This is a genomic window from Bradyrhizobium sp. USDA 4353 (assembly GCF_054063215.1).
The window spans coordinates 783,638-1,013,748 of sequence record NZ_JBSSGB010000001.1; the positions used below are offsets into that span (position 1 = coordinate 783,638).

The 230,111-nt window shown below is 65.7% G+C and carries 199 protein-coding genes, 1 tRNA gene and 2 pseudogenes (2 of these 202 running past the window's edge); 102 read left to right on the forward strand and 100 right to left on the reverse strand.

Annotated features, from left to right (window positions below):
• The 4 genes from ACVILH_RS03550 to ACVILH_RS03565 all read left to right on the forward strand — a co-directional run.
• On the forward strand, positions 1-100 hold the end of the coding sequence (locus ACVILH_RS03550) for a hypothetical protein (RefSeq protein ID WP_456711643.1). It extends 200 nt beyond the left edge of the window; the window shows 100 of its 300 coding nt (coding positions 201-300); its start codon lies off the left edge, out of view; the stop codon is at positions 98-100.
• A gap of 471 nt (positions 101-571) precedes the next feature.
• Entirely contained in the window at positions 572-1,711 is a 1,140-nt protein-coding gene (locus ACVILH_RS03555; protein WP_456711644.1) for an RNA ligase RtcB family protein, read from the forward strand.
• Positions 1,708-2,331, forward strand: coding sequence for a peptide chain release factor H (gene prfH, locus ACVILH_RS03560; protein WP_456711645.1), 624 nt, complete (start codon positions 1,708-1,710; stop codon positions 2,329-2,331). Before ACVILH_RS03555 ends, prfH begins: the two co-directional genes overlap by 4 nt.
• 125 nt (positions 2,332-2,456) lie before the next feature.
• Positions 2,457-3,716 (forward strand): Hsp70 family protein, encoded by a 1,260-nt coding sequence (locus ACVILH_RS03565; RefSeq protein WP_456711646.1) that lies wholly within the window; start codon positions 2,457-2,459, stop codon positions 3,714-3,716.
• Between the two features lie 9 nt (positions 3,717-3,725).
• On the opposite strand, the gene ACVILH_RS03570 is transcribed toward ACVILH_RS03565, so the two are convergent.
• A complete protein-coding gene (locus ACVILH_RS03570; RefSeq protein ID WP_456711647.1) occupies positions 3,726-4,991 on the reverse strand; it encodes a hypothetical protein in 1,266 nt (421 codons plus the stop codon).
• A 486-nt stretch (positions 4,992-5,477) separates the two neighbouring features.
• The gene (locus tag ACVILH_RS03575) at positions 5,478-6,908 is read right to left on the reverse strand and encodes a hypothetical protein (RefSeq protein WP_456711648.1); all 1,431 of its coding nucleotides are present in this window, start codon (positions 6,906-6,908) and stop codon (positions 5,478-5,480) included.
• A 331-nt stretch (positions 6,909-7,239) separates the two neighbouring features.
• On the opposite strand from ACVILH_RS03575, the pseudogene ACVILH_RS03580 reads away from it, so the two are divergent.
• Positions 7,240-7,812 (forward strand): annotated as a pseudogene (locus ACVILH_RS03580) (GNAT family N-acetyltransferase).
• A gap of 238 nt (positions 7,813-8,050) precedes the next feature.
• The gene (locus ACVILH_RS03585) at positions 8,051-8,221 is read left to right on the forward strand and encodes a Flp family type IVb pilin (protein WP_006611732.1); all 171 of its coding nucleotides are present in this window, start codon (positions 8,051-8,053) and stop codon (positions 8,219-8,221) included.
• 123 nt (positions 8,222-8,344) lie between these two features.
• Here ACVILH_RS03585 and ACVILH_RS03590 read toward each other — a convergent pair whose 3' ends face one another.
• Positions 8,345-8,650: a hypothetical protein gene (locus tag ACVILH_RS03590; protein ID WP_456711649.1), complete on the reverse strand. Its 306-nt coding sequence runs from the start codon at positions 8,648-8,650 to the stop codon at positions 8,345-8,347.
• A 56-nt stretch (positions 8,651-8,706) separates the two neighbouring features.
• Here ACVILH_RS03590 and ACVILH_RS03595 point away from each other — a divergent pair.
• From ACVILH_RS03595 to ACVILH_RS03625, 7 genes and pseudogenes are all read left to right on the forward strand, one after another.
• A pseudogene (locus ACVILH_RS03595) lies at positions 8,707-8,949 on the forward strand (helix-turn-helix domain-containing protein); the annotation flags it as partial.
• Positions 8,950-9,017: 68 nt separating this feature from the next.
• The gene (locus ACVILH_RS03600) at positions 9,018-10,535 is read left to right on the forward strand and encodes an AMP-binding protein (RefSeq protein WP_456711650.1); all 1,518 of its coding nucleotides are present in this window, start codon (positions 9,018-9,020) and stop codon (positions 10,533-10,535) included.
• Positions 10,536-10,604: 69 nt separating this feature from the next.
• Positions 10,605-12,050 (forward strand): FAD-binding oxidoreductase, encoded by a 1,446-nt coding sequence (locus ACVILH_RS03605; RefSeq protein WP_456711651.1) that lies wholly within the window; start codon positions 10,605-10,607, stop codon positions 12,048-12,050.
• Positions 12,047-12,487, forward strand: a complete 441-nt coding sequence (locus tag ACVILH_RS03610; protein WP_456711652.1) for a DUF4383 domain-containing protein — start codon at positions 12,047-12,049, stop codon at positions 12,485-12,487. Before ACVILH_RS03605 ends, ACVILH_RS03610 begins: the two co-directional genes overlap by 4 nt.
• A complete protein-coding gene (locus tag ACVILH_RS03615; protein ID WP_456711653.1) occupies positions 12,484-13,587 on the forward strand; it encodes a hypothetical protein in 1,104 nt (367 codons plus the stop codon). The genes ACVILH_RS03610 and ACVILH_RS03615 overlap by 4 nt, the downstream gene beginning before the upstream one ends.
• Complete coding sequence (locus ACVILH_RS03620) at positions 13,571-13,876, forward strand: hypothetical protein (RefSeq protein WP_456711654.1); 306 nt, start codon at positions 13,571-13,573, stop codon at positions 13,874-13,876. Before ACVILH_RS03615 ends, ACVILH_RS03620 begins: the two co-directional genes overlap by 17 nt.
• Before the next feature lie 173 nt (positions 13,877-14,049).
• Positions 14,050-15,021, forward strand: coding sequence for a S1C family serine protease (locus ACVILH_RS03625; protein ID WP_456711655.1), 972 nt, complete (start codon positions 14,050-14,052; stop codon positions 15,019-15,021).
• 12 nt (positions 15,022-15,033) lie between these two features.
• Here ACVILH_RS03625 and ACVILH_RS03630 read toward each other — a convergent pair whose 3' ends face one another.
• Positions 15,034-16,971 (reverse strand): calcium-binding protein, encoded by a 1,938-nt coding sequence (locus ACVILH_RS03630; protein WP_456711656.1) that lies wholly within the window; start codon positions 16,969-16,971, stop codon positions 15,034-15,036.
• A 322-nt stretch (positions 16,972-17,293) separates the two neighbouring features.
• On the opposite strand from ACVILH_RS03630, the gene ACVILH_RS03635 reads away from it, so the two are divergent.
• The 4 genes from ACVILH_RS03635 (at position 17,294) to ACVILH_RS03650 (ending at position 20,967) form a co-directional block, all read left to right on the forward strand.
• Positions 17,294-18,358 (forward strand): phospholipase, encoded by a 1,065-nt coding sequence (locus ACVILH_RS03635; RefSeq protein WP_456711657.1) that lies wholly within the window; start codon positions 17,294-17,296, stop codon positions 18,356-18,358.
• 142 nt (positions 18,359-18,500) lie between these two features.
• The gene (locus ACVILH_RS03640) at positions 18,501-19,850 is read left to right on the forward strand and encodes a hypothetical protein (protein WP_456711658.1); all 1,350 of its coding nucleotides are present in this window, start codon (positions 18,501-18,503) and stop codon (positions 19,848-19,850) included.
• Between the two features lie 4 nt (positions 19,851-19,854).
• Positions 19,855-20,670, forward strand: a complete 816-nt coding sequence (locus ACVILH_RS03645) for a hypothetical protein (protein WP_456711659.1) — start codon at positions 19,855-19,857, stop codon at positions 20,668-20,670.
• A gap of 90 nt (positions 20,671-20,760) precedes the next feature.
• Positions 20,761-20,967, forward strand: a complete 207-nt coding sequence (locus tag ACVILH_RS03650) for a hypothetical protein (RefSeq protein ID WP_456711660.1) — start codon at positions 20,761-20,763, stop codon at positions 20,965-20,967.
• Positions 20,968-21,028: 61 nt separating this feature from the next.
• On the opposite strand, the gene ACVILH_RS03655 is transcribed toward ACVILH_RS03650, so the two are convergent.
• The 3 genes from ACVILH_RS03655 to ACVILH_RS03665 all read right to left on the reverse strand — a co-directional run bounded on the left by ACVILH_RS03655 (position 21,029) and on the right by ACVILH_RS03665 (position 23,148).
• Positions 21,029-21,688 carry a DsbA family protein gene (locus ACVILH_RS03655; protein WP_456711661.1) on the reverse strand — a complete coding sequence of 220 codons (660 nt, stop codon included), beginning with the start codon at positions 21,686-21,688 and terminating at the stop codon, positions 21,029-21,031.
• 4 nt (positions 21,689-21,692) lie between these two features.
• Positions 21,693-22,478 carry a sulfite exporter TauE/SafE family protein gene (locus ACVILH_RS03660; RefSeq protein ID WP_456711662.1) on the reverse strand — a complete coding sequence of 262 codons (786 nt, stop codon included), beginning with the start codon at positions 22,476-22,478 and terminating at the stop codon, positions 21,693-21,695.
• Positions 22,479-22,644: 166 nt separating this feature from the next.
• Positions 22,645-23,148, reverse strand: coding sequence for a hypothetical protein (locus tag ACVILH_RS03665; protein ID WP_456711663.1), 504 nt, complete (start codon positions 23,146-23,148; stop codon positions 22,645-22,647).
• Between the two features lie 190 nt (positions 23,149-23,338).
• On the opposite strand from ACVILH_RS03665, the gene ACVILH_RS03670 reads away from it, so the two are divergent.
• Complete coding sequence (locus ACVILH_RS03670) at positions 23,339-23,632, forward strand: hypothetical protein (protein ID WP_456711664.1); 294 nt, start codon at positions 23,339-23,341, stop codon at positions 23,630-23,632.
• A gap of 124 nt (positions 23,633-23,756) precedes the next feature.
• Entirely contained in the window at positions 23,757-24,842 is a 1,086-nt protein-coding gene (locus ACVILH_RS03675) for an AbrB family transcriptional regulator (protein ID WP_456711665.1), read from the forward strand.
• Positions 24,843-25,283: 441 nt separating this feature from the next.
• Here the strand turns inward: ACVILH_RS03675 and ACVILH_RS03680 are convergent, their stop codons facing one another.
• Positions 25,284-25,832, reverse strand: a complete 549-nt coding sequence (locus ACVILH_RS03680; protein WP_456711666.1) for a disulfide bond formation protein B — start codon at positions 25,830-25,832, stop codon at positions 25,284-25,286.
• Positions 25,833-26,006: 174 nt separating this feature from the next.
• Between ACVILH_RS03680 and ACVILH_RS03685 the strand changes: the two genes are divergently transcribed.
• Both ACVILH_RS03685 and ACVILH_RS03690 read left to right on the forward strand, forming a co-directional pair.
• Positions 26,007-26,091, forward strand: a tRNA-Leu gene (locus ACVILH_RS03685).
• A gap of 177 nt (positions 26,092-26,268) precedes the next feature.
• Positions 26,269-27,486, forward strand: coding sequence for a tyrosine-type recombinase/integrase (locus ACVILH_RS03690; RefSeq protein WP_456711667.1), 1,218 nt, complete (start codon positions 26,269-26,271; stop codon positions 27,484-27,486).
• Positions 27,487-27,529: 43 nt separating this feature from the next.
• On the opposite strand, the gene ACVILH_RS03695 is transcribed toward ACVILH_RS03690, so the two are convergent.
• The 8 genes from ACVILH_RS03695 to ACVILH_RS03730 form a co-directional block, all read right to left on the reverse strand.
• Positions 27,530-27,796 carry an excisionase family DNA-binding protein gene (locus ACVILH_RS03695; RefSeq protein ID WP_456711668.1) on the reverse strand — a complete coding sequence of 89 codons (267 nt, stop codon included), beginning with the start codon at positions 27,794-27,796 and terminating at the stop codon, positions 27,530-27,532.
• A 1,334-nt stretch (positions 27,797-29,130) separates the two neighbouring features.
• The gene (locus ACVILH_RS03700) at positions 29,131-38,520 is read right to left on the reverse strand and encodes a calcium-binding protein (protein WP_456711669.1); all 9,390 of its coding nucleotides are present in this window, start codon (positions 38,518-38,520) and stop codon (positions 29,131-29,133) included.
• Between the two features lie 583 nt (positions 38,521-39,103).
• A complete protein-coding gene (locus tag ACVILH_RS03705; RefSeq protein WP_456711670.1) occupies positions 39,104-39,580 on the reverse strand; it encodes a hypothetical protein in 477 nt (158 codons plus the stop codon).
• 724 nt (positions 39,581-40,304) lie between these two features.
• Positions 40,305-40,826 carry a hypothetical protein gene (locus ACVILH_RS03710; protein WP_456711671.1) on the reverse strand — a complete coding sequence of 174 codons (522 nt, stop codon included), beginning with the start codon at positions 40,824-40,826 and terminating at the stop codon, positions 40,305-40,307.
• Positions 40,827-41,179: 353 nt separating this feature from the next.
• Positions 41,180-42,634, reverse strand: coding sequence for an HlyD family type I secretion periplasmic adaptor subunit (locus tag ACVILH_RS03715; protein WP_456711672.1), 1,455 nt, complete (start codon positions 42,632-42,634; stop codon positions 41,180-41,182).
• On the reverse strand, positions 42,621-44,747 hold the full coding sequence (locus tag ACVILH_RS03720) for a type I secretion system permease/ATPase (protein ID WP_456711673.1): 2,127 nt from the start codon (positions 44,745-44,747) through the stop codon (positions 42,621-42,623). The genes ACVILH_RS03715 and ACVILH_RS03720 overlap by 14 nt, the downstream gene beginning before the upstream one ends.
• 404 nt (positions 44,748-45,151) lie before the next feature.
• Positions 45,152-45,418, reverse strand: coding sequence for a conjugal transfer protein TraD (locus ACVILH_RS03725; RefSeq protein WP_456711674.1), 267 nt, complete (start codon positions 45,416-45,418; stop codon positions 45,152-45,154).
• A gap of 1 nt (position 45,419) precedes the next feature.
• Entirely contained in the window at positions 45,420-45,746 is a 327-nt protein-coding gene (locus tag ACVILH_RS03730; RefSeq protein WP_456711675.1) for a conjugal transfer protein TraD, read from the reverse strand.
• A 170-nt stretch (positions 45,747-45,916) separates the two neighbouring features.
• Between ACVILH_RS03730 and traA the strand changes: the two genes are divergently transcribed.
• Together traA and ACVILH_RS03740 are read left to right on the forward strand one after the other, a co-directional pair.
• Complete coding sequence (gene traA, locus ACVILH_RS03735; RefSeq protein WP_456711676.1) at positions 45,917-48,928, forward strand: Ti-type conjugative transfer relaxase TraA; 3,012 nt, start codon at positions 45,917-45,919, stop codon at positions 48,926-48,928.
• A 129-nt stretch (positions 48,929-49,057) separates the two neighbouring features.
• A complete protein-coding gene (locus ACVILH_RS03740; RefSeq protein WP_456711677.1) occupies positions 49,058-49,273 on the forward strand; it encodes a helix-turn-helix transcriptional regulator in 216 nt (71 codons plus the stop codon).
• 1,113 nt (positions 49,274-50,386) lie between these two features.
• Here the strand turns inward: ACVILH_RS03740 and ACVILH_RS03745 are convergent.
• The 6 genes from ACVILH_RS03745 to ACVILH_RS03770 form a co-directional block, all read right to left on the reverse strand.
• On the reverse strand, positions 50,387-51,211 hold the full coding sequence (locus tag ACVILH_RS03745) for a hypothetical protein (protein ID WP_456711678.1): 825 nt from the start codon (positions 51,209-51,211) through the stop codon (positions 50,387-50,389).
• A gap of 272 nt (positions 51,212-51,483) precedes the next feature.
• A complete protein-coding gene (locus tag ACVILH_RS03750; protein ID WP_456711679.1) occupies positions 51,484-51,723 on the reverse strand; it encodes a hypothetical protein in 240 nt (79 codons plus the stop codon).
• 162 nt (positions 51,724-51,885) lie between these two features.
• Positions 51,886-53,112: an MFS transporter gene (locus ACVILH_RS03755; protein ID WP_456711680.1), complete on the reverse strand. Its 1,227-nt coding sequence runs from the start codon at positions 53,110-53,112 to the stop codon at positions 51,886-51,888.
• 156 nt (positions 53,113-53,268) lie between these two features.
• On the reverse strand, positions 53,269-54,696 hold the full coding sequence (locus tag ACVILH_RS03760) for a DUF6880 family protein (protein ID WP_456711681.1): 1,428 nt from the start codon (positions 54,694-54,696) through the stop codon (positions 53,269-53,271).
• 16 nt (positions 54,697-54,712) lie between these two features.
• The gene (locus ACVILH_RS03765; RefSeq protein WP_456711682.1) at positions 54,713-55,402 is read right to left on the reverse strand and encodes a substrate-binding domain-containing protein; all 690 of its coding nucleotides are present in this window, start codon (positions 55,400-55,402) and stop codon (positions 54,713-54,715) included.
• 405 nt (positions 55,403-55,807) lie between these two features.
• Entirely contained in the window at positions 55,808-57,844 is a 2,037-nt protein-coding gene (locus ACVILH_RS03770; protein ID WP_456711683.1) for an NAD(+) synthase, read from the reverse strand.
• 179 nt (positions 57,845-58,023) lie between these two features.
• On the opposite strand from ACVILH_RS03770, the gene ACVILH_RS03775 reads away from it, so the two are divergent.
• Positions 58,024-58,875 carry an NAD-dependent epimerase/dehydratase family protein gene (locus ACVILH_RS03775; protein ID WP_456711684.1) on the forward strand — a complete coding sequence of 284 codons (852 nt, stop codon included), beginning with the start codon at positions 58,024-58,026 and terminating at the stop codon, positions 58,873-58,875.
• A gap of 10 nt (positions 58,876-58,885) precedes the next feature.
• On the opposite strand, the gene ACVILH_RS03780 is transcribed toward ACVILH_RS03775, so the two are convergent.
• Together ACVILH_RS03780 and ACVILH_RS03785 are read right to left on the reverse strand one after the other, a co-directional pair.
• On the reverse strand, positions 58,886-59,542 hold the full coding sequence (locus ACVILH_RS03780; protein ID WP_456711685.1) for a TetR/AcrR family transcriptional regulator: 657 nt from the start codon (positions 59,540-59,542) through the stop codon (positions 58,886-58,888).
• Entirely contained in the window at positions 59,539-59,742 is a 204-nt protein-coding gene (locus ACVILH_RS03785) for a hypothetical protein (protein ID WP_456711686.1), read from the reverse strand. Before ACVILH_RS03785 ends, ACVILH_RS03780 begins: the two co-directional genes overlap by 4 nt.
• Between ACVILH_RS03785 and ACVILH_RS03790 the strand changes: the two genes are divergently transcribed.
• Both ACVILH_RS03790 and ACVILH_RS03795 read left to right on the forward strand, forming a co-directional pair.
• A complete protein-coding gene (locus ACVILH_RS03790; RefSeq protein WP_456711687.1) occupies positions 59,741-60,562 on the forward strand; it encodes an SDR family NAD(P)-dependent oxidoreductase in 822 nt (273 codons plus the stop codon). The genes ACVILH_RS03785 and ACVILH_RS03790 overlap by 2 nt on opposite strands.
• A gap of 116 nt (positions 60,563-60,678) precedes the next feature.
• Complete coding sequence (locus ACVILH_RS03795; RefSeq protein WP_006613182.1) at positions 60,679-61,158, forward strand: hypothetical protein; 480 nt, start codon at positions 60,679-60,681, stop codon at positions 61,156-61,158.
• A 76-nt stretch (positions 61,159-61,234) separates the two neighbouring features.
• On the opposite strand, the gene ACVILH_RS03800 is transcribed toward ACVILH_RS03795, so the two are convergent.
• The 4 genes from ACVILH_RS03800 to ACVILH_RS03815 all read right to left on the reverse strand — a co-directional run bounded on the left by ACVILH_RS03800 (position 61,235) and on the right by ACVILH_RS03815 (position 64,100).
• Positions 61,235-61,867, reverse strand: a complete 633-nt coding sequence (locus ACVILH_RS03800) for a hypothetical protein (RefSeq protein ID WP_456716863.1) — start codon at positions 61,865-61,867, stop codon at positions 61,235-61,237.
• A 182-nt stretch (positions 61,868-62,049) separates the two neighbouring features.
• The gene (locus tag ACVILH_RS03805) at positions 62,050-62,316 is read right to left on the reverse strand and encodes a hypothetical protein (protein WP_456711688.1); all 267 of its coding nucleotides are present in this window, start codon (positions 62,314-62,316) and stop codon (positions 62,050-62,052) included.
• An 87-nt stretch (positions 62,317-62,403) separates the two neighbouring features.
• Positions 62,404-63,372, reverse strand: a complete 969-nt coding sequence (locus tag ACVILH_RS03810) for an NAD(P)H-dependent flavin oxidoreductase (protein WP_456711689.1) — start codon at positions 63,370-63,372, stop codon at positions 62,404-62,406.
• Between the two features lie 56 nt (positions 63,373-63,428).
• Positions 63,429-64,100 (reverse strand): hypothetical protein, encoded by a 672-nt coding sequence (locus ACVILH_RS03815; protein ID WP_456711690.1) that lies wholly within the window; start codon positions 64,098-64,100, stop codon positions 63,429-63,431.
• Between the two features lie 153 nt (positions 64,101-64,253).
• Here ACVILH_RS03815 and ACVILH_RS03820 point away from each other — a divergent pair, with 153 nt between their 5' ends.
• From ACVILH_RS03820 to ACVILH_RS03830, 3 genes are all read left to right on the forward strand, one after another.
• Positions 64,254-65,816, forward strand: a complete 1,563-nt coding sequence (locus ACVILH_RS03820) for an AMP-binding protein (RefSeq protein ID WP_456711691.1) — start codon at positions 64,254-64,256, stop codon at positions 65,814-65,816.
• Between the two features lie 181 nt (positions 65,817-65,997).
• A complete protein-coding gene (locus ACVILH_RS03825; protein ID WP_456711692.1) occupies positions 65,998-66,180 on the forward strand; it encodes a hypothetical protein in 183 nt (60 codons plus the stop codon).
• Between the two features lie 157 nt (positions 66,181-66,337).
• Entirely contained in the window at positions 66,338-68,029 is a 1,692-nt protein-coding gene (locus ACVILH_RS03830) for a methyl-accepting chemotaxis protein (RefSeq protein WP_456711693.1), read from the forward strand.
• A gap of 420 nt (positions 68,030-68,449) precedes the next feature.
• Here the strand turns inward: ACVILH_RS03830 and ACVILH_RS03835 are convergent, their stop codons facing one another.
• Genes ACVILH_RS03835 through minC form a run of 4 tightly spaced genes read right to left on the reverse strand, consistent with a single transcriptional unit; the run spans position 68,450 to position 71,048 of the window.
• Positions 68,450-69,223, reverse strand: a complete 774-nt coding sequence (locus ACVILH_RS03835) for a thioesterase family protein (RefSeq protein WP_456711694.1) — start codon at positions 69,221-69,223, stop codon at positions 68,450-68,452.
• A 21-nt stretch (positions 69,224-69,244) separates the two neighbouring features.
• Complete coding sequence (minE, locus tag ACVILH_RS03840; protein ID WP_456711695.1) at positions 69,245-69,520, reverse strand: cell division topological specificity factor MinE; 276 nt, start codon at positions 69,518-69,520, stop codon at positions 69,245-69,247.
• Positions 69,517-70,332, reverse strand: a complete 816-nt coding sequence (gene minD / locus ACVILH_RS03845; RefSeq protein ID WP_456711696.1) for a septum site-determining protein MinD — start codon at positions 70,330-70,332, stop codon at positions 69,517-69,519. Before minD ends, minE begins: the two co-directional genes overlap by 4 nt.
• A gap of 20 nt (positions 70,333-70,352) precedes the next feature.
• Positions 70,353-71,048, reverse strand: a complete 696-nt coding sequence (gene minC / locus ACVILH_RS03850; RefSeq protein ID WP_456711697.1) for a septum site-determining protein MinC — start codon at positions 71,046-71,048, stop codon at positions 70,353-70,355.
• 518 nt (positions 71,049-71,566) lie between these two features.
• On the opposite strand from minC, the gene ACVILH_RS03855 reads away from it, so the two are divergent.
• The 4 genes from ACVILH_RS03855 to ACVILH_RS03870 all read left to right on the forward strand — a co-directional run bounded on the left by ACVILH_RS03855 (position 71,567) and on the right by ACVILH_RS03870 (position 77,321).
• Complete coding sequence (locus ACVILH_RS03855; protein ID WP_456711698.1) at positions 71,567-72,202, forward strand: hypothetical protein; 636 nt, start codon at positions 71,567-71,569, stop codon at positions 72,200-72,202.
• A 45-nt stretch (positions 72,203-72,247) separates the two neighbouring features.
• Entirely contained in the window at positions 72,248-73,876 is a 1,629-nt protein-coding gene (locus ACVILH_RS03860) for an ABC transporter substrate-binding protein (protein WP_456711699.1), read from the forward strand.
• A 129-nt stretch (positions 73,877-74,005) separates the two neighbouring features.
• On the forward strand, positions 74,006-75,535 hold the full coding sequence (locus ACVILH_RS03865) for an ABC transporter substrate-binding protein (RefSeq protein ID WP_456711700.1): 1,530 nt from the start codon (positions 74,006-74,008) through the stop codon (positions 75,533-75,535).
• A gap of 214 nt (positions 75,536-75,749) precedes the next feature.
• Positions 75,750-77,321 carry an ABC transporter substrate-binding protein gene (locus ACVILH_RS03870; protein WP_456711701.1) on the forward strand — a complete coding sequence of 524 codons (1,572 nt, stop codon included), beginning with the start codon at positions 75,750-75,752 and terminating at the stop codon, positions 77,319-77,321.
• A gap of 283 nt (positions 77,322-77,604) precedes the next feature.
• Here ACVILH_RS03870 and ACVILH_RS03875 read toward each other — a convergent pair whose 3' ends face one another.
• From ACVILH_RS03875 to ACVILH_RS03895, 5 genes are all read right to left on the reverse strand, one after another.
• Positions 77,605-78,573, reverse strand: coding sequence for an NAD(P)H-dependent flavin oxidoreductase (locus ACVILH_RS03875; RefSeq protein ID WP_456711702.1), 969 nt, complete (start codon positions 78,571-78,573; stop codon positions 77,605-77,607).
• Positions 78,574-78,716: 143 nt separating this feature from the next.
• Positions 78,717-79,367 carry a hypothetical protein gene (locus ACVILH_RS03880; RefSeq protein ID WP_456711703.1) on the reverse strand — a complete coding sequence of 217 codons (651 nt, stop codon included), beginning with the start codon at positions 79,365-79,367 and terminating at the stop codon, positions 78,717-78,719.
• Complete coding sequence (locus ACVILH_RS03885) at positions 79,367-79,948, reverse strand: YqaA family protein (RefSeq protein WP_456711704.1); 582 nt, start codon at positions 79,946-79,948, stop codon at positions 79,367-79,369. Before ACVILH_RS03885 ends, ACVILH_RS03880 begins: the two co-directional genes overlap by 1 nt.
• Positions 79,949-80,021: 73 nt before the next feature.
• Complete coding sequence (gene hisE / locus ACVILH_RS03890; protein WP_456711705.1) at positions 80,022-80,423, reverse strand: phosphoribosyl-ATP diphosphatase; 402 nt, start codon at positions 80,421-80,423, stop codon at positions 80,022-80,024.
• Between the two features lie 105 nt (positions 80,424-80,528).
• Complete coding sequence (locus ACVILH_RS03895; RefSeq protein ID WP_456711706.1) at positions 80,529-80,924, reverse strand: hypothetical protein; 396 nt, start codon at positions 80,922-80,924, stop codon at positions 80,529-80,531.
• A 273-nt stretch (positions 80,925-81,197) separates the two neighbouring features.
• On the opposite strand from ACVILH_RS03895, the gene ACVILH_RS03900 reads away from it, so the two are divergent.
• From ACVILH_RS03900 to ACVILH_RS03920, 5 genes are all read left to right on the forward strand, one after another.
• Positions 81,198-82,253: an ABC transporter substrate-binding protein gene (locus ACVILH_RS03900; RefSeq protein ID WP_456711707.1), complete on the forward strand. Its 1,056-nt coding sequence runs from the start codon at positions 81,198-81,200 to the stop codon at positions 82,251-82,253.
• A 98-nt stretch (positions 82,254-82,351) separates the two neighbouring features.
• Positions 82,352-84,142 carry a glucan ABC transporter ATP-binding protein/ permease gene (locus tag ACVILH_RS03905; RefSeq protein ID WP_456711708.1) on the forward strand — a complete coding sequence of 597 codons (1,791 nt, stop codon included), beginning with the start codon at positions 82,352-82,354 and terminating at the stop codon, positions 84,140-84,142.
• A gap of 175 nt (positions 84,143-84,317) precedes the next feature.
• Positions 84,318-85,733, forward strand: coding sequence for a D-alanyl-D-alanine carboxypeptidase family protein (locus ACVILH_RS03910; RefSeq protein ID WP_456711709.1), 1,416 nt, complete (start codon positions 84,318-84,320; stop codon positions 85,731-85,733).
• Positions 85,734-85,911: 178 nt separating this feature from the next.
• Complete coding sequence (locus ACVILH_RS03915) at positions 85,912-87,603, forward strand: long-chain-fatty-acid--CoA ligase (protein WP_456711710.1); 1,692 nt, start codon at positions 85,912-85,914, stop codon at positions 87,601-87,603.
• 177 nt (positions 87,604-87,780) lie between these two features.
• A complete protein-coding gene (locus ACVILH_RS03920; RefSeq protein ID WP_456711711.1) occupies positions 87,781-88,266 on the forward strand; it encodes a redoxin family protein in 486 nt (161 codons plus the stop codon).
• A 176-nt stretch (positions 88,267-88,442) separates the two neighbouring features.
• Here the strand turns inward: ACVILH_RS03920 and ACVILH_RS03925 are convergent, their stop codons facing one another.
• The 9 genes from ACVILH_RS03925 to ACVILH_RS03965 all read right to left on the reverse strand — a co-directional run bounded on the left by ACVILH_RS03925 (position 88,443) and on the right by ACVILH_RS03965 (position 100,288).
• The gene (locus ACVILH_RS03925; RefSeq protein WP_456711712.1) at positions 88,443-89,075 is read right to left on the reverse strand and encodes a glutathione S-transferase family protein; all 633 of its coding nucleotides are present in this window, start codon (positions 89,073-89,075) and stop codon (positions 88,443-88,445) included.
• Between the two features lie 60 nt (positions 89,076-89,135).
• Positions 89,136-89,729, reverse strand: coding sequence for a GNAT family N-acetyltransferase (locus ACVILH_RS03930; RefSeq protein ID WP_456711713.1), 594 nt, complete (start codon positions 89,727-89,729; stop codon positions 89,136-89,138).
• 2 nt (positions 89,730-89,731) lie between these two features.
• Complete coding sequence (gene glpK, locus ACVILH_RS03935) at positions 89,732-91,234, reverse strand: glycerol kinase GlpK (protein ID WP_456711714.1); 1,503 nt, start codon at positions 91,232-91,234, stop codon at positions 89,732-89,734.
• Between the two features lie 286 nt (positions 91,235-91,520).
• Positions 91,521-92,294, reverse strand: coding sequence for an SDR family NAD(P)-dependent oxidoreductase (locus ACVILH_RS03940; protein ID WP_456711715.1), 774 nt, complete (start codon positions 92,292-92,294; stop codon positions 91,521-91,523).
• Positions 92,295-92,448: 154 nt separating this feature from the next.
• The gene (gene pimD, locus ACVILH_RS03945) at positions 92,449-93,591 is read right to left on the reverse strand and encodes a pimeloyl-CoA dehydrogenase small subunit (RefSeq protein ID WP_456711716.1); all 1,143 of its coding nucleotides are present in this window, start codon (positions 93,589-93,591) and stop codon (positions 92,449-92,451) included.
• A 145-nt stretch (positions 93,592-93,736) separates the two neighbouring features.
• Positions 93,737-94,927, reverse strand: a complete 1,191-nt coding sequence (gene pimC / locus ACVILH_RS03950) for a pimeloyl-CoA dehydrogenase large subunit (RefSeq protein WP_434921022.1) — start codon at positions 94,925-94,927, stop codon at positions 93,737-93,739.
• 211 nt (positions 94,928-95,138) lie between these two features.
• Positions 95,139-96,326 (reverse strand): acetyl-CoA C-acyltransferase, encoded by a 1,188-nt coding sequence (locus tag ACVILH_RS03955; RefSeq protein ID WP_456711717.1) that lies wholly within the window; start codon positions 96,324-96,326, stop codon positions 95,139-95,141.
• Positions 96,327-96,345: 19 nt separating this feature from the next.
• Positions 96,346-98,010, reverse strand: a complete 1,665-nt coding sequence (pimA, locus tag ACVILH_RS03960; RefSeq protein WP_456711718.1) for a dicarboxylate--CoA ligase PimA — start codon at positions 98,008-98,010, stop codon at positions 96,346-96,348.
• Between the two features lie 181 nt (positions 98,011-98,191).
• Positions 98,192-100,288, reverse strand: coding sequence for a 3-hydroxyacyl-CoA dehydrogenase NAD-binding domain-containing protein (locus ACVILH_RS03965; RefSeq protein ID WP_456711719.1), 2,097 nt, complete (start codon positions 100,286-100,288; stop codon positions 98,192-98,194).
• A gap of 213 nt (positions 100,289-100,501) precedes the next feature.
• On the opposite strand from ACVILH_RS03965, the gene ACVILH_RS03970 reads away from it, so the two are divergent.
• The 9 genes from ACVILH_RS03970 to ACVILH_RS04010 all read left to right on the forward strand — a co-directional run bounded on the left by ACVILH_RS03970 (position 100,502) and on the right by ACVILH_RS04010 (position 110,470).
• Positions 100,502-101,398, forward strand: coding sequence for an IclR family transcriptional regulator (locus tag ACVILH_RS03970; RefSeq protein WP_456711720.1), 897 nt, complete (start codon positions 100,502-100,504; stop codon positions 101,396-101,398).
• 66 nt (positions 101,399-101,464) lie between these two features.
• On the forward strand, positions 101,465-102,262 hold the full coding sequence (locus tag ACVILH_RS03975) for an ABC transporter ATP-binding protein (protein WP_456711721.1): 798 nt from the start codon (positions 101,465-101,467) through the stop codon (positions 102,260-102,262).
• Positions 102,259-102,972, forward strand: coding sequence for an ABC transporter ATP-binding protein (locus tag ACVILH_RS03980; RefSeq protein WP_456711722.1), 714 nt, complete (start codon positions 102,259-102,261; stop codon positions 102,970-102,972). Before ACVILH_RS03975 ends, ACVILH_RS03980 begins: the two co-directional genes overlap by 4 nt.
• Before the next feature lie 13 nt (positions 102,973-102,985).
• The gene (locus ACVILH_RS03985; protein ID WP_456711723.1) at positions 102,986-103,864 is read left to right on the forward strand and encodes a branched-chain amino acid ABC transporter permease; all 879 of its coding nucleotides are present in this window, start codon (positions 102,986-102,988) and stop codon (positions 103,862-103,864) included.
• Positions 103,865-103,866: 2 nt separating this feature from the next.
• Positions 103,867-104,883: a branched-chain amino acid ABC transporter permease gene (locus ACVILH_RS03990; RefSeq protein WP_456711724.1), complete on the forward strand. Its 1,017-nt coding sequence runs from the start codon at positions 103,867-103,869 to the stop codon at positions 104,881-104,883.
• 10 nt (positions 104,884-104,893) lie between these two features.
• Positions 104,894-106,117 carry an ABC transporter substrate-binding protein gene (locus tag ACVILH_RS03995; protein WP_456711725.1) on the forward strand — a complete coding sequence of 408 codons (1,224 nt, stop codon included), beginning with the start codon at positions 104,894-104,896 and terminating at the stop codon, positions 106,115-106,117.
• 346 nt (positions 106,118-106,463) lie between these two features.
• Complete coding sequence (locus ACVILH_RS04000; RefSeq protein ID WP_456711726.1) at positions 106,464-107,687, forward strand: ABC transporter substrate-binding protein; 1,224 nt, start codon at positions 106,464-106,466, stop codon at positions 107,685-107,687.
• 247 nt (positions 107,688-107,934) lie between these two features.
• Entirely contained in the window at positions 107,935-109,161 is a 1,227-nt protein-coding gene (locus ACVILH_RS04005) for an ABC transporter substrate-binding protein (protein WP_456711727.1), read from the forward strand.
• 28 nt (positions 109,162-109,189) lie between these two features.
• Positions 109,190-110,470 carry a glycerate kinase type-2 family protein gene (locus ACVILH_RS04010; protein WP_456711728.1) on the forward strand — a complete coding sequence of 427 codons (1,281 nt, stop codon included), beginning with the start codon at positions 109,190-109,192 and terminating at the stop codon, positions 110,468-110,470.
• Positions 110,471-110,483: 13 nt separating this feature from the next.
• Here ACVILH_RS04010 and ACVILH_RS04015 read toward each other — a convergent pair whose 3' ends face one another.
• Positions 110,484-110,990: a MarR family winged helix-turn-helix transcriptional regulator gene (locus ACVILH_RS04015; RefSeq protein WP_456711729.1), complete on the reverse strand. Its 507-nt coding sequence runs from the start codon at positions 110,988-110,990 to the stop codon at positions 110,484-110,486.
• Between the two features lie 192 nt (positions 110,991-111,182).
• Here ACVILH_RS04015 and ACVILH_RS04020 point away from each other — a divergent pair, with 192 nt between their 5' ends.
• Genes ACVILH_RS04020 through ACVILH_RS04030 form a run of 3 tightly spaced genes read left to right on the forward strand, consistent with a single transcriptional unit; the run spans position 111,183 to position 114,718 of the window.
• Entirely contained in the window at positions 111,183-112,223 is a 1,041-nt protein-coding gene (locus ACVILH_RS04020; RefSeq protein ID WP_456711730.1) for a branched-chain amino acid ABC transporter permease, read from the forward strand.
• Between the two features lie 3 nt (positions 112,224-112,226).
• The gene (locus ACVILH_RS04025) at positions 112,227-113,996 is read left to right on the forward strand and encodes a branched-chain amino acid ABC transporter ATP-binding protein/permease (protein ID WP_456711731.1); all 1,770 of its coding nucleotides are present in this window, start codon (positions 112,227-112,229) and stop codon (positions 113,994-113,996) included.
• Entirely contained in the window at positions 113,993-114,718 is a 726-nt protein-coding gene (locus tag ACVILH_RS04030) for an ABC transporter ATP-binding protein (RefSeq protein WP_456711732.1), read from the forward strand. The genes ACVILH_RS04025 and ACVILH_RS04030 overlap by 4 nt, the downstream gene beginning before the upstream one ends.
• 29 nt (positions 114,719-114,747) lie before the next feature.
• Here ACVILH_RS04030 and ACVILH_RS04035 read toward each other — a convergent pair whose 3' ends face one another.
• The 7 genes from ACVILH_RS04035 to ACVILH_RS04065 form a co-directional block, all read right to left on the reverse strand.
• Complete coding sequence (locus ACVILH_RS04035; protein ID WP_456711733.1) at positions 114,748-115,554, reverse strand: shikimate dehydrogenase family protein; 807 nt, start codon at positions 115,552-115,554, stop codon at positions 114,748-114,750.
• A gap of 96 nt (positions 115,555-115,650) precedes the next feature.
• A complete protein-coding gene (locus ACVILH_RS04040) occupies positions 115,651-116,796 on the reverse strand; it encodes an ABC transporter substrate-binding protein (RefSeq protein WP_456711734.1) in 1,146 nt (381 codons plus the stop codon).
• A 212-nt stretch (positions 116,797-117,008) separates the two neighbouring features.
• A complete protein-coding gene (locus ACVILH_RS04045) occupies positions 117,009-117,428 on the reverse strand; it encodes an acyl-CoA thioesterase (protein WP_006609537.1) in 420 nt (139 codons plus the stop codon).
• Between the two features lie 348 nt (positions 117,429-117,776).
• Positions 117,777-118,541 (reverse strand): SDR family NAD(P)-dependent oxidoreductase, encoded by a 765-nt coding sequence (locus ACVILH_RS04050; RefSeq protein WP_456711735.1) that lies wholly within the window; start codon positions 118,539-118,541, stop codon positions 117,777-117,779.
• Between the two features lie 24 nt (positions 118,542-118,565).
• Complete coding sequence (locus tag ACVILH_RS04055) at positions 118,566-120,467, reverse strand: feruloyl-CoA synthase (RefSeq protein WP_456711736.1); 1,902 nt, start codon at positions 120,465-120,467, stop codon at positions 118,566-118,568.
• Between the two features lies 1 nt (position 120,468).
• Positions 120,469-121,269, reverse strand: coding sequence for a crotonase/enoyl-CoA hydratase family protein (locus tag ACVILH_RS04060; RefSeq protein WP_456711737.1), 801 nt, complete (start codon positions 121,267-121,269; stop codon positions 120,469-120,471).
• A 785-nt stretch (positions 121,270-122,054) separates the two neighbouring features.
• Positions 122,055-122,429, reverse strand: coding sequence for a hypothetical protein (locus ACVILH_RS04065; RefSeq protein WP_456711738.1), 375 nt, complete (start codon positions 122,427-122,429; stop codon positions 122,055-122,057).
• 363 nt (positions 122,430-122,792) lie between these two features.
• Here ACVILH_RS04065 and ACVILH_RS04070 point away from each other — a divergent pair, with 363 nt between their 5' ends.
• On the forward strand, positions 122,793-123,155 hold the full coding sequence (locus tag ACVILH_RS04070; protein ID WP_456711739.1) for a hypothetical protein: 363 nt from the start codon (positions 122,793-122,795) through the stop codon (positions 123,153-123,155).
• Between the two features lie 211 nt (positions 123,156-123,366).
• Here the strand turns inward: ACVILH_RS04070 and ACVILH_RS04075 are convergent, their stop codons facing one another.
• The 4 genes from ACVILH_RS04075 to ACVILH_RS04090 form a co-directional block, all read right to left on the reverse strand.
• Positions 123,367-123,846, reverse strand: a complete 480-nt coding sequence (locus tag ACVILH_RS04075) for a DUF3237 domain-containing protein (protein WP_456711740.1) — start codon at positions 123,844-123,846, stop codon at positions 123,367-123,369.
• Entirely contained in the window at positions 123,843-125,162 is a 1,320-nt protein-coding gene (locus ACVILH_RS04080; RefSeq protein ID WP_006611345.1) for a TRAP transporter large permease, read from the reverse strand. The genes ACVILH_RS04075 and ACVILH_RS04080 overlap by 4 nt, the downstream gene beginning before the upstream one ends.
• Positions 125,163-125,168: 6 nt before the next feature.
• Positions 125,169-125,678, reverse strand: a complete 510-nt coding sequence (locus tag ACVILH_RS04085; RefSeq protein WP_257166279.1) for a TRAP transporter small permease — start codon at positions 125,676-125,678, stop codon at positions 125,169-125,171.
• Between the two features lie 279 nt (positions 125,679-125,957).
• The gene (locus tag ACVILH_RS04090) at positions 125,958-126,977 is read right to left on the reverse strand and encodes a TRAP transporter substrate-binding protein (RefSeq protein ID WP_456711741.1); all 1,020 of its coding nucleotides are present in this window, start codon (positions 126,975-126,977) and stop codon (positions 125,958-125,960) included.
• A 406-nt stretch (positions 126,978-127,383) separates the two neighbouring features.
• Between ACVILH_RS04090 and ACVILH_RS04095 the strand changes: the two genes are divergently transcribed.
• Positions 127,384-127,797 (forward strand): PaaI family thioesterase, encoded by a 414-nt coding sequence (locus ACVILH_RS04095; RefSeq protein ID WP_456711742.1) that lies wholly within the window; start codon positions 127,384-127,386, stop codon positions 127,795-127,797.
• Between the two features lie 4 nt (positions 127,798-127,801).
• Here ACVILH_RS04095 and ACVILH_RS04100 read toward each other — a convergent pair whose 3' ends face one another.
• Entirely contained in the window at positions 127,802-128,686 is an 885-nt protein-coding gene (locus tag ACVILH_RS04100) for a LysR family transcriptional regulator (RefSeq protein ID WP_456711743.1), read from the reverse strand.
• A 120-nt stretch (positions 128,687-128,806) separates the two neighbouring features.
• Here ACVILH_RS04100 and ACVILH_RS04105 point away from each other — a divergent pair, with 120 nt between their 5' ends.
• On the forward strand, positions 128,807-129,442 hold the full coding sequence (locus ACVILH_RS04105) for a pyridoxamine 5'-phosphate oxidase family protein (protein WP_456711744.1): 636 nt from the start codon (positions 128,807-128,809) through the stop codon (positions 129,440-129,442).
• A 1-nt stretch (position 129,443) separates the two neighbouring features.
• Here ACVILH_RS04105 and ACVILH_RS04110 read toward each other — a convergent pair whose 3' ends face one another.
• Positions 129,444-130,172, reverse strand: a complete 729-nt coding sequence (locus ACVILH_RS04110) for a glutathione S-transferase family protein (RefSeq protein ID WP_456711745.1) — start codon at positions 130,170-130,172, stop codon at positions 129,444-129,446.
• 218 nt (positions 130,173-130,390) lie between these two features.
• Here ACVILH_RS04110 and ACVILH_RS04115 point away from each other — a divergent pair, with 218 nt between their 5' ends.
• Positions 130,391-131,089: a helix-turn-helix transcriptional regulator gene (locus ACVILH_RS04115; RefSeq protein WP_456711746.1), complete on the forward strand. Its 699-nt coding sequence runs from the start codon at positions 130,391-130,393 to the stop codon at positions 131,087-131,089.
• Positions 131,082-131,402, forward strand: coding sequence for a YkgJ family cysteine cluster protein (locus ACVILH_RS04120; RefSeq protein ID WP_456711747.1), 321 nt, complete (start codon positions 131,082-131,084; stop codon positions 131,400-131,402). The genes ACVILH_RS04115 and ACVILH_RS04120 overlap by 8 nt, the downstream gene beginning before the upstream one ends.
• A gap of 6 nt (positions 131,403-131,408) precedes the next feature.
• Here ACVILH_RS04120 and ACVILH_RS04125 read toward each other — a convergent pair whose 3' ends face one another.
• The 4 genes from ACVILH_RS04125 to ACVILH_RS04140 form a co-directional block, all read right to left on the reverse strand.
• Positions 131,409-131,801, reverse strand: coding sequence for a hypothetical protein (locus tag ACVILH_RS04125; RefSeq protein ID WP_456711748.1), 393 nt, complete (start codon positions 131,799-131,801; stop codon positions 131,409-131,411).
• Positions 131,802-131,915: 114 nt separating this feature from the next.
• Positions 131,916-132,266: a DUF3307 domain-containing protein gene (locus ACVILH_RS04130; RefSeq protein ID WP_456716864.1), complete on the reverse strand. Its 351-nt coding sequence runs from the start codon at positions 132,264-132,266 to the stop codon at positions 131,916-131,918.
• 286 nt (positions 132,267-132,552) lie between these two features.
• The gene (locus tag ACVILH_RS04135) at positions 132,553-133,434 is read right to left on the reverse strand and encodes a DUF6537 domain-containing protein (protein ID WP_456711749.1); all 882 of its coding nucleotides are present in this window, start codon (positions 133,432-133,434) and stop codon (positions 132,553-132,555) included.
• Between the two features lie 20 nt (positions 133,435-133,454).
• Positions 133,455-134,120, reverse strand: a complete 666-nt coding sequence (locus tag ACVILH_RS04140) for a Crp/Fnr family transcriptional regulator (RefSeq protein WP_456711750.1) — start codon at positions 134,118-134,120, stop codon at positions 133,455-133,457.
• 313 nt (positions 134,121-134,433) lie between these two features.
• On the opposite strand from ACVILH_RS04140, the gene ACVILH_RS04145 reads away from it, so the two are divergent.
• From ACVILH_RS04145 to ACVILH_RS04160, 4 genes are all read left to right on the forward strand, one after another.
• Complete coding sequence (locus ACVILH_RS04145) at positions 134,434-135,555, forward strand: cyclic nucleotide-gated ion channel (protein ID WP_456716865.1); 1,122 nt, start codon at positions 134,434-134,436, stop codon at positions 135,553-135,555.
• Positions 135,552-136,343, forward strand: a complete 792-nt coding sequence (locus tag ACVILH_RS04150; protein WP_456711751.1) for an enoyl-CoA hydratase/isomerase family protein — start codon at positions 135,552-135,554, stop codon at positions 136,341-136,343. Before ACVILH_RS04145 ends, ACVILH_RS04150 begins: the two co-directional genes overlap by 4 nt.
• A gap of 157 nt (positions 136,344-136,500) precedes the next feature.
• A complete protein-coding gene (locus tag ACVILH_RS04155; protein WP_456716866.1) occupies positions 136,501-137,235 on the forward strand; it encodes a LuxR family transcriptional regulator in 735 nt (244 codons plus the stop codon).
• 82 nt (positions 137,236-137,317) lie between these two features.
• The gene (locus ACVILH_RS04160) at positions 137,318-138,001 is read left to right on the forward strand and encodes an acyl-homoserine-lactone synthase (RefSeq protein WP_006611329.1); all 684 of its coding nucleotides are present in this window, start codon (positions 137,318-137,320) and stop codon (positions 137,999-138,001) included.
• 561 nt (positions 138,002-138,562) lie between these two features.
• Here the strand turns inward: ACVILH_RS04160 and ACVILH_RS04165 are convergent.
• From ACVILH_RS04165 to ACVILH_RS04200, 8 genes are all read right to left on the reverse strand, one after another.
• Positions 138,563-139,210, reverse strand: coding sequence for a nitroreductase (locus tag ACVILH_RS04165; protein WP_456716867.1), 648 nt, complete (start codon positions 139,208-139,210; stop codon positions 138,563-138,565).
• 191 nt (positions 139,211-139,401) lie between these two features.
• Complete coding sequence (locus ACVILH_RS04170) at positions 139,402-140,649, reverse strand: acyl-CoA dehydrogenase (protein WP_456711752.1); 1,248 nt, start codon at positions 140,647-140,649, stop codon at positions 139,402-139,404.
• Positions 140,650-140,950: 301 nt separating this feature from the next.
• On the reverse strand, positions 140,951-142,195 hold the full coding sequence (locus tag ACVILH_RS04175; RefSeq protein ID WP_456711753.1) for an acyl-CoA dehydrogenase: 1,245 nt from the start codon (positions 142,193-142,195) through the stop codon (positions 140,951-140,953).
• Between the two features lie 154 nt (positions 142,196-142,349).
• Positions 142,350-143,477 (reverse strand): acyl-CoA dehydrogenase family protein, encoded by a 1,128-nt coding sequence (locus ACVILH_RS04180; protein WP_456711754.1) that lies wholly within the window; start codon positions 143,475-143,477, stop codon positions 142,350-142,352.
• 157 nt (positions 143,478-143,634) lie between these two features.
• Complete coding sequence (locus ACVILH_RS04185; protein ID WP_456711755.1) at positions 143,635-145,503, reverse strand: AMP-binding protein; 1,869 nt, start codon at positions 145,501-145,503, stop codon at positions 143,635-143,637.
• Positions 145,504-145,544: 41 nt separating this feature from the next.
• Complete coding sequence (locus tag ACVILH_RS04190; protein ID WP_456711756.1) at positions 145,545-146,351, reverse strand: enoyl-CoA hydratase/isomerase family protein; 807 nt, start codon at positions 146,349-146,351, stop codon at positions 145,545-145,547.
• A 155-nt stretch (positions 146,352-146,506) separates the two neighbouring features.
• The gene (locus ACVILH_RS04195; protein WP_456711757.1) at positions 146,507-147,265 is read right to left on the reverse strand and encodes an SDR family NAD(P)-dependent oxidoreductase; all 759 of its coding nucleotides are present in this window, start codon (positions 147,263-147,265) and stop codon (positions 146,507-146,509) included.
• A gap of 80 nt (positions 147,266-147,345) precedes the next feature.
• On the reverse strand, positions 147,346-148,005 hold the full coding sequence (locus ACVILH_RS04200) for a TetR family transcriptional regulator (protein WP_456716868.1): 660 nt from the start codon (positions 148,003-148,005) through the stop codon (positions 147,346-147,348).
• Positions 148,006-148,159: 154 nt separating this feature from the next.
• On the opposite strand from ACVILH_RS04200, the gene ACVILH_RS04205 reads away from it, so the two are divergent.
• The 4 genes from ACVILH_RS04205 (at position 148,160) to ACVILH_RS04220 (ending at position 152,835) form a co-directional block, all read left to right on the forward strand.
• The gene (locus tag ACVILH_RS04205; RefSeq protein WP_456711758.1) at positions 148,160-149,332 is read left to right on the forward strand and encodes an acetyl-CoA C-acetyltransferase; all 1,173 of its coding nucleotides are present in this window, start codon (positions 148,160-148,162) and stop codon (positions 149,330-149,332) included.
• 173 nt (positions 149,333-149,505) lie between these two features.
• Positions 149,506-151,041 carry an acyl-CoA synthetase gene (locus ACVILH_RS04210; protein ID WP_456711759.1) on the forward strand — a complete coding sequence of 512 codons (1,536 nt, stop codon included), beginning with the start codon at positions 149,506-149,508 and terminating at the stop codon, positions 151,039-151,041.
• Positions 151,042-151,285: 244 nt separating this feature from the next.
• The gene (locus ACVILH_RS04215; protein ID WP_456716869.1) at positions 151,286-152,356 is read left to right on the forward strand and encodes an alpha/beta fold hydrolase; all 1,071 of its coding nucleotides are present in this window, start codon (positions 151,286-151,288) and stop codon (positions 152,354-152,356) included.
• Between the two features lie 98 nt (positions 152,357-152,454).
• Positions 152,455-152,835, forward strand: a complete 381-nt coding sequence (locus tag ACVILH_RS04220) for a hypothetical protein (protein ID WP_456711760.1) — start codon at positions 152,455-152,457, stop codon at positions 152,833-152,835.
• A 306-nt stretch (positions 152,836-153,141) separates the two neighbouring features.
• Here the strand turns inward: ACVILH_RS04220 and ACVILH_RS04225 are convergent, their stop codons facing one another.
• Positions 153,142-153,864 carry a hypothetical protein gene (locus ACVILH_RS04225; protein WP_456711761.1) on the reverse strand — a complete coding sequence of 241 codons (723 nt, stop codon included), beginning with the start codon at positions 153,862-153,864 and terminating at the stop codon, positions 153,142-153,144.
• Between the two features lie 202 nt (positions 153,865-154,066).
• Here ACVILH_RS04225 and mbfA point away from each other — a divergent pair, with 202 nt between their 5' ends.
• The 3 genes from mbfA (at position 154,067) to ACVILH_RS04240 (ending at position 157,186) form a co-directional block, all read left to right on the forward strand.
• On the forward strand, positions 154,067-155,038 hold the full coding sequence (gene mbfA / locus ACVILH_RS04230; RefSeq protein WP_456711762.1) for an iron exporter MbfA: 972 nt from the start codon (positions 154,067-154,069) through the stop codon (positions 155,036-155,038).
• A gap of 73 nt (positions 155,039-155,111) precedes the next feature.
• Positions 155,112-155,642 (forward strand): cytochrome b, encoded by a 531-nt coding sequence (locus ACVILH_RS04235; protein ID WP_456711763.1) that lies wholly within the window; start codon positions 155,112-155,114, stop codon positions 155,640-155,642.
• A 74-nt stretch (positions 155,643-155,716) separates the two neighbouring features.
• A complete protein-coding gene (locus ACVILH_RS04240; protein ID WP_456711764.1) occupies positions 155,717-157,186 on the forward strand; it encodes an amidase in 1,470 nt (489 codons plus the stop codon).
• A 30-nt stretch (positions 157,187-157,216) separates the two neighbouring features.
• Here ACVILH_RS04240 and ACVILH_RS04245 read toward each other — a convergent pair whose 3' ends face one another.
• Positions 157,217-157,498 carry a hypothetical protein gene (locus ACVILH_RS04245; RefSeq protein WP_456711765.1) on the reverse strand — a complete coding sequence of 94 codons (282 nt, stop codon included), beginning with the start codon at positions 157,496-157,498 and terminating at the stop codon, positions 157,217-157,219.
• Positions 157,499-157,737: 239 nt separating this feature from the next.
• The gene (locus ACVILH_RS04250) at positions 157,738-159,522 is read right to left on the reverse strand and encodes an acyl-CoA dehydrogenase family protein (RefSeq protein ID WP_456711766.1); all 1,785 of its coding nucleotides are present in this window, start codon (positions 159,520-159,522) and stop codon (positions 157,738-157,740) included.
• Between the two features lie 105 nt (positions 159,523-159,627).
• Here ACVILH_RS04250 and ACVILH_RS04255 point away from each other — a divergent pair, with 105 nt between their 5' ends.
• A complete protein-coding gene (locus ACVILH_RS04255) occupies positions 159,628-160,647 on the forward strand; it encodes a glutathione S-transferase family protein (protein WP_456711767.1) in 1,020 nt (339 codons plus the stop codon).
• Between the two features lie 101 nt (positions 160,648-160,748).
• Positions 160,749-161,450 carry an SDR family NAD(P)-dependent oxidoreductase gene (locus ACVILH_RS04260; protein WP_456711768.1) on the forward strand — a complete coding sequence of 234 codons (702 nt, stop codon included), beginning with the start codon at positions 160,749-160,751 and terminating at the stop codon, positions 161,448-161,450.
• Positions 161,451-161,661: 211 nt separating this feature from the next.
• Here ACVILH_RS04260 and ACVILH_RS04265 read toward each other — a convergent pair whose 3' ends face one another.
• The gene (locus tag ACVILH_RS04265; RefSeq protein ID WP_456711769.1) at positions 161,662-162,243 is read right to left on the reverse strand and encodes an N-acetyltransferase family protein; all 582 of its coding nucleotides are present in this window, start codon (positions 162,241-162,243) and stop codon (positions 161,662-161,664) included.
• A 78-nt stretch (positions 162,244-162,321) separates the two neighbouring features.
• Positions 162,322-162,525, reverse strand: a complete 204-nt coding sequence (locus ACVILH_RS04270) for a DUF1127 domain-containing protein (protein ID WP_456711770.1) — start codon at positions 162,523-162,525, stop codon at positions 162,322-162,324.
• Positions 162,526-162,640: 115 nt separating this feature from the next.
• Between ACVILH_RS04270 and ACVILH_RS04275 the strand changes: the two genes are divergently transcribed.
• The 3 genes from ACVILH_RS04275 to ACVILH_RS04285 all read left to right on the forward strand — a co-directional run bounded on the left by ACVILH_RS04275 (position 162,641) and on the right by ACVILH_RS04285 (position 165,562).
• Positions 162,641-163,561 (forward strand): transcriptional regulator GcvA, encoded by a 921-nt coding sequence (locus ACVILH_RS04275; protein ID WP_456711771.1) that lies wholly within the window; start codon positions 162,641-162,643, stop codon positions 163,559-163,561.
• 119 nt (positions 163,562-163,680) lie between these two features.
• Positions 163,681-164,997 carry a tricarballylate/proton symporter TcuC gene (gene tcuC / locus ACVILH_RS04280; protein ID WP_456711772.1) on the forward strand — a complete coding sequence of 439 codons (1,317 nt, stop codon included), beginning with the start codon at positions 163,681-163,683 and terminating at the stop codon, positions 164,995-164,997.
• Positions 164,998-165,079: 82 nt separating this feature from the next.
• Complete coding sequence (locus ACVILH_RS04285; protein WP_456711773.1) at positions 165,080-165,562, forward strand: CinA family protein; 483 nt, start codon at positions 165,080-165,082, stop codon at positions 165,560-165,562.
• A 217-nt stretch (positions 165,563-165,779) separates the two neighbouring features.
• On the opposite strand, the gene ACVILH_RS04290 is transcribed toward ACVILH_RS04285, so the two are convergent.
• The 10 genes from ACVILH_RS04290 to ACVILH_RS04335 form a co-directional block, all read right to left on the reverse strand.
• Positions 165,780-167,120: an HlyD family type I secretion periplasmic adaptor subunit gene (locus ACVILH_RS04290; RefSeq protein WP_456711774.1), complete on the reverse strand. Its 1,341-nt coding sequence runs from the start codon at positions 167,118-167,120 to the stop codon at positions 165,780-165,782.
• Positions 167,117-168,859 carry a type I secretion system permease/ATPase gene (locus ACVILH_RS04295; protein ID WP_456711775.1) on the reverse strand — a complete coding sequence of 581 codons (1,743 nt, stop codon included), beginning with the start codon at positions 168,857-168,859 and terminating at the stop codon, positions 167,117-167,119. Before ACVILH_RS04295 ends, ACVILH_RS04290 begins: the two co-directional genes overlap by 4 nt.
• Before the next feature lie 191 nt (positions 168,860-169,050).
• On the reverse strand, positions 169,051-169,320 hold the full coding sequence (locus ACVILH_RS04300) for a GlsB/YeaQ/YmgE family stress response membrane protein (RefSeq protein ID WP_456711776.1): 270 nt from the start codon (positions 169,318-169,320) through the stop codon (positions 169,051-169,053).
• Between the two features lie 124 nt (positions 169,321-169,444).
• On the reverse strand, positions 169,445-170,428 hold the full coding sequence (locus ACVILH_RS04305) for an ABC transporter ATP-binding protein (RefSeq protein ID WP_456711777.1): 984 nt from the start codon (positions 170,426-170,428) through the stop codon (positions 169,445-169,447).
• A gap of 274 nt (positions 170,429-170,702) precedes the next feature.
• The gene (locus tag ACVILH_RS04310; protein WP_456711778.1) at positions 170,703-172,115 is read right to left on the reverse strand and encodes an amidase; all 1,413 of its coding nucleotides are present in this window, start codon (positions 172,113-172,115) and stop codon (positions 170,703-170,705) included.
• A complete protein-coding gene (locus tag ACVILH_RS04315; protein ID WP_008960053.1) occupies positions 172,112-172,309 on the reverse strand; it encodes a hypothetical protein in 198 nt (65 codons plus the stop codon). Before ACVILH_RS04315 ends, ACVILH_RS04310 begins: the two co-directional genes overlap by 4 nt.
• Positions 172,310-172,334: 25 nt before the next feature.
• Positions 172,335-173,384, reverse strand: coding sequence for an ABC transporter ATP-binding protein (locus ACVILH_RS04320; protein ID WP_456711779.1), 1,050 nt, complete (start codon positions 173,382-173,384; stop codon positions 172,335-172,337).
• Between the two features lie 208 nt (positions 173,385-173,592).
• Positions 173,593-174,492 (reverse strand): ABC transporter permease, encoded by a 900-nt coding sequence (locus ACVILH_RS04325; protein WP_456711780.1) that lies wholly within the window; start codon positions 174,490-174,492, stop codon positions 173,593-173,595.
• A 2-nt stretch (positions 174,493-174,494) separates the two neighbouring features.
• Complete coding sequence (locus ACVILH_RS04330; protein WP_456711781.1) at positions 174,495-175,448, reverse strand: ABC transporter permease; 954 nt, start codon at positions 175,446-175,448, stop codon at positions 174,495-174,497.
• Between the two features lie 209 nt (positions 175,449-175,657).
• Entirely contained in the window at positions 175,658-177,304 is a 1,647-nt protein-coding gene (locus tag ACVILH_RS04335; RefSeq protein ID WP_456711782.1) for an ABC transporter substrate-binding protein, read from the reverse strand.
• A 217-nt stretch (positions 177,305-177,521) separates the two neighbouring features.
• Between ACVILH_RS04335 and ACVILH_RS04340 the strand changes: the two genes are divergently transcribed.
• Complete coding sequence (locus ACVILH_RS04340; protein WP_456711783.1) at positions 177,522-179,117, forward strand: ABC transporter substrate-binding protein; 1,596 nt, start codon at positions 177,522-177,524, stop codon at positions 179,115-179,117.
• A gap of 261 nt (positions 179,118-179,378) precedes the next feature.
• Here the strand turns inward: ACVILH_RS04340 and ACVILH_RS04345 are convergent, their stop codons facing one another.
• Positions 179,379-181,613, reverse strand: a complete 2,235-nt coding sequence (locus ACVILH_RS04345; protein WP_456711784.1) for a CHASE2 domain-containing protein — start codon at positions 181,611-181,613, stop codon at positions 179,379-179,381.
• 107 nt (positions 181,614-181,720) lie between these two features.
• Positions 181,721-188,008, reverse strand: a complete 6,288-nt coding sequence (locus ACVILH_RS04350) for an Npun_F0296 family exosortase-dependent surface protein (protein ID WP_456711785.1) — start codon at positions 188,006-188,008, stop codon at positions 181,721-181,723.
• A 604-nt stretch (positions 188,009-188,612) separates the two neighbouring features.
• On the opposite strand from ACVILH_RS04350, the gene ACVILH_RS04355 reads away from it, so the two are divergent.
• Positions 188,613-189,377: a transglutaminase-like cysteine peptidase gene (locus tag ACVILH_RS04355; RefSeq protein ID WP_456711786.1), complete on the forward strand. Its 765-nt coding sequence runs from the start codon at positions 188,613-188,615 to the stop codon at positions 189,375-189,377.
• Positions 189,378-189,398: 21 nt separating this feature from the next.
• Here the strand turns inward: ACVILH_RS04355 and ACVILH_RS04360 are convergent, their stop codons facing one another.
• Positions 189,399-190,874 (reverse strand): amidase, encoded by a 1,476-nt coding sequence (locus ACVILH_RS04360; protein WP_456711787.1) that lies wholly within the window; start codon positions 190,872-190,874, stop codon positions 189,399-189,401.
• Between the two features lie 260 nt (positions 190,875-191,134).
• Here ACVILH_RS04360 and ACVILH_RS04365 point away from each other — a divergent pair, with 260 nt between their 5' ends.
• From ACVILH_RS04365 to ACVILH_RS04385, 5 genes are all read left to right on the forward strand, one after another.
• Positions 191,135-191,740, forward strand: coding sequence for a LysE family translocator (locus tag ACVILH_RS04365; RefSeq protein WP_456711788.1), 606 nt, complete (start codon positions 191,135-191,137; stop codon positions 191,738-191,740).
• Between the two features lie 79 nt (positions 191,741-191,819).
• Positions 191,820-192,182 (forward strand): hypothetical protein, encoded by a 363-nt coding sequence (locus ACVILH_RS04370; protein WP_456711789.1) that lies wholly within the window; start codon positions 191,820-191,822, stop codon positions 192,180-192,182.
• Positions 192,183-192,240: 58 nt separating this feature from the next.
• Positions 192,241-193,509, forward strand: a complete 1,269-nt coding sequence (ihpA, locus tag ACVILH_RS04375; RefSeq protein ID WP_456711790.1) for a divalent metal ion exporter subunit IhpA — start codon at positions 192,241-192,243, stop codon at positions 193,507-193,509.
• A complete protein-coding gene (gene ihpB, locus ACVILH_RS04380) occupies positions 193,506-194,489 on the forward strand; it encodes a divalent metal ion exporter adaptor subunit IhpB (RefSeq protein WP_456711791.1) in 984 nt (327 codons plus the stop codon). Before ihpA ends, ihpB begins: the two co-directional genes overlap by 4 nt.
• A complete protein-coding gene (locus ACVILH_RS04385; RefSeq protein ID WP_456711792.1) occupies positions 194,482-197,649 on the forward strand; it encodes an efflux RND transporter permease subunit in 3,168 nt (1,055 codons plus the stop codon). The genes ihpB and ACVILH_RS04385 overlap by 8 nt, the downstream gene beginning before the upstream one ends.
• Before the next feature lie 5 nt (positions 197,650-197,654).
• On the opposite strand, the gene ACVILH_RS04390 is transcribed toward ACVILH_RS04385, so the two are convergent.
• Positions 197,655-198,287, reverse strand: a complete 633-nt coding sequence (locus ACVILH_RS04390) for a helix-turn-helix domain-containing protein (RefSeq protein WP_456711793.1) — start codon at positions 198,285-198,287, stop codon at positions 197,655-197,657.
• 155 nt (positions 198,288-198,442) lie between these two features.
• Between ACVILH_RS04390 and ACVILH_RS04395 the strand changes: the two genes are divergently transcribed.
• From ACVILH_RS04395 to ACVILH_RS04430, 8 genes are all read left to right on the forward strand, one after another.
• Positions 198,443-199,687 carry a dienelactone hydrolase family protein gene (locus tag ACVILH_RS04395; protein ID WP_456711794.1) on the forward strand — a complete coding sequence of 415 codons (1,245 nt, stop codon included), beginning with the start codon at positions 198,443-198,445 and terminating at the stop codon, positions 199,685-199,687.
• Between the two features lie 77 nt (positions 199,688-199,764).
• Positions 199,765-201,306: an ABC transporter substrate-binding protein gene (locus tag ACVILH_RS04400; RefSeq protein ID WP_456711795.1), complete on the forward strand. Its 1,542-nt coding sequence runs from the start codon at positions 199,765-199,767 to the stop codon at positions 201,304-201,306.
• 26 nt (positions 201,307-201,332) lie between these two features.
• Entirely contained in the window at positions 201,333-202,340 is a 1,008-nt protein-coding gene (locus tag ACVILH_RS04405; protein WP_456711796.1) for an ABC transporter permease, read from the forward strand.
• Positions 202,333-203,223, forward strand: coding sequence for an ABC transporter permease (locus tag ACVILH_RS04410; protein WP_456711797.1), 891 nt, complete (start codon positions 202,333-202,335; stop codon positions 203,221-203,223). Before ACVILH_RS04405 ends, ACVILH_RS04410 begins: the two co-directional genes overlap by 8 nt.
• Entirely contained in the window at positions 203,220-204,095 is an 876-nt protein-coding gene (locus ACVILH_RS04415; protein WP_456711798.1) for an ABC transporter ATP-binding protein, read from the forward strand. Before ACVILH_RS04410 ends, ACVILH_RS04415 begins: the two co-directional genes overlap by 4 nt.
• Positions 204,092-204,952 carry an ATP-binding cassette domain-containing protein gene (locus ACVILH_RS04420; protein WP_456711799.1) on the forward strand — a complete coding sequence of 287 codons (861 nt, stop codon included), beginning with the start codon at positions 204,092-204,094 and terminating at the stop codon, positions 204,950-204,952. The genes ACVILH_RS04415 and ACVILH_RS04420 overlap by 4 nt, the downstream gene beginning before the upstream one ends.
• Positions 204,949-205,665 carry an SDR family oxidoreductase gene (locus tag ACVILH_RS04425; RefSeq protein ID WP_456711800.1) on the forward strand — a complete coding sequence of 239 codons (717 nt, stop codon included), beginning with the start codon at positions 204,949-204,951 and terminating at the stop codon, positions 205,663-205,665. Before ACVILH_RS04420 ends, ACVILH_RS04425 begins: the two co-directional genes overlap by 4 nt.
• Before the next feature lie 282 nt (positions 205,666-205,947).
• A complete protein-coding gene (locus ACVILH_RS04430) occupies positions 205,948-206,547 on the forward strand; it encodes a VOC family protein (protein WP_456711801.1) in 600 nt (199 codons plus the stop codon).
• A 340-nt stretch (positions 206,548-206,887) separates the two neighbouring features.
• On the opposite strand, the gene ACVILH_RS04435 is transcribed toward ACVILH_RS04430, so the two are convergent.
• Complete coding sequence (locus ACVILH_RS04435; RefSeq protein WP_456711802.1) at positions 206,888-207,499, reverse strand: hypothetical protein; 612 nt, start codon at positions 207,497-207,499, stop codon at positions 206,888-206,890.
• 209 nt (positions 207,500-207,708) lie between these two features.
• Here ACVILH_RS04435 and ACVILH_RS04440 point away from each other — a divergent pair, with 209 nt between their 5' ends.
• Both ACVILH_RS04440 and ACVILH_RS04445 read left to right on the forward strand, forming a co-directional pair.
• On the forward strand, positions 207,709-208,104 hold the full coding sequence (locus ACVILH_RS04440; protein ID WP_456711803.1) for a GFA family protein: 396 nt from the start codon (positions 207,709-207,711) through the stop codon (positions 208,102-208,104).
• Between the two features lie 903 nt (positions 208,105-209,007).
• Positions 209,008-210,264, forward strand: a complete 1,257-nt coding sequence (locus ACVILH_RS04445; RefSeq protein ID WP_456711804.1) for an aminopeptidase — start codon at positions 209,008-209,010, stop codon at positions 210,262-210,264.
• A 113-nt stretch (positions 210,265-210,377) separates the two neighbouring features.
• Here ACVILH_RS04445 and ACVILH_RS04450 read toward each other — a convergent pair whose 3' ends face one another.
• On the reverse strand, positions 210,378-210,842 hold the full coding sequence (locus tag ACVILH_RS04450) for a DUF4399 domain-containing protein (protein WP_456711805.1): 465 nt from the start codon (positions 210,840-210,842) through the stop codon (positions 210,378-210,380).
• Positions 210,843-211,171: 329 nt separating this feature from the next.
• Here ACVILH_RS04450 and ACVILH_RS04455 point away from each other — a divergent pair, with 329 nt between their 5' ends.
• A complete protein-coding gene (locus ACVILH_RS04455) occupies positions 211,172-211,624 on the forward strand; it encodes a cupin domain-containing protein (RefSeq protein ID WP_456711806.1) in 453 nt (150 codons plus the stop codon).
• A gap of 2 nt (positions 211,625-211,626) precedes the next feature.
• On the opposite strand, the gene ACVILH_RS04460 is transcribed toward ACVILH_RS04455, so the two are convergent.
• Complete coding sequence (locus ACVILH_RS04460; protein WP_456711807.1) at positions 211,627-212,445, reverse strand: MBL fold metallo-hydrolase; 819 nt, start codon at positions 212,443-212,445, stop codon at positions 211,627-211,629.
• A gap of 104 nt (positions 212,446-212,549) precedes the next feature.
• On the opposite strand from ACVILH_RS04460, the gene ACVILH_RS04465 reads away from it, so the two are divergent.
• Positions 212,550-213,476 carry an alpha/beta fold hydrolase gene (locus tag ACVILH_RS04465; RefSeq protein WP_456711808.1) on the forward strand — a complete coding sequence of 309 codons (927 nt, stop codon included), beginning with the start codon at positions 212,550-212,552 and terminating at the stop codon, positions 213,474-213,476.
• A 5-nt stretch (positions 213,477-213,481) separates the two neighbouring features.
• Here the strand turns inward: ACVILH_RS04465 and ACVILH_RS04470 are convergent, their stop codons facing one another.
• Together ACVILH_RS04470 and ACVILH_RS04475 are read right to left on the reverse strand one after the other, a co-directional pair.
• A complete protein-coding gene (locus ACVILH_RS04470; RefSeq protein ID WP_456711809.1) occupies positions 213,482-215,008 on the reverse strand; it encodes a permease in 1,527 nt (508 codons plus the stop codon).
• Complete coding sequence (locus ACVILH_RS04475; protein ID WP_456711810.1) at positions 215,005-215,754, reverse strand: ABC transporter ATP-binding protein; 750 nt, start codon at positions 215,752-215,754, stop codon at positions 215,005-215,007. The genes ACVILH_RS04470 and ACVILH_RS04475 overlap by 4 nt, the downstream gene beginning before the upstream one ends.
• 223 nt (positions 215,755-215,977) lie before the next feature.
• Between ACVILH_RS04475 and ACVILH_RS04480 the strand changes: the two genes are divergently transcribed.
• The 8 genes from ACVILH_RS04480 to ACVILH_RS04515 all read left to right on the forward strand — a co-directional run bounded on the left by ACVILH_RS04480 (position 215,978) and on the right by ACVILH_RS04515 (position 222,396).
• Positions 215,978-216,754 carry an SDR family NAD(P)-dependent oxidoreductase gene (locus tag ACVILH_RS04480; protein ID WP_456711811.1) on the forward strand — a complete coding sequence of 259 codons (777 nt, stop codon included), beginning with the start codon at positions 215,978-215,980 and terminating at the stop codon, positions 216,752-216,754.
• A 7-nt stretch (positions 216,755-216,761) separates the two neighbouring features.
• Positions 216,762-216,941, forward strand: a complete 180-nt coding sequence (locus tag ACVILH_RS04485; RefSeq protein ID WP_456711812.1) for a DUF2256 domain-containing protein — start codon at positions 216,762-216,764, stop codon at positions 216,939-216,941.
• A gap of 12 nt (positions 216,942-216,953) precedes the next feature.
• A complete protein-coding gene (locus ACVILH_RS04490; RefSeq protein WP_456711813.1) occupies positions 216,954-217,412 on the forward strand; it encodes a DUF3429 domain-containing protein in 459 nt (152 codons plus the stop codon).
• Between the two features lie 67 nt (positions 217,413-217,479).
• Positions 217,480-218,229 carry an aspartate/glutamate racemase family protein gene (locus ACVILH_RS04495; protein WP_456711814.1) on the forward strand — a complete coding sequence of 250 codons (750 nt, stop codon included), beginning with the start codon at positions 217,480-217,482 and terminating at the stop codon, positions 218,227-218,229.
• A gap of 323 nt (positions 218,230-218,552) precedes the next feature.
• Positions 218,553-219,638 carry an ABC transporter ATP-binding protein gene (locus tag ACVILH_RS04500; protein WP_456711815.1) on the forward strand — a complete coding sequence of 362 codons (1,086 nt, stop codon included), beginning with the start codon at positions 218,553-218,555 and terminating at the stop codon, positions 219,636-219,638.
• Between the two features lie 25 nt (positions 219,639-219,663).
• Positions 219,664-220,710: a polyamine ABC transporter substrate-binding protein gene (locus tag ACVILH_RS04505; RefSeq protein ID WP_456711816.1), complete on the forward strand. Its 1,047-nt coding sequence runs from the start codon at positions 219,664-219,666 to the stop codon at positions 220,708-220,710.
• Positions 220,711-220,714: 4 nt separating this feature from the next.
• On the forward strand, positions 220,715-221,584 hold the full coding sequence (locus tag ACVILH_RS04510; protein ID WP_456711817.1) for an ABC transporter permease: 870 nt from the start codon (positions 220,715-220,717) through the stop codon (positions 221,582-221,584).
• Positions 221,581-222,396, forward strand: a complete 816-nt coding sequence (locus ACVILH_RS04515) for an ABC transporter permease (RefSeq protein WP_456711818.1) — start codon at positions 221,581-221,583, stop codon at positions 222,394-222,396. The genes ACVILH_RS04510 and ACVILH_RS04515 overlap by 4 nt, the downstream gene beginning before the upstream one ends.
• A gap of 229 nt (positions 222,397-222,625) precedes the next feature.
• On the opposite strand, the gene ACVILH_RS04520 is transcribed toward ACVILH_RS04515, so the two are convergent.
• Positions 222,626-222,967 carry a hydroxyisourate hydrolase gene (locus ACVILH_RS04520; RefSeq protein ID WP_456711819.1) on the reverse strand — a complete coding sequence of 114 codons (342 nt, stop codon included), beginning with the start codon at positions 222,965-222,967 and terminating at the stop codon, positions 222,626-222,628.
• Between the two features lie 92 nt (positions 222,968-223,059).
• On the opposite strand from ACVILH_RS04520, the gene ACVILH_RS04525 reads away from it, so the two are divergent.
• Positions 223,060-224,415, forward strand: a complete 1,356-nt coding sequence (locus ACVILH_RS04525) for an amidase (protein ID WP_456716870.1) — start codon at positions 223,060-223,062, stop codon at positions 224,413-224,415.
• Positions 224,416-224,637: 222 nt separating this feature from the next.
• Here ACVILH_RS04525 and puuE read toward each other — a convergent pair whose 3' ends face one another.
• The 3 genes from puuE to ACVILH_RS04540 form a co-directional block, all read right to left on the reverse strand.
• Positions 224,638-226,062, reverse strand: coding sequence for an allantoinase PuuE (gene puuE / locus ACVILH_RS04530; RefSeq protein ID WP_456711820.1), 1,425 nt, complete (start codon positions 226,060-226,062; stop codon positions 224,638-224,640).
• Between the two features lie 5 nt (positions 226,063-226,067).
• Entirely contained in the window at positions 226,068-226,421 is a 354-nt protein-coding gene (gene uraH, locus ACVILH_RS04535; protein WP_456711821.1) for a hydroxyisourate hydrolase, read from the reverse strand.
• Between the two features lie 91 nt (positions 226,422-226,512).
• Positions 226,513-227,406, reverse strand: coding sequence for a LysR family transcriptional regulator (locus tag ACVILH_RS04540; RefSeq protein WP_456711822.1), 894 nt, complete (start codon positions 227,404-227,406; stop codon positions 226,513-226,515).
• Positions 227,407-227,544: 138 nt separating this feature from the next.
• Between ACVILH_RS04540 and ACVILH_RS04545 the strand changes: the two genes are divergently transcribed.
• The 3 genes from ACVILH_RS04545 to ACVILH_RS04555 form a co-directional block, all read left to right on the forward strand.
• Positions 227,545-228,483, forward strand: coding sequence for a ring-cleaving dioxygenase (locus ACVILH_RS04545; protein WP_456711823.1), 939 nt, complete (start codon positions 227,545-227,547; stop codon positions 228,481-228,483).
• Positions 228,480-229,112, forward strand: coding sequence for an alpha/beta hydrolase (locus ACVILH_RS04550; RefSeq protein WP_456711824.1), 633 nt, complete (start codon positions 228,480-228,482; stop codon positions 229,110-229,112). The genes ACVILH_RS04545 and ACVILH_RS04550 overlap by 4 nt, the downstream gene beginning before the upstream one ends.
• Positions 229,113-229,220: 108 nt before the next feature.
• Positions 229,221-230,111: the 5' portion of an amidohydrolase family protein gene (locus ACVILH_RS04555; RefSeq protein WP_456711825.1), read on the forward strand. Its footprint extends 315 nt past the window's final position; the window shows 891 of its 1,206 coding nt (coding positions 1-891); its start codon is at positions 229,221-229,223; the stop codon falls past the right edge of the window.

The window sequence follows — 230,111 nt, forward strand, 5'->3', positions numbered from 1 at the left end:
CCTCAAGCAACCTAAGGGTTCGATGAACACGCGGGCCTCGGAACTGATCAGCGCCGGTATCGCGGAGGCCGCGAGCAGGACGGCGAACGACAATCACTGAAGCACAGGCTCCATCCCGCTGCCTTGCATGGCTATCGCATATGACGATCGCAGTTTGTGTTTGTCTCTTTCCACACCGTCATGGCCGGGCTTGTCCCGGCCATCCACGTCGTCCAGCATCCTGAGAACGACGTGGATGCCCGGGACAAGCCCGGGCATGAGGGAGTAACTCATCAGCAGGATTGTTCGCTAGGATAGCTTCGCTGGCCGGCCGTGTCGCGGCGGCCACAGCCGGCAACTCAGCCGATCACGGGCCATTGTCAATCCATCATCGATGTGATTAGTACGCCGCCGGTGTCGAGCATTCCGCTCCGCTGCATGAGGAGAAAGACGATGACTGCGATCATCCGTTGCTCCGCCAGGAGCCGCCGGGCCTGATCCTCGCGTGAGGCGGGGTGCAGGTCGGCCTGCGTGCGTTCGCGCGCGCTGTTAGTCCCAGACCACATCTCCTGTCTTTCTCCAAGGTACTCACATGGGCAATTCCCATCGCGTGGACGGCCGTGCGCCGGTCCACGGCTTCTACTCGTCCAGCTCCTGGATCGAGGGCGCCGCCGTGCGCCAGCTCGAAACGGTGGCTGATCTCGACGGCGTGCGCGCGGTCGCCGGCCTGCCGGATCTGCATCCCGGCAAGTTCGGTCCCGTCGGCTGCGCCATCCTCGCCGACCACATTCACCCCGCCTTCGTCGGCTCCGACGCCGGCTGCGGCATGGCGCTGTATCAGCTCGATCTCGCTTCGCGCCGCATTCGCGTCGACAAGGCGGCCGACCGGCTGCGCGATGTCGCCAAGCCGTATGACGGCGACATCGCTGGCGAGCTTGCAGCGCGTGACCTCGCGCCGTCCGACCTCGACGCGTCGCTCGGCACGATCGGCGGCGGCAATCACTTCTGTGAATTGCAGGCGGTCGAGCAAGTGTTCGATGAAACGGCCGGCATCGATCGCGATCGCGCTTTCCTGCTGGTGCATTCGGGCTCGCGCGGCCTCGGCCATGCGCTGCTCGAACGGCATGTCGCTGATGGCCTGAAGCCGCTCGCGCCTGACAGCGCGGAAGGCCAGTCCTATCTCGCGGCGCACGACCATGCGCTGCGTTGGGCACGGCTCAACCGCGACGTCATCGCACGGCGTGCGGCATCGGCGTTGCGTTGCGAGGCCAACCCTGTCTGCGAGTGCTCGCATAATTGCGTGGTTCATCGCAGCGAGGGCGTGCTGCACCGGAAGGGCGCGGCTCCCTCCGACCAGGGGCTCGTCGTCGTGCCGGGCTCGCGCGGCGCGCTGTCCTATCTGGTCGCACCGCTGGCGACGGCGCCGAAGGAGGCGCTGTGGTCGATCGCGCATGGCGCGGGGCGCAAGTTCGACCGGTCGTCGATGATCGGCCGGGTCGGAGCCACCAAATCAGATCGCGAGCGGCTGGCGCGCAATCCGTTCGGCGGCCGCGTGATCTGCGAGGACCGCGCACTGCTCGCCGAGGAGGCGCCGGAAGCCTACAAGCCGATCGCAGGCGTGATCGCCGATCTCGAAGCGTTCGGGCTGGCGCGCGTCGTGGCCAGCTTCCGGCCGCTGGTGACGGTGAAGAAGATCGCCACCGAGCGGCGACACAAGGAGGACCGCCGATGAGACGGCTTCTCCTCACCTCGGGACGTGGTCCGGCGGAATGCCGGATCGCGGTCGCGCATGCGCTCACCCGGCTCGCAGCCGAAGCGGAGGCTGCGGATTGCGATTGCGCGATTGCGCCAGGAGAGGCGGATCGTCACGGACCGGCCAGCGCCGTTGTCGTGCTGGACGGGCCTGGCGCCGACGCGCTCGCGCAGCGCTGGACCCGGGGCTCGCTGCTCTGGGTCTGCCGCAGTCCGCTGCGGCCGCATCACGGCCGCAAGAACTGGTTCGTCGGCGTGGTCGATCTGCCGCTGCCGCAAATGGTGCCGGCGTTGGCGGCGGCCGACGTCCGCTTCGAGAGCTTCCGCGCCGGCGGCCCGGGCGGCCAGCACCAGAACAAGACCGAGAGCGCGGTGCCCGCCGTGCATCTGCCGAGCGGCCTCACCGCGATCGCCCGCGACGGCCGCTCCCAGCATCGCAACAAGGCTGTCGCGCTCGCCCGTCTCGCTGCCTTGCTCGATGGCCACGCACGCGTGGCCGAGGCTGGCGAGGCGCGATTGATCCACGCTGCGCATGATCGCATCGCGCGCGGCGCAGCCGGCTTGCGCTTCGAGGGGCCAGCGTTCAGGCCGGCGGGGTAAACGAGAAGCGGCCAGGAGTGAACCTCCTGGCCGCTTCACGCCGCCCCTCATGCCTCACATTCGCACATGACATTGCGCTGCGAAACGGCTAAGCGGACCGCCCCCAAGACATCAACGAGACGAGCATGGCGGCAGCGGCCCATTGCGGCATCGACTTCGGCACTTCGAATACGACGGTCGGCCTCAGCGATCACGCCTCCGCGCAGCTCATCCCCCTGGAGGGCGAGCAGCGCACCCTGCCGAGCGCGATGTTCTTCGATTTCGAGGATCACGGCGTGCAGTTCGGGCGCGCCGCGATCGAGCGCTATCTGACCGGGCATGACGGGCGCTTCATGCGCGCGCTGAAGAGCATTCTCGGCACCGCGCTGATCCATGAGAAGACCTATATCCGGCAGAAGCCGGTGCCGTTCTCCGGCATTCTCGGCTTCTTCTTCGCGCATCTGAAGATGCAGATCGAGACGCGGCTCGGCCATGAGGTCAGCCAGGTCGTGCTCGGCCGCCCCGTGCGCTTCGTCGACAAGGACGATGCGGCCGATGCCGAGGCGCAGAGCGCGCTGGAGGGGATCGCGCGCGAGCAGGGTTTCAAGCACATCGCTTTCCAGTACGAGCCGATCGCCGCCGCGCTCGACTATGAGCAGCAGGTGAACCGCGAGGAGCTGGTGCTGATCGTCGACATCGGCGGCGGCACCTCGGACTTCTCGATCGTGCGCGTCTCGCCGGAGCGGCGCGGCAAGGCGGACCGCGAGGACGACATCCTCGCCAATGGCGGCATCCATATCGGCGGCACCGATTTCGACCGGCTGCTGAGCCTCAAAAGCGTCATGCCGCATCTCGGCTATGGCAGCCTCACCGCCGACGGCAAGCGCGAGCTGCCGACCGCGTACTACCACGAGCTCGCGACCTGGCACCGCATCAACCAGCTCTACAAGAAGGGCGTGATCCACGAGCTGCGCCAGATCCGCTACGAGGCCGAGCGGCGCGACCTCGTCGACCGCTTCATCAAGGTGGTGGAGGAGCATCGCGGCCATACGCTCGCGATCGGCGTCGAGCAGGTCAAGATCGCGCTGACATCGGCGAAGTCGCTAACCTCGGTGCTGTCGGAGAAGGACGATTGGGCGCGCATCAAGTTCACGCGCAAGGATTTCGACCGCGCCATCGCCGATTCCGTCGAGCGCGTTGTCCGCACCGTCACCACGCTGCTGGATGACGCCGCAGTCGAGGCCGCCGCCATCAACACGATCTTTCTCACCGGCGGCTCGAGCATGGTGCCGGCGCTGCGCGAGGGGATCCTGACGCTGTTTCCGGCGGCGCGCGTGGCCGAGACCGACCTGCTCGGCAGCGTCGGCATCGGGCTGTCGCTCGATGCGCGGCGCAAGTTCAGCTGAAGGCTCCGCTCATTCAGGGGCGGCTGTCGCAACCGCCCGCGCCGTCCGCTTCGGCGCGCTCTGAGGCTGAGCGCGCGCCGCGGGCTGCGGCGCGGCGGACGCCGCGTCAACGCTGCGGACGGGGGCGGGCTTTGCGCGCGGCCGGGCACCAACCGCGCCGGTCCGCCCCAGCTCTCCCGCCCGGATGATGCCCCACGGCCCCGCATTGGCCGGAGATGACGGAGATCCCGCGCCGGCTCGCTTCGCGCGCTGGATGCGCAGCGGCTCGGCACGCGGCGCCGGCGCGGGCGTGACCTCCGCAGGCGTCTCCACGCGCGGAGCGATCTCCGGCACGACGGGCTCGGCCTGCGCCCCGACAAGGAGCACCGGCCCGGGTTCGGCGGCGGGAGCGACCGCTGGCGATGCCGCTTCCGGCGCGGCTGCGTTCACGATCGGCTCGTCAGGCAAGGTCACGAGGGCCGGGGCAAGGACCGCAGCCGCTTCGCGCGATGCGTCGGTGGCATCGTCGGCCAGCCCGAAGAACAGATGGCTCGGCAGCAGACACCCCGCCACCGCCAAGGCGACGGCCAGGCTCGGACCGAGCCCGACCTTCATGGACAGGGCCGGGGCCGGCAGCGCGTTGCCGGCGCGCCTAGCCAGGTCGACAGCGGCGACCGCGATGAAGGCCGCAAGGCCGAGGCTGCCGCCGACCATCGGCAGAACCGTCGACGCCTGCACCAGAACAACTGCGAGGGTCAGCGCGGCCACGATCGGCTGCAGCGCTCCGGACAGCCGCTGCGGCGAGGACATGCCGAGGAAGCACCCTGCGTAATAGGCGTCGACCAGACAGCGCTGGTCGGGCCAAAGCGCCTGGATGATCGCCATTCCGGCAAACGCCAGCGTGGCCGAGACGAAGGTGCGTGCTGCCCGCCCCGCGTCGGCGACATGGGGAAGCCGCTGGATGAAAAGGGTCAGGAACGTGCCGGCGAGACACGCCGCCAGGATCGCGAGCGAGCCGTCAAGCTCCTGGTCGAATTGAGTGAGGTGTCCGAGATGCAGCGTGTCGCCTTGCCCGGCGAGCGACGGCCCGAGCGTGACGAATAGCAGCGATCCGAACGCCGCCAGCACGCCCAATCGTCCGCCGTAGCCTTCCAGCAGCACGATGCGCCGCCGGATTTCGATCGAGGTGAAGAGACCGAACAGCAGGCCACAGAAGATCGACAGCAGATAAAGCGACGCCTCCTGCGGCAGTCCGGTGCGAGCGACGCTTTCGCTGAGCTGTGCGATCGGCGTCATGCCGCTGAAGCTGCCGCCATAGACTGAAGACGAGAATGTGATCGCGGCGAGATTGCCGGGAGACGCAATGACCAGGCCGGCGCACAGCACGACCGTCACCGCCGCCGAGGCGAGCGCGGGCGGCAAGCCCAACGCGCTTAGATGCAGCGTCGCGAAACAGCCGAGACAGGCGCCCAGGAAGGACACCAGGATGGCGACTGAAAGATCGAAGCGCCGCGCTTGCGGACGCGGCTCGAACAGGACCGGCAGGCCTGTTCGCCATGGCGTGGAATCACATGGCTCGGAATAACATGGCGCGGACTCGGAAGCCTGCTGCATCAACGAACCACCCCCCGTGTGGATCGACCGGGGCCCCCGATCTCGCCGTCACCGCCGGACGAGACCCCTCAGCACCGCTTTGTGCACGATGACGTGAAAACATGGCGAAACACGAGCAGCCGTGTGGCCGCGGCGCGTTATCGCCGCAAAAAGGCTTGCGGGCTGCCGTCACGGCCCCGCGAATGTGGACGGATCGGGCGTCCACTCGGGCGGAGGCTGCACATCCTGGCGCGCCATGATGCGCGGCCGCGGGGCCACGCGCGGGACCACGCGCGCCTGGCTGCGCTTGGGCAGCATCGCCGGCACCGCACCCGCCTGGCCATAGCGGACGACCCGCCGCTGCGGCTCCGAGGACATTGGCAGAGGCGCGGCGGCGTTGGGCTCGCCGGACCGGCGCGGGAGCGGCTCTCCGCCATCCGGCCGCAGGATCTGCATCGGAAGCTCCGGCACGCCGGCGTCGGCCCGCGGCGACTCGGGCTGACCGCCCTCTCCTCTCGCGTCGTCGACCGGTGGCGACTGCCGCGCGGACGGCGCCACCGACAGCGGTGAAGCGGCCGGCGTCACGCGCGGCTGCTCGAACAGCAGCTCGCTCGATAGCAGCACCGCGGCGATGGCCAGCGCGGCGAGAAGACCTCGCGTCCACGCGATCATGGTCTGGCGCGGCGATTCTCCGGCTTCGATGAACAGCCGCGCGCCGGCGTCGACGAACAACACCGAGACGAAGGCGACATAGCCGAGGCTGCCGCCGACCGCAGGCAGGATCGGCGCGGTGAGCATCAGCAGCGCCGCGAGCAGGACGGCCGCCGCCATCGCCTGCAGCAGGCTGCGCAGCCGGCGCGACGACGACATGCCGAGGAAGCAGCCGGCATAATAAGCGTCGAGCTCGGGGGCGTTGCCGGGGACGACTTGCAGCAGCAGGACCAGGCCGGCGAACGCCACCGTTGCAGCGACGAAGATGCGCACCGCGCGCCGCGATCCCGCGATCGGCGCCCAGCGCAGCGCCGCCAGCGTCGCCAGCATGCCCACCGTGCACAGCAGGAAGGTGATCGCGGCGGCGACGAAGCCGAGCTCCGGCATCGGCCGGCGTGCGATCGGAAACAGCTCGCCATCGGGTCCGAGCATCGGCGCCAGGCCGACGAACAGGAAGGAGGCGACGGCCGCGAGCGCGCCGAGCCGTCCGCCATAGCCGCGCGCCAGCCCGCCGCGCAGCCAGAGGTCGAGCGCACAGGCGAGACAGAACATCAGGCCACAGAACAGCGCGAGCAGAACGAAGGCCGCATCGAGCGGCAGGCCGGCGCGGATTACGCTCGCATTCAACAGCGCCACCGGGGTCATGCCGACGAAGCTGCCGCCATAGGCCGACGAGAAGAACGTGCCGGGCACCAGGTCCGCCGTCCGCGTCAGGATCAGCGAGGCGCACAACAGCAGTGCGGCGGCCGCCGAGGCGACCGACGGCGAGAGGCCGGAGGCGCTGAGATGCAGGGTCATCAGGCAGCCGAGAAAGGCGGCGATGAAGGAGGCCAGCGGCGGACAGCCGAGCTGAAACAGCTCCGAGCCGTAAAACGGGATTGGCCGGCTCAATTGCCGTGTGCGCCACATGTGTGGATCGAACGCACGCTGCGCCTGCGACCCACGCGACCGATGTCCCGCCGTCCCGCGATTCATTCCAACACCTCATCGGGCGCAACCCTGGGCCCGTCCCGCCTATGATACCGCTGGCGGTTGTACACACGCTGCATCCCTGCAATTGCGTGTGTTCGATTAATGCACTGCAATGCAGCGTTGTGAAGCCATTTGGTTCCATTGCCGGAACGAAACAAATCCGTAACCTTAACGGCGACCGGATGGCCGTAATATCAATGACATGGACATGACTTGGCCGGACGCATATGCCGCTTGCCCGCAGCCGTGGTTAACGGCACCATCCGGCATGCTCACGCCCACGTTGCATACAGCCCGCCTGATCCTGCGTCCGCTGGCGCTCCGGGACGCTCCCGCGATCCAGCGCCATTTCGACAATTGGAACATCGTTCGCAATCTCGCGGCCACCGTGCCGTGGCCCTATCCGCCCGACGGCGCGGAGACCTTCGTCAAGTTGCAGCTCGACAGGATCGCGGCCGGCGAGGAGATCTATCAATGGGTGCTGGTGCTGCGCGACGGTGACGGCGAGGCTATCGGCAACATCCACTTCCGGCCGCGGATGGAGTCCGTCAAAGGCCACCGCGGCTTCTAGCTTGCCGAGCCCTATTGGAATCGCGAGCTGATGAGCGAGGCGATCGCAGCCGTGAACGACTTCGCCTTCGGCCCCCTCGGCCTCGATCAGTTCACGGTCTGCAACGTCGCGAGCAACGTCGCCTCGCGCCGGGTCAAGCAGAAGACCGGCGCGGAGTTCACTGGCTTCATCACGCTGGCGCACCACAATGGCGAGACGCGATCCGAGCAATGGGTGGTGCGGCGAGAGACGTGGCTGCAAGGCCGGCCCGATCGCGCCGCTCCCGCCTGAACCACAGCGCTACGCCTCCGCAATGACATCTACAACCTACGCGCAAGCACTACGCGTTGGAGGCGTGCCCGACTGAGTTCCTTTGCGTGCAGAGGAACTCGTCACAACTGTGAATTCTGCCAGTTTCTGCGAAGTCGAGACACTTGGAGGAGCATCGTTCACACTACCTTAGGTTCCACTCCGTAGTTTCGCGGGCATCACCCGGTAGCCGAGAAACGGCGCATTGCGGAGGGGATGAATGAAGGCATTGCTTCTCAAATTTTACGAAGACGAATCCGGCGCAACCGCCATCGAATACGGGCTGATCGCCGCGGGCATCGCGCTCGCGATCATCACCATTCTCAACAAGCTCGGACTGACCCTCGAGGGCATCTTCACGACGCTGACGACAAAGCTGAATGGTGGCTGATCCATCGAATTGTCTGGAAATGGCGTTCTCAGGGCTGGAGCAATCCGGTCGCCATGGTCGGACGGGCCGGGCTCTCAAGCCCGGCCTTTTGCTTTTGCGCGCGTCGACAAGAGGGCTCGCGGCTCAATGCGCCATGCTGCGCCCGGCCTCCTCACAGGCGCTCATGCAGCGCCGGCAGGATTCGGCACAGATCCGGCAATGCGCGTGCATGCCGGCGTGTGTCTCGCACTGCTCCGCGCAGAGACGGCAGATGGCGGCGCAGGACGTGCAGGTCTGGGCGCAGGAGTAGCGCTCCTCGATACAGCGCACGGGCGCATCATTGACTCGGCCGAACGTCCCCTCCGCGCTCAACACGCTGCTCGCATTCCGCTCCGCCGGAATGTCGAAGCCGGCATTGGCGGCGAAGAAGCCGGCATGCTCCACTGGCATGATCGGGAAATCCTCGGGCTTGCACGCATGATTGTGCCTGAACGAATGCGGGTCAGCTCGGTACCAGTCCTCTCGCTTATTGGCGCGCGGTGCGCCTCAATCGCGTGCGGCGAGACCTCAAGGCGTCGCGCGATCCGCGCGACGGAATTTACGACGTTGCCGTGCGCCACGGCTTCTGGCACTTCAGTCAGCTCTCGCTCGACTACAAGCGCCATTTCGCAGAACTGCCATCCGAAACCCTGCGGCGTGCGCGTATGGACGCCCCTGCGCAGTTGAGGCAAAACTCCTCGCATCACTGACATCAGCGGCGCTGAGCTGCTGAGCCAAGAATGGCGCCAACGAAGCGCCTGACGATGCGGAGGACCTGATGCTGATCCCGATGGCGGACGTGCCGCGCTGGTACGCCGAGCGCAAACCCAAAGACAGCATCGCGATCCAGCATGGAACGGACGCGCTGACCTGGGAGCAGCTCGAGCGCCGCGCCAATGCGCGCGCCCGCGCCTTCGCCGCCAAGGGCGTCAAGCCCGGCGACTTCGTCGCCATCGGCCTGCCTAACGGCAATGCGCTGTTCGAGACCAGCTTTGCCGTGTGGAAATGCGGCGCGACGCCGACGTCATTGTCATGGCGCTTGCCGCGTGGCGAAGCCGCCGCGGTGCTGGAGATCCTAAAGCCGTCACTGGTGGTCGGCGGCGAGGCCGATTGGAATGCGCCGAATGCGCTGCCGGCTGATTTCTCGCCGGAAGGATTTTCCGACGAGCCGCTCACAGCCCCGGTGTCGCGCTATTGGAAGGCGATGACCTCGGGAGGCTCGACCGGGCGGCCCAAGGTGATCCTCGATCATCAGCCGGCCGTCACCGACACCGCGGCGGAGCCACCGCTCGGAATCCCGAAGGGCGCATCGCTGCTCAATCCCGGCCCGCTCTATCACAACGCCCCCTTCATCGTCTCGCACTACGCGCTGTTCGCCGGCGGCAGCTTGACGGGCATGGTGAAGTTCGACGCCGAGGAGACGCTGCGGCTGATCCAGGCGCAGCGCATCCAATGGGTCAATTTCGTGCCGACGATGATGCATCGGATCTGGGCGCTGCCGGACGCCGTGCGCAACAGCTACGATGTGTCGAGCCTCAGAATCGTGTTCCACATGGCCGCGCCGATGCCGGCATGGCTGAAGGAGAAATGGATCGAGTGGCTCGGGCCTGAGCGCGTCTATGAGCTCTATGGCGGCACCGAGCGGCAGGGCCGCACCATCATCTCCGGCACCGAATGGCTGCAGCACAAGGGCTCGGTCGGCAAGATCGACGAGACCTGCGGCTTGCGCATTCTGGGCCCCGACGGCAACGACGTCGCGCCGGGCGAAAGCGGCGAGATCTACTTCCTGCCCGCGGACGGCGTCGGCAGCACCTATCACTATCTCGGCGCCGAGCCGAAGCGGCGCGCCGACGGCTGGGAATCGCTCGGCGACATCGGGCGGCTCGATGCCGACGGCTATCTCTATCTCGGCGACCGCCTGGCCGACATGGTCTTGCGCGGCGGCGCCAACATCTATCCGGCCGAGGTCGAGGCGGCGCTGATGGCGCATCCCGACATCCGCTCCTGCGTCGTGGTCGGCCTGCCCGATCCCGAGCTCGGCCAGCGCGTGCATGCGATCGTCGAGATCGACCGCGCGAAGGACGCCCAGGCCATCGTCGACGGCATGGGGACGTTCCTGGCCGATCGGCTGAGCCGCTACAAGCATCCGGAAAGCTATGAGCTGGTCGACACCATGCTGCGCGACGATTCCGGCAAGGTGCGCCGGACCCTGCTGCGCGACGAGCGCGCCGCCTGGCTCAAGGAGGGCCGCGACTTCCGTCTGATGCCGATCCGCGCGCGCCCCGCGGCCGACTGAGGGGACGACAATTTTTCGAACGTTTACGGCGCTGGCGTAGACTCCGAAGATGGTAGGAGTGATCGCGCCATGATTTCACGACGACGGTTTCTCGGCACCGCAGCCACGGTGGCGGCGCTGCCCTTGGCGCGGATTCCACGGGCGCGGGCCGAGCTGCGCACCATCCTCAACGATGCCAGCCGGCTGAACCCGACGCCGGTCGCCAAGCATGTCGTGATCTCCAAGCCCGCGACCGACGATTTGATCGCGCGGCTGCGCGCCGAGCTGAAGGAAGCAGCCGCTGCGAAACGCCCTGTCGCGGCCGCCGTCGCCCGGCATTCGATGGGCGGCCAGAGCCTGCCGCGCGACGGCACCGCCATCACGCTCGACGGCGGCGCGATCGAGCTCGACACGGCGGCACGGACCTACCGCACCGCCGCCGGCAATCGCTGGTCGGACGTCATCGCCACGCTCGACACCAAGGGCTTCTCGCCGGCAGTGATGCAGTCCAACAGCGATTTCGGCGTCGGCAGCACGTTCAGCGTCAACGCGCATGGTTGGCCGGTGCCCTACGGCCCGTTCGGCTCGACGGTGAAATCCATCCGCATGCTACTCGCCGACGGCACCCTGGTGCAGTGCTCACGCACCGAGAATGCCGAGCTGTTCGGGCTCGCCATGGGCGGCTATGGGCTGTTCGGGATCATCGTCGATCTCGAGGTCGAGATGGTGCCGAACCTCCTGCTCGAGCCGCGCTTCGAGCGGATGGCGCCGGAGACCTTCGCGGAGAAGTTCACGCAGAGCATCGATGGCGATCCCAACGTGAAGATGGCCTATGGCCGCATGTCGGTGTCGCGCAAGGCGTTCTTCGACGATGCGCTGCTCGTCACCTTCCGCCCCGCAGCCGATGCGCCCGCGACCCTGCCGGCTGTGGCGAGCTCGGGCAAGCTGACCGGCGTCGCCAACACGATCTACCGCGCCCAGACCGGCTGGGAGGTCGCCAAGGGCCTGCGCTGGTTCATGGAGACGCGGCTCGGCCCCGCCATCTCCGATAGCCGCTACACGCGCAACTCGCTGATGGCGGAGCCGGTCGCGAATCTCGCGCAGAAGGACATGCACCGCACGGATATCCTGCACGAATATTTCGTGGCGCCGGAGCGGTTCGGCGAGTTCCTCACCGCCTGCCGCGAGATCATTCCGAAGGCGCGCGCCGAATTCCTCAATGTCACGCTGCGCTACGTCGCCGAGGACAAGACGCCCGCGCTGACCATCGCGCCGGTGCGCCGGATCGCAGCCGTGATGTCGTTCTCGCAGGTCACCTCGCCCGAAGGCGAGATCGACATGCTGCGCACGACCGAGGCGCTGATCGACCTGGTCACCGCGATTGGCGGCGCGTTCTATCTGCCCTATCGTCTGCACGCGCGCCGCGACCAGGTCGAAAAGGCCTATCCGGCAGTGGCGCGCTTCGTCGCCGCCAAGCGGCACTATGATCCGAACCTTCTGTTCCGCAACGCGATGTGGGACGCCTATTTCGCATGACGACATCAGCCGACGGCTTCGCATTCGACCGCTATCGCATCGCCGCCCTCGCGCTCGCCGTAGCGCTGCTGTTCGCGGCCGCGACCGACTACATCCCCGCCTTCATCGATGCTGAAGGCCGTGTGTTCGGCCTGTTCCAGCTCGACATCTACAAGGACGCGCTGCACGTCGCCTCCGGCCTGTGGGCCTTGGCCGCGATGCTGTCGCGCCGCAGCGCCGTCTTCTTCCTGCGCGTGTTCGGCACGCTGTATTTCCTTGACGGCGTGATGGGCGTGCTCACCGGCTCCGGCTATCTCGATCTCTCCATCATCATCGACGGCATCCGCAACAATTCTTGGCTGGTGAAAGTGCTCTCCAGCCTGCCGCATCTCGCGCTCGGCGCTATCGGCATCGCCGTCGGCTGGTCACCCCGGGGCGCGAGGCCCGCGCTTGCATGAGCCTGCGTCGCAAGATCCTCTCTCTCGCCGGCGCGATCGTCGCCGCCGCGGCGATCGGCATCACGACGACGGTGATCACCGTCGAGACGGTCTGCACCGCCGACGTGCCCACGCCCGTGGTGACCTCGCAGTTCGGCATCACCGATCCCGGCTATGCGAGATCCCAGGGCGACAGCTTCCTGACCTTCCCCGAATGGTACATCGTCCACGCCTATAGCGATCTCGCCGGCGTCACCGGGCAGAAATCGGAATCCGACTTTCACTATCTTTCGAGCATCGCCGGCTTCTGGCGCAGCCTGTGCCGCGCGACGCGGCAGGCCGATGGATCCGGGCCCGCGACATCCGATCAGAAGCTGACGAACTACATCATCGGCTTCAGCTTCACCGCCGAGATGGCGCTGCAAGGCGCCTATGAACGGAGCTTGGGTGCGCTCACGGAGGAAACGACCGACGGCGTCAAGACCGCCGAGGACGCCTTCAACCTGGCGCTGCTGAAGGACTACGCCGCGTTCCTCTATCAGACGCGCTGGTATCGCTATCCGTTCTGGGCGAAGCTCGAGCAGCTCTGGCGCGACACGCCGTTCGTGCCCTCGCTGCGCTCGGTGGAGCGACGGTTCTCGCTCAGCCTGCAATATGCCGGGCGCGCGGCCTATGCGGCGGTCATCGGCTATGCCGCCGGCTACGATCCCGCAATCCTGTCGATCCAGAGCGTCGTGACCGGCCTGCCCGCCGCCGAGCTGGCAGCCATCCCCGGCGTGAAGGTGATCCGCGAGGTGACCGACGCCAAGGGCACGAGGGGCGTGCTGGTGCAGACCGAGCGCTACGCCAGGTTCGACGCCTTCGTGAAGGAGCTCCGGCGCCATCCCGGTACGGCCCTGGCCGAGGTCGCCGGCAACCACCGTATCCTGGTGACCATCGTCGTGCCTCCCGGCGATGGGCGGCTGGCAGCCTTCGAGGGACTGCCTATATTCAGTGTCCCGATCCAGTCCCGCCCCGGCGCGCGCCGCATCGGCGTCGACGTCCCGATCCGCTCGCTGGTTCAGGACGTCACCCGCTTCGAAGCCGCCGGCTATGATTTCGAGCATGCGTACGACTATTGACAGGCTGTCTCCAGCGCGCACCCTTCACGTGCAAGGGGTGCTGGTCGTTGCCCTCGCGTGGTTCGCGGGCATGGCGGCGCTGGCGCTGGTGGTCAAGCCCGAGGCCGTCGTCGTCTTCGGACCGGCCGACCGGATGATTCCGGCGGTCGTCGCCCGCGATGGAGCCTTGCTCGATGCCGGGCGTTTCCATGTCTCGGCGCGCACCGGTACGACGACGGTGGGCGAGCTCTATGCGGCCGGGGCATGGTTCGTCTGGCCCATGATGTCCAAGGGTTGCGGTCGCGGATGATCGGCGCGAGAGCGTCGTTTCTCCCGGCACGGCAGCGGAGCGGCGGAACTGGCGCCCGCGGCCAAAGATGTTAAGCTCGCGTTGACGCTGCGGCCAAGACGCGACAATCACGCGATACGAAGCAAGCTTGGTCGAAGTCCCCCCGGGGGGCATCGGCAGAGCAGGAGAAAGAAATGCCTTCTTTGACCGAATGGAAAGTGCCGTTCGCCTTCCAGCCTCGCGCCGAAGACTATCAATATGATCTCGACCACGCGCTGTCGTCGATCGTGGGTCTGCATTCGATCATCCCGCCGGATGCCTTCAGCGCGGAGACGCTCGGCACCGAGCGCGCCGGCAATGCGGTTGTGATCGATGACGGGCTGGTGCTCACCATCGGCTACCTCATCACCGAGGCTGAATCGGTCTGGCTGCACCTCAATGATGGGCGCGTGGTCGAAGGCCATGTGCTCGGGTTCGATTTCGCGACCGGCTTCGGCCTGGTGCAGGCGCTCGGGCATCTCGATCTGCCGGCGCTTCCGCTCGGCTCCTCGGCGGCGACCAAGATCGGCGACCAGGTCGTGCTCGGCGGCGCTGGCGGCCGGACGCGCTCGGTCGCCAGCCAGATCATCGCCAAGCAGGAATTCGCCGGCTATTGGGAGTATCTGCTCGACGAGGCGATCTTCACCCATCCGGCGCATCCCAATTGGGGCGGCACCGGCCTGCTCTCGCCCAAGGGCGAGCTGATCGGCATCGGCTCGCTGCAGCTCGAGCGTGAGCGCGACAGCAAGGCCGAGCACGTCAACATGATCGTGCCGATCGATCTGTTGAGGCCGATCATCGACGATCTCCGCCGCTTCGGCCGCGTCAACAAGCCGGCCCGGCCCTGGCTCGGCATGTACGCGACCGAGGTCGACGACCGCGTCGTGGTGATCGGCGTCTCCAACAACGGCCCGGCCGCGCGCGCCGAGCTGAAGGCCGGCGACATCATCCTCGGCATCAATGGCGACAAGGTCACGACCCAGAGCGAGTTCTACCGCAAGCTCTGGTCGCTCGGCGATGCCGGCGTCGACGTGCCGCTGACCGTGCACCATGAGGGCGTCACCTTCGACGTCACGGTGGCGTCGACCGATCGCGCCAAGCTGTTGAAGGCGCCCCGGCTGCACTGAGGCGGCGCGGCCTCACGCCATGACGTGCCAGGCCGCAGCGACCTGATCGTGCAGATGCGCATCATCAGGCAGCTGTGAGGTGGCCGTCGGATCGAAGCCCGGATGGGTCTGCGCGTAGGTCGCCATCGCCTGCACCAGTTGCGTGACCTGCGTATCGAGCTCCAGGCCGCCCGCCTTGATCTCCTGGAGTTGATAGGAGCCGCCGAGGAACCAGTCGGCGATCGTCACCTGCTGGTGGGTGCCGAGAATGTCGATCTCGAGATCGTTGCCGGATTTGACGAACCAGAAATTGTCGGCCGTGTAGGCGCTGCCCAAATCCAGCGTGCCGGTCGGCTTCGACAGCGACGCGACACCGTTGATGATGACGTCGTTGCCGTCGCCCGGCGCATAGACGTAGGTCGCGCCGATGCCGCCGACCAGGATGTTGTCGCCGGCGCCGCCGTTCAGCACATCGCTGCCCAGGCCGCCGATCAAGAGATCGTCATTGGCGGTGCCGTACAGCATGTCGTTGCCGCCGCCCGCGATCAGCAGCGCGCCGTCGGTGACGGCGATCGTCGCGCCCGACACCGGATCAACCATCACCGTCGTCGCGGCATCGCTCAGCGCCGCGCTGAGCCAGTCGAGATTATCCGTCTTGCCGCCCCACAGCGTGCTGATCGCCGTGTCGATCAGCTTGACATCCTCGCCGTCGGCGCTGGCCACCGCGTCGATCAGCGCGATCTTGCCGAGGATGTCGACCGCAGAGCCCGTAGCAGTCGAGGACCACAGGTCGGACGAGAGATCCGCGACGAGCAGGTTCTTGGCCGTGTCCTGGTAGAGAATGCCGTGCTCGTGCCCGATCACGCCCGGCGTCGTCGCCAGCACCTCGTCATGGTTCTGCGCCAGCAGCGCCGAATACTCCACGACGATGTCGGCGAGCGCCTTCTCGACACCGCCGTTCTTCAGATAGTTCGCCGCCGTCGACGCGCTGACGCTGTCGGCGAGCACGCCGCCGCCATTGAACAGCGCCTGCACGGCACTATTGCCGTAGCCGCTGGCGTCAGTCACCGTCGAATAGGCGATCATGTCCTTCATCTTGTCGGCCGGCGCGCCTTCGCCACCCACGCCAGCCGCGGGAATGCCGACCGCCTTGGCGATCGCGTCATCCTCGAGCGGCGCCATCAGCACCGCCGCCGCCTTCTTCCAGTCCTGCGCATTGTTGTCGCTCGCCCACTGCATCATGGTCAGCAGCGCGATCGAATGCAGCTTGACCGGGTCAAGCCCGAGGTCGGTGCCAGCGCCGAGCACGGTCTTCTGCTCGGACGAGATGCCGATCGCCGCGTCGGCGATCGCCAGCGCGCCGGCGACCGGTCCGAGCTGCAGCAGCGCCAGCGGCGCTTCCAACACCGGCGCCGCGGCCCGCACATATTGCAGGACCTCGCCGGAGAGCGAGACCATGTGAATGTCCGAATAGCGGTCGACCGGGTGCGAGCCGAGCGCGCCCCAGAAGCCGTGCAACTGATCGTAGCGGACCTCGGCGGCGAACTCGAACGGCATCGCGTCATACGCGTAGGCCACCTTGTCGTTCAGCGCCGCGATGTAGCCCGCCAAGCCGCCGCCGAGCGAGTGGCCGGTCAGCGAGACATGGGACGTCGTGGCCCATGTCTTGTAGTAGGCCTCCGCATCCGGAAACTGCGTCGGCCAGCCGGTGAGTCCGGCGCCGCCGAGCCAGGCCGGCACGTCGGCGATGCTGTCAGTGCCGCGATACGAGATGATCCGCGTCGATGGATCACCGGCGAGCTGATAGGTCGCCGCCTCGAAATTATCAGCCGCCGCGACGACAGAGCCCGCGACCAGCTCGTAGTTGCCGATGCGATTGAAATTGACAGAGAGCGTCGGACTGACGCCTCTGTTGTAGACGTCCATGGCGAGCACCGCGTTGATCAACGCGGCCGACGGCGAGCTGGTCATGATGCGCATCCTCCGTGGTAGCCGGTCGGCCATTTTGACCGCGGCCATGCGCTCCCTTGGGGAACTTCATTGCTGCGCCGTCGGCGTCCATGAAGTGCGACATCACGTCCGATGTTTGTCAATCGTGATTCGTCCACACGTGTATTAGCTGATCATGCTCCTGTCGCGCGATCTGCACATCCTCGGCTGCCTCACGCCACGAGGCGCACAACGAACGCCTGTTCGGAAAATGATCATTGCCCACGCCGCCGATTTTGCGTTGCATGACGGCGCTCGCCGGCCAGCGGGTGACAAGCGAAACCCGCTCGACCAGGAGATCTGCATGACCGACGCCGTGGTGGACGACATTCTCATCATGTTGCCGCCGCTGCTGCAGACGCTCGAAGCCCTGTCCTTCGTCGCGCGCTATCTGAACCCGCCGGATTTCGATCGCGTGATGGCCGAGATCGGCGATCCCGAGCAGACGCTGCAGACCGCGCGCGCTCATCTGACATCGTGGCCGGCGGATTTTGCCCATATCCGGCTGGCGTTCGATACCGCCTCCGATGCCGCGCTGATGTCCTTTGCCGGCCTGCGCGCGGTCCAGCGCGGTGAAGGCGATCTGGTCGACGTGTTCCGCGCCTTGCGACAGCTGCCGCGCGCGCTTGAGGCGCTGTTTCCGCTGGCGCCGACGCTGCCGCCGCTGAGTGAGTTCTTCCTGGATCCGGCGGTTGCCGACGACCAGACCGTGCGGCAGCTGCTCGCTGCGTCGGCCGGCAAGGATGCGGTGTTCCACGACCACAACGAGATCGGCAATCGCGGCGGCTTCTCGCTCTACGTGCCCGAATACTACACCGCCGACCGGGCCTGGCCTGTCGTGATGGCGCTGCATGGCGGCAGCGGCAATGGCCGCGACTTCCTGTGGAGCTGGCTGCGCGCGGCCCGTAGCCTCGGCGCCATCCTCGTGGCGCCGACCGCCACGGGGCCGACCTGGGCGCTGATGGGCGAGGACGCCGACACGCCGAACCTCGTGCGCATCCTCGATCTCGTGCGCAGCCGCGTCTCGATCGATCCGGCGCGGATGCTGCTCACGGGCATGAGCGATGGCGGCACCTTCTGCTATGTCAGCGGCCTGGAGCGAAGCTCGCCTTTCACGCATCTCGCCCCGGTCGCCGCGACCTTCCACCCGCTGATGGCTGAGATCGCCGACCGCGATCGCCTGCGCGGACTGCCGATCCAGATCGTGCACGGCCAGCTCGACTGGATGTTCCCGGTCGAGATCGCGCGACACACCGGGGATGCGCTGGCCAAGTCGGGCGCGCATGTCGTCTATCGCGAGATCGACGATCTCAGCCATTGCTATCCGCGTGAGGTGAATGTCGAGCTGCTGCGCTGGCTGATGAGCTGACACGGTCAGCTCCGCTCGTCCGACATGACCGATCGGTAAGATCGGCGACATAATCTCGACGGATTTTCTCCGCATTGATTATCGCTTGGCTCACAGCGGGGGCGCTGCACAGGGCGGATATGATGCCGCCGAAGGATCGCCCATGCCCTCGCCCGCCGCGCTGCCCTCCTCGGCCCGCCCCACCTCCGTCGTGCTCGCGGACGGCGTGAGCCGCCTGGAGGTCACGCTCAAGCTCACCACGGCGATCCTGGCGCTGGCTGCCGGCGTCTACACTTATCTTGGCGTGCGCGAGCTGCTCAACGGCAGCCCGACCACCGTGTTCTTCGCCGCCGTCATCTATTCCGTCGCGGTCTCCGTCGGCATCTACGCCTTCTGGGTGTTCATGATGCAGTTCATGCCGCACGTCACCAGCATGATGGGACGGCTGCTGATGGCCGGCTGCATGGTGCTGGGCTCGCTGATGATCGTCGCGATGTCGTCCTGGCTCAACGCCTCGGCGCTGGCCGGCGCCGCTGCCATTCAGCAGCACCTCGCGATCACCGTGCAGAACTACACACGTGATCTCGACCGCGCCAATAGCCAGGCGATTGCCGCACAAAGCCTGCTGCCCGACATCCAGCTCGCCTCTTCGCGCTTCGCCAAGCTGGCCGAGGCCGAGCGCACCGGCTCGCTCACCGGCACCTCCGGCTCCGGCACGGTGGTTCAGCTTCTCACGCAGATGTCGACGCAGCTCGATGGACTCGGACAGCAGGTGCAGGAGTCCGGCAAGCGCGTCTCCGCGCTCTACGAGCAGGGCGGCAAGAGCCTCGCCAAGATGCGCGAGCTGATCTCCGACCGCGGCCCGATCGCCAGCCGCAGCGATGCCTTTGCCACGGAGTCGCTGACGCTGATGGGCGTGATCGCCAATCTGCAGCAGACCTCGGTGGCGCCTGCCGTCAAGCGCGCGGCCACCTCGCTCTCCGCCGGCTTCATCGCACCCGCCGCGGGCGGACGCAGTGGCGACCTCGCCGAGCGACAGACCGCCGTGGTCGGCAAGGTCGAAGGGGCGATCGCCACGCAGGCCGCGTCGCTGGCGGACGCCGCCGACAAGATCCTGGCGCTGCCGCGCATCGAGCCGACGCGGTTTCAGACCTTGTCTCCGGCGGAGGCCGTGCTGCGCTATGCCGGCGACTTCATTCCGAGCTGGGCCGGCGCCATCTCGATCGACCTGATGCCTGCGGTGCTCGTCCTGATTCTCTGCGTCGTGCACGCCGCGATCCGCCGCGAAGGCCTGCCCGCCGCCAGCGCCTCGAGCCTCACGGCGAGCGACCTCGTGACGGCGCTGCAGATCGCCCGCGAGGTCGAGGAGGCAAGACGCGCCGCCGAGGCGCGGCCTGCCGTTGCGCCGGCCGACACGCCAATGGCGCCGGCTGACGAGCCGCAGCCGGCGGCGGCCGTGGCCAGCGCGGACGAGAACGTCACCTCGCTGTCCTCCGCACGGATCGGGAAGTAGTCCGGTGGCCTCGGCCCTGAACCGTCGCGTCCACGCCTGGCTCACCGACAATCCGGACGAGAGCATTTTGCGCTGGGTGTTTCGCGCCATCCTCGTGGTCACGATCGTGGTTCTCGCAGCCGACCTGATCGAGCTGAATGATCCGCATGCGTCCGATGCGGCCTCGCCTCAGCTCGACATTCGGACGGAGCCGACGGACGCCCCCGCCGAGACACCCTCGGTGCTCACGCCCTTGTTGAAGCGGCTGATGCCGCTGCCGAAGGGCGATCCCGCGCTGGAGCAGCCGATCAGCCTTGAGCTGCGCGGCGGCGGCCGGCTCTATGCGACCGGCACGATCACGCCGGGCAGCGCGCGCGCCTTCACCGACGAGGTCGAACGCCACGGCGAGTACATCAAGACCATCGTGCTGAACTCGCCCGGCGGCTCGGTGGCCGATGCGCTCGCGATGGGGCGGCTGATCCGCGCGCGCAAATTCGCCACCGAGGTCGAGGCCGGCAAGACCTGCGTGTCGTCGTGCCCGCTGGTGCTCGCAGGCGGCGTCGAGCGCCGCGTCGGCGAGCGCGCCACGATCGGCGTGCATCAGGTTGCCGCGGTGCGCGCCGCCAATGCTGCCCGCACCGACAACGACATGAGTCTGGCGCAAAACGTCTCGGCGCGCTGCCAGCGCTACCTCGCCGACATGGGGATCGACCTGAAGGTCTGGGTGCATGCGATGGAAACGCCGCATGACCAATTGTTCACCTTCAAGCCCGACGAGCTGAAAACGCTCAATCTCGTCACGTCAGGGCCGGAATCGCGTCCCGAAAAACCGCGCAGTTAGTTTGTTGGGTGACGCTTGAACCTTCCGCCGCACCGGCGGAACCAAGCTTCGACGGCGGCGTTGTCGGCCGTCACACTGGAGAACATGATCATGCGGACATTGGTGGGAATGATCCTGGGTGCGCTGCTTCTGGGGTTCGGCGTCTACATCCACGATTCGATGCAGACCTCGGAAGTCGCCAACGGATCGGGCGCGCAATCGCGCCGGACCATCGTGAACTGGGACGTCGCCGCGGACAGCTGGAATTCGCTGAAGACCCGCGCGCATGACGACTGGGTTCGCATCTCGTCCAAATAACCTAAAGCAACTCGTCTTCGGGGCGTCTCGACCGCGGGTCGGGGCGCCCTTTGCTTTTGTCCTAATTGGCAGCCTTGGCCTTGCGCGCATCGGCGATGACCTGCTCGAACTGCGCCATGGTCAGCACGCCCGGCACCCTGAACTTGCCGACGATGAAGGACGGCGTGCCGCGGAAGCGCAGGCCGCGCGCCTGCTTGTCGTTGCGCGCCAGCATCGCGTCGATCGCTTTTCCGTTGGTCGCGAGATCGCGCTTGGCGCGGTCGATGTCGATGCCGGCCTCGGATAGCAGCTCATCGATGCGCGGCTCGGTGAGCTTGGAGCTGACGCCGATCAGCGCCTCATGCGCCTTGGCATATTTGTCCTGAGACTTGGTCGCCAGCGCCATGCGCGCCGCGGTCACCGACACCGGCCCGAGGATCGGCCACTCCTTGAGAACCCAGCGAACCTTGCCGTCGTCATGCACGACCTGCTGCAGCTCGGGATCGAGCTTGCGGCAATACGGGCAATTGTAGTCGAACCATTCCACGATCGCGATGTCGCCCGCGGCATTGCCGAGCACCGGCGCGTCGGGATCGCGCAGCACCGAGGCCTCGTCGGGCTCGTCGGCGTCCTGGGCACGGCTTGATCGTGAAAAAACAGAAAGCGCGGCACCGGCGCCGAAAAGGGAGAGAAGCTCGCGCCGGCTGCTCGACAGGATCGCGTCCGATGTGCTGCGCTTCATCAAATCAGCTCCAGATATGCAGCAGGCTGCGTGTCAGCATGTAGAGCGCCACCGCCGCGATCACGACCGAGAATACCACGTTCAACGCGCCGCGCCGCTCCGAGAGATGGCGCGCCAGACGCGTGCCGGCAAGGCCACCGGCGATGCCGCCGGCAATGAACAGTCCGGCGAGGTCCCAGGCGACCAGCCCCGACCAGGCATAGCTCGCGGCCGTGGTGAGCCCGAAGGTCGTCACGGCGACCAGGGACGAGCTCACCGCGTTCATGATCGGCATGCCCGTCGCGGCCATCAGCGCCGGCACGATCAGGAAGCCGCCGCCGATGCCGAAGAAGCCGGACAGCGTGCCGGTGGCGAGGCCGAAGCCGACGATCGCCGGGACGTTCGCCATGCTCATCTTGACGTCGGGGATGCCGATGCGCGCGCGGGTCTTCAGCATCAGCAGCGCGATCACCATCATCACCAGCGCGAACAGCGCCAGCAGCTTCTGGCCGTCGACCATCTTGCCGAGCAGCGAGCCGGTGAAGGCGCCGACGATGCCGGCCGCGGCGAACAGCGCGGCGATCGGCCAGATCACGGTGCCGCCGCGCGCATGGTTGGCGAGATTGATCGCGGCATTGGTGGCGACCGCGATCGCGCTCGAGCCGATCGCGATATGCGGCTCCGGCACGCCGACGACATAGACCATCAAGGGCACCGCGAGCACCGAGCCGCCGCCGCCGACGAGGCCGAGCGAGAAGCCGACCATGCCGCCGCAAAGCACGCCGAGGATGCCTTGAGTCGCAGAAATCATGCCCGGAGCAGGTTCATTTCCCGGGCATCAAGGCAAGCCCCAAATTCACCGGAGCAGCAATGCCGCGCGGCCGCCGAACAATCTGCAGGCCGGCACGCCCCGCCAAGAGCAGCGGCCGGACGCGTCATGCATCCGGCCGCCGCAGTGCATCCCGTGCTGGCCTCGCTCAGGCCGCGCCCTTGAGCTTCTTCGTGCACTCGCTGTAATAGCCGCCGCCCTGCTGGATCCACTTCAGGCCGCCATTGGCGTTGGTTGCCTTGTTCGCGTTGTACTGATCGAGGCAGGTTTGCAGACGCGCCTTGCCCGGCTTCTCCTTGGCGTATTTGGCATCCACCGCGCTCGGATACACGGCCGGACCGCTCGGCGCGGCGGCCGGCGCCGCGTCCTTGGCAGCCGACTTGCTCTCCTTCGCGGGCTTCGCCTCGGCGGCGGGCGCTGCCGGAGCCGCGGGCGCGGCCGGCGCCGCGGCTGGAGCAGCCGCGGTGGCGTCGCTGCCGCACTGGGCCTTGCGGAAGTCGTTCCACTTCTGGCCGTTCAACGTGCCGGCCTCCTTCGCCTGCTTGTACTTGGCGCTGCACTCCTGCGAGGTCAGCGCCTGCGCCGGCGCGGCGGCGAATGCGGCCAGGCTGAGAGCGGCAATGGCAACCAATGACTTTGCGTGAAAACTCATTCTCGATCTCCCCGTGGAGCATGATGGAATGGGACCACAATCTTAGCTGGCGGCAGGTCTGCGACAAGGCGGGGAGGCTTGGCGTCGCGCGAAAATATAATTTGCCTCGCGTGCCGATCGGGCTCATTGCATTCACACCGGGTTCAGCATCAGCGGCCCTCCGCCGCGCGCTTCGTTCGAGGAATTCAGCATGACGTTCACTGCCCGCGCGGCGGCTGCAGCCACCGCAATCGCCACCCTGTTGGCCGCGGGTCCCGCCTTCTCCCAGCCCGGACTGGCGCTGCCGGCCAGGCCCGACGCTGCCACCGACACCTACGCGACACTGGACAAGTCGACCCGCCGGGCCATCTCGATGGCCTGCTCGAAGGAAGCCGATGAACAGGGCCTCTTCCGCGGCAAGGCGCGCGGCAAGTTCCGCTCCGCCTGCAAGCGCGACAAGGCGGCGGCCGCCAGCGCCCCGGCTGTGCCGGACAAACCCAAGTGATCCGGCAGGCCCGAGTGGTCCGCCGGGGGGCGGCGTAAAGCCTTTGTTGGCTTTCCTCCGCATGCATAGCCGCACCGCAGCGGCGGGGAATTGTTCCCCCGCTTCGGGTTTGGCATAAGGCGCCGTGCGCCAGATCATCTCCTCCCTCCCCTTCGAATGGCCGAGCCGCGCCAAGACCATGAGCGCGCTCGAGACGCTCGCGCTCGGCACCGCCGGCGGGCTCATCTTCCTGTTCGCCCATCTGCCGGGCGGGCTGATCTCCGGCGCGATGATGGCGACCGCGATCGCCGCCATTGCCGGGCGCCCCTTGGCGATGCCTCCGATCCTGACCCAGACCATCCTGCTGCTGCTCGGCATCTCCATCGGCGCGATCGTCTCGCGCGAGCTGATCACCCATGTCAGCGCCTATCCGGTCACGATCGGCCTGCTCGCGCTCGCGACGTTCTGCTCGACCTTCGGCTCCAGCCTCTATTTGCAGCGCGTCCATGGCTGGGACCGCACCTCGGCGCTGCTCGCCGGCAGCCCCGGCGCGCTGTCGCAGATCACGCTGCTCGCGGTCGAGCGCGGCGCCGACCTGCCGGCGATCGCTGTGGTACAGACCTTGCGCGTGATCATCCTGACCGCGGCGCTGCCGCTGGTGCTGGCGATCGCGGGCGTCGCGCCGGCGGCACCGATCTCGCTCGGCCAGAGCGTCGCCTCGCCGCTCGGCCTGCTCGCGCTGCTGGTGGCCTCGCTGGCCGCGGCCGTGCTGATGCAGCTGATCAAGTTTCCGGCGAGCTGGCTGTTCGGCGCGATGGTCGCGAGCGGCATCCTGCACGGCACGGACCTGGTCGAAGGCGGCCTGCCGGAATGGATGCGCGGCGTCGCGCTGGTCGGCATCGGCGCCCTGATCGGCAGCCGCTTCGCGCGGATGCGGATCAAGACGCTGGTCAGCCATGTCAGGGCGGCGCTCGGCTCGTTCGCGATCGCGGTCGCGATATCAGCGCTGTTCGTCACCGTGATCGTGCTGGTGACGCATGTGCGCTTCTCGGACACCATCGTCGCCTTCGCCCCCGGCGCGATGGACGCGATGATGGCGCTGGCGCTGACCCTGCACATCGACCCGATCTTCGTCGGCGCGCATCACCTCTCGCGCTTCGTCTTCGTCACCATCGCCACCCCCGGCATCGTCCATCTGTTCGGACGGCCGCAGGAGGATGTTGACGACTAGCTGCCGCTCGCCCGTGATCCTTGCGCCGCGCAGCGCTCAGCCGGCGCGGCATCCCTGGTCGCGACCTCTCCCGCAGGGAGAGGTCGGATTGCATCGCCAGATGCAATCCGGGTGAGGGGATCAGGTGAGAGCGATCGCGCGGATAGACCCCCTCACCCGGCGCTGCCCGCCGACCTCTCCCCGGCGGGGAGAGGTGAAGAGGCCCCGGCGATCGCCTTGCGATGATCAGGCCGCCGTCCTGCGCGTCATGCCCCAGCCGGCTCGGCATCCCTGGTCCCCACCTCTCCCGCAGGGAGAGGTCGGATTGCATCGCCAGATGCAATCCGGGTGAGGGGATCAGGTGAGAGAGATGGCGCGGATAGACCCCCTCGCCCGGCGCTGCGCGCCGACCTCTCGCGGGCGGGGAGAGGTGAAGAGGCCACGGCGATCGCCTTGCGATGATCAGGCGGCGGTCTTGCGCGTCATGCCCCAACCGGCGATCGCGGCGAGCAGCAGCGAGATCAGCACGCTGTAGCCGGCGAGCGACAGGCCGAGGAAGCGGAATTGCACCTCGTCGCAGCGCACGACATGGACGCTGTCGAGCCGCTCCAGCAGGCTGCCGGCGCTGCCGAGATTGCCGATCGGCCCAGTGCATTCGGTCGGTCCAGGCCAGAAGCCCCATTCGACGCCGGAATGATAGACGCCGAGCCCGGCATTGCCGAGCGCGGCCAGCGCGATCAGGCCGAGGCCCGCGAGCACGAGCGCGCGCGGCGCACCGCCCTTCGAACCACCCTTGGCGGCCAGCGCAATCACCAGCCCGAGCGGCACGATCGCGTAATAGGCCCAGCGCTGCTTCAGGCAGAGCTCGCAGGGCTGCAGACCCCAGACCAGTTGCATGTACCAGGCGCCGGCCAGCGCGGCCGCCGCGATGCCGGCCGCGAGCAGAGCCGCCGTCATCGCCGGGCTCATCGCCCCCGCCGCGGGGCGCGCCATCACAGAGGTATTGCTCATCGGTCCTCCCCGAACGGGCCTGCATCCGGCCCCAACCGGGCCGCTCCGGCTCCTACTCCCGGCCGCGAAACCTGTCGAGATGCGAGCCCATCACGTCCGTGCGGGTTGACCCTGCCCCGCCGCCCGCTATAGTCCGCCCCGCTTCGCTGGTTCCTGCCCAGGGCCAATGCGAATGCCCCTGTGGCGGAACTGGTAGACGCGCTCGACTCAAAATCGAGTTCCGCAAGGAGTGCTGGTTCGATTCCGGCCAGGGGCACCATTCGACCGTCCGCCCTTGTCCGCCGACGTCCGTTTCTCACTTAAAATCAAGGCAAAGCCGCCGATCGCCCGCCGCGGTCGTACGCCCCGGTTTGCTGGTATCCGCCCCGTCAGTTGGTATCCTCGCTGGTAGCTTGCTGGGGTGCTGGTATCGCGACTTTCGGGTGGAATCGAACCTATGCCGACCAAGACGGACACCTATTTCCGGCACCTGAAGCCGGCCGAAAAGGACTACAAGCGCTCCGATGACGGCGGGCTGTTCATGCTCGTCACCACCACCGGATCGAAGCTCTGGCGCTTCGCCTATCGCTACGACGGCAAGCAGAAGCTGCTCGCCATCGGCCCCTATCCGATCGTCTCGCTGGTCGACGCCCGCACCAAGCGGGACGATGCCAAGCGGCTGCTGGCGGAGGACATCGATCCCTCCGTCGAGCGCAAGGCCGAGCGCCGCCAAGCCAGGATTGCCCGGGCCAACACATTCGAGGCCGTCGCAAAGGAGCTGATGGAGAAATTCGAAGCCGAGGGCGATGCGCCGAGCACGCTGAAGAAGAAGCAGTGGCTGCTCGACTTCGCCAACCAGGAATTCGGCAAGCGCCCCATCGCCGATCTGAAGGCGCCCGAGATCCTCGACTCCTTACGGAAGATCGAAAGGCGTGGACGGCACGAGACCGCCACCAGGGCGCGCAGCACGATCGGCGCAGTTTTCCGCTATGCGATCGCTACCGGCCGCGCCGAACGCGACCCGACCGGTGACCTCCGCGGCGCTCTGATCACGCCAAAGGTGACCCACCGTGCCACGATCGTCGAGCCGCATGCCGTGGGCGCCCTCCTCCGTGCCATTGATGGCTTCGAGGGGCAGGCCGTCACGAGGTACGCGCTCAAGCTGGCACCTCTGATGTTCGTTCGGCCTGGAGAACTCCGAAAGGCCGAATGGACCGAGTTCAATATAGAGAGCGCCGAATGGCGCATTCCCGCTGCCAAAATGAAGATGCGACGCCCGCATCGGGTGCCACTCGCCCCGCAAACCCTCGCCATCCTGGAAGAGCTTCGCGAACTGACGGGAGGATCGAAGCTGCTCTTTCCGTCAGTGCGATCCTGGCACCGCCCCATCAGCGACAACACACTAAATGCCGCGCTCCGAAGGCTCGGTTACGACAAGACTGAAATCACGGTCCACGGGCTCCGGTCGACAGCCTCGGTTCTGCTGAACGAGAGCGGCAAATGGCACGCGGACGCGATCGAGCGCCAACTTGCCCATCAGGAGGCGAATGAAATCCGTGGCGCCTATACCCATGCCGCCGAGTTCTGGCAGGAGCGCGTGCGCATGATGCGGTGGTGGGCGGATGAGCTTGATCGCATGAGAGAGCTGGGCCGCGTCCTGAGAATGATCGCCTGAAGAAAAGGTAGAACGGAACTACTTGCGATTGAGCCGAACCCCATCACACCGAGGTGTCCGGCTCAAGAAGCGACAAAAGTGAACGGACCACCACCAATCTCCGGCGTCCGACGGTCGTCGTCGCAAGACGTCCTTCTCCTATCAGCTCATAGAGCTTCGTGCGCCCGAGGCCCGTCGCCTCACATGCTTCGTTAATCGTACAGGTGAGCTTCTGGGCGAATGGTATCGCCCGCAGCCGTGCAATGGTCGACGCAGATAAAGTAGCCTGATTCTCTTCTAATTCGCCGTTCTCTCGCCCGTTACGTTTCATGGACTCTCCTGCCAGCAACGACTCGACAAGACTAAGACCTGCGTGTGCGATGAGCATCGTCAAAGCGGACGTCGGAGAGCCATAGCGTACGACAGCGCACGTCGACGTTTATTCGACTAGTTGCGGACACCAGCGGCGGCAAGGGACTTTCGCGACCGCGAAAGCCGCCCTTGCTGGCGGGCTTCAGGCCAGTATTTTCTGACAGAACCAATCAGCAAAAACGCCAAGTAGAGCGCATGGACTGAGCATGACTCTCCAAATACAAAGGTCATATATTCGAATCGTTCCGGACGCGCCAGTGTTCGCCTTCGTCACCGACAAGCGACGCGAGAGGCCTCAAAGAACCGTCCTTCAGAACGTAACGCCAGACGCAAAGGCAAACTGGCATTGCCCTCAAGGGCCTCGCTAGCCCGGTCAACACCGTCGGCTGCGATCACCCCAAACTTCGTGATCAAATTGCCGATCAGTTTTGCATATGTATGAGCTTGGGAAACCTACCGGCATTTGGAGGTCGATCATGTCAAGGCGCGATCGACGAGCGAATTGATCGTGCTATGCTACTTCCGAGACCTTCAGCCACTGTGTCGAAGTGAGACTCTAAAAAGGGCGGGGCCTCGCACCTCACTCCAACGCAGGCATGCATCTGTCTCCCGCTGCTACCGGCTTTGATGCCAAGGGGCGCGCGGCCACCACAGCAATTGAGAGACGTCACCGCCTGCAAATCCCATTCGTAAAACGTTTCGCCGAGCGGGTCTAGCACGGCAGGGGCAAAAACAAAGAGGGATATCAATGATTTAGTGAACCTCAGCGGTTTTCGGGCACGTTGATCGCAAACAGGAGTTTCCTGCGACGCCCGCACCCGCCCCAGGAGCAGTCGACTACCGATGTCGGGGTTCAAGGCGCTGGTCCACGACATCGCGAAACCCGCTGTATGCAGGCGGCTTTTTTTCTTCCGTAGGGGTACCCCAACCCGCGACGTGATCTCCGGGCCCCCCGTTCAAGAGCCGTCTGGTACGCAACTCTTTGCCAAGGTTTGCAAAGGCGGATCCGAGTTCTCACCAACACCCGATATGGCGCCATGCCCACGTGAGCGGCAGCTCTCTGCTCGAGATCCGAGGCCTGCCGCAGAGCGTCAAGCGGCACGAGCGTGTTAAGACTCAGGAGCAACGGCGCGCTTCACGAGCGGCAGAAGCAACATTCGGTGTCTTAGGCGCGCTCTCGGAGGAACTCGATGTCCCGACCGCCTCCGCTTTTACTGGCGGAGGCGGCTGCTCATCCAGGCGGCCAAACGGACTGCGGACCACGCGCGTCGATCCACCGCAGACGCGCTACCGTCACGTATGCCAAGTGGCGCTGATGGCGCTTTGCAGGGCGGCGTCGGACGGCATCTGAGTCGCAGTGGTCGGATCGAAGCCGGGATGACCGGCGGCATAGGTCGCCATCGCCGAGACCAGCTGTGCCAGCTGGTTGTCGAGCGTCAGCCCGTCGGCAGTGCGGATCGCCGCGACCTGGGCGCTCGCGTCGGACGCGTACCAGCCGGCGATGGTCACGCGGTCGGAACTGCCAATCAGGTCGATGTCGAGGTCGTTGCCGTTCCGCACGAACCACAGCTGCTGATCGGTGGTCCCGGCTGCGAAATCGACCTTGCCCCGCGCGCCCGCAGGCCCGCTTGGCGCCGCGTTGTCAATGGTGATGTGGTCGAACGACGCGCCGATTAAGTACACGTCGCTGCCGCCACCGCCGCTCAGCGTTTCGTCGCCCGCGCCGGCGAACAGCGTGTCATTGCCGGCGCCGCCGGCCAGCCCATTGCCGGCCGCGGCCACCGTGAGGCCTACCTGCGCGGTCGACTGGCCGCCGAAGCCGTCGTCGACGGTGTAGGAGAACGCGGCCGCGCCCGCCGCGCCGGCGGTGAAGACCACCTGCCCTGCGGCATTGAGGCTGACGGTGCCGCCGGTGGCGTCCTGCACCGCGGTGATCGCGATAGGGTCGCCGCTGAGGTCGATGTCGTTCGCCAGCAGCTCGCCTGGAGACAGCACAATGCTCTGGCCGGCATGCAGGATGAAGCCAGCGTCGCGGACGGCCTGCGGCGGCGTCTCCGAAGGCGTCAGGTCGAGGCTGACATAGTTCTGGATGATCTGGCCATCGGCGCTCCGCACATTGTATTCGAACATCTGACCGCTGGAGACCGCCGGATCTGGCGTGAAGACGAGGTTGCCGCCGGAGAGCTCCGCCGTGCCGCCACTGGCCCAGTCGATCCCAGCGAAGGTGAACTGGCCGCCATACGGATCGTAGTTGTGGGCGACCAGCAGCGCCGTGGGAATCACCAGGGCATGGCCGTGATCGGCGACGCTGAGCGTGTAGTTCAGCGACGGCAGCGCCAGCCCCGCCGGTGGCTGCGCCAGCGCGATGATAGCGGCGCGGTCCCAGACGGTGCCGTCGTCGAATACGATCCGGCTGACGCCCTCACCCGTGTCCTGATAGGTTGGCTCGCGCCACCAAGCCACGATGCCGTTCTCCTGGATAGCGAACTGATTGCGCACCAGGATGGTCTGGCCGGTCGCATGGTCCGTGATCCGCAGGTCACTCGGATAGATCGAGGGCTGGACGGAGGAGGAGATGCGTTCGACCGAGATGTCGGCGGCGCTCATGCCCGACAGACGCAGCACCGAGGATGCGGCGCCGGTGTCCGAATGGAAATGTAGCACGTCATTGCCACTGCCGCGGACATAGACGAAGGTCTGCGCCTCGCCATTGCCTTCGAACAGCTCGTCGCCGGCCCCCGCGATCCACAGATCCTGGCCGTCGAGCGCGGTGACCTGCTGGCTGCCGTCGGCGATTCGGATCGCATCGCCCTCTGCCGTCTGCGGCACCACGGTCAGGCTGACATTCGCCGTCGCGGTGTTGCCCCAGCCGTCGCTGAACGTATAGGTGAAGGAGGCCTTTCCGGTGCCGGTCGCGTCGAACAGCACATTGCCGGCGGCATCCAGCGTCACCGTCGCGCCGCTCGCATCCTGGACCGAGGTGATGGTCAGCGGATCGCCGCTGAGATCGATGTCGTTGGCCAGCAGCTGCGCCGCATTGATCGTGAGCGGCCGTCCGGCCACGGCGACGTAGAACTGGTCGTCGACCGCCTGCGGCGGCGGCGCCGGAAAGTCGCCGCCGCCCTGCTGGATCCAGATCGAGCCGTAGCCGGTCTGGCCGCGGTCGTCGCGCACCATGAAGCTGATGGACTGGTTCCACGCGTTTGGCTGCGGCGTGTAGATGATGCGGCCGTTGCGATATTCGGCCGTGCCGCCATCGACCCAGTCCAGGCCGAGGATCGTCACCGGATGGTTCGTATCGTGGATGTAGGACCGCAGCACCGCGTCCGGAATCACATAGGCTTGACCGTGATTGGCGATCGTCAGCGAGAAGCCGTCCACCGTCAGCGGCGGATCCTGCGGCGGTCGCGGCGGCGCAGCCGCCTGGAGCGCGGCACGATCCCATGTCGTGCCGTCGTCGAAGACGATCCGGGTCGTGCCCGCGCCCGTGCTCTGCCCATTGCCATCCAGCGCGAACTGGTCGGCGACCCGGATGGTCAGGCCGGTCGCGTTGTCGGTGATGACGAGATCGCCGGCCTCGACCGCCCAGGGACTGCTGTAGTCGCGCGTCACCGTGAGATCGCCGGACGAGATGCCCACCAGCTTGAGGACCATCTCGCGATCGGCCGGGCCCGGCCAAGCGTAGATCGTCTCATTGCCGGCGCCGCGCTGATACACGAACGTGTGGCTGCGATCATCGTCGAAGAACATCTCGTCGCCATGTCCGGCGATGATGACAGGACCGACGGTGCTACCATAGACATACTGGTAGCCGTCGGGGATGTAGGTCGGCAGCTGGTCGAGAATCTCCGCCCGCGTCCACACCGTGCCGTCGTCGAACGCAATGCGCTCGATGCCCCGGCCCTGTGAATAGCCCGGCGAGGCCCCCACCACCTGGCCGTCGATCGTGATCACCTCCCCCGTCGATCCGACCGTGACCAGCAGGTTGCCGTTGACGTCGGCCAGCGTAACGTCGCCCGGCTGCACGCCGCGGAGCAGCAGCGTATCGACATGGGCGCCGGCATCCGCATCGTCATAGATCGTGTCGCTGCCGTCGCCGGGCTGCCAGACATAGGTGTCGCCGGCGGTAGCGAGGCCGTGCAGGCCGGTCACGCCCGGACTGGCCAGGATCGGCCGGCTGCCGTCGCCGAGGTTCAGGTTGCTGACATCGCTGCTTCCGGGCGCGGCGACATAGGCCGCATGATCGAGGATCTGCTGCGCGTCCCAGATGGTGCCGTCGGCGAAGACGACGGCCTCGATGCCGAGCCCGCCGCCGGGCGAGCCGTTGCTGCCATTCTTCGACGCGAGGTCGAACTGGCTCGTCACCGTCAGGGTCTCGCCGGTGGCGTTGTTGATGATGACGAGATCGCGCCGCTGGTTGTAGGACACTCCGACGGCGACGATGCCAAAGGTGACGTCGGCCGGATTGAGGCCGACAAGGCGCACGACGTCCGCCGCCTGCCGTCCCTGGATCATCGACTCGGCGATGGTGTCGTTGCCGTCGCCGGTACCCCAGAAATACGTCTCCGACTGTTCGGTGCCGGTCAGCGTCGTGTTTGCAGCCGCGCCCGCGAAGCTGCGCGCCGTTGTGCCGTTGGGCACGTCCGGAATGCCATCGGCGGCCAGCAGCAACCGTGCTGCATCCCACACCGTGCCGTCGTCGAAGATGACCTGCTCGATGCCGCTATGGCCGTAGGGCGTGGTCTGTCCGGTCAGAATGATCGGCTTCTGGCCGGCGACGCGCAGGATCAGATCGGTGCTGCCGGGCGTCGCATCACGCGCCACCGTCACATCGGTCGGAGCCACGCCCTTGAGCCGCAGCGTATTCGTCTCCCATGAGCCGAATGGACTGTAGCTGTGCGTGCCGCCCTGGTCGTCGATGCGCGTTACCCCGTCACCGATGCTCCACACATAGGTGTCGCTCCCGGCGCCGCCGACCAGCTCCTTGCTGCTTGCTCCCGCCGCCAGCACGTCGTCGCCATCGAAACCATAGACGATGCTGTTGCCGCTGCTTTGCTCACTGGCCAGCACAAGCGCCGCGATATCCGTCGCCGTCCAGACCACGCCGTCAGCGAACACGATCCGTCCGACGCCCCTGGTCAGGGCGAATTGCGAACGATCGAACTGGCCGGCCAAGGTCACCTGCCCCTGCGCGCCCCCGTCGACGCCATCGATGGTGATGACGAGATCGTTGAGGCGCTGCCCGGGCAGCCGGCTCAGCGTCACCTCGGTGGAGGCGATGTCGGAGAAGGTCAGCGTGCCGCCCCCCTGCGCCGACTCGATGCGGTCGAAGCCGCCGCCGCGGCTGTAGAGGAAGGTGTCATTGGCGCCGCCGTTGCCGACCAGCACGCGATCGGCCGTTCCCGCGTTCAGCGTGACGCCGTCGGAGAAGCCGTAGATCGTCTGATGGCCCGGCGCTGCGGCCGCCTGGTCCAGCAGCATCTGCTCCACCTGGGCGCGGCTCCACACCGTGCCGTCGGCGAAGGCGAGCTGGTCGAACGGCAGCATCGTGCCATAGCGCGGATCCAACAGCAGGCCGCCGGCGGTGGAGCCCCGCGCCGAGATCAGAATGCCAGCGCCGGTGCTGCCGAAGTCGACGCGCTGGATCTCTGCGTCGGCCGCCGCGAGGCCGGCGATCCGGACCGTCAGCGTGGTGCCGGGCAGGCCCAGCCCGCTGATGAACGGCAGCGAGGCGGCATAGCCCGCGGCGATGTCGTAGTCGATCTCATAGTCGCCGCCATCCGCCTGGATGAAGGTCGGCTGGCCGTTCTGGCTGATCGACAGCGTCGCCCCCGCCTGCGTATGTGCCTGCAGATCGGCCTGGCTCCAGACCGTCCCGTCCGCGAACATCACCTGCGAGATCGCGGTGTTGTCGCCATAGCGGCTGACAGTATCGGTGAAGGTGATGCGATCAGTCGAGCCGTCGAAGGTGAACACCAGCGTGCGGCCGAGCGCGGTGACATGCACCGAGGCCGGATCGATCGAAGGGCCGAATTGGATGGTGTTGGAGCCCTGGTCGAGGATGACGTCCTGGCCGTCGCCACGATTGAAGATGTAGGTGTCACCGCCATTGCCGAACGCCACATCGTCGCCGGCGCCGCCCTGGACCACCGATCCGCCGTCATAGTTCTCGATCCGGGCATCGATGGTGTCGCCTTCCACCGTTCCGACAAAGGCCTGCTGCGTCAGCGTGGCCGCATCGATCGTGGTGCCGTCGGCGAAGCTGAAGCGCTGCACCGGCGAGGACTGGTTGGCGACGCCGAACTGATTTAGAACGGTCAGCGAGTCGTTGCTTCCGGCGATCTTGATCACCAGGTCCTGGCCCACCTTCGACCAGGTCAGATCGGCCACCGTCACGTCGTCGCCGAACTGCAGCGTCGCATCGCTCGGGAACAGCAGTCCGCCCGAGGTGATGTCGATCGTCTGATGGCCGTAGCCGCGGCCGAAGACGTAGGTGTCGTTGCCGGCCAGCCCGTTGAGATAATGGCTGCCGCCGGCCGCGCCGGTGTCGATGATGTCGTCATTGTTGGAGCCGTAGACCCAGCCGCCCGGCAGCGCCACGGCGTCGTCGATCAACTGCTGCGCGACGCTGTCCCAGGCGGTCTGGCCGCCGGCGGCGAAGCCGAACTCCTCGATACGGTTGAAGCCGAAATTGCCGAGCACCGTGAAGGCGACGCCGAACTCGTCGGCGATGCGCATGGTCGCGCCATCGGCCAGCCCGAGATAGAGATCGGCCGAACTGCCAAAACGGAAGAACGTGACGTCGGAGCGGCTGACGCCGGCGCCGAAACGGACGTAGTCGGCAGCGTCATTGGTAAAATATTGCTGATTGTCGAGCAGCGTATCGTAGCCATAGCCGAGGCCGAACTTGTAGATGTCGCCGCTGTCGCCACCGCTGAGATAGTGCACGCCGCCAGTGCCGGAATCCAGCACGTCCATGTCGTCGGTGCCGGTGATGACCGGGCTCGCATCCGGATGCGAGGCAGCAAAGGCGATGTCCGGCTTGTCCCACACCACCCCGTCGGAGAACACGACCTGGGCGACGCCCCAGCTGTCATTGACGTTGCCGAACCCGAACAGGCCCGGCAGCACGCCGGTGAACTCGTTGGTGACGGTGACGCTCTCATCGGTACCGTTGACCTTGATGATGAGGTCCTTGCCGTTGCGATAGGCCGTCACATCCGTCGACTTCACGCTGGTGAATCGCAGCACGTCCTGGTCGCCGCCGCGCTGGTCGGTGGTGATCACGTCGTGGCCGAAATGGCCGCCCATCACGATATTGCCGGAGGCATGATTGTCGGTGACGGTCTGGTCGCCGCCGGCGAGATAGAAGATGCCGGCATTGCCGGTGCCGGTCAGCGTGCTGCCGCCGGTGACGATGGTGTCGCCGGGCACGCCCAGCGCATTGGCCGCCGCGCGGACATCGAGCGGCAGACCCACCGTCTCATAGGCATGCACCATGCTCGCGAACATGTAGGCGTAGGACACCTGTCGGCCCTCGCCGCGGTCGAGATCGCCGAGCACGATGTCGATCACCGGCTTCCAGCTCGCAAGCCAGGCCGCAGCGCCCGCGGCATCCTGCGGCGCGGCGCGGAAGATAGCCTCGTACATCGGCGCCAGCTGCTCGTCGGTGGTCGCAGTGAAATGATCGCTTGCGACGTCATAGGCGAGCCCGGGGAAGTATTGCGACAGCGGCCCCGCCTGCATCGCCAGCCGCACCGCCTCGGTGTTGAGCGCCTCGAAGGCGCCGCTGATGAACGCCGACATCGCCGGCAGCAGGCTCTTCGGATCGGAGGCGGTGTCGAACGGCAGCGGCTGGCCGAGATAGCGCTCCATGAAGGCGAGCTGCTCCGGCGTCAGCACGGTCCAGCTGTCGCCGTTCGAAAATGTCTGCGACAGGATCTGGTCCATCGAGGGCTGCGGATTGTCCGGGACGGTCTTGCCGCTGGCGAGCGCCCAATAGACCGCGCCGGTGGCCGGATCGGTGACCTCATAGGCGAAATCGCTGACGACCATGTCGCCGGCGCTGCCGGTGTGGACCAGGATCGGCACCGGCTTGTGCTGCGCGCTGCTATCGACCGTCCGCAGCACCCCATGTTCGTCCGGCAGCTTCACCGCCTGCGCCCAAGCAGTCAGGAGGGGCATCGCCGCATCGCGCAGCCCATCCACGCTGATCTGGTTGAGACGGCCGATATTGGCCTTGAAGGTATCGATCAGCGTCGGATCCAGCGTCATCGCGACCTGCAGATCGGTCAGCGTGCCGTAGCCCTTGAGGTTGGGCATCGCCGCCGCCTCGGCGCTGATGCTGGTGTCGCCGAGATAGGTCGAATGCAGCGGATCGACGGTGAACGATACGTCGTCGATCGCGCCGATCGTGCCATCGGCGCGGGTGAAGCTGCCGGTGGCGTTGACGATGTTGCCGGCTATGCTGACGCCGGTCTGCGTGGTCGCACCCACATTGATCGAGGCGATCCCGGCCTGCTCCAGCGTCAGCAATTCGCCGGCATCGACGCTGGCATTGCCGTTGGCGTCGTCCCAGACCTTGAGCTCCGCATAGGCGAGGTCCTTGGCATCGATGACGCCGTCGGCGTTCAGATCCATCGTCGCCAGCGCCGCAAAGCCGACCGGCGCCGGCGCGCCCAGCAGCTCGCTGCCATTGTCGATGCGGCCATTGTCGTTCTTGTCCAGCACCAGCAGGCCGGTTCCCGATTGCACCCAGCCGGTATGGATGGCGAAGCCGGTGTTGTTCATGTCGAACAGCGGACTGACGACGCTCTCGGCCGTCAGCCGGATGCCGTTCCCGGAGAGATCGAGCACCAGCGGGTCCGCAGAAGCATCGAACACCTTGTGCCCGGTCTGGGTGTAGCTGATCTCGTTGCCGAGCTTGAACATGTCGATCACGTTACCGACATTCGGCCGCGGATCGAGAAGCCGGTAAGCAGTGATGTTGTAGCGCCCAACCAAAATACCTGCGGTCTGATCCGCCACCGGGACACTCGGGCCACCCTGGTAGTTGGCGATGTAGGTCATCGCCCCGTCGGCCGCCTGGATCACAAGGTTGCCGAGATAATTGATCGCATAACGGACGCCAGTCATGACGTCGGTGACCCACGGACTCTCCGAATTCAGTGAGCCGAATGCGCCGTGCAGGACCTTCCCGCCGACCTCGAGAACCGTGTTCTTCGCATTTGCGCCATTGATTAGGATGTCGTCGGAGACGTCAATAGTGACTGTCCCGCCATTGTCATTGTTGACGACCGAGCCCTTGCCTAGGCTCTTGATGCGATAAGTCCCGCTGCCGACATTGACCTTGAGATTGATGACATCACTGTCGAGCGTGTCCTTGCCATCGCCGAAATCGACCTCCTTCCAGGATGCCGCCTCATCTCCGTGCAGGATGACCGTCACTTGCCCGGGATCGGCCTTGAGAACGTTGAAGTTCTTGAACTCGGTCTTGAAGCCTCTGATCTTGTTGTTATCGAACGTATAGGACTTCGGAATCTGACGAAGATCGAGGGTATTCTGCCCACCACCTCCATCGATCTCCTGGAGCTTGTTCAGCGCGTCGGCGAATGTCGGCCCGACGGTGACGCTGTCATCCTTATCGCCGAGCTTGATCTTCTCGATCGAGATCAGCCGATCCGTCCCACCAAAGCCGTTGTCGGTCACCATGATGGGAGCGACACCATCAACGGCGCCCGTCGCAGATCCGGGGTCGATCGTGACCTTTATGGCCCCACGCCCCGCGAGACCTAACGAGCCAGAGTAATCGGCTGTATCGACGCCATCTTTATCGATCTTCGTTCGACCAACATCCCCGCCATGCAACAAATTGTTGCCACTGCCACCTACCAACTTATCGTCGCCCGACCCGCCGTACAGAAAGTTGTTTCCAGGCCCTCCAAGAATCGTATCAACGCCAGCGAAACCGAATGCAACATAGGTTCCATGGCTTGACTGACGAGACATGTCGATGAGATCTTCGTCTCCATCGCGGAGCATGTCGCCAAATCTGGCGACGCTGACGGCTTGATCATCAGAATAGCTATAGTTGACTTTAAGCTGACTGAATCGCCCATCATCATCCATGATATCCGCAGGATACGACATCCGCAGGTCGAACCCCATTTGGGCCGCAACAACATTCGCATCCGTAACCGCAGAACCCGCATCGTCGAATTTTGGGTTGTTCAGATCTGCATCCGTTGTCCGCCCACCCTTCGCTGAACCATGTGGGTCACTATCCCTAGATATAGCATGAAACAGCTCATGAATAATCGTTATGGCCTCGTTCGATTGAACGAGTTTTCCAGCATTGTTGAAATAATACTCATGTGACATCCCCTCGAAATTTATACCAACAACTCCGTTGCCGAGCGGAAGCGGAGCAAAACCCGGCGAATTTAGACTACCGTCAAGCGATCTCAAATTCGTCTGGTAGAACTTAATTGTACGCCCTTGGCTCGTACCCGCCTCCAGCAAATCTCGCGCGTACGTGGAACCCACATATAATTGTTCCAATAACGCATAAATCCTGTCCCTTTCCGATCCACTAAAAGGAATTCCAGAGTTGGTTCCGCCAGTGCTCCAGCCGTCCCCATTTGGCCAAAAAGTTATCGCCGCCCTCACCGTCTGCCAACTCATCTCGCCCCCCCAACAGCTAGCGCGGCCTATTGAGGCAGCGCGTTTGCCCTTCGAACGTTTGCAGATATAGCCACTAGCTCCAATTCGCCCTTCACGTCGCGCCGAAACTCACCAGCAACAAACCCGTGAGACCCGACACCAAATCCTCCGCTACAATCTGTAAGAGCTGCGACTATTTTGAGAGCCCCGCCGTCTACTTGTCCTCTGATGACCCTGCTCACGCGCGCTTCCATTACCGCTTCCGAAGCCTCAGAGCTAGAAGTGTCACGGATCTCAGGATTCATTGTGACGATGGTCACTTCGATGATGACAGGAGCATCAACAGCTGTAGGAACATGACTAAAGATGATAGTCTGCTCAACGCTTGGATTTGAACAGGCAGACGCTCCAGAACCTGCGAGGAGGCACGCGGTAAATCCGACAAGAAGCGCCACAATTCTATTGATATTTGAATTCGACCATAGATTAGTTTCATTCACACACGGCCTCGACATCCCACCGCGACGAGCCGCGAAAAGCACTTTCACACGATCAACAACAGCTAGGCGTCTGGCGCTCGATGCTGCCTGGACAGTTTCCCAGCTCATTTTCCACCCCTCGTGATCGACAGGAATTTCGTTTGCTTGTGGGTAAATTCTTCAGACCAATCGCGCATATCGGCATTTTGTACAGCGACCAACTCAAGGCCACGCTGCTCATCATGACGAAGCGCTCCTAGTACAAGCCCCACTCCTGGGCCAACGCGGGTACAATCAGATATCCGGGTAACGATCGTTAAACTTCCAGTACCTATTGAGCCCTTAATCACCCGATCGACAATCGCACTCATCACCGCCAGGTGCGCTCCAGTTGAAGGATCACGCATTTCCGAGAGGTCATTGATCGTCACCTCGACGACGACGGGCGCATCTGTATCATCCGGAATAGATCCATATAGAATGTTTCTCTCCGAGCTTGGCATGCACGCCTCCGCTCGCATATCAGCGAGAAAGCTGAATGCAGGTAGCATTACAAAGACAACGATCAACTTGATACCGATGCTCTTCCATCTGATACTCATGGCACTGCCATTCTTTCGATTGGGCCACGCGTGACAGCAAAGTTCCAGCCCCGTTGCTTGTAACGACTCTAGGCTTGCTTTCTATTCGGCACACCGGTCCGGATGACTATCGTCACCAGCCCAGCTTTTCATAAGGGCGGGGCCGAAAGGCCTCGACTCCGTGCTCCCGGTCCTGGCGGCATCCCGGACGACCGATCGCTTGTGACCGTCGAACCTCCACCCCCGCCCCATATGCCCCGCCTTGCACCATCTCAGGTGGTGTCGTCCATGATGCACATTGGCCACGGCCTGACAACAAACGAATGAGTTCCATTTGATCGATGTATCGACTTTTGTCGCAACTACATCGATTTGATTCAATTCCTGCTTGTAGACGATTGGTTGTGGTACATGCCGCGCGAAGGCACACTCCTTTGACGTGCAATCGAGATCAACGCAGCCGCGCGCATGCCAATGGCCGACGCCCGCGCCTGCATGGCCCAATTCGATCCGCTCCTTCATCGCATCGAAGCACGTGGGCCGAATAGACTCCAGCGGACGCTTCGCAGGCGATCATCACCACGACGATGGACGGCGTGTCATCTCCATCGCGGATGGCATCGACGAGCGTAGCCCCGATGAACGGAAGAACTCACACCGATTGCCTTCACAAGAAGCCCTTAGATAACGCCGCCTGTCGGATTACGGGGCCTGCAAAGCACCCGCGGTGGAACCAACTTCCAACTCATTTGTCGGTTGCTCCAGAACCACGGCCATTGGGAGGTCGCGCATTCACTGTTCCCCAACGAGCATAGGCGGCCTCCCGGTCACTGAGCACCAGTTCAGGACTTCCTTTCGAATCGTGTCTCAGCTCCCCCACGACAACGCCGTGCGATCCGACGGGCAACCCGGCCATGTAACAACTGTAGAGGGGGGTCAGCAGTATCCTCAGCGGCCCTTCACCAATTTGCCCCTTGACGACTCGGTCGACCCGGCCGACGGCGATCTGATAGTAGTCCGAAGGACCCATGACATCGGCCTCTCTACCGATGATCGTCACCTCGACGATCACGGGTGCATCGAGGTTGGTCGGGACATCCTCGAACATGAATATGAAGTTACGCGGCGCGGGGCTTGGGACGGCACAGGCGAGTGCCTGGGCTCCTGCAAAACAGGCAACGGCAATCCCAAGGCACCATGCGCGCAACGTGCTCATCGCCAAGAGCAAAAATCGATGTATCCCGACGGCGCAGATATCGTTCCTCATGTTCCACCTCGTTCCAGATTTTCTAAAGCGGATACGATCAGGCGATGCGATGGAAGAGCGAGGCTCAAATGTTTCTCCGTGCGTAGCTTGTGGAGGTGGCAAGCGATATCTCCGTGATGCGGGCCCCGTCCAAAGTCTGAAGCCCGCCGGCATCGGTGACGCTGTTGCCGCTAAGGCCGCACTCAAGGATCAAGCCTATTCGCCACCAGGATGCCAACGCTACTTGTGGCTTTCTGAGGTTGGAAACGAGTTCTTTGCGACGGCGTTTGCATTTGATCAAATCGATTTACTCCTGCCTGAACTTCTTCTTCATCGATTCGATTTTGTCACTCACGCGCTACGAATGCTGCCGTTCACCGCTCCCGCAAACTCTCCTGCCGATATCGCAACAGCGGCGACATCACATATTCGATGATCCGTCTCGTCCCCGTCTTGATCTCCACCGTCACCGCCATGCCCGGCGCCAGCGCCACCATCTTCTCCTCGACCTGCATCTGCTTCTCGTCGAGAGACACACGCGCCGAATAGATGAACTCCTGCCCGGCGGGCTCGCTGGTCTCGGCCAGTGCGCCAGCGCTCTTGCCGCCGTTCTGCTCGTCCGCCGGCTTCTCCCGCACGATCGAGTCCTGCGACACGCTCAGCACCTTGCCGTGGACGAGGCCGTAGCGGGTGAAGTTGAAGGTGTCGATCTTGATCTCGGCGGCCTGTCCGACATTGACGAAGCCGATGTCGCGATTGGAGATCATGGCTTCGGCTTCGAGCTGACTGTCGGCAGGCACGATGAGCAACAGTTGTTGCGCCGGTGTGACGACGCCGCCGACGGTGTGCAGCGCGAGCTGCTGCACGGTGCCGTCGATCGGGGCGCGCAGCACCTGCTCGGCGATCTTGCGCTCGGCCTTGACGAGATCCTGGGTCAGCTCGTCGGCCTTCTTCTCGGCGTCGGTGAGATCCGACAGCACCTGGCGCTCGAAGCCGGAGCGGGTCTGCGCCAGCTGCTGCTCCAGCGCCAGCCGCGCGGCCTCGACCTCGACCAGGCGCCGCGTCTGCACGACGCGCTCGCTCTGCTGGTCGATCAGTCGCGACTGCGCATCGATGAAGGCGATCTGGTTGCCGTACTGGATCTCCTTGGCGTTGCGGCGGATGTCGGCGGTCTCCTGCAGGAACGGCAGGGTGGCGTCGATCTTGGCGATCGCGGCTTCGACCGACTGCGCCTCGGCGCGCTTCTGCGCGATCTGCTGCTGGTTCGAGGCGAGCTTCGACAGCTGCTCGGCGGCCTGGGCCTGCAGCGCGGCGCGGGTGCGCGCGACGTCGGTGGGTGCGGCGCCTTGAGGCAGGCTCAGCGGACGCAGCGAAGTGAGATCGGCAAAGCTGTCGCGCAGCACGCTCAGCCTGGCCACGTCGAGCCGCGCCTGCATCAGGCCCTGCGCGACGCGGCGGCGCTCGGCCTCAGTCACGGTGCGGTCGAGCTCGACCAGCACGTCGCCAGCGCGCACCTTGTCGCCATCCTGGACGTGGATCGCTGCGACCACGCCGGCCTCCAGCGGCTGGATCGTCTTGGTGCGGCCCGTCGGCACGATCTTGCCCTGCGCTGACGCAATGATGTCGACGCGGCCGATGATCGACCAGCCGACCGCAATCGCAAAGAACAGCATGATACTGCCGGCGACCGCGCGGCCCACGGGCGAGGCCGGCGTCTCGACGATCTCCAGCGCCGCCGGCAGGAACTCGCGCGCGTCGTTGCGGCGGCCCCGCCGCGCGTCCACCGAGATCGGCGCGTTGTCCTGCTTGTGCGTCTCAGCCGACGACATGGAGGCCCGCCTGGATCTGGTGCAAGGTCGCGTAGCGGCCGGCGCGCTTGATCAGCTCGTCATGGGTGCCGTCCTCGACCAGGCGGCCGCCCTCGATGGTGATGATGCGGTCGGCGTTGCGCACCGCCGACAGCCGATGGGCAATGATGAACACGGTACGCCCGGCGCAGATCTTGCGCATGTTGCGCTGGATGATGTTCTCGCTCTCATAGTCGAGCGCCGAGGTGGCCTCGTCGAAGATGAGGATGCGCGGATTGGCGACCAGCGCGCGGGCGATCGCGATGCGCTGGCGCTGGCCGCCGGACAGGCTGGCGCCGCGCTCGCCCACCACCGTGTCGTAGCCGTCGGGCAGGGCCAGAATGAACTCATGGGCGCCGGCGAGCTCGGCGGCCTGGATCACCCGCTCCATCGCCATGCCGGGATCGGCGAGCGCGATGTTGTCGCGGATCGAGCGGTTGAACAGCACGTTCTCCTGCAGCACCGCGCCGATCTGCCGTCGCAGCCAGGTGACGTCCGCGACCGTGAGGTCGACGCCGTCGATCAGGATGCGGCCGCCTTCGGGCACGTAGAGCCGCTGGATCAGCTTGGTCAGCGTCGACTTGCCCGAGCCGGAAGGGCCGACGATGCCGACCACCTGGCCGACCGGCACCTTCAGGCTGACGTCGTGCAGCGCCAAGGGACCATCGACGCGGTAACGGAAATGGACGTGATCGAACACCACCTCGCCACGAACCGGCGGCAGCGCCGCGCGGCCGGGATTAAAAGCCGGTTCAGGCGTGGTGTTGAGGATGTCCCCGAGCCGCGCCACCGACAGCCGCGCCTGGTGGAAATCCTGCCAGAGCTGCGCCAGCCGCAACACCGGCTGCGCCACGCGGCCAGCCAGCATGTTGAAGGCAATGAGCTCGCCGACGCTCAAGCTCCCCTCGATCACCAGATGGGCACCGAAATACAAGGTCAGCGCGGTGACGATCTTGCTGATGAACTGCACCGACTGGCTCGCCCAATTGCCGAGCGACAGCACGTCGAAGCTGGCACCGACGTAACCTGCGAGCTGCTCCTCCCAGCGCCGCTGCATCTGCGGCTCGATCGCCATCGCCTTCAAGGTCTGGATCGCGGTGACGGTCTCGACCAGGAACGCCTGGTTCTCGGCGCCGCGGTCGAACTTGACGTCGAGCCGCTTCTTGAAGATCGGCGTCACGCCCGCCGACAGCGCGATGTAGAACGGGAACGAGCCCACCACGATCCAGGAGAGGAACGGCGAGTAGTAGAACATCACGCCTAAGAAGACGAAGGTGAAGGCGAGATCGATGACGAGCGTCAGCGCCGAGCTGGTGATGAAGTTCCTGATGTTCTCGAGCTCGCGCACCCGCGCCACCGAATCGCCGGCGCGCCGCGCTTCGAAATAGGCGATCGGCAACGCCACCAGATGCCGGAACAGCCTCGCGCCGAGTTCGACGTCGATGCGGTTTGTCGTGTGGGAAAAGACGTAAGTTCGAAGCCCGCCGAGCACCGTCTCGAAGATGGTGACGGTGACGAGGCCGAACACCAGCACGTCGAGCGTGGTGTAGCCGCGATGCGTCAGCACCTTGTCGGTGACGACCTGGAAGAACAGCGGCGTGACGAGGCCAAACAGCTGCAGGAAGAACGAGGCCAGCAGCACCTCGCCGAGCAGCCGGCGATATTTGTGCATCGCCTCCAGGAACCAGGTGATGTCGAAGCGGCGCGCGAGATCCGTGAGCGAGGCGCGGCGCGCCATGAGCACGACCGTGCCGGTCCAGTTGGCCTCGAACTCGGCACGCTTGAGGCTCTGTGGCCGGTTGACCAGCGGATCCTGGATCAGCACCGCATCCACCGTGACCTGGCCCAGGATGACGAATGAACCATCCGCCCGAGCCGCGATCGCCGGCAATGGCAGCTTGGCAAGACCGTCCCAGCTCTGCCTGACCGCACGCGCCTTCAGCTTCAGCTGCTTGGCGCAGCGAAGCATTTCGGTGACCCCGACCGGCTCTCCCGCCAACTGATGTGCAATCTGCGCCGGATCAACCGCGACCTGATGGAAGCGCAGCAGCAATGTCAGGCAGTCAAGCCCCGTATCCCTCTGCCGCGTTTCCATTGCCCCAGCACTACTTGAAGTGGTGCAGATATGATGCATATGGGAAACGCTCTGACAAGAAACGAATGTGTTCTATTTTCGGAGATGTCCGACTGTCTCCGAACTGCAACGAATTAAACCACCGCCAATTGTGATTGCGCTTACTCCGCCAGGACTGCGAGCAGCGAGATCTCGGATACGAGAGATCATGACGCGCACGCAATCGCTGGTAAGCGCCGGCTCCTGCAATCGATTCGTTTCCGCACGAAGGCGCCGACATTGCTGCTGGCGATCGCGACGGTTGCGAGGCTGGTGGTCAGCGCGTCGCCATTGGAGATGACAGGAGGGATGCCAGCGCCGGATTGGCGTCGTCGTAGATGGGGGTCTGCGCGGCGTCCTCAGCCAGAGTCGTTGACGGTGCCCTTCTAGCGAAGTTGCGTTGGACCACTTTGAACGTTCGAGTCGTGAGTCACTGTCTCCGCCTGAAACGCTTGCTTCCCTTTCGCTGTCCATAGCGCTCTCGCGTGTTCGCCGCGATCTCCTTTGAGCTTGTCGGCGATCCAAAGCAGCGCGCCGAGAATGGTGGCACGATCACCGCCGACCAAGTCCACGAGACCGGCTTTGACCACAAGACCACCCAGTTCGATGAGATGCCGCGTGCGCTTGCGGCGTTCGACCTGCCAATTGCGCATGTCATGTCGTGCCCTTGCGGCTTGATACCGATTGTGGGCCGCCCGGCTGCGCAGGAGTGCTGTCAGCGTTGCGGTCAATTGCTGGCGCATTTCGCCGCGACCGGCCTTGAAAGAACGTGGCGCCCCGCTTGGCCCATGCCTCCCTCCTTCCGGCCTCTTTCGTCTCGGCCAGCACGATCAGCGCTCCCGCCAGTTCTTCCGCAGTGAGTGTGTCGGCCCCAGTCGCGACGACCAGTTCGCCGAGTTGGCGCACTTTGCGAGTTTTCAGGCCGCGCGCTTTGTCTTCGAGTGCCTTCAGGTCCGCATCAAAGTCTCGTGGTTTGCGCATCGTTGTCTCCATGAGTTCGATGGAGAAATGATACGCGAGCACACGGCAGAATGCTGTAAAGTCATCAGGACGGCCTGGGACGGTGCGGTCCCTCCCGAGATTTTTTCGAGGGAGGGCGCGCTTATACGTCGTTCCGACGTGCGCTTCGCTGTGCCAGTGATCGGCTCGCGATGGCGATCTATCATCTTCACGTCAAGATCATTGGCCGGAAGGCCGGGAGCAGTGCGGTGGCTGCGGCGGCCTACCGCTCCGGCTCGCGGCTGCGCGACGAGCGGCTTGGTCGTGAGCAAGATTTTTCCGGGAAGCGCGGCGTCGTTCATTCCGAGGTGATGCTGCCGGAGAACGCGCCGCAAGCCTGGAGCGACCGCGAGCGGCTCTGGAACGATGTAGAAGCGTTTGAAGTCCGCAAGGACGCCCAGCTTGCCCGGGAGATCGAGTTCGCCCTTCCGCGAGAACTGGCTGAGGCGCAGGGCATCAAGCTGGCTCGGGATTTCGTACGCGGCCAGTTCGCCGACGTGGGTATGGTTGCTGATCTCAATGTACATTGGGACAGGGGTGAGGACGGCATGCCCAAGCCCCATGCCCATGTCATGCTGACGATGCGCGCGGTCGACGAAAACGGCTTTGGCCGGAAGGTGCGAGAGTGGAACCGCACGGAGATGGTCGAGCGCTGGCGCGAACGCTGGGCGGAGCTTGCCAACGAGCGGCTGGCCGAGCTCGACATCGACGCCAGGATCGACCATCGCAGTCTGGAAGCCCAAGGCCTCGCGCTGGAACCGCAAAGCCAGATCGGCGCGCCCGCTAAACGCATTGAGGGTCGGGGCGTCGGAGGCGAGGGCGCTGAGGCTGACCGGGCCGAGATGCACCGCGAGATCGCGCACAACAATGGCGCGCGGATCGTCGCCCATCCCACCATTGGGCTGGACGCCATCACCCAGCAGCAATCGACATTCACGCGCCGCGATATAGCGAGGTTCGCGCACCGGCACAGTGACGGGCTCGACCAGTTCAGTGAGGTGATGGGCGCAATGCAGGGAGCGTCCGATCTGGTCGAGCTCGGCAGGGATGGGCGCGGCGAGGATCGGTTCACTACCCGCGGAATGATCCAGGCGGAACAGCGCCTGCACCGAGCCGCTGACTTGCTGGCGGACCGAGAGCGCCACGAGGTGCGTGATGCGGACCGCAGGACCGCTTTGTCACGCGCGGAAGCGCGCGGCCTGGTGCTGTCGTCCGAGCAAGCCAACGCTCTGGCGCACGTCTCGAATGGACGCGATCTCAGCGTCGTGGTCGGCCATGCCGGGACGGGAAAGAGCGCGATGCTGGGGGTGGCTCGGGAGGCCTGGGAAGCGGCAGGCTTCGAGGTCCGTGGAGCAGCACTATCCGGCATTGCAGCCGAAAACCTCGAGAGCGGATCGGGCATTGCGTCGCGCACGATCGCCAGCCTGGAGCAAGGCTGGGGACAGGGCCGTGATCTGCTCAAATCGAGCGATGTGCTTGTCATCGACGAGGCGGGGATGGTCGGTACGCGGCAGCTCGAGCGCGTGCTGTCACATGCTACTGAGGCTGGCGCCAAGGTGGTGCTGGTCGGTGATCCGCAACAGTTGCAGGCGATCGAAGCGGGCGCCGCGTTCCGGTCAATTCATGAGCGTCACGGCGGCGCTGAGATTGGCGAAGTGCGCCGTCAGCGCGAGGACTGGCAGCGCGACGCCACACGCGATCTGGCGACTGGCAAGGTGGGCCACGCGCTTGAGGCGTACCGGGCCCGCGGCAGGGTGCATGAGGCCGAGAGGCGCGACCAGGCGCGCGGCGATCTGATCGATCACTGGGATCGCGACCGGCAGTCATCACCGGATCGGAGCCGGATCATCCTGACCCACACGAACGAGGAGGTCCGCATCCTGAACGAGGCAGCGCGCGAGCGGATGCGGGCAGCGGGCGATCTCGGCGACGAGGTGGAGGTGACGGTCGAGCGCGGCGCGAGAAACTTTGCCAGCGGGGATCGGGTGATGTTCCTGCAGAACGAGCGCGGCCTTGGCGTCAAGAACGGCACGCTCGGGACCATCGAACAGGTCAGCGCCCAATCCATGTCCGTGCAGACCGACGATGGCCGATCCGTGCGCTTCGACCTCAAGGATTACAATCGGATCGACCATGGCTATGCGGCGACGATCCACAAGGCGCAAGGCATGACGGTCGACCGCGTCCATGTCCTGGCGACGCCCGGCATGGACGCCCACAGCAGCTATGTCGCCCTGTCGCGGCATCGCGATGAGGTGGACCTGCATTATGGGCGCGATGATTTTGCTAATGCAAACCGGCTCACCCGCGCCCTGTCGCGCGACCGCGCCAAGGATATGGCCTCGGATTATGAGCGCGCCGATCCGCTCCAGAGCTACGCCGAGCGGCGTGGGATCACCTTCCGCAAGCGCGTGGCCGAGATCGTGCGCAAGATCATGCCCGAGATGCTGCGCGACATTGTCGACGGCCTACGCACTCCGGCTGATTTGCCGGGACTCGAGGGCGGACAGAAGCCGGAACGGGCAACGCCGGAAAGGGAAAGCGGCGGTCCGGCAGCCGAGCGGCGCGGAGCCGAAGTCCCGGCAAGCAACGTGGCGCAAGATCCCGAAGCGGACACACGTCGCATCCGGACACGAGCGCTGGTGCGCCATGCCCGCGCAGTAGATGCGATCTTCGCGGCGCAGGAGACGAGCGGCACAGCGAGCCGCGAGCAGGTGAGAGAGCTGCAAGAAGCGCGTCGAGCCTTCGAGCAGGCGCGCCCCTTTGGCTCGCATGACGCCGAGGCCGCTTACAGGAAGAACCCGGAGCTCGCCCGCGAAGCGGCGGACGGGCGGGTCAATCGCGCCATCCGCGCACTCCAGCTCGAAACCGAACTCCGCAGCGATCCGGGCCGCCGCGCCGACCGCTTTGTTGAGCGATGGCGGGAACTCAACCAGACCAGCCAGCGCCTATATCAGGAGGGCGACCTGTCCGGCTACAAGGCCGCGCGCTCGACGATGGGCGACATGGCGAAAAGCCTCGAACGCGACCCGCAATTGGAATCCATCCTCGCCGGCCGCAAGAACGATCTCGGCATCGCATTCGAATCAGGCCGCCGGCTCGGCCAGGATCTGGCCTTCGCCCACGGCATCGATCTCGGCAGAGGCCGAAGCCTTGGAATTTGACCCATCCCGTTTGCCGCCGGCTCTACGCCACGCCTGGCGAACGCGCGAACTCCTATTGTCCGACTGGACCTGTTTGGCCTCTCTGGTCTCACAACACCTCAGAAGCGACCAGCGAAGGGCATCACGGCCATGCGCGAACCAGACCGTATCATCAGGTTGAAAACCGTCCTCGCCAGGACCGGGCTGTCCCGGTCCACCATCTACCGCAAGATCGCCGAGGGCACGTTCCCGGCCCAGCTCAAGATCAGCAGCAACGGTTCGGGCTGGCATGAATCCGAGGTCAGCCGCTGGATTGCGGATCCGGTCGGATGGCGAACCAAAAGTAAGTCGACTGTCGAGGGGTGATCTGTCGGACGTTGGAGGTCACAAAGGGTGGTGCCACCGCACGCGCGCCGCGGCTGTCGTACGGTCTAAGCAGCTTCATTCAAATCTGATCCCGTAGAGCTTGCCCCTCGTCCGACAAACGCATTTTCTAGGTAATCGAAAACGATCCGATAGCTCGACGAAGCACCTAGGTCAGGAGTTATCACCACAATTTGACTGAACAACCTCGACTCGACGCTCGAAGGCAGAGGCTCGGAGTCGAACCAAAACACACTGGATCTGTGTTGGCGCCGCTGCTGGTACCCTTCAAAGTCGTTCGCTGAACATCGTTGTTGAATCAATTGCATAGTTAGTCTTTTTGACGCCGGCCAGGGCACCACGCTTCGCCCTTCGGGCTGCGCGTGGCGCAGCCGAGCGGTGGCCCAAAGGGCGAGGCGTGTCTGCGAAGCGGCTTAGCGAAGCCGGGCATTTGAGCCCTCCAAGTCTCGCTTGAGCCGCGCTCTCTGATCTTGGATCAACTCTGTCAAACAGCCACGCCTCGTCAACCTCACGATCACCCCAGGCATGCGCGCGCCGTCTCGCGGCTGAAACAGCCCGAGGGTTGCATCCGTCGCGCGCCTCGACACATCAGAGGCGCAGGGAGAGCCGGACCTCGACTGAGGCCCGTGGCCCGCCTGCGGAAAAAATGCAGGCGGCAGGTACCACAGGTCCAGCCGGACAGACCCGGCCCTCCCTGCGCGCTGGTTTTAACGGTGTCCTTCGTGCTCTCCTTGGGACCGGGCTTTCTTGCCCCCATCACCCGCGCCAACACTGTCGCCTCGGCACGGGCTTGACCTCAGCATCGGGAGGCCGGGACCACACGACTTCGCCGTCCGCGACGCGAGCGCTCGTCCGGCGCCGCATCCACGTCCATCGCAGCCCACCTCCACGTATCGTGACGACGCGTACGCCCTCTGCATCGAGGCGGGATGGAGGGAATAGAGCATGATTATCGGAAAAAAGGAATAATAATTTTCCCGGTGCGATCGACCCGTCCCTAGGGCTGCAACGAATTCACTTGCAAGGCGTCACTCGTTAACCAAGCAAAGAAGCCTTCAGAGGCATTTGAAGAGCCTCATTCGCACCGAGCTAAGTCTAGGTAGTGGGTGGAACACCTTGCGCTTCGAAAGCGACCTCTAAGTTCAGATTGAGTCCCCTGACTCGGGGTTTAAATGCTGCCAGGAACTTCTCGTTCATGTCGACCAACCAATCAATGTGGCGCGGCCAGGAAGCGCGATCGTCGAGTTTGATGTCTCTATAAAGAGCGATAACCTTATCGCTTGCGTCTGGGTTCGGATTCCATAGCATCTGAGCGCCAGGGCGAGGTGTTTGAGGCGAGATAACCACCTTCCGCTCCAATAGCCTGTCGCGAAAGCTTGTCCAAAATTCGAGCTGTGTTCTCTGACCTTCTGACAAATTTCCCGTCGACTTAGCCACAGCCGCAGCCCTTACAATTTCATTCGGCTGACCAACTACAGTGAAACGAATGGCGGGCTTCGAGTTATCGATCTGCAGTACTTCAGGCTTCACAGCATAAACCGAGAGCTCCTCAGTGGTGCGGTCATTCAGCCATTGAATTGCCTTACGATGCTCTTCGGTAAACTCCTCTGCAATCCAAACCAGCACTGCGGCACCCAAAGTCGCACCGTAGGTCAGCAGCTTGCCGAGATGATCATGATTGGTTCGATTGAACTGGTTCTCAATAACGACGTAGTTGCCGGAAGCGTCTCGGGCCAGAACATCAGCGCTATAAGCACCGACAGGGACTTCCGTCCGTTCAAGCTGCAATTCTAACCCAATCACCTCTGAGAGCTTGGCGAGATTTTCTTCCTTCGCGAGCCAAGGCGTAAAGTCCAGCGCCTCGTGCGTCCAAATTTCTCTCAGGCTCACATTCTTCAAGACACCAAGCTTGTCGTCCACCTGAAATCTTCCCCTAGACGGCCGATCCAAATCATTAGTTCACAATCGCACAGATTTATACGCGCCTAGAAATAGAAGACACAATCAAAATTGCCACATCTCTGCGTAGCCAAAAAGTCCAATCCAAATTCAGGGACGGGCCGGGCTCGCCAAGCAGATTCTAATTAAATAGCGACGCGCCTTAGTGCGACGCACACTGTAACCGTCAGAATTGAGCCCGTCACGTCGGGAAGGCTGCTAAGCGTTCCCGACGCTGTGCCATCTGACAGAGGTTACTTCGACATGCTACCCGCCTGGTTCGTGCCAGGGCCGACATTGCCCTGGCTCGATGAGGTGGAGTCGCGGCCGGACTTCATGGTGCCGCTGCCGGGCTGCATGTTGGCGCCGGTGGTCTGCGACGAGGTGGCGGTCGAGGACTGGTGCTTCTTGTGGTGCTTGGCTTCGGCTGCGAACGGCGCGGCGGCGAAGCTGACGGCGACGAGCGTGGCGAGGGCGAGCTTGGTCTTCTTCATGGATCCGATCTCCATCGGGTTGAAACGACACGCTCGCCCAACCCGCTGCCGACGGCCGGGTTCCGGATTGCCGATCAAGCGTTGGTGTGCGCTCGGGCACGGTTGATCAGGAACAAATCCTGTTAGTTTGGACGCAGCAAGCTATGTTGCTTCGCAACAAGCTCACGCCGGTGCTTGTAACGGCGCCAATGCAGGCTGCGTTTTCGGGAAGGGCCTGAAGGTCATCATCATCAGGACGGCGCCGAGGCCCATCACCCAGGAGCCGACATAGAGCCACGTGTAGCTGGCAAAGCTGTCGTAGATCAGGCCGCCGGCGAGCGGGCCGGTCGCCATCCCCAGGCTACCGGCCATCGCGGTGCCGCCGATCACCGTGCCCATGATGCCCTGGGAGAAGTTGTCGCGCGCGATCGAGGCGTAGAGCGGCATGGTGCCGGCATAGAGGAAGCCGAACGTCGCGGCGACCGCGTAGAACGCGGCGAGGTCGCGCACGGCCACATAGGCCAGCGCGCCGAACGCCTGTGCCAGCAGGCCGAGGACGAGCACACGCTTGGCGCCGAAGCGGTCGCCGAGCAGGCCGAAGGCGATGCGGCCGCCGAGGCCGGCGAGACCCTCGATGCTGTAGATCGTCACCGCCGCCATCAGCGGGATGCCGCAGGTGACGGCATAGCTGACGGTGTGGATGATCGGACCCGAATGCGTGGCGCAGCAGAAGAAGTTGGTGACGAGCAGGATCAGGAACTGCGGCGAGCGCAGCGCCGCTGATCGCGTCATCTCCGGCGGTCCAGCGGCGGGACTTGATGCAACGGCGGCATCGGGTGCTGACAGTGGCGGGCGGCCCACCAGCAACGATGTCGGGATCATGATGGCGGCGACGACGGCGGCGATGCATTGCATCGCGGTGCGCCAGTCGTAGCTGGAGACGAGCCAGGCGGCGAGCGGCGACATCGTCATCGGCGCTATGCCCATGCCGGCCGACACAAGGGACACAGCGAGGCTGCGATGGGTGTCGAAGCAGCCGGTGACGGTCGCCATGACCGGCGGGAAGATCGCCGCCGTCGCGACGCCGGCGATCAGGCCGAACAGCAACTGGAACATGAGCAGCGACGATGTCAGGCTGGCCAGCAGAAGGCTCAACGCGAGCAGGGTCGAGCCGATCAGCAGCACCGGACGCGGGCCGATGCGGTCGGACAGCGTACCCCAGGCCATGCTGGTGCAGGCCATCGCCAAAAAGCCGATCGTCAGCGCGCTCGAAATGCCGGCGACGGACCAGCCGGTCGCGGCGGCCATCGGCTTGAGGAACACCGGCAGCGAGAACAGCCCGCCGACGGCGACGCAACCGAGCACGCCTCCCGCCGCCACGATCACCCAGCGATAATGCGATGTGCTCATCTTGCGTCTCCGTTCTTCCCTGCTCTTGCTCGAAGACGTGCGGATGACCGCCGGAACGACAGGAGACCTCAATTTTTTTCAGGGCAATGCGACGGCGGGAACCGGAGGACATCGCGACATCAATCGCTGCGACATCGCACGATAGATCGTTCGCGTTCAACTCATCAAGTCCCAGAAGCTCGCCTTGCGGCCATGCTCGAACTTCAGGCGCGCGAGATAGGTCGCATGCGGTTCGACGTCGCCGAAATCCGGGATGACGGCAGCGAAGCTGCCGCATTCGAGCAGATGCCGGGCGGCATGGCGATAGCGGCCGGTGCGGCTTCCCTGCAGCGTATCGTCGATCATCGCGCGCAGCAGCAGCGTGGCCGCGAGCGGATGCTTGCCGGCGAGCGCATCCGCAGCCGGCGCGAGCACGTGATAGGCCTCGCCGTTCAGCTCCCGGCTGCGTCCAAGCACGAGCTTCGCGGCACGATCCAGCGCCGGCCAGCGAATCAGGAAGTCGAGCGCCCATATCAATTGAGGATATTGTTCGGCATGATCGAGCGCGCGCCGCTCGGCCTCGACGTCGTCGAAATCCGGAAGCTGCTTGAGATGAGCGCGCAGGCGCCTTGCATCGAGGCTCCGCATGAAGCACGTCCAGCGTGCCGCCTGCGCCTCCTCGTTGCGCCCGAGGCCGTCGAGCACCTGGATGCGCGCATCCTCCCAATCCGGATCGGGACGGCTGGGATTACGAAGCTCGGCGGCGTCGAGGACCTGCAGCGCCTCCGCGCCTCGCCCGGCCGCCAACAGCCGCAGGGCAATCTCGGCGGAAATCTCGGAGCGGCGCGCCTCCGTGTCATCGAATTGCGCGATGTAGAGCTCGACGTCATGGGTCGCATCCGCGATGGCCAGCAGCGCCGAGCGGGCATTGCTGGTGCGGCGGCGCTGCTCCTCCTCCTGCTCATAGAGGCCGTCGCTGCTGCCCCAACCGGCGGCTCTGCGCTGGGTCTGCGCGGTGCGTTCGACCGGTGTCTTCGCAAACGCGATGAAGCGCTGCTTGAGATGATCAAGGCCGGGCCCGCCGAGCGCCGGCGCCACGGTCTCGATCAGCTCGCCATACTGGCCGTAGGCGTTACGGTCGAGTGCGACGAAGACGCGGTCTGCCAGGGCGATGGGATCGGCCTTGGCCAGTTGCGCGAGCGGGCCGAGATCAGAACACGCCGCGCAGAAGATGTCGTGAAGCACCCCGTCGCTGTCGTCACAGCGGCTGAGGACGCCGTTCGCCAGATCCATGAATTGCCACATCAGCTCCAAGGCTGCTGGAGAATCGTGTTCCGCCACCTGCTTGGTGATGCTGCCGCGCAGCGCTTCGAGGTCCCCGGCCAGCGGACGCAGCTTGTTGCGCTCGAGAAAGGTGGTGGCGCGGCCGATCTGCGCCAGCCGCTTGCGCAGCTCGGTTGCGAGCTTGGTGGGCGTCGCGATCTCGAGCCGCAGGCGCCGCTTGATCGCCGTGTCGAGCTCGGCGACCTCCAGCAACAGCTCGGCAAGGCGCTGCGCCCCGAGCTGCTCGAGCGCCTTGGCGGTCAGCGGCGTACTGGAGGCCATCGCAGCCCTCGTTGGCTTACAGGGGGGTCATGCCGTGCTGGCGCTTGGTCTCGGCGGTCTCCTCCGAGACGAGATATTCGATGAAGGCGCGGGCTGCCTCGGCGTGCGCGCTGGCCTTGCACAACGCGGCCGCGAACACCGTGCCCGGCTGCAGCGATTCCGGCAGCAGGCCGACGATGTCGATGCCGGGAGCACCGAGCATCTCGCTGAGCTGCTGGAAGCCGACATCGACCTCGCCGTCGGCGAGCAGCTTGGCAACGGGAATGCCGGGCTTGGCCTGCACCAGACGCGAGGCGCCCTCGCTCTCCAAGCCCCAGTCCCGGGCGAGCTTCTGCACATGGGTGCCGCTCGGACCGGTGGAGATGCCGATGGCCTTGGCGCTCTCCATCGCCTTGCGCACGGCGGCCTCGTCGAGCGGATCGGGCTTCGGCTGGCCTGCGCGCACCGCCATCGCCATCGGCGATTCCGCGATCTCGATGATGCTGCCGGGCACGAGATGGCCGTCGGCCTCGAGCTTCTGCAGGGCGTCGGATGCCAGCACCGCGAAATCGAACGCTTCGCCGGCGCGGATGCGCTTGGCGGCATCGACGCCGCCGACGGATTCGATCGTGATCACCTCCCCGGTCGCCTCCTCATAGGCGGCCGCGAGCTCGGCGAGGATCTGCCGGGTCGCCATCGAGGAAATGCCGGCGGCGGTGACGCTCATGGGGGGCTCCGTTGGACGAAAAGATTGCAGCGCTCCGAGACGACGCTGCGACGTCCTTTCGGATATGGCAAGCGGGGCCGCGGGGCAAGGCAGAGGGATGCGACGGTGTCGCGACGAGCCGCGCTGCGCCCCCTCTCCCCGTTCTTACGGGGAGAGGGTTGGGGTGAGGGGCAAGCGGCATCGGCGGTGTTCATGGGACACGGGGACTTAGAGCGGGATGCTGCGGAAGCTCGACTTCGTCGAGGATAAGCGCATGCTGAAGCGAAGCTCGGTCTTATAACTAAGACTGCCCGCGTGGTTGCCCCTCACCCCGACCCTCTCCCCGTGAAGAACGGGGAGAGGGAGCGGACTGCCCGTGTTGGGACGTCGCGCGCTTCGAGATGAGACGTAGTCCCCGCCAGCGCCCTACTTCGGCACGCTCTCCAGATCCTCCAGCCACGCCGCCGCATTGCCGTCCGACGGGGCGCGCCAGTCGCCGCGGGGGGACAGGGCGCCGCCGGCGACGACCTTGGGGCCGTTGGGCATCGCCGAGCGCTTGAACTGGCTGAAGGCGAAGAAGCGCTTGAGGAAGACCTCCAGCCACTTCCTGATGTCGCCGAGCGCATAGGCGTTGCGCTTGTCATCCGGGAAATGCGGCGGCCAGGCGCCCTCGCGCGAGTCCTTCCAGGCGTGATGCGCCATGAAGGCGATCTTCGATGGGCGCATGCCGTAGCGCAGCGTGTAGAACAAATTGAAGTCCTGCAGCTCATAGGGGCCGATCGCGGCCTGCGTGCTCTGCGGCGTCTCGCCGTCCTTCACCGGCACCAGCTCCGGCGAGATCTCCGCCGACAGCACCGCTTCCAAGGTGCGGTCGACATCGGCCGAGAATTGATGCGTGGCGATCACCCAGCGGATGAGATGCTGGATCAGCGTCTTCGGCACGCCGGCGTTGACGTTGTAGTGCGACATCTGATCGCCGACGCCATAGGTGCACCAGCCCAGCGCCAGCTCGGAGAGATCGCCGGTGCCGAGCACGAGGCCGCCGCGGTCATTGGCGAGGCGGAACAGATAGTCGGTGCGCAAGCCCGCCTGCACGTTCTCGAAGGTGACGTCGTAGACCTCCTCGCCGCGACCGAAGGGATGGCCGATGTCCTTCAGCATCTGCGTCGCCGCGGGACGGATGTCGAGCTCGGCGGCGCTGACTTCGAGCGAATTCATCAGTGCGTGCGCGTACGACTTGCTCTGTGCGCCCGTGGCAAATCCAGGCATCGTGTAGGCGAGGATGTTGGTCCTGGGCAGGCCGAGCAGGTCCATCGCCTTGGCGGCGACGATCAGCGCATGCGTCGAATCGAGGCCGCCGGAGACGCCGATCACGATGCGCTTGGTGCCGGTCGCGCGCAGCCGCTGCGTCAGGCCGGCGACCTGGATGTTGTAGGCCTCGTAGCAATCCTGATCGAGCCGGGCGGGATCGCTCGGCACGAAGGGGAAGCGCTCGATCGCGCGCCTGAAGCCGATGTCGCCCTCGGCCGGCTGTAGCTCGAAGCCGATGCGGCGCCAATGCTCGCCGCTGTCGCGTGCGCGCGCATTGTCGTCGAACGTGCCCATCAGCGCGCGCTCCTGGCGCAGCAGGTCGAGATCGACGTCGGCGAAGATGGTCTGGCCGGTCTGGCGGAAGCGCTCGCTTTCGGCGAGCAGCACGCCGTTCTCGAAGATCGAGGTCTGGCCGTCCCAGGCGAGATCGGTGGTGGATTCGCCGACGCCGGCGGCCGCATAGATGTAGGCGGCGAGGCAGCGCGCCGAGGTCGAGCGGCACAGCAGCGAGCGAGATTCGGCGCGGCCGACAGTGATCGGGCTGCCGGAGAGATTGGCGAGCACAGTGGCGCCGGCGAGCGCGAGCTCGGAGGCGGGCGTGATCGGGATCCACATGTCCTCGCAGATCTCGACCCCGATCACGAGGCCGGGGACATCGGCGGCCGCGAACAACAGGTCGGTGCCGAACGGCGCCATGGTCTCGGCGACCTCGATCATCTCGCCGCGGAGGCCGGCGCCTGAGGCGAAGTGGCGGCCTTCGTAGAACTCGCGATAGGTCGGCAGATAGCTCTTCGGAATGACCCCGAGCACCTCGCCGCGATGAATCACGACGGCGCAATTGTAGACGCGATGCGCAAAGCGCAGCGGCGCGCCGACGATCAGGACCGGCATGAGGTCGTGCGAGGCTTCCACCAGCGTCAGCAGCCCGCGCTGGACGGCATCGAGCAGCGGGTCCTGCTTGACGAGGTCCTCGATGGCGTAGCCGGACAGGCACAGCTCGGGGAAGACCGCGACCGCCGTGCCCTGGTCATGGCAGGCGCGCGCGGCCGCCAGGATCGCCGCCGCATTGGCGGTCGGGTTGGCGACGCTGGAGGCCGTGACGCAGGCGGCGACGCGGGCGAAGCCGTGGCGGTAGATCGAATGGAAATTCATCGGGCAGTCCATCTCCTGTCGCCTGATCATAAGACATGTTCCATGACGGGAGCCATGACAAGGGCGGCAGGTCAGCACCGCCACATCTGCAGGCTGCACGACTTGCAGACAGCGTTCATTTGATTTGCGCCGTCCGGCCGATGCCGGATAGATCGGGGCTCCGCCATTCGAGCACATGCATGAACCTGTTCGTCATCGGCTTCGGCTATTCCGCCCAGCGCTTCGTCGATCTCCACGGCAGCGGCTTTGTGCGCATCGCTGGCACGGTGCGCGGTGCCGAGAAGCGCGCGCAGCTCGCGCGCTATGAGCTGGATCTGTTCGACGGAACGGTGCCTGCCGCGACGACGCTGGCCAAGGCCGCCGAGGCGGATGTGGTGCTGATCTCGGCGCCGCCCGGCGCCGGCGACGATCCCGCGCTCACCCATTTCGTGGATGCGGTCACATCGGGCCGCGCGCGCGTCGTATATCTCTCGACGGTCGGCGTCTATGGCGACCATCAGGGCGCCTGGATCGACGAGGACACCCCGCTGGCGCCGGAGCATGGCCGGGTGCAGGCGCGCGTCCGCGTCGAGGAGGAGTGGAGACGCCGGATCGGCGAAAGGCTGGCGGTGCTCCGGCTCGGCGGCATCTACGGTCCCGGCCGCAACGCGCTGGTCGAGCTGCGCGCCGGCCGGGCGCGGCGCATCGTCAAGCCGGGCCAGGTGTTCAACCGCATCCATGTCGACGACATTGCCGGCGCCATCCTGGGCGCGATCCGGCGCGAGACCGGAGGCGCCTGGAACATCGTCGACGACGAGCCGGCGCCGCCGCAGGACGTCATCGCCTATGCCGCAAACCTGATGGGCATCGCGCCGCCGTCGGAGCTGCCGTTCGACAGCGCCGAGCTGTCGCCGATGGCAAGAAGCTTCTACGCCAGCAACCGCCGAATCAGGAACGCCCGGGCCAAGCAGGACCTCGGACTGGTGTTCGCCTATCCCACCTACCGGGCCGGGCTCGACGCGCTGTGGGCGGCGGGCGAAGGGCGGAACTGACAAACACGGCTCAGGGGACGGCTCCGCAGGCCGCGCGCAGCCCGCGTCCGAACAGCCGCAACGCCCCCTCTTCCGGCCCGGCATCGCCGACGCGGTCGCGCCCCGCGAGTGAGCCGTCGATCCTGAGCATGGCCAGCCCATGGGCGAGCCCCCAGGCCGCCACCGCGGCCTGTTCGAGCGTCACGGCCGGTGCAGTCGAACCAAGGAATTCCCCGAGAGCCTGGTGCAACGGCGCAAAGGTCGACCGCTTCGCCGCGGAGACGTCGGGATAAGCGTGCCAATCGTTCACCCCGACGCCGAACATCAGGCGGTAGAGCTGCGGCTGACTCACCGCGAAACGGATGTAGTCGAGTCCGAGGCCTGTGAGCCGATCCTCGCCGGCCGGCCAGCGCGCCGCCGCCTCGGTCTGCGCGGCGGCCAGCGCCACGAAGCCCGCCTCCGCGATGGTCGCAAGCAGATCCTCCTTGCCGGCGAAATGATTGTAGGGCGCGGATTGCGACACCCCGGCCGCGCGCGCGACCGCCCGGAACGACAGCGCCTCCGCCCCTTCCTGCTCGAGCAGGTCGGTCGCGGCCGCGATCAGCGCCCGTTTGAGGTCGCCGTGGTGATAGGGCCGACCCTCGGCGGCTGGTTTCGTAGGCTGGGTTTTGGCGGGCGGTCGGGTCATCGCAAATCAATGTTGACAGTGATCATATTCGGCCCGATGATGTTAACACTGCTCATATCCAGACCCAAACCAGACTGGAGCCGCATCATGACCGCAGCGACGACTTCTCCCCCGGCTTCTTCCACGACGTCACGGCGGCGTGCGCTCGCCGGCGCTGCTGGAGGCATCGCATTGGGTGCGATCGCCGGAGCTGCGGCCATGGCGCAGGCAAGCCAACGTCCTGCCCCCACCATTATCGCGGCGCCCAAGCGGTTCGCGGGCAAGACCGTGCTGATCACCGGCGCCACGTCGGGGATCGGCCGCGCCGCTGCAATCGCCTTCACGCGCCAGGGCGCAGCCGTCATGTTCTGCGGACGGCGTGAGGCGCTGGGCCGGGAGCTCGAGGCCGAAATCAAGACTCAAGGCGGCCGCGCGCGCTACATCCGTGCCGACGTGCGTGTCGAAGCCGAGATGCGCGAGCTCGTGGCGCAGACCATCGCGAGCTTCGGCAGCCTCGACATCGCGCTCAACAATGCCGGCATCACGATCGAAAAGCCGCTGCACGAATACGAGGCCGGCGACTGGAACGACATCGTCGACACCAATCTGCGCGGCGTGTTCTTCGCGATGAAATACGAGATCGCCGAGATGCGGGCGCGCGGCGGCGGCTCGATCCTCGTCACCTCGTCCTCGGTGGCGCATCGCACGGGGCCACGCCGCAGCGTCTATACGGCGACGAAGGCGGGATTGATCGGACTGATCCGGTCGGCGGCGCTCGACTATGCCGACGACAATATCCGTATCAACGCGATCCTGCCGGGGACCACCGACACTGCGCTGGTCCGCCGCGTCGCCGGCACCGAAGGCATGCCCGACGCGATGTGGCAGATCGCGGCGAAGCAATGGGCCAACGCCAAGATGCCTGGTCTCAAGCGCATGGCGTCGGCCGAGGAGATCGCCGAGTTCGCGGTCGCGATGGCCTCTCCCGAACTCACCTACATGACGGGCGCGGCGCTGAGCTCCGATGGTGGAAGCGGCTGAATTTTGGAAGGCCGCACGAAACCTTTCACGCCACCGGCGATTGCACCGAGCAGAGATTGTCATGCGGGACTGACGCGACTGCACGTCGTGCGGCCCTCACGCAAAGGATGCTCGACATGCAAGCCGACCACCCCATCACCTGGCTCACCTTCTTCACTTTGGCTGCCGGCATCGTGATTGCCGCCGGGGCGTTCCTGGCCTTCCTGCGCTCGCGGCACAACCGCGAGATCGCGGCGGTCGCGCTCGAAGGCGACGGCCGTGGCCGCGGCATCGCGCCCTCGGGCGCCCTGCCCGAGCTCGGCGGCATCTTCGTGCTGGCCCTCATCGTCGCCGGCCTGCTGGTGGCAGGCTACCAGAGTGGCGGCGCGACGCGTTTTGCCGGCGGTGACAAGCCGACCCCGGTGCCGACCGCGCCGACCAACACCGACCGCGGCACCACGGTGGGCGCCGGTGCGGCGATCACCCCGCCGCAGGCGCCGACCATGACCCAGCCGGCCCGACCCGACCCGGACCTGCGTACCGCCCCGGCATCCTCGCCGACCGGCGCCGGCCCGGAGAGCGGCGGGCATCCGGAGGCCAATCCGCCGGCCCGATAAGCATTCCCGTCCCAGAAAGCACGAAGGCCGCGCAAAGCGCGGCCTTTTGCCATTCAGGACACCCAGGGCGCCACGATCAGATCATGGCTGCGACCTTGTCGAGGCCGATGGTGCGGGCGAGCCGCCGTACTTCATCCTTCTGGTCGTCGCGGAGCTGCCAGAGCAGCGGCATGGCGGCCGACTTGAGCTGCTGCACCTCGTCGGAATCGGGATCGATCGCGACAGCACCCGGCTTGGCGGCGCCCTGGCGGGTCGCATGGATCTTGCGGGCGACGGCGCGGAGCGCGGTCTCCACCGCCGGCCAATAATATTCCTGGCTCGACGACAGCCGCAGCCGATCCTTGATGCTGGCGATCTGGGTGTCCGACAGCAGCGAATAGGCCTTCTGCACCTCCGGCTTCAGCGGAGCCGGCGCCGGCTCGCTCCGGGCGAGAATCTTCGACTTCGGCACCACCGGCTCGGTCGCCACCACCGCCGCGGCGGAGGCGGAGGCCTTGGCCAGCTCGGCCTCGGACGGCGCATAGGCATAGGCCTGGCGCAGCGTGGTCTTCGGCGCGGCGACCGGCTGCTGCGGCTCGGGAGCCGCAAGTGTAACCATGGCGAGACGGTCGCCCTTGGCGTCGCGGTTGGAGATCGGGCTCTTGGCGACGACCGCCGGCATCATCGCACCGGCGGAGGGCACGCTGTCCCGCATCAGGACGCTGGTCACGGCCGCGCCTGCGATCAGAACACCCAGCAAAGCGACAAAAGCGATCGACTTCGTCACGCACATCTCCGTATTCCGGCCGACAGGCCGCACTTCGCCGTAAAGTGGGAGTTAATTAAGGCTATACGATGCCACAGAAACACCGAGGCCACCATTCCGCCCTGTGAACAGGGCGGATATTTTTTTCACGCAGCAGAATAGAGCTCCGCCGGCAGCTGCAGATCATAGGCCGCCTGGATGTCGGCAACGATGTCGGAAGCCTCCCACAGCGCCGCCGGTTCCACCGAATGAAGGCTGATGGTCCAGTTCCCGCCGCGCGCGGTGCGCGGCACGCTCATGATGTCGAACTGCACGTTGCGGCACAGCGGGTGGCGCTGCAGGGCATGGCCGACGCGGATGCGGATCTCATCGAGCGTCACGCGCTCCTTGCCCAGCCCCAACTCGATTCCCATCGCGCAATTCCGCCAATCTCGAACTTGGCTGATTGTGGAATCGGATGGTTAATGCCCGCTTAAGGAGAACGGCCGTGTTTCTCCGCATCAGGACACCTCTCCGGCGCGGCGATACTCATCAGTCGTGCGCGCGACCAGCGTCGCCACGTCGACGATGTCGGTCACTCCCGAGGTCGCATGGCCCGCGCTCCAGACGTCGCGCCAGCGCTTGGGCCTGCTCTCGCGCGCGCCGACATCGATGTCCTTGCCGATCTCGATCGCGCCGCGCGCCGGCAAATTCTCCGGGTCGAGCCCGGCGGCGATGATCGAGGGGCGAAGCATGCTGGTCGGCAGGCCGGTGAAGGCCGAGGTCAGCAGCACGTCGTCGGCCGTGCTTTCCACCAGCATCGTCTTGTGGCGCGCGTCGGCCATACTCTCACGCGTGGCGATGAACTTGGTGCCCATGTAAGCGAGGTCGCAGCCGAGCACCTCGGCCGCGCGCAAGGCAACGCCGTCGCTGATGCCGCCGGCGAGCACGATCGGTCCGGCGAAGAAGCCGCGCACCGCGCGCACGAAGGCGAAGGGATTGAGCCAGCCCGTCTGCCCGCCGGCGCCGGCCGTCAGCAACACCAGGCCGTCAGCGCCCGCCTCGACCGCACGCTCGGCATGGCGGATCGAGGCGACGTCGGCGAACACCAGCGCGCCGGCCTCATGCAGTGGCGCGATCACCGGCGCGGGCGAGCCAACCGAGGTGATCACGATATCAGGCCGATGCCGCAGCAGCACGGAGAGATCATCCCGGAGGCGCGCGTTGGAGCGGTGCACGATCAGATTCGGGCAGACCGGCGCGGGCGCAAGGCCGCTGACGTCAGCCGCGCGTGCGAGTCGTTCGGCGATCTCGCGCAGCCACGCGTCGAGCTCGTCGGGCGTACGGCAGTTCACAGTCGGGAATGCGCCGATGACGCCGTTGAGACAGGCCGCGCTGACGAGCTCGATTCCCGACACCAGGAACATCGGCGCTGCGATCAGCGGCAGGCGTAGCCGCGCCCGCAGCGCGGCGAATGGACTCTCTGGCATGGCGCGCTCTCCCTCAAGCGTTTGGCCTAAGGGGATAGCGACGCCGATGCTTGCGTTCAATCGTCGCCAAACAAGCTGAAGCGCGGGCCCTGCATGTCGACCGGCTGTGCCGCATAAGTCCGCGGCACGGAATCGTCGCGCACGGCCTGCTCGACGGCGCGCAGATCCTGATCGCGGCGCTGCCGGCGGCGCTCGACATAATGCCGATGCCGCTCGGCGCGGCGCTGCTCGGCAACGCGCTTGCGCTCAGCGTCGCGCGCCTTCTGGTCGGAGTCCTGCGCCTTATCCGCGACCTTGTCTTGTCCCTTGTCCTGTCCCTTCTCCTGCCCAGCATCCTGCCCCTTGGCCTGGACGTCACCGGGTTGCGGCATCGAGGAGGTCGGAGACACCGCCGCGGTCGTCGTGTCCGCTGCCGGGGCTTGTGGCTGCGACGCGGCACTTGCCGAGGCAGGCGTGACCGCGGGCGAGCCTGCTGCCGCCGTGTTGGTCCCTGCGGCGGGCGCCACCTTGACCGGGACCGTCGCGGCGGCCTGGGTGGCCGCGAGATAGGAGCTGACCGTCGGGCTCGGCGAGGACGCGTCGGGAACGGTGCGCTCGAGCTTGGTCGACTCCAGCGCAGGCGACTTCGGATGCATGCCCTCGGCAATCATCAACCCGCCGCCGAGACCGGCGGCGACGGCGATGGCGACCGTTCCGGCGCCTGCAAAGAAAGCTGTCGAGGTGCGCATGGCCGTACTCCCTGATTGTTCGGCCGGGCAACGCGGCGCGCGCGGTGATGTTCCGAGCCGAGCGTGACGCGCTTGAGCGCGAGCCGCATTCTGCTAGCCTTCGCGACAAGCCCTGCGACGCAACAAAGATCGGGGCAAATCGGGAGGCGTTCCATGCACAATCAGCTCCATTCATTCCCCGTCGTCTGCGAGCAGACGCTGCTCACTCTCTCGCGCCATCCCTCGCGCACCGCCTTCAGCTGGCCCGGCGGATCGCTGACCTATCAGGGTGCGATCGATCTGATCGGACGCATGCAGAGGGTGTTCATGCGGCTCGGCCTCGCGGCGGGAACACGCGTTGCGTTCCTCACTGCGAACCGCGCCGACGCCTGGTGCGCCGGCATCGCGGCGCAGCTGTCGCGGCTCGCCATCACCTGGCTACATCCGCTGGGCTCGCTGGAGGATCAGTTGTTCCAGCTGTCGGATTCCGAATCGCAGGTGCTGGTCGTCGATCCCATGGCGTTCCGCGATCGCGGCGGCGAGCTCGCCGCGCGCGCCCAAGGCGTGCACCACGTGCTCACGCTCGGCACCGCCGACTACGGCGCCGACCTGCTCACCGCCATCGAACAGGCCGGTCACGCCACGGCGCGCAACTTCGCCACGCCGAACGATGTCGCGACCCTGAACTACACCGGCGGCACCACCGGCAAATCCAAGGGCGCGCTGCGCCATCACCGCGAATATGGCGGCTTCGCCACCGCGATCCTCGCCGATTTCGAGATCCCGGAGCGCGCGAGCTATCTGACGGTGGCGCCGATCAGCCATGTCGCCGGCACCAAGGTGCTGCCGACCCTGATGCGCGGCGGCACCGTGCACATGCTGAAGGCCTTCGATCCCGAAGCCGTGCTGAAAACCATCGAGCGCGAGCGCATCAACTTCACGCTGTTCGTGCCGACCATGATCTACGTGCTGCTCGACCATCCCGCGCTGGCCAGGACCGATCTCTCCTCGCTCGAGCTCGTGCTGTACGGCGCGTCCGCAATGTCGCCGACGCGGCTGGTGGAGGGCATCGAGCGCATCGGTCCGGTGTTCTCGCAGCTCTACGGCCAGACCGAATGCTATCCGGTCTCCGTGCTGCGCAAGGCCGATCATGATCCGAAGCAGCCGGAGCTGTTCCTGTCGTGCGGCTTCCCGATCGCAGCCTGCGAGGTCAAGATCCTCGACGATGACGATCAAGAGGTCGCGCAAGGCGAGGCCGGCGAGATCTGCGTGCGCGCGCCGCATGTCATGGCCGAATATTGGAAGCGGCCTGATGTCACCGCCGAGACCCTGAAGAACGGCTGGCTGCACACCGGCGACATCGCCCGCCGCGACGAGCGCGGCTACATGTACATTCTCGACCGCAAGAAGGACATGATCGTCTCCGGCGGCTTCAACATTTTCCCACGCGAGATCGAGGATGTGCTGACGCAGCATGCCGATGTCGCGATGTGCGCCGTCGTCGGCGTGCCCGACGATAAATGGGGCGAGGCGGTCACCGCGATCGTCGTGCCGCGGGCCGGCACGCAGCCGAACGCGACCGAGCTGATTGAGCTGGTGAAGGCGCGCAAAGGCTCGGCGCACGCGCCGAAGCGGATCGAGTTCGTGGCCGAGCTGCCGGTGACCGGTGTCGGCAAGATCGACAAGAAGGTGCTGCGCGCCAGGTATTGGGAGGGACGCGGGCGGATGGTGGGATAGCGGCACGTCCACGCGGCTCCTCTCCTTCGCCGTTGCGAGCGAAGCTGGAGCGACGCGCGTGCCTCATGCCATGGCCTGTGGTTATGGGTCCCGGCGTTCGCCGGGACGACAGCGGAATGTGTGGCGAGCGGCGAACGCCGCGCGTCGCTCGCCCCGAATCTGCGTCCTCCGCAGAGGAGACTTGATCGGTCAGATCCTGGATGAGTCAGCGTCGCGCCTGCGCGGCATGGCCGATGACGCCGCGCTTCATGACGGCTCCCAGATCCTGATGAAACTTGGGTTCAACTACACGCCAGGAAACATCCGCGCGCGAATGATCCCGCGCAAACGCGGCCGTACTTTTACGGCCCGTCAGTCTGCTTAATTTTAGAGCAAAATTTATGTGTCGGCCGCTTAATCGAAGCGCGCGCGAACAATAGCAGCTCAACGACGAGCGCTCCGCGCACAGATTTGCAGCAAGTTGCCTGATCGGCCGCCGCAAACGCCAATCTTCCTGGAAGTCCTGAAAGCTGGAGTCGCAGATGTCGTTCTTTTCCAACCTATCGATTCGCAACAAGGTCCTGTTGGCCTTCGGCATCGTGCTGATGACGGCGATGGGGCTCGGCGGCTTCTCGATCGATCGTCTCGGGACCGTCAACGGCTCGGCCGCGGAGGTTCGTGACAATTGGCTGCCGGCGACCGGATGGCTGGGGACGATCTCCAAAGCCATCGAACAGTACCGCGCCCGACAGGGCCAGTTCCTGCTTGCGGCGACGCCCCAGGAAAAGGATGATCAGGAGAAGCTGATCAAGGAGACGCTGCAGCAGTTCGAGAAGACGTGGCGGCTCTACGAGCCGACCGTCACGACCGCGGAAGAAAAGGCGCTGGTTGCCGCGTTCAAGGGACCGTGGGCAACATACCTGGAGGACAGCAAACAGCTTCTCGATCTGTCGCGGAAGAACCAGACGGAGGCAGCCACCGCGATGTATATGGGCAAGCTCCGCGAGGAATTCACCAAGGCGCGGCTGGCGCTGGAGAAGGATCTCGCCTGGAACGTCGAACAGGGCAAGGTTGAGGCGGACAAGGGCGCGGCCGTGTATGCGTCATCGCGCACCTGGATCCTGGCCGTCATCGCGCTGGCCGCGCTGCTCTGCATCGCGATGGGCTATCTCATCGTCGCCGGCGTCTCGCGCCCGATCACCGCGATGACCGAGGCGATGCGCCGGCTCGCCGGCGGCGACATGTCCGCGCAGATTCCCGGCGCGGAGCGCAAGGACGAGATCGGCAACATGGCCGGCGCCGTGCTGGTGTTCAAGAACAACGCGATCGAGACCGAGAAGCTGCGCGCCGAGCAGGCGGAGAGCGAGAAGCTCGCCGCCGAGCAGCGCAAGCGCGAGATGCACGAGCTTGCCAATCGTTTCGAGGGCGCGGTCGGTGAGATCATCAACACGGTCTCCTCGGCCTCGACCGAGCTCGAGGCCTCAGCCACGACGTTGACCTCGACCGCCGAGCGCACGCAGCAGCGCACCACCACGGTGGCCGCGGCCTCCGAGCAGGCGACCGCCAACGTGCAGTCGGTGGCCTCGGCGACCGAGGAGCTGAGCTCGTCGGTCACCGAGATCAGCCGGCAGGTGCAGGACTCCGCGCGGATCGCCAATGAGGCGGTCGACCAGGCGCGCAAGACCAATGATCGCGTCAGCGAGCTGTCGAAGGCGGCGGCGCGCATCGGAGATGTCGTCGAGCTGATCAACACCATCGCCGGCCAGACCAATTTGCTGGCGCTGAACGCCACCATCGAGGCGGCGCGCGCCGGCGATGCCGGCCGCGGCTTCGCGGTGGTCGCCACCGAGGTCAAGGCGCTGGCCGAGCAGACGGCCAAGGCCACCGGCGAGATCGGCCAGCAGATCTCCGGCATTCAGGCCGCGACCCAGGAGTCGGTCGGCGCCATCAAGGAGATCTCGGGCACCATCGAGAAGCTCGCGGAGATCTCGTCGACCATCGCCGCAGCGGTGGAGGAACAGGGCGCCGCCACGCAGGAGATCTCGCGCAACATCCAGCAGGCCGCCCAGGGCACGCACGAGGTGTCGTCCAACATCGCCGAGGTGCAGCACGGCGCCAGCGAGACCGGCTCGGCGTCCACGCAGGTGCTGTCGGCCGCACAATCGCTGTCGCAGGACAGCAACCGGCTGAAGCTCGAGGTGGGGAGGTTTCTGAACACGGTGCGTGCGGCGTAGCGTTGCACCTTGTAGGAAGAAGTCGCTTAGTCCTTATCTAGCCGAGCTATCACGACAAGGGCGGTCTCCTCCCTCTCCCCGTTCTTACGGGGAGATGGAGCGCACCAGCCGCGCTGCGACTACTCGTGCCTTTCGTTCGTTGTTAGAGTCGGGCTCTCGCCGCAACGCCGGTGAGCTCCCCTCCCCCTTGCGGGGAGGGGTTGGGGGTCTCCGGGCGATGACTGTCGACAGTGGCACGATGCCCCAAAGCCACCCACGACAATCAGACTCGCGTGGGCGCTTAGCACCGCGCTCCACAACGAACAGCGGGACTCGGGGACCCCCACCCCCGACCCCTCCCCGCAAGGGGGAGGGGAGCGCACCGTCTTCGGAGCAGCGGTGGAACGCTGCATCGAGGAGTCGCCAAAAGGCTCCTCTCCTTCACCGCTTCTCGATCACCAGGCTCTGCACAACCCTTCCGAAATAGCCCCTGACATCCCCCAGCCGCGCCATGGCGAGCCCCGCGCCGTCCGGGCCGATCCAGCTCTCGGCGTCGAGCAGGATCCACTCGCCAACCGGCTCGCGGGCCATGTTGACGGTGAGGTCGGCGTTCAGAAACGTGTAACTATGGAAGTCGAGCGCGGCCGAGGTGCCGTTGCAGAAGTCGCTGGCGACCACCGCGCGCATCGCTTGCGACACCGCGTGGCCCTCGACCAGCGGCCAGTCGACGCGGTACCAGATCGCACCAGGGCCGCGGACGCCGAAGCGGCCGCGGGCCGCGCGCAAGGTCATGCCGCGGACGAAGGGGCTGGTGGAGAAGTCCGCGGGTTCGGGTTGGGCCTCATCGGGACCGACGAGTTCGACCGGCCGCTCACCGATGTCGGCGGGCAGCGGCACGGCATCCTGGCGGATCTTCAGCGCCGTCGCCGTGACCACGACCGTGTCACGCGCGCGCAGGCGCACGCCGCAGAGCTGAATCTTGCGGCCCTCGCGCAGCATCTCGGTCTCGACCGTGAGCTCGGCCAGCGGCACCGGCCGCATCAGGTCGATGGTGACGCGGGCGATGCGCATCGGCGACTTGGTCGGGATGCGTTCCGCCGCCCACACGGCGAGCGCCGAGGGCGCCGAGCCATGCTGCATGGTCGGATCCCACGGACCCGCAGCATCGGGGCTGACGGTGACTTGATTGTCCGTGACGCGGAAGATCGGCCGCATCAGCGCACGCCTCGCCACGCGTCAGCCCGCGCTGGCAAATGCGCGATCGGCGCCGCTTGGTAGTTCGATGTCGACCTCGAGCGTCGAGACATGCTTCCCCCGGTCCATGCGGACGATGACCTTGTCCGGATCGAGTACCACATGGCGCGAAACCACGGCGAGGATTTCCTCGCGTAGCTGCATCAGCAGATCAGGCTGGCCGCGCAGGCTGCGCTCATGCGCGAGCAGGATCTGCAGCCGCTCCCGCGCGACCGGCGCAGACGCGGCACGTCCGGTAAAGAGCCGCAAGACGCTCATGCAGCCCTCCGTCCGAGCAGCAGGTTCATCAGGCCCTTGCGCTCGCTTGGGATCTGCATCTCGACGGCCTCGCCGAGCAGGCGGCGCATCGCGTCGTGATAGGCGCGCGCCGGCGCGCTGGCCGGGCTGTTGAGCGTGACGGGACAGCCGACATTGGAGGCGCGCAGCACGTCCTGGCTCTCCGGCACGATGCCGAGCAGCGGCGTCGCCAGGATCTCGAGCACGTCCTCGATCGACAGCATCTCGCCGCGCGCGGCGCGGCCGGCATCATAGCGGGTGATGAGGATGTGCTTCTCGACGCGCTCGCCGTTCTCGGCGCGCACGGTCTTGGAATCGAGCATGCCGATGATGCGGTCGGAATCGCGCACCGAGGACACTTCTGGGTTGGTGACGATGATCGCCTCGTCGGCATAGCGCATCGCGAGCATCGCGCCACGCTCGATGCCGGCGGGGCTGTCGCAGATCACCCAGTCGAAGCTCTTGCGCAGCTCGTGGATGACGCGGCCGACGCCGTCCTCGGTCAGCGCGTCCTTGTCCTTGGTCTGCGAGGCCGGCAGCAGCCAGAGATTCTCCAGGCGCTTGTCGCGGATCAAAGCCTGCGGCAGCTTGGCGACGCCGTGCACGACGTTGATGAGATCGAACACGACCCGGCGCTCGGCGCCGAGCACGAGATCGAGGTTGCGCAGGCCGACGTCGAAATCGACGACGACCACCTTCTCGCCGGCCTGCGCCAGCGCCGCGCCCATCGCCGCCGTGGTGGTGGTCTTTCCGACGCCACCCTTGCCCGACGTCACAACAAGAACCTTCGCCATCTCTCAAATCCTCCCGTTACTCAGTTCAAAGCTACGATCTTCATGGAATGACCTTCGAGCCGGGCCTGGGCGGCCCGGCCGCGCAATGCATCGTCGATCTGCTCTGCGGTCTGGTAGTAGCCGTCGATCGCGACCAGCTCGGCCTCGATCTTCTGGCAGTAGATGCGCGCGGCGGAATTGCCGTTGATGCCGGCCATCGCGCGGCCGCGCAGCGCGCCGTAGACATGGATGGAGCCGCCGGCGACGATCTCGGCGCCGGAGGACACCGCGCCGAGCACAGTGACGTCGCCGTCCGGAAACACGATCGACTGGCCGGAGCGCACGGGCTGGTCGAGCAGCAGCGAGGTCGGCTGCTGCAATTGCGGCTTCTCCGGCTCGATCTCCTGCACGGCGCAATGCCGGCCGCCGGACAACAGCGGCGGCATGCCCAGCGACAGCCGGCCCTGCTCGACGCCTTCGAGGCCGAGCACGCGGATGTTGCGCGATTCGATGCTCTTGATGAGATGGGTGATGGCAAGCGGGCTCAGATCGACCGCGGAGAGATCGAGCACCACCGGCTTGCCGACGAAGAAGCCGGGCGAATTCTTCAGCGTCGCGTCGAGCTCTGCGAGCCAGTCGGCGACCGGCACCACCGGCGAGAACACGAAGGCGACGTAGGAGCGCCCGCGCAGACGAATAACAGGACGCACCGTTTCAGCGCTGGCACTCATGACCATCCGACCCAACCCTCTTAGCGATTGGTTAACTGTCGGCGCCAGATGGTTAACGGATGGTTAAATCGACGCTAAGCCGCTCGAAAATCGACAGCGGCGCGCCCGACATGGTTCGATGATGATCGAATCAAGGCGCAATCTTGGCGGCAATGAGACGCAAATCATGAGCAGATGCGTCAAGACTAAACTCGCCTCAATTTAATCACATCATGATGATAACTTTAACGTACATATAATTTGGAACCGACGGCTTTAAGCGGTTCCGATCGATTGACACTCGTCAGGGGGCGGGGCATGGGATCGACAGAGGCGCCGAAGGCACGATCAACGTGTCATGGCGCCTTGCAGGAAAGGGCTCTTGGCGTGCGATCGCTGATCGGCGCGAACCGTCTGATTCTGCATGTGATTCCGGCTGAACTGAAGTGGCAGAACCGCTCCCGCTCTTCGTTTGAAAACTTGCTCTCATACGACCGTGCAGAAGCGTATCAGTTTACCGGAATCGAGCGTCAGAGGAGTAGCGTATGAGTTCGTTGAGTGAACAGAATCCGATGAACCCGCAGGACCCGCTGCATTATGCACCGCGGTGGCTGCGCGAACGTCCGGAAGCCGCGCGTCTATCTCTCGTCGGTGACACCACCAAGGCAGCGGAGGCGGCCGAGCGTCCCGCTTCGGGACAGCAAGGACCGCTCGATGCTCGCCTGGAGACAGCCGTGTTCGAGTCCCTTCGTCAGTCGTTGACCCCCCAAGTCATGCGCGAGCCGCCGGAGTTCGAGCGCGAGCGCGACCGCCGTTCGGTCGTGTTCAAGATCGCCGGCCGCTTTGCAGCCGCCACCGGCGTCGCCGCCGTGGTCGCGCTGTTCTTCGTCAACATCGTTCCGGTGTGGCGCCAGCCCGACGCGAGCTCCTCCTTCGTCGCTGCCGTGCAGTCGATGAAGACCTTGCCGCCGGTCGCGGCCGATGTGCAGGACGCCAAGGCCGACCAGACCAGCGCTCTGCCGGAGCGGGTCGAGCCGCAGGCCCCTGCCCTGTCGCAGTTCAAGTCGCTGCTCGCGGACGCGCCGGCGCCGGCCGCAGAGGCCGATACGCCCGAAAAGCCCATGCTGCAGCAGTTCATGCAGTGGAATCAGAAGACGGGTCAGATGGAGCGGGTTCGCTAATCCGCCACGCCTGAGCCGAACTCAAACACCTCGCACAAGGCGATCATGATCGACGTCCTACCGCAGAAAGCGGCAGCACGCGGTCCGTTAGCTCACGCCCGTATCGCAGCGGTGCTGCTCGGGACCATCGTGGCCAGCGGAGCCCTCGCCGTGTCCGGCAATGCCTATGCCGCGCCCGGCGAGACCGTGAGCGTGGCGCGCCAGCTCGGCAGCCGCGTCGGACCGATCATCGGCTCGGCGCTGGCCTGCCGCGACATCGCGCGGCCGCGCATCCAAGCGATCATCGAGAAGTTTCAGCTCGTCATCCGCGAGGCCGCGACCAGCGAGGCCGACCGTGACGAATTGACCCGCCTGCTCGACCGTTATGTGGCCGAAGGTCGCAGCCTGGTCACATCAGGGCGGATGGACTGCCGCGGCGCCGAGCGCCAGCTCGCCGATCTCGAACAGTCAATCGCGGCGCCCCCGGCACGCGCCAACCTGCCCGGCGTGACGATCGCGCCCGCGGCCGCGGTGGCCGCCACAGCGCCGGCGCAGATCCTGCCGCCCGTGGTCGAGACGCGCGGCGTGACGCAGAGCGAGATCAAGTTCGGCATGGTCGTCCCCCATAGCGGTCCCGTCCGGGAAAGCGGGCGGCAGCTCAAGATCGGGGTCGAGGCCGCCTTCAACCGCGTCAACGAGGCCGGCGGCGTCAACGGCCGCGTGCTCAAGCTCGTCACCGCCGATGACGGCTATGACCCGGCGCGCACGCTCGATGCGATGAAGCAGCTCTATGAGAAGGAGCAGGTGTTCGGCTTCGTCTGCAATTTCGGCTCGGCGACGGCAGCGGTCGCTATCCCCTACGCGCTCGAGCGCCGCGCGCTGTTCTTCGCCCCCTACACCGGCGCCAATGTCGTGCGCCACGATCCGCCGGATCGCTACGTCTTCAACTACCGGCCGAGCTATGCCGAGGAGACCGACGCGCTGGTGCGCTACCTCGTCAAGATCCGCAAGCTGCAGCCGCGCCAGATCGTCGTATTCGCCCAGAACGACGCGTTCGGCGATGCGGGCTTTGCCGGCGTCTCCAAGGCCTTCCGCACGCTCGGCGTCAACGAGAATACGATCGTGCGCGTCAACTATCCGCGCAACAGCATCGAGGTCGACGATGCGATCAGCCAGCTCCGGCTGCTGAAGACGCCGGTCCGCGCCGTGATCATGCTGGCCACCACCCGCGCCGCAGCGAAGTTCATCGAGAAGGCGCGCGACGTGTTTCCCGGCGCTGTCTTCGCCAACATCTCGGCGGTCGGCGGCTCGGCGCTCGCCAGCGAGCTGATGCTGCTCGGGCCGCGCTACACCGAGAATGTGATCGTGACCCAGACAGTGCCGGGCGTGTCCGGCTACTCCAGCCTGGTGCTCGACTACAAGAATGCGCTGGCCAAGTACTTCCCCGGCGAGGCGGCGGACTACATGTCGCTCGAAGGCTACATCTCGGCGAGCATCCTGATCGAAGGCCTGAAGCGCGCCGGCCAGAGCTTCGACACCGAGCAGCTCGTCGAGACGCTCGAGACCATGCGCAACGTCGATCTCGGACTGGGCGTCCAGCTCGGCTTCGGCCGCTCCGAGCACCAGGCGTCGCACAAGATCTGGGGCACCGCACTGGACGAAAGCGGCAACTATCAGCCGATCGAACTTGATTAGGATACCGCTGGAAAGGACGCCGGTCCCCGCTACCACAGACAAAAGCGCGACAGAGAAACCCGACATTAATTCGAAATGGCACGAATAGCAGAGCGATGAGGGTTAGCTAGAGAGCAAGTGGATAGTTCGATGACATTCCGTTGGTCCGCGTTGATCATCGGGAGCCTGTTTGGAGCTCCCTTCGGCACCGCCTTTGCGGCGGCCCCGGATATGGTCCGGGACCTCGCCGGCCGGGTCGGACCGATCGTGGGCCAGGCGTCGGCGTGCCCGGACATCGCGCAGGGACGTGTCCAGACCATCGTCGACAAATTCCGCGAGGCGATCCGGCAATCATCGAACAATGACAGCGAGCGCGATCTTCTGACCCGGACCTTCAACGGCTACATCGCCGAAGGCCGCAGCCGTACCGGAGCCGCGCAGGCGAACTGTCCAACAGCCGAGCGGCAGCTTACCGAGCTCGAGCGCTCGCTCAGCCAGCCGGCTGCGGCCGGGCCGGCCACCCAGGCCAGGGCCGACGCCACCACCGGTGCCGTCACCAGCGGTCCTGTGCGCGGCGTGACCGATCGCGAGATCCGCTTCGGCATGGTGCTGCCGTTCTCCGGCATCCGCAAGGAGACCGGGCGGCAGATGCGGCAGGGCATCGAGATCGCCTTCGCGCGCGCCAATGATGCCGGCGGCGTCAATGGGCGCACCTTGCGGCTCGTCGCAGCCGATGACGGCTACGATCCGAACCGTACGCTGGCGGCGATGACGCAGCTCTACGACAAGGAGCAGGTGTTCGGCTTCATCGGCAATATCGGCACGGCCAACTCGGAGGTCGCGATCCCCTACGCGCTGGAGCGGCGGGCGCTGTATTTCGCGCCGAACTCCGGCGCCGCGGTGGTCCGGCGCGATCCCCCGGACCGCTACGTCTTCAACTACCGGGCCAGCTACGCCGAGGAGACCGCCGCGCTGGTGCGCTATCTCGTCAAGATGAAGCGCATTCCGCCGAGGCAGATCGCCGTCCTGACCCAGCAGGATGCCTTCGGCGATGACGGCTTTGCGGGGGTCGCCAAGGCCTACCGGCAGTTGAACATCACCGATCCCGTCACGCGCTTCTCCTATCCGCGCGCCACCATGGATGTCGACGAGGCCATCAACCAGGTGAAGGCGCACAAGGGCGGGCTCAAGGCCATCATCATGGTGGCGACCGACCGTGCCGCCGCCAAGTTCATCGAGAAGACGCGCGATGCGGTGCCCGGCCTGATCTACGCCAACGTCTCCGCCGTCGGCTCGACCTCGCTGGCGACCGAGCTGAAGCTGCTCGGCCCGCGCTTCACCAACGGCGTCATCGTGACGCAGGGCGTCCCCGCCGTTTCCGGCTATTCGAGCCTCGTGCTCGACTACAAGAATTCACTGGCCAAATATGCTCCGGGCGAGGCGCCGGACTACACCTCGCTCGAAGGCTACATCGCGGCGACGATCCTGATCCAGGCGCTGAAGCAGACCAATCCGCTGGACACCGAACGGCTGGTCGACACGCTGGAGTCGATGCGCAGCCTCGATCTCGGTCTCGGCACTCCACTTGCATTTGGACGCGCGGAGCACCAGGCGTCGCACAAGATCTGGGGCACGGCGCTCGACGAAAACGGCACGTATCAGGCAATCGAACTGGAATAGACTGAGCTTGAGGGGAATGAACTGGTTGTATGCGACGCATTAGCAAGTCCTAAAGCATGATCGGAGAAAGGCGTGCCGGGTTACCGAAATGGTCATGCTCTTAGGAAAGGCTGGTCTGTGCATGGTGACGGTCTTATGTCTACTCCGTCGCGGACACAGAGCGTCAAATCACCAGGCGAAAGACCTGGATGGGGTCCATAGTGGGATAGTGGCAATGAGCTTTCGTTCTAGCGTGTTCTTGGTTGCGGCATTGCTCGCAACGCCCGCCAGCGCGGCGGGCACCAATGCGGATGTGGTGCGTAATCTTGCGAGTCGGGTCGGGCCGATCGTGGGAGCAGCATCCGCCTGTCAGGCGATCGACCAAGGCCGCGTCCAGGCCATTGTCGACAAATTTCGCGAGGTGATCCGGGAGGCCTCCACCGGCGGCTCGGATCGGGACGAGCTCACGCGCGTGTTCAACGGCTACGTTGCCGACGGACGCAACCGTGTGGGTGCAGCCCAGACCGACTGCAACACGGCGGGTCGCCAGCTCGCCGAGCTCGAGCGCTCGCTCGGGCAGACCGCGCCGAGCCAGACCGGAGCCAGCCTCGCCGGCGTGATCGCCCCGGCCGCGGCGGTTGCCGCGACGGCGCCGACCGTGACGCTGCCGCCGCCTACCGCCAGCAACGTCCAGGGTGTCACGGCGAACGAGATCCGCTTCGGCATCGCCGCGCCGTTCTCGGGCGCGTCGAAGGAGCTCGGCCGCCAGATGAAGATGGGCATCGAGGCCGCCTTCAACCGCGCCAACGATTCCGGCGGGGTTGCCGGCCGCTCGCTGCGGCTCTACTCCGCGGACGACGGCTACGAGCCGTCGCGCACCTTGGATGCGATGAAGCAGCTCTATGAGAAGGACAAGGTGTTCGGCTTCATCGGCAATGTCGGCACGCCGACCTCCGCTGTGGCCATGCCCTACGCCCTGCAGCGCCGCACGCTTTTCTACGGCGCGTTCACCGGCGCCAACATCCTGCGCAACGATCCGCCGGATCGCTACGTGTTCAACTATCGCGCGAGCTACGCCGAAGAGACCGACACCGTCGTGCGCTATCTCGTGAAACTGCGCCGCCTGCAGCCGCGCGACATCGCCGTGTTCGCCCAGCAGGACGCCTATGGTGATGCCGGCTTCTCGGGCGTGGCCAAGGCGTTCCGCTCGCTCGGCCTGGCCGACACCGCGATCACGCGCTTCAACTACAAGCGCAACACGGTCGATGTCGACGAGGCGGTCAACCAGCTCCGCGCGATGAAGAATCCGCCCAAGGCGATCGTCATGGTCGCGACCTACCGGGCGGCCGCGAAGTTCATCGAGAAGACGCGCGATCTGTACCCGAACATGATCTACACCAACGTGTCGTTCGTGGGGTCGACCGAGCTGTCCGACGAGCTGATGCTGCTCGGCCCGCGCTATGCCTCCGGCGTGATCGTCACCCAGGTGGTGCCGGCGGTCGGCGGCTATTCCAGCGCCGTGCTCGAGTACAAGGGCGCGCTGGAGAAGTACTTCCCGGGCGAGGCGCCATCCTACGTCTCGTTCGAGGGCTATGTCGCCGCCAACGTGCTGATCCAGGCGCTGCGCAAGGTCGGGCCGCAGCTCGACACCGAGGCCCTGATCGATACGCTGGAGAACATGCAGAACGTCGATCTCGGCCTCGGCGCCAAGCTCGGCTTCGGCCGCGCCGAGCACCAGGCCTCGCATAAGATCTGGGGCACGGCGCTCGACGAGCGCGGCAAGTTCCAGGCGATCGAACTCGAATAGCGAGCACGTCCCTCGCACCTCAACGATCCGAACGCGGCAGCCCACGGTTGCCGCGTTCTTTTTTGTGCAGGCGGAGGCAACGCCGTGCGCGGCGTGGAGGTGCATCCTGATGACGCGGTCGTAACGAGGTGGACGCGCCTGGGTGGCGAGTCAGGCTGCTTACAGCCCGTGCGATTGCAACGAAACGATGCCGACTCTCTCGGCCGTCATTCCGGGCTCGCCGCGCTGGCGCGCGCCGCCCCGGAATGACATCGCGTTTGAGGCGCAGCCGCAGGCCGTCACCTCACAGCGGCGGGTCGATCGCCTCGTCATATTCCTTCTTGAAGCGCGCGATCAGCTCGGCGGCGGGGAGCACCTCCTTGATGGCGCCGATGCCCTGGCCGGAGCCCCAGATCTCCTTCCACGCCTTCGGCTTGGCGCGCTCGCCCGAGGCGTCGGTGCCGAAGCTCATCTTCGAGGGATCGGAGGTCGGCAGATTATCGGGGTCGAGACCCGCGGCGACGATCGACGGCTTCAGATAGTTGCCGTGCACGCCGGTGAACAGGTTCGAGTAGACGATGTCGTCAGCGCCGGACTTGGTGATCATGTCCTTGTAGCCCTCGACCGCATTGGCCTCCTTGGTGGCGATGAAGGCGGAGCCGACATAGGCGAAGTCGGCGCCGAGCACGCGCGCGGCGCGGATGGCGCGGCCATTGGCGATCGCACCCGACAGCGCGATCGGGCCGTCGAACCAGCTCCGCGTCTCCGCCACGAAGGCGAATGGCGAGATCGTGCCGGCATGACCGCCGGCGCCGGCCGCGACGAGAATGAGCCCGTCAGCGCCCTTCTCGATCGCCTTGTGGGCGAAGAACTGATTGATGACGTCGTGGAAGACGATGCCGCCCCAGCGATGCGCCGCCTGGTTCAGCTCCTCGCGCGCGCCGAGCGAGGTGATCATCATCGGCACCTTGTACTTCTCGCACAGCGCCAGATCCTGCTCGAGCCGGTTGTTGGAGCGGTGCACGATCTGGTTGACCGCGAACGGCGCCGATGGGGCTTCCGGGTGCGCGCGATCATAGGCCGCGAGCTCCTCGGTGATGCGCGCCAGCCATTCGTCGAGCAGCGCGGCCGGCCGGGCGTTGAGCGCCGGAAACGAGCCCACGACACCGGCCTTGCACTGCGCGATCACCAGATCGGGCACGGAGATGATGAACAGCGGCGAGCCGATCACCGGGATCGACAGGCGCCCCTTGAACAAGGCGGGCATGGACATGGATGTGAATTCCTCGTTGTGAAATGCGGAGACGCTCGTGATCGCGAGCATGCCCGACATCATGCCGTGATGGCAATTCGCTCGCAGAGGGACCGGAAAAGCCCGTGGAGGGTCTTGCGTTCAGGCGCTGGCGCGCGCGAAGCCTACTGGCAGAGCGCCGAGGTCACGACCGTGTCGGTGCGGCAGTCGTCCGGCTTGCGCTGGCGGCCGGGGATCAGCACCTTCGGCGAGCAGGTCTCGGTGGAATCGGTATTGAGGCTCTTGCCTTCCTTGTAGCCCTTGCCCTGGCAGAGCTTGTCGGCGCCGAGCTTGCAATCCGGCGTGCCGTTGGCGGCGATCGGACAGACGATACGGCCGGACACCATCGTGGAGGGCCTGGTGAGGCGCAACAGCGCGTCCCCGGTCTCCTTGAGAACGCCGCCCTGGCTGTCACCACTCTTGGAATCAGTGTTGGGATTCGTCTTGGCATCAGCATTGGGCGCGGGCGGCTGGGCCGCCTGCCGCGGCGGCTGCGGCTGAGCGGCGGGAGCGGCAGGCGCGGCACTGTCCGTGGCTGGCGGCGCGACGGTGGGCTCCTGACGCTTCAACGGAATGATCGACATCTTGTCGAACAGCTTGCCGAGCTCGTCCATGAGGCTCGGATCCGAGGGCTGCGGGGTCGGCTCCGCGACCGGCTGCGCCGGCGTCTCGCGCATGCCGGCGATGGGCGCCGACTGCGCCAACGCCGCGGCCACAGGGAGCATCGCAGCCAGCACGGCCGAGCCCGCGATCAGCCCTGCGCGCCGCGACCGCATCAGATCAGCTTCAGCGCGACGACGAAGCCGGCCACCAGAACGGCCGCGCCGAGCGCCACCCAGAGACCGAGATGCTTCTCGATGTGCACCCGGATCCATTCGCCATATCGATTGAGCACGATCGCGGCGATGAAGAAGCGACCGCCGCGGGCCACGATCGAGCAGACGATGAAGAGGAAGAGATTGTAGCCAGCAAAGCCCGAGGTGATCGTGACAAGCTTGTAGGGGATCGGAGTCAGCCCCTTCAGCAGGATGATGATGGCGCCCCACTCCGCATAGGAGGCACGGAAGGCCTCGACTTTGTCGCCGAGCCCATAGAGATGGATCAGCCATTGACCGAGCGAGTCGTAGAGCAGCGCGCCGATCGCATAGCCGACCACGCCGCCGGCGACCGAGGCCACGGTGCAGACGCCGGCGAATAGCCAGGCGCGCTGCGGCTTGGCCAGCGACATCGGGATCAGCATCACATCCGGCGGCACCGGAAAGAACGAGCTTTCAGCGAAGGCGATCGCAGCCATGATCCAGAGGGCATGCGGCTTGTGGGCGGCGTCGATACACCAGTCATAGACACGTCTGAGCATGGCTCGCGATGAAGCAAACCGGGCCGCGTTTGTCCATGCGTTTGTCTTTGGGCGATGCGCCGCCGATAGCGGCCTAGTGCCGTTTGCGGATGACCCGGCTTTCAGCCGCGACGATCGGTCGCCCCGGAACACGCGCGGCCGCCACTTTTGCGACCTTCACCGGCGTTTTCGGCAGCTTCTCGGCGATCCCCAGCATCAGCTCGCGCCGTTCCATCTCGCGCCAGACGTCCTCGGGCCGGATTCCCAATTCGGCCCACAGCACCGTCATATTATAGATCATATCGGCGCTTTCGCGCACCACGGCCTGGGCATCGCCCCCGACCGCGTCGATCGCGACCTCGATGGCCTCCTCGGCGAGCTTCTTGGCCATCTTGCCGGTGCCCTGCTGCATCAGCTTGGCCGTGCGCGAGCGTGACGGATCCAGATCCCTGGCCGCCAGCACCGCGCGATAGAGCCGCTCGATCGAATCAGTCATCAGCGCACAATAGTTAAGATCAATGGCGGCGGCGTTAACGTCTGCGGCAGACATGAAAAAATCCGCCGGCGCGAAGGCCGGCGGATCGTTCGAGGTGACCCGTCGTCACCAGGGATTGTAGTAGCCGCCGCCGTAATACGGCTCGCCGCCGCCATAATAGTGATAGCCCGGGCCGCCGTAATAAGCGGGACGGCCATAGTAATAGTGGTCCTCGTAATAAGCGCGGCGGTTCTGCGCCGCCGCGATGGCGAGGCCGGTTCCGACAATGCCGGCGAAGGCCGCGGCGGCAGCCGCGCCGCCATTGCCGCGATAGTGACGGCGGCGGGCGCTGACGTCGGTCAGGCCGCTTTCATTTGCCGTCTTGGCCACGGCGCCCTTTTCCGCAGGGGCCGAGCCGGCGAATGCGAGCGTCGGCTGAACGGCCGTCAACGTCACCGCGGCCACCGCCGCCAGGACGGTGGCGCGACTGACGCGTGAGATATTTCCGCGCTGTGCGATCATGTGGATCCTCCGTACGATCAAATTTCGCGAGCCCAACTCCTCAACTGGGGTGACAGTTCCGCTATGGAAACCAGGAGTCGAAGCCGCAAATCGCCGCAGGCCTTGCTCATGGACCATTCATATTCGATCGGAAATAATCGAGCGCCGCGCGAACCTAGAAGCCGTCACGAAATTGACACATCGCGTGGGCGGGCCGAGCAAACGTGCCGCATGAACTGATTAGAATACCGGCGTGACAAGACCGGTGCGACCTGCGAAGACCGGCGTGACCTCATGCGTATGCAAAGACCAGTCACCCTGCTTGCCCTGGCGCTGATCGCGGCCTTCATCCTGCCTGCATGGCTGTCGGAGCAGGTTGCCGCAGCCGAGGAGCCCAAGCGTCCGGTCGCCGTCATGTTCGCGCTGGATCGTCCAATCGACGGCAGCATGGCACCGATGGTGCTGGCCGCGAGCCGTGGGCTGTTCGCTGCCCAGGGCGTGACCGTGACGATGACGACGGCCAAAGGCTCGCCGGATGCGATCGCGCGGGTGGCGTCGGGCGAGGCCGACATGGCGCTCGCCGACATCAACGAGCTGATCCGCTATCGCGACGCTCCGGGCAGTCAGCCCGTCAAGGCGGTGTTCGTGCTGTTCAACCGCGCGCCCTACGCCATCATCGCCCGCAAGAGCCGCGGCATCAACGCGCTCGCCGACATCGATGGCAAGACGCTGGGCGTCGCCGAGGGCGACCTGTCGATCCGGCTGTGGCCAGCGGTCGTGAAGCACAACCATCTCAAGCCCGAGACCATCAAGCTGTCGCGCGTTGGAGCTGCGGTGCGTGAGCCGATCCTGTCGGCGGGGCAGGTCGACGCCGTCAGCGGGTTCTCCTACCTCTCGGCGATCAATCTGCGCGACCGCGGCGTTCCCGCCGCCGATCTCGCGGTGCTGCGCTTCGCCGATTATGGCTGCGAGGCCTATGGGCATGCGGTGATCGTCAATCCCGGCTTCGCCGCCAAGCAGCTTGAAGCGGTGAGAGGCGTTCTACGAGCGCTGACATCCGGCCTCCATGTCGCGATCAAGGATCCGCAGGCGGCGATCACCGACGTGCTGAGCCGCATGGAGGACGGCTCGCGCGAGCTCGAGCTGGAGCGGCTGCAGACGGTGCTCGCCGACAACGTGCTGACATCGGACGTGCGCCGCGACGGCATCGGCGGCATCGATCCCGCCCGGTTCGAGCGCGCGCTCGACCAGATCGCCGAGGACCGCAAATTCGTCCATAAGCGCCCGCAGCCCGCCGACATCTTCGACGACGGCTTCCTGCCGCCCGCCGACAGCCGCCTCGTCAACTGACATCAGCGGATTGCGCTGTCACCCGGTGCCCATCCCTTGCTAAACATGCGTCGCGCCCTTCCGCGCGATTCCGCCGCCTGATCGAAAAGCGCCTCGCCATGTCCCTGCTCCGTGTCTACATCCGCGTGCTCCAACTGCTCGGCAAGGAGGCGCGGCTCGGCTGGATCGTGGCGATCGCCAACCTCGCGCTGGCGGTGGCGCAGTTCGCCGAGCCCGTGCTGTTCGGACGCATTGTCGATTCGCTGTCCGGCAATGCGTCGACCGCCACGGCCTGGCCGCTGCTCGCGGCCTGGGCCGCATTCGGCCTTTTCACGATCCTCGCCAGCGCCTGGGTCGCGCTGCAGGCCGACCGGCTCGCCCACCGCCAGCGCCACGCGGTGCTCACCAGCTATTTCGAGCACATCCTGCAGCTGCCGCTGACGTTCCATTCCGGCACGCATTCGGGACGGCTGATGAAGGTGATGATCAACGGCACCGATGCGCTGTGGCATCTGTGGCTGTCGTTCTTCCGCGAGCATTTTGCCGCGATCATGTCCGTCATCGTGCTGCTGCCGTTGTCGCTGTATCTGAACTGGCGGCTCGCGATCCTCTTGTTCGTGCTCTGCATCGTGTTCACGGTGCTGACCACCCTCGTGGTGCGCAAGACCTACGGCATGCAGAGCGAGGTCGAGGAGCATTACAGCAACCTCTCGGCACGCGCCTCCGACGCGCTCGGCAATGTCGCGCTGGTGCAGAGCTTCGTGCGCATCGATGCCGAGGTGCAGGGCCTGCGCCACGTCGCCGGCCAATTGCTGTCGGTGCAGATGCCCGTGCTCGGCTGGTGGGCGCTGGTCACCGTCATCACCCGCGCATCCACCACCATCACCGTGCTCGCGATCTTCACGCTCGGCATCGCCCTGCATCAGGCCGGCCTCACCTCGGTCGGCGAGATCGTGATGTTCGTGTCGTTCGCGACCATGCTGATCCAGAAGCTCGAGCAGGTCGTGTCGTTCATCAACAACGTGTTCATGGAGGCGCCGCGGCTCGCCGAGTTCTTCACGGTGCTCGATGCCGTGCCCGCGGTGCGCGACCGGCCCGATGCGATCGATGTCGGCCGGCTGTCGGGACTGGTCGAGTTCAACGACGTCTCGTTCTCCTATGACGGAAAGCGTCCGGCGATCGAGGACCTTACCTTCACCGCGCTGCCCGGCCAGACCATCGCGCTGGTCGGCCCGACCGGCGCCGGCAAGTCCACCGCCATCGCGCTGCTGCATCGCGCCTTCGATCCGCAATCCGGCTTCATCAAGATCGACGGCATGGATGTGCGCGGATTGAAGCTGGCCGCCCTGCGCCGAAACATCGGCGTCGTGTTCCAGGAGGCGCTGCTGTTCAACCGCTCGATCCGCGAAAACCTCCTGGTCGGCAAGCCCGATGCGACCGACGAGGAGCTGCGCACAGCGGCGGCCCGCGCCCAGGCGCTCGACTTCATCGATCGCGCCGAGCAGGGGTTCGATACCAATGCCGGCGAGCGCGGCCGCATGCTTTCGGGGGGCGAGCGTCAGCGGCTGTCGATCGCGCGTGCGCTGTTGAAGGATCCGCCGATCCTGATTCTCGACGAGGCCACCTCGGCGCTCGATGCCGTCACCGAGGCCAAGCTGAACGCTGCGCTCGATGAAGTGATGAAGGGCCGCACCACCTTCGTGATCGCGCACCGGCTCTCGACCATCCGCAACGCCACCCGAATCCTGGTGTTCGAGAACGGACGCGTGATCGAAAGCGGAACGTTCGATGAACTCGTCGCCAGAGGCGGCCATTTCGCGGAACTCGCCAAGGCGCAATTCATGGTTCAGGAAAGCGATCGTGCTTCGCTCTCTGCGCCGGCCAGCGCCGACGACACCGTCAAGGCCTGATGGCGGGACGCTTTCATCGTGGAATTGAATGGCTGGGCTCTGTTAACCAGCATCGAGCCGGTATAGGTTCGCGACCTGCCGCAACCCATGCGGCGCCGGACACGCTTGAAACCCGAAAGCCCGTTTGCCCACCTCGCGTCACCGAGGCGGGTTCTCAAAGGACCGGACCAGACCAGTGCAGACGCTTCGCCTGTTGTTCCGCTATTCCCCGCTGAAGATCATCGCTGTTGCTGCCGCGCTCATGCTCGCGCCTCGCCTCGCCCATGCCGAGGCGCTGCTGCTCGTCGAGGCCGACACCGGCAAGGTGCTCGAGGCGCAGAACGCGACCTATCCGTGGTACCCCGCCTCCGTCACCAAGCTGATGACGGCCTACGTCACCTTGAAGGCGGTGAAGGACGGCAAGATCTCGCTCGACACGCTGTTCACGGTGTCGCCGACCGCGGCGTCGCAGTCGCCGTCGAAGATGGGCTACCGGCCGGGCACGCAGCTCACCGTCGACAACGCGCTGAAGATGATGTTGGTGAAGTCCGCCAACGACATGGCGGTCGTGCTCGCCGAAGGCGTCGGCGGCTCGATCGACGGATTCTCGATCATGATGAACGAGACCGCGCAGCGGCTCGGCATGACCCAGACGAGCTACGTCAATCCCAACGGCCTGCCGGCCGACGGCCAGATCACCTCGGCGCGCGATCTCGCGATCCTGGCGCGCGCCATCATTCGCGACCTGCCGGAATACGAGTACTTCGTCCACATCCCCTCGATCCGCTACGGCCGCCGCGTGGTGCAGAATTTCAACCGGCTGATCGGGCGCTATCCCGGCGCCGACGGCTTCAAGACCGGCTTCATCTGCGCATCCGGCTACAATCTCGTGGCCTCGGCGACCCGCAACGGCAAGCGCCTGATCGCGGTGGTGCTCGGCGCCTCCTCGGGCCAGATGCGCGCGGTGCGCGCGATCCAGATGCTCGACCGCGGCTTCAACGGCAATCAGCTCAGTTGGCTGAAGGCGCCGCTCGGCAATGTCGAGCAGCTGGTGCCGGTCGATGCCACGCCGCCGAACCTGCGCGACGACATGTGCAGCGGCAAGCGACACCGTCCTGCGAGCGACGATGACGGCGAGGAGGCGAGCACCGAGGGCGAAACGACCACCGGCGGCACCCTGCTCGCCGGGCTGCAGGCCCCGGCCCTGAAGCCGTCGGAGATCCTCGCCGCGGCCCCCGCCCCGTCCGAGCCCGTGCCGGTCTATACCGGCCCGACCCGGACCGGCCCCGCCCTGATCGCCGCTGTCGCTGCGGACGCCGACGCGCAGACCCCGGCGAAGCACCGCGGCAAGAAGGCGCATGCCGCAGCCAAGAAGGACGCCAAGACCGCGACCCGGACGGCTGCCAAGACCGACGGCGAGGCCAAGACCGCCTTGAAGCCGGAGGCTAAGCCTGCTGAGGCCAAACCGGCGGCCGCACGCCACGTGGCAGCCAAGCACGATGCGGCAAAACCAGCGGAAAAGCCGGTGCCCGACGCTGCGGCCAAGGCGGCCAAGCCGAAGGCAGCCGCCAAGCCGAAGGCCGACGGCAAGCCAGCGCCGAAGGACGGCTGATCTCGCGCCGCACGCGGGCTCGTGGAGCCCCGCGCCCGCTGCGAGCCGTCCGAGCTTCCCTCTTTGGTCTACGCCCCGGCCGCTTGCCTTGCTCGGCCGGACATTCGATATTGGCCGCCGAATGCGGCCTGGGATGACCGGCGCCGACCATAAGAGACGATCAGGAGAGGAAGGGTTCATGGAGCGCATCTGGCTCAAGCATTACCCAGCCGGCGTTCCCGCCGATATCGACCCCAGCAAGTATCAGTCGCTGGTCGAGCTGCTGGAAGAAAGCTTCAAGAAGTTTGCCGACCGCCGCGCCTTCATCTGCATGGACAAAGCGATCAGCTATCGCGAGCTCGACGAGATGTCGGTCGCGATGGGCGCCTATCTGCAAGGCCTTGGGCTGGCGAGGGGCGCGCGCGTCGCGCTGATGATGCCGAACGTATTGCAATATCCGGTCGCGATCTCAGCCGTGCTGCGCGCCGGCTACGCGGTCGTCAACGTCAATCCGCTGTACACGCCGCGCGAGCTCGAGCACCAGCTCAAGGACTCCGGTGCGGAAGCGATCATCGTGCTGGAGAATTTCGCCCACACGGTGCAGCAGGTGGTCGGCCACACTCAGGTCAAGCACATCGTGGTCGCCAGCATGGGCGACCTGCTCGGCTTTAAGGGCGTGATCGTCAACCTCGTCGTCCGCCGGCTGAAGAAGATGGTGCCTGCGTTCTCGCTACCGGGCGCGGTGCTGTTCAATGACGCGCTCGCCGCCGGCCGCGGCAAGCGCTTCCAGAAGCCCGTGATCGGTCCCGACGACGTCGCCTTCCTGCAATATACCGGCGGCACCACCGGCGTCTCCAAGGGCGCCACCTTGCTCCACCGCAACGTCGTCGCCAACGTGCTGCAGAACGACGCCTGGCTGCAGCCGGTCATGGACCGGCCGCCGCATGTCGATCAGCTCCTCATCGTCTGCGCGCTGCCGCTCTACCACATCTTCGCGCTGACCTGCTGCTTCCTGCTCGCCGTGCGCGCCGGCGGCGCCAATCTGCTGATCCCCAATCCGCGCGACATCGCGGGCTTCATCAAGGAGCTGATGAAGTATCAGGTCAACACCTTCCCCGCCGTCAACACGCTCTACAACGGCCTGCTGCATCATCCGGATTTCCGGAAAATCGACTTCTCCAAGCTGAAGGTCTCCAATGGCGGCGGCATGGCGGTGCAGAAACCGGTGGCCGACCAGTGGAAGCAGGTGACGGGCTGCAGCATCGCCGAGGGCTATGGCCTCTCGGAGACCGCGCCGGTGCTCACCTGCAACGTGCCGACCTCGACCGAGTTCACCGGCACGATCGGCCTGCCGCTGCCCTCGACCTTCCTGTCGATCCGCGACGATGACGGCAATGAGGTGCCGCTCGGTCAGCCCGGCGAGATCTGCGCCAAGGGCCCGCAGGTGATGGCGGGTTATTGGAATCGTCCGGACGAGACCGCCAAGGTGATGACCGCGGACGGCTTCTTCCGCACCGGCGACGTCGGCGTGATGGCCGCGGACGGATCGGTCAAGATCGTGGACCGCAAGAAGGACATGATCCTGGTCTCCGGCTTCAACGTCTATCCGAACGAGGTCGAGGAGGTCATCGCCGCCCATCCGGGCGTGCTGGAGACCGCCGTGATCGGCCTCCCGGACGAGAAGACCGGCGAGGTCGTCAAGGCCTTCGTGGTCAGGAAGGACCCGAACCTGACGCCGGAGGACATCGTCAAGCACTGCCACGAGCAGCTGACCAACTACAAGGTGCCGAAGCAGATCGAGTTCAGGACCGAGCTGCCCAAGACCAATGTCGGCAAGATCCTGCGCCGCGAGTTGCGTGACGAGAAGAAGAATCCGGCGGCAGCCGCCTGATCCGTTGGCACTGCAGCCCCGTTGTGCGATGACGGAGTCGTGAACGCGGCGGGCCGTTGCCGTTTTCGGCCCGCCGAATAGTGTAGCGCGCACCGCGCAAGACACGTTTGAAGGCACGCTCGCAAGCACGTTCGCAAGACACGCGATCAGCACAGATCCAGGGGAAGGAGTTTCGATATGACGATCCAGGTTGGCGACAAGCTGCCGGAAGCCCAGTTCCGCGTGATGACGGAAGAAGGCCCGCAGGTCAAAACCACCGACGACATCTTCAAGGGCAAGAAGGTCGCGCTGTTCGCGGTGCCCGGCGCCTACACCGGCACCTGCCACAAGATGCATCTGCCCAGCATCTTCCTCAACGCCTACGCGATGAAGGACAAGGGCGTCGACACCATCGCGATCGTCTCGGTCAATGACGCCTTCGTCATGAACGCCTGGAAGCGCGACACCGACCAGCGCGACGAGGCCATCTTCCTGGCCGACGGCAGCGCCGAGTTCACCAAGGCGATCGGCATGGAGCTCGACGCCACCGCCCACGGCCTCGGCATCCGTTCCAAGCGCTATTCGATGCTGGTCGAGGACGGCAAAGTTACCAAGCTGAACCTCGAAGCCGCCCCGGGCAAGGTCGAGGTCTCCGGCGGCGACACGCTGCTCGGGCAGCTCTGAGACGACCAGCTCCGGGATCGAGGCGCGACGCCTCGCCACGAGCGAACAGGCTGGGCGGCCGCGCTGCGCGGCGGTCGCCCATGCCAGATGTTTTTATGGCCGATCTCAGGCTCACCCTCCATTGGAAGGTGGGCAGCGAACGAGCCGGCGCAGTCCAATGGCGGATATGGACCGTCTCACTCCCCGCTCGGCGGAGCCAGCGGCTGCACGATCTCCTGGAACGGCGTCAGGGCCTCGCATTGGGCGGCATGGGCCGCCAGCGCCGGATAGCGCTTGGCGTCGAACAGATGCGGATGGGCCTCTGATGTGAAACGCAGCACGCAGGTGACGGCGATGTCGGCGTGGCTGATGTCGGCGCCATACCAATATTCTGTCGTCACATCGGCGCGCTCGGCCTCCAGCATCGCCAGCACGCCGGCGATCTGCGTTTCACAACGCTCCACCCAAAGCGCGAGGCGATCCTTGCGCAGCACGCGCTCATAGATCAGGCTGACGGCCTTGTCGGCGAGCCCCGTGGCGAGCGCGATCGTGTGCAACTGCTGGCGGCGCAGCCCGCCGCTCGGCGCCAGCATGGCGCGCTCGGGGCCGATGGTCTCGTCGAGATGATCGAGGATCGCAGCGGACTCGATCAGCGCCTCGCCATTGTCGAGCACCAGCACCGGCACGCGCAGCAGCGGATTATAGGGCGCGATCTTGTCGGCATCGCCAAAGGTCGACCACGGCCGGTGCTCGAACGGAATGTCGTAGAGCCGCAGCGCGATCGCCGTGCGGCGAACGAAGGGCGAGTCGTACTGGCCGATCAGGAACATGGCGCATCCTCCTGTGTGCACCATTGAAGCGCCATTCGGCCGTGTTGTCAGCGAGCAAGTTCAGTCCAGCAGCGGCACATGCGCCGCGACATCGCGCGGCAGGGTGCCATCGAGCCGCGGGTCGGGCGCGATCTCGATCTGGCGACGATAGGGGCGAAAGCCGGAGCGCTGATAGAAGGCGAGCGCGCGCGGATGATCGAAGCTGCAGGTGTGGACCCACAGCCGCGTCAGCGGCTGCGCCCAGGCGCGGCGCAGCGCGTGGTTCATCAGCAGTCGGCCGGCACCGGTGCCGATCAGCTTGGACGTGACGCCGAACAGCACCAGCTCGCACTCGTTGTTCTTACGAAAGTCGAGCTCCAGCAGGGCTTCGTCGCCGCCATCGTGTTCGAGTGTATAGATCTCGACGCCGGAGACCCGAATGTTCGCAGCGAGCTCCGTGTCGCTCATGCGCGTGCGCTGCGACCACAGCCACTCCCAGCCGACGCGCGCGTAGAGGTCACGATACCAATCGAGACCGGGCTGCGCGACGCGGCGGAGAGCCCAATCACCGAGGGGGTCGGGCGGCAGCGGCGGCGGAGCCAGCATCTCGAGCGAGGTCACCACCGCGGCGATCTTGCCCGGCGGAATGTCGAAGACGCCGTCGGGAACGGACATCCCTACTCGCCCTCGTCGCTCGCCAGCACACCCTTCACCGCACGGGCCCAGCCCGCGAGCTTGCGCTGCCGCGTGGCCGCACTCATCGCCGGCCGGAAGCGATGTTCCAGCCGCCAATTGTCGGCGAATTTTTCCGGCTCCGGATAGACGCCAGCATTGAGGCCGGCGAGATAGGCCGCGCCCAGCGCGGTCGTCTCCTGGATCATCGGACGGTCGACCGGCGCGTCGAGCAGATCGGCGAGGCGTTGCATGGTCCAGTCCGACGCCGTCATGCCGCCGTCGACGCGCAGCACGATGGTGGCAGCCGACGCATCGGGCCAGTCGGCGCGCATCGCGGCCCATAGATCATAGGTCTGGTAGCAGACGCTCTCGAGCGTGGCATGCGCCAGCTCCGCCGGGCCGGTGTTGCGGGTGAGGCCGAACAACGCGCCGCGCACGCGCGGATTCCAATAGGGTGCGCCGAGACCGACGAAGGCCGGAACGAGATACACCGACTGCATCGAGTCCGACTTGTCGGCAAGAGGACCGGTCTCGGCCGCGTGCTTGATGATGCCGAGCCCATCGCGCAGCCACTGCACCGCGGAGCCCGCGATGAAGATCGAGCCTTCCAGCGCGTAGGTCCTGACGCCGTTGAGCTGATAGGCGATGGTGGTCAGCAGCTTGTTGTTGGACTTCACCGGCGTGGCGCCGGTGTTGAGCAGCGCAAAGCACCCGGTGCCGTAGGTCGACTTCATCATGCCCGGCGTGAAGCAAGCCTGGCCGATGGTCGCTGCCTGCTGGTCGCCGGCGATGCCGGCGACCTTGATCGGGCCGCCGAACAAATCCGGCGTGGTGGTGCCGAAATCGGCGGAGGAATCCTTCACCTCGGGCAGCATCGAGCGCGGCACGCGCAGCAGTTTCAGCAGAGTCTCGTCCCACTGCCCGGTGTGAATGTTGAACAGCAAGGTGCGCGAGGCGTTGGTGGCATCGGTCGCGTGCACCCGCCCGCCGGTCAGCCGCCACAACAGATAACAGTCGACGGTGCCGAACATCAGCTCGCCGCGCTCGGCACGCTCGCGCGCACCCGGTACATGGTCGAGGATCCAGGCGACCTTGGTGCCGGAGAAATAGGGATCGATGATCAGACCAGTCCTGGCGCTGACATCAGGTTCGTGCCCCTCTGCCTTCAGTCGCGCGCAGATGTCGGCCGTGCGACGATCCTGCCAGACGATGGCGCGGTGCACCGCCTGGCCGGTGGCGCGGTCCCAGACCACGGTGGTCTCGCGCTGGTTCGTGATGCCGATCGCCGCGATGTCCTTCGCCGCGAGACCCGCCTTCTCCAGCGCGTCGCGGCAGGTCATCACCGTCGAGGTCCAGATATCCTCCGGCTCGTGCTCGACCCAGCCCGATGCCGGGAAATGCTGCGGGAATTCCTGCTGCGCCACCGCGGCAATCGAGATGTCGGAGCGGAACACCATCGCGCGCGAGGACGTGGTGCCCTGATCGATGGCCAGCACGAAGGACATGGGGTTTCTTCCCGGAAGGTTGACGTTGGGGCGACAAGCAAGCGGATTGGCGGGGGAAGGTCAAGGTGGAGCAGACTCGGCCGTGCCACCCTCCCCTGGAGGGCGAGGGTCGGCTCGCATGAAGCGCAGCGGAATGCGAGGCGGGGTGGGGTGAAGCCGCGAAGGCGGTGTCTATGGAGAGATCACCCCACCCCGCCTCGCCTCTCGCTTTGCTCGCTGCGAGGCGACCCTCCCCCTCCAGAGGAGGGTGAAGACCGTCATCCGCAACGCCGCTCGGACACGAGGGCTACACTGCCGCGGTCGTCACGCCGCCGTCCACCACGATGGTCTGTCCCGTCATGAAGGTCGACGCATCCGACGCCAGATACGCCACCGCGCCGGCAATCTCGTGCGGCTCGCCGATGCGGCGGAGCGGGGTGGTCGCGCAGCGCTGCTTCAGGCGGGCTTCGTCCTCCCACAGCGCGCGGGCGAAGTCGGTCTTGACGAGGCCCGGCGCGACGCAATTGACGCGGACGCCCTGCGGACCCCATTCGCCGGCGAGGCTGCGGCACAGCGAGAAATCCGCGGCCTTGGAGATGCCGTAGGCGCCGATCACGGTGGAGCCGCGCAAGCCGCCGATCGAGGACACGATGATGACGGAGCCCTTGCCCCTGCTGGCCATCGGCGGGATGGCCTTGGCGCAGAGCCAGAGGTTGCTCTTGACGTTCGAGGCCATGATCTTGTCGAAGGCCTCGTCGGTGATGTCGAGCAGCGGGCCGTAGTAAGGATTCACGGCGGCGTTGCAGACGAGGATATCGACCTGGCCGTAGTGCTTCACCGCGCTGTCGATCAGCGCGTCGACCTCAGGCCTGCGCGAGATGTTGCAGGCAATGACATGCGCATCGCCGCCATTGGCGCGGATGCCGGCAGCGACCTCCTCGCAGGCGTCGGCCTTGCGGCTGGAGATGACGACCTTGGCGCCGAGCTGCGCGAGCAATTCCGCCGACGCACGCCCGATGCCGCGGCTGGAGCCGGTGATCACGGCGACCTGGCCGGCGAGGTTGAAGGGATTCGGGGTCATGATGATTGCTCCTGGCCGATCAGGTCGCCCGGATTGCGGGCTGCCGGGTCCTCCCGCCGTCATTGCGAGCGAAGCGAAGCAATCCAGGGCCGAGTGCGCGACTCTAGATTGCTTCGTCGCTTCGCTCCTCGCAATGACGGAGTGACTTGCAGAGCTAGATCAACCCACCCGCTTCGCTGACGCGACGCATGTGGTAGTCGGTGTCGCCGAAGGTCAGCTCGATCATCGACAGGCGCTTGAAGTAGTGGCCGATCCTGGCCTCCATCGTCATGCCGATGCCGCCGTGGAGCTGGATTGACTGCTGGCCGACGAACTTCGCCGATTTGCCGATCTGCACCTTGGCCGCGGCGATCGAGGTGGACCGCTCCTTGGCGTCGTCGAACTCGGCGGCCATGGTGGCGAACATCGACATCGAGCGGGCCTGCTCCAACGCCACGAACATGTCGGAGGCGCGGTGCTGCAGCGACTGGAACGAGCCGATCGCTACACCGAACTGCTTGCGGGTCTTGATGTACTCGACCGTGGTCTTGAGCGACTCGTCCATCAGGCCGACGGCCTCCGCGCACAGCGCAATGCGGGCCTCGTCGACGACACGCTCGATCAGCGGCAGGCCATTGGCGGGATCACCGATCACGGCATCAGCGCCGACCTCGACACCGGTGAAGGTGATGTCGGCGGCATGCAGGCCATCCTGCGTCGGATAGCCCTTGCGGGTAACGCCCTTGGCATCCGCTGGCACGATGAACACGCCGATCCCCAACTTGTCGCGCTGGCCGCCCGAGGTGCGCGCGGTCACGATCAAGGTGTCGGCATTCTCGCCGTTGAGCACGACGAACTTCTCGCCGTCGATGACATAGCCTTCACCCTTCTTCTTGGCCGACGTCGCGACGTCGAACAGGTCGTAGCGCGACTGCTTCTCGAGCTGGGCGAAGGCGAACGTCTTGCTGCCGTCGATGATCCCAGGCAGATGCTTAGCCTTCTGCGCCGCCGAGCCGCCATGGCGCAGGAAGCCACCCGACAGAACGACGGTCGCGAGATACGGCTCGAGCACCAGCGCGCGGCCCATCGCCTCCATCACGATCATGGTCTCGACGCCGCCGGCGCCGAAACCGCCGTCTTCCTCCGAGAACGGCAGGCCGAGCAGGCCCTGCTCGGCGAGCTTGGACCAGATCGCCTGGCTCCAGCCGCCCTTCTCCTTCATGTACAGCTTGCGCTTGTCGAAATCATAGGCATCCGCCAGCAGGCCGTCGATGCTGTCCTTGAGGAGGCGCTGCTCCTCGGTGAGATCAAAATCCATTGGTTTAGTCTCCAGTATCCCCATTCTCCGTCATGCCCGCGCGGGTCGCGGGCATCCACGTCGTGCCCGTGCGGGGCTGCGCATGGATGGCCGGGTCAAGCCCGGCCATGACGGCGTGCGTTGTCGAAGCGCTGCGGCTCACACGTCAGAGCCCCAGCACCGCCTTGGCGATGATGTTGCGCTGGATCTCGTTGGAGCCGCCGTAGATCGAGACCTTTCGGTTGTTGAAGTAGCTCGGCGCGATCTGGGCGGTCCAATCCATGGTCTCGTTGCTATCGTCGTCGCCATGGACGTCGTAGGGCGCGGCGAACGGGCCGATGACTTCCATGAGCAGCTCGGTGGTGGTCTGCTGGATCTCGGAGCCCTTGATCTTCAGCACCGAGGACGCCGGGTTGGGCTTGCCCTTGCCGTGCTTGCCCTCGTCGGCGACGACACGCAATTGCGTCAGCTCCAGCGCCTTCAGCTCGACCTCGCAAGCCGTGAGCTTCTCGCGGAACGACGGGTCCTCCAGCACCGGGCGGCCGCCGGCCTCGACCTTGGCGGCCAGCTCCTTGATGCGGCGGATGCGCTCCTTGGAGACGCCGACGCGGGCGATGCCGGTGCGCTCATTGCCGAGCAGGAATTTGGCGTAGTCCCAGCCCTTGTTCTCCTCGCCGATCAGGTTCTCGATGGGCACCTCGACGTCGTCGAAGAACACCTCGTTGACCTCGCGGCCGCCGTCGATGGTCTGGATCGGACGGACCGTGACCCCCTTCGACTTCATGCTGAAGACGATGAAGGAGATGCCCATCTGCTTCTTGGCCGAGGGATCGGTGCGGCACAGGCAGAAGATCATGTCGGCGTGCTGGGCGAGCGTGGTCCAGGTCTTCTGGCCGTTGATGATCCACTTGTCGCCGCGGCGCTCGGCCTTGGTCTTCAGCGACGCAAGGTCGGAGCCCGAGCCGGGCTCGGAGAAGCCCTGGCACCACCAATCATCGACATTGGCGATGCGCGGCAGGTACTTCTTCTTCTGCTCTTCGTTGCCGAAAGTGTAGATGACAGGGCCAACCATGCTGACGCCGAAGGCGAGCGGCTGCGGCGCAGGATAGGCCTGCAGCTCCTCGTTGAAGATGTAGTGCTGCACCGAGCTCCAGCCGGTGCCACCATATTCCGTCGGCCAATGCGAGACGCCCCAGCCCTTCTTGTTGAGGATGCGCCACCAGGTCACCATCTCGTCCTTCGACAGATGCCGGCCCTCGACCATCTTGCGGCGCGTCTCCGCGGGCACGTTGTCCCTGAAGAACTGCCGCACTTCCTCGCGGAACGCCTGCTCTTCCTTCGTGAATGCAAGATCCATTGGATCGCTCCCGTGTGTCGTGTGGTCCTGTTAGTTCGTCTCGCTCCGCCGTCGTCCCGGCGAAAGCCGGGACCCATAACCACCGGCGGACGTTTGGAGCACAGGCATCTGCCATCGTGCCCCAAGCGGTCATCACGCGGTATGGGTCCCGGATCTGCGCCCGCGAGCGCTGTCGCGCTCGCAGGCTTGTCCGGGACGACGGCTGTGGTTGTTACTGCAACACCTCGAACAGGCCGGCGGCGCCCATGCCGCCGCCGACGCACATGGTGACGACGGCGTATTTGGCCTTGCGGCGGCGGCCTTCAATCAGGGCGTGGCCGGTGAGGCGCGCGCCCGACATGCCGTAGGGATGGCCGACGGAGATCGCGCCGCCGTTGACGTTGATCTTGTCCGGGTCGATGCCGAGCTTGTCGCGGCAGTAGATCACCTGCACCGCGAACGCCTCGTTGAGCTCCCACAGGCCGATGTCATCGACCGTGAGGCCATGGCGCTTCAGCAGGCGCGGCACCGCGAAGACAGGGCCGATGCCCATCTCGTCAGGCTCGCAACCGTGCGCGACGAAGCCGCGGAAAATGCCGAGCGGCTGCAGACCGCGCTTGGCTGCTTCCTTGTCGCTCATGATCACCGACGCCGAAGCGCCGTCCGACAGCTGGCTGGCATTGCCGGCAGTGATGGTGAAGCCGTCGCCACGCACGGCCTTGAGGCCGGCGAGACCTTCGGCGGTCGTCTCCGGCCGCGGCCCCTCGTCCTGCGACAGCGTGATATCCTTGAACGACACATTGCCGGTGGCCTTGTCGGTCACCGCCATCTTGGTCGAGATCGGCGCAAGCTCCTCGTTGAACTTGCCGCCCTGCTGCGCGGCTGCCGTGCGGCGCTGGCTCTCCAGCGCGTACTCGTCCTGCTTCTCGCGCGAGATGCCGTAGCGCTTGGCGACCACCTCGGCGGTGTCGATCATCGGCATGTAGACGTCGCCCTTGATCTCCAGCAGCGCCGGGTCGGTGGCCTGGAACACGTTCATCTTGTCGTTCTGGACCAGCGAGATCGACTCGCCGCCGCCGCCGACCGCGATCTCGACGCCGTCGAAGATCACCGAGCGCGCCGCCAGCGCGATCGCCTGCAGGCCCGAGGCGCACTGGCGGTCGATGGTGGTGCCGCCGACCGACACCGGCAGGCCCGCGCGCAGCAGCGCCTTGCGCGCGATGTTGCCGCCGGTCGAGCCCTGCTGCAGGGCCGCGCCCATCACGACGTCCTCGACCTCGGCCGGATCGATCTTGGCGCGCTTGACGGCCTCGCCGATCGCGTGACCGAGCAGCGTCGCGCCGCCGGTGGCGTTGAGCGCGCCGCGATAGGCCTTGCCGATCGGCGTGCGGGCGGTGGAAACGATGACGGCATCGGTCATGGGCGACCTCCTGTTGTTGTTACGCTTGTTTGCTGTGAGATGTGGATGATTGCTGCTGGCGCAATTCGTGACGCGACAATTTGCCGACCGGCGTGCGCGGCAGCTCGTCGACGAACTCGACCGCCGCCGGCAATTCGTGCTTGCCGAGCTTGCCGGTGAGAAACTCACGCAGCTCCTCGACCGGGAACGGCGCAAAGCCGTCGCGCAGCTTGATGAAGGCCTTCGCCGCCTCGCCGCGATAGGCATCGGGAATGCCGATCACGATCACTTCCTGCACGGCAGGATGGGTGTAGATCGCCTGCTCGATCATCTGCGGATAGACGTTGAAGCCGCCGGAGATGATCATGTCCTTCTTGCGATCGACCAGGAAGTAGAAGCCGTCGGCATCGACATAGCCGATGTCGCCGGTGAGGAAGTGGTCGCCGACGAAGGACTGCGCCGACTCCTCGGGCCTGTTCCAATAGCCCTTGGTGACGTTCGGCCCCTTGACGCGGATCTCGCCGACCTCGTTGATGCCGAGCACCTTGGAGGGATCTTCCAGCGACACGACGTCCATCTCGATGCCGGGCAGCGCGATGCCGATCGAGCCTGGCTTGTCCGGTCCCTCCTTCGGATGGCTGGTGCCGGGCGAGCAGGTCTCGGTCATGCCCCAGCCGCTCTTCAGCTTCATGCCGACACGGCGCTCCAGGATGCGCGCGACCTCGACCGGAAGCGGCGCTCCGCCGGACCCGACGCTGGTCAGCGACGACAGATCGCGCTTGTCGAGATCCGGCAGGTTGGCGATTGCGATCCACATCGTCGGCACGCCCGGGAAGTAGGTCGCACGCTTGACCTCGATGTCGCGCATGACAGCCTCGACGTCGAAGCGCTGGTGCAGCGAGACCAGGCTGCCGATGCGGAGCGCAGTCAGCAGCACGACGGTGAGCGCATAGATGTGGAACAGCGGCAGCACGCAGATGACGCGGTCGCCGCCCTCATGCTGGGTCCGGGTGGCGCGCCCCCAGATCTCGATGATCGAGACCGCGGAGGTGAGGTTGCCATGCGTCAGCATCGCGCCCTTGGGCAGGCCGGTGGTGCCGCCCGTGTACTGCAGCAGCGCGATGTCGTCGGGCGAGATCGCGGGCCACGCCGACGGCGCCGTGGCGCCATCGGAAAAAGCGCGATGAGTGATCACGGCGGGATTGTCGGACAGTGCCGTCTGCGGCGTGCCGACCTTGCCCCAATGATCATCCTCGCAAACGATCAGCCGGTCGAGCAGGCCCTTCGCCAGGAACTTCAGCGCCGTCGGCAGCAGCGCCGACAGGTTCGACGTCACCAGGATGCGCGCGCCGGAATCGGAGAGCTTGTGCGACAGCGCGATCTCGCCGTCGAGCGGCGACAGATGCACGACGCGGGCGCCGGCCTTGAGCGCGCCGAAGAAATTGATCGGATGATCCGGCGTGTTGCCGAGGAACAGCGCGATCGAGGCGCCCTTGCCGTAGCCGGCGCGGAGGAAGGCGGCGGCGGCTTGGTCGACGAGCCCGGCAAGCTCATTGAAGCTGATCGGACGATCGCGGAATTCGAGCGCATGGCGATCGCCGAAATCGCTGACGGACTTCGCCAGCAGATCCGGCAACGTGCCACTTGCAAGCGGCGCGTCCCAGCGGACGCCTTCCGGATAGAACTGTTCGCCAGGATGGGTCATGCGGACTCTGTGTTTGTTGCCGTCAGGCGGCCCCGCTCTCTCCGTTCCCTCCCCCCTTGTGGGGGAGGGTCAGGGAGGGGGGTGGCCCCGGGCAAGACTGCCCGTGTGGACCCCCACCCCCGACCCCTCCCCGCAAGGGGGAGGGGAGCGCACCTGCGAACGACGCGACGAGCAGGCTGCATCAGGCAGCCTTGGATTCCTTGGCCAGCGAGGCGAAGGTCTTGCCTTCGTCGGCGAGCTGCTTCAGCAGCGGCGCGGGCTCCAGCGACGGATCATTGGTCTCCTTGGCGTAGAACGCCAGCCGCTCGGCGATGTGCTTCAGGCCGACGCTGTCGGCCCAGTACATCGGGCCGCCGCGATAGATCGGCCAGCCATAGCCGTACAGCCAGACCACATCGATGTCCGACGGACGAGCGGCGATGCCTTCGGCGAGGATCTTCGCGCCCTCGTTGATCATCGGATACATCATGCGCTCGAGGATCTCCTCGTCGCTCACGGCGCGGCGCTTGAGGCCAAGCTTGGCCAGCGTCTCGTCGATCAGCTTCTCGACATCCGGATCCGGCAGCGGCGCGCGCGAGCCAGCCTCATATTTGTAGTAGCCCTTGCCGGTCTTCTGGCCGAAGCGGCCGGCCTCGCACAGCGCATCCGCGATCTCGCTCTTGATGCCCCTGTCCTTTCGCGAGCGCCAGCCGATGTCGAGACCGGCGAGATCGCCCATCGCGAACGGGCCCATCGGCATGCCGAACTTGGTGACGACGGCGTCGACCTGCTGCGGCAGCGCGCCTTCGAACAGCAGCTTCTCGGCCTGCTTGCCGCGCTGCGCCAGCATGCGGTTGCCGACGAAGCCGTCGCAGACCCCGACCACCGCCGGCACCTTGGCGATCTTGCGCGCGATCGACACCGCCGTGACCAGCGCATCCGGCGCGGTTTTCTCGGCGCGCACGATCTCGCACAGCTTCATGACGTTGGCCGGCGAGAAGAAGTGCATGCCGAGCACGTCCTGCGGACGGCTCGTCTCCGCGGCGATGGCGTCGATGTTCAGATAGGACGTGTTGGAAGCGAGCACGGCGCCGGGCTTGGCGTATTGATCCAGCTTGCCGAACACTTCCTTCTTCACCGCCATGGTCTCGAACACGGCTTCGATGACGAGGTCCGCGTCCCTCACGTTCTCCAGGCCGACCTTGCCGTCGATCAGCGCCATGCGCTTGGCCGGGGCATCCGCCGGGATGCCGCCGCGCGCGGCGGTCGCTTCCCAGTTCTTCTGCATGATGCCCATGCCGCGCTTGAGCTGCTCCTCGGCGGTCTCGATCAAAGTGACAGGAATACCGGCATTTGCGAACGACATCGCGATGCCGCCGCCCATGGTGCCGGCGCCAATGATGGCGACGCGCTCGACCTTGCGGCCCTTGGTGCCCTCGGGCACGCCGGCGATCTTGGCCGCCTCGCGCTCGGCGAAGAACGCGTAGCGCTGCGCCTTCGACTGATCGCTGGCCACCAGCTTGAGGAAGCCCTCGCGCTCGCGCTTCAGGCCCTCGTCGAACGGCAGGTCGATCGCATAGCCGACGGCATCGGCCGCGGCGAACGGCGCCTCGAGGCCGCGCGACTTCTTGGTGATCGCGGCGACCGCATTGGTGAAGATCGAGCGATCGGCCTTGGCGGCGGCGATCTTGGAATCGTCATCGCGCAGCTTGCGCAGCGGACGGTTCTCCGCCACCACCTTGCGCGCGAACTCCACGCCGCCCGACGCCGGACCTTCGACGATCTCCTCGATCAAGCCACTCTTGTGCGCCTCGGCAGCGCTGATCGGATCGCCGCCGACGATCATCTTGACCGCGAGCTCGGGGCCGACCGCGCGCGGCAGGCGCTGCGTTCCGCCCGCGCCCGGCAGCAGGCCAAGCTTCACCTCGGGCAGGCCGAGCTTCGAGTCCTTGGTGGCAACGCGGTAATGACAGGCCAGCGCCACTTCCAGGCCACCGCCGAGCGCCGTGCCATGGATCGCGGCGATCACCGGCTTCGGGCTGTTCTCGATCGTGCTCAGCACGTCGTTGAGCGCCGGCGGCTTCGGCGGCTTGCCGAACTCGGTGATATCGGCGCCGGCGATGAAGGTGCGTCCGCCGCAAGTCAGAACGATCGCCTTGATCGCGGGATCGTCGATCGCCGCCTTGACGTTGTCGAGGATGCCGCCGCGAACTGCGGCACTCAGCGCATTGACCGGCGGGCTGTCGATGGTGACGATGCCGATGATGTCTTGTCGATCAAGCTTTGCCACTTCGCTCACGCGTAAGCTCCTTGGGATGTCGTTTCTTTGCGGCCGGTTAACCGACCTGCCAATTCTGGGACCTTCATTTGCGCAGAGTATCAGCCTTGCTTGCGTCTACCCGCTGCCGAACCTCAATTCCGCAGTGCGAAACGTAATTCCACATCTTGACAGCCAGGGTTATTTTGAAGCACGAGCGTTGTCAACGAGGCTCATCAATCGACAGCCGATGACATGAAACGCCCAGGGAAGAAAGCTGCGACCGATCGCAACTTCGTCGTTGCGCTGTCGCGCGGCCTGGAAGTGCTGCGTGCCTTCCGGCCGAACGACGGCCTGCTGGGCAACCAGGAGATCGCCGCGCGCACCAACCTGCCCAAGGCCACGGTGTCGCGCCTGACCTATACGCTCACCAAGCTCGGCTATCTCACCCCGGTTCCTCGTTTCGAAAAATATCAGCTGGCGCCCTCGGCACTGCTGCTCGGCTACGCCGCGCTCGCCAATCTCGGCGTGCGCCAGCTCTCCGAGCCGTTTCGCGAGCAGCTGATGCGCGAGACCGGCGGCGCGGTCGCGATCGGCGGCCGCGACCGGCTCAGCATGATCTATATCGGGCAGAGCCGGCACGGCGTCGTCAATGTCGAGCTGGACGTCGGCTCGCGCATTCCGATCGCCACGACCGCGATGGGCCGGGCCTATCTGTGGGCGCTGGCCGAGGAGGAACGCACCGCGCTCATGCGCGAGATGCGCGAGCATTACGGCAGCCGCTGGCCGAAAATCCGCGACGGCATCGAGCGCGCCGGCGAGACCGTCGCCAGGCACGGCTTCGCGATCTCGGCCGGCGAGTGGCAGGACGATGTCCACGCCGTCGCCGCGGCGCTGAGACTCAACGATGGAACGGGTCCCTACGCAATCAATTGCGGCGCGCCGGCATTCCGCTTCACGGAAGAGCGCCTGCTCTCCGACATTGGACCTCGCCTCGTCGCGATGGTAAGAAAAATCGAAGCGGCGCTTGGCGGACTCGCGCCGCAAACTAATCAGACAAATAATCAGACGAGCCAATCGTCTCACAAAGAACCCAATAAAAAGCCGAAGCCAGGAGGAAAAGTTGCCCGTGTTGCCGAGGGTATCAGATAGCCTGCATCATCGCGGTCGGCTGGCGCCGCGCTCCAACCTGACCGATTTCGGGAGGGGCGAGACGAGATGACGCAGGCACAACTCGCCCCCACCAACGATCCGCTGCTCGCGGTCCGCGACGTCAGCGTCGTGTTCGGCGGCATCGTCGCGCTGAACGGCGTGTCGTTCGACATGCACAAGGGCCAGATCCTCGGCCTCATCGGCCCGAACGGCGCCGGCAAGACGACGCTGTTCAACTGCCTCAGCCGCCTCTACCAGCCGAGCGCCGGCGACATCCTGATGGAAGGCCGCAGCATCCTGTCGCGGCCGCCGCATCGCATCGCCGAGATCGGCATCGGCCGCACGTTCCAGAACGTCGCGCTGTTCCCGAACCTCTCGGTGCTCGACAACGTCCGCGTCGGAACGCATGCGCGGACCTCGAGCGACATCATCTCGGACTCGCTGCGGCTCGCCTGGATCCGGCGCAGCGAGACTGCCGTCAACACCAAGGTTCACGAGATCCTGGCCTATCTCAATCTCGAGGAGGTCGCGCACAAGACCGTGTCCGGCCTGCCGTTCGGCACCCAGAAGCGCGTCGAACTGGCGCGCGCGCTGGCGGCCGATCCGAAGATCCTGCTGCTCGACGAGCCCGCCGGCGGGCTCAATCACGAGGAAGTCTATGTGCTCGGCGACCTGATCCGCCGAATCCGCGACGACCGTCATATCACCGTGCTGCTGGTCGAGCATCACATGGGGCTGGTGATGTCGATCGCCGATCACGTCGTGGCGCTGAACTTCGGCCGCAAGCTCGCCGAGGGCACACCGGCCCAGGTGCAGGCCGATCCCGACGTCATCAAGGCCTATCTCGGGAGCAAGGATCAATGACGGCGCTTCTCAACGTCAAGGATCTCCGCGCCTATTACGGCCAGGTCCAGGCCCTGCATGGCCTCTCCTTTTCGCTCAACGAGGGCTCGCTGACGACCCTGCTCGGCGCCAACGGCGCCGGCAAGACCACCACCTTGCGCGCAATCTGCAACATGGTGCGCTCGACCGGCGCGATCGAGTTCGAGGGCAAGCCGCTCAACAACAAGTCGACCGAGAGCATCGTCCGCTTCGGCATCGCGCATGTGCCGCAGGGCCGCGGCACCTTCACCAACATGACGGTCGAGGAGAACCTGCAGCTCGGCGCCATCACCCGCGGCGACAAGGCGGGCATCGTCGCCGACATCGAGCGGATGTACGCCTACTTCCCGAAGCTGAAGGAGCGCCACACGCAGCAGGCCGGCACGTTGTCCGGCGGCGAGCAGCAGATGCTGGCGGTGGCCCGCGCGCTGATGCTGCGTCCCCGGCTGATGCTGCTCGACGAGCCGTCGTTCGGCCTCGCGCCGCTGGTGGTGCGCGATCTCTTCGGCATTCTCGGCAAGATCAATCGCGACGAGAAGGTCTCGATCCTCGTCGTCGAGCAAAACGCGCAGCTCGCGCTGGAGCTCGCCGACCAGGCCTATGTGATCGAGACCGGCCGTATCGTGATGTCGGGTGTCGCGAAGGACATCGCGAACGACGAGAACGTCCGCAAATCCTATCTGGGCTACTGACGGAGTCGGGACGATGGAACTCTTCACCAACCAGGTCCTGGCCGGCATCGCGACGGGCGCGATCTACGCCTGCATGGCGCTCGCCGTCGTGATGATCTACCAGGCGATCGACCATCTCAACTTCGCGCAAGGCGAGATGGCGATGTTCTCGACCTTCATCTCCTGGCAGCTGATGCAATGGGGGCTGCCCTATTGGGGCGCCTTCATCGCCACGCTGATCTTCTCCTTCATCGGCGGCATCGCGATCGAGCGCGTGCTGTTCAAGCCGCTGACCAAGGCGCCGATCCTCACGCAAGTCGCCGGCTTCATCGCTCTGTTCTCGATCATCAACTCCTGCGCCGGACTGATCTGGGACTTCACGATCAAGCAGTATCCCACGCCGTTCGGCTCCTCGCCCTTCCTCGGCAGCCAGCTGATCTCGACCCATCAGGCCGGCATGATCGGCATCACCCTGCTGCTCCTCGTGGGGCTGTACTTCTTCTTCCAGTACACTCGCGTCGGTCTCGCCATGCGGGCGGCGGCGGCGCTGCCCGAATCGGCCCGGCTGGTCGGCATCAACACGTCCTGGATGATCGCGCTCGGCTGGGGCATGGCGGCGGCGATCGGCTCGATCGCCGGCATGCTGATCGCCCCGGTGGTGTTCCTCGAGCCCAACATGATGGGCGGCGTGCTGATCTACGGCTTTGCCGCAGCCGTGCTCGGCGGCCTCACCAGCCCATTCGGCGCGGTGCTCGGCGGCTTCCTGGTCGGCATCTTCGAGAACCTCGCCGGCACCTACATCCCGCATGTGGGCAATGAGATGAAGCTGCCGATCGCGCTGGCGCTGATCATCTCCGTCCTGGTCATCAAACCCGCCGGCCTGTTCGGCCGCAACATCGTGAAGCGAGTCTGATCATGAGCGCAGTCGAGGAAATCGCATCCCCAGCGCCCGCGGTCGAGGCCGTTCCGAAGCGGGCCATGACCCTGAGCTCCGGCACCACCTTCGTCGTCGTGCTGCTGCTTCTGGTTGTGCCGCTGTTCGTCAAGAACTTCATCATCTTCCAGATGACGATGCTTCTGATCTATGGTCTCGCCGTGCTGGCGCTGAACATCCTGACCGGCGGCTCCGGACAGTTCTCGCTCGGACAGAGCGCGTTCTATGCCGTCGGCGCCTATACGTCGGCGATCCTGATGGAGCAGTACAACGTCAACTACGCGCTGACCCTGCCGATCGCAGGCGTGATCTGCTTCGGCTTCGGCTTCCTGTTCGGCCAGCCGGCGCTGCGGCTGTCCGGCGTCTATCTGGCCCTGGCAACCTTCGCACTCGCCACCGCCATGCCGCAGATCCTCAAGCTCGGCTTCTTTGAGCATTGGACCGGCGGCGTGCAGGGTCTGGTCGTGACCAAGCCGGACGCGCCGTTCGGCCTGCCGATGTCGCAGGACATGTGGCTTTACTACTTCACGCTGGCGATCACGATTGCGATCTATGTGTTCTCGGTGAACCTGCTGCGCTCGCGCTCCGGCCGGGCGTTCATGGCGATCCGCGACAACGAGATCGCCGCCTCCGCCATGGGTATCGACGTCGCGACTTATAAGACGCTGGCGTTCGGTGTCAGCGCGGGGATCACGGGCGTCGCCGGCGGGCTCGGGGCGATCGCGGTGCAGTTCGTGGCGCCGGACAGCTACACGATCGTGCTCGCGATCTCGCTGTTCCTCGGCATGGTCGTCGGCGGCGTCGGCTGGCTGCCCGGCTCGTTCGTCGGCGCGGCCTTCATCATCTTTGTTCCCAACATTGCCGAAGGCATCTCCAAGGGCCTGTCCGGCGCGGTGTTCGGCGTGTTGCTGTTCCTCGTCATCTTCCTCGTCCCGCACGGTTCGCGGCAGGTGGCGATGGTGGCGCAGCAGCTCATCGGCAAACTCAGAAAGAACTAAGGAGGAACTCTTGCAGGTCGCTCACCATCTACGGATCGCCGCCCTTGCGACGGCGGTCGTCGCCCTCAGCTCGGGCGCAGCCTTCGCCCAGAAGAAATACGACACCGGCGCGTCCGACACCGAGATCAAGGTCGGCAACATCATGCCCTATAGCGGACCCGCGTCCGCTTACGGCGTGATCGGCAAGACCGAGGAAGCGTATTTCAAGAAGATTAATGCCGAGGGCGGCATCAACGGCCGCAAGATCAACTTCGTCACCTATGATGACGCCTACTCGCCGCCCAAGGCTGTCGAGCAGGTGCGCAAGCTGGTCGAGAGCGACGAGGTCTTGTTCGTTTTCAACCCGCTCGGCACGCCGTCGAACTCGGCGATCCAGAAATATCTCAACGGCAAGAAGATCCCGCAGCTGTTCGTCGCCACCGGCGCCACCAAGTGGAACGATCCGAAGAACTTCCCGTGGACCATGGGTTGGCAGCCGAGCTACCAGAGCGAGGGCCGCATCTACGCGAAGTACCTGCTGAAGGAGAAGCCGGGCGCCAAGATCGGCGTGCTGTTCCAGAACGACGATTTCGGCAAGGACTACCTGAAGGGCCTCAAGGACGGCCTCGGCGACAAGGCCGCGTCGATGATTGTGATGGAGGAGAGCTACGAGACCTCCGAGCCCTCGATCGACGGCCACATCGTCAAGCTGAAGGCCTCCGGCGCCGACACCTTCTTCAGCGTCACCACGCCGAAATTCGCGGCGCAGGCGATCAAGAAGCTCGCCGAGATCGACTGGCATCCGACCCATCTCGTCGTCAACGTCTCGGCCTCGGTCGGCAGCGTGATCAAGCCGGCCGGCTTCGAGAACTCGCAAGGGATCCTCTCGGCCGCCTACGCCAAGGACGCTGCGGACGCGCAGTGGGACAATGATCCCGGCATGAAGAAGTTCTTCGACTTCCTCGCGCAATACGCTCCCGACGCCAACAAGCTCGACAGCTCGACGGTCTACGGCTACGGCGCGGCGCAGACGCTGGTGAAGGTGCTGCAGATGTGCGGCGACGACCTCACCCGCGCCAACGTCATGAAGCAGGCCGCGAGCCTGAAGGACTTTGCGCCGGACACGCTGCTGCCGGGTGTCAAGATCAACACCTCGGCCACCGACTTCGCCCCGATCGAGCAGCTGCAGATGATGCGGTTCAAGGGCGAGAAGTGGGAGCTGTTCGGCGAGGCCATCAGCGGCGCCGTCGAGTAGCTCACGAGAGCCATCGCGCATCGCCATCAACGAGCGGTGTCGATCTCCACTGGCCCTCCGTGCCACCGGCGCGGAGGGCTTTTTCGTGGATGCTCGGCACAGCTAACAGCGGCCGTCTCACGCCGGCCATTGATCTCAGGCTGTTCTTGCAAAGCACGCACCCGTCGAGATTGCGCGCTCTCTCGCAGCTGCACACGGCTGATTGCCGCAGCAGACCGCGAAAACACGGACCGTGCCGCGATGTCGCAGCCGCGCCCCACCTGCTCTGCTATAGTTTCCCCGTCACAATGAGAGCCTCCAGCAAGGAGGCCATGACAAATCATCACCAACACGGGAGACACGCACAATGATGATCACGCGCAGGGCCGCCCTCGCCTCGGTCGCCGCCATCGCCTTCGCCTCGTCAGGCGCATTCGCCGCCGACAAGAAATACGACACCGGCGCTTCGGATACTGAGATCAAGATCGGCAACATCATGCCCTATAGCGGGCCGGCCTCGGCCTACGGCATCATCGGCAAGACGGAAGCGGCCTACTTCAAGAAGATCAATGCCGAGGGCGGCATCAACGGCCGCAAGATCAACTTCGTCTCCTACGACGACGCCTATTCGCCGCCGAAAGCCGTCGAGCAGGCGCGCAAGCTGGTCGAGAGCGATGAAGTCCTGATGATCTTCAACTCGCTCGGAACGCCGTCGAACACGGCGATCCAGAAATACATGAACTCCAAGAAGGTGCCGCAACTGTTCGTCGCGACCGGCGCCACCAAGTGGAACGACCCGTCGAACTTCCCGTGGACCATGGGCTGGCAGCCGAGCTACCAGGCGGAGTCGCGCATCTATGCGAAATACCTTCTGAAGGAGAAGCCCGGCGCCAAGATCGCCGTGCTGTATCAGAACGACGATTACGGCAAGGACTATCTGAAGGGCCTCAAGGACGGGCTCGGCGCCAAGGCGGCCAGCATGATCGTCATGGAGGAGAGCTACGAGACGACGGAGCCGACGATCGACAGCCACATTGTCAAGCTCAAGGCGACCGGCGCCGATGTCTTCATGAACATCACGACGCCGAAATTCGCGGCGCAGGCGATCAAGAAGGTCAAGGAAATCGACTGGAAGGCGCTGCACCTCCTCAACAACGTGTCAGCTTCGGTCGGAAGCGTGCTGCGGCCGGCCGGCTTCGAGAATTCGCAGGACATCATCTCGGCCGCCTACCTCAAGGATGTCTCCGACCCGCAATGGAAGGACGATGCCGGGATGAAGCAGTTCCTGGAGTTCATGGCCAAGGATTTTCCGGAAGGCGACAAGCTCGATGGCGGTGCCGTCGTCGGCTACGGCGTGGCGCAGACCCTGGTGCAGGTGCTGAAGCAGTGCGGCGACGATCTCACCCGTGAGAACGTCATGAAGCAGGCAGCGAGCTTGCGCAGCTTCCGCACGGAGATGCTGCTGCCCGGCATTTCCATCAACACGTCTGCGACCGACTTCGCGCCGGTCAGTCAATTGCAGCTGATGCGCTTCAAGGGCGACAGGTGGGAACTGTTCGGCGATGTGATCTCGGCCGACGTCGGAGGTTGATGTCGGCGAACTGATCATGCCTCCTGCGGCGTCACGCCGCAGGAGGCATGATCTGCGAACAAGTCCACTTTCTTTTCCCACCATTCTTTAAGCTAGGAGTTCACGGAACGGCGGTCATGCGCCGGCACCGGTTACGCTGCGCGCGCGGCTAGGCTATGGGGACACCTTCGGAGTGAAACGAGTCGCCCTGATCGCGGCGAGTCCAACAACAAGGCCAAGCTCCAAGGCCGCGAAGGAGTCTCCCCACGTGACCACTGCCCTCACCCGCCGCACGCTCTCCGGCCTGCTCGGCCTCGCTTTGGCCGGCGCCGCCGTTGGCAGCGCCTACGCGGACAAGAAATACGACAACGGCGCCAGCGACACCGAGATCAAGATCGGCAACATCGTGCCTTATAGCGGCCCGGCCTCGGCCTATGGCTCGGTCGGCAAGGCGATGTCGGCGGTGTTCAAGAAGGTCAATGACGAGGGCGGCATCAACGGCCGCAAGATCAACTTCATCTCCTATGACGACGCCTACTCTCCACCGAAGACGGTGGAGCAGGCGCGCAAGCTGGTCGAGAGCGACGAGGTGCTGTTCCTGTTCGGCGTCCTCGGCACGGCGCCGAACACGGCGATCCAGAAATACATGAACGCCAAAAAGGTGCCGCAGCTGTTCGTCGCGACCGGCGCGACCAAGTGGAACGAGCCCAAGACCAATCCGTGGACCATGGGCTGGCTGCCGAGCTATCAGTCGGAGGCGCGCATCTATGCGAAATATCTCACGGCGCAGCAGCCGACCGGCAAGATCGCGGTGCTCTATCAGAACGACGACATGGGCAAGGACTATCTGAAGGGCCTCAAGGACGGTCTCGGCAGCGAGGCCTCGCGCGTGGTGCTGGAGGAGAGCTACGAGATCGCCGAGCCGACGGTGGAGTCGCACATCGTCAAGATGAAGTCGGCCAATCCTGATGTCGTCATCCTGTTCACGACGCCGAAATCGGGCGCGCAGGCGATCAAGAAGCTCGGCGAGATGAACTGGAAGCCGCTCACCATCATCTCCAACGTCAGCGCCTCGACCGCGGCCGTGATGCGGCCGGCAGGCGTCGAGAACTCGCAGGGCGTGATCTCGGCCGCCTACGCCAAGGATGCCTCGGATCCACAGTGGGCCAATGACCCCGGCCTCGGCGCGTTCCGCGAGCTGCTCGCGAAATACCTGCCGGAGATCAATCCCGTGGATTCGTCGGCGCTGACCGGCTACAACATCGCCACCACGATGGTCGAGGTGCTCAAGCGATGCGGCGACGAACTGACTCGCGCGAATGTCATGAAGCAGGCGGCAAGCCTGAAGCAGTTTGCGCAAGGCGGGCTGCTGCCCGGCGTCACCTTGACCACGGGGCCCGACGATTTCCAGCCGATCGAGCAGCTGCAGCTGATGCAGTTCAAGGGCGAGCGCTGGCAGCTGTTCGGCGAGGTCATGAGCGGCGAGCTGAAGTAGACAATCGCGCAGCCGCGGGCGGCACCCCATGAGCAGCCGCCGTCCGCTGTTGCGTTCCATCTTCGACGCCGCGGTCGCCGCGGCGCATCCCGATGTCGTGCTGCCGGGATTCCTCCCGGCAGCGCCAAAGGGACGGATCATCTGCGTCGCCGCCGGCAAGGGCGCCGCGGCGATGGCGGTCGCCGCCGAGCGGCACTATCTCGACACGCTCGGGTTCGATCCGGCGAAGCTCGTCGGCATCGCAACGACCCGTCATGGCCACGGCGTGCCGACGCGGCGCGTGAGAGTGATCGAAGCCGGCCATCCGATGCCGGACGAAGCCGGGCTGAAGGCCGCGGACGACACCCTGCAGCTGGCCGCAACGGCCGAAGCCGACGACCTGATGCTGGTGCTGATCTCCGGCGGAGGCTCGGCCAACTGGGTCGCGCCGGCGAACGGCGTCAGCTTCGCGCAGAAGCAGCAGCTGACCCGGGCGCTGCTGCGCTCGGGCGCGCCGATCGGCGAGATGAACATCGTCCGCAAGCATCTGTCGCGCATCAAGGGCGGGCGCCTTGCGAGAGCAGGCCAGAAGGCCGAAATCGTGACGCTCGCGATCTCCGACGTCCCCCACGACGATCCCTCGGCCATCGCCTCGGGACCGACGGTGCCGGATCCGACCACGCTGGCCGATGCCCGTGCGATCGTCGCCAAATACAAGCTCGAGGTCGATCCGGCGATTGCACGGGCGCTCGAGGATGCCGCCAATGAGAGCTGCAAGCCCGGCGATCCCGCCTTCTCCCGCGCCTCGTTCGAGCTGATCGCGCGTCCCGCAAGCTCGCTCGAGGCTGCGGTCGCCACCGTGAAGGCCGCCGGCTATGACGTCGTCGACCTCGGCGCCGATCTCGAGGGCGAGGCCCGCGAGGTGGCCGCCGATCACGCCAAGCTGGCGCGCGAGGCCCGCGCGCTCGGCCGGCGGATGGCGATCATCTCGGGCGGCGAGCTCACGGTGACCGTGCGCGGCCAGGGCCGCGGCGGGCCGAACCAGGAATATGCGCTCGCGCTCGCCGACCTTCTCCAGGACATGGAGGGCGTATCGGCGCTCGCGGGCGACACCGACGGCGCCGACGGCGGCGGCGGCAGCGCCTCCGATCCGGCCGGCGCGCTGGTCGATGCCGAGGTCATTGCGGCAATGCGCGGCCAGAATCTCGATCCGCAGGCCTATCTCGCCAACAACGACGCCACGGCGTTCTTCGCCGCGACCGGCGGCCTGCTGCAGACCGGGCCGACGCTGACCAACGTCAACGACGTCAGGGTGATCCTGGTCGACTGAGCACACGGCGCCGTCAGAACTCCTCCGCGATCTTGGTGAGCATCGCCAGCAATGTCTCGCGGCCGTCGGGGCCGAGCAGCTCGTTCAGCCGCGCCTCGTGCTTGGAGACGACCAGCTTCTTGGCGCGGGCGAGCACGCTCTTGCCCTTCTCGGTCAGCAGCAGGATGTGCGAGCGTCGGTCATTGGCCGAGCGGACGCGGGTGCAGAGGTCGCGGCTTTCCAGGCTGTCCAAAAGCGACACGAAATTGGGCCGGAGAATGCCGAGCGTGTTGGCGATCTCGGTCTGGTTGCGGCCGGGATTGGCGTCGAGCAGCAGCAGCACCGAGAACTGCGCCGGCGTCAGCTGCAAGGGTGCAACGCAGCGAAGGAAGTCCTCGAACACCTTCAACTGCGCCCGTTTCAGCACATAGCCGAGCAGATCGGAGAGTTCGCCGAGCTGGACCGCTTGCGTCTCCTCGACGGCTACGGCAGCTTCCTTGCGGCTGTCCCGCTTGATCACAGGCTTGGCGCTATCGGACATGGCGATCCGCCAAATTCATCTTTGCTTCCATCCCTGGTCTCGAATGCCGTAGCCGGAACAGCGGCCTTGAGATTATAATCGATAATTGTTATCCACTATATCAAACACGGGCAGCCATTCAACTGCTCCGACCAGCCGCGGGCGCAAGGCACCCCACGGCGTGCGGTCACCACAGAGGGGGAGCGTCCTGTCTTGAACACAACGATCTTGCTGTTCCTGTTGCAGGACGGCATTACCAACGGCGCGATCTACGCCCTGCTCGGGCTGGCGCTGGTGCTGGTATTTGCCGTCACCCGCGTCATCCTGATTCCCCAGGGCGAATTCGTCACCTACGGCGCGCTGACTTACGCCTCGCTCGCGGCCGGCCGCATGCCGGGCACCGCCAAGCTCGCGGTCGTGATCGGCCTCGTCGCCTTCGCCTTTGACCTCTATGCGATGCGCAAGACGCTGCACGTGCCGAAGGTCGCACGCGCCTTCGCTCTTCACGTCGCCTTCCCGGTCGTCGTGCTGCTCGCCAGCATGTGGGCGGCCGACCAGCGCATGCCCGCAGGCGTCAGCCTCGTGCTGTCGCTGCTGATCGTCGCCAGCATCGGTCTGTCGCTGTACCGCATCGTGTTCCAACCGCTCGCCCACACCTCGGTGCTGGTGCTGCTGATCGCCTCGGTCGGCGTGCACCTCGCGCTGCAGGGCCTTGGCCTGTTGTTCTTCGGCGCCGAGGGCCAGCGCGGCCCGGCCCTGCTCACCACCAGTGCGACGCTCGGCTCGCTGCGCTTCACCGGCCAGGGCATGGCGGTCTACGGCATCACCATCGCCTTCATCGTCGGCCTCTGGCTGTTCTTCGGCCTGACGCTGTACGGCAAGGCGCTGCGCGCCACCGCGGTCAATCGTCTCGGCGCCCGCCTGGTCGGCATCCGCACCACGCTGTCCGGCCAGATCGCCTTCCTGCTGGCCTCCACCATCGGCGCGCTCTCCGGCATCCTGATCGTTCCGATCACCACGCTTTACTACGACACCGGCTTCCTGATCGGCCTGAAGGGCTTCATCGCCGCGATCATCGGCGGCCTGATCAGCTACCCACTGACGGCAGTCGCCGCGCTCGTCGTCGGCATCGTCGAGGCGTTCTCCTCGTTCTACGCCTCGAACTTCAAGGAAGTCATCGTCTTCACGCTGCTGATCCCGGTCCTGCTGCTGCGTTCGCTCGCCGCGCCCGCGGTCGAAGAAGAGAAGGATTGAGCCGTGCGCGAGCGTTGGCCTCTCATCGTCTTTGCCGTCCTCGTTGCGGCGATCCCTTTCATTCCCGGCATGCCACCGTTCTGGATCGTGCTGCTCGACAATATCGGCCTGTCCGCGCTGGTCGCGATGGGCCTGGTGCTGCTGACCGGCGTCGGCGGCCTCACCTCGTTCGGCCAGGCCGCCTTTGTCGGCTTCGGCGCCTACACCACGGCGGTGCTGTCGGCGAATTACGGCGTGTCGCCCTGGCTGACCCTGCCGCTGTCGCTCCTGGTGTCCGGCCTCGCCGCGGTCCTGCTCGGCCTCGTCACCGTCAGGCTGTCCGGGCACTATCTGCCGCTCGGCACGCTGGCCTGGGGCCTCGGCCTCTACTACCTCTTCAGCAAGCTCGCCTTCCTGGGCCGCAACGACGGCGTCTCCGGCATCCCGCCGCTGTCGATCGGCAGTTTCAAGATGCTCGATCCCGGCACGATCTACTACGCGATCTGGGCCGCCGTGCTGATTGCCGCGCTGCTGACGATGAACCTGCTGGACTCCCGCACCGGCCGGGCCATTCGCGCGCTGCGCCGCGGCCACATCGCGGCCGAAGCCTTCGGCGTGTATTCGCCGCGCGCCAAGCTGCTGGTGTTCATCTACGCCGCGGTGCTCGCCGGCCTCTCCGGCTGGCTCTACGCGCACTTCGCCCGGGCCGTGAACCCGACACCGTTCGGCGCGCAGGCCGGCATCGAATATCTGTTCGTCGCGGTGGTCGGCGGCGCCGGCTATGTCTGGGGCGGCGTGCTCGGTGCAGCGATCGTCGTGATCCTGAAGGAGGTGCTGCAAAGCTATCTCCCGCTGCTGCTGCATGGCGAGGGCCAGCTCGAGACCATCGTGTTCGGCATCCTGCTCGTCACCTTGCTCCAGCTCGCGCCGACCGGCCTGTGGCCGTGGCTGACGGCACGGCTGCCGTTCAAGCCGGTCGCCAAGAAGCCGGACACCTCGCTCGAGCTGCCGGCCCGGGTGCGATCCTCCTCGGCGCCGAACGTGCTGCTGCAGGTCGACAATGCGCGCAAACAGTTCGGCGGCGTGGTCGCGGTCAACAACGTCTCGTTCGACGTGCAGGCCCGCGAGATCGTTGCGCTGATCGGCCCCAATGGCGCCGGCAAGAGCACCACCTTCAACCTGATCACCGGCGTGCTGCCGCCGACCTCCGGCAACATCTCGGTGCTCGGCAAGGCCGTCGGCAACGCGCCGCCGCAGGACGTCGTCAAGCTCGGCATTTCCCGCACCTTCCAGCACGTCAAGCTGGTGCCCGACATGACGGTGCTCGAGAACGTCGCGATCGGCGCGCATCTGCGCGGCCATTCCGGCGCGCTGTCGAGCATGTTCCGGCTCGACCGCGCCGACGAGGCCAAGCTTCTCGCGGAGGCCGCGCGCCAGATCGAACGCGTCGGGCTTGGCGACCAGATGCACCAGCTCGCCGGCTCGCTCTCCCTGGGCCAGCAGCGCATCGTCGAGATCGCTCGCGCGCTGTGCGTCGATCCGATGCTGCTGCTGCTCGACGAGCCTGCAGCCGGCCTGCGCCACATGGAGAAGCAGCGCCTCGGCGCGCTGCTGCGCGAACTGCGCGCCGGCGGCATGTCGGTGCTGCTGGTCGAGCACGACATGGGCTTCGTCATGGATCTCGCCGACCGCATCGTGGTGCTCGACTTCGGCACCAAGATCGCCGAGGGCACACCAGCCGCGATCAAGACCAATCCCGAGGTCATCAAGGCGTATCTCGGAGCCGCCGCATGAGCACCCTGCTGGAAGTCACTGACGCCCACGTTTCCTACGGCAAGGTCGAGGCTGTCCGCTCGGTCTCGCTCACCGTCGCCGAGAACGAGATCGTCACCATCATCGGCGCCAACGGCGCCGGCAAGACCACGCTGCTCAGCGCCATCATGGGCGTGTTTCCGCTCAAGGGCCGCGTCGCCTTCCTGGGTGAGGATCTCGCCCGCTACGAGATCGAGGATCGCGTGGCCCGCGGGCTGTGCCTGGTGCCGGAGCATCGTGAGCTGTTCGCCACCATGAACGTCGAGGACAATCTGCAGCTCGGCGCTTTCAGAATGAGCAAGGCGCATGCCTCCAGAGGCTTCGAGCACGTCTACACGCTGTTCCCGAAGCTGAAGGAGCGGCGCAAGCAGCTCGCCGGCACGCTCTCCGGCGGCGAGCAGCAGATGCTGGCGATGGGCCGCGCGCTGATGGGCTCGCCGAAGATGCTGATGCTCGATGAGCCGAGCCTGGGTCTCGCGCCGATCATCGTCGCCGGCATCTTCGAGATCGTCGCCAAGCTGCGCGAGGAAGGCGTCTCGGTGCTGCTGGTCGAGCAGAACGCCAAGGCTGCACTGAAGGTCGCCGACCGCGCTTATGTCATGGAGCTCGGCGAGTTCGTGCTCAACGGCAAGGCCTCGGAGATCGCGACCGACCAGCGTGTCGCGGCGAGCTATCTCGGCTTCGCCGAGGCAGCCGCGCACTGAACCGACCCTGAAATTGGAAAGGCGCTGTCTCAGGATGGCGCCTCCTTCGACAGCAGGAAGTCGACCATCACGCGCTCCAGCGCGTGGTACATGTCGATCCCGGTCGCCGTCAGGCAGCCGCGCTCACGCGCGGCGGCGATGAAGGGCGACACCTCCGGCTTGGTGATGACACAGCCGCAATAGGCTGACGGGCTCACCGTCGCCATGTCGACCGGCAGCGGATCGCCGGGTTGCATGCCGGCCGGCGTCGCGTTGACGACCATGTCGAAGCCGCTGGCGTCGGTGCTGCCGATGGTCGCGCCGCCTTTGCCGCGCTCATTGAGACGCGCGATCAGCGCATCGCGTCGGCCGGCATCGCTGTCGTGAATGGCGAGCTCGCGGACACCGGCATCGATCAGGGCCAGCGCAATCGCCGAGCCAGCACCGCCCGCCCCGACCTGCAAGGCGCGAACGCCGGTGGGATCGAAGCCCACAGCTTTCGCCGCGCCGACGAAGCCCAGACCATCGACCATGTCGCCGTGCCAACGGCCGTTCGCATCGCGCCGCATCAGGTTCACGGCGCCGATGAAGTGCGCGCGCTCGGTCGCGGTCGTGCAGGCGCGATAGCAGGCGAACTTATGCGGGATGGTTGCGACGATGCCGTCGAGATTCTTCACCCGCGTCATCGTTGCCAGGAAGTCGGCGAGATCGGCCGGCGCAACCTGGACCGCGACCAGGATCGCATCGCTCTCGCGATCCGCGAAGGCTTCGCTGACACCGGCGGGCGCGCGCACCTGCGCAATGGGATCGCCGATGATGATGTGGAGCCTGGTGGCGCCGGTGGGGGCGAAGATCATCGCGGGCCTCTTGGGAAACGAAGAACTTCTGGTCCAGATAACCGAAAGGCCGGCTCACCGAGCCGGCCTTTCCTCATCTGCTATGGTTCGTCGAGCTCATTTCGCCGGAACGTATTTGCCGTCCTTCACGGTCAGGATGATGCGGGCGCGGTCGTCGAGGCCGGAGCGATCCTTTTCGGTGAAGTTGTAGACGCCCTGCGAGGCCGCGAGATCCTTCTCGCTCAGCAGCGCCTGGCGGATCGCCTCGCGGAACTCCGGCGTGCCGGGCTTGGCGGTCTTCAGCGCCACCGGAATGACGCGCTTGAGAATCTCGAACGCGTCGAACGAGTGGCCGGCGAACTGGCTGCGGCTGTTCGGGCCATACTTGGCCTCATAGGCCTTGTTCAGCTCGAGGCCGGGCTTCTTGGTCAGCGCACTGTCGTCCTGCGTTTCCGGCGACATCACCGGGCCCGAGGCCATGATCACGCCTTCCGCCGCCTTGCCGGCGATACGGATGAAGTCCATGCTCGCCGCGCCGTGGGTCTGATAGATCAGACCGGTGTAGCCGCGCTCGCGCAGCTCGGTCTGCGGCAGCGCCGCGGCGGTGCCGGAGGCGCCGACCAGAATGGCATCCGGGTTGGCGGCGACCAGCTTCAGCACCTGGCCGGTGACGGAGGTGTCGGGACGCGCGAAGCGCTCCTCGTCGACGATGGTGACACCCATCGGCACGCCCTGGTTCTTCAGATCATTGAACCAGAGGTCGCCGTAGCTGTCGGAGTAGCCGATATAGCCGACGGTCTTGATGTTGTGCGCCTTCATGTGCTCGTAGAGCACCTTGCCCATGATCGGCACCGGCTGCGGCATCACCACCGACCATTTGGTACGCTCCGGCGTGACCGGGAACGGCGCCAGGCCGAAATGCGGAATGCCGGCCTCGTTGGCGACGTTGGACACCGCGATGGTCGGCGGGGTCAGCGCCGAGCCCATGATGATGTCGGCCTTGGATTCGGTCACGAAGCGGCGGGCGTTGGTGGTCGCCGTCGTCGGATCGCCGCCGTCGTCGAGCACGATCACCTTCAGCGGCACGCCGCCGATCTCCTTCGGCACGAATTCCAGCGCGTTGCGCTCGGGAATGCCGAGCGCTGCGCCCGGACCCGTCGTGGTCGTGGTGATGCCGATGGTGATCTCGCTGGTCTGCGCCAGCGCCGGGGCCGATGCCAGCATCGCAATGACGCCAGCCGCCGCCAGATAGGCCTTCCTCATCAAATCCTCCCTCACTCTTTTCGGTTCAGCTCGTGATCCGCCGATCCTGTTTGCAGTCCCGCCCCTGTTTCGGAACGTCTTCCAGTCGACCGGCCGATAGGTGTCCAAACGTGATCATAGCATTGAACACGAGAAGATCACGCCTCACCATCCGACCAAAGCACGACAGCTGAACATCCTTAAGACGGCCGCATGTCGCACCCATTCCGGCCTCATCCTTCGAGAAACTTCGCCCTCATCTCCTCTGGGAAAGGTGCCGATTTGAGCTTGTCCGGATCGGCCGGATCGCGGCCGACCAGCACCCGCGTCTCGAAGCCTTCGATCGCCAGCGCCTCGCCCTTGAACACCTTGTGGGTGACGTCGAAGGATGAGCGCTTGATGCTCTCGACCCGGCTCTCGATCGTGATCCAGTCGCCATAGGTCGAGGGGATGTAGAATTTCGCGCGGGTGTCGACCATGGGGATGCCGACCAGGCCGTAGCGGCGGACGATGTCCTGCTTGGAAAACCCGGCCGCCTCGAACATCACCGAAGTGGCGTCGTCGAACATCGCGAAGTAGCGCGGATAGTAGACGATATTGGCGGGATCGCAGTCGCCCCACTGGATCTGCACGTCGCGGCGGTTGACGAACATCAGTTGTGTACCTCGCTATCAGCCGAGGGGACGGTGCGCCCCCTCTCCCCGTCCTTCACGGGGAGAGGGTTGGGGTGAGGGGCAGCCACGAGCACCAGACTCGCGGAGAGCCCCCCTCACCCGGATTGCATCTGGCGATGCAATCCGACCTCTCCCCGCGCGCGGGGAGAGGTTGGGAGCGTGCTCGTGGCGAACAGTGGTGTGCATCGATCCAACTACGCTTCACCGTTACTAAGTCCGTAGGGTGGGCAAAGGCGCGTAGCGCCGTGCCCACCATTTCCAGCGGCGGTGGGCACGCTGCTTTGCCCACCCTACTTCTTGTTCCTCATTGCGAAAGGCGACGAAATCTCACTTCGGCGCCATGCGGAGCGAGCCGTCGAGGCGGACGACTTCGCCGTTGAGGTAGGGGTTCTCGACCATGTGCAGCGCGAGCGCGGCGAATTCGTCGGCATGGCCGAGGCGGCGCGGGAAGGGAATCGCGGCGGCGAGCGAATCCTGGGCTTCCTGCGGCAGATTGGCGAGCAGCGGCGTGAGGAACAGGCCGGGGGCGATGGTCAGGACGCGGATGCCGAACTGCGCCAGCTCGCGCGCGATCGGCAGGGTCATGCCGACGATGCCGCCCTTCGACGCCGAATAGGCGGACTGTCCGATCTGGCCGTCATAGGCCGCGACGGAGGCCGTGTTGATGACGACGCCGCGCTCGCCGGTCGCCTGCGGCTCCAGCTTGGTCATGCCGACGGTCGCCAGGCGCAGCATGTTGAACGAGCCGATCAAATTGACCTTGATGACCTTCTCGAAATCCGACAGCGCCATCGGGCCGTCGCGGCCGACGACGCGCTTGGCGACGCCGATGCCGGCGCAGTTCACCAGCACGCGCGGCTGCTGGCCGAGGGCCTCGACCGCCTTGGCCACGGCAGCTTCCGCGCCGGCGGCGTCGGAGACGTCGCAGATCACCGGCACGCCCTTGATCTCGGCCGCGACCTCCTCCGCCAGCTTGGCGTTGAGATCGAACACGGCGACCTTGGCGCCCTGCGCGGCGAGCTTGCGGGCGGTGGCGGCGCCGAGGCCCGAGGCGCCGCCGGTGACGATGGCGGCCTGATCCTTCAACAACATGTCGTCTCTCCCTTATTTCGTTGATCAGCCGGCGACGATGATGTCGTCGTCCGGCGTCGACGCGTAGATGCGCTCGATCAGGTCCTTGCGGTTCTCCAGCACGGCACGCTGGTTGATCGAGCCCTTGTCGGTGACCTCGCCCTTGTCGATCGACAAGGGCAAACCGAGCAGCACGGCGCGCGTGATCCGCGTCGAGGAGCCGGTCGCGGTCTTCAGGAATTTCGTGAAGCGCTCGCGGAACGCGGCCACGATCAGCGGATCCGACGCGGTTTCGGCGAGATCGTCGAACGGCAGCGTCGCGTTGATCAGCCGGCAGCCGTCGAGGTCGAGCACCACGATGGCGGCGATCTCGTCGCGGTTGATGCCGGCGATGACGACGTCGCGCGCCAGCGGCGCACAGGCGGCGATGAAGCGCGCCCGCAAGGGTCCGACCGAAACCCAGGTGCCGGACGCCAGCTTGAAGTCCTCGGCGACACGGCCGTCGAAATCGAAGCCGGCGTTGAAGTCGTTGGGATCGGCGGGCTTCAGCGCGTCGCCCATCTGGTAGTAGCCTTCGGGGTCGAAGGCGGCGGCCGAGACTTCGGGAATACGCCAATAGCCGGGGGTGACGTTCGGGCCCTTGGCGCGCACTTCCATCTTGCCGTTGTTCGGCACGAGCTTGGCCTCGTTGCCCGGCACCGGCAAACCCACGTGGCCGGAGCGGCTGGTGCGCGGATTGACCGACATGAAGAATGGCGCGGTCTCGGTTGAGCCGAGGCCGGTCAGCATCGGCACGCGATATCCCGTCTCGGACACCGAGAGCTCGTCGAGCTCGTTCCAGACATGCGGCGCGAGGGCCGCGCCGGAGAAGAACATCGCGTGCAGCCTGCGGAAGAATGTCTTCCGCAACCCTACGTCCTCGCGGAAATACGGCAGCAGCGACTCGTAGCCCTTGGGGACGTTGAAATAGACGGTCGGCGAGATGTCGCGCAGATTCCGCACGGTCTCCTCGATGCCGCCAGGCACCGGCTTGCCCTGGTCGAGATACATCGAGCCGCCATTGAACAGCGTGAGACCGATGTTGTGGTTGCCGCCGAAGGTGTGATTCCACGGCAGCCAGTCGACGATGACAGGCGGCTCGTCCTTCAGGAAGGCGAGCGTCTCGCGGATCATCACCTGGTTGGCGCAGATCATGCGCTGGGTGTTGATGACGGCCTTGGGATTCCCGGTCGAGCCTGAGGTCAGCAGGAATTTCGCGATCGTGTCCGGGCCGATCTTGTCATGGATGGCATCGAGGCCGGCGAACAGCGGCGAGGCGATCAGCTCGGACAGCATCGTGACCTTGCGGCCCGGCACGGAGCCGAACGACGCGACGATCTCGACGCCCTCGGGGACGTTCGCGATCAGCGCGTCCGCGAACTTGTCGGCGTCGTCGACGAAGACGAGGCCGGGCGTCAGCAGCTTCATCAGATAAGCGAGCTTGCCGTAGTCGCGCGACACCAGCGAATAGGCAGGCGACACCGGGCAGAACGGCACACCTGAATAGAGCGATCCGAACGCGACCAGCGCATGGTCGATCGAATTGCCGGAGAGGATCATCACCGGGCGGTCCGGCGACAGGCCGCGGGCGAGCAGGCCGGAGGCGATGTGCCGGCTCGCCGCCAGCAAGGTGCCGTAGCTCAGCTCGCGCCAGCCCTCGGGACCGACGCGCTCCGCCATGAACACGCGCTCCGGCGTCTCCTTGGCGAAGTGATGCAGACGGTCGGTGATGCGCTGCGGGAAATCGCCGAGCGGCTGCTTGGGGCGGAGATAGATGGTGCCGTCGTCGCGGCGTTCGACGTTGACGACGGGATCATTGAAGGAGATGGCGCGCAACGGATGAACACTGGCGCTGCGCGCCGTGTTGTCCGTTCCCCCCTGTGTGATTGTTGTTGTTTGCGCGGTCATGTCACGTCGGCTTCACTTTGGCTGTCTTGTGATCGAGGAAAGCGCGAATGCGGCCCTTGGCCTCCTTGTCGCTCTGCGCGACGGTGGCCATCAGCGATTCCATCAGCAGGCCGGTCTGCGGATTGGCTTCCGCGATCATCGGCAGCGCCTGCAGCACGGCGAAGTTGGTCAGCGGCGCGTTGTTCGCGATCTTGGCCGCGAGCTCCAGCGCCTTGGTCATCGCGCCGCCGGCCTCGACCAGATATTGCGCGAAGCCGTAGGACGAGCCTTCGGTCGCCGAATAGACGCGGCCGGTCAGCATCATGTCCATCATGCGGGCGACGCCGATCAGGCGCGGCAAGCGGACCGAGCCGCCGCCACCGACGAAGATGCCGCGCTGGCCCTCGGGCAGCGCGAAATAGGCGGATGGTTCGGCGACGCGGATATGCGCGGCGCAGGCAAGCTCGAGGCCGCCGCCGATGACGGCGCCCTTCAGCGCGGCGATGACCGGCACGCGGCAATATTGGATGCGGTCGAACACCCGGTGCCACATCTGCGAGTGCACCAGGCCTTCGGTGGCGTCACGCTCGCGCAGCTCGGAGAGGTCGAGGCCGGAGGAGAAATTGTCGCCGAGGCCGTGGATCACGACGCAGCGGATGTCGTCGGGCAGAGAGGTGAAGCACTCGCCGATCGCGAGGATGATGCCGTCATTGAGCGCATTGCGCTTGGCCGGGCGGTTCAGCCCGATCGTCAGGACCGCGCCCTGCTGTTCGATCTGCAGCAGAGACGGATCGCCTGTCGGCGTCGTGTCGGCGTTTCCCATGGGATCTATTGTGTCCTGTTCAGAATAGTTATGTTTTATAACGATCTTTGTAGGAGTCAATAAGCGTCGCCCGAGATCGTGTTGTGCAATGCAAAATGAACGGCGCCGAATGAACTACGCAAGGCGCACGCGCCGCATCGTAAGCCCCGGCAGCGCAAAGGCAAATGACATGATGCGGCATTCCCGCGGCGGTTTCGCGCCCGGGGCTTGCTGATCGTTCACCCTCTCGTGCAGAGGGCGCAGGGAAGGCCAGGCGTCGGCTGACGCCTGCGGCCCGCCTGCTAACAAGAATGCAGGCGGCAGGTACCACAGGTGCAGCCGGAGAACGCCCGGCCTTCCCTGCGCGATGGTTTTCACGCTTCCTTCGCGCTCTCCTCGGGGACCGGCTGATTGACCCCGTCGTTCGACACAGCGCTCCGCGCGCTGACGTCCACTTGACCTCGGCACCGGGAGGTCAGGACCACACGACTTCACGTCCGCGACACGCCGTTCGTCCGCGCGAGCTTTCGCCCACGCTGCGGCATGATCGCGGCCACCGCTCCCCGCCCCGCGTGTCGTGACGATCGCGCGCAACGCCCCTCGGCTCGGGACGGGATGACTGGATCAAATCATGATTTCCGACGAACCGCAAGACATTTTTATTTTTCAGAATTCCGTTGTCTCGGAAGTGATATGCGGCCGCCGGTCACGCTCCGTCACCTTCCTGGGTACGCATGGGACGCTTTTGACCCGAGGCAGAGTTGAGCCTTGAACTGGGCAATCTGCTGTAGCTGAAGCCAGCGGATTTACGTGGCGCAGCATCGCGACAAGTCCTGCAAGAATTGCTGGGCGGTGACCCGCTGCTCGCCTGCCGCAGATGGATCCAAGATGTCCAAGATCAGAACCGTCTCTCCGTCGGAGTGGAGCGAAACTTCGAACCGGTTGAATTCAAAACACCATCGAGATGCCGACGGCTCAGCCATCGCACGCATCAAGAGCTCTCTCACGTGAGGCGTGCACTCACACATGAGAAACTGTTGAAGAAGACTAGGGTGAGCTTTGATCTGTCCAAGCAACTCAGATGCCGACTGCCGCTCATCGCGGTCGCGCTTCGGGCCGAGTTCAGATGCCAGCTTCCTTGCCATCTCGACAGTCTGTCCAGCAGGAAACAAAATGGACAAGCGCTGATCCTGCCACTCGGGTCCGTTGACGTACACAGCCCAGCGCCATTGGCCGTCCTCGCACATCCCAACGATTCTTCGTCCGTTGATTGGGTGGGTGACGCACAAAGGGCCTTCCCACCATACTTCGTCGTGCATAGCGCGGCTCGTCAGTTGAGACCCGTTCATAGCACCTCGCCCCGATGATGTCGCCCGCAGGCCCGGGCCGGCCGGTGCCCCCGGAGCAACGACGCCCCAGGTCCACGCGGTTGCCGGCCTGACGCGACTTCGCAGATGAACGGCCCACAACACCCCATTCAGGGTGGCTTCAAAGCGCACGCGATAGAACGTTGATCGTCACCACACTTCCCAATGGAGGGGACCATGGTTTCGCTGAAGACTTCTCTCGCTGGCGGCGTTGCCGCGCTCGCCGTGACCGCCACCCTGCTCGCCGGCGCGGCGCCGGCCCAGGCGCATGACGGCCGCAACGCGGCGCTCATCGGTGGTCTCCTGGTCGGCGCGCTCGTGGGCGGCGCCATCGCGTCGGAAGCGCAAGCCTATGAGCCCGCACCGGTGTACCGCTCGCAATACCAGTACCGGCCGCAATACCAATACCGCTCGCACTATCGCGACGCGGCGTATGACGGCTACGGCTATGAGGGTTACCGCTACGTTCCGGCCTACCGTGACCGCAATTGCGACCATGGCGGGTACGGCCGCGCCTCGAGCTGGGACGACGAGGACTAGTCTTCGGACTGTCGCGCCTCCGAAGCTGTCGCGACGAACATTGCTGTCAGTGAGTTACTCCGTCATGCCCGGGCTCGTCCCGGGCATCCACGTCGTTCCCAGGATGCCGCACCACGTGGATGGCCGGGACAAGCCCCGGCCATGACGATGCTGGGACAGGCGAGCGCCAAACTCACACCGCCCTCTCTGATCGCTTGACGGAGACTGCCGTCTACAGCACCACGTGCACGTCGATGATGACGCGGTCGGCGTGGCGGGCGGCGGAGCCGATAAAGACGTGCTCCATCAGCCAGCGATATTTGTCGTGGCCGGTCTCGAAGCGCGGATGGGTGCGGAAGTAGATCAGCTTGGGATCGACGGGCTCGCCGCGCTTCAGCTTCTGCAGCAGGTCGACCGGTCCGAAGCGGATGCCGCGGTTCTCGACATAGATGGTGGCGCCGTCGTCGGTCTCGAAGGCGTATTTGGCTTCGAGGTCGATCAGCTCGTTGGGACGGATGACCTGGAAGTCGGCGCCGAAATTGCAGATTTTTCCGCTGACGCCCTCGCCGTTCAGGCCCGGGCCCTTCACATCGCCGCCATGGATCGGAATGATCCGGCGCACGCCGATGCCGGTCTCGCCGGCCGAGGTGACGGCGCCGATCATCACGGTCAGGGTGAAGACGTACTTGGTTTCGAGAACGGGCGTGGTCATCGGTTCATCATCTGTTGCGGCAGCCAGGTGGCGAGCAGCGGGAAGGCGATCAGGATCACCAGGCGGATCAGGTCGGTGGCGACGAAGGGCAGCACGCCCTTGAAGATCGTCGAGAACGACACGTCCTTCACCACCGATTTGATCACGAACACGTTCATGCCGACCGGCGGATGGATCAGGCCGAGTTCGACGGTCATCACGATGATGACGCCGAACCAGATCGGATCGAAGCCGAGATGCGAGATCACCGGGAAGATGATCGGCACGGTCAGGATGATCATCGCCATGGCGTCCATCAGGCAGCCGAGCACGAGATACATCACCATGATCAGCGCCAGCACGCCGTAGGGGCCGAGGCCGAGGCCGGTGAGGAATTCGGTCACCTTCTGCGGCGTCTGCGTCACCGTCAGGAAGTAGCCGAAGATCAGCGCGCCGATCAGCACGGTGAACACGGCCGCCGCGGTGCGCGTCGCCTGCAGCAGCGAGGCCAGGATCTTCTCCTTGTCCAGCCGACCGGTGAACACGCCGATCAGGAACGCGCCGGTGGCGCCGACGCCGCCGGCCTCGGTCGGCGTGAAGCGCGGCAGAAAGGGCAGGCCGTAGAGGCCGCCGATCACGAACAGGAATAAGAGCACCGGCGCCCAGATGCCCTTCAGTCCCGCGATGCGCTCGCGCCACGGCGGCGCCTCGCCCTTCGGGAGGAAATCCGGCCTGACCTTGCCGATCACCGTGATGGTGATCATGTACATGGTCATCGCCAGCAGGCCCGGGATGATGCCGGCAATGAACAGCTTGCCGATGTCTTGCTCGGTGATGATGCCGTAGACCGCGAGCACGGTCGACGGCGGCAGCATCGCGCCTAACGTGCCGCCGGCGGCGATGACGCCGGTGGCGAAGGATTGCGGATAGCCGAAGCGGCGCATCTCGGGATAGGCGACCGCGGAGAAGGTCGCGGCGGTCGCCACCGAGGAGCCGCAGATCGCCGCGAAGCCACCGCAGGCTGCCACCGTGGCGATGCCGAGGCCACCGCGGAGATGCCCGACGAAGCCGTTGGCGGCGCGGAACAGCTCGCGGCTCATGCCGGAGTTGGAGACGAACGTTCCCATCAGCAGGAACATCGGGATCACGCCGAACGTGTAGTCCGTGACCGTGCGCATCGAGGTCTGGCCGACCAGCTTCAGCGCCGCCGTGCCGTTGACGAGATAGGCGAAGCCGGAGACGCCGACGAGGCCCATCGCCATGCCGACGGGCACGCGCAACAGCATCAGGGCGAACAGGGCAACGAAGCCGATGACGGCAACCGCATCCGTGCTCATGCGGCACTACTCCGTGGGCTTGACGTGAGGGTCATGAATCTCCTCGGGATGGAAGATCAGGCGATAGGTCCGGATGGCGATCAGGAGCACCGCCGAGACGTCGCCGATCCAGGCGATGGCGAAGAACGGCCAGGTCGGCATGTGCAGGTCGAAGGTGAGGACGTTGTCCTCATAGGTACCGCGCACCTTGTCGAACAAGGTCCAGGTCTGCACGGTGACGACGAACAGCAGGACGAGCGTGGCGAAGATGTCGATCCAGCGCTGGTAGCGCGGACCGACATTGCCCCAGACGAGATCGACCGTGATGTGGGTACCGCGATACGATGTCGCGGCGATCCCCCAGAAGATCAGGATGCCGAGCAGCATGCGGCCGATGTCGAACGAGTCCGGGATCGCGTAGTTCAGCGTGTTGCGCAGCAGCACCGACAGGAAGATGTCGAGCGCGACGATGCCGACGAAGAACGCGGCGATCCACTCGATCCCGTCGATGATCCGATCCATGAAGGCGCGCTGCATGGCGTGTCCGTTCTCAAGTCAAACGTCTGAGAGATTGAAGCGAGCTGCTGCGCAGCAGGCGGTGGGCTCCCTCGCCCCGCCCTTGCGAAGCGAAGCTTCGCCAGGGCGGGGAGAGGGTTGGGGTGAGGGGCAGCCGCCCGGCAATACGCTGATGGAGAGGTACAGGTCTGGCCGCGAGCACCGCCCGTGCCGTTGCCCCTCACCCCGACCCTCTCCCCGTGAAGGACGGGGAGAGGGAGCGCACCGTCTGCCGCGCGATAGCTTGGGTGACGAGAGAGGCTACTGCGCCAAGGCGTTGTACTTGGCGAGCGAGGCCTTCAGCTCGGTCATGGCGGCGTCGGCGTCGACGCCGGTCTTCTTGACGCCGTCGGCCCAGGTCTTGAACAGCGGCTCGGAGGCCTTCTTCCAGGCGGCGGTCTGCTCGGGGGTGAGCTTGTAGACCTCCTGGTCGGCCTGCGCCTTGATCTTGTCGACGCCGGCGTCCTCGAACTTGCCCCAGGGCTCGCCGACCTTGCCGGCGGCCTCGGTGTTGCAGTTGTCGTCGATCGCCTTTTTTTGCGCCGCCGACATCTGGTTGTACTTGTCCTTGTTCATGACGAACACGAAGGTCGTCACGTACATCGGGGCGTCGATGTGGAATTTGGTGACCTTGTCGACGCCGAACAGCACCAGCGAGCCGGCCGGGAAGAACACGCCGTCGGCGACACCGCGCTCGATGATGTCGCGCACCTCCGGCGCCGACGACTGCACATTGGTGCCGCCGAGCTGGGTGACGAAATTCGCAATGGTCGCATCCGCCGGACGGATCTTCATGCCCTTGAGGTCCTCGGGCATCGTGACCTTCTTGGTCCGGGTGTGCAGCGAGGACGGCGTATGCACGAAGGCGAGGCAGTATTTGACGTCCTTCATCTCCTTCTCGGCATATTTGCGGTACCACGCGTCGAGACCTTCCGATCCGCCCTTGGCGTCGGAGACCAGGAACGGCAGCTCGCCGGCGCCGATGATCGGGAAACGGCCGGGCTGATAGCCGGGATTGACGTAGGTGACGTCGGCAATGCCGTCGCGCGCCATGTCGTAATGGTCGAAAGCCTTGCCGAGCTGCTGGGCCGGAAACACCTTGCCCTTGATGGTGCCGCCGGAGGCCTTCTCGACCGACGCGGCCCAATCCTCCAGCGCCTTCTGTAGCGGATGGCTCGCCGGGACCCAGTGCGAAATCTTCAGATCGAACGTCTTGTCCTGCGCGAGCGCGGGGGTGGTCACACCGGCAGCCAGCGCCAACGCCAGAAGCGTCTTCCTCATCGGGATGTTCTCCTCCATCGACGGGCCTTCGAGGGCCCTTTACTTCATTGTTATAGCATATAACGATCATTGCAAGCGCGGCGGCAGACTTGCCACCATCGCTCGCGCCAAGCGGAGCTTATCGCTGCAGCCGATGCAAGTCTGACGGACGAAAGTTGCAGGCTGATGGCGATTTCATTAACACGTTAAGGATCTCGACTTCACCCGAAATTGTACGGGCCGACCGATACACTGCGGGATTGCCGCACGTCGACGGGTGCCCTGCGACAACATGCGCCATGCGCTCCGGTGCCGACTGCACCCGTTTGAAACGGACGCGCAAAACACGTTTGAAACTTTGTAGGCGGTGCAAAGCACGCGCGGACATCGTTCAATGCTGACATCGTCAGCAATGATAGAGGCGCGCATGAGCACCATTCCGGCCGGCTTCGAGCCGCATTTCCGCAAGAGCCCGTTCACCGATCCCTGGGAGCCGCTTTATGCGAAGAGAACCGACACGGCCGTCATCCTCGGCCTGCGGTTGGCGACGCCGCACACCAATTCGCGCGGGCTGATCCATGGCGGGCTGATCGCCTCGCTCGCCGACAATGCCATGGGCTACAGTTGCGCCCAGGCGCTGGGCTGGGAGGTCTCGCTGGTCACGATCAACCTCGCCGTCGACTATATCGGCAGCGCCGGCATCGGGCAATGGCTGAGCGTCGAGAGCGACGTCATCAAGAGCGGGCGCACGGTGTGCTTCGTGCAGAGCCTGGTGCTGGCCGACGACGCCGTGATCGCGCGGGCCAATGCGACGTTTCGCGTCGTGCCGAAGAAGCCGTGACACGTCAGCCGAAGCGCCAGTTGCAGGTCTCAAGGACCAAATCGATGAATGCGCGGACCTTGGCCGAGAGCAGGCGGGAGCTCGGAAACACGATGTGGATCGGCAGCGGCGGCAGCTCGTATTTCGCCAGCACGCGCTTGAGGCGGCCGGTGCGCAGCCCCTCGGCCGCCTGATAGGCCAGCACGCGCGTTACCCCGCCGCCGGCTTCGGCGTATTGGACGGCAGCGTCCGCATTGTTGGTGACGAGCCTTGGGCTGAGCGTAATGCGCTGCTCCTCGCCATCCCTAACGAAGCGCCAATCGGTGGCATGGCCGAACTGGATGGCCTGGTGCTTGACGAGGGCATCCGGTGCGCGCGGCTCGCCGCTGGCCTTGAAGTAGGCAGGCGCACCGACGACGATCCGCCGCATGCTGCCGACCTGGCGGGCGACAAGCGAGGAATCGCCGAGATGGCCGATGCGCACCGCGCAGTCGATGCCGTCCTCGACCAGATTGACCTGGCGGTCCTCGAGGCGCAGCTCGGCGGCGACCTCCGGATAGCGGCCGAGATAGGCGGCCATGACGGGACCGACATGCAGCCGGCCGAAGCCGACCGGGGCCGACACCACGAGACGCCCGACCGGCTGCAGCCGCTCGCTCGCGGCAGCGAGCTCAGCCTCCTCGAGATCGGCCAGGATGCGCCTGGTGCGTTCGAGGTAGCGCCGGCCGGCATCGGTGAGCGTGACCGAGCGGGTCGTGCGCTGCAGCAGGCGGACGCCGAGATGCTCCTCCAGCGCGGCGATCAGCCGTGTCACCGCTGAGGGCGACAGCTTCATGCGCCGCGCCGCCGGCGCGAACCCGTTCAGGTCGGCCACCGTGACGAAGGCCTTGATGGCATCGATGCGGTCCATCCGATCATTGCAGCATTTGCAATGATCCAGTGTCAACTGTCCGGATTATTTCAGCCGTGATCTGGGACCATATTGGCATCACGGCGGCAGGCACTGCCGCAGCGACAAGGAGTCATTGCGATGACCCAGACAGATATCCGCACTCCCGGCGACGTCATGTTCTCAACCGCCGCGAGGGCGATCCAGGCCCGCAAGGGATCGCGCGACAGCTATGCCCATGTCGAAGAGACCCGCGGCTTCCGCCACGAGGTCGATGCCGATCTGGCCGGCCGCCTCGCCGAGGCCACCAGCTTCTATCTCGCCACCGCCTCGGCCGACGGCCAGCCCTACATCCAGCATCGCGGCGGGCCGAAGGGCTTTCTCAAGGTGCTCGACAGCCGCACCTTGGCGTTCGCCGATTTCAGCGGCAACCGGCAATACATCACGCAGGGCAACCTGTCGGAGAACCCGCGCGCCTACATCTTCGTCATGGACTACGCGCATCGCCGCCGCGTGAAGATCTGGGGCACGGCGCGCGTGGTCGAGGATGATGATGCGCTGACGGCCTCGCTGATGCCGAGAGGCTACAAGGCGCGGCCCGAGCAGGTGATCCTGTTTACGATCGAGGCCTGGGACACCAATTGCCCGCAGCACATCCCGCAGAAGTTCGATGCCGCCGATGTCGCGGAGGCGCTGGCTGTGCGCGACACCAGGATCGCGGAGCTCGAGGCGGAGCTGGCGCGGTTGAAGGGCGAGCCCGTCGCGCCCACCGTGTAGCTCAGGCGGCCTCCGCCGCCCTGCCCCACTCGAACTCCGGGAAATACGTGGCCATCAAGCGATCGACGTAGGCCACCAGGTTGACGAACTCTTCGGTGCGACGGCGCAGCTCGGACTCGAAGAACGGCGTGAGGATGCCGGCGATGACGGCGAAAGCGGTCGCGTCGGTGCCGCACGGGCGGTCGCCCATCAGATAGGTCCGCTCGCCGAGCTGCACCGACAGCGCGCGCAGCGAGCGTGCGGCGAGATCGATGTCCTCGTCGGGCGCATGGCGGCCGAGCCCGGAGATCAAATAGTTTTCGGCGACGCGGAACTGCGCGTCCTCGCGCAGCTTCTCGCGGCGATCGGCCGGCGCGCCGTCGAAGAAATGCGACGGCCCCTTGGCGAAGTTGACGGGATCGACCCAGCGCGCGCCGACCAGAGCGAAATACAGATGATGCTCGATCATGCGCTCGAGCGCCCAGGCCTGCGCCCGCGCGCGCACATCGAGACCGGCATCGAAGTCGAAGCCGTATTTGCGCTCGATGTGAGCGCGGATGAAGGTGGAGTCCGCAATCAGCGCGCCGCCGTCATCGATGAAGGGCAATTGCCCCTTCGGCGAGGCCGGCGGCATCGCCCGCTGCTTCCGATAGGCGAGGCCTGCCATCTTCAGCTGCACCTCCGTCTTGGTGACGAAGGGGCTGATCTCCGGCAGGCCGAAGCCCGCGCCCAAACCAAACAGCGTGATCATGACAGCACTCCCGACTTCCTGAGCAGTCGGCGGAGGCTACGCAGATGCTGCTGCCACCATGGTGTCAGCAGCGGCAGTAGCGTGGTGGCAAGGCCAAGGCCATAAAACATCATCATCGACATCACCCCTTCAATCCTGTTGTTGGCCCGGTATAAGGACGGGCTGCTGCCAACATCGTGTCAGCAGCGGCGGGGTGATCGCTTCCGCGGGGACACACCATGAGACGCGCCGACCGGCTGTTCCAGATCATCCAGGTGCTGAGACGCACGCGCCGGCCGTTGACCGCGGATGCGATCGCGGCCGAGCTGGAGACGTCGAAGCGCACGATCTATCGCGACATCGCCACCCTGATCGGCCAGCGCGTGCCGATCCGCGGCGAGGCCGGCATGGGCTACATCCTGGAGAAGGGCTTCGATCTGCCGCCATTGATGCTGACGCCGGACGAGATCGAGGCGGCTGTGCTCGGCGCACAATGGGTGTCGGTCAACGCCGATCCGGTGCTCGCCCGCGCGGCGGAGGATCTGATGGCCAAGATCGCCGACACGGTGCCGGAACGCTTGCGGCCGTTCGTGCTGGAGCCGGCCAGCCGGGCGCCGCGGCCCTGGACCCGCGAGCCCGACCGCATCGACATGTCGCGCACACGCTCGCAGATTCACGAGGGCCGCAAGATCAAGCTACGCTATCGCGACGAGCACGGCCGCGAGAGCGAGCGCGTGATCTGGCCGATCGCGATCGGCTATCACGATGCGGTCCGCATCCTCGCCGCCTGGTGCGAGCTGCGCCGCGACTTTCGTAGCTTCAGAACGGACCGCGTGGTCGAAGCGGACTATCTGGACGACAAATATCCCGAGCGCCGCGAAGCGCTGCGGGCGAAATGGCGGCGCAGCCTGGTCTGGGAGGTTCCCAAGGATGTCTGAGCCGTTGTCTGACGTAACGGACAACAGTCCCTGTCAAAGCTGCGGCGCATGCTGCGGCTATTCGTCGAACTGGCCGCGCTTCACGATCGAGGAGGATGAGGCGCTGGATCTGATTCCGGCCGAGCTGGTCAATGAGCGGCTGTCCGGGATGCGCTGCGAGAACGACCGTTGCTGCGCGTTGGACGGCGAGATCGGGCGCGCCGTCGCTTGCCGGATCTACGCTATTCGCCCCGAAGTATGCCGGATCTGCGTGCCGGGCGATGATGAGTGCGCGATGGCCCGGCGCAAGTTCGGCTTGCCGGCGCTGCCGTGAGCGGGCTCAGGCGGTGACGGGCGCGAGGTCATCGTCGAGATCGTCATCCAGCGGCGCCACGGCCGACAGCGGCTTGGTCGACAACGAGATCGGCTTTTTGCTGGACAGCGGGCTGACCCGCCCGCTCTTGCTGCCGCGGGACTGCGCGTAGAGCGCGGTGCCGACGCGACCGCCGAACTGCAACAGATCGTGCTCGGTGCAGGTGGAGGCGATCGCCAGCGCAAGTGAATGCAGATGGGTGCGCCGGTAGCAGAACAGTGCGAGCATCGCCCGGACGTCGGCGGAGACGCTCTCGACCAATGCAGGCAATCCGTTTTCATCGGCGCGGTACAGCGCGCCGAGAAGCTCCTCGCCGACCGGGCAGGCATCGCTGTCGAAGGCACTACGGCTTGGAAGCATCGGCTGATCCTCTTGTATGAAGGATGCAACGCGAATCGCTAACGCGGGGTTAACCATGTTGAAGAGCGGGCACAACGCCGGCCGGCAGCTCCGGCGCGGTTCCCTGCACGGCTCTCAGCCGTTCGCCGCCATGAAGATCGAGAGTCCGAAACCGGTGAGGTGATGCAGCGCCTGGTCGACGCCGATCAGGGTCCAGAACCAGGGATGCTCGATGGTCATGCCGAAGCGCGACGAGCAGATGCCCTTGATGCGATCGATGGTGATGTGAATGGCGAAGTCGATCGCGGCGACGAACCAGAATTTCGGCGCGACGATCAGGATCAGCACCAGGGCCACCGCAAAATGAATCAGGCAATGCACCAGCAGCGGCAGCGCCCAGCCTTTCCGCTGGTCCTTACCATAGGCCATCCAGGCGTTCTGCAGCACGAAGTCGCCAATGATGTGCTTGAAGGTGAGCAGCAGCATCCAGCCGACCAGCGCACCAACCGGAACCTGCGACGACAAAGCGGGAAAAGACAAAGCTGACGCTCTCGCTACGACTAACCCTTGGACGCACCGGGAACTGGAGGCGTTCAGCGCAATCTGATGAGAATACCCGGCCAATTCGACGCGTATGCGACGCTTATGACATCTCTGCCGGCGAATTGCACGCGAAAGGGAACCTCAAAGCGCACTCTGCTACCCTTCCCACACTTTCCGCGAGAGGTAAGGTTACCTGCCGAGCTGCCGATTTGCGGCGCTCAGCAGTGACTCACTCCGCCGCGTTGCTGCTCGGCGCCGGCTGCGCCCGCGCACGGATCTGCGCAATCGTTCGCTTCAGTGCGCCCTGCCCGGGTTCCGCCAGCGCCACCGCGCGGGCCTCGGTGATCGCGGCGGCGAGATCGGAGATCGGCAGCACGCCGTCGAAGGTCGGCTTGGCGAGGCCGTCGATGATGGCATGCCAATCCGCGAGCCCCTGGCGGTAGGCGTCGCCCTGCCCCTGGATCATCGTCGCCGTCTCGATCACGGCGTGCGCCGCCGCGGGCTGCTTGTCGAGCGCGCGCGCGATCATGTGCAGCCACCGCTCCACCCAGGCCCGCTCCTCGGCGTAGCGCACCGACTGCAGCCGCCAGCGCCGCAGCCCGGCCATCAGCTTCAGGCGACGCACCGCAAAGCGCGACCGGACGGAGAAACGGACCTTGATCCGGCGGCGGCCGAGCCAGCCGATCTGCTCGAATCCCGTCATCATCGAATCGGCGATCGCCTGCGGCAGCGCGCCGAGCAGCTCGTCGAGCCGAAACCGCCTGACGTCGTCGGTCTCCCGGCCGCCCGGCCTGCGCCCGCGCTCGAGGCTCATCAGTCGAAGCTGAGCGATCCGGATCAGGTCCTCATAGGCCATGCGCGCAGCAAGGTGCTGCGCGATCTCGCACAGCATGGCGGCATCGACGTCCGGTCTGCGCACGAACCGCTTGATGCGATCGACATAGAGCTGCGCATAGCTCGCGCCCTGGTACTCCGTCAGGAGATGAATGCCATCGCTCACCGCCTCGGCTGCGGCCTCCGACAGGCCCTCCGGCAAAAAAGGCGGTTCACCCTCATGGTCGCCGATGACATCGGCGAACAGGTAGCGGAGCGAGGACCGGACGCTTTCCACTGGGCTCCAGGCTCCCCGGATCAGGCCGATTTGGCGATGGGCGCAGCGGCTGTCTGCTGCGCCAGCCGCCGCTCGAGCGTCTCGATGTTCTGGAACAGCCGGGCGCTGGCGAGGCGCAGGAAGTAGAACGCGAAGGCCGGGTTCTGGACGTAGAGCTGCTCGACCTGATCGTAGGACACCGACAGGATCAGCCCGCCCTCGACGCATTCCAAGGTCTGTGTGCGCGTATTGGACGGCGAGATCATGCCGAACTCGCCGACGATGGCGCCGACCGGCAGCTCGATGCCCGATTCGACCAGGCGGAAGCGGCCGCTGACGATGTAATACATGCTGTCGGCCTTCTCGTCCTTGTAGAACAGCACCTCGCCCGGACCGCATTTGCGCTCGGTCATGAACGGCTTCAGCCATTCCATGGAGAGATCGCTGTTGACCGACTGCTTCACGTCGCGGACCAGCTGCAGCATCTGGTGCAGGCGGTAGCTGTTCAGCGGCAGCAGCACGCCGTGCAGGATCAGGACGGGATAATTGTGCATCGGGATGGCGGTCGCGATCAGCACGATGTTGGTGAGGATGGCGAACACCCTCAGCGGAATCATCGTCCGCATCGACAGCGTGGCGACCACGAAGATCGATGCGAAGAGGCTGCCGGCGGCGCCTGCATGTTCGACCAGGTGTGAGGTATCCATCGGGATCAACCAGACTTTGGGGATGCAAGGTTCAGCGGACGCCGAGGTCCGAGCCTTGCATCAGCTAGTTTCTTGCCTCGGCTAGTTTAGCGTGTCTACGCCGCCTTCTGCTATACGGCCAACAGACGACGTTTGAACCGGTATTCGAGCCGAGACCTGAAAATTCCCAGATCGAAGCCGCCTCCCATGCGCGCCCGTTCACGAGCTTTCGCCGCCGCGCGCGCGGCATCGTTGACGCGTGTTCCCCGCTCAGGGCAGTTTGGCGCCGCCGCACTCCCAGCGGCTTGGAAACAGTGACGGGCTCCCGCCTCCAATGACCAAACCGCAGTCCATGCCCGCCCTGGCCGCATTCATTGAGGCGACGGCCGGACGAAACATGACCGCGGCCGCCAATATGGCCGTGCTGCTCGGCATCAGCGGCGTGGTGTTGTCGACGGTCGACCCGGTCTTCGCGGCCGTAGGCGTATGGATCCTCGCCCTGTTATGGGCCTGCCTTGGCTTCTTCGTCGTCGAATGGACGATCCGGGTTCAGCGGGCGATGAGAACACGCCGGCTTGCCGGCTACCTCATCTTCGGCGGCGGCCTGCTCGATGCGGTCTGCGCCCTGGCCGTCCCGGTCGCGCTGCTCTCCGGGGTCCCGGCGCGGACGGCCTGGCTGTGGGGAGCTGCGTGGGTCCTCAAGGTCATTCCGGGCGTCCCCGGCCTGCGCCGGCTGCGCCGGGTGATGGTGGTCGAAGCGCGGCCATTGCTGTCGGTGCTGGTGCTGTTCCTCCTGGTCTTGTTTCTCGGCTCGGTCGCCGAATATGCGCTCGAGCACGATGCGCAGCCGGCGACCTTCGGCACCATTCCCTCGGCGATGTGGTGGGCCGTGGTCACCCTTACCACCACCGGCTATGGCGACGTCGTGCCGATCACGCCGCTGGGGCGGCTCGTGGCCGCCATGGTGATGATCTCGGGCCTCGGCGTGTTCGGCCTGTGGACCGGTATCCTGGCCACCAGCTTCGCCGCCGAGACCCGCCGCGAGAACTTCCTGAAGACGTGGGAATTGGTCGGACGGGTGCCGTTCTTCGCCACCCTCGGACCGGCGACGATCGCCGACGTCACCGAGATGCTCCGCGCCATCGACCTGCCGCCCCGCATCACCATCATCCGCAAGGGAACGCCGGGCGACTGCATGTATTTCATCGCCGCCGGCGAGGTCGAGGTCGAGCTGCCCGGCAAGAAGGTGCGGCTGGGCGAAGGCGCGTTCTTCGGCGAGATGGCGCTGCTCGGCAACAGCCTGCGCTCGGCCAACATCACCACGACCACGCTGTCCAAGCTGCTGGTCCTCGACCTCGTCGATTTTCGCGTGCTGATGGCGCGACACCCCGACCTGGTGCAGAGCATCGACGCCGAAGCACAGCGCCGCGCCCTCGAGAACGAGAACAGGACATGACGAACCGGATCACCCCCGCTGACGATGCGCCGAGCCCGCCGCTTCTCAGCATCGAGGGCCCGCGCGCCACCATCCGGCTCAACCGTCCGCGCCATCTCAACCGGCTGCAACCGGAGGATCTGGGCGCACTGATGGGCTTGTTCGATCGGGTCGAGGCAGACGCCAGTTTGCGTGTGCTGGTGCTGACCGGAACAGGCCGGGCCTTCAGCGCCGGCTTTGACCTCGGCTCGATCGGCGGCGCCGAGACGAGCCCGGCCGGCGGCGCGGGGCCGTCCTTCGAAGCGGTCGCGGACCGGCTCGAAGACCTGGCCCTGCCGACCATCTGCCGGATCAATGGCGGGATCTATGGCGGGTCGACCGACCTCGCGCTGGCGTGCGATTTCCGCATCGGCGTCGAGACGGCCGAGATGTTCATGCCCGCCGCGCGACTCGGCCTGCATTACTACCCCGGCGGCATCAAGCGCTACGTCTCCCGGCTCGGCGTCGACAATGCCAAGCGCCTGTTCCTCACCGCCGAGAAGATCGGCGCGGCCGAGATGCTGCGCATCGGCTATCTCACCAGCATGGTCGCGGCCGACGCGCTCGATGCCGAGGTGGACCGATTAGCAACGCAGCTCGCCGGCAATGCGCCTGCCGCCATGCGCGGCATGAAGCGCGCGATCAACGAGTTTGCCCGCGGGGCGCTGGACGATGCGGCGGCTCGTCGCAGACATCAGGACAGCCTCAGCGGCGACGAGATCCGCGAAGGAATGAGATCGTTTGCAGAAAAGCGAGCGCCGCGGTTTTGAGCGCAATGAGTGGTTTTTTCAGCGTTATTTTGCATACATCCCGCTGTATCCAGCCGGTGTGCCGACACACGTTGGACGAACTATCGACTTAAACTTCCAATTTGCGGTTGACAGCCTTTTGTCCGTAGCTAGCTTGGCTTTGGGCGGAGACTTTCACATGCAAGTGATAGATGCGTATTGGGGACGCCGGGCTCTGGACTATGTCGACGCGATCGAAGCGTCGGAGACCAGCGCCAGCGTGCTCTCCCAATTCGAGAAGATGATCGGTGACCTGGGCTTCCATGCCTACATCATGGCTGGCGTGCCGGCGACCGGCCAATCGCTGCAGCAGACCATCCTGGCCAATGGCTGGCCCCGGGAGTGGTTCGACTTGTATGCGCGAGAGCAGTTTCACCGCTACGATCCAATCCCGCGGCACTGCCTCTCGACCTTGAATCCATTCGCCTGGTCGGAAGTTCCCTATGACCGGAACGAAGAGCCGGGCGCCCATCGGGTGATGACGCGGGCTCGCGATTTCCGATTGCGCGAAGGCTTCTGCGTGCCGATCCATTACGACGACGCGGTCGGCGCAGTGAGCCTCGCCGGCGAGGAGCCCAACCTCGCGCCCGATGCCCGCGGCGCGCTGCATCTCATCAGCATCTTCACCCATTCGAGGCTGCGCGCATTGGCGCGCGCGGCGGCGAGCGGCCAGGGTCGACGCCTGTCGCGCATGGAGGCCGAGGTGCTGTGCTGGGCCGCACGCGGCAAGACGGCCTGGGAGACCGCGCGCATCCTCGGCGTCTCCGAACGCAACGTGCGTTGGCACCTCGAAGAGGCCCAGCGCAAGCTCGCCACCAAGAACAAGACTGCGACGGTTGCCACCGCTCTTGTCAACGGCGAGATCTCGATCTGATCTGGCGTTTTTGCCACTGGATCAAGTCGAGCACATCAGCAATCTGCAAACCCCAAGTTGCTTCAGACGACCGGGGGTTTCGATGCCTGAGATTCATGTCGTTCGAAAAGATAATCGCGCGCTCTACGAAAAATATTTCGATCCTTATTACCGGCTGCGTCACGATATTTACGTCAAGCAGCGCAAGTGGATGGACCTCGACCGCCCGGACGGACGCGAGATTGACCAGTTCGATACCGAGGATGCGGTCTACCTGTTCTGCATCGACAACGGCCAGTTGATCGGCGCGATGCGCGCGGTGCCCACGCTGCTGCCGACGCTGATGAGCGAGATCTTTCCCTATCTCAACCTGCGTGGACCGATCCAGCGGCCGGACGTTTACGAGCTGTCACGCATCTTCGTGATCCCCGAGCGCCGCGGCGAGCATGCCGGTCCGCGGGTCGACCTGCTGCTGCTGACCGCCATCATGGAGTACGGCATCTCGATCGGACTGACGGGCTTCTCGATCGTGCTCGAAACCTGGTGGCTGCCGCGGTTCGAAAAATGCGGCTGGAAGGCGCGGCCGCTGGGAGTCCCGCATATGATGGACGGGATGGCAGTGATGGCGGTGCTGGTCGATTGCGACGAGACGACGTGGAAATCGCTTTGCGCCCAGATCGGCCTGACACGCCCGACCTTGACGTGGCAGGGGCTCGAAGAGGTCAGCCGCCAGGCCCTGCCGGATATCTTTCTTCATCTTCCACCAGCCGTTCAGCCAGCGCAATGAGCTGCTCCCGGTGCCGCGTCAGCCTCAGCCTGTGGAACGCCTTCAAGAGGCGGTGACCAAGGAGCGTCGCCTCATCCACCTCGAGGGCGTAGAGGTTGGACGGCGTGTTCATGGAATCCATCGCTGACACTTCGGGTTTTGAACCGTGACTGAACCTTCAATCGAGAAGATCATCGAGCGTCTGCAATTCTGCATCGTCGACGCTCGGGCAATGCAACTCAAAATGTTAGAGAGGATTTTGTCAATATCATTGCTCGAAGCCCACGAGCTCAAGGAAAAATGCGCGCCCAAGGGGTCCGACAGCAGCCACTAGGACGGTGATGAACATCGCGCCAAATTGCCGCGCCGCGTGGCGCGCGTCAAACGCGAGTGCCGGGCCAAGGCCTTGATTTCCAGGGCAGCTTTCGCGGCGACCCCGCGGCCGCCGCAGCCCGTCTCCATCGGCGTTCAGCTGCGCGCAACACCGGCTTCGCAGCTTGGCCGCGATCGAAACATCCGATCAACACTTCTCGATCGCAGAGCTCGGCGCCTTGAATCTCGGCTTGGCGCTTCGCGATCGGTCTACTCGTCCACGAAGTGGACGGTCTCCGCAAGCGTGGCGCGACCGGTGCGATAGGAATTGGCCTTGTGGCCGAGATCGGCATAGCCGAACGAGATGCCGCAGACGACCTTGCGGTCGTCACCGAGGCCGAAATGCTGCCGCACCACATCGGCGTGAAAGGCGAGCGCGGCCTGCGGCACGGTGGCGACGCCCAGCGCCTGTGCGGCCAGCATGAAGCTCGTGACATAGCCGCCGCAATCGATCGCTCCATAGGTGCCGAGCGCCTCGTCGCTATGGATGATCGCCACATGCGGCGCGCCGAACAAATTGTAGTTCTCCAGCGCCTGCCGGGCATAGCCGGCCTTGTCGCCGCGCTCGATCCCGAGCGCGTTGTAGAGCTGAAAGCCGCTCTCCCTCCGGCGGTCGAGATAGACGCCCTTGTATTCACGCGGAAACGGAAAATCGCCCGAGGCCGGCTTGCCGCTCGATGCCGCAGCATACATGACTTTGCGGAAGGCTTCGGTCGCCGCACCCGAGGTGATCTCGACGCGCCACGGCTGGCTGTTGCACCAGGACGCGGTCTTCTGCGCAGCGGTGAGGATGCGCTCGATGGTCGCGCGCGGCACGGGCTCGGCTCGGAAGCTGCGGCAGGAGAAGCGCGCAGCCATGAGGTCTTCGAGCGTGGTGATGGGGTCGTCGCTCTGGGCAGCGCCCGATGCTGCGGTCATGGAGATCACTTTCAATTTGGCGCAATTGCGTCCCCTCGTGGTGAGGAGGCGCGGAGCGCCGTCTCGAACCATGAGGCCACAGTGGGCCTCATCCTTCGAGACGCTGCTGCGCAGCTCCTCAGGATGAGGGTCTAATTGCGTCCCTTGGTCGGAACCTTGTTGAACGGCACGTCCTTGTCCACGCGAATGTCACCCGGCAGGCCGAGCACGCGCTCGGCGATGATATTGCGCAGGATCTCGTCGGTGCCGCCGGCGATGCGCATCGAGGGCGCCGTCAGCAGCATTTGCTGGAACTGGCCCTGCGTCGTCTCTTCGTCGGCGCCGGTGAGCACGCCGGCGGCGCCTTCGAGGTCCATCGCGTAGCTCGCGATGTCCTGCAGCATGACGCCGGCGACCAGCTTGCCGATGGAGTTCTCAGGCCCGGGCCGGTCACCCTTGGACAGCGCCGAGATCGCGCGGTAGCTCGTGTACTTCAACCCGCTCGCCTTCACCGCCCACGACGCCAGCTTGGAGCGCGTGGCGCGATCGTCAATCGCGAGCCCGTTGTCGGTCATCAAGTTGGAGCAGAACTCGAACATCTCGGGGAAGCCAGTCGCGAGCCGCGCGCCGATCGACATGCGCTCGTTCATCAAGGTCGTCAGCGACACGTTCCAGCCGTCGCCGACCGCGCCGAGCCGCTGGGCGTCCGGGATCACCACATCCGTGAAATAGACCTCGTTGAACTCCTGCATGCCGTTGGCCTGCTTGATCGGACGGACCTCGACACCCGGGCTCTTCATGTCCAGGAAGAACATCGTGAGCCCCTTGTGCTTCGGCACATTGGGATCGGTGCGCGTGATCAAGAGGCCGTAGTCGGAGTAATGGGCGCCGGAGGTCCAGATCTTCTGGCCGTTGATCACCCAGTCGTCGCCGCGCTGCTCGGCGCGGGTGCGCAGGCCCGCGACATCCGAGCCGCCCGCGGGCTCGGAGAACAGCTGGCACCAGATCTCCTCGCCGGAGGCGAGTTTCGGCAGATAGCGCCGCTTATGCTCCTCGCTGCCATACGCCATCAGGGTCGGGCCGCACATGCCCTCGCCGATCTGGAACGGCTGCGTCAGCTTGCCGTAGACGCCCTCCTCCTGCTGCCAGATCACGCGCTCGATCGGCGAAGCTCCACGGCCGCCATACTCCTTCGGCCAGTGCAGACAGGCCCAGCCGGCATCGGACTTCTTCCTCTGCCAGGCCTTGCCGACATCGACGATGTCGGCATGCTTCAGCCGGATGCGCCCGAGCGAGGAGCTCGCGAGCTCTTCCTCCAACTCCCTGGGCGCGTTGGCCGCGACCCAGGCGCGCGCGGTCTCGCGGAAGGCGGCTTCCTGCGGGGTATCGTCGAAGTTCATGCCCTAGCCCTCACTTGATATGCGTAGGGCGGGTTAGCCGAACGCGTAACCCGCCACATCACTGGCATAGTTCAAGCCATCGGCGGGTTACGCTGCGCTAACCCGCCCTACGACTTTGTTGGATATATCTCCTCTCCATGAACACGCCGAATGGCGTGTTCATGGTCGGTGTGCAGGACCCTCTTGGGTGCCAGATCCTCATGGTGAGGAGGCGCCCCTTGGCGCCGTCTCGAACCATGAGGCCCGTGATGTCGGCCTCATCCTTCGAGACGCTGCTGCGCAGCTCCTCAGGATGAGGGTCTTAGGCGCGTCCCTTGGTCGGGACCTGATTGAACGGCAGGTCCTTGTCGACGCGGATGTCGCCGGGGAGGCCGAGCACACGCTCGGCGATGATGTTGCGCATGATCTCGTCGGTGCCGCCTTCGACGCGGGTGCCGGGCGCGCGCAGCAGCATCGCCTGGAATTTGCCGGCGGCCTCCGCCTCGGGGCCACTGAGCACGCCGGCGGCGCCCTGCAGATCGAGCGCGTAGGTCGCGACGTCCTGCACCATCGAACCGGCCACCAGCTTGCCGATCGAGTTCTCCGGGCCGGGACGCTCGCCCTTCGACAGCGCGGAGATCGCGCGCATGCTGGTGTATTTCAGCCCGCTCGCCTTCACCGCCCAGCTCGCCAGCTTGGAGCGCACGTTGCGGTCCTCGATCGCGGGACGGTCGTCGAGCATGATGTTGGAGCAGAAGTCGAACAGCTCGGGGAAGCCGGTGGCAACACCCGCGCCGATCGACATGCGCTCGTTCATCAAGGTGGTGAGCGCGACGTTCCAGCCGTCATTCACGGCGCCGAGCCGCTGCGAGTCGGGGATCACGACATCCGTGAAATAGACCTCGTTGAAATCCGAGTGACCGCTGGCCTGCTTGATCGGGCGGACCTCGACACCCGGGCTCTTCATATCCAGGAAGAACATGGTGAGGCCCTTGTGCTTCGGCACGGTCGGATCAGTGCGCGTCAGCAGGATGCCGTAGTCGGAGTAGTGTGCGCCGGAGGTCCAGATCTTCTGGCCGTTGATCACCCACTCGTCGCCGCGCTTCTCCGCGCGCGTACGCAATCCGGCGACATCCGAGCCGCCGGCCGGCTCGGAGAACAGCTGGCACCACACCTTCTCGCCGGAGGCCAGCGGCGGCAGATACTGCCGCTTATGCTCCTCGGAGGCGTAGGCCATCACGGTCGGGCCGCACATGCCGTGGCCGATGATGAACATCGCGGAGAGCTTGCCGAACGGCCCCTCCTCCTGTTGCCAGATCACGCGCTCGATCGGAGAGGCGCCGCGGCCGCCATACTCCCTCGGCCAGTGCAGGCAGGCCCAGCCGGCATCGGCCTTCTTCTTCTGCCAGGCCTTGGCAACGTCCAGAATGTTGGCGTTCTTCAGCGCGGTGCGGCCGAGCGAGGACGCGCGCAGCTCGTCCTCATACTGCTTCGGCGCATTGGCCGAAATCCACGCACGCGCCTCGGCGCGAAACGCGGCCTCCTGCGGGGTGTCATCGAAGTTCATGGGTCAAACCTCTCATCTCGTAGGGTGGGTAAAGGCGCGACGCGCCGTGCCCACCAATTCCAATACGCGGCTCCAATGGTGGGCACGCTTCCGCCTTCGCCCTTCGGGCTACGTCGGACAAGTCGCTTTGCCCACCCTACGAATTCATCGAACCTCACGCCGCGTTGCGCTTGCGCATGCGGTCGATCAGCTGATCCTCCCAATAGGACAGGCTGCCGAGGCCGAGCGCGAGCGCGTTGGCGCGGCGGTAGTACATGTGGCAGTCAAACTCCCAGGTGAAGCCCATGCCGCCATGGACCTGGATGTTGTTCTTGCCGCAATGCTGATAGGCCTGCGTCGCGCTGATGCGCGCCGAGGCCGCCGCCTCCGGCAGTTCCGGCGCATTGGTCGAGAGCGCCCAGGCGCCGTAGTACGCGTTCGAGCGCGCCAAGGTCGCCGAGACATACATGTCGGCCAGCATATGCTTCACCGCCTGGAACGAGCCGATCGGCCGGCCGAAGGCGATACGGTCGAGCGCGTAGTCGCGGCCCATCTCCAGCGCGCGATCGGAGCCGCCGACCTGCTCGAACGCCGTCAGCACCGCGGCGCGGTCGAGCACCTGGCTGATGATACTCCAGCCGTCGCCGGCGGCGCCGAGCGGCTCAGCCTTGCAGTTCGTGAAGGTGAGCTCGGCCTGGCCGCGGGTCGGATCGAGATTGGTCAGCGCCTTGGCCTCGACACCGCCGGCCTTGGCGTCGACCAGGAACAGCGAGATATCGCTGTCGCGGCCGGTCGAGGCCGTGCGCGCGGCGACGATGATGAGATCGGCGATGGCGCCGTCGGCCACCGGCTTCTTGGTGCCGTTGAGCACGCCGTTGCTAGCTTCGAGCTTGATCGCCTTCGGCGACGGATTGCCCGTGCCCTCGAACAAAGCGAGCGTACCGATCGTTTCGCCGCTCGCGATCTTCGGCAGCCAGGCCTGCTTCTGCGCATCGCTGCCGGCGAGCATCAGCGCTTCTGCGGCGAGATACACCGTCGACGAGAACGGCACCGGCGCCAGCGCGCGGCCGACCTCTTCTGCGATCACGCAGAGTTCGAGATGGCCGGCGCCCGCGCCGCCATATTCCTCGGGGATCGCGACGCCGAGGAAGCCCATCTCGGCAAAGCCCTTCCACAGCGCGCGGTCATAGGCCTCCTTGCCGTCGAGCACGACGCGCACGGCTTTCGGCGGGCACTTCTCGGCGAGGAATTTCCGCGCCTGGTCCCGCAGCTGTTTCTGATCGTCGGAGAAATCGAAGTTCATGGATGTCACTCGCCTTGGAAGTCGGATCAATACTTGCCGTCATTCCGGGGCGCGCGGAGCGCGAGCCCGGAATCCATACGCACGATCGTGGTTATGGATTCCGGGCCTGCGTGCTTCGCACGCATCCCGGAATGACGAATGGAAAGAGAGGGGCTCATCACAGCACGATCACGTCGCTGTCGGGCGTGGCGGCATAGAGCCGCTCGACCAGCGCGGCGCGGCGCTCGAGGCCGGCGCGCTGGTTGATGTAGCCCTTGTCGGTCAGCTCGTGGCCGTCGATCGACGGCGGCTCGGCCATCAGCATGGCGCGACCGATGCGCCGGCTGCTGGCGCCTTCGCACTCCTTGTTGTGCGCCTGGAGGCCGCGACGGACGCAATCGATCACTGCGGGATGCTTCACCACATCCTCGAACGTCGCTTCGGGGTTGCCGACCAGTTGACGGCAGGCGTGAAGGTTCGGCCATGCCAGCAGGCCGATGTATTCGCGGTCCTGCCCCGCCACCAGCGCATCATGGATCGCCGGCGTTGCCGCCGCGATCGCATCGGTGCGCAGCGAGCCGACATGCACGAAGGTGCCGGTCGTCAGCTTGAAATCCTCGACGACGCGGCCGGCGAAAATGATGCCCTGTACGGGATCGTTGGGATCGACGAACACGCCGGCATCGCCGATGCAGTAGAAGCCCTCCTCGTCGAACGCTTTCTTGGTCAGCTCGGGCTGGCCGAAATAGCCGGGCATGACGTTGATGCCGCGCAGCCGCAGCTCGTATTTGTCGCCGGTCGGCACCATCTTCAGCTCGACGCCAGGGAATGGCAGGCCGATCAGGCCGACGCGCTCGGTGTTCCAATAGGTGCCGGTCGAGGTCGGCGCGGTCTCGGTCGAGCCCCAGCCGGTGTAGAACACGATGCGCTCGCCGGTGGTCTTCACCGCCAGCGCCTGCATGCGCTCGTAAAGATCGTCCGGCAGCCGCGCGCCGCCATAAGCCATGATGCCCAGGTCCTTGAAGAAGGAGCGGCACAGCGCGTCATCCTTTTCCATCGCTGCGGCGAGCGCGGCGTAACCTGCGGGAACGTTGGCATAGTAGGTCGGCGACACCTCGCGGAGGTTCTTGATCGTCTCATCGAACATCCCGGGCATCGGCCGGCCGTCGTCGATATACAGCGTGCCGCCATCGATCAGCAGCGGATTGAACGCCGCATTGCCGCCCATGGTGTGATTCCACGGCATCCAGTCCAGCACCGTGGAGACCGGCGCATCGGGCGCACGCGGACGCGTCTGCATCATCATCGCCGCGTTGGCGCACATCATGCGCTGGGTGTTGATCACCGCCTTGGGCATGCCGGTGGAGCCGGAGGTGAACAGCAGCTTGCCCACGGTGTCGGGCGTGATCTGCGCGATCGAGGCATCAACGTCGTGGGTCGCGGGCGTCGCAGCGAGATCGGCGAAGCTGACGCTCGGAATGCCCTCGCAGGGACGCGCGACGTGAACGACGGTGACGCCGTCGAGATCGATCGCCCTCAGCGCCTTCTCGAAGGTCGGCCCGTCCTGCACCATGACGACGCCGGGCTTCACCAGGCCGAACAGATATTTCAGCTTGAGGTGATCGTGGCTCATCAGCGAATAGGCCGGCGATACCGGCGCCGCCGGGGAGCGGGCCTGCATCGCGGCGAACGTCATCAGCGCATGCTCGATCGAATTACCCGAGAGGATCGCGACCGGGCGGCCGTCGAGCTTCAGGTTGAGCAGGCCCTGCGTCAGCCCGTCGACGGTGCGCTTGGCCTCCGCATAGGACAGCCTGCGCCATTGTCGATGGGGGCCGGTGCGCTGCGCGAGCCAGGTTCGGGCCGGCGCCTCCTTGGCCCAACGGGCGAGCGGCGCGGCGAGATGCGGCTCATAGGCCTGCAGCGGAATGCGCGACTTGATGATGATAGCGCCATCGGCACGACGGTCCACGTCGATGTCGCGCGCCAGCCAGTTGACCTTGCGGAATGCCGGCTTCTCCAACACCTTCGCTGCCGTCCCGTCCATTTTGCGTCTCCCGAAATATCGTCCTTTGCGGATCTTGATATCTAGCGGTTGGTATAGACCGGCTTGCGCTTCTGGAGGAAGGCTTCAATGCCTTCCTTGAAATCTTCTGAGCGGCTGCACAGCACCTGATTGCGATCCTCCATCGCGATGACGGCCTCGATCGACGACGCATCGACGCTCATGTTGAGGCATTCCTTCGACAGCCGAAGTCCGACCGGCGAGGCTGTCATCATCGCATCGATGAAGGGAGCAGCCGCGCTCTCCAGCATGTCCTCTTCAACAATCTCCGACACCAGTCCGACCATCAGCGCGCGTTCGGCGCCGATGAAGCGTCCGGTGAGGATCAGTTCGGAGGCGACGGAGACGCCGACGAGGCGCGGCAAAAAGTAGCTGGTGCCGATGTCGCAGCCGCCGAGACCTAGCTTGATGAAGGCGCAGTTCATCCGTGCCGAACGCGTCGCGATGCGGATATCGGCCGCGAGCGCCAGCGCGAAGCCGCCGCCGGCCGCCGCGCCCTGCACCAGCGCGATGATCGGCTGCGGACAGCGCCGCATCAGCATCACGATGTCGGCAATGCGGCGCTGCGAGTCCAGGGACTCGGTGACGCTGGGCGGCTCGTTGACACCGCCACGACGCTGCATCGCGGCCTTGAGATCGAGGCCGGCGCAGAAGTTCTTGCCGGCGCCCTTGAGCACGACGACGCGCGTCGTGCGATTGCGCTGCAGGCTTTCGAAATAGGTGTTGAGCGCGTCGATCAGCGCCGGGTCGAGCGCATTCAGGCTCTCCGGGCGATTGAGCGTCACCCGGTCGACGCCGTTGTCATGCTCGATCAGCAGCGGTTGGGACATGGCGCGCTCTTTCCTCACCGTCATCCCGGCGAACGCCGGGATCCATAGCCACCGGCTTGATTGGTTAGAGCGCGGCGTCTGCCAGAGTGCGCCTCTCGCAGACGCCGCGGAGTATGGGTCCCGGCTCAAGGCCGGGACGACAGCGGAGTGTGCCGTCAGCGCGGGGCCATGCGGATGGCGCCGTCGAGGCGGATGGTTTCGCCGTTGAGCATCGGGTTCTCGACGATGTGGACGGCGAGGTTGCCGTATTCCGAGGCGTCGCCGAGGCGGGCGGGATGCGGCACCTGGGCGCCGAGGCTCTTGCGGGCCTCTTCGTTCAATCCCATCAGCAGCGGCGTCAGGAACAGGCCGGGCGCGATGGTGTTGACGCGGATCTTCTGGCTGGCGAGATCGCGCGCGGCCGGCAAGGTGAGGCCGACGACGCCGCCCTTCGACGCCGAATAGGCGATCTGGCCGATCTGGCCTTCATAGGCCGCGACGCTGGCGGTGTTGATCGCGACGCCGCGCTCCTCGCCGATCGGCTCGGCGGTGACCAGGCGCTCGGCGAACAGCCGCAGCACGTTGAAGGTGCCGATCAGGTTGACGTTGATGATGCGCGCGAACTTCGCCAGCGGATAGACGCCGTCCTTGCCGACGATACGCTGCGAGCCGCCGATGCCGGCGCAGTTCACCAGCACGCGGGCAATGCCATGCGCGGCCTCGGCCTTGGCGATGCCGGCCTTGACCTGCTCTTCATTGGTGACGTCGGCATGCAGGGCAACGCCGTTGAGCTCGGCGGCGACCTTCTCGGCATTCTCGAGGCTCTGATCGAGCACCGCGATCTTGGCGCCCTTGGCCGCCATCGCGCGCGCCGTGGCGGCGCCGAGACCCGAGCCACCGCCGGTGATGAGAACGGCAACGTTGTTCAACTGCATGGTTAAGTTTCCTCCCTGGTTTTTATTGGCGAATAGCGAATGGGGAGTAGCGAATAGAAAGAGGCCCTATTCGCTACTCCCTATTCGCCATTCGCCCGCTTCAATATCCCGCCGCAGATCAGCGCCTCCATGTGGGCGATGTACTGGCGGCAGACTTCGTCGGTCACCGGGCCGACGCCGATCGCGCGCGACATGGCGTGGCGGCCGAAGAACAGGTGATCGCAGGCGCCGATCAGGCTGGTGTAGAACAGCACGGGATCGACGGCGCGGAATTCGCCCTTGGCGATGCCCTCCTCGATCAGCCGGCGATGGAATTCCAGGAGCGGCGCGACGAAGAACTTCGACACCTCGTCGGCGGCCTCGGCGCTGCTCTCGTGCAGGAGATAATGGATCAGCCGGTTCATGTAGGGAAACCGGTGATAGGCGCGGATGATGCCGCTGATGTGCAGCTTCAGCTTGGCCGTCGGCGGCAGCGGCTGCGCCAAGAGATATTCGAGATTGGCGACCTCGGTGGCGGCGTCGCGCGCGAGCAGCGCCAGCAGCAGGCCGTCCTTGTTGCCGAAATGGTATTTGACCAGCGCGGCATTCGAGCCGGACTTCTGGGCGATGTCGCTGAGCGAGATCTCGATCGAGGACCGCTGGATCATCAGCTCGCTGGCGGCGTCCAGCAGCTTTTCCGCGGTGGCATTCCGCCCCACGGCAAGCTTTTCCGGCGCGCTGCTCTGCAGCTGAGGTCCCAAAACGGTGCCCACCTTGGACGTTTCCCACCTGATTGTTGGGCCCAGATAAGCCGAAGCAGGACTCGATCTCAAGAGTTAATTGATCGATTGACTAAAGCTCAATCGCGCATTTAAATCGGCGCCAATAACGAACCAAGTCTAGGGAGGAAACCTCATGGCGGAAGCCTATATCGTCGCGGCTGCACGCACGGCCGGCGGCCGCAAGGGCGGCCGTCTGGCCGGCTGGCATCCGGCTGATCTGGCGGCGAAGGTGCTGGACGCGCTGGTCGAGCGCTCCGGCGCCGCGCCGGACCAGGTCGAGGACGTGATCATGGGCTGCGTCATGCAGACCGGCGAGCAGTCCACCAACATCGCCCGCAACGCGGTGCTGGCCTCGAAGCTGCCGGAGAGCGTCCCGGGCACCTCGATCGACCGCCAGTGCGGCTCGTCGCAGCAGGCGCTGCATTTCGCCGCCCAGGCGGTGATGTCGGGCGCGATGGACGTCGTGATCGCCGCGGGCGTGGAGTCGATGACCCGCGTGCCGATGGGCCTGTCCTCGACCTTGCCGGCCAAGAACGGCTTCGGGCACTACAAGAGCCCGAGCATGGAGAGCCGTTATCCGGACATCCAGTTCAGCCAGTTCACCGGCGCGGAGATGATGGCGGAGAAGTACGGTCTCTCCAAGGACGAGCTCGACGAATACGCCTATCAGAGCCACCAGCGCGCGATCGCGGCGACGCAAGCAGGGCACTTCAAGGACGAGATCATCCCGCTGCAGATCACCCGCGCGGATGGTTCGACCGACACGCATCACATCGACGAGGGCATCCGCTTCGACGTCAGCCTCGACGGCATCAAGGGCGTCAAGCTGATCGCCGAGAACGGCAAGCTCACCGCGGCCTCCGCCAGCCAGATCTGCGACGGCGCCTCGGGCGTGATGGTCGTCAACGAGCGCGGCCTGAAGTCGCTCGGTGTCAAGCCGCTGGCGCGCGTGCATCACATGACCATGATGGGCGGCGATCCCGTGATCATGCTGGAAGCGCCGCTGCCGGCGACGCAACGCGCGCTGCAGAAGGCCGGCATGTCGATCGACGACATCGACCTCTACGAGGTCAACGAGGCCTTCGCCTCGGTGCCGACAGCCTGGCTGAAGACCACCGGCGCCGATCCGAGCCGCCTCAACGTCAATGGCGGCGCGATCGCGCTCGGCCATCCGCTCGGCGGCTCCGGCACCAAGCTGATGACGACTTTGCTCCACGCGCTGAAGCAGCGCAACAAGCGCTACGGCCTGCAGACCATGTGCGAAGGTGGCGGCATGGCAAATGTGACCATCGTCGAGCGGCTGTAACTCTCGTACCACCACGGGTGTCCTCCCGGCCTCGAGCCGGGACCCATAGCCACCGAATTGGAATATTGAGCGAGCTGGAGCCACAGCTCGCTCTCACCACAGGCCCCTGTGGTTATGGGTCCCGGCTCGAGGCCGGGACGACAGCTTTTTCCTGATTTAGCGGTGAGCCCATCATGACCCACCCGTCCATTTACGCCCAGAGCCATCCCGACAAGATCGCCTATCAGATGGCGGGGACCGGCAAGGCCATCACTTATCGCGAGCTCGACGAGCTTTCCAATCAAGGCGCCCAGCTGTTTCGTGCGCTGGGGCTGAAAGCCGGCGACCACATCGCCTTCCTGATGGAGAACCGGCTCGCCTTCATGGAGATCGCCTGGGCCGCGCAGCGCTCCGGCCTCTACTACACGGCGATCAGCCGCTATCTCACCAAGGACGAGATCGCCTACATCATCAAGGATTGCGGCGCCAAGGTCTTCATCACCTCGCCGAAATGCGCCGAGCAGGTCCGCGATCTCGTGACGGCGGACGGCCCGCTGTTCTTCATGGTCGACGAGCCCGAGCCGGGTTTTCGCTCCTGGGACAAGGAGGCCGGCGCGCAGCCGACGACGCCGATCGCCGACCAGGTCGCCGGCTACGACATGCTGTATTCGTCGGGCACCACCGGACGGCCGAAGGGCATCAAGAAGGACTTTGAAGGCAATCCGATCGACCAGCCCAACCCCTTCCTGCGCGTGCTCTGCGCCGACATGTGCGGCATGAATGCCGAGAGCATCTATCTGTCACCGGCGCCGCTGTATCATGCAGCTCCCTTGCGCTTCAACATGATGGCCATCGTGCTCGGCGGCACGTCGATCATCATGGAGCACTTCGACGCTGAGGATTTCCTGCGACTCGTCGAAAAATACAAGGTCACGCAGTCGCAGCTGGTGCCGACGATGTTCGTGCGCATGCTGAAGCTGCCGGAGGATGTGCGCAAGCGCTACGACGTCTCGACCTTGAAGGGCGCGATCCACGCCGCCGCCCCCTGCCCCGTCGACGTCAAGGCCAGGATGATCGAGTGGTGGGGGCCAATCCTGATCGAGTACTACGCCGGCTCCGAAGGCAACGGCGTCACCGTCTGCACCTCCAAGCAATGGCTGGAGCATCGCGGCAGCGTCGGCCGCGCCGTCGTCGGCAAGATCAAGATCCTCGGCGAGGACGATCAGGAGATGCCGACCGGCGAGATCGGGACGGTCTATTTCGCCGATGCGCCTGTTTTCTCCTACCATAACGATCCGGAGAAGACGAAGCGGGCCTACAACGCCAAGGGCTGGTCGACGCTCGGCGATGTCGGCTATCTCGACGCCGACGGCTTCCTCTATCTCACCGACCGCAAGTCCTACATGATCATCTCCGGCGGCGTGAACATCTATCCGCAGGAGACCGAGGACGTGCTGATCACGCATCCTGATGTCGCCGACGTCGCCGTGTTCGGCGTGCCGAACGAGGAGATGGGCGAGGAGGTCAAGGCTGTCGTGCAGCCGCACGACATGTCGCGCGCCGGCAAGGCGCTCGAGGAGCAGCTGATGCTGTTCTGCCGGCAGCATTTGTCGCCGATCAAATGCCCGCGCTCGATCGACTTCGAGCCGGAGCTGCCGCGCACACCGACCGGCAAGCTGGTGAAGCGGCACCTGCGCGAGCGCTATTGGCCGAAAAAGGGCGCGGCGTAGCTCCGCCCACGGTGTCGTCCCGGCCTCGAGCCGGGACCCATAGCCACCGTCTTCTGTTTTGCGAAGGCTGGAGCTGCCAGCAAGCCTCACCACACCGTTCTCTGGTTATGGGTCCCGGCTCAAGGCCGGGACGACACCGATGAGGGCCGCGATGACCTCCTCCTCCCCACTTCCAGCTCTTCCCGCTCTCCCCCTCCCGCCCTCCATCCGCTCACGCTATGTCGACGGCATCAACGGCCTGCGCATGCATGTGCTCGAAGCCGGGTTCGAAACGCCCGACCGCCCCTGCGTGCTGCTGCTGCACGGCTTCCCGGAGCTCGCCTATAGCTGGCGCAAGGTGATGCCGGCGCTGGCGGCGGCGGGCTATCACGTGCTGGCGCCCGATCAGCGCGGCTATGGCCGCACCACCGGATGGAGAGCCGACTATGACGGCGACCTCGCACCGTTCCGCTTCACCAATTTGGTGCGCGATGCGCTCGGCGTCGTCTATGCGTTCGGCCACCGCCATGTCACTGCTGTCGTCGGCCACGATTTCGGCAGCCCGGTCGCGGCGTGGTGCGCCATCATCCGGCCCGACGTGTTTCGATCGGTCGTGATGATGAGCGCGCCGTTCCCGGGTCCACCGGCGGCTCCGTTCGACATCGCCGACCATCCTCTCGTGCTACCCGATGATCCCGTGCATCGCGATCTCGCCGCGCTGCCGCGGCCACGCAAGCACTATCAATGGTACTACTCGACGCGAGAGGCCAACGCGGACATGCGTCGCGCGCCACAAGGCCTGCATCACTTCCTGCGCGCCTACTATCACCACAAGAGCGCCGACTGGCCGGGCAACACGCCGACGCCATTGCAGGCGTGGACCGCAAGCGAGCTCGCCAAGCTGCCGGCCTACTACGTGATGGACCTCGACAAGACGATGGCCGAGACCGTCGCCGATGTGATGCCGGACGCGGTGACAATCGCGGCCAATCACTGGCTGCCCGACAGCGAGCTCGCGGTCTACGCCGCCGAATATGAACGAAGCGGCTTCCAGGGCGGCCTGCAATGGTATCGCTGCGGCACATCAGGCCTGTTCGACGCGGAATTGCAGACATGGTCGGATCGCACCATCGACGTTCCGTCTGCATTCATCTCCGGCCTGCAAGACGGGGGCATCTACCAACGGCCCGGCGTGATCGAAGCGATGCAGTCCCGAGTGTGCACCAACATGATCCTGTGCGAGCTGATCGATCGTGCCGGGCATTGGGTGCAGCAGGAGCAACATGAGCGAGTGAACGAGCTCCTGTTCACGTTCCTGAACAAATCGACAGCCTGATTTCGGACGCCGTTGCGACCTAATCAGGCGAATCGAGGAACGAAAATTCGGGCTGCGACGTTTTGGCATCCGGGCGATGCGCATCAGGAGAAAGATTTATGGATAAGAAGATCGCAGGCTTGCTTGGCGCGGTCGCCGCTGTCGGCGCGCTCGGCTCGGCGCAGGCGTCAGCGGCTCCGGCCCCGACCGATGTGCTGAAGGCCAATTCCTACGCCGATCTGCTCGAGCCGATCCCGAACGCCGCCGCGGTGCTGCAGGCGCTCGACGAGCAGGCGCCGGCGGCCGAGCCGAAGGTGCAGCTGGCGCAATGGTACCATCACCACCATCATCATCACCACCATCACCATGGCTATTGGCGCGGCTATGGCTACGGCCCTGGCTATGGGTACGGCTACGGCCCCCGAGTCTATGTCGTGCCGCGCCGGTACTATCATCACCACCATCATCACCATCACCACTGGTATTACGATCGCTATTGATCGTCGTGAGGTGAAAGCCGTGAGGGCGCCGACCGCGAGGTCGGTGCCCTTTCGTTTGAGGACACGTTTGAATACGGTGCTGCCGCATCGCAAGGCTGCAGCTTGTTACGTCGTCATGCCCGGGCTTGTCCCGCCTGCGCGGCCGAAGCCGCTTCGGCGCGGCGAAGGCCCGGGCATCCACGTCGTTCAGCGTGCTAGGAAAGACGTGGATGGCCGGGACAAGCCCGGCCATGACGACGCGGAGAGAGGTGAGCAAAAAACTTGGACGATCATTTACGGTCGTCCTGCTTTGCTTTGGCGCGGGTGTCAGGACTTGCGCGCCTTCTCCTTGGCAGCACGATGCAGATGACGGTAGGTGCCGTCGAATACCGTGTCGGTGCTCGACAGCCATTCGGTCTCCTTGGCGAGCACGGGACGGCTGGCGTGGATGCGACGCGATTGCAGCTCGCGCTCCGCGGCCTCGTCGGGGCTCATCGGCTCGACCGTGAAGTTCGCTTCTTCGGGAATGACGATGACCTGCGCGAACGGCTCGCCTGGACGGAAGATGTGCGTGCGGCCCTCCGCGGGCGCCTTGAACACGCAGAAGAACAGCATCGGCCAGAAATTCCGGATCAGCGCCGGCACGGCGATCGGGCACGTGTCGGTACCATCGGTGTAGAAGCGCGGATGCGGCTCGGTGCGGATCGCAAAGCCCGGGGGCACCTTGAGATCGAGCAGGATCTGATAGGTGAAGAACGCATCGCCAAAGTTGCGGAACGGCGGCCATTGCAGGCTCGGGCTCGGTGGCTCGCCCCAGTCACCGGACATCTCGAGCTTGCCGTCGCGCGTGGTGACCCGCAGTTCGAAGTCATAGGGGTAGAACAGCTCGATGCCGTATTGAGCGCCCTCGGAGAACGGCACGCAGTGCCAGACCTGCTCGTGCGAGCCATTCGCGCGCGGCTGCCGCTCGCCCGCCCAGCCCGGAATGTCCATCTTGGTGCGCCGCGGAGCCAGTCTCGGATCATTCAGCCTGTATTTGACGCTGGTCATTGGAACTCCTTAGGTAGCCAAGCGGAAACGCGAACGGTGAATTTGCCCAGGGGTTCCCTGACTGGGGCCTGAATGCGACCTCACGAAATGTTTCGCGGCCACGGCGCGGCGGCAGTTTGACCGCGCTGCGGCAAATCCATATAGCGTTTAGAAACGTTCTAAACTGACAAAGGTTGAGAACGTCAAATCCGGGGACCTTGGAATGAAGAATTTCGCCGACCTCACCGAGCGCGAGATCCTGGCAATCGCGATCTCGGCCGAAGAGGAAGACGGCCGCATCTACATGAGCTTCGCCGAGGACCTCGCGGAGCGGTATCCGGATTCGGCGAAACTGTTCGAGCAGATGGCCGAGGAGGAGAAGGGCCACCGCCACATGCTGCTCGAGCTCTATGAGGAGCGCTTCGGCAAGAACCTGCCGCCGATCCGGCGCGAGAACGTCAAGGGCTTCATGCAGCGCCGGCCGATCTGGCTGACCAAGAACCTGTCGCTCGATGCCATCCGCAAGGAGGTCGGCACGATGGAGTTCGAGGCCGAGCGCTTCTATGCCAAGGCGGCCGAGCAGGCCAAGGATGTCGGCGTGCGACGGCTGCTCGGCGATCTCGCGCTGGCCGAGAAGGGCCATGAGCAGGTCGCGGCCAAGCTGACCGACGAGATTCTCAGCCCCGACGTGCGCCACAAGGAGGACGAGACGCGGCGGCGCGTGTTCGTGCTGCAATATGTCCAGCCCGGCCTCGCCGGCCTGATGGACGGCTCGGTGTCGACGCTCGCGCCATTGTTTGCCGCGGCCTTTGCGACGCATCAGAACTTCCAGACCTTCCTGGTCGGCATGGCGGCCTCGATCGGCGCCGGCATCAGCATGGGCTTTGCCGAGGCGCTGTCCGACGACGGCTCGCTGACCGGCCGCGGCTCGCCCTGGCTGCGCGGCGCGGTGTGCGGCGCGATGACGACGCTCGGCGGCCTCGGCCATACGATGCCCTATCTCGTTCCCGATTCCTGGACGAATGCATTCTGGATCGCCACCGCGATCGCAGGCCTCGTGGTATTCTTCGAGCTGTGGGCCATCGCTTATATCCGCGCGCGCTACATGGACACGCCGTTCATGCAGGCGGTGTTCCAGATCGTGCTCGGCGGCATCATCGTGCTGGGCGTGGGGATATTGATAGGCGCGGCGTAGCGGCGATCGCGGCGGGCGGAACTTCACTCCGGACACCTGATTGCGCCAGACCGAACACAATGGAAGGCTCGTCATGACACCACGCCTGCACTACGGCACGCCCGCAAAAGTCCTGCACTGGCTGGTGGTGGCGCTGCTCGCCATTCAATATCCGATCGGCTGGCTGATGCCGGACCTGCACGCCAATACGCCGCCGGGCACGCCGATGATCCTGCACATTTCGTTCGGCCTCACCATCCTGGCGCTGATCGTGGTGCGCTTCGTCTGGCGTCTCACCCATCCCGTCGCGCCCGAGAGCTCGCTGCCTGCATGGCAGCGGCTGAGCTCGGAGGCTGTGCACTGGGCGCTCTATGTCATGGTGCTGGCGACCACCATCTCCGGCTGGCTGTTCGCCTCCTATCGCGGCTGGAGCGTCTCCTACTTCTATTTGTTCAATCTGCCGATGCTGGCCGCGCGCAACCCTGCGGGCAACCGCGCCATCGACGGGCTGCACCAGGCCGCCGAATGGCTGCTGCTGATCCTCATCGTCGTGCATGTGGGCGCTGCGCTCGCCCACATCTTCGTCTATCGCGACCGCGTGATGCAGCGCATGCTGCCGGGCTGACCGCGCAATTTCGGTCAAGCGCCCGCCATCGGCCTCAGGTAGAAAGGACCTGCACGCACACAGGGAGCAGGACCTTGGCCACATCGCAATGGACGTTCGCAACCGCCGTCGAGACGGCGAAGGCTCTGGCACACCGCGAGATCTCGTCGGTCGAGCTCACACAGCTCGCGATCGACCGCATCACCGGACATGACGACAAGATCAACGCCATCTGCGTGCGCGATTTCGATCGCGCGCTGCAGGCCGCCCGCAACGCCGACGAGCGGCTTGCGCGCGGCGAGCGCGGGCCGCTGCTCGGCCTGCCGCTGACGGTGAAGGAATCCTTCAACGTCGCCGGCCTGCCGACGACCTGGGGCTTTCCGCAGCACAAAGGCTTCATCGCGGCCGAGGATGCGCTGACGGTGACGCGCGTGAAGGAGGCCGGCGGCATCGTGCTCGGCAAGACCAACGTGCCGCTCGGGCTCGGTGACTGGCAGAGCTACAACGACATCTACGGCACCACCAATAATCCGTATCACCTCGGCCGCACGCCGGGCGGCTCCTCCGGCGGCTCGGCGGCGGCGCTGGCTGCGGGTTACGGCTCGCTATCGCTCGGCTCCGACTTCGGCGGCTCGCTGCGGGTGCCGGCGTTTCATTGCGGCGTCACCGCGCACAAGCCGACCTATGGCCTGGTTCCGACGCGCGGCCACACGCCGCCGCCATTTCCGCCGCTGCCGAACGAGGCCGACATCGCCGTGGTCGGCCCGATGGCGCGTTCGGCTGCCGACCTCTCGCTGCTGCTCGACGTGATGGCAGGACCCGACCCGCTCGAAGCCGGCAAAGCGTATCGGCTGGAGCTGCCGCTGGCGCGGCACACGCGCCTGCAGGATTTCCGCGTGCTGGTGGTGGCGAGCGATCCGCTGCTGCCGACCGACAGCGCCGTGCGCGGCGCGATCGAGCGGCTTTCGGCCGATCTGGGAAAGGCTGGCGTCAATGTCGTCAGCGAAAGCCCGCTGCTGCCGGATTTCGCCACGACCACCCGGCTCTACATGCGCATGCTGCTCGGCTTCCTCGGCGCGACCATGCCGCCGCAAGTGCATGCCGAAGCGAGCCAAGCCGCCGCGCACCTGCCGAAGGAGACGACGACGCTCGCCGCCGAACGCCTGCGTGGCATGGCGCTGAGCCATCGCGACTGGGTGCAGGCCAACAACGCCCGCTTCGGGCTGCGCGCGCAATGGCGGGCATTGTTCGAGAGCTTCGATGCGGTGATCTGCCCGATCATGCCGACGCCGGCGTTTCCGCACGATCACTCGCCGGATCAGCGGGCGCGGCGCATCACGATCGATGGCGTCGAGCACGACTACAATGATCAGTTGGCCTGGCCGGGCATCGCCACCCTGCCCGGCCTGCCGGCGACGCAGATCCCGCTCGGGCTCGCCGATGGCCTCCCCGTGGGCGCGCAGATCGTCGGCCCCTTCCTCGAAGACCGTACGCCGCTTAAGCTCGCCGAACTGATCGAGCGCGAATTCGGCGGCTTCACGCCGCCGCCGCTGTTTGCGGATTAGTTCGGCCCTTGAGAGGCACAGGCGAACCCGTCACCCACCGCCGTCGTCCAGGCTCAAGGCCGGGACGACAGCCGTGTGCGGGGCGAAAGATTGCCATATCACGCATCGAACATGATGACGCTGCGCAGCGTCTTGCCCGCCTTCATGTTGACAAAGCCCTCGTTGATCTCCGACAGCTTCAGCTTGGCGGAGATCCAGTCCTCCAGATGCTACGCCCGTGCGGATCAGCAACTCGCGCGGCCCCGACTTGGGCACGCTGATGTCCTCGATGACGAGCGGCTTGTTGACCTCCATCAGCACGGCGGCTTTCATTTGGTGTTCTCCCTCGTTGTTTTCTTTTTGACATTCATCTGTTTCGACGCACTTGCTGCGCTCCCTCTCCCCGTCCTTCACGGGGCCGCGACGAGCTTCGCTCGCGCTGAGAGCGTTGGGGTGAGGGGCAGCCGCACGAACGGTGCGAAGTGGTGAGACCTGTCCCCCCTCACCCGGATCGCATCTGGCGATGAGAGCCGACCTCTCCCCGCATTCGCCTTCGCTCTTCGAGCTACAGCCTACGCTGCCCTAATCAGTTCGCCAACCTCCGCCATCGTCGCGTCGCGCTCGCCGAGCAGCAACGTTGCGATCGCATCATCTGTCCTGTTTTCTGCGAGCCGGAACGGATCAGAGGGCGTCAAGCGATGATCGACGACGAGCTTGGCCAGCAACAGGCGCCGTGCGTCGTCTCGCATGGCGTGAATGCGCGCGCTCTCCCAGGTGAGCGAAACCGCGCTCGCCGTGTGATACAGCAAACTGGTGGCACGGCGGGCCTCGGCTTCATTGTCGGCGCGCGACGCGACCTCGCGCGCGAAGCCGACCGCGCGATCGACCAGGCGGCGCAGCTGGTCGCGCCAGGACTGCGGGACGGCGGCGCTGTCATCGAGCCGTGCATGCAGATCGGCCGAGAGCGCGGATTCGGCGCCGTGGCGGCCGACTGCACGCTTCAACGCATCGAGCGCGACGATGTTGCCGGTGCCTTCCCAGATCGAGCCGAGATGCGCATCGCGCAGCAGCCTGGAGGTGGCGAACTCCTCGACATAGCCGATGCCGCCGCGCATCTCCATCGCATCGCCGCAGACCTTGCGGGCGTCACGGGTGGCGCGGAATTTCAAGGTCGGCGTCAAGATGCGCAACAGCGCGGCGGCATCCTGGCTGCCGGTTTCGGCGCGGTCCAAAGCATCGGCCGTGAGGAAGCTCATCGACAGCGCCTGCTCGGTCGGCAGCAAAATCTTCATCAATTGGCGACGTCCTAACGGCAGGTCGACGATCGGCTTGCCGAACACGACGCGATTGCGGGCCACCGTGATCGCGTCGTGCCAGGCGCGCCGCATCAGCGCGGTCGACTTGACGCCGTTGGACAGCCGCGACGAGTTCACCATCTCGGCCATCTGCACGAAGCCACGATCGAGCCGGCCGACCGCATAGGCGATCGCGCCGTCCAGCTTGATCTCGCCCGACGCCATCGAGCGGGTGCCGAGCTTGTCCTTCAAGCGCACGATCCGATAGTGGTTCTGCGTGCCGTCGTCGAGGAAGCGCGGCATCAGGAACAGGCCGACGCCGCGCGTGCCGGGCTCGGCGCCTTCCGGCCGCGCCAGCAGCATCACCACCTTGGCATCGGCGTTCGAGCAGAACCACTTCTCGCCATGCAGGCGCCAGTGATCGCCCTCGGGCACAGCGACCGTCGTCAACGTGCCGACGTCGGAGCCACCCTCCTTCTCGGTCATGAACTGGCCGCCCTGCGTCAGCTTGCGCATGTCCGTCTGCGTCAGGCCGTCGAGATATCTGGCCTTCAGCGCGTCGCTGCCGAAGCTCGACAGCAGCTTGGCGCAGCCGTCGGTGACGTTGATTGGGCAGCCCAGCCCGAACTCCGCCTGGTTGAACAGGAAGGTGAAGGCGTGCTTGGCCGCGACGGGATATTTGCTCGGCCAGCCGAGAATGCCCTTGCGGATCGACATCGCGTGAATGCCGAACTCGCCGAAGGCCGCGCGCTCCAGCTCGCGATAGGCGGGGTGATATTCGATCCATTGCACGTCGCGGCCGAAACGGTCGCGCTGGTGCAGCACCGGGCCATGGCGGTCGGCGAGCCGGGCGCACTCATCGAGATAGCCGCCTCCCAACTCGCCGAGCCGGTCGAGATGCGGCACCAGGTGGCGGAACAGCGCGTCGGGCAGATGGATGCGCAGGAGGTCGGCGAGCGCAGGATCGGCGCGATAGAAGTTGAGCCCGGTGGTATCGGGCGCCAGCACATCCGGCCGCCTCCCGCCGGTCATGACGTCGTCGCGCTTCAGGAACTGGTGCATGAGCGTTAAACCCTCGTTCGTTTCGACAAGTCTCTGATGGACTCTTCAGGTTGCATCTGATCGGGTACGCTACGTCTGACGTCCGCAGGTTCTGGGAGCCGCGCAATGACCAATCAGCCGACGGAGGCTTATCGCATCTTCGGGGCGGAGATGTCGCCCTATTCGGTCAAGGTGCGATCGTATCTGCGTTACAAGGGCATTCCGCATCAGTGGATATTGCGCAGCGCGGAAACCGAGGGCGAGTTCACCCGCCACGCCAAGCTGCCGATCATTCCGCTGGTGGTCGCGCCCGACGAGGTGCCGATGCAGGATTCGACGCCGATCATCGATGCGCTGGAGCTCGATTTTCCGGAGCCGTCGGTCCATCCCGGCGACGTGCTGACGAGCTTCATCTCAGCCCTGATCGAGGAGTTCGGCGACGAGTGGGGCAACAAATGGATGTTCCATTATCGCTGGGCCGGCGAGCTCGATCAGCGCGCCTCGGCCGGGCGCATCGCCCGCATGGTGGCGCCGAAGGCCGCCGACGCCGATGTCGCGAGGCTGTCGGACAAGATCCGCGCGCGCATGGTCGCTCGCCTCTCCTATGTCGGCTCCAACGAGGCCAACGCGCCGCAGATCGAGCAGGGATTCGTCGAGATGCTCGATCTCCTGGAGCGCCATCTCGCGCTCAGGCCCTACCTGTTCGGCGCTCGGCCAGCCTATGGCGATTTCGGCCTATGGGGCCAGCTCTACGAGCTGTGGACCGATCCGACCGCCGGCGCGCTGATCGAGGGCCGCGCCCCGCATGTGCTGGCCTGGATCCAGCGCATGCTTTGGCCGCGCGCGGAAGGCGAGTTCGAGCTGTGGCCGGAATTGTCGCTGACCTTGATGCCGATCCTGACGCGGCAGGTCGGGTCGCTGTTCATGCCGTGGTCGCTCGCCAATGAGCAGGCGATCAAGGACGGCCGCGACAGCTTCAGCGTCCAGCTCGGCGACATCGTGTGGACCCAGAAGCCGCAGAAATATCATGCGCGCTCGCTCCAGATGCTGCGAAGCAAATACGCCTTTCTGCACGACCGCAGCCGGCTCGACGTGGTGCTGGAGGAGATCGGCTGCCTCGCCGGCCTGCAGCCGCGCCCGGCCTGATCTCAGGCAGAATTGTGGGGATGGATGGTGGGAAGTTGGCCTTGGCTGCACTAGCTTGAGGGAAGCGGACGCTTTGCCGAGCAGCTTTCGAGGACATGCCCATGGACATCCCAGCCTACAAGATCGCCCTGATCGTCGGTGCCGGCGAAGGGCTCTCCGCCTCGCTGGCGCGGCTGTTCGCGCGCGAGAAAATTCGCGTCGCGCTGGCCGCGCGCAAGACCGAGAAGCTCGGCGCGCTCTGTCACGAAACTGGCGCCCGCGCCTATCCTTGCGACGCCACCAATCCGGAGGAGGTCGAGCGGCTGTTCGGCTTGGTCACGCGCGAGATCGGCGAGCCCGATCTCGTCGTCTACAATGCCAGCGCCCGGGCGCGCGGGCCGCTCACCGATCTCGTGCCGGTCGATGTGCAGAATTCGATCGCCGTCAGCGCCTTCGGCGGCTTCCTGGTGGCGCAGCAGGCGGCGCAACGCATGCTGCCGAACAAGCATGGCGCGATCCTGTTCACCGGCGCCTCGGCCAGCGTGAAGGGCTATGCGCAATCGTCAGCGTTCGCGATGGGCAAGTTCGCGCTGCGCGGCCTCGCCCAGAGCATGGCGCGCGAGCTGTCGCCTCAGGGCATCCATGTCGCGCATTTCGTCATCGACGGCGGCATCAAGAGCGCAGAGCGACAGGAGCCGGCCGAGCGGCCGGACTCCATGCTCGATCCCGATGCCATCGCAGCGAGCTATTGGAGCGTGCTGCAGCAGCCGCGCAGCGCCTGGAGCTGGGAGATGGAGCTGCGGCCGTGGGTGGAGACGTTTTGAGTCCGCTTGAGCATCGGACAAGCAAACTGCGAGCGAATGCGCCCTCTCCCCTTGCGGGAGAGGGCAAGTTTGGCCTCTCCATTTACGCGTTGAGCTTTCCTACATGCCCTCTCCCGCGAGGGGAGAGGGCGCAATCATTGGCATCGCGATCGATTCCCGTGCGTTGCGCGTTCTTGCGAGTTTGGCCGCAACGCGGATGAGCTGATGACTGTCATTTCATCAGGTCGAGAAAAGCGAGATGCACTTGGCTCGCTCCCACGCCCTTCTCGAACCGCACCAACGTCCAATCATCAGCATGCGGCTGGATCGTGAAGCCGGCCTTCCTGGCGAGCGCGATCATCACGTCGTTGGTGCGCAGCGCGTCGCCTGACAACGTGATGCCGCCGAGGGCGGCTGCGCGACGCTCCAGATCCGCGATCAGCGCCGGGCCGATGCCGTGGCCGTGCCAGCGGTCATGCACCGACAGACCAAACTCCACACGACCGGCCTCGCGATCGAACGCGTAGCGTGCCTCGGCGACGATGCTTTCGACACCGTCCTGCTCCATCGTTGCGAGCAGGCTGTAGCGGTCGTTGCGGCCGAGCGCGACGAAATCCTCGAGCACGGCCTTCGGCAGCTCGCTGAGAGCGCCAAGGAAACGCCGATGGCGCGAGCGCTGGCTCAAAGATCGAACATAAGCCTGCAGCGCCTCGGCGTCATTCGATGTCGCGAAATGCAAGCTGACAAGCTCGCCACGCCTGGTGTGGATGACGTCGGGCGCTGCAAGTCGTTCGGCAACAGCGGGCGTCGGCATGGCGGCCTTCCTCGAGAAGAGATCTGCCGGCGCCCTCCTTTGCGGAGCGGCGCCGGCGCGGCGGGACGAGTGAGGGGCTCAACCCCGCCAGAACGGCTTGTCGATCTCGGCGGCGATGTCGCTGCGGGAGAGGCCGAGGTCGTGCAGCTCGCGCTCCGACCATTGCGCCAGCTCGTGCCGGGTGCGGTAGCGGAAGCGCCAGGCGGCGAGCAGCTCGGCCACATCGGACCAGAAGCCTGGCGCATGATGTTTCGTCATTGGCGAGGAGACGTAAAGGGTCATGAAAGCCTCCTGGGAAAGCAGTGAGGCTGCACTATCGAGGTCTTGCACTTCATCTACAAACGACATTTACTACCGTTTCGGATGAAATAAGCTCATGGACCGAGGGAGGCTCTGGATGACCCGGCTGCCGTCGCTGAATGGATTGCGGGCGTTCGAGGCCGCGGCACGGCATCTCAGCTTCACCCGCGCGGCCTCCGAGTTGAACGTGACGCAGACCGCAATCAGCCATCAGATCAAGCGCTTGGAGGACGAGCTCGGGCTGCGCCTGTTCGTTCGGCAGAACCGCAGCCTGACGCTGACGCCGCAGGCGCGCGATTATCTTCCGCTGGTGCGCGCCGCGTTCGACGATCTGCGGCTGGCAACCGAGCGGCTGGTGCGCAAGGACAACGCCAAGGTGCTGACGGTCTCGACCATCGCCTCGCTGGCCGCCAAATGGCTGCTGCCGCGGCTGACCGCGTTCCAGGAGGCGCATCCCACCATCGACGTGCGCATTACGACCTCGACCGCGCTGGTCGACTTCCGCAAGGACGATGTCGACGCCGCGATCCGCTATGGCCGCGGCCACTGGCCGGGTGTGCGGGCGGAATGGCTGATGGCCGACGAGCTGTTTCCGGTGTGTAGCCCGGCGCTGCTACAGGGCTCAAAGCCGCTGCGCTGCCCGGAGGACCTTGCCCATCACACGCTGCTGCAGGCGAGCGGCGGCTATGACGACGACTGGCGGCTTTGGCTGACGGCGGCCGGGCTGCCGGTGGAGATGTCGCGGCAGAGCCGGCTGAGCTTCGACCTGTCGCTGATGACGGTGCAGGCCGCGATCGACGGGCTCGGCATCGCGATCGGACGCACGGCCTATGTCCAGGACGACATCGCCAAGGGGCGGCTGGTGGTGCCGTTCAAGATGACCCTGCCGAGCGACGCCGGCTTCTACCTGGTCTCACCCGAGGGCCGGACCGATTCGCCGAAGCTGAAGGCATTCCGGCAGTGGCTGAAGGGTGCAGCGCAGCAGAAGGGGGTCTCGCCGATTCCTGTTCAGCCTTAAGGATTTGGCCTCAAATCTATTGGCCGACACGATGTCGCGTGGCAGATTGCCACACCTCATCCAACGGCCGGCGCAGAATGACTTCCGCACGAGCCACTCGACGGTAGGAGCTTTCTCGCGTGTCATCGACCTCACCCGCCCAGCAGCCGGCCACCATCAAGTCGCGCATCGGCGCGATCCTGCGCGCCACCAGCGGCAATTTCCTCGAGCAGTTCGACTTCTTCCTGTTCGGCTTCTATGCCGCCGCGATCGGCAAGGCGTTCTTCCCGTCATCAGACGAAACCGCGTCGCTGCTCAACACGTTCGGCGTGTTCTGGCTCGGCGCGCTGATGCGCCCGGTCGGCGCCATCGTGCTCGGCGCCTATATCGACAAGATCGGCCGCCGGCAGGGCCTGATCGTGACGCTCGGCATCATGGCCGCCGGCACGGTCGTGATCGCTTTCTGCCCGACCTACGAGACCATCGGCGTCGCAGCACCGATCATCGTGCTGCTCGGCCGCCTGTTGCAGGGCTTCTCGGCGGGCGTCGAGCTCGGCGGCGTGTCGGTCTATCTGTCGGAGATCGCCACGCCCGGCAATCGCGGCTTCTACACCTCGTTCCAATCGTCGAGCCAGCAGGTCGCGATCTTCGTCGCGTCCATCCTCGGCTATCTGCTTAGTGAGAGCATGCCGGCCGCGACCGTGACCGCCTGGGGCTGGCGCATCCCGTTCTTCGTCGGCTGCCTGATCATCCCGCTGATCTTCTTCCTCCGCCGCACCCTTGAGGAGACCCCGGCGTTCCTGGCGATGAAGAAGCACCCGACCACCCGCGAGGTGTTCGCGTCCGCGCTCGCCAACTGGCGCATCGTGCTGCTCGGCATGATGATCGCGATCCTGACGACGACGACGTTCTACTTCGTCACCGTCTACACGCCGACCTTCGGCAAGACCGTCCTCAAGCTATCGACGGCGGACGCGCTGCTCGTGACGTTGCTGGTCGCGGTCACCAACTTCATCTGGAATCCGGTCGGCGGCGCGCTGTCCGATCGCATCGGCCGCAAGCCGGTGCTGATCGGCATCGCCGTGCTGGCGCTGCTGACGGCCTATCCGGCGCTGAGCTGGCTGGTGTCGGCACCGACGTTCGGCAAGATGCTGGCCGTCGAGATGATGTTCTCGTTCTATTTCGGCATGTATAGCGGCACCATGCTCGGCGCGCTGGTCGAGATCGTGCCGGCGCATGTCCGCACCACCTGCTTCTCGCTGGCCTTCGCGCTCGCCGCGGCGCTGTTCGGCACCTTCACGCCGTTCGCCGCGACCTGGCTGATCGAGAAGACCGGCGACAAGGCCTCGCCCGGCTTCTGGCTGATGTTCGCCGCCGTGCTCGGCATCATCGCCGCGCTCACCGTCTATCGTGGCGGCCAGCAGGCGGTCGCCGCGCGCGAGCCGGCGACGGCCTGATCGGGTTGTCAGTTCACGCCGAGGGCGGCATCATCCGATGCCGCCCTTTTTGTTTGCGGCGACAGCGGAGACGAGGTCTGTCATGGATGAACTGATTGCGGTTGCCGAGCAGGTCGCGGCCCGGCTGATCGCGCGCAAGCAGAGCATTGCGGTGGCGGAGTCCTCAGCTGGCGGGCTCATCGCCGCGGCGCTGCTCGCAGTGCCCGGCGCGTCGGCCTATTTCCTCGGCGGCGCCGTGGTCTATACGCGCGATGCGCGACGCGTGCTGATGGACATTCCGGACGAGGCGATGAAGGGCATCCGCTCGGCCTCGGAGCCGTATGCGGAATTGCTGGCGCGGCAGATCAAGGCGCGCTTCGCCACCGATTGGGGCTTGTCGGAGACCGGAGCTGCGGGTCCAACGGGCAACCGCTACGGCGACGCGGCGGGACATGCGTGCTTTGCGGTGGACGGCCCGGCGTCTGCGGTGGTCACCTTGGAGAGCGGCAGCAGCGAGCGCGCGGCCAACATGCAGCTGTTCGCGAAGAGTGCGCTGGAGCTGTTGCTCACCAAGCTCGATCAGTAACTCGCTGTCGTCCCGGACAAGCCCGGCGACGCGAAGCGGCGGCGGGCGCCGATCCGGGACCCATACCGCGTGATCTGTCTTGGGGCAGGCTGAGGGTCGAACCTTGGCGTAAACCAATGTCCGCCTGGGGTTATGGATCCCGGCGTTCGCCGGGATGACATCGGAGTGCGAGGCGCTGCCGGTGGCCTCTCGCAACGAAAGGAGGCAGTGACCGCCCTCACTTCTCCCGGAACGCGCGCATCAGCTGGTCGTGCAGCGGCTTCATCAGATAGGAGATGACGGTGCGATCCCCCGTCTGCACGAACGCCTCGACGGGCATGCCCGGGATCAGCTTGACATCGCCGAGCCGCGCGATCTCCTCGGGCGGCATCGAGACGCGGATGGTGTAGTAGCTCTGGCCGGTGCGCTGGTCGGTGGTGACGTCAGGCGAGACGCGGCTGACGACGCCGTTCAATTCCGGCGTGGTGCGCTGGTTGAAGGCGGACAGCCGCAGCAGCGTCTTCTGGCCCACCTGCAGCTTGTCGATGTCCTGCGGATTGACCTTGGCCTCGACCTGGAGATCGTCGCTCTGCGGCACGATCAGCATGATGGTGTCGCCCGCGGTGATCACGCCGCCGACGGTGTGCACGGAGGACTGCAGCACCATGCCATCCTGTGGCGCGCGGATATCGACGCGGCGGAGCTGATCCTCGGCCGTGACCTTGCGCTCGACGAACTCGCCGATCTTGTCGGTGGTCTCGCGCAGGTCCTTGGAGACCTCGCTGACCATGTCCTTGTCGACCTGGATGATCTGCAGCTCGGTCTCGCTGATCTTGCCCTTGGCCTGGGCGCGGGCGGCGATGTATTGCGCACGCTCGCCATTGAGGCGGGCCGCGTCGCGCTCCAGCGTGGTGAGGCGCGACAGCTGCACCAGATGCTGCTCATAGAGCTGACGGACGCCGTCGAGCTCCTTCTGCACCAGCGCGATCTCCTGGTCCTTGGCGGCGACCTGCGCCGAGAGACCCTCGATCTCCTCGCTGAGTTGGGCGACGCGCTCGCGGAGCTGCGCCTTCTGGCCGATGCGGCCGTTTACGCGGACCTCGAACAGCTTGGTCTCGCTCGCTGTGAGGCTCTTGACGTCGGGATCGCTCATCCGCTCCAAGAGCTGCGGCGGAAACAGGATCTTGGCCCAGCCGCGCTGCTCGGCCTCGAGCCGGGCCGCGCGCGCCTGCAGCGCGTCGAGATTCTTGGTGACGATGGCAAGCGACGCTTTGGTCACGGTATCGTCGAGCCGCACGACGATGTCGCCCGACTTGACGACGTCGCCATCGCGCGCACGAAGCTCGCCGACGACGCCGCCGGTCGGATGCTGCACCTTCTTGACATTTGATTCGACCACGATCTGGCCCGGTGCGATCAGCGCGCCGGAGATCTCCTGCGTCGCGGCCCAGCCGCCCATCCCGCCGGCCACGGCAAGCACGACGCCCATGCCGACCAGGAGATGACGGCGGATCGACTCGCGCACGCTCTCGGGCTTGCGCACGCCGGGAATCGGACCGGTGATGACTTGGCTGCTCACGGCTTCGTCACTCCAGCCTCGGAGACAATCTTGATCGGCGAAGCCGGCCGCGGCTGTAGCACCTGCGCCAGCACCGTCTCCTTCGGGCCGAACGCCTGCGCGCGGCCATCCTTCATGACCAGCACCTGATCAACCGCCTCGATGCCGATCGGCCGGTGGGCGACGACGACGACGATCGCGCCGCGCGCCCGCGCCGAGCGCACCGCGCGCGACAGCGCCTCATCGCCCTCGGTGTCGAGATTGGAGTTGGGCTCGTCGAGAACGATCAGGAACGGGTTGCCGTAGAGCGCGCGCGCCAGCGCGACGCGCTGCGCCTGGCCGGCGGAGAGCGCTGCGCCCTGCTCGCCGATCTGGGTGTCGTAGCCGTCGCGCATCTTGATGATGATGTCGTGCACGCCGGCTTCCTTGGCGGCGGCGATGATGCCGTCGGCCGTGGCGTTCGGATCGAAGCGGGAGATGTTCTGCGCCACGGTGCCGGCGAACAGCTCGACGTCCTGCGGCAAATAGCCGATGTGCCGGCCGAGCTCGTCAGAGGACCATTGGTCGAGCGCCGCGCCGTCGAGCCGGACATGGCCGCGCACCGGACGCCAGACGCCGACCAGCGCCCGCACCAGCGACGACTTGCCCGACGCGCTCGGACCGATGATGCCCAAGCCGTTGCCGGCCGACAGCGCGAACGTCACGTCCTGGACGATCGCCTTGTTGTCGCCGGGCGCAACGATCGAGATGCCCTCGACCGAGAGCTTGCCGACCGGCGGCTGCAGCTGCGTCGGCGCCGATCGCTGCGGCATGGCTTCGAGCAGCTGGTTGAGCCGGCGCCAGCTCTGGCGGGCCGCGACAAAGCTCTTCCAATGCGCGATCGCGAGATCGACCGGCGCCAGCGCTCGTGCGCTCAGGATGGAGCCGGCGATGATGATGCCGGCGGTGGCCTCCTGGTGAATGACCAGATAGGCACCGACCGCGAGCACTGCCGACTGCAGCATCATGCGCAGCACCTTGGCGATGGCCCCTAAGCCACCGGCGACGTCGCTGGCGCGCTGGTTGCCGGCGAGATATTTCTCGTTGGTCTCGCTCCAGCGCGACAGCATGCGTCCGGCCATGCCCATCGCGACCAGCACCTCGGCATTGCGGCGGCTGGCGGTGGCGAGATCGTTGCGGCGGGCGGCGAGCCCCATCGCCTCCTTCGCCGGCGTGCGCGTCAGGAACTCGGTGACCAGCGTCAGCGTCACCAGGATGACGGCGCCGACCAGCGCGGTGACGCCGAGCAGGACGTGGAAGGCGAAGCAGATCGCCAGATAGAGCGGCAGCCACGGCAGGTCGAAGAAGGCGCCGGGGCCCTGGCTGCCGAGAAAGCTCCTGATGTTGTCGAGGTCGCGCAGCGGCTGCAGGCCTTCGTTGCGGCCGCCGACCGACAGCGGCAGCCGCACCACCGTGTCGAACACCCGCGCATTCAGGCTCTCGTCTAATGCAGTGCCGATGCGGCCGAGGATGCGGCTGCGGATCATGTCGAGCGCGCCCTGGGCGATATAGAGGCCGCCGGCAATGATGATGAGGCCGATCAGGGTCGGCACCGAGCGGCTCGGCAGCACCCGGTCATAGACCTCCAGCATGAAGATCGAGCCGGTCAGATACAGCAGGTTGATGATGCAGCTCATCACCCCGACGCCGATGAAGGCGCTGCGGCAACCGCGCAAGGCATCGCTGAGCTCGGATTGCCTCACGTGAGGTGCGGCCGCCATCACCACCATCTCTTCGATCAAATGAGCTGCGGGGACCGCCGATCAAAAGCACAAACTGGCGGCAAACAAGGCGAAATATACTGATTCCTGCGGCAAGCGTCCAACGACGCCCGCTTTAGCGTGAATCAGTTGTTGTGCTTGGTGTGTCTGAGGCGGCTGCGGAAACGTTCAGCCGCCGCGGGTTTGCGGCCCTAGAGCCGTCCGCCGGTCCGCACCAGCCGGACCACCAGCAGCAGGATGATGGCGCCGAGGGCGGAATACACGATCTCCGACACCAGTCCGGTTCCGAGGTGGATGCCGAGCCGCGGAAAGATCAGGCTGGCGACGAGAGCGCCGAGCACGCCGATGACGATGTCGCCGATGATCCCGAAGCCGGTGCCGCGCACGATCTTGCCGGCCAGCCAGCCTGCGATCAGGCCGACAAACAGGATGACCAGAATACCTTCGTTCGATACGTGCATGGCGTGCCCTCAACGTGGCGCCGCACGAGCGGTCCGGCGCGACGGCACCTTAGCGAGGCAACTGCGACGCTTCGACACGCGATGCGTGGTTCCCGGATATCACCGGCGGGTTTCGCGCGAACCGTTACGTCGCCGCCACACTCGCCGGGGTCTCGGCGAGGATGCAGCGCGCCAGCCGCTGCGGCCCGAGCTGAATGGCCGGCGGCAGCGCCTCCGCGCAGCGCGGCTGCGCATGGCTGCAACGCGGCGCGAACGAGCAGCTCTGCGGGGCCTGGTCGAGCGAGGGCGGCGTGCCCGGGATGGTCTGCAGCCGCTCGCCGCGCTTGGCGCCGTGCACCGTGGAGGCCAGCAGACCACGCGCATAGGGATGCACCGGCTGGCGCACGATGTCGCGCAAGCTGCCCTGCTCCACGATCTGGCCGGCATACATCACCGCGACGCGGTCGCAGATCTCGATCGCCACGCCGATGTCGTGAGTGACGAAGATGACGGACATGCCGAATTCGCGCTGCAGCTCGCGCAGCAGCAGGAGGATCTGGATCTGCACGGTCGCATCGAGCGCGGTGGTCGGCTCGTCGGCGAGCAGCACCTTCGGCCGGCACGCGAGTGCCAGCGCGATCATCGCGCGCTGCCGCATGCCGCCGGACATCTCGTGCGGATAGGACTCCAGCCGTCGCTTGGCCGAGGGAATGCGGACGACATCGAGCATCTCCAGCGCGCGCGCGGTGCCTTCCGCGTAGCTCTTGCCCTCGTGGCGCATCACCGTCTCGGCGATCTGCCGGCCGATCGTGTAGACCGGATCGAGCGCCAGCCCCGGCTCCTGGAAGATCATCGACACCGTGCGGCCGCGGAACTGCGACAGCTCCTCGTCGCTCATGGCGAGCACGTCGCGGCCCATCACATGGACCTGGCCTGAGATCTGCGAACGCTTCTTCGGCAACAGCCGCATCAGCGCGCGCATGGTGACGCTCTTGCCCGAGCCGGACTCGCCGAGCAGCCCCAGCACCTCGCCGTCGCCGAGCGACAGGCTGACATCGTTCACCGCGTGCACCGTGCGCTCGCCGGTGAAGCGGATGGTCAGGTTGGAGATGTCGACGAGATTGGTCATGATCGAGTTGTCGCTGGTGCAAGTTTGAACGCCACCGGCATGAGTCCGCCGCTCTTGCGGCGGATGCGGTGCCAGCCTCTCCCCGCTTGCGGGGACGCGACGAGCTTCGCTCGCGCTGAGAGGTCGGATTGCATCGAAGATGCAATCCGGGTGAGGGGGTACAGGTCTATCCGCGTACACTTCCCGTGCGTCTGCCCCTCACCCCAGCCCTCTCCCCGTAAGAACGGGGAGAGGGAGTGCACCGACATCGCGGACACAGTGGGGGCACGAATACTCATGGCAGCGTCGGCACCCTCGCGTGGAAATCAGTCGCCCTCTGGAACGCCGCGCCGATGGTGAGGATCGTGGCTTCGTCGAACGAGCGGCCGATCAGCTGCATGCCGACCGGGAGCCCCGTCGCCGTGAAGCCGGTGGGGATCGCGAGCGACGGCAGGCCGAGATAGTTCACGGGCCGCGTGAAGCGGGTGATGCGCTGGATCACGGCCTCCGCGCCCGGTGCGCCGCCGACGTCGCTGTCGGCGATCGAGGGTGTCACCAGCGGCGACACTGGGGCAATGATCGCATCGACAGCCGAGGTCGCCGCGACATGCGCGGCCAGCGCGGCGCCGCGCCAGCGCAGCGCTTCGAGATAGGCGACGCCGGACACGGCGAGCGCGTTCTGCAACCGCATCAGGACCTGCGGGCCGTAGTCCTGCGGCCGCTCGATCATCCAGCGCTTGTGGAACGCGGCGGCTTCGACCGCGAGCACGAGCTGACAGGCTGCGGTGAGCTGGCGCTGATCCGGCAGCTCGACCTGGACGACATCGGCGCCCTCGGTCTTCAGCACCGCAATCGCTGCATCGAGGCAGCGGGCCACCTCGGGATCGAGATCGTCGACATAGAAGGCCTTGGGCACGCCGATCTTCAAGCCCTTGATCGAGGCTTGCGTGGCCGCGACATAGTCCTGCACCGGCGCGTGGCTCGCGGTCGGATCCTCCGGATCGGGGCCGGCCATCAGGCTGAGCAGCAGCGCGCAATCCGCTGCGGTCTGCGCCAGCGGGCCCATGGTGTCGAGCGACTGCGACAGCGGCATCGCGCCCGCGCGGCTGACGCGGCCCCAGGTGACCTTCAGGCCGGTGACGCCGCAGAAATTCGCGGGCATGCGGATCGAGCCGCCGGTGTCCGAGCCGAGCGCCGCAAAGGTGAGACGCGCGCCGACCGCCGAGCCCGAGCCGGACGACGAGCCGCCGGTGACGTAGCCGAGCTTCCACGGATTATGCACGGCGCCGTAATGCGCGTTGTGGCCGGTCGGGCCATAGGCGAACTCGGCCATCTGCAAGGTGCCGAGCCGGATCGAGCCGGCATCCTTCAGCCGCTGTAGCGCGGTCGAGGTCGTCGTCGCGACGAAGTCGCGCCGGATCAGCGAGCCGCAGGTCGAGACGTGGCCGGCCTCATAGTACATGTCTTTGTGCGCCAGGGGCACGCCGTGCAGCGGCCCCTTCGGGCCATCTTTTGCAAGGACAGCATCCGCCTCGGCGGCGGCCTTCAGCGCAGGCTCGGACTCGATCGCCATGAACGCGTTCAGCTTCGGCTGCCATTGCGCGATGCGGTGCAGGACGGAGCGCGTCACCTCGACGGAGGACAACTTCTTCTCGGCGATCGCCTTGGCGACCTCCGTCAGCGTCATCAAAGCGGGTTCGGTGCTCATCGGCCCACCTTCAGCGTCTGCGCCAGGACATAACTCGCCGGTTCCAGGTCAAACGGGAGCGTGCCGGCGACGGCGGCGAAATTGTCGAACGCCGGTCCGATCGACTCGGCAATGCGCGTCGCGACCTCCTTGTCGACCGGCAGGCCGGAGGCCTCCGCGATGGCGTGAACTTGCTGGGGTGTGGGTCTGGTCATCTGCGCGTCTCGCTGCTGGTGTCCGTCAGGCGGCCGGCGCACGGCTGTGTCCCGAGCCCGGGATCGCCATGTGGCAGGCGGCCTGATGGCCCATTCTATCCAGCTCCGTCAATCTTGGCGCGGCATTCGCGCATAGCGCCTCGGCGAATGGGCAGCGGGTGTGGAAGCGGCAGCCGGCCGGCGGATCGATCGGGTTCGGCGGATCGCCGGACAGCGGCGGCGTCTCGGTGCGACGGTCAGGATCTGACGACGGCATCGCGGCGAGCAGCGCGCGCGTATAGGGATGCGCCGGCTTGGCCCAGACCTGCTCGACCGGGCCGAGCTCGACCACCTCGCCGAGATACATCACCAGCACGCGGTCGGAGATGTAGTTGATGACGTTGAGGTCGTGGCTGATGAACAGATAGGTCAGACCGAACTCGCGCTTGAGATCCATCAGCAGGTTCAGCACCTGCGCCTCGACCGATTTGTCGAGCGCGGAGACGGCCTCGTCGAGAATGACCAGCCGCGGCGACAAAGCGAGCGCGCGGGCGATGTTGACGCGCTGGCGCTGGCCGCCGGAGATCTCATGCGGATAGCGGTTGGCGAAGGTCTCGGGCCGCAAGCCGACCTTGCCGAGCAGCTCGCGCGCGAGCGCCCGCGCCGCATTGTCGGCCATGCCATGCACCTTCGGCCCGAACGCGATCGACTCCTCGATCGTCAGCCGCGGATTGAGCGAGGCATAGGAGTCCTGAAACACCATCTGCATGCCGCGGCGCAGCTCGCGCAACGACATCTCGTGGCCGACCTGTCGTCCGTCGAAGATGATCTCGCCGGCATCGCGCTCCATCAGATGCATCAGCAGCCGCGCCGTCGTCGACTTGCCGCAGCCGGACTCGCCGACGATGCCGACCGTCTCACCCTTGCCGATGTTGAACGAGACGTTGTCGACGGCCCGCACCGTCTTGCGCGCCCCGAACAGCCCGCCGCGCACGGGGAAATGCTTGGTCAACCCATCGACCCGCAACAACGGCTGCGCCTTGCCGCCGAGGTCCTCGATCGGCGAGAGGCCCGTGATGATTGCTGCCTCGCTCATGATGTTGCCCCCGATGCCGCCGCGTGGGTCCCTTCTCCCCTTGTGGGAGAAGGTGGCGCGGACGCAGTCCGCGACGGATGAGGGGTCTGCATCCGCGGAGAGAGACCCCTCACCCGGATTGCATCTGGCGATGCAATCCGACCTCTCCCACAAGGGGAGAGGTGCACCGCCGATGCCGAGCGATTGTTCGACAACATCAACATGCCCATCAGCTCCGGATATCCATCGCGCTGCGCAAGCCATCGCTCAGCAGGTTGAAGCAGATCGACACGGCAAAGATCATCACGCCCGGCAGCGCCGCCACCCAGGGATTGACATAGATCGCCGTGCGCAGCGTGTTCAGCATCAGCCCCCATTCCGGCTCCGGCGGCTTGGTGCCGAGGCCGAGGAACGACAGACCGGCGGCGAGGATCATCGACACCGAGATCAGCCCCGTCGCATAGACGAAGATCGGCCCGAGCACGTTGCCGAGCATGTGCGCGCGCATGATGGTGAAGGCATTCGCGCCCGACGCCCGCGCCGCCTCGACGAAATCGCGATTGCGCACGCCGGTGGTGACGCTCTCGGCGACGCGGGTGATCTGCGGCACGAACACGATGGTCAGCGACACGATTGAGTTGGGGATCCCCGCCCCGAGCGCGCCGGAGATCGCGATCGCCAGCAGCACCGAGGGGAACGCGTAGAACACGTCGATGGTGCGCATGATCATGGTGTTGACCCAGCCGCCGACATAGCCGGCAACGAGGCCCAACATCGTACCGATGCCGAAGGCGAGGATCACCGGCGAGATGCCGATCAAGAGCGACAGCCGCCCGCCATAGATCAGCCGCGCCAGCATGTCGCGTCCCAACTCATCGGTGCCGAGCGGATAATTCGGCGTGCCGATGTGGCGCAGGCGGCGGATCATCGAGCCCTGATAGGGATCGGCGAGGTGCAGGTAGGGCGCAAGCAATGCCGAGAGAAAGATCAGCAGCAGGATGGCGACGCAGACCATGGCGACCTTGTCACGGACGATGCGGCGGCCGACGGTGGCCCAATAGCCGCGCGCCTTGGGGGTCGGCGCAGCCTGCAGGGATTGATCGACCGCGCTTGGGGACGTGACGCTCATCGCTAGCCCCGCTTGATGCGCGGATCGATCGCGGCCTGCGCGATGTCGACCACCAGGTTGAGGATCACGAAGAACATCGCCAGCACCAGGATCGTGCCCTGCAGCAGCGGCAGATCGCGCTGGAAGATCGCGGAGTTCAGCAGCAGGCCCGAGCCGGGCCAGGAGAACACCGTCTCGATCAGGATCGAGCCGCCGAGCATGTAGCCGAGCTGCAGGCCCATGACCGCGAGCGCGGTCGGCGCGGCGTTCTTCAGCACGTGGCGGAACACCTGCGTCTCGCGCAGGCCTTTCGCCCGCAACGCCTCGACGAAGTCCTGACTCAAGATGTCGCCCGTCAGCGCGCGCACCGTGCGGGTGATGATGCCCATCGGGATCACCGACGTCGTGATCGCCGGCAGGATCAGGAAGCGGATATGCGCCCAGTCCCACGCCCAGGCGCCGGAGCCGGACGGACCGGCGCCGACAGCGGGCAGCCAGTTCAGCTCGACCGAGAAGATGATGACCAGCACCATGCCGAGCCAATAATGCGGCAGCGACACGCCGGCGATCGCGACCGAGGTTGCGACCTTGTCGATCCAGGTGTCGCGGAAATAGCCGGCGACGAGGCCGAAGAACAGGCCGAGCGAGAAGCCGATGATGGCAGCAGCGATCGCAAGCGTCACGGTGTTGGACACCGCGCGGAGCACCTCGGCCAGCACCGGACGGCCGGTCGCGATCGAATTGCCGAGATCGCCATTGACCGCGCGCCACAGCCACAGCCCGAACTGCACCGGCAGCGGCTTGTCGAAGCCGTAGGCCACGCGCAGTTGTTGCGCGAGCTCCTGCGACGCGTCGGCCGGCAGCACGGCGACCAGGGGATCACCGGGCGTGATGTGAACGAGCATGAAGCAGACGAGCGCGACGCCGATGATGATCGGGATCGCATAGACCATCCGCCTAGCAGCATAAGAGAGCACGAGTCACCTTCGGTTGACTCTCCTGACTACTGGAGAGTCACTTGATAGAAGCGGCACGAAGAAAGCTCCCCTCCCCCTTGCGGGGAGGGGTCGGGGGTGGGGGTCCCCACGAAGACTGCCGCCGGGGTACCCCCTCCCCAGCCCTCCCCCACAAGGGGGGAGGGAGCGCAGCGGAAGCTAACGACGAGATCAGTTATCCAACGCGATAACTACTCCACCGAGATCGGCGAGAAGTCGATGAACCAGCTCTTCGGCTGCACGACGCCTTTCACCTTGGGGCTCATCGCGCGCGGGCCGACGTCGTGGGCGACGTAGAGGAAGGCGGCGTCATCGACCGAAGCGGCATGCAGCTCGGCCAGCGCCTTGTCGCGCTCGGCGGGATCGAAAGTCTGGCGCGCCTTCTTCACGAGGTCATCGAACTTCGGATTGTTGATAAAGCCCCAATTGTTCGACACCGGCGGGGCCATCGACGACTGCAGGAAGCGCACCAGCGCGAAGAACGGGTCCATCGCCGCGTAGGTGACGTTGGTGGCATTGGCGCCGTTGGCGGAGGCATCCTTGGCGCCGCGGCGCCAATTGGTGAACAGCGTGTTCCACTCGATGACGTCGAGCTTGACGTCGAAATAGCACTCGGCCAGCGCCTGCTGCAGATATTCGTTCATCGGCAGCGGCTGCATCTGACCCGAGCCGGAGGCCGAAGTCTGGATCTTCACCTCGAGCTTCTTGTTCGGGCCGTAGCCGGCCTCCTGCATCAGCTTCTGCGCAGCGGCCTTGTCGTACTTGATCTCGAAGGTGACGTTGCCGCGCCAGGGATGCCCCTTCTCGAACGTGCCGGTCGCCGGCACCATCAGCCCGGCGAGCAGACCGTCGCGCAGGCCCTCGCGATCGACGCAGAGATTGGCGGCCTTGCGCACGCGGATGTCGTTCCACGGCGAGCCTTCGACGCGCGAGAACTGCCACGGCCAGACATGCGGCTGCTCATTGGCGTACAGCTTGAAGCCGCGCTGCTTGATCTCGGGCAGCGCATCCGGCGCCGGCGCCTCGACCCAATCCACCTGCCCCGACAGCAGCGCCGCGGTGCGCGCATTGGCCTCGGGCATCGGCAGCAGGATCATCTTGTCGGACTTGGGCACGCGGGCCTTGTCCCAATAGGCCTCGTTCTTCACGAGCTCCAGCCGCTCGCGCGGCGTGAACTTGGTCATCTTCCACGGGCCGGTGCCCGAGGCGTCCTTGGCGAACGCGGCCCACGCGGCTTGCGACTTCGCCTTGTCGTCGGCGCCGGTAGCGGACTCATAGAGCTTCTGCCACTTGGTCGGGCTCGCCATGAACAGGTTGGTGAGGTTGATCGGCAGGAAGCTGTCCGGCTCCTTGGTCGTCAGTTCGACGGTGAGATCGTCGATCTTGCGCGCAGATGCGAGCGTCGGCATGCGCGAGGCGGTGACGCCGACCTGGCTCGGATCGAATTGCGGCGCGTCCTGCTTCAAGACCTTCTCGACGTTCCACACCACGGCGTCGGCATTGAACGGCGAGCCGTCATGGAAGGTGACGCCGGGCCGCAGCTTGAACGTCCACTTGGTCTTGTCGGAATCGTCGACCTTCCACTCGGTGGCGAGGCCGGGGATGACGACGCTCGGCTTGTCCGCCGACGACAGGTCCCACATCGTCAGCGCGTCGTACATCGTCAGCCCGGTGAAGCGGTTGCCCTCAAAACCCTGGTCGGGCTGGCCGAGCGTGCGCGGAATGTCGGCGGCGGTCATGCCGATGCGCAGCACGGATTCCGCGCCGGCCTGCGCCGGCAGCACGAGAATGGCAGCGCTCGTCAGCATCGCGGCCGCAACGGCTGCGCGCTTGGTCATTGAGGTCGCTCGACGCAAAAGCACGATGGAGATCTCCAATCAGCTGGCTAAATTCTGGGCAGCATTATGCAACGCCTATGCCAGCAGTGCCCGTGACGGTCCGCCTGCGACGCGTGGTCACAACCGTTTGTACTCAAATGATCCCGGCCGAGGCTTGGCACCCCGATTGCAGGTCAGGCGCGTCGAATTGATCCGGTTTTCACGGAGCTTCACCCTGATGCGTATGAAATTGACCTTGCTGGCGACAGCGCTTGCGCTCGGCATCTCCACCCTTGCCGCGCATGCTGACACGGTTCTGCGTTACGGCATCTCGATGGCCGACATTCCGCTCACGACCGGCCAGCCCGATCGCGGCGCCGGCGGCTATCAGTTTACCGGCTACACGATCTACGATCCGCTGGTCGCCTGGGACATGAGCGTCGCCGACAAGCCCGGCAAGCTGATCCCGGGCCTTGCCACCGAGTGGAAGGTCGATGAGGCCGACAAGACAAAGTGGCGCTTCACCCTGCGCAAGGGCGTCAAGTTCCATGACGGCAGCGACTTCAATGCCGACGCGGTGATCTGGAATCTGGACAAGGTGCTCAACGATAAGGCACCGCAGTTCGACAAGCGGCAGAGCGCGCAGGTCAAGACGCGGCTGCCCTCGGTGGCGAGCTACGCCAAGATCGACGACTCCACGGTGGAGATCACGACCAAGACCGTCGACTCGTTCTTCCCCTATCAGATGCTATGGTTCCTGATTTCGAGCCCGGCACAATATGAGAAGCTCGGCAAGGATTGGGACAAGTTCGCCAGCCAGCCCTCGGGCACCGGCCCGTTCAAGCTGACCAAGCTGGTGCCGCGCGAGCTCGCGGAACTGACGAAGAATTCCGAATATTGGAACAAGGACCGGCTGCCGAAGACGGACAAGCTCGTGCTGGTGCCGATGCCGGAGGCGCTGACGCGCACCAACGCGCTGCTCGCAGGCCAAGTGGACCTGATCGAGACGCCGGCCCCGGACGCCGTGCCGCAGCTCAAGGCCGCCGGCATGAAGCTCGTCGACAACGTCACGCCGCATGTCTGGAACTATCATCTCAGCGTTCTCCCGGGCTCGCCCTGGACCGACATCCGGCTGCGCAAGGCGCTCAATCTCGCGATCAACCGCGACGAGGTCGTGGGCCTGATGAACGGTTTGGCCAAGCCCGCCAAGGGCCAGGTCGACCCGTCGAGCCCGTGGTTCGGCAAGCCGAGCTTCGAGCTGAAATACGATCTCGCCGCCGCCAAGAAGCTGGTCGAGGAAGCCGGCTACTCGGCGGCCAAGCCGCTGAAGACGACCTTCATCATCGCCCAAGGCGGCACCGGCCAGATGCTGTCGCTGCCGATGAACGAGTATCTGCAGCAGAGCTTCAAGGAGATCGGCATCAACATCGACTTCAAGGTCGTGGAGCTGGAGACGCTCTATACGCATTGGCGCAAGGGCGCGGCCGACGAGATGAACGCCGGCATCACCGCCAACAACATCGCCTATGTCACCTCCGATCCGCTCTACGCCATCGTCCGCTTCTTTGCCTCCGACCAGATCGCGCCGGTCGGCGTCAACTGGGGCGGCTACAAGAACCCGAAGGTCGACGCGCTGATCTCAGAGGCCAAGCAGACCTTCGATCCGGCGAAACAGGACGAGCTGATCGCGCAGGCTCACGCGCAGGTCGTTGATGACGCCGTACTGGTCTGGGTCGTGCACGACACCAATCCGCATGCGCTGTCGCCGAAGGTGAAGAAGTTCGTCCAGGCCCAACACTGGTTCCAGGATCTCACGACGATCGGGGCGGAGTAATCAGCTATCGTGCCGGCCTCGCAGCCGGCGTCTAGCTTGGCGGACGCGGTGTCTCGACCAGTCCCGCCAAACAATTGCAGCCGGTGGTTATGGATCCCGGCGTTCGCCGGGATGACACCGTTGTTGTGGCGTTCAGATTCGCCACAATGACGAATCGTAGGGTGGGCAAAGGCGCGCAGCGCCGTGCCCACCGTTCTTGCTCAGTATGACGTGGCAAGATGGTGGGCACGCTTCGCTTTGCCCACCCTACGGATCATCGCGCTACTTCGAGGTCAGCGCATGCGCGCCGTTCCAATCGTCCGGCGGCGGGTTCTGCTGATAGGCGCGGATGCGTTCTTCGTAGAGATCGAACAGCTTGGCCAGCTCCTTCGCCTCGTCCTTCCTTCGTCCTCGGGCGATCGCCGCCAGCGCCTCGTCCCAGTCGCGGCTGCGATAGGCGGCGAGCATCTCGATGGTCAGGTTGCGCAGCAGTTGGAAGCGCTCGGAGTACATCACGTCCTCGCGTCCATTGATGGCGTAGATCACCTCCGGCTCGGTCTTGCCCTTCACCATGATGAAGTCGAGCTCGAGGATCGCGAGCTTGTCCTTGACCGAAAGGGCCGTCTTCGAGCCGACAATGATCGGAAAGCCGTATTCCTTGGACTGGCCTTCGAGCCGGGAAGCGAGGTTGACACTGTCGCCGAGCACCGAGTAGCCGAAGCGCTGATCCGAGCCGATGTTGCCGACGACGCAGATGCCGGTGTTGAGGCCGACACCGATCTTGATCGGGATATAGACGTGGCCGCCATCGCGCGCTTCCTGCTCGCGTGCCAGATTCAGCTCGTCGACCCGATCGAGCATGTCGAGCGCAGCTTCGCATGCGTTGCGCTGATGCTCGGCATCGTCGAGCGGCGCGTTCCAAAACGCCATGATCGCATCGCCCATGTATTTGTCGATGGTTCCCTTGCGCGCCAGGATCGCATTGGTCAGGGGCGTCAGGAACCTGTTCATCAACCGCGTCAGGCCTTGCGGATCGTGCTTGTAGCTCTCCGAGATCGTCGTGAAGCCGCGGACGTCGGAGAACATGATGGTCATCTCGCGCTCCTCGCCGCCGAGCACGAGCTTCTCGGGCGAATGCGCGAGTTGCTCGACCAGCGCCGGCGAAAGATATTGCCCGAACGCCAAGCGGATCTGGCGGCGCTGGCTCTGCTCGCGCATGAAGCTCGCGAAGATCAGGGTGAGATAGATCCCCGTGGTCGACACCATCGGATAGGTGAAGTCGATCAGGAGCCGATGTTGCGTGTAGGCGTACCAGGATGCGCCGATTAACGCGCTTGCGAATAGGCCGCCGACGATCACCAGCGTCACGGCGCTGAGCTGCGGCGCGAACACGATCACGAGCAGGCCGAGGATCATGGCGGTGAAGAACTCGGCTGTAAGGCCCCAGAACGGCGGGGACAGAATCGAGCTCGTAAGGACGGACTCCAGGACCTGGGCATGCACCTCGACGCCCGGCATCGCGGGATTGACCGGCGTCGTCTTGATATCGTTCAAACCGATCGCGGACGGTCCGATCAGGACCAGCTTCCTGGCGATCTTCTCCGGGGGCACGCGCCCCTCGAGCACGTCGATCGCCGAGACGTAGATCGATGGATCGTGCCGAGCATAGTGCACCCAGATCTTTCCTCTGCGGTCCGTCGGGATCTCGAAGCCGCCGAGGCGAAGGCTGGTGATGCCGCCCTTATCGGCCTTGATCAGCACCGTGTCCGCGCCGCTCACCACCCGGAGCATCTCGAAGCTGAGCGCGAGCATCGTGGTGTCCTGAGCCTGCATGATCATCGGCACACGGCGGATGATGCCGTCGCGCTCCGGCGGGATCGTAAACAGTCCCCGTCCAGATGCGGCATGTTCGATCAAGGGAACGTTGCGCAACAGTCCTGGATAACTCTCCATGAAGCCATCGGCGTCGGGTCCGATCGTCGCGACGCCCGTCACCGGCAAGGTCTTGTCGAGATCGGCGCGCACCTCGTTGCTGGCCGTCTCGCCGAGCACGATCCGCGCCCGGCGCAGGGTGTCGGCAAGCACCTGATCGTTCGATGGCAGCGCCTTCAGCTTTTCGCGAGTCGCTTCGTCGAGGTTCGGAAAGGTCTCGGCTGCAAGCGCCGGATTGAGCCGATCCGGCTCAGCGAACACGACGTCGAAGGCGATGACGACGGCGCCGAGGCGCGCCAACCTGTCGACGATCTCGGCGATCCGCGTCCGCGGCCACGGCCATTGCCCCAGCTTGGGATCAGCGACGCTTTTCTCGTCAATATCGACGATCGTGACCGGGCGAATGGTCTTCACCCGCGGACTGACGACCTGGAAATTGTCGAAGGTGCGCAGGCGCAGCTCCTGCATTGGGGCAGGATCGGTCATCCGCAGTGCCGCGAAGGCGATCAGCAACAACAGACAGGCCGCGCGCGCATAGCCGAACCTGCGCGCGAACCATCGTGGGACTGCTCTCAACCGCTTCATGCAGCATCCGATAACACGCCGAGGCCGGCGATCCGAAACGTCTGATCATCTGAAAGAAGGCGGCGCCTGGCAATCCCGCCGTCCGCATGCGGGCGGCGGGCGCGGTCTCAGACGAGGTGGAAACCGTCGTGATGCGCCTTGAACTGGTCGAGCGTCACGCCCTTCAGCGTCAGCGTATCATGCGCCGCATCGGTGATGACGGTGTCGTGGCCGTTGTTGGCGGACTGAGCCGAGGCCACGAGCGCATCCATATTGGCGAACAGCGAGTGGTCGATCTCGACGCTATCCTTGGTGAGATCGAGATCGCCGATCGTGGCGCTGCCGAAATGCGGGTTGAAGACGAAGGTGTCGTTGCCGCCCTTGCCGAAGATCGTGACGCCGCCGCCGACATTGACGAAATTGTCGTCCTGCGCCGTGCCGTTGATCGTCGACGCGCCGTTGCCGGCCAGCGTGACCGTCAGCGGCTTGGTCGCGGATCCGCCATGGCCGTCGCTGACCTCAGCCTGGTAGGTGACGGTCAGCGTGTCGCCGGGGTTCAGGAAGTCCAGGTTCACGGCGTCGGGATGGTATGTCCAGTGAAGGACATTGGAGCCGCCGCCGGAGATGGCGGTCTCGAAAGTGATGGCGTGGGAATCGGCCAGCGCCTGGACGTGGGCGTTGGCGGGAAGGCTCGAAGCGCCATTATACTTGATGATGCCATTGTCGATCACGGCTGCCGTCAGCGTATCGCCGACATCCTTGTCGAGCACGGTGAGGCTGCCCGACATCTTGCTCACCAGCTTCACCGGTTGATCGGCGATAGAGCCAGCCGAGACGTTGTCGATCTCGAACGCATTCTGGCTGCTGGCGAGCACGACCTTGTTGAACGGCGACAGGCCGAGGAACTCGACATAGCCGTTCGAGGCCAGCGACGCCTGGCCGCCATTGGCGAGCAGCGGCGCGACATCGCTGCCCGTGTAGGACGCGACCAGCTTGGTGCCGTTGTAGAAGGAGATGCTGTTGTAGCTGTCGACCGAGCCCCAATACAGCCCAAAGCTGTTCTTGACGCTGTCGAAGGTGATAGTCTCCTGCGCGTGGTTGCCGATGCTGAGATAGTTGGTCTTGTCGGCACCGTCGGCCATGTAGGGCGCCGCCGACACCGGCGAGGAGCCGTGCACGATCCCCGCATTGCCGCTGGCCGTGAACGTCGCGTGCAGCGCCTCGCTGTAGAAGCTGCCATGGCCGCGCCCGTTGTCGGCGATGTTGCCCGCCGACACGTGATCGAACGTCTCGGTCGGCATGCCCTCGGCATTGGTGCTGGCGGTGCTCGCCAGCACTCTCGCCTGCTCGGCCAGGATGACGGTCTGGACGGTCGGGTTGGTTTCGCCGGTGATCACGGGCGCATCGTTGGCGCCGTTGACCGTGATGGTGACGGGCACGTCGACCACGCCGCCGTGGCCGTCATCGATCGACACCGTGTAGGTCAACGTCACGTGCTGACCGGCACCGAGGTAGTCGAACACCTTGTCCTTGGCAGCGAAGGTCCAGGCCTGCGAGCCTTTGCCATCGCCGGACTCGGTGAGCGCGCCAAGCGACAGCCAGCTCTTGAGCACGGACGGATCCGACGGCAGGCCACCATCATGACCCGAGGTCACGACCCCGGCCACCTTCAACACATGCGCGTCGGTAACATCGGCGTCCGCAAAGGTGATCGTGCCGCTCGCGGTGTCGAACTGGTCCGAGCCGGACAGCTCCGCGCGCTCGGCGACCTCGGCCGACGGCGCCTTGCCCGTCACGACCGGCAGGTCGTTGGTCCCGGTGATGGTGACGACGACCGTCGACGGCGTGGTTTTGCCCTGATGATCGTCGAGCGTCACCTTGGTGGTGACCGTCACGGTCTGGTCGGCGCCGAGGAAATCCAGCTTGCCGTCGGCAATGGCATAGGTCCAGTCGATCTTGCCGTTGTTGACGTTGCCGGTCTGACTGAGCTGCAGCGCGTGCTCGAGCGCGGCGATCTGGCCCGGCGTAAGCTGGCCAGACAGATCGGTCTGACCGTCGGCCGCGGTCCAGGTCACATTCTGCGTGCCGATCGACGCGGAGGGCCGGTCGGTCAGATCGACGTCGGTGAACAGAATGCTGCCGGTGACGCTGTGTGCATCGGACGATCCGGTCTGCGCGGCCGTTTCGGTGATCGTACCCGGCTTGCCGGGATCGGTCACCACCGGCGCCGCGTCATCCGCCATCAACGTGATCAGCGTGCCGCCATGGCCGTCATCGCTTCCCGCGAAATGCGCACCGCTGTAATTACCGATCAGCGTCAGACTGATGCTGTGGCCCTGGCCGTCGACGACCGTGAGCACGCCCGTTTCAGCATCGTAGGACGCCGTCGTGGCGAGGCTCCATTTGATCGTCTGCAGGTCGATCTTGTCGGAAACGCCGAGGCCGGCGATCTTGGCGGAGAAGCTCGCGTCGTCGACGACGAGCTCGCTGCTGCCCTTGCTGCTGAAATCGATGACCTGATCGATCTGGCCATCCACCGTCAGGGACGCGCCGTCATCGACCTTGATCGTCCCCGAGCCGCTCACGTCGCCGGTGATCTCGAACGTGCCGGCCGTGATCTCGATCGTGCCGTAGTTGAAGATCGTCCCGCTGAGGCCGCTCTGGCCGCTCGCCGTGATCGTGCCGTAGACATACAGCGTGCCGTCGCCGTTCACCTGGGTGCCGGCGAGGTCGAGAATGGCCTCGGGATCGACGGTTAAGACACCGAAATTTTCGACGTCCATGCCCGAAAGGGTCACGACGTCGTGGCCGGCGATCTCCAGCGTGCCGGCGATCCGCACCTCCAACGTGCCGCCGGTGATCGTCGTACCGCCATCCAGCACCAGGGTAGATTCCACCGGAGTGTCACCATCGTCGTCGATGATGATCTGACCGTCGGTGTTATCGATCGTGACGTTGTCGAAGGTGGTCGCAGCCGCGGTCTCGACATGCACGATGCCGTGGTTGACGAGATCGCCGCCGCTGATCGTGCTGTCCTCGATCAGCAGCAGCGCGCCGTCATCGACCTCGACCGTGCCGGAGTTGTCGACGGTCACGCCGACCAAGGTCGCGCCAGCCTGTGACGCGACCTCGAGGGTCGATCCGTTGCCGATGGTGATGTTGACATCCGTCAGCGAGGTGCCGCCTTCGACCTTCAGTGTGGCCGTGCCCTCCGCAAACGGACCAGTCTCGCCGATCAGCAGCTCCCCGCCCGAGACGGCGCTGCCGTCGATCGTGCTGTCATCGTCGACCGAGATCGTGCCTTCGCTGCCGATGGCGCCGCCGGCGATGCTGGTGCCGCTCAGCGACAGCGCACCGCCCAATGCAAGGGTGATCGCCGCCGCGTTCGCGTTGGTGATCGTCTCGTCCTCGAACGCATTGCCGCTGCCGGACACAGTGACCGAGCCGAAATTGTCGAGCGTGCCGCCGATCAATGCGGCGTGGCCGGCGAGCGCCACCGTGCCGTCGGCCATGTTGGTCAGCGTGCCGCCGGTGATCTCGGCCCGTGTCAGCGTCAGCGTCGCGGACTGCTCGACCGTGACGATGCCGTCCTCATTGTCGACGCTGGTATAGCCGTCCAGCGTGAGCTGGCCGGTGACGTCGATCGAGCCGGCATTCGTGACGGTCTCATCGGTCAGCGCGTTGCCGTTGCCCGACACCTCGATCATGCCGAAATTGGTCAGCTCACCATGGCTGATCGCTGCCCCGCCCTTCAGCACGAGCAGGCCGGGAGCTGGCTCGGGCGTATCCCCGCCTTCGCCCGGCGTGCTGTACATCTGAAGGACGAGCGCGCCCTGGATCACGATGGCGCCGCCATCGATGCTGCCGCCATCCAGGGTCAAGGTCGCGCCCGGGTCGACCTGGATCAGGCCAGAGCTGTCGCCCTCCGCATTCGCGATATCGCCGTGCACGGTCAACGTGCCCGCGGACAGCTCGATCGTCCCGGTGTTGACGATGCCGGCCGCCGCCCCGAACACGCCGCCGCCGGCGAGCACCATCGTGCCCGCATTGTGCAGCTCGCTCTGGTCCAGGATCTGCGCCGAGCCGTTAACATTGAACGTGGCGCCGGAGAAATTAGAGATGCGCGAATCGGCCTTGGCGGTCAGCGCGCCGCTGATCGTCAGCGTGCCCTGATTGTCAAGCTCGGGAACGGCTCCGCCGCCAAAGTCGTTCAGCGTGACCGATTTGGCAAAGGCGGCCGTATCGATGGTCACCGGGAAAGCCGGCGTCAGGCCGTGCAGCTGATCGGTGATGATGATGACGTCGTCGGTAGCGGTCGGAGCCAGACCGGTCGCCCAGTTAGCGCCGTCGCTCCACAGATGAACCTGCGCGCCGCTACTGTCGCCCGGGTGGGTGGTCGCGATCCAGACCACGGCCGGATCATCCGTCCCGGTGATCGTGACCGTGATCGTCTGCGACGACGTGGCGCCCTGGGAATCCGTCACGGTCATCGTGTAGGTGAGCGTCACCTTCTGGCCCGCGGGAATGAAATCCGCGACATAGACCGGGAGGTTCGCAAAGCTCCAATTGATCTTGCCGGTGCCGCTGCCGGTGCTGTCGGAAGCGAGCGACGCCGTGAGCGCCTGCTGGAACAGCGCGAGCGGCGCCGGCGGGATGCTGCCGCCGCCCTCGAGAACCGCGCCGGTCAGCTTCGCCGAAACCGTATGGGTGTCGGTGAGGTCGACATCCTTGAACGTCAGCGTGCCCGAGGTCGGATCATGAGATGTCAGCGGGCCGCCGGGCACGCTGGTGCCACCCGAAAACGCAATCGGCTGCACGGCTGCCGTGATCACAGGCTTGTCGTTGGTGCCGGTCACGGTGATCGTGATCGGCACCAGGGTGAATTCGTTGGACGGTGCGAAATTGTTGTCGACGCGCACGAGATAGGTCAGCGTCAGCGTCTCGCCCGCCGCCAGGAAGTCGAACGAGCTGTCCGGAACGCTATAGCTCAGCGTCGCCGTGCCGTAATTCTTGTTGTTCGGATCGGCCGTGACCGTGATCTTCACCGCGGTCGCCATGACGTCCTGCAATTGCAGGGCGTTCAGCGACGACGTGACATCGGCCTGCTGCGCGCTCTTATAGGTGTAGGATTTGAAGCTGACCGAGACCGTCGGCCGATCGATGCCGTTGACGTCGACGAAATTGACGCGGGTGAGAACGGTGTCGAGATCGGTGCCGTTCCCGGTCTGGCCGGCGCGCTCGGTCAACCCGAAGGCCGTCGTCAGCCGGCCGTCCGCATCGAGAATCCGAACCTCAGGCGCACCTGGAATGTGCGTCGGCTGATCGCCAGTCTGGCTCGTGCCCGTCGTCGGGCCGCTTACATCGACCACGCGAACGATCGGCGTTGCGCTGGTGCCGTTCGGCAGGGTCAGCGGCGCCAGCGGCTGCGGCACCCCGATGTCGGTGAAATGGGTCGTCGATTTCGGATTGGTGTTGTCGGTGAATTTCAGCGTGAAGACGTCGTTGATGAGCTTCTGGACGTCCGGCGTGAGCGGCACCGCGCTCTGGTTCACCACGCCGTTGCTGATCTGGATCTGCTGGCCGGCCTGGTTCACCACCGCGATCGGCTGCAGCGTCGTCTTGTCGAATAGGACGTAGGAGCCGGTGCGGCCGTCGGGCTCGACCAGCACCTGGAATTTCGCATCGGGCAGACCGCCCTGCCCCGGCACCGAGAAATCGATCTCGACGAGCACGGCCGTGCCGCGAATGCCCATGGTCGCCACAGGCGTGTCGACCTTCATGTCGCCGTGCTTGGCGGTCTCGCCGGCCACGAACGAGATGGTGCCGGCGACGAGGCTGATCAGCGACGAGTTGTTCGACCCGTTGGGGTCGTACACCATCTCGTTCAGCACCATCCGCGCATTCGAGGACAGGCCGAACACGGTGCCGTCGATGAAGGTGATGCCGAGCGTCGAGTTCGAGCCGGATTGGACGACGTCACCCTTCTCGACGTTGTCGCCATTGTGCAGCAGGATCGAGACGCCGTTGCGGATGACGGTCGCGGTGCCCTGCAGCTTGGTGACGTGGCCGATTACCTTGCTGACGCTGGCCGTGCCGCCGGCCTGGCTGACTTGGACGGCGCCGGAGAGCGCGTTGACGATGTCACCGGTCAGGTGCGCGCCGTCCGGCGAGGCCAGGGCCGCCCGCTTCTCGCCCCTGAAATAATCCGGCAGCACGAGTTCGCGGCCGTCGGACGACAGCACGAGGTCGAGGCCCGACCGCTTGAAATCGGCATTGAACAGGAAATGCGCGTCGGGAACGACGATCGCATCCGCCGGCGCATGGGCGGGCGGCGCATCCAGCTTCAAATGTGCCGGCGCGGACGGGCCCAGGCCGTGGGAGAAAAGCGCGGCGTCAGACTTGCCAGCGTAATTCACGGGGCCACCGACTATGGTTAATTATTACATAACAATTCGTGTTCAAGCCGTGCATATCACTGGCGAGTGTCTGGAGGAACCATCTTCAGCTTGTGCCCTCAGGGCCTGGAAACCGCTGCGTCCACGGGTTTGCTTCGATACGGTCAAGCTCTTGCCTTCTTCTCGACAAGGAAAATGTGAGTATAAACAAGTATTCATCGGCAGCGATTGGGCTCATCCAAGAAAATCACTGTATTCGTTCGACAAGAATTACCTGTCCCGACCATTCCATCCGCACCCCCATACTCCCAGGGCGAAATTTCGGACGGCGGATGGGGATCGGATCGGCACAAATCTACAATTTGCATCAATTGATGCCGAAGCTGCGGACAGCCCGACACCACAACCTGAACGGGATTTCACGTCTGGCGCGCGACCCCGACTTAGCTTTCGCTAAGATTTGTCGCATCACGGCAACACAACGTTCAGTCTGACTGCCACGATTTCTGAGGCGGAACCGCGGCCTTAAGCAGCGGCAAAGCTCACGCTCCCATGCTGGCCCCAACAAGCACCGGCTCCACCTGCGCGGCAGCGCGCAGGGCGAGCTCCGGGCACGGGGCGTCTCATGAACATGTTCGCGCTGATCCGCGCATCGTTGGCGGCTGCCATCGGCGCCGCGCTGTGGATCGGCCATCCAGCCAAGGCCGCGCCGGTCGCGCAGCCCTCAGGCGTCGAGGCCGTCATTGGCGAGGCGGAGCCGTTCGGCCTGCTGCGCGCCGAGCTCGGCGCTGGTCCGCTGCTGGCCAAGTGGCAGAGCCTGGCGGCCAAGCTCGACGACGAGCGCGTGCAACTTGCACTCTGCGATGGCGACCGCGCGCATTGCGTCTCGCCGGCCGCGCTGCGCCTTCTCGCCATTGTCGATCAGGCCCGCACTAAAGTGGGCCGCGCCCGGCTCGGCGAGATCAACCGCGCGATCAATCTCGCCATCCGGCCGATGAGCGACCTCGCCCAATATGGCGAGACCGACGTCTGGGCCTCTCCGCTCGCCACCTTCGGCCGCCTCGCGGGCGACTGCGAGGACTATGCGATCGCCAAATTCGTGGCGCTCCGGCTGGCCGGGATCGCGCCGCAGGATCTGCGCATCCTCATCGTCCGCGACACTGCGCGCGACGAGGATCATGCCGTCGCCGCAGCGCGGCTCGACGGACGCTGGCTGCTGCTCGACAATCAGCGCATGGCGATGGTCCAGGACAGCGATGCGCGACAGATACAGCCGCGCTTCGTCATCGACGACACCGGCCTGTCGATCCTGCAAGCTGCGCCGGCGATGGCCGCGATGAGCAGCGCGCCTGACGCGCAGGCCCCGGCCGCGGTGCCCGCGACCAACTAACCGTCGTGCCGCCGCGCAGCGTCAGCCCTTAGTGACGTGCACCGCCGGCGTGGCGCCGCCATTCCATTGGCCGTCGATGGCACGCTCGATCTGAGCGGCCAGTTGCAGCAGCAGGCCGTCATCGGCCTGCTTGCCGATCGCCTGGATGCCGAGCGGCAGGCCGTGCTCGTTGGTGGCGAGCGGCAGCGAAATCGCCGGAATGCCGCAGAGATTGGCAAGCGGCGTGAAGGCGAAGTTGCGCCAGAGATTGCCGAACCAGTCGAGCACGTCGGGATTGTCGCTGATCGTCAGGTATTCCCTAGTGCCGATCTTCGGCGTCGGCAGCGCCGTGATCGGCGTCAGGATGATGTCCCACGCCTCGAAGAAGGCGCCGAAGGCGCGCGAGGTGGTGTTGAACACCGTCTGCATCGCCGCGCGCTCGGCGAAGCTGGTGCCGCGGCCGGCCTCCCAGATGCGGATGTTGATCGGCTCGATCAGCTCGGCCGGCGGCCGCTCCAGCTTGCGCTGTGCGAGCAGGTTGTTGATGACGATCGCGAAGTTCGAGATGTAGCAGGTGGTCTGCGCCGCGAAGGCTTGGCGATAGTCCACGTCCGGCAGCGCGTAGCCGACGTGATGGCCGAGACCCTCGAGGAATTTGCCGACGCGCTCGAGCTCGGCCGCAATGTGCGGCGTCGCGCGATAATCGCCCCATTGGTGCGAGAGCGCGATCCTGAGCTTGCCGGGATCGCGCTTGATCAGCTCGACATACGGCTCCGGCGTGGTCCAATACGGCATGAACTCGCCGGGCGCGCCGCCGCGGCAATGATCGACGAACGCCGCAGTGTCGCGCACGCTGCGCGACTGGCAGCCCTGGATCGAGACCAGGCCTGTGAGATCCGACAGATGCGGCGCGATCGAGAACACGCCGCGCGACACCTTCAGGCCGATATTGCCGTTGACCCCTGCAGGAATGCGGATCGAGCCGCCGCCGTCGGTCGCATGCGCGATCGGCACGACGCCGGCGGCGACCATCGCGGCACTTCCCGCCGACGAGCCGCAGGTCGTGTAGTCGGTGTCCCAGGGATTGCGCGTGACATAGACGGCCGGATTCTCCGCCGAGCTGCACACACCGAACTCGGGGGTGGTGGTGCGCCCCATCAGGTTGAGTCCGGCCTTGCGCATCTTCGACGTCAGGTGCGTGTCGGCCGCGGGACGGTTGCCCCGCATATAGAGCGAGCCCTGCTCCTGCAGACGACCGGCCATGGTCGGGCCGAGATCCTTCATCAGGAACGGCAGGCCAGCGAACGGGCCATCGGCATTGGCGCCGGCCTTGATCGGATCTTCGATCGCGTCGGCGAAGACTTCGATCACGCCTGAGAGTTGCGGATCGACCTTGGCGATGCCCTCGGCGGCCTGCTGCGCCAGCTCTGCCGCGGTCAGCTCGCCGTTGCGCACGCGGGCCGCGAGCGCCACGCCGTCATGCCGGGCCCACTCGTCCCAGCTCATCGCCAAAGTCATCTGCTGTCCGATCCTTCGCGCTGACCACCGATCGATGCGACGATTCTGCGCTGTCTTGTTGTGGCGCGAACCTTAGTTTGCGAAGGCAGCGAGTCAATCAAGCAGGCTGCATGCCGCCAATACGGCGTGCTCATGCGCCACGGCTTACCGCCGCTCGCAGGACCCGTTCCGGAAATCGGGACTCGCGATCCCACGCGCAGCGCTGCGACCGGATCAGGCGATGCCCGGCCGGCCTTGACCCGCATCAAGGCGAACGATCGGTGCACGTGCTCGATGCCTGCATGGACATCCCGACCTTCCTCGCCGCAAGCATCGCCCTCCTCGCCACGCCAGGCCCGACCAATACGCTGCTCGCCACAGCAGGCGCGAGCCGCGGCGTCAGCGCCTCCGTTCGTCTGCTGCTCGCCGAGCTCACCGGCTATCTGCTCGCGATCCTGGCTCTGCGCGTCGTGCTCGGCCCGGCGCTCGCGGCGATGCCGATGATCGGTCATGTCCTGCGCATCGCGGTCGTGCTCTATCTGCTCCACCTCGCCGTCGCGCTGTGGCGCCACGGCGGCGGCGGAAGCAGCGATGCGATGCCGGTGACGCTGCGCCGCGTGTTCGTCACGACGCTGCTCAATCCCAAGGCCATCATCTTCGCCTTCACCCTGCTGCCGGCAGAAAGCGGAGCCGCGCACCTGCTGCCGTTCGTCATCGCGCTCGGGCTGTCGATCGCCACGATCGGCTGCGGCTGGATCGTGCTCGGCGCCAGCTTGCGCCACGGCCTGTCTGGGGTCGTACCGGCGAGGCTCGGCTATCGCTGCAGCGCTGCGGCGCTGGCCCTGCTCGCCTGCGTCATCCTGGCGCCGGCGCTGGCTGTGCTGTGAGCCGGTTCCCCTTGTTACATTGTTGCTGATCGACAACGCCTGACCCCGCGTGCTATCCGCTGGCCGAACAGGGGATGCCGTGCGCAGCATTGGCCAGCGATATCTGACGAGCCGTCCGGGCCTCTTACGCCGGATCGCGGCACTATGCGTGATCGTCGGCTATCTGCTGGCAGGGGCGCTGCATGGCGCCTGTGATCTCGACGTCGCGCATGCGTCGTCCGGCAAGCCGGAGATCGCAGCGCTGCTCGACCAGGCCGGCCATTCCGATCAGCGCGGCGTCGCCGATCATCATTGCCACGGCTGCTTCTCGGTCTCCGTGCCGCAACTGCAACTGGCCGCGGTGCCGGCCGACATCGTCGCCGCGACCGACTGGCCCATTCCCGTGCTCCGTGCCGGCATTCTGTCCGACGCCGAGTCGCCGCCCCCCAAACACCTGATCTGACGTCCCGTGCCGGACGGCTGCCGCCGTCCTCATTGCCCGTTCAGACAGGTTCATCTCGATGCCATTCCCTGCAATGGCTGCGCGCATCGCATGCGCCGCAGCTCTGCTCGCGCTGTCCGTGCACGGCGCGGCAGCAGAGACCCTTACCTTGCGCGAGGCGCTGTCGCGCGCGCTCGCCGCCAATCCGCGCCTGTCGGCCGCCGATCGCGACATCGGCATCGCCTCCGGCCAGCGGCTGCAGGCCGGCGCGCTGCTCAATCCGGAGCTGTCCTACGAGCAGGACAATTCGTTCGGCTCCGGCCCATATCGCGGCACGCGCTCGGCCGAGACGACCTTGCAGATCAGCCAGGCGTTCGAGTGGTTCGGCAAGCGCGATGCACGCATCGCCGCGGGACAGGCCGGCGTCCGCACCGCCGAGATCCAGCGCCAGGCGGTGCGGCTCGAAGTGCTGTCGGAAACGGCGATCGCCTTCGTCACCGTGCTCGCAACGCAACGCCGCATCCAGATCCTCGATGACCAGGTCGCAGCGCTCGATCGCCTGACGCCGCTGCTGCGGCGGCGCGTCGAGGCCGGCGCCTCGTCGCCGGCGGAAACCGGCCGTGCCGAGGTCGCCTCGGCGCTGGTGCGGGCCGACCGCGAGCGCGTCAAGGCGACCTTGGCGAGCGCGCGCCGCGAGCTCGCGGTGCTGACCGGCGACAGCTCGGCAAAGCTCCCAACCGTGACCGGGCGCTTCGACACAACAAGCCAGCCGCCCTCGTTCCAGACCGTCATCGCCGCGATCGACGCCAATCCGCAGCTCGTGCGCTGGACCGCCGTCTACGCGCAGCGCAATGCCGAGCTGCTGCTCGCACGACTGAAGCCTTATCCCGATGTCCGCGTCAGCGCCGGCTGGCGTCATTTCAACGAATCCCAAAACGATGCCGTCAGGCTCAGCGTCTCCGTGCCTATCCCGGTGTTCGACCAGAACCAGGGCAACATCCTCTCGGCGCAGGAGAGCGTCGCCAAGACCGAAGCCGAGCGCAAGGCGAACCGCAACGCGCTTCTGGTGATCGCCGGCCGCGCCTACGACTCGCTGCAAGGCTCGCTGCGCGAGCTCGCGGTGTTGCGCGAGATCGCCATCCCCCGGGCGCAGGAGGCCGCGGAAGAGATCGCGCAGGGCTACAGCGCCGGCCGCTTCTCGCTGCTCGAAGTGCTCGATGCGCAGGCGAGCGTCGCGCAGGCGCGGCTGCGCGAGCAGGAGGCGCTACAGAACATCCATGTCGCCGTGGCGACCATCGAAGGCCTCGTCGGCCGTCCCTTCACTCTGGCCCGGGAGACCGCGCGATGAGAGCATCCACCGTCATCTTCATTACGATCCTCGCGGCCGCCGCCGGCGCCGGCGCGTCGCGGTTTCTGGCCGAGGCGGCGCCGCATACCGAAGCCGCCCCCGGCAAGGCAAACCATGCCGAGAAAGCACCGAAGGACCACGTCGAGCAGGACGAGCACGGCGCCGACCGCATCCGCATCAGCGACGTGAAGCTCGCGGCCGCCGGCGTCACGCTCGCTGAAGCAGGGCCCGCGACCTTATCGGACACGCTGGCCTTTAACGGCGTGCTGCGCGCCAATCAGGAAGCGCTGGTGCAGGTGACGCCGCGCTTTCCCGGCATCGTCCGCGCCATCAGGAAGCGCATCGGCGACACCGTCGCCAAGGATGAGCTGCTCGCCTCCATCGAAAGCAACCAGAGCCTGACCGCCTATGATTTGAAGGCGCCGATCGGCGGCACCATCATCGACCGCCAGATCTCGCTCGGCGAATACGCCTCCGAGCAGAAGCCGGCCTTCGTGGTCGCGGACCTCTCGACCATCTGGGTCGACCTCTCGATCTATCGCCAGGATCTCCGGCGGGTCCGGCTCGACGACGAGGTGCTGATCGATCCCGATGACGGCCGCGGTCTGATCAAGGGCAACGTCTCCTACATCGCTCCGATCGGCGCCAGCGAGACGCAGACGGCGCTGGCGCGCGTCGTGCTGCCGAACGCCGATGGCCGCCTGCGCCCCGGCCTGTTCGTGACAGCGCGTCTGGTGCTCGCCAAGCGCAGCGTCGCCGTCGCGGTGCGCGCCAGCGCGATCCATACCTTGGAGAACAAGACCGTCGTGTTCGTCCGCGAGGACGGCGACAAGATCGAGGCGCGCCCCGTCGCAACGGGTGAATCCGATCCGACCTATGTCGAGATCCGCGACGGCCTTTCGGCCGGCGAGCACTACGTCGCCGAGAACAGCTTTGTCGTGAAGGCGGAGATGGGCAAGGGGGAGGCCGAGCATGATTGACGCGATCCTCGCTTTTGCCGTTCGCCAGCGCTGGCTGGTGTTGCTGTTCGTGCTCGCCGCAGCCGCGTTCGGGGCCTGGAATTTCACCCGGCTGCCGATCGACGCCGTGCCCGATATCACCAACGTCCAGGTGCAGATCAACACCAAGGCGCCGGGCTATTCGCCGCTCGAGACCGAGCAGCGCATCACCTTCCCCGTGGAGACCGCGATGGGCGGCCTGCCCCGCCTCGACACGACGCGCTCGCTGTCGCGCTATGGCCTGAGCCAGGTCACCGTCGTGTTCCAGGACGGCACCGACATCTACTTCGCCCGCCAGCAGGTCAACGAGCGCATCCAGCAGATCAAGGATCAGCTTCCGCCGGGCGTCGAGGTCGCGATGGGCCCGCTGTCGACGGGCCTCGGCGAGATCTTCATGTATGCGGTCGAGGCCAAGCCCGGCGCGAAGACGCCGGAAGGTACCGACTACTCGCCGACCGATCTGCGCACGGTCCAGGACTGGATCATCCGGCCGCAATTGCGCGGCGTGCCCGGGGTGATCGAGGTGAATACGATCGGCGGCTTCGAGCGCCAGTTCCACGTGCTGCCGGATCCCGGCCGCCTGATGGCCTACAAGATCAGCTTCCGCGACGTCATGACGGCGCTCGCCGCCAACAACGCCAATGTCGGCGCCGGCTATATCGAGCGCAATGGCGAGCAATATCTGGTGCGCGCGCCCGGCCAGGTCGGCACCGCCGCCGAGTTGAAGGACATCGTGATCGGCGCCCGCGGCGGCACGCCGGTGCGCATCGGCGACGTTGCCGAGGTCATGGAGGGACGCGACCTCCGCACGGGCGCCGCGACGCTCAATGGCGAGGAGACGATCCTCGGCACCGCGATGCTGCTGATCGGCGAGAACAGCCGCGCCGTGGCGCGCCGCGTCGCCGCCCGGCTCGACGAGATCGCCAAGTCGCTGCCCGAAGGCGTCATCACGCGCACGCTCTACGACCGTACCCATCTGGTCGAGGCGACCATCCGCACCGTGGAGAAGAACCTGCTCGAAGGCGCTGCGCTCGTGGTCGTCGTGCTGTTCCTGCTGCTCGGCAATATCCGCGCCGCACTGGTCACAGCCTGCATCATTCCGCTGTCGATGGCGATGACCATCACCGGCATGGTCGAGAGCAAGGTCAGCGCCAATCTGATGAGTCTCGGCGCGATCGACTTCGGCATCATCATCGACGGCGCCGTCATCATCGTCGAGAACTGTCTCCGGCTGCTCGCCGAGGCGCAGCACCGCAAGGGCGGCCTGCTCACGACGTCCGAGCGGCTGCAGACCATCGTCTCCGGCGCGCGCGAGGTGATCGGGCCGAGCCTGTTCGGCACCGGCATCATCGCCGTCGTCTATCTGCCGGTGCTGACCTTGACCGGCGTCGAGGGCAAGATGTTCACGCCGATGGCGCTGACCGTGCTGATGGCGCTCGGCGCGGCCGTGCTGTTCTCGATCACCTTCATTCCGGCGGCGGTGGCGATCTTCGTCACCGGCAAGGTCTCGGAGCAGGAGAACATCGTGATGCGGGGCGCGCGGCGAATCTACGCGCCGCTGCTGCGCTCCGCGATCTCCTACCGCATGACGGTCGCCACTGTTGCGGCCGTGATCGTCGTCGTGAGCGGCGTCGCGGCCACCCGGATGGGCGGCGAGTTCATTCCGAGCCTCGACGAGGGCGACGTCGCGCTCGCCGCGCTGCGCATTCCCGGGACAAGCCTGACGCTGTCCGTCGATCTGCAAAAGGCGCTGGAGGCCCGGCTGCGGCAGATCCCCGAGGTCAAGGACGTCTTCACCCGCATCGGCACCGCCGAGGTCGCAACCGATCCGATGGCGCCGTCGCAGGGCGACGGCTACATCATGCTGAAGCCGCGCAGCGAATGGCCCGATCCGGCCAAGCCAAAAGCGGAGCTCGTTGCCGAGATCGAGGCCGCCGCGGACGAGATCCTGGGCAGCAACTACGAGATCTCGCAACCCATTCAGCTGCGCTTCAACGAGCTGATCTCAGGCGTGCGCAGCGATGTCGGCGTCAAGATCTTCGGCGACGATCTCGACATCCTACAGGGCGCCGCGCGCCAGGTCGAGGCCGCGATCCGCGGCATCAATGGCGCCACCGGCGTCAAGACCGAGCAGGTCGCCGGCCTGCCGATCCTGACCGTGAAGATCGACCGCCAGGCGCTGTCGCGCTACGGCCTCAGCGTCGCCGAGGTGCAGAACGTGGTCGAGATCGCGATCGGCGGCAAGGCGACGGGAAAACTGTTCGACGGCGATCGCCGCTTCGACATCGTCGTCCGCCTGCCCGAGCGTCTCCGCGGCAATCTCGATGCTATCAGAGCCATTCCGATCCCGCTGCCGGCCGGCGAGGAGGCAGGCGCGGCGCCGCTTCGCACCGCGTTCAACGGCGCCGCCCAGCCGCGCTACGTGCCGCTGTCCTCGGTTGCCGCCGTCACCTCGGCGCCGGGGCCGAACCAGGTCAGCCGTGAGAACGGCAAGCGGCGCATCGTCGTCACGGCCAATGTCCGCGCCCGCGACCTCGGCTCGTTCGTCACTGAGGCGCAAGCTGCCGTAGCCGAGAAGGTGAAGCTGCCGCCGGGCTATTGGATCGGCTGGGGCGGCCAGTTCGAGCAGTTGCTCTCCGCCACCAAGCGCCTGACCATCGTGGTGCCGATCGCGCTCGCGCTGGTGTTCCTGCTGCTGTTCATGAGCATGGGCTCGTTCGCGGATGCCGCGCTGGTGTTCTCCGGCGTGCCGTTGGCGCTGACCGGCGGCATCGCCGCGCTGCTGCTGCGCGGCCTGCCGCTGTCGATCTCCGCCGGCGTCGGCTTCATCGCGCTGTCAGGCGTCGCCGTGCTCAACGGCCTCGTCATCATCGCCTTCATCGAGCGGCTGCGCCAGGACGGACGCAACATCCTGGCTGCCGTCGAAGACGGCGCATTGGCGCGGCTCCGCCCGGTGCTGATGACGGCGCTCGTCGCCTCGCTCGGCTTCGTGCCGATGGCGCTCGCGACCGGCGCCGGCGCCGAGGTGCAGCGCCCGCTCGCCACCGTCGTGATCGGCGGCATCATCTCCTCGACGGTGCTGACGCTGCTGGTGCTGCCGGCGCTCTACGTGCTGTTCAGGCGGGAGGAACGGCCCGCCTGAACGCCTCAGGACTGGTGCCGCTTGGTGATCGCGACCCGCGTCGCCTGGCCGTAGAGGCCTGACATCTGTTCGAGCTGGGCGGTCGTCGCCGCGCAGCTGTCGATCCAGCCCGGCAGGCCTTCGAACAGCGGCGGAAGCGTCGCCGCACGCAAGGCGGCGTAGTCCTCGGTGACTTCGCGGCCCCGCGCCGTGGCACGGTAGCGCGTCTCCTTGCGCGAGCTACGCCCTTCCGTCTCGATCAGTCCGGCGCGCACCAGCTTGCGCGTCGCATATTGCAGGTTGGGCACGTCGACGCGGTTGAGCAGCTGGCCGACCTCGGCGAGCCGCTTCGGCTCGTCGCCCATGCGCACGACGTTGAGCACCGCAACGTCGTCGCCGGTCAGCGGCACCTCGCAGACGGCGGCGAGGCAGGATGCCTTCCAGCGATAATAGGACTGCGCCAGCCGCTCCAGCGCGAGCTCGAACTCCGACAGCCGCCGCTCGGCATCGCTGCGCGCGAGATGCCACGAGCCCTTGGTGTCCTGACTGTCGCTTTGATCAGCAACTTTGTCGCCGCGCAAGCCAGCCTTGCTGCCCGCCGATTTTGCTTTCAGCGTCACCGCCTTGCGCTTGGCTGCGGCGTTCGTCGCCCGTTTCAAATTCCCGTCTCCCGATGCGGCTGCGCACAACGCTTGTGCAGCGCATGCTCAATCTCTGCTGTTTACATCCGATATTTTTACATTAAAAATTCAATGAAGAAAACACATCAGGCCCGGCGTCACTGTGGACGCTGGCAGGACCGGGGAGCATGACGATGGCTGGCACGAGCGCTGGACAGTGGATCGACATCGCCGCCGCCGATGGCGGCACGTTCAAGGGCTATCTCGCGGTGCCCGCCTCAGGCTCAGGTCCCGGCATCGTGCTCCTGCAGGAGATCTTCGGCGTCAACGCCTCGATGCGCGCGGTTGCTGATTACTACGCCGAGGAAGGCTATGTGGTGCTGGCGCCCGACCTGTTCTGGCGCTTCGAGCCGGGCATCGAGCTCGGCTATGGCGAGGCGGATTTCGGCAAGGCCTTCGGCTACTACCAGCGCTTCGATGTCAATCTCGCGATCAAGGACACCGCCGACGCGCTGAAGGTGCTGCGCGCCCGTCCCGAGTGCAAGGGCAAGGTCGGCGCGCTCGGCTTCTGCCTCGGCGGCAAGCTGGCCTATCTCACCGCAGCCCGGACCGATGTCGATTGCGCCGTCTCCTATTACGGCGTCGGCATCGAGGCCGACATTGCCGAGGCCAAGAACATCAAGGGGCCGATCGTCTTCCACTTCGCCGAACTGGACAAGTTCGCACCCGCCGAGGCGCGCGAGGCGATCAAGGCCGGCTTTGCCGGGCGCGACGATGCCGAATTCTATCTCTATCCCGGCTGCGACCACGCCTTCGCAGCACCGGAGCGCGCCAGCTTCGACAAGCCCGCGACCCTGATGGCGCATTCGCGCTCGATCGCGCTGTTCCGGAAAGTGCTCGGCCCGCATTACGACCTGTCGTCGCTGTGGGATAAGCACACCGAGCTCGAATTCGCCACCCGCTCGGCCGAGGCGACGATGGGCACGATGGTCGCCGAGCCCTATGTCAACCACATCCCGACCATGACCGGCGGCGTCGGCTACAAGGATCTCCTGCGCTTCTACGCCAATCACTTCATCCCGAAGACGCCCGCAGACACCAGACTGGTGCCGATCTCTCGCACCATCGGCGCCGACCGCGTCGTCGACGAGATGCTGTTCTGCTTTACCCATGACATCGAGATCGACTGGATGCTGCCGGGCATCCCGCCGACCGGCAAATATGTCGAGATCCCCCTCGTCGCGATCGTGCGCTTCCGCGGCGACAAGCTCTACAACGAGCACATCTATTGGGATCAGGCCTCGGTGCTGGTGCAGATCGGCCTGCTCGATTCCTCCAAGCTGCCGGTCGCGGGCATCGAGACCGCCAAGAAGCTGGTCGATGAATCCTTGCCCTCGAACACGCTGATGAAGCGCTGGGCCGAGAGCGCGCCGCACTGATCCGATTGCTTGGCGGCGCCGGCAGGGGCGCCGTTTCCGTCGCTCATCGTCCTTCGCTCACCCGGAGTTGCATCACCATGCGTGACCATCAGATCTCTCGCCGTACGATGTTGCAGCTCGCGGGCGCGGCTGCTCTGCCGCTCGCCACCGGCCTGCCGCTGTCATCAGCGCGCGCCGCGGCGGGCACCTTGACCATCGCCTACAACGTCAATTTGCCGTCGTTCGATCCGACCGTCGGCGTCTCCGCGGTCAATCCCACCATCCAGTCGATCTACCAGGCGATCTTCGATCCCTATATCGGTCAGGCCGCCGATCTCTCCTTCACGCCGGGCCTGCTGACGAAGTGGGGCTGGAACGAGGACCGCACCAAGGTCACGATGGAGCTGCGCTCGGACGCGACCTGGCACGACGGCTCCAAAGTGACGCCGGAGGACGTGGTGTGGTCGCTGACCCGCGCCGCCGACCCGAAGGGCGGCAATCCCATTCAGTTCGTGTGGTCGAAGATCAACAACTTCAAGATCGAGGGCCAGACCATCACGGCCGACGTCGTCGAGTTCGAGCCGGTGCTGTTCAAATGGATGGCGTTCCTCACCGGCTATGTGCTGCCGAGGGCCTATTACGAGAAGGTCGGCGCCGAGGGCTTCGAGAAGGCGCCGATCGGCTCGGGCCCGTACAAGGTCGATGCGTTCGAGCGCAATGCGTTCCTGCGGCTGAAGGCGCATCCCGGCTATTGGGGACCGAAGCCGGCGTTCGAGACCGTCGTCTTCAAGTTCGTCACCGATCCGACCAGCCGCGTCGCCGAGATCGAGTCCGGCGGCTCCGACATCACCTTCGAGATTCCCTACGAGGAGTTCGACCGCCTCAAGGCCAAGCCGAACCTCGCCGGCGTGACCCAGCCGATCTCCGACATCGGCATGATCTTCCTCACCGACATCGATCCGATGCTCGATCGCAATGTGCGCCTCGCCGCCAACCACGCCATCGACAAGAAGGCGATCGTCGAGAAGCTGTTGCGCGGCTATGGCGTGCCGATCGACACCTTGGAAGCGCCGGGCTACGCCGCGTTCGATCCGTCGATCAAGGTCGCCTACGATCCGGAGCTGGCGAAAAGCCTGCTCGCCAAGAGCGGCTATTCGACCACGAAGCCGGTGAAGTTCACCATCCAGACCACGCGCGGCTTCAAGCCGAAGGACTATGAGATGGTGCAGGCCATCGCCGGCATGTGGCGCAAGGTCGGCATCGAGGCCAATATCGAGGTCTACGAGATCGCCCAGCATTTCGAGCTGCGCGCCCGCCACGCGCTGGCGCCGGCCGCGTTCTACAATTGGGGCAACGCGATCGGCGATCCCACCACCTCGACCGGCTTTGCGATGTTCGGCCCGTCGCCGCACTCGGCCTGGAAGGGCAAGGACCTGATCGAGCGCATCGGACCCTTGTGGGGCGAGAAGGACGAGGCCAAGCGCATCGCTGGCTGGAAGGCGGTCGACAAATACATCGCCGAGGAAGGCGAAGTGATCCCGCTGCTGCAATACGTTCAGCCGATCGTGCACAAGAAGGGGCTGAAGGTCGTGCCGCAGGCCAACGGCATGATCCTGCCGCAGCTCGTCACCCAGGGTTGAAGCAAGGCTGAGACGGAGATCGAGCGATGCGCTGGAGCGCCATTCTCAAGCGCCTCGCTCTGATCCCGCCGACGCTGCTCGGCGTCGGCGCCATCGTCTTCGTGCTGCTGCGCGTGGTGCCCGGCGATCCCATCGCGATGATGATCCCGCCCGGCGCCTCGCCTGCTGATATCGCGCGGCTGCGCGCGCTGTACGGCCTCGACCAGCCGCTACTATCGCAATTTGTCACCTGGCTCGGCCAGGTCGCAACAGGCGATTTCGGCCGCTCGATCAGCCTGCGCCAGCAGGTGTTCGAGCTGGTCGGCGCGCGGCTGCCGGCAACGCTCGAGCTCGCTGCGCTCTCCGTTGTCATGGCGCTGCTCATGGGCGGCGCGGTCGCACTGATCGGCAGCCTCATGCGCGGCACCCGCGCCGAGTGGCTGCTCGACACCGCCAATGGCGTCTTCCTCGCCATTCCCGATCTCCTCTGGGCGCTGATCCTGCTGCTCGGCTTCGGCGTGCTGCTGCCTTTGCTGCCGATCTCCGGCCGGCTCGATCCGCAGCTCGCGGTCGCCTTCCGCACCCATTTCTATCTGATCGAAAGCCTGCTCACCTTGCGCCTCGATGTTGCCGCCGATCTGCTGCGCCACATGCTGCTGCCGTCGCTGGCGCTGGCGCTGCCGTTCGCCGCGCTGGTCGCGCGGCTCCTCAAGGCGCAGCTCGCTGAGGCCGAGGACCAGGACTACGCACAGATCGCCCGCACCCGCGGCTTCTCGCGTGCCACCATCCTGCAGCGCGAGGTGTTTCCCAACGCGCTGATCCCGACGGTCGCTTTGTCAGGTGTGCAGGTCACCCTGCTGCTCGGCGGCACCGTGCTCGTCGAGCGCATCTTCTCCTATGAGGGCATCGGCAACATGGCGATCGATGCCGTCATCAATCGCGACTTCCCGCTGATCCAAGGGCTGATCTTGACCTTCGCCGTCCTGTTCATCGCCCTCAATCTTGCCGTCGACCTGCTGGTGGCGCTGCTCGACCCGAGGCTGCGTCATGGCTGATCTCGTTCTCACAGGACCCATCACGACGTCGCCCGCGCGCTGGCGCAGCGCGCTCGCGCGCGGCGGGGCGCGGCTGTGGATCGGCGGCGGCCTCGTCGCGCTGCTGCTGCTGATCGCGCTGTTCGCGCCGGTCCTCGCGCCACATGACCCGGCCGAGCAGGACTTAATGTCGGCGCAACTGCCGCCGGCCTTCATGCGCGGCGGCGAAGCGGCATTCCCGCTCGGCACCGACAGCCTCGGCCGTTGCGTGCTGTCCCGGCTGATGTACTCCGCGCGCACCGCGGTTGCGGTGGCGCTGGTCGCCTCGGCGCTCGCCGCCCTCATCGGCGTCGCGCTCGGCCTGAGCGCCGGCGCCTTCGGCGGCGTGCCCGACCAGCTGGTGTCACGCATGATCGATGTCTGGATGGCGTTCCCGCCGGTGCTGCTGTCGATCGTGCTGGCCGCCGTCATCGGCGCCGGCCTGACCTCGGTCATCGCTGCGATCGTTGTCGTCGACTGGACGCGCTTCGCCCGCATTACCAGGGCCGAGACGCAGGCGCAGCTCGCGCGCGACTACGCGGCCGCGGCGCGGGTGCTCGGCCTCACCCGCATGCAGGCGCTGCGGCTGGAGATCCTGCCCAATCTCATCCCGCTGATCGTGACCCTGCTCGCCGTCGAGATGGGCATCGCGATCCTGGTCGAGGTCATTCTGTCCTTCGTCGGCATCTCCGTCACCGGCGATACCGCGAGCTGGGGCGGCATGATCACCGAGGGACGGCAGATCGTTTACCAGGCGCCGTGGATCATGGCGCTGCCGATCGCCGCCGTCATCGTGAGCGTGATCGGCTTCAACCTGTTCGGCGACGGTCTGCGCGCCGCGCTCGACCCGGTGCAGCGCCGATGAGCGCCGTGCTCGAGATCCAGAATCTTCACGTCGCGATCGGCGCCGCCAATGTGCTGCGCGGCGTCTCCTTGCGCGTCGAGGCGGGTGAGGTACGCGGCCTGGTCGGCGAATCCGGCGCCGGCAAGTCGATGGTCGGCCGCACCATCTTCGGCCTGTTGCCAAGCAAGGCCAAGATCACGGCGGGCCATGTGAGCTTCGAGGGGCGCGACCTGCTGGCGATGCCCGATAAGCAGCGCCGTGACCTGCTGGGACGCCGCATCGCGCTGATCCCGCAGGACCCGATGACCTCGCTCAATCCCGTTCGACGCATCGGCGCACAGATGGCCGCGGTGCTGCAACTGCATCTGAAGCTGTCGAAGCGCGCCGCGCTCGACCGTGCCGGCGAGCTGCTCTCCGAGGTCGCGATCCGCGATCCCGCCCGGGTGCTCGCTCTCTATCCGCACGAGCTCTCCGGCGGCATGCGCCAGCGCGTGCTGATCGCGATGGCGTTCTCCTGCGATCCGTCGCTCGTCATCGCCGACGAGCCGACCACCGCGCTCGACGTCACCGTGCAGCGCCAAGTGCTGCAGCTCGTCGAGCGGATGCGCCAGCGCCACGGCGCGGCGATCCTGTTCGTCACGCACGATCTCGGCGTCGTCGCAAAAATCTGCCGCAGCATGACCGTGCTGCATGCGGGCCGCGTGCTCGAGGACGGCTTGACCGCTGATGTCCTCGTGAAGCCGCATCATGCCTATACGCGCGCGCTGCTGGCGGCGACACCGCGCGCCGACCGTCCCGCGGATGCGTTGAAACCCGTGCCGCCGGCGCTGATCGAGAGTCTGTGGGCCGAGGCGCACCGGCTCGATCAGCTCGCCGCAGCGAGGCCGTCATGAGCGAGATCCTGCTCCGCACCGGCCAGCTCGGCTTCGCCTATCCGGCGCGCTCGGCGTCGCTGTTCGGCAAGCCCGTCATGCGCGATGTCATCAAGTCCGTCGATCTCGCCGTGCCGCGTGGCGCTGTGCTCGGCCTGGTCGGTGAGTCCGGCTCGGGCAAGACCACGCTCGGCCGCCTGCTGGTGCGATTGCTCGAACCGACGTCGGGCGGCATCCAGTTCGACGGGGTCGAGATCAGCCATCTGTCGGAAGCCGCCTTGCGCCCCTTGCGCGCGCGAATCCAGATGATCTTCCAGGATCCGCAATCCTCGCTGAATCCGCGCCTGCCGCTCGCGGTGACCTTGACGCGCCAGCTCGAAGTCTATGGCCGCATCCGTGGCCGTCGCGACCGCCGCGACAAGGCTGCAGCGCTGCTCGATCTCGTCGGCCTGCCGACATCGTTCGTCGACCGCTATCCGCATGAGCTCTCCGGCGGCCAGCGCCAGCGCGCCGGCATCGCGCGGGCGTTGGCGCTGCAGCCGGACTTCATCGTCGCCGACGAGATCGTCTCGGGCCTCGACGTCTCGACCCAGGCGCACATCCTGACGCTGCTGAAAGAGCTGCGCGCCAAGCTCGGCCTCACCGTCGTCTTCATCAGCCACGACCTCTCGGTGATCCGCGTGCTCTGCGACGAGGTCGCGATCCTCCGGGGCGGCGAGGTGGTCGAGCACGGCCCGGTCGGGCGCATCTTCGCCCATCCGCAGGCCGACTACACGCGCCAATTGCTCGCCGCCATTCCGCTCCCCGATGTCGAGCCGGGCTGGCTCGACGACACCCCGTCCCGTCAGCAACCCCAGCAGCAGGGATCAGCCGCATGAGCACTTCGGTCAAGGACTCCGTCGTCGTCATCACCGGCGCCACCGGTACTATCGCGACTGCTCTCATCGCCGAGCTGCTCGCGCGCGGCGCCGCCAAGATTTACGCGGCTGCGCGCGATGTCTCGGCGCTTACGGCTACCGACAAGATCGTGCCGTTGAAGCTCGATGTCACCAGCGATGCCGATGCGGTAGCGGCAGCAGCGCGGGCGTCCGATGCCACGCTGCTGATCAACAATGCCGGCGTCAACCACAACACCGCCTTCATGCTCGCCCCCGATCTCGTCATCGCGACGCAAGAAATCGAGATCAACTACCTTGCGCCGCTGCGAATGACGCGCGCTTTTGCGCCGCTGCTGATCAAGAACCACGGCGCGGTGCTCAACATCCTCACCATCCTCGCCCGCGTGAACCTGCCGCTGATGGGCTCCTATTGCGCCTCGAAGGCCGCAGCGCTGAGCCTGACGCAGGGCTTGCGCGGCGAGCTTGGGCCGCAAGGCGTGCGCCTTGCCGCCGCGCTGCCAGGCGCAGTCGATACGCGGATGACGGCAGGATTGCCGATCCCGAAGATGACGCCGGCGGAGGCCGCCAAGGAAATTCTCGACGGCTACGAGGCCGGCGAGGAGGACATCTATGTCGGCGACATGGCGAAGGGCCTCGCCGCCGGCTTGGCGCAGGATCACAAGGCGGTGGAGAAACAGTTGGCGGCAGGGTGACCTTGGCTCCGGTGGCGCCGCTTATGGCGAAGCTCCTGCCCAAATTAGCTGTTCGAGAGTCGCTCCTCCCTCGCCGCAGGTCTCACCCTCCCCTCGAGGGGGAGGGTCGATCGCGCAGCGATCGGGGTGGGGTGATCTCTCCCCACGACGAGCTGCGTCCGGGGCTCACCCCACCCCGCCTCACATTCGCTTCGCTCATGCGAGGCGACCCTCCCCCTCCAGGGGAGGGTGGCGTTGCCGCTCGACCGTCGTTCTCTCGAAACGTCTTGTCAGGAGACCATGATGCAGTTGCTGAAAGTCATTAGCTCAACCCTCGCCGCCCTCGCCCTCTCCTCCGCCCTCGCCTCAGCCGACTCCATCCCCGGCCTGCGCGGCCATGATCACACCGGCATCACCGTGCCGGACGTGAAGGCCGCCATCGCCTTCTTCACCGATGTCATCGGCTGCAAGCAGGCGATGTCGTTCGGACCGTTCTCGGACGACAAGGGCACCTTCATGCAGGACGTCGTCAACGTGCATCCGCGCGCCGTCATCCACGAGATCAGCATGGTCCGTTGCGGCTATGGCTCCAACATCGAGCTGTTCCAGTACGAGGCGCCGGACCAGGCCAAAACGCAGCCGAAGAACAGCGATTTCGGCGGCCACCACATCGCGCTCTATGTCGACGACATCGACAAGGCCGCCGCCTATCTGAAGTCCAAGGGCGTCCGCACCATGCAGGGTCCGATCCCGATCACCGAAGGCCCGGCGGGCGGCCAATCGATCCTGTACTTCCTGACGCCCTGGGACCTGCAGATGGAGCTGATCAGCTACCCCAAGGGCATGGCCTACGAGAAGAACGCCACCACTTTGCTGTGGTCGACCACCGAGCCCCAGAAGTAGCGCGAGAGCTCGACCCGCGACATCGACGGCACCCAGACTCCCTCTCCCGGTCCTTCACGGGGAGAGGGCTGGGGTGAGGGGCAGCCGCGCGGGCAGTGCGAGTGGAACGACCTGTCCTCCCTCTCACCCGAATTGCATCTGTAGCCTTATCATATTTCACGATCGACGTTTTGCGCTCATCGATCTCCACGCCGTCATGGCCGGGCTTGTCCCGGCCATCCACGTCGTCCGGCATGCTGAGAACGACGTGGATACCCGGGACAAGCCCGGGCATGACAGAGTAACTAACTTGGAGAATCGTTCGTCGCGACAGCCTCAGCTCAAGAAGGGACGAACCTTCTTAATTGAACGCCATCGGCGCCGCACTCGCCATCCAGCCATCGGACCGCGTATTGCGTGCGACCCGCTGATAGCGCGACGCACGGGCTTCGCGCGTGGCGCCGGCCGCCGCGCCGAACATCGTCGAGCCGCCGCGCGGATTGACGATCGTGTAGCCGGCGATGGAGCGCGGGTGCTCGCGGGTGACGTGGCCGCCGGAGTTGCCGTCATGCACCAGCCAGACATTGCCGGCGACCTGCTGCTGCAGGATCATGACGTGGCCCGAGCGGACCGCCGCCATGCCCGGCGCCGGCATGGCGCGCGGGAAGCGGCGCCAATTGGCGGCGAGGTTGAGCTCGGGAATGACCCGGCCAAAGGTGTAGAGCGACGCCTCGCAGCCGCAGAAGGCGTGCGGACATCCCGACGGACGGCCACCGACGACACGGGCTTCGCCGGCGCGCGCTTCACCCGGGATCGAGGCCATCGCGTTCATGAAGGCGTGGTGGCGGTAGGCGTAGCGGTGATGGGAGGAGTGATGATGATAGGACGTATGATGATGATGATGACGAGGACGCGCCTCGGCTTGAACGGAGAGAGCCAGCAATGCGGCGACGACAAGAACAACGCGGTACATTCGGAGGACTCCTGTACACTGTGAAATCCCCCTGCCGCGCGCCAATCACCCGGCAAACGTGTCCTCAACGTGACCGATTCCCCCATGAGCCATGCAATTGCGGGATGCGCCTGCCCGCTCCAGCGGTTCCGAATTAACGTATTTACTTGACTCATTGTCGAAGCCCCGTTCGGCAATTCGTCCGAGCCGACAAGATCTGGGAGGAAGAAATGACCGCCTTCCGCGGCAGTTGCCTGTGTGGCGCGATCGGCTTTGAAGTCGACGGCCCATTCGACAAGTTTCTGAACTGCCATTGCTCGCGCTGTCGCAAGGCGAGCGGAACGGCGCATTCGTGCGAAGTCGTCGTGCCAGCCGCAGCGCTCCGCTGGCTGCACGGCGAGGCGCAACTAACCCGGTTCGATCTGCCGCAGGCACGCAGCTTTGCCACCGCGTTCTGCTCGCGATGCGGCAGCCCGATGCCGCATCTCACACGCAGCGGCCGTGAGGCGATCATTCCCGCCGGCAGCTTCGATCAGCCGCTCGGCGCCGCGCCGGATCGCCACGTCCACTGGGCCTCGCGCGCCGATTGGTACGTTCACGGCGATGGTCTTCAGATCGAGGACTAGGACCGGCGTTGATAGGTGGGCCGAGGAGCCTTCGTGCCCGTCGGGCGACTCACAGACCGTTGTCGATGACGAGAACGCCTGTTCGGGGCCATGCGGGATGCAGGTGCCGTGCGCGCACAGTCTAATTTCATGAACGAGTTCATGCTGATTTGGCCTGTCCAGTCCCCGGGCTGAAAATATTCCGCTTTGCCATTTCGGAAAATCATGATCTTATCTCCCTCGTCCCGCCTCATCGACGAGGGGCGCTGCGCGGTCGTCACGAAGCGTGGGGTGCGGGATGTGGTGGGCGGGCCGGTTTGCAGCGTGATCACATTGCGCCGACGAACGAATTGGTCCGCACGGTCAAGTCGCGTGGTCCTGATACTCCGAAGCCAGTATCAAGCCTGCGCCGGCGCGAGAGCGCGGTGCAGGCGACGGTGACCAGACAGCCCGGGCGCCGGGGAGATCGCGAAGCAGCCGTAAAGCCATCGCGCAGGGAGGGCCGGGTCGTTCCGGCTGGACCTGTGGTACCTGCCGCCTGCATTTTTTTCCGCAGGCGGGCCACGGGCCTCAGTCGAGGCCCGGCTCTCCCTGCACCCTCGGTTTGGCGAGGGTGATCAGTTGCAACACTCGGACGCGAAGAGCGGGCGCGAGAATGCAAAGTCTTGACCGCAAACATCGCCGTCGTCCCGGACAAGCCGTGACGCGCAACGCGCGTTGCGGCGTAGATCCGGGATCCATACTCCGCGGCAGTCGTATGGGGCACGCGGAGCATTCAGTTCGCGCAGCAATTCCCGCCGGTGATTATGGGTCCCGGGTCAAGCGCGGGACGACAGCGGAGAATGCCGCGCTGCCTTCGCCATTGACCGTGGTCTCCATTGGCCTATCTCTTCATCATCCCACAAGAACGGAACTGGACACAAGATGACCGCACACCCCCGAAGCTTCGATACCGCCATCGATCCCGTGAAGCTCGACCGCCTTGCCGAGGTGGCGGTGAAGGTCGGGCTGCAATTGCGGCCGGGGCAGGATCTGCTGCTGACGGCGCCGTCGGTGGCGCTGCCGCTGGTGCGCAAGGTCGCCGAGCACGCCTACAGGGCCGGCGCGGGAATCGTGACGTCGTTCTTCTCCGACGAGGAGCTGACCTTGGCGCGCTATCGCTATGGTCATGACGAGAGCTTCGATCGCGCCGCCGACTGGTTGTATCAGGGCATGGCCAAGGCGTTCTCGGAGAACACGGCGCGGCTCGCGATCGTCGGCGACAATCCGATGCTGCTGTCCGGCCAGGATCCGGCGAAGGTGGCGCGCGCCAGCAAGGCGAACTCCAAGGCCTATCAGCCGGCGCTGGAGAAGATCACCAACTTCGAGACCAACTGGAACATCATTGCCTATCCGAGCGCGGCCTGGGCCAAGCTGGTCTTCCCGGATGTGCCGGAAGAGGTCGCTGTGGCGAAGCTCGCCGACGCGATCTTCGCAGCGTCTCGGGTCGATCGCGAGGATGCGGTGTCTGCCTGGGAGCGCCACAACGCGGTGCTGCGCGAACGCACCGAATGGCTCAACGGCCAGCGCTTCAGCGCGCTGCACTACACCGGTCCCGGCATGGATCTGACGATCGGTCTCGCCGACGGCCACGAATGGGAAGGCGGCGCCTCCACTGCGAAGAACGGCATCACCTGCAACGCCAACATCCCGACCGAGGAGGTGTTCACGACGCCGCACTGCCGCCGCGTGTCGGGTCACGTCAGAAGCTCCAAGCCGCTGTCCTATCAGGGCACGCTGATCGACGATATCCAGGTCAAATTCGAAGAGGGCCGCATCGTCGAGGCCAAGGCCTCGAAGGGCGAGCAGGTGCTGAACAAGGTGCTCGACACCGACGAGGGCGCGCGCCGCCTCGGCGAGGTGGCGCTGGTGCCGCATTCCTCGCCGATCTCCAAGAGCGGCTTGTTGTTCTACAACACGCTGTTCGACGAGAACGCCGCCTCGCACATCGCGCTCGGCCAGTGCTACTCGAAGTGCTTCGTCAACGGCACCTCGCTGTCGCCGCACCAGATCGCAGCCCAAGGCGGCAATCAGAGCCTGATCCATATCGACTGGATGATCGGCGCCGCCGAGACCAACATCGATGGTGTGCACGAAGACGGCCGCCGCGTGCCGGTGTTCCGCAACGGCGAGTGGGCGTGAGACATCAAGGGCCGGAGCACGATGTGCTCCGGCCCTTGTGTTAATGGCATGTCGCGCGGCGGGACTCGCCGGAGCGCATCGAAATTTATGGCGACCTGCTTATGGCGACCTGCTTATGGCGACTTGGCCTGGGTGGTGGCCTCGACAGTGACCGTGATCCGCTCGGACATGACCGGCTTGTTGTGCGGGATGTGGCTCCAGTCGCCGAGCACGAGCTGCAAGGTGTGCTGGCCGGGCGTCAGGGTGACGGAGGCTTCGGTCTGGCCCTTGCCGAAATGCACGTGGCCGGAATCGACCGGGATCGCCTCGTTCAGCGCATCGCCTTCGAGCGCGGGCGCGTCGATCAGGAGATGATGGTGGCCGGTGTTGGGCGCCTCGGTGCCGGAGGGGGCGACGCCCATGCCGGACAGGCCAAAGCGGATCAGGACCGGCGAGGTGACCTTGTCGCCGTCCTTGAGGTTGATGAAATAGGCCTTGGCGTTGTCGGGCGCGGGCGTCTCGCCGGCGATGACCACCGAGGTGGTTGCAAAGGCGGCGGTGGACAGCGTGAGGGCGATGGCGAGGCTCAGTCGGCGCATCCTGGGAAATCCTTATCTCTGCGACGGCGGAAAATCTTTAATGGTGACGGCACGTTGCAGGCCGGGCCAAGCGCCCCCTTCGGGAGGCATGGCCGCATCTTGCAGTGCGGTCGAACAGTAGATCAGAAGGTTTGGCGAGGCCGCGAACAAATTGCGGCGCTTGCGTGATGTTTATAGCGCTGGCGTGGTTGTGATGCGACGGCGGGTCGCGGCGATCGGATCAAATCTTAACGACTGCGGAAAGCACCGGTTAGGTGCAACCCGCTACGGTCGCGGGTCCATGCCGGCGCCCGCCGGGTCATTTCAGTTGCAGATATTTGAGGCCCCAGATGTCCCCCTCCTTGATCGAAACCGCCAATCTCGCCGTCGACCTGTCTCCGGCGCCGATCGAGCCGTCCTGGATCATCGAGGGCAATCCGACCGCGACCTCCTGCACCATCGCGCGCAGCAGCGATGGCCTCGGCTCGACCATCGTCTGGCATTGCACCGAGGGCAAGTTCAACTGGTACTACGATTTCGACGAGACCATCCTGATCCTCGAAGGTGCGATCGTGCTGGAGAGCGAGGGGATGCCGGCGAAGCGCTATGGGCCGGGCGACGTGATCTTCTTCCGCGACGGCGCGCATGCGAAATGGCATGTCGAGGGCCACGTCAAGAAGCTCGCCTTCTGCCTGAAGACGCAGCCTTATCTGCTCGGCCTCGCGGTGCGCGTGATCAACAAGCTCAAGCGCATGTTCCTGACGCCGGAAGGCCGCCGCGGCGCGAGCCTCGCAGGCGCCTGAGCTCACACTCCGTCGAGAATGATCACGGTCGGGCTCGACGGCAACAGCTCGCGCGACATCTTCAGGGAGCGCTCGGTGCGGCGGTCGATCTCGAACTGCTGGCCGATCTTGCGCATGAACTCGTCGAGCGGCGTCGCGAAGCGGTGCATCGGCAGCACCACCGAGGCGCGCAGCCGCTTGGTGATCTCGGAGATGCCGTCGAGCGACATCGTGTAGGTGCCGTCGATCGGCACCATCACCACGTCGAGCCGGCCGATCGCGGCGAAATGCGTCTCGTCGAGCTTGACGTGCAGATGGCCGAGATGGCCGATGCACAGGCCCGCGACCTCGAAGATGAAGATCGAGTTGCCGTCCTTGATCATGTCGGCGCCGAGCGAGTCGCTGAAATAGCGGCGGATGTCGGTGGTGATGTTGCGGATCAGGACGTCGCCGATGCGCTCGAAGATCTGCGCCGGCTTGCCGTCGTCGCCCCAGCCACGCAGAACGTGCGGGATACGCGGATCGGGCGCCAGCGTGTAGTGCGTCGAATGCGCCCGGTTCATGGTGATGACATCGGGCAGCCGTCCGACCTGATAGGCGCCGCTGTAGTCGGTGGCGATGCGGATGCCCATGGGCGTGTCGATGAAATAGGTCGAATGGCCGGCATAGGTGATGGTCACCTCGTTGCCGGACGCAGCCGTCCGGCGCAGGCTGACCGGCGTCGCCCGCGGCGTGTCGCCGGCCATCGCGAGACATTCGCTGCTGCGCGGTCCCGATTGCGCCAGCACGGGCGATGCGAACGAGACCAGGACGGCGAGCAGCGAGAGCAGCGAACGCAGCATGGCGGTTCCTCTTCAACAGCGCGTGTGAGTGTAGCGAGGAATTGCGATCAGAACTATCCTCATCGCAGCGCCCGAGGGACAGGGCGGGCACGCGGGAGGATGACATGAGTGATCGGGACGGATCGTCGCAGGCGCAAATGATGCAACCGATCAAGGCGGTCGATGCCGGAGTCCTGAGCATCGCCTATGTCGAGAGCGGCCCCTCGGATGGGCCCGTCGTCATCCTGCTGCACGGCTATCCCTACGACATCCACTCCTATGTCGACGTCGCCCCGCGCCTCGCCGCACAGGGCTGCCGCGTCATCGTACCCTATCTGCGCGGCTATGGGCCGACCCGCTTCCGCGACGCGTCAACGCCGCGCTCGGGCCAGCAGGCTGCCATCGGCGCCGATCTGATCGCCCTGATGGACGCACTGGCGATCCCGCGCGCAGTGTTCGCCGGCTATGATTGGGGCGGACGTGCGGCCTGCGTCGGCGCGGCCCTCTGGCCCGAGCGTTGCGCGGGTCTGGTCTCCGTCAACGGCTATCTGATCCAGGACATCTCCAAGGCGCTCGAGCCTGCTCCCGTCCCGCGCGAGCTCGCGTTCTGGTATCAATGGTACTTCCAGACCGAGCGCGGCCGCGCCGGCCTTGCGGCCAACCGCGCCGAGATCGCGCGCCTGCTATGGACCCAATGGTCGCCGAACTGGCGCTTCGACGACGCCACCTTCGCGCGCGCCGCGGCGGCTTTCGACAATCCCGATCATGTCGACGTGGTGATCAACAGCTATCGCCATCGCTTCGGTCTGGCGCAAGGTGATCCGCGCTACGACGAGCTCGAACGGCGATTGGCGGCGCTGCCCGTCATCACCGTGCCGACGATCACGCTCGATGGCGACAGCGACGGCGTGATCCCGGCGACCGACGGCCGCGCGCACGCCGCGAAATTCAGCAACCGCATCGCCCATCGCGTCATCCCGCGAGCGGGCCACAATTTGCCCCAGGAAGAGCCCGAGGCGTTCGCCGCAGCCGTGATGGAGGTGCTGCGCTGACGCGATCAGGACCTTGCCGGGCTGAGCTTCCAGGCGGCGAACAACAGACCTGCAGTCATCAGGCCGCAGATCACGGCAGCTTCCGGCAGCGCGATCGCGAGCGCCGCGGTCGCGGCCCAGCCGATCGACGAGAAGGCCTCGGCGAAGGTCGCCAGCCGCGACGAGGTCTGCCGCCGCCGGAACTGACTGCGGCGCGCCTGGATGCGGAACCAGAGCTGGATGGCGGTCGAGGAGATCGTCGCGATCAGCACCGCCGCCGCCGTCACCAGCGCCTGCCACGGCGCGACCCAGGCGAGCGCGAGCACCAGCGGCGCGAAGATCACCGCGATGGTCATCAGCACGACCTCGATCTTCGCGCGCACGATGCGCGTCGCCGGCAACGGCGCCGTTGCCACCAGCTCAGGCGCATCCTCGCCGGAGATCGTGAGCCAGGCGAGGCCGCCGGCGAGCTGGCCTGCCGCCATCACGATGACCGGCGTGATCAGGATGACGGCTTGCGACGTATCGGAATAGCTGCGCCACAGCAGCAGCGCCGGCGGCACCAGATACAAGAGCTGCATCAACGTCTGCGAGATCAGCCAGGGATCGCGCCGCAGCAGCATGAGCTCCTTGCGCCTGAGCGCCTGCTGCCGCGAGCCGCCGCGGAATCTGCGGAGCTGCGCGCCGGCGCGGCTCGAGACGCCTTGCGCGGCGGCGCTGATCGCGGTGTCGGCGAAGCGCGGCGAGAACACCATCATGACGATGCCGAGCAGCAGCAGCCCGGCCGCAAGCAGAAGCAGCAGCGCCTGGCCGTCGCCGAGCGCGGCGCGGGCCGGCAGCCAGACGAGGCTATCCGGATCGGGTGCGATGGCGGCTGCGGCATCGGAGGTGAGCACGGCGAAGCGCGACAGCGTGCCGTAGGAGACGATCGCCGCGATCTGCAGCATGATGACGAAGCCGGCGCCGATCACGGCCGCCAGGATCTGCGCCACCAGCCGCGTGCGTGCCGGCCCGATCAGGCGGAACAGGATGATGGTGATCGCAATGGCGATCGCGGCCGCCGAGAGGCCGACGGCCGCGACCACGACAAAAGCGGCGAGCCAGCGCGCGCCGCCTTCGATCAGCAGCACGTCGACGAAGGGCGTCGCCAGCAGCAGCGCCATGCTGGTCACGGACAGCGCGATGGCGGCGATGCGAACCGAGAAGATCTCGGCGAGCCGCACCGGCGACGACATGATGAGATCGAGATCGGCGCGGGCATAGAAGACGCGGGTGACCGACTCGATCGCCTGCGACAGCATCAAGGCCCAGGACAGCAGGATGGTCGCGGTGATCACGATCAGCGCCGTCTTGTCGAGCGGCGGCTGCAGGTCGGCATAGCGGCCGACGACGGCCCAGGCCGGCAGATGCATGATGGCGCCGAACAGCACGAGGCCAATGATCGCCGCGCGGGTGCGGCGGCGCCGGCCGGCGGTGATCATGGCAAGCCATTCCCGCCAGGCGAGCCTGAGCTCGTGGCGGGCGAACCAGGCGAGCGTCGCCGCCCGTGTCATGCCGCGGACTCGACATCGACGAGCGCGATGAACAGCTCTTCGAGGCTGGTATCGGTGCGGCCGTTCTGCTGGCGCAGCTCGGCGAGCGTGCCTTCGGCGACGATCCGCCCCGCGGCGATGACGCCGATGCGGTCGGCCATGCGCTCGGCGACCTCCAGGATGTGCGTCGTCATGATCACGGTGCCGCCGCGGCGGACCCGCTCGGCCAGGAGTCCCTTGACGTGACGGGCGGAGACCGCATCCAAGCCGGTCAGCGGCTCGTCCAGGATGATCAGTTGCGGGTCGTGCACCAGCGCGCCGGCGAGCGCCACCTTCTGCCGCATGCCCTTGGAGAACCCCTCGCAACGCTCGTGCAGATGCGGCTCGAGGCCGAGCGAAACCAGCAGCTCGCGCGCGGTGTTGCCCGAGCTCGCGGGATCGACGCCCCACAATCCGGCGACGAATTCGAGATATTCGAGCGGCGTGAGCTTGTCGTAGATCATCGGCTCGTCCGACACCCACGCCATCACCTGCTTGGCGGCAATCGGATCGCGCAAGGCGTCGATGCCGAAGATCGCGATCTCGCCGGCATCCGGCTTCAGCAGGCCCGCGACCATGCGCAAGGTCGTGGTCTTGCCGGCCCCGTTGGGGCCGACCAGCGCATAGAACTCACCGGCACGCACGACGAGGTCGAGCCCGTCGACGGCCGGCCGTTCGAAACATTTGGTTAACCCTCGCACAGCGAGGGCGGAGCTCTCTGGTGTCATGACCGCTCATTCGGTTCGCATCGACAACTTGGACGCAACTCGTTGCGGCGCGGTGAACGATCCCTCGATCGTGATCGCGATGGGCCATTCCCGGCCGGCCGGTTCCCAGCATCCGAACCCGATCGGCACCGCCGAGCCTAGCGCAATGATCCGAGCGCGGGGCGATTTCGTTAGGAGGGTAGGCAGCTCTGATGACGGCTGCGTGGCTCCGGCGAGGATGGACGTGGCGAACCAGCTGATCGCGAACGAGACGCGAGACGCCGCGTCGGGCGTTGCGCCGCCCCTGCCCCGGCATACCGTCCGGCTGGATTCCTTCCCGCGTGGCGGCGTCGCCGCGGTGTTCGGCGCCAGCGGCGGCATCGGTGCGGCGCTGAGCTCCGCGCTCGCCGAAAGCGGCCATTTCAATGCGATCCTCTGCTTCAGCCGGAGCAGCGATCCCGCGTTCGATCTCACCGATGAAGCCAGCGTCGCGCAGGCGTCCGAAACCGTTGCGGCCGCCGGCGAGATCCGCCTCGTCATCATCGCCACCGGCATGCTGCACGAGGCCGACGCGCAGCCCGAGAAGAGCTGGCGCGAGCTCGATGCCGCGCGTCTTGCCCGCGCCTTCGCCATCAACGCGACCGGGCCGGCGCTCGTGATGAAGCATCTGCTGCCGCGCTTGCCGCGCACCGGCAAGGCGATGCTCGCGGCGTTGTCGGCGCGGGTCGGCTCGATCGGCGACAACCGGCTCGGTGGCTGGTACGGCTACCGCGCCTCGAAGGCGGCGCTGAACCAGCTCGTGCATTGCGCGGCCATCGAGCTGGCCCGCCGCGCGCCCGACGCGATCTGCGTCGCGCTGCATCCGGGCACGGTGGCGACGAAACTGTCGGCGCCGTTCGCCTCGGCCAGCGGCGTTGCTCCTGTCGAGGCGGCGCGTCACCTGCTCGGCGTGATCGATCGGCTCGGGCCGCAGGACTCCGGCGGCTTCTACGATTGGCGCGGCACGCCGGTGCCGTGGTGAAGCAAACATGCCGAAGATGCGCCGCAAGTCCGATTTGCCGACCAAGATCTGCGCCGCGTGCGGCCGCCCATTCGCATGGCGGCGCAAATGGGCACGCGACTGGGACGAGGTGAAGTATTGCTCCGACCGCTGCCGGTCGGAGCGACAACGATCAGCATCGACAAGAGCGGCGCGACCCGGCACCTGAGGGAGACCATGCATGCTCGCCGGCATTCCCACGCCCATGCGAATTCTCGGACTCGGCGGACTGATTCCCTTCGTCGGCCTCGCGGCTGTGGTGATTGCCGGTCAAGAGCCGTCGCGGCTGATGGCCGTGCACGCCCAGATCGCCTATGGCGCCGTGATCCTCAGCTTCCTGGGCGCCGTGCACTGGGGCTTGGCCGTGCAGATGCCAGCGATGGCCGACTGGTGGCGCATGGCTTGGGGCGTCACGCCGGCCTTGCTCGGTTGGGTCGCCCTGCTTCTGCCGGCGACCTCGTCGCTGATCCTGCTGACGGCGGCGCTGCTCGTGGCGCTGATCGTCGACGAGCTCTGTTTCGGAGGCGACGACCGGCGATCCTGGTTCTTGAAGCTGCGGCGACTGCTCAGCGTCGGTGCGATGGCATCGATGTTCGCGACCTTCATCGCCGTGCTCTTTGGCACGCCGGGGGCGGCATGACGCCGTCGTCTGCTGTAGACAGAGCCGCGCCGCGTCGGGCAAGCTTTGGCCTCCTTCGCGAGGCGCCATGAACATCCTGCTGCTCAATCCCAACATCCGCTCTGATATCACTGACCTGATGCTGCAGGTCGGCCGCGAAGCTGCTGCACCGGGCACGATGCTGATCCCCTGCACCGCGCCGCGCGGCGTGCCCTATATCGCTACCCGCGCCGAGGCGCAGATCGGCGGTGCTGTGGCGCTGGAGATGCTGGCGGAGCGCAACGGCACGTTCGATGCCGCGATCATCGCCGCGTTCGGCGATCCCGGCCTGTTCGCGGCGCGCGAGCTGTTCGATGTGCCGGTGATCGGACTTGCGGAAGCGGCGATGCTGACCGCCTGTATGTCGGGACGGCGGTTCGCCATCGTCACCTTCGCCCAGGCGCTTGGGCCTTGGTACGAGGAGTGCGTGCGCATGCACGGGCTGATGGAGCGCTGCGCCGGCATCCGCATGCTCGACGGCAGCTTCAGGCAGATCTCCGACGTGCAGCACGAGAAGGAGGAGTTGCTGGTCGAGCTGGCGTTGCGTGCGGTGGAGGAGAACGAGGCCGACGTGCTGATCTTCGCCGGCGCGCCGCTGTCGGGCCTCGCCGCGCGCGTCGCGCATCGCATTCCCGTGCCGGTGGTCGATCAGGTGATCGCCGCGGTCAAGCAGACCGAGGCGCTGCTGGCGCTGAAGATGCGCAAGGCCACCGCGGGCACGTTCCGGCGGCCGGCGGCGAAGCCGACCACGGGGTTGGCGGAAGCGCTTGCGGCCCGGCTGGAGCATCGGGACGTGTAGTTGGATGGCGTGGTGGAGGGCTTGCTCGGTCTTTGCCTCTCCCCGCGTGCGGGGAGAGGCCGGATTGCATCGCCAGATGCAATCCGGGTGAGGGGGGCTCTCCGCACGGTCGGTGGGTGTGGCTGCCCCTCACCCCAGCCCTCTCCCCGTGAAGAACGGGGAGAGGGAGCGCACTGCCTTCGCCGCACCTCCGTGCTTCCTCACTGAAAGTGAAACGCGATACTGCCGTACCTCTCACGCACTCGCTTGTACACAAACGGCCGTCACTGCCTGAAAAGGCGGCACGCTTCTTGCTTTTTCAACACAGTTGAGCAGGAAGCCCAATGGCCAGCGTATCGGAAGCCAAGTCGCTCGTACTCGATCGGATCACGCACCGCTTCGCCAGCGGCACGATGGCCGTCTCCGACATCAATCTCGATGTGAAAGGCGGGGAGATCATCGCCCTGCTCGGGCCGTCCGGCTGCGGCAAGACCACGCTGCTGCGCATCATCGCCGGCTTCATCGGCCAAAGCGAGGGACGCGTCATCATCGGCAATGACGTCGTTGATGCGCTGCCGCCCAACCGCCGCGCGGTTGGCATCGTGTTCCAGAACTACGCGCTGTTCCCGCATCTCTCGATTACCGAGAATGTCGGCTACGGCCTCGCCGCGCGCGGCGTCGACAAGGCGACGCGCAACAAGGAGGCGCAGCGGCTGCTCGAGATGGTGCAGCTTGGGCCCTTCGGCGAGCGGCTGCCGCGGCAATTGTCCGGCGGCCAGCAGCAGCGCGTGGCGCTGGCGCGCGCGCTCGCGATCAAGCCGTCGATCCTCTTGCTCGACGAGCCGTTCGCCGCGCTCGACAAGAATTTGCGCCTGGACATGCAGATCGAGGTCAAGCGGCTGCAGCGCATGGCCGGCACGACCACGCTGATCGTAACCCACGACCAGGAGGAGGCGCTGTCGATGGCCGATCGCGTCGCGGTGCTCAGCCACGGCCATCTCGAGCAGTTCGGCACGCCCAGCGAGATCTACGACCAACCGCAGACGCTGTTCGTGAATACCTTCGTCGGCACGGCCAACAAACTGAAGGGCACGGTGCTTGCGACCGACGCGAGTGAGGTCAAGGTCGCGCTCGAAGCCGGCGGCGAGATCATCGCGCGTGCGCCGAACCCGGTTCGTGCCTCAGACAAGGTCACCGTCTGCCTGCGTCCCGAGCATCTCACCTTCGTCAGCGACGACTCCGGCTTCGCCGGCGAGATCGGGATGGCGCTGCCGCTCGGCGCCACCGTGGTGCACGAGATCAAGGCCAAGGACGGCTCCAGCATCAAGATCTCGCAGGCCCGCACCGGCGGGACGCCGCTGCGCGAGGCCGGCACGCCGGTGCGCGTGGCACCGCTCGCGGCCGGACTCGCGACCGTGTTCCCGCAATAGATAACCAAACATATCGGAGTGAAACATGATGCTTGATCGCCGCCAGCTCCTGACCAGCGCCCTGACGCTGGGCGCCATGCACGCCTTCCCGGGCCTGAGCCTCGCGCAGGCGCGGCCACTGGTGTTCGCGACGTTCACCGGCAGCTGGGAGGAGGCGCACAAGGCGGTGCTGGTGCCTGCGTTCCGCAAGGCCAACGCCGATGCGGCCATCGTGCTCGATCCGATGCTGTCGGTCGACCAGATCGCCAAGGTCAATGCCGCCAAGGCCAATCCGCCGATCGACGTCATGCTGCACGATCCGGGCCCGGCGCTGGTCGCGATCGGCCAGGATCTCGTCGAGCCTTACCCCACCGACAAGAGCACCTATTTTAAGGACCTGACTCCGGAAGCGCAGGACGCGATGGGCCCTGCCCCGTTCTTCCAGGTCGTCGGCCTGACCTACAATCCGGAGACGGTGAAGACGCCGCCGACCTCATGGACCGATCTGTGGAAGCCGGAGTTCAAGGGCAAGGTCGGCATCACCAACCTGAACTCCACGCTCGGCACCGGCTGGCTGGTCGAGATCGCGCGCATGCGCGGCGGCTCGGAGGCCAATGTCGACGAGGGCTTCAAGGCGCTGGAGGAGCTGAAGCCGAACCTCGCCGCTGTCGCCGCCAATCCCGGCGCCCTGGCGACCCTATTCCAGCAGGGCCAGATCGACATCTCGCCCGGCAATTTCAACGCCATCCAGATCCTGAAGGCCCGCGGCGTGCCGGTCGAATTCGTGGCGCCGAAGGAAGGCGCGATCGCGTTCAAGACCACGATCCACATCGTCAAGAATTCGCCGAACAAGGAGCTCGCCTTCAAGCTGATCGAGGCGGCGCTGTCGCCGGAGGTGCAGACGACCTTGATGAACTCGCCCTATCTGATCGTGCCGACCAACACCAAGGTCGCCATGTCCGGCGAGATCGCCAAGGTGCTGGCCAAGGACACCGCGGAGCTGAAGAAGAAGTTCGTGTTCCAGGACTGGAAGAAGATCAACGAGCAGCGCGCCTCCTGGATCGAGAAGTTCAACCGCGACATCAAGATCTGATGCGATGAAGAGCGCCACGACCGCGCCTGGAGACGTGACCAGCTTCAGCCTGGGGCTCGCATTGCCCTTAGGGTTGGTGTTCGCGATCTTCTTCGTGCTGCCGCTGGCGCAGCTGTTGTATCTCTCGCTGCACAACGACACCGCGGCGACGGTGTGGGGGCTCGGCCAGTACATCAAGTTCCTGACCGACCCCTTCAGCCTCGCCGTGCTCGGCTCGACGCTTCTCCTTGGCGCCGAGGTCACGCTCGCCTGTCTCGTGCTCGGCTATCCCATCGCCTGGCTGCACCAGCGCTCGGGCAGCCGAGTGCAGACGCTGATCATCATGATCGTGCTGCTGCCGCTGCTCACCAGCGTCGTGGTCCGCACCTTCGCCTGGATCGTGATCCTCGGACGGCAGGGCATCATCAACTCCGTGCTGCAATCGCTCGGGCTGATCGGCACGCCGCTGCGCATGATCTATACGCAGGGCGGACTGGTCGCGGCACTGGCCCAGGTGCAGATGCCGCTGATGGTGCTGCCCTTGATCACGGCGATCGGCCGCATCGATCCCAACCTGTCCGACGCCTCCGCGTCGCTCGGCGCCGGCAGCTGGCGTACCTTCTTCAAGGTGATGCTGCCGCTGTCGATGCCCGGCATCATCGCCGGCTGCACCCTCACTTACGCCGCGGCGATCACCGCCTTCATCACCCAGTCGCTGGTCGGCGGCGGGCAGATGCTGTTCATGCCGATGTATCTGTATCAGCAGGCATCGACCTTGCAGAACTGGCCATTCGCAGCCGCAATCTCGATCATCTTCCTGTTCGCGGTGCTCGCGATCGTCGCGCTGTTCTCAACGCTCGGCCGGCGCGCCCGCGGCTATGGAGACATCAGATGAGCGGACGGCAGCGCAACTGGGAGGCGCTCAGCTTCCAGATCGTGATGACAATCATCGCGGTGCTCGCGCTGATCCTGATCGTGTCGCCGTCGCTGGTGGTTGTGATCGTGTCCTTCACCTCGGGCTTCTCGCTGAAATTCCCGCCGCCCGGCTATTCGACGCGCTGGTACGTCGAGTTGTGGAACGCCTGGCAGCTGCAATTCGCCGCGCGCAACAGCGTCGTGGTCGCGCTGTGGTCGACGGGACTGTCGATCGTGCTCGGCGTTGCCGCGGCGCTGGCGATCTCGCGCTCCAAGGCGCTGACGGCGAAGCTGCTGGACTCGCTGTTCATGTCGCCGCTGGTGCTGCCGGCGCTCGCCTTCGGGCTCGCGGCGCTGATGTTCTTCTCGCTGATCGGCCTGCCGGTGTCGCTGCTGACGCTCGTCATCGGCCACACCATCGTCTGCGTGCCCTATGTCGTCCGCAACACGGTAGCGGCGCTGGCGCAGCTCGAGCCGACCCTGCTGGAAAGCTCGGCGATCCTCGGCGCGTCCAGGCTCTACACGTTCCGCCGTATTGTGCTGCCGCTGATCCGCCCGGGCATCATCTCCGGCGCCTTCATCGCCTTCATGTCGTCGTTCGACAACGTCCCGGTGTCGCTGTTCCTGCGCGACGCCGCCACCGACATGCTGCCGATCCGGATGTGGCAGGACCTCGAAGGCAAGCTCGACGTCACCATCGCCGCGCTGTCCAGCGTGCTGATCATTGCGACGATCGCGCTGATGGCGATCATGGAAAGGACGACGGGACTGTCGAAGCGGCTGACGGGGTGAGTTGCGCCCCGAAAGTCCCTCATGAGGCTGGCTGGAAGCGCGGAACGAAGTTCACCTCTCCCGAAGGGAGAGGCCGGATTGCATCGCCAGATGCAATCCGGGTGAGGGGTTGCGCTCACTCCTCGGAGCAAGCCCCCTCACCCGCTCACTTCGTTCGCGACCTCTCCCCGTCGGGGAGAGGTGGATCGAGTGTTTGGCTCCGTAGGGCCCATCATTGTGCCGCCTGCCCTCAAGCTCCGCGGAAGATCGAGTATCCCCAGGGCGTGAATTTCAGCGGCAGATGAAAATGCTCCTCGACCTTGTCGATGGCGAAGCGAAACGGCACTGTAGTCAGGAATTTGGTCTGCGCGTTTGCTCCGAAGAACTCGCCGATATGGAAAAGCACCTCGTACTCGCCGACGGTGACGCCGTCCCCCTTGACGACCGGCGCCTGAAGAGTGCCGTCGGCGCCGAGTGTTCCTTCAACGAGCAGCGTGCGATCGGGGGCGACGCGCCAGATCGCGACACCAAGGCCGCGCGCCGGACGCCCGTTTGCGACATCGACTGCATGAACCGAGATACCGCCAGCCATCGCTCACCTCGTTCTGTGCCCGGCGGCATGATAGACGCGAATCCGGCGGCAGCGCCAGTCGCGTCGATTGGGCTGGCTGAGACATCATGTCCATGAAAGCCTCTCAGATCGCCGCCGCCGTCATCGCGCGCCAGATGTCGGCCAGAGAGGCCGCCGAGCAGTCACTCGCGCATATCGCCGCCGCGAGTGACCTCAACGCCGTGGTCACGGTCGATCCCGAGCAATCACGGTCCGATGCCAAGGCCGTCGACGCGCGCATTGCTGCAGGCGAGACATTGCCGCTTGCCGGCGTCCCCGTCGTGATCAAGGACAACATCTGGGTCGGCGGCTGGCGCATCACGCAGGGTTCGCGAGTGTTTGCCGACTTCGTCGCCCCCGAGGATGCAATTGCAATCGCGCGGCTGCGCCGGGCCGGCGCCGTGATCGTCGGGATCGGCGCGACGTCCGAGTTCGCCTGCAAGGGCGTGACGACATCGCTGCTGTATGGACCGACGCGCCATCCGCTGAATCAGCAGCTCACACCCGGAGGCTCATCGGGCGGCCCGGCGGCAGCGGTTGCGGCGGGCTTGGTGCCGCTCGCGATCGGCACCGACGCCGGGGGATCGAGCCGGCGGCCGCCGGCGCATGTCGGCGTGGTCGGCTTCAAGCCGTCTTATGGGGCGATCCCCTATGGGCCCGGCTTCGCCGAGCCGTTCTGGCGCATCTCGGTGATCGCGCCGATCGCCACCGATGTCGCCGATGCCAGGCTGGCCTTCGATATCATGGCCGGCGCGGATGCCAGAGACCCGGACTCATTTTATTTGCCGTCGGCTGCCGCCGGGGCACCGTTGCGGCTGGCATTCTCGCCGCGGCTTGGGCTCGACGTCGCCGTCGACGACGCGCTGAGCGCCGGCTTGCGGCAGGCGGTCGACCGCCTCCGGGCCAGCGGCTTGCCGATCGAGGACAAGGATCCGGTCTGGCCGGCGGACCTCGCCGAGGACGCGGTGATGCCGCTGCAGCATGGCGGATTGGCCGCGCTCTACGGCAAGGCGTTCCGCGACGATCCCTTGCAATTCGATCCCGATATCGCCAAGCAGATCGAGCGCGGACTTGGCCTGAGCGGCGCCGAGGTCGGCCGCGCGCTAGAGGCGAGCACGCAGATTGCGCGCGCGTTCGCGGCGTTCTTCACGGAGGTCGATGTGCTGTTGGGACCAACGGTGCCGTGCGTCGCCTGGCCGCTCACGCAGCTTGGCCCGTCCCAAATCGGCGGCAAGCCTGCGAGCCCGCGCGCGCATGCGGTGTTCACGCCGTTCGCCAACCATGCGGGGGTGCCGGCGATCTCGATTCCGTGTGGCGTCAACTCACAGGGCTTGCCCTTCGGCCTGCAATTGATCGCCGCACGGGGGCACGATCGCATGCTGCTCGATGTGGCCGCGGAAGCAGAGCGCGCGTTGGCTGGTCGGATTTAGGCAATCCCTCGCACCGCGCGGTGCTCTCACCTCGCCCCGCTTGCGGGGAGAGGTCGGATTGCATCGTCAGATGCAATCCGGGTGAGGGGGGCTCTCCGCGAGTCTGGTGCTCGTGGCTGCCCCTCACCCCAACCCTCTCCCCGTGAAGTACGGGGAGAGGGAGCGCGCTGCCCGTGACGAACGAGACTGGGTCCAACTCACAAGTGGTTACGTCGTCCGCCCTCACCCCTGCTCGAACTTCTTCGCCAGCCTCGCCCGCGTGATGTGGCCGATCTGGTCGATGGCGTTGGCGATTTCGGTGTCCGTGTCGTTGCCGATGCGCCGCTCCATCTCGGCGATCACCGAGGCGCGGTCGGCGTGCAGGGCGAGCGCCACGATCAGCGGCATGGCGAATTTGTCGCGGTAGCGGCGGTTGATGTCGGCGACGCGCTCGAACTCGGTACGCGACAGCGACGTGAAGCCGAGCCGGCCCTGTTCGCCGATGGAGTCGTTCGTCATCTCGCCCGCCAGCGCCTCGCGGCCGGCGAGCTCGGGATGGGCACGGATCAGCTTCAGCTTCTCGTCGCGGCTCATGGCGCGGACAACGTTCATGAGCGTCGTATGCAGCGCATCCGCGGAATCGTCGAACGCCGACAGTCCGGCGTGATAGGCGCGGTCGGCCACTTCAGGCGAATGCTCGAAGATGTCGCCATAGCGCTCGACGAACAGCACGCGCGACATCTGCGACGGCCGCCACACGCCCGTCGGCGGATGCGTGCGGATCCAGTGCCGGGCGATGTCGAGCCGGGTCGCGACCCACACCTTGTCGTGGCTCATGATGTAGTCGAGAAACCGCGCCAGCGCCGCGGCGCGCCCGGGGCGGCCGACGAGACGGCAATGCAGGCCGACGGACATCATTTTCGGACTCTCGGCGCCTTCGGCATAGAGCGTGTCGAAACTGTCCTTGAGATAGGCGAAGAACTGATCGCCGGCGTTGAAACCCTGCGGCGTCGCAAACCGCATATCGTTGGCATCGAGCGTATACGGCACGATCAGCTGCGGACCGTGCGGGCCCTGGATCCAGTACGGCAGCTCATCGGCATAGGAATCGGCGCTGTAGACGAAGCCCTGCTCGTCGAGCACGATGTCGAGCGTATGCTCCGAGGTCCGCCCCTGATAGAAGCCGAGCGGCCGCGTCCCCGTCAGCTCGGTGTGAAGCCGGATCGCCTCCTCGATATGGGCGCGCTCATCGGCTTTCGAAAAATCGCGATAGTCGATCCATTTCAGGCCGTGCGAGGCGATCTCCCAATGGGCCTCCTTCATCGCCGCCACGGCCTCCGGGTTGCGCGCCATCGCGGTGGCGATCGCGAACACCGTGACCGGCAGCTTGCGCGCGGCGAACATGCGCCACAGGCGCCAGAAGCCGGCGCGCGAGCCGAACTCGTAGATCGACTCCATGTTCATGTGGCGCTGGCCCGGCCAGGGCGCCGCACCAACGATCTCGGACAGGAACGCCTCGGAGGCGGCGTCGCCGTGAAGGATGTTGTTCTCGCCACCCTCCTCGTAATTGATCACGAACTGCACGGCGATGCGGGCATCGCCCGGCCAGCGTGGATGCGGTGGCGTGCGGCCATAGCCGACCATGTCGCGCGGATAATCAGCACTCATTCGTCTCAGCTCCCGCGATAGGTCTGGTAGCTCCAGGGCGTCGCGAGCAGCGGCACATGATAGTGCGCGGCGGCGTCGGCGACCGTGAATCGGAGCGGGATCAGGTCGAGGAACAGCGGATCCTCGGCAAGGCCGTGGGCCTTGAAATACGCGCCCATATGGAACGTCAGCAGATAGGTGCCTGCGGTGAACTCGTCGCCCGCCAGCACCGGCGCGTCCGTGCGTCCGTCCGCATTGGTGCGGACCTGCTTGATCCGCCGCCAGGCGCCGCCGGGCCCGAGAATGTCGAGATCGATCGCGACATCGGCGGCCGGCATGCCCCTCACCGTGTCCAAAATATGCGTGCTGAGACGGCCCATCCGTGCTCCCCTGCTGCTGTTGCGCGAAGCCTAGCAGCGCCCGGTTAAAGCTTCGAGGCGTTTTGCCGGTCACCACCAGCCCAATGCGTGGTCACGCCTCGCTCCGTCCGAACCGCTCGACCAGGAAATCGATGAACAGCCGCACCTTCACCGAGAGATGCCGCGTCGGCGGGTAGATCGCATAGAGCGCCAAGGGCGGCGCCTTGTAGTCGGACAGGATCGTGGTCAGCGCGCCGCTCGCGAGCGCCTCGGCCACGATGAAGTGGGGGATCAGCGCGATGCCCTGGCCCTTGGCGGCCACGTCGCGCAGCACTTCGGCATTGTTGACGCACAGGCTCCAGGCCGGTTGGATCCAGTGATCGCCATCGCGGCCGGTGAGCTTCCATTGGTTGCCGGTCAGCAGGAAGCCATAGGTCAGCGAGGTATGCCGGCGCAGATCCTCCGGGCTCTCGGGCGTGCCGTGCCGGGCGAGATAGGCGGGCGCGGCGCAGATGACGCGGTCGACCGGCATGATCCGCCGCGCCACCAGGCTCGACGATTCCAGCTCGGCGATGCGCAAGGTGACGTCGAAGCCGTCCTGGACGGGGTCGAGCAAATCGTCGCTGAGCACGATCTGCAACTGCAGCTCCGGATAGCGCGTCATGAAGTCGGCCACGACAGGCCCGAGCCGCATCGTGCCGAACGACATCGGCGCATTGAGGCGCAGCAGCCCGCGCGGCGCCGCCTGCGACTGGCTGACAGCTTGATCAGCGGCATCAAGGTCCGCGAGGATCGCGACCGCGCGCTCGAAATAGCGCTGGCCCGACTCGGTCGGGCTGGCGTGGCGGGTGGTGCGGACGATCAGTTGTACGCCGAGGCTCTGCTCGAGCTCGCCGATATATTTCGAGATCGCCGAGCGCGACAGCCGCAACTGCCGGCCCGCCTCGGCGAAGCTGCCGCTTTCGACCACCTTCACGAATGCCCGGAGGCTGCTGAGCTTGTCCATGGTCCCCGGATCGCCATTGTCGCCAAATCGTAGACAGAGACGTCACAAGAGCACGGATTGTCTCTAAATCAAAGCAGCCCGATATTGCGTTCAGACATTCAACGGGCCCCGCCGGGCCCCGACACACAGGAGAGCCACATGCCCGGACTGCACCACGTCACCGCGATCGCCGGCGACCCGATCCGCAATTTCGGCTTCTACACCCGCGATCTCGGCCTGCGCTTCGTCAAGAAGACGGTCAATTTCGACGATCCCGGCACCTACCATTTCTATTACGGCGACGAGACCGGCCGCCCCGGCACCATCCTGACGTTCTTCCCCTGGGCCGGCGTGCGGGCAGGCCGCCGCGGCGTCGGCGAGACCCACCAGACCGCGTTCCGGGTGCCGCAGCGCTCGCTCGGATACTGGACGCAGCGCCTGACCGAAAAGGGCATCGCCTATGAGGCGCTGGAAAAGCGTTTTGGCGAATCCGTGCTGCCGTTCACGGATCCCGACGGCATGGCCCTGGCGCTGGTCGGCGTCCCCGGCGCCGAGAACGAGCCCGGCTACAGCAATGGCGACATTCCCGTTGAGCATGCGATCCGCGGCTTCCACGGGGTCACCCTGCTGCTCGACTCCGCGGAGAAGACCGCGGCCGTGCTCACCGACGTGTTCGGCTTCGCGGAAGCCGGTCGCGAAGGCTCGGTGATCCGCTTCAAGGCGCCGGGCGACGCGCAGGGTAGCGTGGTCGACATCTACGAGGCCAAGGGCTTTCTGCGCGGCGCGCAAGGCGCCGGCTCCGTGCACCACATCGCCTTCCGCGCGGCCGACGATGCCGAGCAGGGCGTGATGGCGCAAAAGCTGGTCGATCGCCACGGCCTGCATCCGACCGAGCAGAAGGACCGCAACTACTTCCGCTCGATCTACTTCCGCGAGCCCGGCGGCGTGCTGTTCGAGATCGCGACCGACATTCCGGGCTTCGCGGTCGACGAGCCGGTAGCCGAGCTCGGACGAAACCTGAAACTGCCCGCGTTCCTCGAAACGCATCGCAAGCAGATCGAGGGCGTGCTGCCCAACCTCGAAGAGGTCGCGTCATGACCGAGGCATTGTCCTTCACCCACCGCTTCCAGCCCGGAAGCAAGCCGGGAGCAGCACCGCTGCTGCTCCTGCACGGCACCGGCGGCGACGAGAACGATCTCTTAGCCCTCGGCGCCGCGCTCTCGCCCGGCGCGGCGCTGTTGTCGCCGCGCGGGCAGGTGCTCGAACATGGCATGCCGCGCTTCTTCCGCCGGCTGGCGGAAGGAGTGTTCGACGAGGATGATGTGCGACGGCGCGCATTGGAGCTCGGAGCCTTCATCGGCGAGGCGCGGCAACGCTATGGCATCGACGCGCCGCTCGCGGTCGGCTATTCCAACGGCGCCAACATCGCCGCCGCGCTGCTTCTATTGCAGCCGGAGGCGCTGGCCGGAGCGGTGCTGTTCCGCGCCATGGTGCCGCTCAAGCAACCGCCGGTCGTCAAGCTCGCACGCAAGCCAGTGCTGATCCTGTCGGGTCTGTCCGATCCGATCGTACCTGCCAGCAATTCGGCGCAGCTGTGCAATCAGCTGATCGAGGCCGGCGCTGACGTGACCCACACGACCCTGCCGACAGGGCATCAGCTGTCGCAGGCCGACGTCGCGCTGGCGCGCGACTGGCTCGCCGGACTGCAGCAGACGAAGGCAGCTTGACCGGCATCTGCGCTTGCGGCCCGCGCCGATCCTGATCGAGAATGCTCCCCATGGCATCGGACCGCACCCGCGGCCCGATGCTGAGATTTGGATGGGAGGAATCTGAGCATGGCCGTCGACCAGCTCTTCATCAATGCGCGGCTCGATCGCGGCGTACGCCAGACCATCACGGTCGACAACGGCCGTATCACTGGCCTGCTCGCCGAGACCGAGCGGCCCGAGGCGCGCGAGGTGATCGATCTCGGCGGCGCGCTGGTGGTGCCCGGCTTCGTCGAGGGCCACATCCACCTCGACACCAGCTTCTATGGCGATGCCTGGAAGCCGCATAAGCCCTGCACCAACGGCTTCGACGTGCATGAGCGCGTCACGTTCCAGGCCGAGAACATGGCCGCGGCCGCGCCGATGGACATGCGCGCCCGCAACCAGCTCGACCTCTGCATCGGCCACGGCACCACGCGAATGCGCAGCCATGTCATGGTCGATGGCTCCGTGGGCCTCAAATCCCTCGAGACCATTCTGCGCGTGCGTGAAGAGTACCGCGATTTGATCGAGATCCAGCTCGTCGCCTTCCCGCAGAGCGGCATCCTCAAGAGCCCCGGCACGCCCGAGCTGCTCGACGAGGCGATCAAGCTCGGCGCCGACCTCGTCGGCGGTCTCGATCCGGCGAGCTTCGATCGCGACGCCGAGAAGCACCTCGACGTCGTCTTTGGCGTCGCGCAGAAGCACGGCGTCGACATCGACATTCACCTGCATGATCCTGGCATGCTCGGCCTGTTCGAGCTGGAGCAGATCGCGGCGCGAACGCGCGCGCTCGGCATGCAGGGCCACGTTGCGGTCAGCCATGCTTACGCGCTGGGCGACCTTCCGATGGATGCGCTCAAGACCATTGCCGACGTGCTCGCCACGTCAGGTGTCGCCATCATGACCAACGCCCCGGGCGCGCGGCCCTTCCCGCCGGTCGCCCTGCTGCGCGCCGCCGGCGTGACGGTGTTCAGCGGC

Coding starts and splice junctions, on each gene's coding strand:
- ACVILH_RS03620 (WP_456711654.1), top strand. CDS start 13,571: ATGCGTACGACTATTGACAGGCTGTCTCCAGCGCGCACCCTTCACGTG.
- ACVILH_RS04015 (WP_456711729.1), bottom strand. CDS start 110,990: ATGTCCGATAGCGCCAAGCCTGTGATCAAGCGGGACAGCCGCAAGGAA.
- ACVILH_RS03985 (WP_456711723.1), top strand. CDS start 102,986: ATGGAACTCTTCACCAACCAGGTCCTGGCCGGCATCGCGACGGGCGCG.
- ACVILH_RS04055 (WP_456711736.1), bottom strand. CDS start 120,467: ATGACCGCGCAAACAACAACAATCACACAGGGGGGAACGGACAACACG.
- ACVILH_RS04035 (WP_456711733.1), bottom strand. CDS start 115,554: ATGATCTTCGCCCCCACCGGCGCCACCAGGCTCCACATCATCATCGGC.
- ACVILH_RS04465 (WP_456711808.1), top strand. CDS start 212,550: ATGAGTGATCGGGACGGATCGTCGCAGGCGCAAATGATGCAACCGATC.
- ACVILH_RS04520 (WP_456711819.1), bottom strand. CDS start 222,967: ATGGCTGGCGGTATCTCGGTTCATGCAGTCGATGTCGCAAACGGGCGT.
- minD (WP_456711696.1), bottom strand. CDS start 70,332: ATGGCGAAGGTTCTTGTTGTGACGTCGGGCAAGGGTGGCGTCGGAAAG.
- ACVILH_RS03570 (WP_456711647.1), bottom strand. CDS start 4,991: ATGACGCCGATCGCACAGCTCAGCGAAAGCGTCGCTCGCACCGGACTG.
- ACVILH_RS03725 (WP_456711674.1), bottom strand. CDS start 45,418: ATGCGCAATTGGCAGGTCGAACGCCGCAAGCGCACGCGGCATCTCATC.
- ACVILH_RS04285 (WP_456711773.1), top strand. CDS start 165,080: ATGGATGAACTGATTGCGGTTGCCGAGCAGGTCGCGGCCCGGCTGATC.
- ACVILH_RS04115 (WP_456711746.1), top strand. CDS start 130,391: ATGAGACGCGCCGACCGGCTGTTCCAGATCATCCAGGTGCTGAGACGC.
- ACVILH_RS03690 (WP_456711667.1), top strand. CDS start 26,269: ATGCCGACCAAGACGGACACCTATTTCCGGCACCTGAAGCCGGCCGAA.
- ACVILH_RS03880 (WP_456711703.1), bottom strand. CDS start 79,367: ATGCGGTCGCGGCGCGCAGGGCTGATCGCGGGCTCGGCCGTGCTGGCT.
- ACVILH_RS04205 (WP_456711758.1), top strand. CDS start 148,160: ATGGCGGAAGCCTATATCGTCGCGGCTGCACGCACGGCCGGCGGCCGC.
- ACVILH_RS04235 (WP_456711763.1), top strand. CDS start 155,112: ATGACACCACGCCTGCACTACGGCACGCCCGCAAAAGTCCTGCACTGG.
- ACVILH_RS03895 (WP_456711706.1), bottom strand. CDS start 80,924: ATGATCGCACAGCGCGGAAATATCTCACGCGTCAGTCGCGCCACCGTC.
- ACVILH_RS03695 (WP_456711668.1), bottom strand. CDS start 27,796: ATGAAACGTAACGGGCGAGAGAACGGCGAATTAGAAGAGAATCAGGCT.
- ACVILH_RS03810 (WP_456711689.1), bottom strand. CDS start 63,372: ATGCCAGAGAGTCCATTCGCCGCGCTGCGGGCGCGGCTACGCCTGCCG.
- ACVILH_RS04400 (WP_456711795.1), top strand. CDS start 199,765: ATGCGTGACCATCAGATCTCTCGCCGTACGATGTTGCAGCTCGCGGGC.
- ACVILH_RS03875 (WP_456711702.1), bottom strand. CDS start 78,573: ATGTCCATGCCCGCCTTGTTCAAGGGGCGCCTGTCGATCCCGGTGATC.
- ACVILH_RS04455 (WP_456711806.1), top strand. CDS start 211,172: ATGTCCCCCTCCTTGATCGAAACCGCCAATCTCGCCGTCGACCTGTCT.
- ACVILH_RS03930 (WP_456711713.1), bottom strand. CDS start 89,729: ATGTCCGTTCCCGACGGCGTCTTCGACATTCCGCCGGGCAAGATCGCC.
- ACVILH_RS04125 (WP_456711748.1), bottom strand. CDS start 131,801: ATGCTTCCAAGCCGTAGTGCCTTCGACAGCGATGCCTGCCCGGTCGGC.
- ACVILH_RS03955 (WP_456711717.1), bottom strand. CDS start 96,326: ATGACCGATGCCGTCATCGTTTCCACCGCCCGCACGCCGATCGGCAAG.
- ACVILH_RS04060 (WP_456711737.1), bottom strand. CDS start 121,269: ATGGGAAACGCCGACACGACGCCGACAGGCGATCCGTCTCTGCTGCAG.
- ACVILH_RS03790 (WP_456711687.1), top strand. CDS start 59,741: ATGGCGCAGGCAAGCCAACGTCCTGCCCCCACCATTATCGCGGCGCCC.
- ACVILH_RS03600 (WP_456711650.1), top strand. CDS start 9,018: ATGCTGATCCCGATGGCGGACGTGCCGCGCTGGTACGCCGAGCGCAAA.
- ACVILH_RS03730 (WP_456711675.1), bottom strand. CDS start 45,746: ATGCGCAAACCACGAGACTTTGATGCGGACCTGAAGGCACTCGAAGAC.
- ACVILH_RS04525 (WP_456716870.1), top strand. CDS start 223,060: ATGAAAGCCTCTCAGATCGCCGCCGCCGTCATCGCGCGCCAGATGTCG.
- minC (WP_456711697.1), bottom strand. CDS start 71,048: ATGGTCATGAGTGCCAGCGCTGAAACGGTGCGTCCTGTTATTCGTCTG.
- ACVILH_RS03900 (WP_456711707.1), top strand. CDS start 81,198: ATGCGTATGCAAAGACCAGTCACCCTGCTTGCCCTGGCGCTGATCGCG.
- ACVILH_RS04085 (WP_257166279.1), bottom strand. CDS start 125,678: ATGCAGCGCGCCTTCATGGATCGGATCATCGACGGGATCGAGTGGATC.
- ACVILH_RS04320 (WP_456711779.1), bottom strand. CDS start 173,384: ATGAGCGAGGCAGCAATCATCACGGGCCTCTCGCCGATCGAGGACCTC.
- ACVILH_RS03610 (WP_456711652.1), top strand. CDS start 12,047: ATGACGACATCAGCCGACGGCTTCGCATTCGACCGCTATCGCATCGCC.
- ihpB (WP_456711791.1), top strand. CDS start 193,506: ATGAGAGCATCCACCGTCATCTTCATTACGATCCTCGCGGCCGCCGCC.
- ACVILH_RS03625 (WP_456711655.1), top strand. CDS start 14,050: ATGCCTTCTTTGACCGAATGGAAAGTGCCGTTCGCCTTCCAGCCTCGC.
- ACVILH_RS03795 (WP_006613182.1), top strand. CDS start 60,679: ATGCAAGCCGACCACCCCATCACCTGGCTCACCTTCTTCACTTTGGCT.
- hisE (WP_456711705.1), bottom strand. CDS start 80,423: ATGACTGATTCGATCGAGCGGCTCTATCGCGCGGTGCTGGCGGCCAGG.
- ACVILH_RS04090 (WP_456711741.1), bottom strand. CDS start 126,977: ATGAGGAAGACGCTTCTGGCGTTGGCGCTGGCTGCCGGTGTGACCACC.
- ACVILH_RS04215 (WP_456716869.1), top strand. CDS start 151,286: ATGCATGTGCTCGAAGCCGGGTTCGAAACGCCCGACCGCCCCTGCGTG.
- traA (WP_456711676.1), top strand. CDS start 45,917: ATGGCGATCTATCATCTTCACGTCAAGATCATTGGCCGGAAGGCCGGG.
- ACVILH_RS03915 (WP_456711710.1), top strand. CDS start 85,912: ATGGAGCGCATCTGGCTCAAGCATTACCCAGCCGGCGTTCCCGCCGAT.
- ACVILH_RS03585 (WP_006611732.1), top strand. CDS start 8,051: ATGAAGGCATTGCTTCTCAAATTTTACGAAGACGAATCCGGCGCAACC.
- ACVILH_RS03630 (WP_456711656.1), bottom strand. CDS start 16,971: ATGACCAGCTCGCCGTCGGCCGCGTTGATCAACGCGGTGCTCGCCATG.
- ACVILH_RS03575 (WP_456711648.1), bottom strand. CDS start 6,908: ATGTGGCGCACACGGCAATTGAGCCGGCCAATCCCGTTTTACGGCTCG.
- ACVILH_RS04225 (WP_456711761.1), bottom strand. CDS start 153,864: ATGACCAGCGTCAAATACAGGCTGAATGATCCGAGACTGGCTCCGCGG.
- ACVILH_RS04475 (WP_456711810.1), bottom strand. CDS start 215,754: ATGACACCAGAGAGCTCCGCCCTCGCTGTGCGAGGGTTAACCAAATGT.
- ACVILH_RS04435 (WP_456711802.1), bottom strand. CDS start 207,499: ATGTACCGCGTTGTTCTTGTCGTCGCCGCATTGCTGGCTCTCTCCGTT.
- ACVILH_RS04265 (WP_456711769.1), bottom strand. CDS start 162,243: ATGCCGACGCCCGCTGTTGCCGAACGACTTGCAGCGCCCGACGTCATC.
- ACVILH_RS03805 (WP_456711688.1), bottom strand. CDS start 62,316: ATGGGAATCGAGTTGGGGCTGGGCAAGGAGCGCGTGACGCTCGATGAG.
- ACVILH_RS04195 (WP_456711757.1), bottom strand. CDS start 147,265: ATGCAGTTGAACAACGTTGCCGTTCTCATCACCGGCGGTGGCTCGGGT.
- ACVILH_RS03870 (WP_456711701.1), top strand. CDS start 75,750: ATGAGCTTTCGTTCTAGCGTGTTCTTGGTTGCGGCATTGCTCGCAACG.
- ACVILH_RS03615 (WP_456711653.1), top strand. CDS start 12,484: ATGAGCCTGCGTCGCAAGATCCTCTCTCTCGCCGGCGCGATCGTCGCC.
- ACVILH_RS04490 (WP_456711813.1), top strand. CDS start 216,954: ATGCTCGCCGGCATTCCCACGCCCATGCGAATTCTCGGACTCGGCGGA.
- ACVILH_RS03990 (WP_456711724.1), top strand. CDS start 103,867: ATGAGCGCAGTCGAGGAAATCGCATCCCCAGCGCCCGCGGTCGAGGCC.
- ACVILH_RS03710 (WP_456711671.1), bottom strand. CDS start 40,826: ATGAGGAACGATATCTGCGCCGTCGGGATACATCGATTTTTGCTCTTG.
- ACVILH_RS04000 (WP_456711726.1), top strand. CDS start 106,464: ATGATGATCACGCGCAGGGCCGCCCTCGCCTCGGTCGCCGCCATCGCC.
- glpK (WP_456711714.1), bottom strand. CDS start 91,234: ATGTCCTTCGTGCTGGCCATCGATCAGGGCACCACGTCCTCGCGCGCG.
- ACVILH_RS04300 (WP_456711776.1), bottom strand. CDS start 169,320: ATGCACGTATCGAACGAAGGTATTCTGGTCATCCTGTTTGTCGGCCTG.
- ACVILH_RS03770 (WP_456711683.1), bottom strand. CDS start 57,844: ATGAATTTCCATTCGATCTACCGCCACGGCTTCGCCCGCGTCGCCGCC.
- ACVILH_RS04145 (WP_456716865.1), top strand. CDS start 134,434: ATGACCAAACCGCAGTCCATGCCCGCCCTGGCCGCATTCATTGAGGCG.
- ACVILH_RS03820 (WP_456711691.1), top strand. CDS start 64,254: ATGCACAATCAGCTCCATTCATTCCCCGTCGTCTGCGAGCAGACGCTG.
- ACVILH_RS04425 (WP_456711800.1), top strand. CDS start 204,949: ATGAGCACTTCGGTCAAGGACTCCGTCGTCGTCATCACCGGCGCCACC.
- ACVILH_RS03720 (WP_456711673.1), bottom strand. CDS start 44,747: ATGGAAACGCGGCAGAGGGATACGGGGCTTGACTGCCTGACATTGCTG.
- ACVILH_RS03605 (WP_456711651.1), top strand. CDS start 10,605: ATGATTTCACGACGACGGTTTCTCGGCACCGCAGCCACGGTGGCGGCG.
- ACVILH_RS04510 (WP_456711817.1), top strand. CDS start 220,715: ATGAAGAGCGCCACGACCGCGCCTGGAGACGTGACCAGCTTCAGCCTG.
- ACVILH_RS03865 (WP_456711700.1), top strand. CDS start 74,006: ATGACATTCCGTTGGTCCGCGTTGATCATCGGGAGCCTGTTTGGAGCT.
- ACVILH_RS03835 (WP_456711694.1), bottom strand. CDS start 69,223: ATGCGGCCGATCTTCCGCGTCACGGACAATCAAGTCACCGTCAGCCCC.
- ACVILH_RS03755 (WP_456711680.1), bottom strand. CDS start 53,112: ATGAGCACATCGCATTATCGCTGGGTGATCGTGGCGGCGGGAGGCGTG.
- ACVILH_RS04540 (WP_456711822.1), bottom strand. CDS start 227,406: ATGGACAAGCTCAGCAGCCTCCGGGCATTCGTGAAGGTGGTCGAAAGC.
- ACVILH_RS04075 (WP_456711740.1), bottom strand. CDS start 123,846: ATGACCACGCCCGTTCTCGAAACCAAGTACGTCTTCACCCTGACCGTG.
- ACVILH_RS04255 (WP_456711767.1), top strand. CDS start 159,628: ATGACCAATCAGCCGACGGAGGCTTATCGCATCTTCGGGGCGGAGATG.
- ACVILH_RS04275 (WP_456711771.1), top strand. CDS start 162,641: ATGACCCGGCTGCCGTCGCTGAATGGATTGCGGGCGTTCGAGGCCGCG.
- ACVILH_RS04185 (WP_456711755.1), bottom strand. CDS start 145,503: ATGGACGGGACGGCAGCGAAGGTGTTGGAGAAGCCGGCATTCCGCAAG.
- ACVILH_RS04210 (WP_456711759.1), top strand. CDS start 149,506: ATGACCCACCCGTCCATTTACGCCCAGAGCCATCCCGACAAGATCGCC.
- ACVILH_RS04485 (WP_456711812.1), top strand. CDS start 216,762: ATGCCGAAGATGCGCCGCAAGTCCGATTTGCCGACCAAGATCTGCGCC.
- ACVILH_RS04165 (WP_456716867.1), bottom strand. CDS start 139,210: ATGGCTGCGCGCTTCTCCTGCCGCAGCTTCCGAGCCGAGCCCGTGCCG.
- ACVILH_RS04105 (WP_456711744.1), top strand. CDS start 128,807: ATGACCCAGACAGATATCCGCACTCCCGGCGACGTCATGTTCTCAACC.
- ACVILH_RS04250 (WP_456711766.1), bottom strand. CDS start 159,522: ATGCACCAGTTCCTGAAGCGCGACGACGTCATGACCGGCGGGAGGCGG.
- ACVILH_RS03975 (WP_456711721.1), top strand. CDS start 101,465: ATGACGCAGGCACAACTCGCCCCCACCAACGATCCGCTGCTCGCGGTC.
- pimA (WP_456711718.1), bottom strand. CDS start 98,010: ATGACCCATCCTGGCGAACAGTTCTATCCGGAAGGCGTCCGCTGGGAC.
- ACVILH_RS04495 (WP_456711814.1), top strand. CDS start 217,480: ATGAACATCCTGCTGCTCAATCCCAACATCCGCTCTGATATCACTGAC.
- pimD (WP_456711716.1), bottom strand. CDS start 93,591: ATGGATTTTGATCTCACCGAGGAGCAGCGCCTCCTCAAGGACAGCATC.
- ACVILH_RS03940 (WP_456711715.1), bottom strand. CDS start 92,294: ATGACCCCGAATCCCTTCAACCTCGCCGGCCAGGTCGCCGTGATCACC.
- ACVILH_RS04150 (WP_456711751.1), top strand. CDS start 135,552: ATGACGAACCGGATCACCCCCGCTGACGATGCGCCGAGCCCGCCGCTT.
- ACVILH_RS04155 (WP_456716866.1), top strand. CDS start 136,501: ATGCAAGTGATAGATGCGTATTGGGGACGCCGGGCTCTGGACTATGTC.
- ACVILH_RS04010 (WP_456711728.1), top strand. CDS start 109,190: ATGAGCAGCCGCCGTCCGCTGTTGCGTTCCATCTTCGACGCCGCGGTC.
- ACVILH_RS04070 (WP_456711739.1), top strand. CDS start 122,793: ATGGTTTCGCTGAAGACTTCTCTCGCTGGCGGCGTTGCCGCGCTCGCC.
- ACVILH_RS04190 (WP_456711756.1), bottom strand. CDS start 146,351: ATGTCCCAACCGCTGCTGATCGAGCATGACAACGGCGTCGACCGGGTG.
- ACVILH_RS03925 (WP_456711712.1), bottom strand. CDS start 89,075: ATGTTCCTGATCGGCCAGTACGACTCGCCCTTCGTTCGCCGCACGGCG.
- ACVILH_RS04270 (WP_456711770.1), bottom strand. CDS start 162,525: ATGACCCTTTACGTCTCCTCGCCAATGACGAAACATCATGCGCCAGGC.
- ACVILH_RS04040 (WP_456711734.1), bottom strand. CDS start 116,796: ATGAGGAAGGCCTATCTGGCGGCGGCTGGCGTCATTGCGATGCTGGCA.
- ACVILH_RS04100 (WP_456711743.1), bottom strand. CDS start 128,686: ATGGACCGCATCGATGCCATCAAGGCCTTCGTCACGGTGGCCGACCTG.
- ACVILH_RS04355 (WP_456711786.1), top strand. CDS start 188,613: ATGAACATGTTCGCGCTGATCCGCGCATCGTTGGCGGCTGCCATCGGC.
- ACVILH_RS04310 (WP_456711778.1), bottom strand. CDS start 172,115: ATGAGCACCGAACCCGCTTTGATGACGCTGACGGAGGTCGCCAAGGCG.
- uraH (WP_456711821.1), bottom strand. CDS start 226,421: ATGGGCCGTCTCAGCACGCATATTTTGGACACGGTGAGGGGCATGCCG.
- ACVILH_RS04360 (WP_456711787.1), bottom strand. CDS start 190,874: ATGACTTTGGCGATGAGCTGGGACGAGTGGGCCCGGCATGACGGCGTG.
- ACVILH_RS04440 (WP_456711803.1), top strand. CDS start 207,709: ATGACCGCCTTCCGCGGCAGTTGCCTGTGTGGCGCGATCGGCTTTGAA.
- ACVILH_RS03650 (WP_456711660.1), top strand. CDS start 20,761: ATGCGGACATTGGTGGGAATGATCCTGGGTGCGCTGCTTCTGGGGTTC.
- ACVILH_RS04245 (WP_456711765.1), bottom strand. CDS start 157,498: ATGAAAGCCGCCGTGCTGATGGAGGTCAACAAGCCGCTCGTCATCGAG.
- ACVILH_RS03660 (WP_456711662.1), bottom strand. CDS start 22,478: ATGATTTCTGCGACTCAAGGCATCCTCGGCGTGCTTTGCGGCGGCATG.
- ACVILH_RS04470 (WP_456711809.1), bottom strand. CDS start 215,008: ATGACACGGGCGGCGACGCTCGCCTGGTTCGCCCGCCACGAGCTCAGG.
- ACVILH_RS03760 (WP_456711681.1), bottom strand. CDS start 54,696: ATGGCCTCCAGTACGCCGCTGACCGCCAAGGCGCTCGAGCAGCTCGGG.
- ACVILH_RS04500 (WP_456711815.1), top strand. CDS start 218,553: ATGGCCAGCGTATCGGAAGCCAAGTCGCTCGTACTCGATCGGATCACG.
- ACVILH_RS03785 (WP_456711686.1), bottom strand. CDS start 59,742: ATGGCCGCAGCTCCGGCGATCGCACCCAATGCGATGCCTCCAGCAGCG.
- ACVILH_RS04345 (WP_456711784.1), bottom strand. CDS start 181,613: ATGAAGCGGTTGAGAGCAGTCCCACGATGGTTCGCGCGCAGGTTCGGC.
- ACVILH_RS04175 (WP_456711753.1), bottom strand. CDS start 142,195: ATGAACTTCGATGACACCCCGCAGGAGGCCGCGTTTCGCGCCGAGGCG.
- ACVILH_RS04395 (WP_456711794.1), top strand. CDS start 198,443: ATGGCTGGCACGAGCGCTGGACAGTGGATCGACATCGCCGCCGCCGAT.
- ACVILH_RS04415 (WP_456711798.1), top strand. CDS start 203,220: ATGAGCGCCGTGCTCGAGATCCAGAATCTTCACGTCGCGATCGGCGCC.
- ACVILH_RS04450 (WP_456711805.1), bottom strand. CDS start 210,842: ATGCGCCGACTGAGCCTCGCCATCGCCCTCACGCTGTCCACCGCCGCC.
- ACVILH_RS04340 (WP_456711783.1), top strand. CDS start 177,522: ATGCGTATGAAATTGACCTTGCTGGCGACAGCGCTTGCGCTCGGCATC.
- ACVILH_RS04445 (WP_456711804.1), top strand. CDS start 209,008: ATGACCGCACACCCCCGAAGCTTCGATACCGCCATCGATCCCGTGAAG.
- ACVILH_RS04420 (WP_456711799.1), top strand. CDS start 204,092: ATGAGCGAGATCCTGCTCCGCACCGGCCAGCTCGGCTTCGCCTATCCG.
- ACVILH_RS04325 (WP_456711780.1), bottom strand. CDS start 174,492: ATGAGCGTCACGTCCCCAAGCGCGGTCGATCAATCCCTGCAGGCTGCG.
- ACVILH_RS04050 (WP_456711735.1), bottom strand. CDS start 118,541: ATGTTGTTGAAGGATCAGGCCGCCATCGTCACCGGCGGCGCCTCGGGC.
- ACVILH_RS03635 (WP_456711657.1), top strand. CDS start 17,294: ATGACCGACGCCGTGGTGGACGACATTCTCATCATGTTGCCGCCGCTG.
- ACVILH_RS03830 (WP_456711693.1), top strand. CDS start 66,338: ATGTCGTTCTTTTCCAACCTATCGATTCGCAACAAGGTCCTGTTGGCC.
- ACVILH_RS03750 (WP_456711679.1), bottom strand. CDS start 51,723: ATGAAGAAGACCAAGCTCGCCCTCGCCACGCTCGTCGCCGTCAGCTTC.
- pimC (WP_434921022.1), bottom strand. CDS start 94,927: ATGGATCTTGCATTCACGAAGGAAGAGCAGGCGTTCCGCGAGGAAGTG.
- prfH (WP_456711645.1), top strand. CDS start 1,708: ATGAGACGGCTTCTCCTCACCTCGGGACGTGGTCCGGCGGAATGCCGG.
- ACVILH_RS03780 (WP_456711685.1), bottom strand. CDS start 59,542: ATGACCCGACCGCCCGCCAAAACCCAGCCTACGAAACCAGCCGCCGAG.
- ACVILH_RS04315 (WP_008960053.1), bottom strand. CDS start 172,309: ATGACCAGACCCACACCCCAGCAAGTTCACGCCATCGCGGAGGCCTCC.
- ACVILH_RS04120 (WP_456711747.1), top strand. CDS start 131,082: ATGTCTGAGCCGTTGTCTGACGTAACGGACAACAGTCCCTGTCAAAGC.
- ACVILH_RS03920 (WP_456711711.1), top strand. CDS start 87,781: ATGACGATCCAGGTTGGCGACAAGCTGCCGGAAGCCCAGTTCCGCGTG.
- ACVILH_RS03665 (WP_456711663.1), bottom strand. CDS start 23,148: ATGAGTTTTCACGCAAAGTCATTGGTTGCCATTGCCGCTCTCAGCCTG.
- ACVILH_RS04460 (WP_456711807.1), bottom strand. CDS start 212,445: ATGCTGCGTTCGCTGCTCTCGCTGCTCGCCGTCCTGGTCTCGTTCGCA.
- ACVILH_RS04220 (WP_456711760.1), top strand. CDS start 152,455: ATGGATAAGAAGATCGCAGGCTTGCTTGGCGCGGTCGCCGCTGTCGGC.
- ACVILH_RS04080 (WP_006611345.1), bottom strand. CDS start 125,162: ATGAGCACGGATGCGGTTGCCGTCATCGGCTTCGTTGCCCTGTTCGCC.
- ACVILH_RS03715 (WP_456711672.1), bottom strand. CDS start 42,634: ATGTCGTCGGCTGAGACGCACAAGCAGGACAACGCGCCGATCTCGGTG.
- ACVILH_RS03655 (WP_456711661.1), bottom strand. CDS start 21,688: ATGAAGCGCAGCACATCGGACGCGATCCTGTCGAGCAGCCGGCGCGAG.
- ACVILH_RS03590 (WP_456711649.1), bottom strand. CDS start 8,650: ATGCCAGTGGAGCATGCCGGCTTCTTCGCCGCCAATGCCGGCTTCGAC.
- ihpA (WP_456711790.1), top strand. CDS start 192,241: ATGCCATTCCCTGCAATGGCTGCGCGCATCGCATGCGCCGCAGCTCTG.
- ACVILH_RS03555 (WP_456711644.1), top strand. CDS start 572: ATGGGCAATTCCCATCGCGTGGACGGCCGTGCGCCGGTCCACGGCTTC.
- ACVILH_RS04160 (WP_006611329.1), top strand. CDS start 137,318: ATGCCTGAGATTCATGTCGTTCGAAAAGATAATCGCGCGCTCTACGAA.
- ACVILH_RS03885 (WP_456711704.1), bottom strand. CDS start 79,948: ATGCTCAGACGTGTCTATGACTGGTGTATCGACGCCGCCCACAAGCCG.
- ACVILH_RS04410 (WP_456711797.1), top strand. CDS start 202,333: ATGGCTGATCTCGTTCTCACAGGACCCATCACGACGTCGCCCGCGCGC.
- puuE (WP_456711820.1), bottom strand. CDS start 226,062: ATGAGTGCTGATTATCCGCGCGACATGGTCGGCTATGGCCGCACGCCA.
- minE (WP_456711695.1), bottom strand. CDS start 69,520: ATGAGCGTCTTGCGGCTCTTTACCGGACGTGCCGCGTCTGCGCCGGTC.
- ACVILH_RS04170 (WP_456711752.1), bottom strand. CDS start 140,649: ATGAACTTCGACGATACCCCGCAGGAAGCCGCCTTCCGCGAGACCGCG.
- ACVILH_RS03565 (WP_456711646.1), top strand. CDS start 2,457: ATGGCGGCAGCGGCCCATTGCGGCATCGACTTCGGCACTTCGAATACG.
- ACVILH_RS04545 (WP_456711823.1), top strand. CDS start 227,545: ATGCCCGGACTGCACCACGTCACCGCGATCGCCGGCGACCCGATCCGC.
- ACVILH_RS04295 (WP_456711775.1), bottom strand. CDS start 168,859: ATGGCGGCCGCACCTCACGTGAGGCAATCCGAGCTCAGCGATGCCTTG.
- ACVILH_RS03855 (WP_456711698.1), top strand. CDS start 71,567: ATGAGTTCGTTGAGTGAACAGAATCCGATGAACCCGCAGGACCCGCTG.
- ACVILH_RS03700 (WP_456711669.1), bottom strand. CDS start 38,520: ATGAGTTGGCAGACGGTGAGGGCGGCGATAACTTTTTGGCCAAATGGG.
- ACVILH_RS04505 (WP_456711816.1), top strand. CDS start 219,664: ATGATGCTTGATCGCCGCCAGCTCCTGACCAGCGCCCTGACGCTGGGC.
- ACVILH_RS04095 (WP_456711742.1), top strand. CDS start 127,384: ATGAGCACCATTCCGGCCGGCTTCGAGCCGCATTTCCGCAAGAGCCCG.
- ACVILH_RS04305 (WP_456711777.1), bottom strand. CDS start 170,428: ATGACCAATCTCGTCGACATCTCCAACCTGACCATCCGCTTCACCGGC.
- ACVILH_RS03640 (WP_456711658.1), top strand. CDS start 18,501: ATGCCCTCGCCCGCCGCGCTGCCCTCCTCGGCCCGCCCCACCTCCGTC.
- ACVILH_RS03815 (WP_456711690.1), bottom strand. CDS start 64,100: ATGCGCACCTCGACAGCTTTCTTTGCAGGCGCCGGAACGGTCGCCATC.
- ACVILH_RS04335 (WP_456711782.1), bottom strand. CDS start 177,304: ATGACCAAGCGCGCAGCCGTTGCGGCCGCGATGCTGACGAGCGCTGCC.
- ACVILH_RS04110 (WP_456711745.1), bottom strand. CDS start 130,172: ATGATCACGCTGTTTGGTTTGGGCGCGGGCTTCGGCCTGCCGGAGATC.
- mbfA (WP_456711762.1), top strand. CDS start 154,067: ATGAAGAATTTCGCCGACCTCACCGAGCGCGAGATCCTGGCAATCGCG.
- ACVILH_RS04515 (WP_456711818.1), top strand. CDS start 221,581: ATGAGCGGACGGCAGCGCAACTGGGAGGCGCTCAGCTTCCAGATCGTG.
- ACVILH_RS03680 (WP_456711666.1), bottom strand. CDS start 25,832: ATGAGCAATACCTCTGTGATGGCGCGCCCCGCGGCGGGGGCGATGAGC.
- ACVILH_RS04030 (WP_456711732.1), top strand. CDS start 113,993: ATGAGCACCCTGCTGGAAGTCACTGACGCCCACGTTTCCTACGGCAAG.
- ACVILH_RS04260 (WP_456711768.1), top strand. CDS start 160,749: ATGGACATCCCAGCCTACAAGATCGCCCTGATCGTCGGTGCCGGCGAA.
- ACVILH_RS04430 (WP_456711801.1), top strand. CDS start 205,948: ATGCAGTTGCTGAAAGTCATTAGCTCAACCCTCGCCGCCCTCGCCCTC.
- ACVILH_RS03670 (WP_456711664.1), top strand. CDS start 23,339: ATGACGTTCACTGCCCGCGCGGCGGCTGCAGCCACCGCAATCGCCACC.
- ACVILH_RS03740 (WP_456711677.1), top strand. CDS start 49,058: ATGCGCGAACCAGACCGTATCATCAGGTTGAAAACCGTCCTCGCCAGG.
- ACVILH_RS03705 (WP_456711670.1), bottom strand. CDS start 39,580: ATGAGTATCAGATGGAAGAGCATCGGTATCAAGTTGATCGTTGTCTTT.
- ACVILH_RS03905 (WP_456711708.1), top strand. CDS start 82,352: ATGTCCCTGCTCCGTGTCTACATCCGCGTGCTCCAACTGCTCGGCAAG.
- ACVILH_RS03765 (WP_456711682.1), bottom strand. CDS start 55,402: ATGAGCGTCACCGCCGCCGGCATTTCCTCGATGGCGACCCGGCAGATC.
- ACVILH_RS03860 (WP_456711699.1), top strand. CDS start 72,248: ATGATCGACGTCCTACCGCAGAAAGCGGCAGCACGCGGTCCGTTAGCT.
- ACVILH_RS04045 (WP_006609537.1), bottom strand. CDS start 117,428: ATGTTCGTCAACCGCCGCGACGTGCAGATCCAGTGGGGCGACTGCGAT.
- ACVILH_RS04405 (WP_456711796.1), top strand. CDS start 201,333: ATGCGCTGGAGCGCCATTCTCAAGCGCCTCGCTCTGATCCCGCCGACG.
- ACVILH_RS04130 (WP_456716864.1), bottom strand. CDS start 132,266: ATGCTGCTGCTCACCTTCAAGCACATCATTGGCGACTTCGTGCTGCAG.
- ACVILH_RS03970 (WP_456711720.1), top strand. CDS start 100,502: ATGAAACGCCCAGGGAAGAAAGCTGCGACCGATCGCAACTTCGTCGTT.
- ACVILH_RS03980 (WP_456711722.1), top strand. CDS start 102,259: ATGACGGCGCTTCTCAACGTCAAGGATCTCCGCGCCTATTACGGCCAG.
- ACVILH_RS04385 (WP_456711792.1), top strand. CDS start 194,482: ATGATTGACGCGATCCTCGCTTTTGCCGTTCGCCAGCGCTGGCTGGTG.
- ACVILH_RS03775 (WP_456711684.1), top strand. CDS start 58,024: ATGAACCTGTTCGTCATCGGCTTCGGCTATTCCGCCCAGCGCTTCGTC.
- ACVILH_RS04180 (WP_456711754.1), bottom strand. CDS start 143,477: ATGAACTTCGATTTCTCCGACGATCAGAAACAGCTGCGGGACCAGGCG.
- ACVILH_RS04550 (WP_456711824.1), top strand. CDS start 228,480: ATGACCGAGGCATTGTCCTTCACCCACCGCTTCCAGCCCGGAAGCAAG.
- ACVILH_RS04140 (WP_456711750.1), bottom strand. CDS start 134,120: ATGGATACCTCACACCTGGTCGAACATGCAGGCGCCGCCGGCAGCCTC.